The sequence below is a fragment of the Photobacterium sanguinicancri genome (assembly GCF_024346675.1).
GTDB classification, from domain to species: Bacteria; Pseudomonadota; Gammaproteobacteria; order Enterobacterales; family Vibrionaceae; genus Photobacterium; species Photobacterium sanguinicancri.
Window position 1 is genome coordinate 692057 of the sequence record NZ_AP024851.1, and the last position, 230686, is coordinate 922742.

Below are 230686 nucleotides of genomic sequence, written 5' to 3' on the forward strand. Positions count from 1 at the left end.
TGATTTTATTAAACGACTGAGTTTTATATTGCTCTCTGTCTAAATTTAGTTCTGATAAGTTATATTTTATTCGGGAGTCCATTTCAACGAATGCAGCGTCACCCTGTAGTTTTTTTACAATACGAAATGCGGCTTGGTAATCCTTAACACGCAGTTCTTCCACTTTCCCGGATTGGATGAAAGGTGTTAATTGTGGATAGTCAAAGCCATGAAGTAAAACAACGATTTTGTTTTCTATGTCTTTCATGTTGTTGAAAGTAAATTCATTTTTTTTACTGCTTAACAAAACGTGTTTAACTGTATAAATAGGCTCTTCAGATAGGTTTTTAGCCTGTACACCTCCCCATGATGGGCTCCCGTATGTAATCCAATTGGCTTGACCGCCTCCTTCAAGAATTGAAATCATTCGGTTGAATGGGTACGAGTGATAGTTAATCGCATACTGACTACCTTCAAATACTTTTTTTACGATATCAGTAACAATTCCACTGTGCTGATCTGCTTTATTCTCTATTTGAAAGGGGGCCGCTTGTTTTGCTATCACATAATAATTGATATCATTTGGGGATGCAGCGACGGATGAGAAGCTTAGTAATGCCGTTATTGATAGTGTTATGACTTTTATCATTAAAATCCCTTTTTATTAATTCCATTTGACTGTCTATTATTAGATTAGTTGAATAAATAATAAGTGTGAGTTTAGGGATGAACAAAGCGCATCAGGATCACAATAAGCTTCGGAAATTAGGGCTTGCTAAGCAAATGCTTATTTACATTTTGTTAGTAAGTAGTGTGTTAACGCTGTTTACGACTGGTGTGAACTTGTATGTTGATTATCAGCGAGATTTGGTCAGCATTAATGAACACCTTAATCAAATAAAAGAAACATCCTTAGAGAGCCTTACATCAAGCTTATGGGTTGAAGACCGACAGCAATTACAACTGCAAGCGGAAGGCATTTTTAGGCAGCCGCAGATCCACTACTTAGTGATTGAGGATGATGACGGTATCATTTTGCAGCTAGGTGAGGATCTACAAAAATATAAACATGAAAAATCCTGGCCAATGATCTTCAGCAGTGGCAATAAAAATTTCTCATTAGCGACGATAACGGTTCAATCTGATCTATATCAAATTTATGATGGGCTGTTTAATAAGTTTTTGATTTTATTGGCCTCACAAGCGGTAAAGATTTTCCTTATTGCGACTTTCATTCTATTCATCGTTTATCATGTGATAGTGAAACATCTTGCGCACATGTCTGCCGTGGTCAGTGATTTTGATGACAAGCAACTTCCACGATTGTTATTGCTCAAAAATCGTTTGTTTAACGATGAAATTACTACTCTGCAAGAGAGTTATAACCATTCAGTGATGCGAATTCGAGATCACTACGATGAACTTGAACAAGCAAAAGAGCAAGCGGTAGAGGCAAATAACAAAAAGAGTGAATTCTTAGCAAACATGAGTCATGAGATTCGAACGCCAATGAATGGAATCATTGGTTTGTCTTCTTTATTGCAAGGGATGTCATTGCGCCCTGAACAAAGAGAATATGTTGAGATGCTCCATTCCTCATCATTATCTTTGCTTGATTTGATTAATGATATTCTTGATTTCTCCAAAATAGAATCGGGAGAAATGAAGCTTGAACATACCAATTTGAATTTATTTGCTTTAAACAAAGATGTCGAAAATATTTTTTTAGTCAAAGCGGCTGAGAAAGGTTTACTACTACAGTGTTCAATAGACCGTCGTGTTCCCCCTATGCTTTTAGGTGACCCAACACAATTGCGTCAAGTTCTAGTGAACTTGGTCAGTAATGCGATTAAATTTACCGAGACAGGGCATGTCCAATTAAATATACATTTTGTCTCTATGGCTGAAGGACAGGTAAGCGTTAAGTTTGAAGTGGTAGATAGTGGTATCGGTATATCTTCTGATAAGCATCAAACTATTTTTGAAAAATTTCAACAAGCAGATGGGAGCACAACACGTCAGTATGGTGGAAGTGGTTTAGGACTTGCTATCTGTCAGCGCTTGGTTTCACTTATGGGTAGTGAGCTGTTGGTACAAAGTGAAGAGGGAAAAGGAAGTCAATTTTACTTTACGGTTCAACTTGAAGAGTGCGAGCCGTTCGAGGCGACTGTAACAGATGTTGAAGTATCCACGACAGCTAAGCCGCTAGCAGGGGCTAAAGTTTTATTGGTTGATGACCACATGATGAATATGAGGATAACATCAGCACAGCTATGCGGTTTTGGCGCAAATTCAATATGCTGTGAAGATGAAGAACTTGCTGCACAATTTATAGATGAATCGATAAAAAGCGGCTCCCCATTTGATTTAGTTCTGGTTGATAAGTGGATGCCGGTTATGGACGGTTTCGTGTTGGCAGCCCAATTGCGCCATCAGTTTGGTGATCAATGTCCAGTGATGATGATGATTACCGCTGGACCAGATTTGAGTGATGCACGGAAAATGCGTACCTCGGGTATTTCGGCAGTCCTTGCTCGACCATACAAAGAGTCAGAATTAAAATGGCAAGTTGAACAAGTATTGCAAGGTAATACTTGTCAGATACCAGCCGTACCTATGTTAAAGCCACCAATGATTACCGCTGATTTGAAGAGCTCCGATCCGAAAGATCCAGAGCAAACTTTCCCAGAAAAAGAAAAGGATAACGCGAGTAAAGGGCATGTACTTGTTATTGAAGATACAGTCGTTAATCAGAAAGTTGCCAAAATGATGCTTGAGAAAATTGGGTTAACCGTGACAATTGCTGAAAACGGCCTACTAGGTGTCGAGCAATTTGAATCTCAAGCGTTTGATTTGATTTTAATGGATTGCCAAATGCCAGTTATGGATGGATTTGAAGCAACAAAGCGTATTCGACGAATTGAAGCAAATAAGACAGATCGCAATTCCCCTGCGATCCCAATAGTCGCGCTGACGGCAAATGTACTAAAAGAAGAAAAAGATAAGTGCTTTGAAGCGGGCATGGATGATTTTCTTGCCAAGCCCGTCAATCAAAAACTATTGCGTGAGACTGTGATTAAGTATTTAAAGCAATCTCAACAAACGGCAACGCATTAATTCATTGCAACAATGTCTGAAGTAGTATTCATGTTGTTGTATAAATCTACGGAAATCGTCATGGTGTTTTGTTGTGCATTTTCAGAAATATCACTGATGACATAATAATCAGAATCGTTGCTTTGCAGTGAGTCATCAACAAGACGAAGTAAGCTTGCATTGATGTTACCGACAATTTCAATTGTTTCTATGTGTGCGTATTGACCAAACTCAATTTCTACAGGTGACATTAATTCTGGAGCTGCAGCTACGGATGTGCTGAATAAGGCGAAAGCTGTTGCTATTAGGTGTTTTTTTAGCATGATTTATCTTGTTGAGTTGGTGCATGAGCTGCGAGTGTGCCGCAAGGCTTGTTATGAATTGTCAGTGCTGAGTAAAAAAACATTCCTCATAAATGAAAAGGATTATTGTCGATAAAACAACTACGTTTAGTGGTACGTAATACCAGCGTTATTCTTGTCATCAAGTGATTTAGGCTGGTATCTCTTTCTATCTGTGTCTAATGGAGGTTTTATGGGTATTTTTTCGTGGATTATATTAGGACTAATTGCTGGTGCGTTGGCTAAGTGGTTAATGCCGGGTAAAGATGGTGGTGGTATTGTCATGACAATGGTACTGGGTGTGTGTGGTGCTTTTGTTGGTGGCTGGTTAGGTTCTTTTCTTGGTTTTAGTAGTGCTAACGGTGTGAATATAGGCAGTATCATTACGGCAACGATTGGTGCATTTGTAATATTATTTCTGTATAACCGCTTTGTTAAATAGAGCGTGAAATTAAGGCGGAAATTAGCTTTTTTCTTGGTTTAAGCTATCGATTGACTTGATGCAGCACGTATAAACATGCTGCATTTATATTTTAAAGCATATGCTCTTAATTTTCCTATAACGTCCCACGTTTTTATTAAAATCATCTCTTTTATCGCTGTTCTATAAACGTTTCAATTATTTTTTACGCGAATTATTTTGTGTATTAACTCGGTGATAATTGGAACGCATTCAAAATAATGCTTGTTAAGTTTGCATTATATCTACATTTGACTTGGTTGAGTGTCTAACTCTGAGATGTTTTTTTAGATAAAGAAAAAAGATTGGATGACACTTATATCTGAACTCGCCTTAGGCAGTCAGGTTAACCTGAGTCAGCGTTGTTAGCTGTAAGTCGATAGCCATACTCATCCTGCTTTGAGCGAGTATTAATACGCATAAACGCACACAATGTATGCATTATTAATTGATATAACTAACCACCACACGGAGTTAGAAATGCAAAAGGGAATGAAAAAAAGTAAGATCGCTTGCACGATTGCTGCAATGTTAATGGCGACTGCCACTGTTTCTGTACAGGCCGCTCCTACCCATGATAAGAACGTTATTGGTTATATTACCCAATGGGAAGCGTGGAAAGGGCCGAATGAAGGCTTTAGTGTGAAGGGGGAAGCGACGCATTTGAATGTAGATATGGATATCTACTCAATTCTAAATTTCTCTTTCTTCGGTGTTGCCAAAGATGGTTCTTTACATAGTGGCGATTTACGCAATAAAAGCATCTACCAGCCCAATGCAGTTCAAGAGCCTGGGTCGCTTTTACACCCAGATGTCTATTCAAGCTGGGATTTCCATATTTTATGGGGTGAGCTGGAATATATTCATCAATACCCGACAGATGAACCATGGAATGCGGATCAACTGAAAAAAGTGCAAGACCAAGGCTTTGTTAAACAAGGTAGCGGCTGGTTACATCAACCAACAGGCGTTACAGGCCAATTCCCAATCCCACTGAAAAAGGCAGGTGGTGCGCCGGGATTGATTGACTTAGCTCACCAAAAAGGTGTGAAAGTTATGGCTTCTCTAGGTGGCTGGAGTATGTCTAAACACTTCCCTGAGATGGCAGCTGATCCCGTTAAGAAAGAACGCTTCATGCAGGATCTTGATAAGCTGATGGCGCTTGGCTTTGATGGTATCGATATTGACTGGGAATACCCAGGCACAGGTGGCATGAACTTCGAAGGAAACCCTGAAGATTACGCTAATTTTGAACTGTTAATGGAAGATATTCGTACTCGTATTGGTCCGAATAAATTGCTTACAGCTGCATTTGCAGCGTCAACAGCTAAGCTTGAAGGCTATGATTGGGCTCGTCTGGCTGCTTCAATGGATTACTTCAACATGATGACCTACGACCTTAATGGTGGTTGGTCTAATGTTGCAGGTCATAATGCGCCACTCTACCCATACCCAGAAGAAGAGTTCAAAGGTTTAGAACTTGATTACCTCCGTACGTGGATGGCTGCGAAAGGCATTCCATCTGAGAAAATTAACTTCGGTGCTGCTTTCTATGGCCGTGGTGTACAAACAACCGAAGCGACAGCTTATGTTGGCGCACCAACGGATAAACGTAATGTCAACTTCAGTGTTGATGGCCCAACATTATCATCGGTTGATTTAGATAACTGGAAACAGTTTGAAGGGCAACCAAACTATAATTTCATTAAAAAGCAAACAGGTTGGGAGCATAAGTGGGATGCTTCAGCTGAAGTACCTTACGCCGTTAAAGGTAAATACTTCTTAAGTTACGATGATGAAGCTTCGATTGCTAAAAAAGCACAGTACATTGTCGATCATAACCTTGGTGGTGTGATTGTATGGCAGGTTCATGGTGATGTTGAATGTGCTGGTACTTTCATTAGTCATGGTCGTAATTTAAAAGAGTGTACTGACCTGCGTTCGCCATTAGCAGCTGAAATTGATCGCGTCTTTAGTGCTGGCACAGTACCAAATGTGGCACCTGTACTGACAGTTCCTGCAGCGCAAGCGGTTAATTCTGGTCAAGCGATTAGCTTTGATGTTTCAGCAACTGATGCTGATGGTGACAAGCTCAGTTTTACTGCTAAAGATGCGACAGTTGTTGATAACGGTAACGGTACCGCAACAGTTACTTATAAAGCACCAAATACCGCAACAGATCTTACTGCAGTTGTGACGGTGACTGTCAGTGATGGCCGTAAGCAAGTAAGTAAAAATGTCACAGTTACTGTTAAAGGTTCAGGCGCGGTAGATAATATTCCACCAGTGCTAAATGCACCAGCAACACTTGATGTCAAAAGCGGTCAAACGGTTGTGATTAGTGTTTCAGCGACAGATGCTGATGGCGATGCATTAACCTATTCTGTATCAACTGGATCAGTAACACCGACTGCAACAGGCGCAGACATTAGCTTTACCGCACCAACAGTAACGGCTGATACTGTCGTTAATCTTGTTGTGACTGTATCTGATGGCCAAGCTAGCGCTGAATCGACAGTCGTGGTAACTGTAAAAGCAGATGGTGGCACTGGTACAACGTGGGATGCGAATACCATCTATAACACGGGTGATACAGTTACTTATAATGGCGTGAAATACACGGCTAAATGGTGGACCAAAGGTGAAAAACCAGGCTCAAGTGCTGTATGGGCTGCATTTGATGATGGAAGCGTGAAAACGTGGAGCGCAGATAAAGTGTATAACGGTGGTGACCAAGCGACGTTTAGTGGTGTGACTTACAAAGCTAAATGGTGGACTAAGGGGGATCAACCAGATAATGGTTCAGGCCCTTGGGGCGCACTCTAATAGGCTAAACGTTAGTTGATACTAGTTACGCATTGCTAGTTAGATACTAAGGTCAATAAAAAGCCCAGAAATAGCAATATTTCTGGGCTTTGTTATGTCTATTCAATTAACGGTTTTCGCTTATCAAAACTGAATTATGCGGCGTTAATTTTAGATTAAATCATTTTCTCAACAGGTTTCCAACGCGCAATATCAGCAGGCAGCTTAATGCCTTGTGATGCTAGCAAGTTAATACGAGCTAAATAAGCAGCGCCATGCATCAGATGTTTTGCTACATCCGCAGCTTGGCGGTTTTTATAATCATCTAAATAACTGCCTTTTGCCCATGCGTTAAACGCACCAAGCGCAGGACCCGCCCAGATTTGATAATCCATCTCACGACCCGCTTCGCCTGTGTTTGACCAGCGGCTAGAAAGGCCAAGGTACCAACGGAAAATCAGTGCCATTTTTCGCTTAGGGTTACCTTCAGCACGCGTAATTTGCTTTGGGTCGCGCTCATTAAAGTGCGCTACTGTACCAGCCCAGATATCATCCAGTGTTGAACGGAAGACCTGAGTTTCCAGCTTATGGCGCTCGTCTGCAGGGATCGCTTCAATAGAATCATAACGGGTATAAATTTCATAGAGCTTATTGGCACGCATCGGGAAGAGCGTACCGCGCTTAACGACCTGTAACTTAACGCCCATTTCAAACATATCTGCAGCAGGTGCCATGGTGACATCGGCCATTTCAGTGGTCGACAGTAATTTACGCGTATGTTCACTCGCGCCAGCTTCAATACATGCTTGGTTAACAGATCCTGTCACAATATAAGCGGCGCCCATATTGAATGCAGCCAGTGCCGCATCGGGTGTACCAACACCGCCGCCAGTACCGACACGAAGTGGCGTTTTGTATTGGTATTTAGCTTGAATTTCTTCTTTTAGTGCCAAGATGGTCGGCAATAACGTCACCAGAGGGCGGTTATCGGTATGACCACCAGAATCTGCTTCAGCGGTAATATCGTCAGCCATCGGAACGAGCTGTGCCAGTTCCATTTGTTCTGGTGTAATACGGCCTTCATCGACTAAACCTTGCAGCATTTTAGCTGGTGCAGGTTCCATGAATTTAGTGGCAACCTCGGTACGGCTGACTTTAGCGATAACTTTGTTAGCAATAACAATCTCGCCTTTTTGATCGCGGCCTAAGCCTGCAGCGCGGTATTGTACAATTTGCGGTGTTAGACCTAAGAATGCAGATGCCTCTACAGTACGGACTTTATGTTTTAGGAATAGTTCAACACTACCGCGCTCTAGTGCGGGTTCACTTGGGCTGTGGATCAAGTTGAACGCATAAGGGCCGTTAGGCAGCGCTGTTTGAATACGGTTGATCGCTTGTTCTACACGTGAAGGGATTAAACCCGCAGCGCCGAATGAGCAAAGAATGCCTGCTTGACCCAGTGCAATCACTAGCTCTTCAGAAGAAATACCGTTCGCCATCGCACCTGCGTAGTAAGCGTATTTAACGCCGTGTACACGACAAAAATCACTGTCACCAAGGCTCTGTGTGCCAAGTGCTGGCGCAAATGCGCTAACTGGGTGTGTACTGCTAGCACTTGCGCTATCACCAGCGGTCAGTTCTGCTTCTTGGCTGACACCCAGCCCTTTTTCTGGGTGATTGATGACGTAGCAGCCTCGGCTCAAATCTTTTAATACTTTCGCCATTGCATCTAGATTGAACTTGGTGGCACTTTCTTCAACTTGCCATGGCCAAGGAGAAAGCTTTTCGTTATTTAGGGTTGTTTGCGTTGTCATGTTCTAATCCTTAACTCAAGCTTCTTCAATACAAATAGCGATGTCTTTTACTTCGTAAATACGCAGGCCGTCTTTACTCAAGTTGGCGTCACCAATAATAATGCGCTTACCGTCTTCGTCTTTAATTGCTGTGATATGCACATCAAGCGACATTTGTTTGTTCAGTGGGTTGATTTGACCACGGTATTTCCATTTAACTTCTGATTGGATTTGACCAAATTTAGGTGAACGGAAACCAGCGCCAAGATCTTTGTTTAGCGCGTAGGTCTGCATTAGCTCAATAATAGCTTCGACACCTAATGAACCCGGCATCACAGGATCTTGATGGAAGTGGAACTGGAAGAACCAATCACTAGGGTCGATAGTGCGCTCAGCGTATAAGTAACCTAAACCTTCTTTACCGCCATCACTGGTGATTTTCACGGTATCAATGAAGTTCAAGCGACCACCTGCAAGCTGGTAGTGTGGTTGTTCTTCACCAGAAGTCGATGTTGGCGCGTTGAAGTAACGGCTGGTTTTATCAAGCAAGTCAATTGTTACATCTGGGGTACGATTGTTCTCAACATGCCAAGGGTGGGTGACTTTACCGTTATCAAGACCAAGTTGATCTTTCAATGCTGCGCCTTTGAAGTAACCAAATACCGCAGTGCCTTGATAGAAAGGAATACCATCTGTGCTTAGCTCAAAGCTGAAGCTCTGAACGATGTTGGTACCCATCATTACAGTTGAAAGTAGGCGAGAATCATTAACGATGGTTTTGCCGCGTAAATCAACATTACGTAGCATCTTGCCGCTACCATCAAGGTTACGGAAGAATAGTTCTTCACCAGGGAAGCCAAGAGTTGTACCCATGTAACCAGAGATAAAGCCATTTGGTTGCAGAGAAATTTCCATCAAGACCGAATAAGGCATTAGTGTTTGATGGCTATTTTCGTCAAAGTACCATGCGTTTTCAGGCACTTCGTATTCTGCAATACACGATGATGGTGTTTTGAAGTCACCACGGGTGCCATTAACTTCAATAACACGAGTCGTTAGCTGTAAATCACCACATGGTGTACGCGGTGGGATCATACCGCGGTAAATTGAAAAGTCAGGGCCGAAACATTTTTCGATGTCACCCGTTGCAAATTCAAACATGTGGTACGGCGTAAACGGTACTGTGTCTGGGGTACGGTTCGGGTAATCAGGCGTAATCGGCGCTTCTACGTGTTGTAGCGGGATCACACCTTTATTGGTTGCAGTTGTTAAGTCAGGAATTTGTGCCATTAGTGGGGCATTTGCCGATGCTGCTTTGCTCAAATTTGCTTTTGGTGTGCTTGCAACTTCAAGTGCAACTTGTACTGGTGCATCTTCGACAACGTAATCAGATGAACCAAGGTAGCGTGTACATTCCTCTTCTTCACGGATCATCACACCCAGGTTTTGGAAATCCACCACGACTTTGCCATCAAGCAAAATATCGATATTGGCTTTGGCATATGGGCGAGGGCTCAAACCAATTTCTGTCACTTCCATACGGTAAGTTAATACCGCAGATTGTGGTAATACTTGTCCACGACAACGTACTTTTTGTGGTGCGTTTTCAAGCGGTTGGAATCGACCATTTTGTACTTGGGTGTGCATACCTAGGTACATCATGTAGAACTGGAGCAATTGACCACAGCCTTCAGCCATTAAAGAACCCGCCATTACTGAGTCGTCTTTAAAATGACAAGGGAAATACCAGTGTTCAGGTTCTAGCTGTTTATGGCCTTCGATTAAGCCAAGTCCCCACGCGCCACCTTGTGGTTCAACGCGGCTTACTTGCTCAATCATCATGAATTTTTCAGAACTAAAGCACAATGAAGGCTGGTGGCGATCAGAGATATGACTCTCACCAAAACAACCGGCAATGTTTGCGCTTAGCAAGTTGTGTAGCGTGTGGTAGTCAAACTGAGTTTTCTGGCAATGCAGTAACGGATTAAAGTGTTGCTTCATTGCTAGGTTACGCGCTTTAATTTCGTCTTCAGTACGGATAACACCTTTACCGTCAGCCAATTCTTCATCGGTGAAGAAACCAGCACAGCCGTTATCCATTTTCAGGATCATCTTATCGCCAACAAAACATTCGTACGAGAAGAAGAACAGCAAAGTATCGCCATTACGGGCGAAGTGATTGATCGAGATGTCGTAACGTAGTGTGTTACCACCGCGTGGTAAATCACCAAGGAAGGTTAGGGTACAATCGAGTAGACGGTATACACGCTCACCTTTGTTTTCAAAATCGATGCCTAAGTAGCTGATCAGCATTAAATCGCACTGACCAGATTCAACGGCAACCGCCCAAGGAATTTGTCCATCAACCAAGTACGGTGCGTCGACAGGAATGTCATACTCTGTCGTCATGGTGCTTGGTTTGTATTCCAGCATGGTCGCGTCAAGTTTAGTGACACGCGAAACCAAGAGGTAATCCGTGGTTGGTAGCCTTACGCGACGTGAGTAGTTGTCGATAATGGCGTAATCAGGGCCAAAGACATTAGCAATATCCCCTTCGGCATATTCAACCAAGTCATCGTAATCCCAAATGCATGGTTTACGAATTGGCTTTACAGGTGCTGCGTAGGCGTTAACAGGTTCGGCAACGGGTGTTGTTGCTGTTGCGTTAGCTAATGCAGAAGTAGGCGCAGATTGTGGGTTATAACCCGCTTCCATCTGTGCAGTGACTTCGTTTAATTGCGCTTTTAGTAAAGCATCAGCCATCTTCAATCCTTGCTCACGATTTTGTAAGAAGGCTTGGTGAACTTGTTGAGCAAGTTGTTGGTTCTCGATAAATGCCGCTTGCTGTGATGATGTAGGGCTATTTGTCTGAGTATTCTGGCTGTTATTAGCGGATAGGACGTTGGTCATATTGCTTGGAGTTCCTGTTATCGGCGTTTGGCGTGTTGTTGCCAAAATCGGGGATACGGATGGTTGCTGCTTCTGAGCTGGCAGCGTTGCCACTATTGGGTTAAATACTGGTTTCTGCGCCTTAATTTGCGGTGCAGTATTGGCCACTTTTTGTTGAATCGACGCTATATCAGCGAGTTCGGCTGTGACTATGTGTTGATAAATGTCACGCCCACCGAGTGTGACTTGCTTGATAAGCTGACGTTTATTGTCACTTTCAAGTTCATTAGCTAGACGAGTGTTTAACGCGTGCGTTTCGGCTTGCGATTGCGAAACGAGCAGTTGCGAACACTGGTTTTCACTCACACTGGCGATAATTCCTGCTTTGGTCTGCTCGTGAGTTGCTGTGTGATTTAAGGTAATTAAACCATGTAGCAAGCTCGCCATGCCTGATGCGGCAAAGCTATGGCCTAAGCGCTGATTGGCGAATGTAGGCTGTACCGTGTTTAGGGGTAGTTGCAAGGTTTCTGTGCTGTCAGGGGCTTGGTTAACTTCCAGTACCTTGATGGCAGATGCAGGTACACCTGATGATGTTAATAAGCGATCTGTGACAGTGTGACTTTGACTGGTCGCACTAAAACCTGATGCTGTGATTTCACCGTATGCCTGTGCTTGCGACTGCGATTCAGAACCAGAAGCTGCATCCGTTAGTACGATAGCACCAGCTCCTTCACCAACATGCCAACCTGAATCTTGTACTGAGTTAGCTATAGGTCGAATGCTGTTCTTCAAGATCACTTGTTCAGCACTACCACTTAAATCAACGGCAGCAATAACGACGGCATCAAGCGATTCTTGGCTCATTAGGTTTTCTGCTACATCAATACAACGAGCAACAGATTGCTCGGCAGCAGAAATAGTGAACGCAGGGCCATTAAAATCCCATAGCGACGCAATGCGTGACGCCATGATGTTACCGATGAAACTGGTGTATTGGTTCAGCTTGGCGGCATCTAACACACTGTCCATTGAAATAGCTTCAAGGGATTTATATTCTGATTCCGTTAACGTAACGCCCATGTTCGCAAGGCTGTCTGCAAGCTGAGTATGCAGGTTTACGCGTCCACGGAACTGATGCATTTCAAGCTCAGTTTCCATCGCAACTAAAACGGCGACTTTCTGACCTGATGCTAACTTGGCATCACGAATGGCTTCATCGGTGACTTTCATCAACAAGAGCTGTTGTGAAATCAAGCGATCGTCTTCGTTTGGTGGCACCTTAAAGCGCAGGAAATCTAATTCGAACTGATCGATATAAGCACCATGCGGAATGGTGTGCAGCCCAAATTGGCTTAATAGCTCAGGGTGTTGGTCTAAGCCTTTCCAGCGTTTTTTCGGTAAAGCAACAAAGGCATTTTCGTCATGTTGAATCGCATGACTAAGGGCATTAATGGTTTTTAATGAGCCAAAGTGCGAAGCAAGACCTGTCACTTTTAATGCTGTGGAGTGACGTGGTAACGAATCAGCTTCACAAACTGTCGTTTCAGCCGCAGCTTCTGTTGCTGAATGTGCGCCTGAATAAGATTCAAGTAACAAGTGAGCATTACAGCCACCAAAACCAAATACTGATACGCCAGCACGACGTTCAGGATTGCCTGCTTTATCTGGCCAAGGCTGTACTTGAGTCGGCAGTGTTTGAGCGCCAAATAAACCTTCAGGTGATGACAAAGGTTCTGACAGATTAATACTTGGGGGTAGCACGCCTTCTTTCATTGCAAAGATCATTTTCATGATACCCGGCATGCCAGCAGCGGTGAGCAGGTGACCCAAATTCGATTTTGCTGAACCAATCAAAGGGACTTGGCTGCCATTGAGCTTGTCAGCAAAGAAGCGCTCCATTGAGGTTAACTCAACTTTGTCACCTAGCGGTGTACCTGTTGCGTGACACTCAATCACTTCAATACTTTCTGGTGACAAATCGCTGGCTTCATAAGCACGCTCAAAGGCTTGTACCTGACCTTTGCTATTTGGGCTTAATACAAACTGACCGCGACCATCATTTGAAAGACCAATGCCACTGACAACTGCATAAATATGGTCGCCATCGCGTTCGGCATCTTCAAGGCGCTTCAGCACTAAAACACCAGCGCCTTCGCCCGCGAATAGGCCTTTACTGTTGCTATCAAAAGGAACAGAAACACCGTGATCCGGGTAGGCGTGGAAAATCGAGAAACCCATATTAATGAAGAACGGGTCAGCACCAGAAACCGCGCCCGCCAGCATCATGTCTGCTTTGCCTGTGCTTAGGTAATCACAAGCCAGTTTTAAAGAGTAAACAGAGCTAGCGCAAGCTGCATCTAGACTTAACTGCGTGCTTCCTAGGCCAAGTGCGTCAGCCACAATTTTAGATGCGTTATGGGCTGCTACACCATTTGCGGTATTCAGAGGTTGCACTTGGTCGTTCGATGGCAACAATGAAAATTGTGGATTAGCCAGCTTTTCTTGTAGCGCTTTCTCTACTGCTGAGTGATAGATCGGCAGGAACAAATCATTTGAACGCGTAGTCGGGAAAGATAACGCTCCCATGATTACACCAGTGCGTTCAAGAACATCGGCATCAAGTGCAATACCTGCATCTAACAGTGCCTTGCGGCTGGTATCTAGCGCCCACAAGAAGCTATCGTCTAGACCATTGAAATAATCAGAGGGTAAACGATAGCCATTCGGGTCAAAGGTGAAGTTTTCAATGTAGCCGCCTTTATCACAGTAAAAACGGTCTGATTCACCTTGTTGGCCTTGATAAGCGTTTGGGTTGGCACCTAACTTTTCAGGACGTAACCTTGTGCGTGAATCTTTTTTATCCAGTAGGTTGTTCCAAAAGCCCTTTGGCGTATCGGCATCGGGATACTGATTGGCTAAACCAACAATCGCAATTTTTGCTGATTTGTCAGCCGAATGGTGCTGAGAACTCATACTGGCTCTCCTTGTGTATGAAGGGTAGATTGAGTCTCTGAAGAGACGAGTTGGCGGGCAAGACCGTCAACTAAAGGCGAAATAGATAAAGGCACTTGCTGGGTGATCAGCTGGGCAATGCATTTCAATAAGGTTTGAATGTCATCACCGCCTTTGGCATTCGTTGCCACAGCAAGGCTGTCAGTCACTTTATCTGCACGATTGATCTTGTCGATTAAGGTACTGGTTTGACGGTCGGCACCTAATTCGATAAACAAACGCGCACCGTGTTCTCGTGCTGCACGGATGAGTGCAGTAAAGTCGAGGGTTGAACAGAAGGTATCGGCAATAGATATCGCAATACTCTGTCTATCTAGATTTACTGGTTGATTAGCGTTTTGAGGTAGCAACTCTGCTGCGCTAATAAAGCGGATATGATGCTGAAGTTCATCACATAACGGCTGATTATAAAAATCAGTGACTTGAGCATGTTGGCTCCAAGCTGGTGTGGTATGCATGGCCGTTACACGGTTAGAGGCAATACCACGTTTACCCAGTTGTTTGAGTAGATCGCGACAGCTCTGTTCACAACCTGCAAGAATACAAGTATCACCTTGGATAATGGCAAGATAAGCACGAGGGTACTGAGGCAATAATGCTTCAATAGCTGCGGGTTCACTGCGGACAAGGAAGCTATTCCATGTGATCGCTTCACTTTCCCCCAGTTGCCATACCTCACGCACTGCCGTTAATTCACCCGATATTGCGGTAGTGAAAATCGGGCTAGTTTGGGTCATTTCAATCAAAGCATGGGGATTACGCCATACACCGAGGCTTGCCCACATAGAGGCTTCACCTTTGGAATAACCCAGCGCAAAATCAGGCTTGATCGAAAATGACTCACACAAGAGCTGAGTCAGGATATAACTGCTGCCAACACCTGCGATAGCAAGTTCGCTAAGCGTCATCTCTTGGGGCTGACTACCTGTTTTGCCATTGCTAGCCGCGTAGATTTTATCCGCTTGTAGCATTTCTTTTAAATTGCCTTCACGCTCTAATCTGGCGTAAAGATCTGGGAAATACTGGTAAAAATCACGCAACATGCCCGGATAGACAGTGCCAACACCAGGGTAAACAAAGGCGACTTTGCCTTGGTTGTCTGGCGCAGGTGAAAAGTAACTGCCTGCAGGGGTTTTATAGTCGATTTTCTCTGTAATAACCTTGGATAACACCTTGGTTAGTGCATTGATTTCTAACAACATCGCATCGACCGACGCACCTTGCAATACAATAGTGAATTGCGCTTGCGAGCCAGCTTGAAAGCGCACTAAGTTTTGGTGCATTAATTCGATAAGAACCGAAGAGTTTAGCGCTGGATTAACAAAGCACTTGCTTAGCTCAGCAAGTTTTGTTGATAGATCGGCCTCTGTATTTCCCGTAATAATGAAAAATAAACGCGATGAATCGAGCAGTGGTTTTGCTTCTTTTAAGCCCGTCGCTTGGGTTAACACAAGGCTAGTGCTGCCAGCTTGGCTTTTAGCATCAAAAGCTAGGTTTTCGGTATTAAAAGTCAGGCTGGCAACGCGCGCTTTATTGGGTTCGGTAAACCAATACTGGCAGTCATCACCACCTTCTTGCGTGTATTCTGGTTGCTGATTTCGTGCTGCAATATCATCAATAAGTTGGTATAGCGCTGAAAATTGCTCAACGGCTGTTGATGCCGTCGATGTTTGCTCAATACTAACGTCATCTGATTGGCGGCGTGATTGCTCAACAGCAAGCGGTAAACTTGCCGCAAAACCAGATAAATACGCATGTGGGTGAATGCGATTTTGAGCCGCCGTTAACCCCGCCATTAATACAACCGAAAGGCCAGACTGAGACGTTAATGTGACTGCTTTACCTTGGTTAACTACCTGAATAGCCGTATTCAGTGTGGCAGTAAGATCGTCAGAAAGCTTGATGGTTTCAGTAGCCAGTGACGAGGGAAAAAGGTTAGCAGAAAGCCCAGCGCGAGGCTGGGCTAAAAGAGCGATGCGCAATGGCATCGCTTTATTAGTAGAAGAATCAGCCACTACGACAGAAGCTCCTTTTCTGATTGAGTTTTCACCAAAAACGCCTCATTGAGGGTTTTGCTGATGGTCACCTTAGCGCCTTTCATTACGGCACTTAAGCGTCCATCTTGGTGGTATAACGCAATATTGGCTTGTAGCGAACGGGCTGTGCTTTTAATCACTTCCAGCTCGATCCAACCACAATCGCCAGATTGCATTGGTGCATACGAAACGAATTCGCCAATCGCAGATGGTAGGCTGGCCGCATCGTATTTCAATCTTGCCCAAACCAACATAGCTTGCAGTAAGTAATCTTCTGCAAATGGCTGGCAGCCACCAGCATGCTGGGTTGGAACAAAAGAGCCACAGTCGCTATCTGAAATAACAGGTAGCTGGCATGGAGCGACCAAACCTAGGTCATCAAAGCGTGTTACCGCTTGAATACCTTGCAGGCGAGGCCCATGAAATAGGGTGCCATTACGGTATAGGTCATTCGCTGTTGTCACAGGTTTCGCCGAATCGTTAATAAAGGTTTTTTCTAAACCTGCAGCTGCTGTGTCGCTATCAATAACAAGTTGTGCTTGGTATTGAGGTCGACCACCACAGCTGATTAACGCTTTCCACTGTGTTGCCATTTTTGCATCAGGTGAAATATTCAATGTGAGTGTTTGCACATCATCATTTTCAAAAATCACACCTTTTAGTAGCTTGTAGTTGCGAACGCTGACGTTCGCCCCTAACCATTGCTGTGCTGCTTCACGCATCCATTGAATGGCGCATACCGTTGGCAACACAGGGTTGCCAGCGATACAGTGATCCTTGATGAAAGGCATCGCTTTCGGGTCAAGGTCGCGTGTTACAGTGATGCTCGTATTCAGCGGACTCTGTGCTACCTGCATAGACTCCGCATTAGGCTTTTTTACAGCGTTCTCCTTGCTATCAGCGCCTTGCATGCTAGTGCCGATAAGCAATTGAATACCTGTTTCATTTAATAGCTGGCTGCTGAATAGATCGGCACCTGCTTGTAGTGGAATAACGTACACACCACGATCAGTGAACATCTTCTTCAGGGCTGGGTTAACCATGCCACCGTCCCAAGGTCCCCAGTTGAAGCTCATTACTTTCGCTTCAGGATGACGAGCTGAGAATTGCAGCGCTGCCTTGTTCAAAATGTCGTTAGACATGGCGTAGTCACTTTGGCCTGTGTTGCCATAGAAACCTGCCGCAGATGAGAACATCGCAAGTAGTTTTAGTTTGCTGTTATCAATCGCGTTAAGGACTGCTTTCAAGCCACCCACTTTGGTGCCGTAAACAAGGTTTAGCTCGTCTAAGGTTTTATCTTGGATATGTTTATCAGCAAGCACACCTGCACCGTGGATAAGGCCGGTAATACCGTCGATTTTTGACAGTGTATTGGCTACAGACTCACTGTTAGATACATCAAGGCTGATGTACTCAGCACTTGCGCCTACAGCGGTAAATGCAGACAGTGCCGCGTTAATTTCAAGGCTGCTTAATACGGGGCGAAGTAGGGTATCGACCTTCTTTGGCGTTGGTTTATCACCTAAAGACTGAAGGTGGCGAATAGCCGCTGGCTTCAATTCATTGTCTTTCTTATCTTGCGCCCATTCAGGTAGCTCTGCTGCAGTAATATGTTTACTACGGCCAGCAAGGATGAAATGTGATTGGCATTGTTTAGCAAGTGAAAGCGCACATTCAAACGTCACGCCTTTAGCACCACCAGTAACGAGCACTTTGTCGTTCTTGGTTAGCTTAGCCGCAGCATTTTTCGTATCTGCCTGGCCTGCTTTAACAGCAATCAAGGTTGATCGAACTGTGTTCTCATCTTCCAAGTTAAAGCCAACTTCTACCGCTTGGGTATTAATATCGAATAACTCAGCGTAGATAGCCTCTGCAAGGTGGCGAGCATCTAATGCTGATGCTGCATCAATTGCACGGCAGAATACATTTTGCCACTCATGGCTAAGGGTTTTAGTTAAACCCGCTAGTGCTGCTTGGTTGAGTTCTGCAGTTGCTAGTTGTGCTGAATCAGCATAACCAAAGCCACCATCAATACGGCTTACCGTGAAGAAAACACGACGGCTTGTTGAATCTGCATTGTTTAATTGGCTGTTAAGCAATTTAGCGAACAGGAATGCAACGTCGAGGTTGGCTTTTGCTTCATCATTCAGAGCAACCGTGGTTGTATCTGTTACTTCTGATTGAGGCTGAAGGTGAATAAAGCCAGCAATTTCTTGCTGATCTTTTTCGATGTCAGCAATAACAGCTTGAATGCCTGCGTCATCAATACTTGCTAAGTCGTAGCTTTTGATTTCTGTACTTAGCGGTGATGCGGCAGATAGCGGACTACGAACAACAGCGACTTGTAAGCCGTTTGCCGTTAATTTCTCTGCTAGAACACCTGCATTGTGACCATCATCTGTGATCACAACACATGCATTTTTAGCAAAGCAGTCTGATAGTTTATCTACCGCTGGTAACTTTTTTAGCGCTACCTCGTTGTGTGGAGGAAGATCTGCACTTGCTGTTGAAGCTGATACTGAATCAGATACGGTTGTAACTGGTGTTGCTTCGTTAGCCGTTGGCGCAGTCGCAGAGTCCGCAGCAAGCTTACTTTGCATGTAAGTAACGATTTCACCTAATGTACGACATTCAGCGAGATCTTCTGGATTAAGCTCTGGTAGTGAAGGCAGTTGGTCTTGCACAGTCCCTAGGATTTCAACACGTTTGATAGAGTCGATACCTAAATCTGCTTCCATATCCATTGCAAGGTCTAGCATTTCTGCTGGGTAACCCGTTTTATCCGCTACAACGTCTAACATAGTGCTTTGCACATGTGCTGCGTCTAAGCCGTTAGATGTAGTTGTTGAAGCGGCTACTGGCGCTGTCGTTGAAGGTACTGCTATTACAGCTGAAGCAGCAGGTAGCTTGCTGTTCATGTAATCCACGATTTCGCCAAGCGTACGACATTCAGCTAAATCTTCAGGATTCAACTCTGGCAGCGTTGGCAGTTGGTCTTGCACTGTGCCTAGAATTTCAACACGCTTGATAGAATCAATACCAAGGTCAGCTTCCATGTCCATTGCAAGGTCTAGCATTTCCGTTGGGTAGCCTGTTTTTTCAGCGACAACGTCAAGCATGGTTGTTTGTACTTGCGCGGCGTCTAAACCGTTAGATGGAGCGGCTACAGGTGCCGTTGCTACAGGAGCCGCAGGGAGTTTGCTGTTCATGTAATCAACGATTTCACCCAGCGTACGACACTCAGCTAAATCTTCAGGATTCAGCTCTGGTAGCGTTGGTAGTTGATCTTGCACTGTGCCTAGGATTTCAACGCGTTTGATAGAATCGATACCAAGGTCAGCTTCCATGTCCATGCCAAGAGCTAGCATTTCTGTTGGGTAACCCGTTTTATCGGCTACAACCTCAAGCATGGTGGTTTGTACTTGTGCAGCATCTAAACCGTTAGAGCTAGCTGTTGAAGTCGTAGCTACTGGCGCAGCTGCGACAGGAGCAGCCGTTAGTTTGCTGTTCATGTAAGCAACGATTTCACCAAGTGTACGACACTCAGCTAAGTCTTCAGGATTCAACTCTGGTAGTGAAGGCAGTTGATCTTGCACTGTTCCAAGAATTTCAACGCGTTTGATAGAATCGATACCAAGATCGGCTTCCATATCCATTTCTAGATCAAGCATTTCAGTTGGGTAGCCGGTTTTATCAGCAACAACCTCTAACATGGTGTTTTGTACTTGCTCTGCGCCTAAGCCGTTAACCTGAGCTGCTTGAGCAACAGGTGCTGCCGTTGCAGGTGATGCGTTCGCAGGCATTTTGCTGTTCATGTAGCTAACAATTTCAGCAAGCGTACGGCACTCTGCCAGATCTTCAGGGTTCAGTTCAGGTAGGTTAGGAAGTTCGTCTTGAACTGTCCCTAAAATCTCAACGCGCTTGATAGAATCGATGCCTAGATCGGCTTCCATATCCATTTCTAGATCAAGCATCTCAGTTGGGTAGCCCGTTTTTTCAGCTACAACATCTAGCATCACTTTTTCAGGGTTTGCAGCAGGGGCTGAGACCGTGATTTGTGGTGCAGCCGCTGATGCCATAGTGGCTGAAAGTGACGGCGCTTGCTTCGGTTCAACTGGCTTTGAAGCGGCTACTTTTGGCTCGGTTTTAGCAACTGGCGCTACTACTGGAGTCGTGATTGCTGGAGTAGCGATTGTTTGAGTTTGATCAACAGGTTGAGCTGTCGCTTGAACCGCAGTTTGAACAGCGACTTGTACAGGCGCTTGCGCAGTGATGACTTGTGCTTGAACGTTTGCAACAGGTTGTGTCGAAACCATACCTAATGCAGCAGTATTACTGTTTGCTTGTAGTGCAAGGTAATTAGCATGTGCTTTTAAAGTATCAGCTTGGTGCTGGTGGAAGAGTTCCATTGAGCGCTGTAGGCTTTCTGGAATAGCAACGCCAGCGGCAGCCATTTTCGCTTGCTCTGTCATGAGTGCCGCGAAGGTATCACCGTATTGCTGCGGGATAGCAAGGAATTGTTGGTGAAGTTCAGCTGCTTGTTGTTGTGCAGTGAAGAATGCAGTTAATGAGTCATCACTTGCTGAAGCTAATACTGATACAGGCGCTGTTGTTAGCGGTTGAGCTTGCACATTTACTTGAGTTGATGCAACAGGCGCAGCGTTTGCTGTTGCAGCAGTATCTGTTACTGAAACAGGCACTTGTACTTCGCGGATCTCGGTTTTAATCACTTCTTTTTCCACAATCTTCTCTACCACTTTTTCAACTTCAACAATTTCAGTCAGTGGGGCAATGGCACCTGTTTCTAACGATTTCGCCATCTTCTTACGCGTCGCATCACTGATGTAGTTGGTTGCATGAAGCTTAATGTTCATTGGCGATGCAGCTGCAGGGGCTGCAATTTCCGCTTGGTATGGGTCGATAGTGCTCAACGAGACACCAGCAACGGCCAGTTGTACTGCGGCTAAACGTAACTGCTGGTCGCTGTCACCTTTAGGGTTTGGATTCAGGCTGATGGTGCATAACTCATCAGACTTATCTTGCAGTGTTTTCTCAACCAGCTTTTGCAGAATGTTCTTCGGACCGAACTCAACAAATACGCGTGCACCAGCTTGGTACATGGCTTCTAACTGAGTGCTAAAACGCACAGATTGCAGCATATGCTGTTTGAAGGCTTTCTTAATCGCCTTACCATCTTTCTTATACTGCTCGCCCGTTGCATTGGAATACAAAGGCAAAGTAGGCGCAGTGAAAGCGGCTTTATCGATCGCAGCGGCAAATGGTTTTTGAGCGTGAGCAACCAAAGGTGTGTGGAATGCACCAGAAACAGGCAGTGGGATCGCTTTGAATCCTTGCTCTGTCAGCGCTTTGGCAGCTTGTTGTGCGCCAAGCGTTGGGCCTGCGATAACAAGTTGGCTTGGGGCATTGTAATTAGCAATGCTGACGCCTTCGAAAGCACTGATGCACTTTTCAACATCGGCAAGTTTGTTTGCATCAAGAATTACGGCGTACATAGTGCCGCTATCGCCTTCTGCAGGCTTAGCTGCCATCGCATTACCGCGCTCAAAAGCGAGCTTGTAGTAATCATCTTGCGAGATCACACCAGACGCACATAACGCACTGAGTTCACCAAAGCTATGACCCGCAACCATATCGGCTTTAAAGCCTGCCTGTGTCATCAGATCAAATTGACCCATAGACATCACGCCGATTGCGCTTTGTGCGTTTGCAGTATTGGTAAGCGTTGCTTCCTGAGCTGCCACATCTTCTTTGCTGAAGGCTGGAACGGGGAATAGAACTTGTGAAAGAACTGTTTTCTTATTCTGACCAAATACCTGATCGGCATTGGCTAATTGGTTACGCATTTCAGGGTAGTAACACGCAAGCTCACGACCCATATTCAGGTACTGTGAACCTTGACCTGCAAACAATGCCGCGACTTTGCCTGCTTGTTTGCCGCCAACCAGTGCAGAAGCTCGGTAGCTAGTACCGTTTGGAAGCTGCCATTGTGTCGCATCTTGTTTTTCTAGCTGCGATAAGGATTGAGTCAGTAACGCCTGTAGTTCATCAACTGATTTAGCAACTAAACCTAAACGCGCATCACCAGCGGCAATGTCACGAAGGCCATGTGTTTTCGCTAAGGCCGTCAAGCTAGTGTCACCAGATTTAACTTGTGCGATCTGTTCTTTTAGTTGCGTAATCAGTGCATCACGAGATGGCGCACTGAATAGTAAGGTCTGTGCCACTTCACGTTGACGGTATTGATCGTCACGTTGGTGTTCAGCGGTGTACTCTTCAAGCACGACGTGGAAGTTAGTACCACCAAAGCCAAAGGAGCTGATACCTGCACGACGCGGTGTACCGTCAACACGTTGCATCCAAGGACGCATTTCAGTGTTGAGGTAGAAAGGTGAATCTTCGATATTCAGTTTCGGGTTTGGTTTCGAAACATTAATCGTTGGCGGTAATACTTTATGGTGAAGGGCTAGGGCTGCTTTGATTAAGCCTGCCGTACCTGCTGTTGACTTGGTATGACCAATTTGTGATTTTACTGAGCCTAAAGCAATGTGTTGCTTTTGGTCATTACCTTCACTGAATACAGAGTTCAAACCGTTGAATTCCGCAACATCACCTGCAGCTGTACCTGTTCCGTGCGCTTCTAATAAGCCCAGCGTTTGAGGTGCAAAGCCAGCATCATCATAAGCGCGTTTAAGTGCTTTCGCTTGGCCTTCAGGGCGAGGTGCATAAATACTTTTAAATTTACCGTCTGATGAGGCGCCAACACCTTTGATTACCGAGTAAATACGGTCACCATCGCGTTCTGCATCTTCAAGTCGCTTCAGTGCGACCATACCGATACCTTCACCAATCATCATGCCTTTAGAATCGATATCGAAAGGTTGGATGGTTTCGTTGGTGGTGAAAGCGGGCGTTTTCGAGAAGCTCATGTACATGGTTGGTGAGTTATCAGTACACACACCACCAGTGATCATCATTTCACTGCGGCCATCAACCAGCTCACCCAATGCCATGCGAAGTGCTGCAAGTGAACCTGCACATGCTGCATCAACCACGCAGTTAATACCACCTAAGTCGAAGCGGTTAGCAATACGGCCTGCAATAACGTTACCTAGCGAACCAGGGAATGAGTTTTCTTCCCAGTGAATATACTGATCTTGGAACTTCTTGATCAGCATTTCGCTGTCTTGTTCATTGATACCGCTGCTCGCAAAGACTTTCTTCAGAACAGGGTATTGCAAACGTGCATTTAGGCTCTGGCTGATTTTTTGCCCACCACCGACACCTAAGGTAATACCAATCTTATCGCGATCGTAGCCTTCAGGTAGTTTGGCATCAGCTAATACCTCTTTTGCCACAATCAGAGATAGCAGCTGTGACGTATCCGTTAGTTCAAGAATATTTGGCGGAAGACCAAACTCCATTGGGTTGAAATCGACTTCAGGCATGAAGCCACCACGTTTACAGTAAGACTTATCTGGCGTGCTCTTGTTTGCATCGTAATAGTCTTCAGGGCGCCAATGAGTTTCTGGCACTTCTGTAATCGCATCAATTTTTTCACTAATCAAATCCCAGAACTTATTTAAGTATCGAGAGTTAGCAAAAATGCTCGCCATGCCAACAATAGCAACAGGCATGTCTTTCAAGCGTTTATTGAGTCGCTTATCTTCTTGCGATTCAGACGTGGTTTTTGGGGTTTGGCTCATTATGAGTCTCCGCTTAGCACTTGTGTTACGGGTGCTATACATTCGGTGTAAGTGTTGCGAATAGGCAACCGATGAAAAAATAAAGGGTGTAGCAATTGAGGTAAGCGCAAAGATGCGCTTATTAAAAAATAAGTAGAGGCGGGATAGAGCCAAGATGTAGGGTGAGTAGAAAACTGCATGCTAAAATGCGAGTCTGCTATCAGTGCGACAAAGGGAAGATGTCAGATTATCCATATTGCTCGTATCCATTACTATCCTGTAGAGCATCAGTGTGAAATGCAGTGCGTAAGTAAGATTCCGCAAGGCTATTTATCACTGAATCAGTCAATTGCTGAGCAGCCTACCCGAGGCGGATAGTGGTTACAATCGCTTGAGTAAGAGGTTGGATCTCTTCAGACCAGTTCAAAAAAGCTAATTCTCATATTTTGTAATGTTATTGAATTTAAGTTGTTGATATTAAAGTTGTATGCGGTCTTTGTTAGTGTAAATACTCAGTTTTTCATGTTATGGTGATCTGTGTCGCATTTTGTTCAAAAAGCTTTTCAAACCCTTTGCCTGGTACTGGTCTGACGTTTTTGATGTGAAAGTTTTATGGTCAGTCATCTGACCTGTTCTATGTCGCATTAATGACATTGTAGACAGTTGTACTGAGGGCCTTGCGACGTATAATGCATGCTCTGAATTCTGCTTGGATTGTTCTGAATTGACGAAAGTAAACACAGTGGACTTGTGGTTCCTCACATTGCCAAAACCGCATAAAAATATAGAAGATCTTTCCTCTACTGTGGCAATCGATCATTCCTATTTGATCAATCAAGCTCGTCCTTTACTTAACGAAGAAGAGCTAGCGAAAGCGATGCGCTATCGACAGCCTCTAGCACGTATGCATGCCATTTATATACGTGCATTTCTGCGAGTGACCCTGTCACGTTATGCTCGGGTGAGGCCTAATGAGTGGTGTTTTGAATATGGCGAGAAAGGAAAGCCTTATTTATGTAGAGCCCAACGACAGCAAACGAGTTTGGTCTTTAATTTGAGCCATAGTGGCGATCAAGTATTACTGGCTGTTACGCAAACGGCAGACCAAAAGATAGAGCTAGGCGTGGATATAGAGAGTGAAAGGGAAGACTTGTCATTTAATACAATTATGGACAATTACTTTCAACCGCAAGAGATAGAATCATTGATGCGATTGGATCTAGCAGATCAGCGCCGACGATTTTTTGATTTGTGGGTACTTAAAGAGTCTTATATTAAGGCGACAGGACTTGGTCTTGCTCAACCTTTAAAATCATTTGGTTTTGGCTTTTCTTCAAGCAAGAAACAGCATCTCTCACTTTTCGATGAAAAGCAGGTTAGTGCACAACCACTCGAATTAATTACGGGCATTGTTTTAAATACATTGAATGATAAAGCAGCTAAAGATGAGGATTGGAGCAAACAAGCAGAAGGACAAATGTGGTCTACGTGTTTAGGGCGTTTGTCTTCGAGCTATCGTTTTGGTTTGATGGTGAAAGGACGTAAATTGGATATCTCTTCTATTTACGCCCGTAAGGTATCGATAGAGAATTTGCTGAATCGCTAGGATATACCTTCATTGGCAATCATAAGTTCCACTAGTATCTAAACCTTTATTCAAACTTTGGATTTAAACCATTGATGCCATGCTATCAAGCAAGTCTTGTGGAATCGGGTGCAGACGCTTTTGTTTATCTAAACAGACCATTTCAATATCGCCAATCACGGCAGCGCGTGTACCGTTAGGGCGCCAAACCTCTTGTCGCCATAGTGTTTTGTATTTACCGTCTAGAGTTACGCTGGTGCGGATATCGCACACTTCCGCAAATTCGACACCGTCTTGAAAAATCATATCTGCTTTATATACGGCAAAGCCAAGCCCATGGTCATTCCATAGGGTCGCGAGCTTGTCACTGTCGATAACGTGTTCGCGGGCGCGCTCAAAATATTTTAAGAAGTTAGGGTGATAAACGACACCTGAGTGATCGGTATCTTCATAGTAGATTTGTACAGGATGATGATGAATGGTTGTCATTGTTCAGGCTGTCTCGATTAAGTCGTATTTTGTGAAAAATATGGCAATTCGGGGAGTACGCAAAGGTGCGCTCCAAGAAGCTAGACACTGTACATGACTGTATTTATAAATTTAATCGATTTCGTACTGGTCATAGCAGAGTGAGATGTTTTCTGAAGGGGTAAGCCCTAAATTATCGATCTGCCAGCACACTGGATTATACCAATGGTAAATGCCCTGTTTTAACAAAGATGATTGTTTCTTCTTCTGCATATGGTCTGTGTACACTTTGGTGAGGGCTACGGAGCCAAGTTCCAGCAGGATATTGGCCGTACTCATCGCGTAACTCGCCTGAGATTACAAAAATTTCTTCACCACCAACATGTTGATGATATTGGAATGTTTCACCCGCAGGCCATTTAACAAGCGCGGTATGCTCATGTCGTGCGCCATGCTTAAAATCATGTAAAGGCATGACTTTAAGCCCTCCGATACCTTGTAACCACTTAGCGGTTTGGGTATCAATATTGACTTGTTGGCTGTCATTTTCATCAAATTGATTCAGCTTGACTAATATTTTACAGCCTTCGTGGCTAAACGGTGCGTGATGCGATTTTGGTGGGTTACGGATATAACTGCCAGCGGGGAAGTTTCCCGTTTCGTCTGAAAATATCCCTTCTAATACGAAGATTTCTTCACCTAAAGGGTGGGGGTGGATAGGGAAATTTGCTGCTGCTATATACTCCACAACACTGGTGGTGTGGCCTGATTCGGCGGATTCCCTTTCTAAGGGTTTCCTGAGAACGCCTCCTGAGGGGCTTGGTAGCCAATCCATGGTTGTTGTATTGATGACGACTTTTTGGGATAAGTCCATGTTGAGCATGTCTGTACCTTAATGTGCAGTTCTAGCGAAATGATGTGCTACTTTTTAGTATAGAAGGAAGTAATACCCCCCGTTCTTAGTAGGTGTTTGATGAGAATTAAATTTAACGTATTTGGCAAAGTGATGTCTGTTCAGCGTAAAAACGAGGAATGGCTATTGTTTCGAGAATCTGAAACATCAATGCGTGTACGTATTTATGATGTCGTAATACCGTCAGATTTACCTGCAGAATCTTTGGCTCAATATTTAGCGGATATCTTCCATGAGCAGGCGAGTGAGTATCATGCTGGAGTCAAATGCTGCTAAGGGATGCAAATTTTGAAAAAAATCGCATGGAAATGCTGAATAAATCAGCTATTCATAATTTCTTTATTTGCCTAAATTTGAGTTCGTGGTAATTTCTACCCACAATCTATTACTGGATGTCAGACTATGCCAAAGGCAAGTGAAATCAAAAAATTTGCAGCCATTGAACTCAATGGTAAAGTATTGTTAGTGAAAGAAATTAAAAAACTAACTCCTAGTGGTCGTGCTGGTGCAAGCCTTTACCGTATGCGTCTTTACGATGTAGCAACGGGCGCAAAAAGCGATGAAAGCTTCAAAGCAGATGAAATGATTAGCCTTGCGGACTTCCGTCGTCATCAAGCATCATTCTCTTACATCGATGGTGACGAGTATGTCTTCATGGATAACGAAGATTACACGCCGTACAACTTCACAAAAGACTCAATTGCTGAAGAGCTTCTTTTCATTACAGAAGAGACTCAAGGTATTCAAGTTCTTACTGTTGATGGTACGCCAGTTGCAATTGAACTACCTGCAACGGTAGATCTTGTAATTGTTGAAACTGATCCATCAATTAAAGGTGCTTCTGCAAGTGCGCGTACTAAACCAGCTGTACTAACAACTGGTTTAACAGTTCAAGTGCCAGAATACATCGCATCTGGCGAGAAAATCAAAATTAACACGACTGAACACAAGTTTATGAGCCGTGCTTAATTTGTAACTCTTGCTAGTAAAAAGCCCGCCTCACTGATTCAGTGAGTGAAGTGACCCCATTAAGTTGGACATTTTAGTTAAGCGGCTTGTAAGGCCTGATTTCGATATTCTATCGGAGTCAGGCCTTTTAGTTTTACCTTTATACGTTTTGTATTGTAATACTCTATGTACCCTTTAATCTTTTCTATCAGTTCATCGGCATCTTTGAAGCTTTTCCCGTGATACATCTCTGTTTTCAGCAACGCGAAAAAGTTCTCGGCTACAGCATTATCGAGGCAATTCCCTTTTCGCGACATACTTTGGGCAAGACCACAGTTAGCGAGTTGCTTTTGATAAGCCTTATGCCGATATTGCCAGCCTTGGTCGCTATGTACAATTGGTCTTGAGTGTCCTCTAAGTTTCTTTATTGCATCTTTCAACATGCCCGTAACCAGTGGTAGTCGAGCATTTTTGGCTAGCCTAAACGAGATCACTTCTTGATTAAACAGGTCAACTATCGGCGACAAATAGACTTTCTGCCCTTTAACCTTGAACTCGGTGACATCTGTCACCCACTTTTCATCAGGTTTTGTCGCCTTGAAGTCTCTTTCAAGTATGTTTGGTGCCGCTCTCCCTGCTTCTCCTCTATAAGCTCGATACTTCTTTGGCCTCATCGTGGATTTTAGCCCCTGACGGGTCATCAGCCGTTGTACCGTCTTGTGATTGAGCTTGATACCGCGATTCCTTAATTCCAAGTGAATACGGCGGTAGCCATAACGCCCCTCATGCTCATGATAAATCGATCTAATAACTTCTAGCTCGTGCTCATAAGCGTCAGGCTTATGGCATGCTTGAATTTGATAGTAGAACACACTCCTTGCCATCTTCATGGCTCGAAGTAGGTGCTTTAAAGAGTGCTTTTCTTTCAGAGCTGAGACGGCTAACGCTTTTTCTTTGTTTGTCGACGCTTTTGCTGCTTCAGCTCCTCCAACTTTTTTAGAACAGCATTCTCTGCCCGCAAGTACGCCAGTTCCTCTTTCAGCTCTTCAAGAGTCATTTCGTCATCAGGTTTTGGTGTAGCTTTGGATTGATATTTCATGAGAGGTCTTCCTATAGGGCGGTTTTCTAGTCCTTCTAAACCGGCCTCATTGTACTTTTTAAGCCATGACGACAAGATGCCAGGAGAGGATAGGTTCAAAACAGCGCTAGTGTGACTGAGAGACCACCCACTCGTCCACATCAGATTCAATGCCTGCAATTTCTTACCCGCACTACTGCTATGTGAGGAAGGTAAGAAGGAGTTGGTGCCATGTATCGAATAGACCTGAGCCCAGTACCTTATTTGTCTCGATGATATTGAATATTCACTAGATAGCAGTCTGCTGGATGCTGTTCCATGAAGATATTGCCTAGCAATAGTAAGCTTTAATTCACGACTATATTTGGACATAAAAAAGACCCCCAATAATTGGTTGTCCAACTATTGGGGGTCATTTCAGAGGCGGGCTTTTTTATTGATATTAAGCGTCGACGGTAATTTCGTAGCTAGTGAATTTACGGATGTTGATCACACCAGTATCAAACATTAAGTACTGACCTTTAATGCCCAGCAAGGTGCCTTCTACTACAGGTTCTTTATCGAAGTTATGCGAGCTGATTTTGGTTGGATGTTGAGTGACAGGGTAACTAATGTTAACCAGGTCTTCATCTAAGCGTTCAATAGCATCGCTGCCGAAGGTCCCTGTCAGTTCTTCAAGTTTCGCTTCAACCTCTGGGATCAAACGCTTTGCTTCTGCCACTAGATCAATGTCTTTATTATCGCCTTTTAACATTGCGCGCCAATTGGTTTTATCGGCAACAAGTTGGGCTAATGCAATTTCGACAAGTCCCGACAGTTTACGTGTTTTTACCTTAAAGATAGGCAAGGCCTGGGTTGCACCTTGATCAATCCAGCGAGTAGGAAGCTGAGTATGACGAGTGATGCCGACTTTTAAACCAGACGTATTCGATAAGTAGACATAATGCGGCACCATGCAGAAGCTATCGCCCCATTCTGGTTCACGGCATGTACCTGCATCGTAGTGGCAGGTTTCTGGCTTCATAATACACATGTCGCAGCGCGCAAGTTTCTTCATACAAGGAAAACAGTGGCCTTGCGAGTAACTCTTCTTGGTTTTCTTTCCACAAGCATTACAGAATATATTACCTGTGAAGGTCATTTTTAGTGGTTTACCGATTAATGGGTTTAAAGCGAGTAGGGATTCGCCCACTGGGAGTTGGTAGTCGACTGTGCTGCTTTCAGGGCACAAGCTCGACTTCATTTTACTTAACGTTCCGTGCATGACTTTGCTCTATGTTTTTATAGTTATTTTATTTTATCGCAATTAGTAAATGAAGTGATCGATAACACCGCTATAGTTTCTTGTCATTCGCTACAAATGCACGGAATTAAAGCGTTATGGCACGATAAGCATCAATGATGTGGCTGACATCACTGGTATTGCCTTGCTGAATTCGCTGATAGTGGTCGAGCGTTTTTGTCAGGTACTTTTTGTTTATGTCAGTTTGCTTGTCTGAATTTGATTGCCAAATCTTATCGCCAACAAGTGTAATAGGCGCGTTTTCATCGGGTGCAGATGAGACAAGAATGGCTTCATAAAAGCGTTGGTTGTCTTCAACCAGTACTTCATCTTGTAGACTGAAATTTAGCTCGTTCAGTTTCTGGCGTAGGGCAAATTGATGATGAACAGGGCATAGTAGAAAGTCGACACATAACTTTGGATGTCTTTGATGAATAGCTTCAATGAACTGGATCATCAAATCACCACCGACTCCAGCGATAATAATGAGCTGTTTTCCCTCATGTTGTAGTAAAGGTAGCGCTGCAACATCGAGGCAGTGGGTGTACCAATGTGATTCGGAATTAGAATAGAAGCGTTGTAGCTTACTTTCTAATTCAGACATGAGTTCAGGCACAATATCGACAAAATGAATATTCTTTGCCGCTTGTCGAGACAGTAAAGCCGCGCCCAAGAAACCATGATCACAGCAGCAGTCCCAAATATGGCTGTAATCGGATGTGACCATTTGTTCAATTTTTCTTAATCGCTTACTGAGTTTCAAGGGAAGTGCCTGCACCAAAAGATAATAACGGGTGGCATTGTAATGGTTTTATTGCTTTTAGCGAAGTTTATAGCTTTTAGCTAAGTATGCTGCTTGATAAGCAAACGAACGGACAATCGTCGTACGATCTCAGTTTTTGATTAAGGCGAACTGTGTAACTAAGTTCCGAGTATCAAGTGAGAAATCATAATGTGAACCTTTCGGTGTTTAGTTGTAAGTCAATGTAAGTTTCATGTAAAAACTGTTTACTAAATTGAGAGGCTTGATAAGATCAGTTCATCGAGTTGAATATGGCTCGTTTAACTATAAAAACATGGAAGAAGCGATGAAAGTAAAAATGATGATGGCTAGCCTTACGCTGCTAGCAACCAGTGTGTCAGCATCTCCTTTTGAAAAGCCTGAAGACGCCATTCATTATCGCCAAGCAGCATTCTCTATGATTGCGGCAAACTTTGGTGATATGGCGGATATGGTAAAAGGTCGTAAAGACTGGAATCAAGAAGTATTCAGCAAGCGAGCACAATATATTTCGACTCTCGCCTTGATGCCAGGAGAGGCGTTCAGTGTTGATGGGTCTGATAAAGGTGACACCAAAGCTAAGCCTGAAATTTGGAATGATTGGGACGGCTTTACCGTTAAGCTAAACAAGTTTCAAACTGATCTGACTCAACTTGCGCAAGTTGCATCTCAAGGTGATGAACGAGCGACGAAGAAAGCTTTTGGTGTTGCAGCTAAAAACTGTAAAGCTTGCCATAGCGATTACAAATTCCGCTAAGCGTGACTTATTAAATACGTCTAACCACGTTCTAGAAAGCTAAAAAAACACCCTTGAGATGCTAGGCTCAAGGGTGTTTTTGTTTATTGCTATATTGCCACTACTGATTTGTTATCAATATGGATTTGAACGAAGCGCCGTTTATTTGGCTAACATCATTCGAGCCCAAATGCCGGGTGGGGTGGAAATACCTGTGGTGGCAGAGGCTATTTTACCATCGCGAAGAATCATGATTGTCGGTGTTGCTGAAATGCCCCAAGTGCGGCCTAGCTGTCCTGATTGGTCATTCACGACAGGGAAGTCATACTCATGGTAATTCATGTAGGCATTCAGCCTATCGTTCTCACCTGATGTCATCGCAACTGAAATGACAGTGTAATCACCATCCATCCAATCGACAGTTGGGCTCACAAATTTACATACGCCACACCATGTCGCCCAAAAATACAGTAATACCGGCTTCTCATAGCTGAGAGATACAGGATCGTATTGCTCACCGTTGATGGCGGTATATACCTTGGGTGCCAGCGTATTTTGTGGAATAGATTGGTTACGCCACCAATCCATCGCCGTGCTTACAACCAGCATAATAAGCAGCAGGGTTAAGCCTTCTTTGGCCCACTTTTTAACCCTTGAGCCTTGAGTCACTTTTGATTCTTTCGCCTGCGATTTCTTAGCGTTCGTATTTTCTGGCATACGCTTAGCCCTTATTGTTCGAAGTGCTTTTGCCTTCGGCTTCAGCAATAGCTCCCATGACATCGGCACTCGTCAGAATAACGGGTAATGCGATACCTTCTGGTGCATTAGGACCATAAACAATGTTAAAAGGCACACCGAAGCGTCCGTAAGATTGTAAGAATCCAGTGACATAGTCAGACGGTGTCGTCCAGTCGCCACGCATCAACACAATGTTGTCTTGGTCAAGCTTGTCGTACACAGGGTTCTGTAGCATTACACCAATTTTGTTGGCTTTACAGGTAATACACCAATCTGCAGTAACGTCAACAAAGACAGTCTTTCCTTGTGCCACAGCTTGGCTTATCTCTTCACTTTTTAGCGGTTGCCAAACATGATCGGCAGGCAATGGCGTTGACCATTTATCAGCCGTTAGACTACCGATAAATAGACTGCTTGCTCCGCCTAGCAAGATAACAGCAAGGGTAATGACAACGCTCTTACGGCCTTTTACTTGGCCTAGACGCCACAATAAAAGGATAAGCGAGGTAACGGCGAAACCAACTACAGTGCCCGTACTCACAAAGCTGGTCATTAAGCTGAGTAACCATAGGCTGGTGGCTAACATCATTAAACCAAATAAGGTTTTAACGCCGTTCATCCAATTTCCCGGTTTAGGCAGCTTAGACGCAAGCTGAGGGAATAGGGCGATTAACAACCACGGCGCTGCCATGCCAATCGCCAGCGCGGTGAAGATGGCAAACAAGGTTACAATGTCAGCACCGAGTGCATAAGCGACAGCAGTCCCTAAGAATGGTGCACTACAAGGTGTTGCAAGTAAGGTCGCAAACATACCTTGAACAAAATGACCAAGGTGGGAGTTATCACCACGGGTGGCTAACCAAGTATTGGTGTTACTTGATAGGCTAATTTCAAAAAGACCAAGCATGTTAGCGGCAAATGCACCTGTTATGATGATCATGGCACCGATAAAGTAAGGGCTTTGGAATTGGATGCCCCAACCCAGTGCTTGTCCAGATACTTTTAATGCCGTTAAGAAACCAGCCAATAGCCAGAATGAAACTAAAATACCCGCCGCAGATGCTATGAACTGGGTACGAATTTGACGACGTTCCATGCCATCTGTTGCTATAATACTGCTTAATTTCATACCGAGCACAGGTAGTACACAAGGCATAATATTAAGGATAAGACCACCAATCAGCGCAAAAGCGATGGTTTGCCAAATGCTTGAACCAATTTGTGTTGTAAGCGGCAACGTCGCGGCAACGGCTTGTTCTTCAACGGCCATGTCTGCATCAGTCACTGTCACATTTAACGTTTTATTGGTTAAGTCTGGTTTACCAAACCAACTGCTGACTTTAAACGTTGCAATTAACTGCTGGTTATCTTTGGTAATACTTGGTGAACTGAATGACACGTTCTCTAGTGCTATATCGCTGCTGTCGACAAAGACGTCTGGTTTAGACCAAGCCTGAGTATTACTAATCAGAACTGACAGCTCTTGTTTGTCGTTGTTCCAACTTGTCTGGTCAATACTGACGTTTGCACTGTCAGCAGGTACGTTACTCATACCTTGGTTGTATAAGTGCATCGCGTCGGTTGAAGGTGTGAGTTGATTCGGAATGAAGTCCATGACGACTTCATAGTCAGTCAGTACACAAATGCTGGTGCAAGATGACATGGTTAACTTACCAGATAGAAATACTGGCTTGTTAAAATCATCAACAGTGACTGTCATAGGGAAGACGACTTTATGCTTGTAGCCTAAAGTCTCGACGCCTAAAAATTCATAGCGTTTTGGCATTGGCCAATGCCATTCAAGATCACTGATGTTGTTAGACATTTCCCAATCAATTTTGGGTGCAACACCACCTTCGCCAGGTGACCGCCAGTAGGTCTTCCAGTCACCTTCAAGATCAACCTCTAGCAAGCCTTCAACAGTTTTGGCTGCTTCATCGGTCTGGCCAGTCAGCATGAAACGTACTTGCACAGGTGGGTGCATCGGGTTGGTTAACCAGCCCGTCGTGTAGTCTTTCGCTTGGGCACTAAAGGCAAACAAGCTGAAAAGTAATGCTGCAAACATGGTTAACAGCGTATTTTGAGATGTAATAGCTTTTTTCAACGGTATAACTCCAATAAACACAAAAAATCAAATCTGGATAATTCGATGTGTTTATTCTCTAAATACACAGAAGGTTAAATGGCGTCTTTGAGTGGACGGTATTGGCTCTGTTAGTGCAGGCACAAAAGAATGGCCAGTACATAACAAGCTTAACAGAATGAAAATGAAGGGAAGGTAAAGCAAGCCTAATTCGAGGAATTGCCCGTGAATCTGAAGCAGGTGATCGCTCATATCACAATGTTTTTGCGTGATAGGGCTAGATTCGACTAGGGTGTTTGCATCTGATGTTTTTGTTGCTTTCGTTTGAATGAATGCTTGTATTGTCGCTGCTTGCTCAGCAGGTGAATATGCGGAATTTTGCTGCGAGTGCGATGCATTTGGACACGATGAAACCCACCCTGAACGCTGACTTAGGCAAAGCGTTATTACCACCCAAACAAGCACTAAAGCAACTTTAGCTATCTGTGGTGAGGAGTGTCGAAAAAGTGTGGGTGTCATTTTAGCCTTATATTAATCAGCGATGCGGTGTTATATCAAATCATTAAATATTAGAAATACAATCAGTTATAACCACAGTATGACCGTGCCACAATTGAAAAAGTTTCGTCTATTGTGATGTTTTTATCAAAAAGCACAAGGATAAATGAATAAGGAGGGTTTTATGCTAGAAAAAGCTGGGTTTTATGCGGTGGTGTGGAATGTTTTTTCTAAACGAAGCGGTGAATTGAGCACTTCCTGTTTGATGAGTGTCAGGAAGTGCTCAGGTCAGTTTAGAGTATGCTTAGAACTTGATGAGTCCAGCCTGCTCTAAATAATCACAACGGCCTTGCTGGCTTAAGGTACCGTCATCATTTGGGATAGCATTAATGGTACTGTCCCAATCTGATACAGGATTAAAGCCATTTTGATCAATTGTCCAAACTGTATCTTGTGCCTTGATGGTATTTGATTGGTCGAACATGGTTGGTTTAAACCATTCACGAGACACAGTGTCCATCATTAAGGCATCGCGCTCGCTTGCGTTTGCTTTCATAGAGCGAATGTTTAAGTTTTTGTTGAATACAAAAGGTAACTCGTCCCCTTGGCACACACCACTTGTACATGAAATCGACAACAAGAAAGAGGCATCAATCGGTCTGAAGGTTAAATCAGATTTGTAGTTGTAGTGATAAAGGCGCGTATCGTTCTTTTGTGCAACTATACGGTTAGGGCAAGTAAACAGCATATCGTTAGCCACCATACGAGCACGTTTCACTGTTTCTTTACCAATGATCTCACCGCTCTCATTTTTATCCATTTGGTAATGAGAAACAGCCAGTAATTGATCTGCTTTAGGGGTGAGAGAGTTTGCCCATTTTAATGCTGTCCAAGCTGCTTTAAGTGCACTAGCTTGTTCAGGGAACTGGCTATCAATGGCATCTTTTACTAGTTGGTCTGCACCAAAGATGACATTGAGGAGCAGAGGGTAAGTGTCAGATTTAAAATTTAGCGTTAAATTAACGGTATTGTTATCGCCTAAATCAAGTGGAATGACTAAATCATAGTCAACCATGAATAATGGTTCTATGTAGCCTAAAAATGTGTTGGCTTCATCGTTGTTAAAACTTAACACAGTCGGTACTTTGAAATCCGCATCAGCAGGCTGTTTTGTAACAACGCTGTCTTTTGGTGATTTATAAGGCCAGCCTCGAGTCTCTTTGTATGGTGCAAAAGGCAACACTCCTGCACCATAAGGTTGCATGTACAGTGGGTTGACTAGGCTGTTAGCTAAAATCAGTGGACTTCTGGCATACGCACCAACTTTCAAAATATCTGTAGTCGATAAGTTTGACCAATCAACCGATACCGCTTCTGACCCACCAAACGTCTTATCTTTGAATCCTTCAAGTGACGTCGCTAAATTTTCAGCTGAGTCCTTTGTTTTATAAGGAATGCCATAAGGGTTGCTTTGCATGATCGCACGATGGAATAGTTTTTCGTTTGTTTCAGCATCAATAGGGTTTAGCTGGTGGATACCAACAGCCATTGCGCCAGCACCTTCACCAAAGAGGGTTACATTATCTGGATCACCGCCGAAATCAGCAATGTTGTTTTTAATCCATTTAAGCGCGGTGCGCTGATCCTTGATGCCATAGTTTCCGCTCTCGTCATCGTTTTGGTAAAACGATCCGAAGATACCAAGTCGGTAGTTTAGCGTGACAGCGATAAATGGATTTCCATTTTTTACGCCGTTTGCCACGATAGCATCACCGTGAATAATCGCGTTAGAGCCAGAACCTGTTTCAAATGATCCACCGTGAATGAATACATAGACAGGCATAGCGGCTTGTTGATGCTCTTGGATCGGACGCCAGATATTTAAGTACAAGCAATCTTCAGACATTTTCGTCGCGTCATAACGCGCAACACTACCTTGTGGGCATTGCTTGCCAAATTCTGTAGCAGATGTCTGCTGTGTGTTCTCTGGTGTATAGAGTTCAGCGTTTGAGAAGCGCGGAGCTTCCGCGTACTTGATCCCTTTAAATACTTCGGCGTTATCAGAAATATTTTTGCTGTCCTTTACTGCTTCAACAGTGCCTTGGTATTGCGTACCATTTGCTTTTGCATAGGCGTATGTCAGCGTGTTCTCAGTGGTTGAATCTGAGTTGTCGTTACAACCAGTAAGGACGAGTCCGATCAAACTAGCAATAATCAGTTTTTTATTTAACATGGTATGTGTTCGAGCTTAAATGTAATGAGATAAAATGTTGACGATGTCATATGAAAGCAAGCGTTATGCTATGCATGCGAAAAATCACAGAGCATGTAAAGAGAGGTGTAACATCTAATGACATCAAAATAACAGTTTTTGAAAACGGCTTTCCACTTTATCACCACGATCAGGAATGCCGCTTGATGGTGTGTAATAGGGGAAGTGTGACTTTAATTGGTGTTATTCATTTACTGACGCAAAGCTAGCGAACAATAGACGAAATTTTCGCGCTATTGTGACGTGTTTCTCAAAAATCACAAGAGGTAATGAAGGGCTATTTTGACCGAATATAAGTTTATATTCAGCAACGTTTCCTGAATGTAATTAGATTATTGCCTAATGTCGGAGCGGTTGCTGTTGGCGGTGCAATTTGTAGGTGTACAATAGTTTTAATGGCGCTTGAATTGCTATTGATTTAGACGTGATTTGTGCAGCAACATGCCACGCGTTCGGTGGCATGTTACCTATTTATCCCACAGCACTGAGTAACTGAGGATGTAAATCTAAGGTCTGTTAGTCTAATTCATTTTCTTCTTGAAGGCGTTCTTTACGTAACGCGGCTTCTTCCATAACGGCATTAATCTCTGCCATTAAGCCATCAATATCAGCATCTTCATCGCTGCACTCAAAATGCCCAGTCAGTTCAGTGGTTGGCGTCAGGTCGCCAGCTTCGTACAATGCCCACATTTCTTTAGCAAATTGTGTTTCAAGCAGTTCTGGAGCGTATTGACCGTAATAATTCGTCATGTTGGCAACATCACGCTCTAGCATCCATTTCGCGTTGTTATTGGCCGATGCATCAACAGCTTGAGGCAGGTCGATAATGATCGGGCCTGACTCATCAACAAGTACGTTAAATTCGGATAAATCACCATGCACGATACCGACACACAGCATGCGTGTCACATACTTGATGATAAGGTCGTGATCCCTTAATGCTTGCTCTTTTGTTAGCGTGATGTCGTTCAAGCGTGGAGCGACACTTCCGTCTTCGGTTGTCATCAACTCCATCAGCAATACACCATGGAAACAGCCATATGGCGTTGGTACGCGTACATCAGCATCAGAGAGTGCATACAAAGCATCTACTTCAGCGCGTTGCCATACTTTTTCTTGTTCATCACGCCCGAATTTCGAGCCTTTTTCCATCGCACGAGCTCTGCGACTATTACGAACTTTTCTACCTTCGCGGTAGGTTACAGCTTGTTTAAAGCTACGTTGTTCAATTTCTTTATACACTTTGGCGCAGCAGATCTTATCTTGACTATGCACTATGTAGACAGAAGCTTCTTTACCACTCATTAGCTGAGTTAACACTTCATCTACTAAACCATCTTCAACTAATGGCAATAATCGCTTGGGTACTTTCATTACACCTACATTTGATAAAATAAATATTTGAAACAGGGCCTAATGGCTCAAATACGATTACAGGTATTTAGATGACATTATCTATGCGTAAAGCTATTTAACAAGCTTTTAAGTGTGATTTTTTATTTGAGGATGATGCTAAATCTAATGTTCGAGTTAATGCTCTGATTTTATTGGTGTATATTTCGAGTGGAGGTTGCTAATACTTTGAGGCGCTATCGCGTATTTATGGCGTTTCAGTACTAAAACGAGTGATTTGCTAGCTATTGAAGAGGCAGCCAAAGGGAATGAAAAGAAAAGGCGATAGTTCGCCTTTTCTTTTTGTCGGATATAACGGCTAGAGATTGCCGATATCCACCGTTAACGGATAGAGTTCAATAAGAAGTCCATCACAGGATCTGGCTTTGTTTCTAGCGTTAATGCTTTTGGCATGTAGGCTGGTTTTTGCAAGATATCACGTGCAATCAGTTCTTCTATCAACGGCTTAAATTCGAAGCCTGTTTTGCCGACAAACAGTGATGTTAGATCTTGTTCATGATAACAGTGCAACGCATCTTTTAAGCCACGTAAGTAGAGGAAGTCTTTAGTAAAGCCACCGCCACGGTATACGCGTGCTGTTATTGTGAATGCATCGTCATCAGACAATTTATAATCTAGCTTTAATGCTTGGAACGTATCACCAAAGCTTTCACCGTTAACCATTTTATCAACCGCGATAACACGTAATGCTAGCGTTTTTAAACGATGCAATGGGAAACTACCTGAAAGGTGCTCACAAAGTATCGCTAAACCTTCTTGCGTATGGGTGTTACCAGGTAAACCCAGTTTAAGCACTTTTAACGGTTGGTTATCCGCATTTACGCTGGTGACTAAGTGTACGCCTAATTCGTGTTGAATAAGGGCATCTAAATCACGCTCTGTAAAAGTACTATTTACGTTTACTTTAATGCTACGACCGCTAACCATCGCCCTTGCAATCAGGGTTTTAGAGCTCACCACGTTACACTTTAGGCCGTAATCCGCTGCTGCCGCTTTAAAAGCTGCAATGGCATCTTTTGCGTTAAGTGTTGCTGGCTCTTTTTCTTGATATTCACAAGCATGAAGAATGAACTTCGCGTTGGCGATATCACGGTCATCTGGCTGCCCATAGTAGCGTAATGAGTTATACAAAAACTCATCTGTACCAATGCTCGTTAGCAAATCGATACGCACAGCAAGTTGATCAATCGTTTTGCGGTACATTTTTTGAATGTCAGCATCACGAATATCTTCAACGGGCAAGCGATATAGCTGCTCACGGAACTTGTATGGGTCAAGATCCAGTTGGCGATACGTAAACGTAGGTTGGTACGTAAACGGTTTATGTAAGAATCGACGTTTCTCTTGCTTCAAGTTCGTTGGGTTAATGTAACTTAATGTATTAACACCACGAGCAATAGAATATAGCTGACGATCCAGTTTTAGTACTTCTCTTGGCAATTTAGAAGCCAGAATTGTACTGCTTGTTAGGCGCTTAACTTTGGTCTTACGACGTAGAGTGAAGGCAGCATGTTCCGTAACAACGGTTTTCATTGCTTCTTTCATTTTTTCAATAACAAGTGGGAAGCTTTCGCCCCCAACTTCGTTCATGAAAATTTTCTTCACTTCGATCGGTAAAATTAACGTCTTTTTAAAATGCTGTTTAACAAAGTTAGCTTGGTAACCCATGCCTTTGAATACATCATTTTCTTTTGCTGAAACAACAATGTTTGGCAATTCAACGCTGTTAAGTTGATTTAAGCATTCATCAATGTCTTTACGCCACAGCTTTTTATTGATCTGTTGCGTACCTAAATTGAAGGTTGGCGTTTCGTTTTCGATACGCTGGTAATTGTATGAATGCACATCATAAATTAAGCAAAGACCAAATTTATTCTCTAGCGCTTCAATAAGGCATTTCAAAATACGGTAATATTTTGCATGCTTATCAAGTGATACTGCTTTTTCTGCATCTGTCAGTGGGGTAGACCAAACGTCTTTTCCCCAAGCTTGATCATAAATGCATTGATCATTTGAACGGTTAAGATCGTACTCATAACGAGAATCTTCACCTTGCAAAATGATCGGTAACGAAGAAATAAAGTCACCTGTGAAAGGGTCTTCTTCGTAGTAACGTTCTTCTTCGGTTAACTCACACTTGCTCATTAACTCGGTACGAAAGCGATGACCATGGTGAATAGCTGTCGCAATGTATGGCTGATATTCGCTGATGCGAATCGTTAAGCTGCCGTCATTAAGTTGCGCTTCGAATGGAACGAGGTGCTGGATCTTATCCAGCACCTCCTGCTCAGTAAGCTGTAGCATCGGCGATAACCTTACGGAACTCGTTCTTCCGTGTAATGCTCACTTCTTTTGCTACAACAACGCTTTCAACGAAATCTAAAACATCACGTTGTAACTTAGTGCGGTTCAGGCGGTTAATACGTGTAATACCGCCAGGGCTTAGTACGTTTACTTCAACCAGTTTGCCGTTGATTACATCAAGGCCAACAAAGTAAAGGCCATCGCGCACTAATTTAGGGCCGATGTGCTTACAAAGACGCAGTTCTTGCTTGGTTAATACGTGCTTAACTTCTTTACCACCTGCGTGGATGTTAGAACGTACATCACCTTGCGCTGGAACACGGCGCATAGCACCAATAGGTTCGCCGTTTAGCATCATGATGCGAACGTCGCCTAGTTCTGCGCCTTCGATGTAATCTTGTAGAATTACATAGTTCTGGTCGTCACCAATGTAGAAGTCCAGTAGTGATTTCACGCTTGATTTCGCGCTTTTCTCTACAAGGATTACACCTTTACCGCCGTAGCCATTAAGTGGCTTAAGGATCATGCGGTCGTTAGTGTTTTCGTCTAGTACACGTTCTAGGTACTCGCGGTTCTTAGACACGTGAGTTACTGGAATAAATTCGTTTTGTGGATCAGGTAGTGATGCGGTGTATAGCTTGTTGTTTGCTACACGTAGGCCATCAATATCGTTCATGATGAAAGTGTCATCACGTACTGAGTCCAAGAAGTTCAATGCCATTGTGTCTAGTGGCGGGTTTGCACGCATGAAGATAACGTCAAAACCAGCTAGTGGCAGTTGTGCTTTTGTAAATTCAGCTTTTTTATAAAAACTTGGAATATTGCTAGAGACTTCTTTGTTCTTTAATACATTACAAAAAGCGATAGCCATGCTGTCGCGCATTGTAAGGTTATTAGGCGTTGTAATAGCAACCGTGTGACCACGAGCTGCGGCTTCATGAATTAGGCGTAGTGTTGAGTCATTTTCTGGTTCAACACGATCCCACGGGTACATAACAAAACAAATTTTCATAGCAAATTACCGAATATAGAAGGCCTTTTAGAGGCCCAAAAAGCAACCAGCCACCCTAGATATGATTGGAGGGTGGCTGGTCGTAAAGAAATAGTGAGGTTACTGAATCAGTAACTTGAATTAATAATCGAGGTCGTCCCCGCCAGAATCATCATCGAATGACTGGCCCTGCTTACGTACCGATGAGCATAAGGTGTAACTTTTCACTTTATTGCAGGTACGATTGAGGTATTTCACCCAACACTTTGCAAAATCAGATTGAACAGTCAGTTGGCCACTTGTTTCAGCGACAAATTGACGTTCAATTTCACTCATTGGTTCGATTTCGCCTGAGTACAGACGGGACATTGTTCGGCCATAATTCTCTAGCAGGGTGGATTCAGAAATTGTGAAAACACCTGAGCGATTAAAGCCGCGTGGGAAATTTTTATCGTCGTAAAATTTACCTTCACTTCTCATTAATTCAGTTCCTGATGCTGATTTTTCGCAGATATTCGTCGAGAGAAGTGAAGTTGTAAATCAAAGAATTTTTGTGACTACGATTAAAAATATTCATCGTGCTTTTGCTACACTAACGTGTACTATCGCGTATTAAACTCCCTTCTTTATTTTTGATGAGATTTGGCTCGTGGATACCGAATTACTTAAAACATTTCTTGAGGTTACAAAAACACGTCACTTTGGTCGTGCGGCAGATAATTTGTATCTAACGCAGTCCGCTGTGAGTTTCCGTATCCGTCAATTAGAGAGTCAGTTAGGCAATCCTTTATTTTCTCGCCAGCGTGGCAACGTGCATTTAACGCCGGCTGGAGAGCGTTTACAGCCCTATGCAGAAGCGATTTTGCAAACATGGGGTAGGGCAAAACAGGATGTGGCGTTAACCGACAGCTTAAATTCGCAAATCTCAGTGGGTGCATCGCCTATGTTTTGGGAATTTGACGGCATTTCTGAGTGGATAAACCGCATCTACGCGGCAATACCAGGCTTGGCTTTACGTCTTGAATCTGTGCCTCGTCAAAGTATGGCGAAACGCCTTTTTGATAAAAGCGTTGATATCTCATTAACATGTGAGCCGCCACGTATTGAAAGCATGCAAGTAAAGAAAGTCCGTGAATTCCAATTACAGTTAGTAAGCCATAGACCAAACTGTTCTTTGGCTGATGCTAAAGATTTACCTTTGGTGTATTTGGATTGGGGGACACGATTTTCTGTAGAGCACAGTCGTGTGATTGAATTGGATAAGACGCCTATTCTGCATACGCATTCAAGCAAAATGGCGCAGGAATATATTCTGAATAACCCAAGTATGGGTTACTTACCTTCACCCGTTGTTGCACAAAGTGTTGAAGATGGGCTACTACATCTTGTTGACGGTGCACCAGTAATGGAGCAGCAACTTTACCTTGTGTGGAGTGAAGATAACGAAAAAACAGAGCTTATTTCGAGCATGCTTGATGTGCCATTTTCCAGTGTTATCGAGAGAGTTTAAGCGAGTATTTTAAAGGAAAAGTTCGATGAGTGATTTTTGTTGGTAAAACTAAAATTACTCATTGTACATGATGGGTGGTGCTAGATTACCCTTCGAGTTGTCGGAGTAGTTAGAATAATAGTCATCAATAGCCGTTGCTGTTTATTGTTCTTGTACTTTTTTGAGTAAACTACTGGCAGTTTAGTATTTCTGTCATATTCGACAATTATGATGCTATTGAAGGCGGCAATAATACGCAAAACAAACTGACGTATTTTGTGAATCTTCAATTTAACCTTTAATTACTCTGGATGTTTTCAGGAAACGAAAATGGCTAAGCTAGATCAAAAATTTTCTAAAGGCTCAAAGTCTAAGTGTAAATTTGATGGCGATAATGAATTTATCGACTTAGATTCACAATCTAAAAAGAAGAAGCGTCGTCCAGTACGATCGCGTTATGATAGCCCAGAGTATGGTGATTTAGATTTCTAAAGCTGAAGATTGCTTAGTGCAAAACTAGGGATAGTAAAAAATAATAAGGCACCCAATAGGGTGCTTTTTTTGTAGCCGTGTACCGTCCTAAATATGGTTGACACATTTCCAACATGAAATTGGAGAGTGTCATGAAAACAACAAGTAGACGTACTCAACGAGATTATTCTCTTGCCTTTAAATTGGCAGTCGTAAGCCAAGTTGAAAAAGGCGAAATGACTTATAAGCAAGCTCAAGAGCGTTATGGGATCCAAGGTCGCTCTACCGTTTTAGTTTGGCTTCGCAAACATGGTCAACTAGATTGGTCTAAAGGAATAGAACAATCGAGAGCGTTAGGAGCGACTATGTCAAACCCTTCCTCAACTCAAACCCCAGAGCAACGAATCAAAGAACTCGAGCAGCAATTGGAAGAGACTCAGCTCAAAGCTGAGTTCTTTGAAGCGGTAGTAAAAGTCATGGATCGAGATTTCGGTGTCCGAATCTCAAAGAAGCGCAAGGCCGAGTTATTAAGGAAAAAACGGTCAGAAAGTTGACCGTCACTAAAGCTTGTCACTTCATAGGTATTACACGACAAGCTTTCTACAAGCGCTGTGTTGCAGAAATTCATCAAACAAAGAAAGATGAATCAGTACTCGGTTTTGTGAAGGAGCAAAGGATGATGCACCCTCGTATAGGGACTCGTAAGATCAAGTATTTACTTGCTCAGAACGATATTGAAATCGGGCGAGACCGCTTATTCTCTCTGTTGAGAATGAATCGATTATTAGTGCAAAATCGAAGGGCTTATCATCGAACCACAAACAGTAATCATCGCTTTTACTGCCATCCAAATCGAATCAAAGAAGGCTTAATACCGGAAAGACCAGAGCAATTATGGGTTGCCGATATTACTTATCTAGCAACGCGACGTGGTAGTACTTATCTCAGTTTAGTGACGGACGCTTACTCAAGAAAAATCGTGGGCTATCACATAGGTGATGATATGAAAGCTCGCACGGTCAAGCAGGCCTTTTTAAACGCGTTGAAAGAGCGGAAGAATACAGGTGAGCTTGTTCATCACTCAGATCGAGGTGTTCAGTACTGCTCTGTTGAATACCAAGAGTTGCATCGACAGTATGATGTATCTTGCTCAATGACTGATGGCTATGACTGTTATCAGAATGCGTTGGCAGAGAGGATCAACGGAATACTGAAGATGGAGTATCTGTTGAATAAGCCGAATGATTTAGATGAAGCAAAGAAAATGGTCGCCGAATCAGTAAAAATCTATAATGAATATAGGCCTCACACAGCTCTAAAATACAAAACGCCCGATGAAATACATCGAGCGTTTTAGTCAATCAAGTGTCAACCCATATCAGGACGGGTCACCGTACTATTACAATGACTAAGATGTTAGATTTCTGCTTATTCTAGTGTGAGTATTTACCCAGAGCAATCTGCCTTCACTTAATCCTTTGCCTTTTTTTGTGGGTTGTTCAATGCACACATTAAAGAAATATTATTTCTTGTTTACTCCTCGCGAAATATATGTATCTAAATCGATAGCCGTCTATTAATCATAGTTTCGTAATATTTGACGATTTTTAATTATGTCAGATTCATGAAAACATTGTTTCCATACGCATGTAAATCATTCGATTATATAATAATAGTTACGGTGAATTTAGTTAGAGTTGTAATGATTTAAATGAGCATACTTATATAAAAATATGTTCATCCTAAATTTGTTTGAAATCCCACAGTGAGCCAAAAGTGACTCTTAATCTTAAGTGACTGATATTTAGTTGTATATTTTTTTTGGCGAGTTTGTTTCTTAGTAAGCGAGCTATTCAGCCTTGGAATGTAACGTTTTGATGTCAAAATAATGCTTTTACCCGTATTTCCGAGATTAAAGAACTTTATAAAATTAGGGTTTAATTGATATTCATTATCATTTGCAAGTTGGCGGTAAGTGCTGTTTAATCTGTATTTCTTTCATATAAAACATCTATTTATGCTGACTTCAGCTTTTACTTTCCCTAAAGAGAGTGGGTGTTTTGTTAATTGGCTTTAAATGTAAAAATACAGGAGACTTTTATGCGTAAACTACTTGTTTTATGTTCATTAATTATACTTGGTTGTAACAGTGGTACATCAACATCAGTCGCTAACGATATCGTATCAGTAGAGATTAGTTACGATAATATATCGGGGACGTCGGCGGCAAGAATACCTTCACACTCTTCATTACCTTTTAGTGCTACCGCCCATTTTTCAAATAAATCAAAACGTGACGTTACCAAAGATGTTCATTGGGTTAGTTCTGATCCTACGGTTGCAGCAATAAATAATACTGGTGTAGCAAAAGGTATTACGGAAGGAACCTCTACAATAATGGCCTTGTATAAAGGTATAAAAAGTAATGCGATTGAACTTAGTATTACAGAGGCTAGCCTTTGGAGTTTGAATATTGATTTTTCTTCAGACTTTTCAGGTGAGTTACCGAAAGGTGTTTCTTTCCTGCTAACTGCAATGGCAACATATAATGATATGAGTCAAAAAGAGGCCATATCAGACGTAGCTTGGCATACAAGTGATCCAAGCATTATAACTGTCGATAAGCATGGGCGCGTTAAAGGGATTAATCTAGGAACCGCAATAATAACCGCAACACTTAATGGAAAGGTAAGCAATACATTAAAAGTTTCAGTTAGAGATGCTGTTTTCACTAAGATTAAAATTCAACCAAAAGAAAGTGCTTTGCATGTCATTCCTGTTGGCTTTACACAATCAATGGTTGCTGTTGGGACCTTGAGTGATGGATTTGAATTGGCATTACAAGATGGTGTTGTTTGGTCTGTTGATGATGATTCTATTGCAACAATTACAAACCATGGTGTTGTTAAGGCACATAATGAAGGTGAAACGACAGTAAGCGTTCAGTATGGAAGCATTAAGAGTGCACCATTATCAATCGTAAGCTCAAAAGTTTCACTAGAGGGAATAGAACTTTCTAGCCCTATACATAATTTACCTAAAGGTAATAAGCTACAGGTACAGGCAATCGGCACTTTCAGTGACGGCTCAAAGGTAGATGTTTCAAATGATATTCTATGGTCGAGCGATGATGAGAATATTGCCATTGTTAGTCATACCGGGGTGGTCTTGGGTGTTGAAGTGGGCCAAGCTATCATCTCAGCAACATTTGATAATATTAAAACTGATTTTAATATTGATATTAATAATGCACTAACTAAGTTTGAAATTGTTACGCTTGGGAGTTCAACCGCTCATAGTTCAAAAACAGTTAAAAGCGGCACCATACTCGTCAAAGATCGAGACATTACTTTAGTGTACCGAGGTGATGACATTGAAGTCTTTGTGCAATCTGAAGCGCAGTATATTCAAGCTTCAGATGTTGGGCATGATTTCTTCGTAAGAAAAGATGAAGACAATAATATTATTGGTTTTTCTGGTTTTGTGAGGGTTTATCGAACAAGTAAAGAACATATGTACGATGACAGCTTTTATACAACGTTCTTCTCTGCCAGCTCAACGAGAAGCCAAGCAAGCGTAGGTTCAAATTACAGCGGAGAGCTTTTTTATTCAGTTTTATCTGAAGATGAAAAACCATTAACAGTGAGGCTTGGTCGTGTAACACTTAACTTAAATGAGGGTAGCCCTACATGCGTAGTCTCGGGCCGAGATGTATATACATGTGTTGATGCTGAATTTAATGGCACTGGTTTTATTTCTAAGTTATATGATGAAAATAAAAGACGACAAGGTGACCTTTTTGTGAAGTTTTACGGTGATACTGGTGAGTTTGCCTCTGGCTATATTTTTGAAAATGCCTATCAGGGCAATGCCAAAAAAGTTGATGTGTTCGTATTGACTAAGCAATTGTAAGTTTAAAGGCGGACCGTAATCGGTTCGCCTTTCACCGTTTTAGAGGGTTATTTTAGGTGGCATTTTTAACGATCATGCTTGTTTGACTTTTGCAGGGCGTTGGTAACGTTTTCCCATAAAAAAGCCTAACCCAAACGGTGCGAAAAAGATCACCAGAGAAAATAAGATCAAGTAGACAAGAATGTCCGATAGCATAATCGTTAACTGTCCACCATCGATCTAACTGTTACGCTCAAGTAGTTGAGCTTTAGACGTTAATAGCTTTAGACTTAAGTTTGAGAGGTTGCTTAAGCGAGGTAATGTCTAATAGATTTGCGAGTAAACAAATGACGAGATGATGAAAATTATTAATTAGTCAGAAATTAACGCTTGAAAAGAAATAGTATGCATAAGTGCCAATTGAGGATTGCCTCGACAATTGGCAACTTGGTTAAGCCGGTATTCTGTTATTACGTACCAGTGAGCGGCGAATGTTTTTGCACATCTTCCCAAACTGATAGAGTTCATCGAATGTTGGTGATACACCACGGCTTATTTGGTGTTCCCAGTAAGTAAGATCCGTGTCTACAAGCTCCATCAGTTTTTTGGGGCAGCCCATGCAGCTGTTATCAGGGCCACAAACGAATGTGTCAGCTTGGTATAGTGGGAAATCTTGCTTAACAGCATCAATAATCTGCTGCATCGCCGTCATTCTGTCTGGTTTTTTGCTCATAACCAAAGTCCGAAAGCAATTGGAGTGAGCATTATAAGATGACTTTGAAATAAAGCCACTCCGAAAAAGAGGTAGCTGTTAAAGTCATCTTATCGCTTTTAATTAGCTAGTGCTGAAATAGCAGTACATACGCGTCGTGCACACCTTGAATCAGCATTTGCATACCTATAACCGTTAAAATTAACCCCATTAACCGTGTCGTTATGCTAATACCACTTTCACCAATTTTTTCTATTAATTTAGGCCCATACAAAAAGCAAACGAAGGTGATTAAACACAACAAGGCAAAAGCGCAGATTGTAATTATGATATGTAAGATTTCGCCTGATGCAGAGTAGTTCATTGCAGTAGCAATAGTGCCAGGTCCGGCAAGGATAGGTAATGCTAGTGGTGAAATCGCGATATCTTTTTCTTCGCTGTCACTTACATTGTCTTTATTTGTAGCGTCTGGTTCGGATGGTGAATCTGCATGTAACTTAGATGGGTTACCCTGTAACATGTGGTAGCCCACTAAAAACACTAAAATACCACCAGACAGACGTAGTGCTGGTAACGTTATACCAAACAACTCAAAAATCCCTTTTCCTAAAAAACTGAAGGCTGCAATAATAAAAAATGCTGTTGCCAAGGCTTTAATTGCGGTTTTTCTTCGTTGTAATGTCGTTTGATTTCCTGTCATGCCAACAAACACAGCAGTATTTGCTATTGGGTTCATCATGGCGAAGAAACCCATGAAGACAGTAACAGCCATAGTTGTAATTTCATGCATGATAGAGCCACTTAATGAGTTAATTATCTAGTTGTGTCACTACCTTAGCACCACATAATCACTCTTGCAGAATTACTTACTATTTGGAAAGGAGCATTCTGTTTATGACCTGTATTTGTTAGAAAATAACTAGCTTAAATACTGAACTTTGATGTGTATCGCTCATATTTAAACAAACACTATTTCGTCGAAAAGTAGAATATGCAAGATTACGGCTATTAATGAACAGACATGGTAGTAGTTAACAGTGGTTGCAAAACTAGAGCTCGCAAATGTGTCGGATGCCGTGGTGCTAAAAGCACTTTCTATGGAAGCCTTCACGCCTGACTTTGAACAATATGGTGGTTTTCCTCCTGGTGTTGATGACATTGATTGGCACTTAGACCAAATCAAAACAGAACATTATTATAAAATTTTTTACAACGACGAGCTTGCGGGGGGAATTTTAACTGTCCCAATCAATGGAGTCGAAACTGAAATAAAATTGTTTTATATAGCGGGGGAGTTTCAAGACAAACAGCTGGGCTCTCAGACGATCGCTTTAATTGAACAGTGCTATTCAGCGACAAAAAAATGGTCGTTAGTTACGCCTTATAAGTCGTATCGCAACCACCATTTCTATGAAAAGCAAGGTTACTTAAAAGTAGGTGAATTTCAACCTGAACCCGATGATGTATTCAGGTTGTTTCAATATGAAAAGCAAAAATAGTAGCTTGGTTGGTTCGCCATCGAAGCTGTGTTATGCGAATGAGAGATTGACGCTTTCTATACTATAGGTGTGTGCGTGGTTGCCTATGATTCATGCTCAAGATTAATTTAGCAGGGCTCTTGGGCGCTATGTCTAGCGGAACATAGTCATGTCATAATATTGATACTTTAAACCATATCTTTCTAAAGTTATGTGTTTTTTAGTTTATCGCGCTATTTGAGCCTATTTTACTGGTGTTAGATTAATTCTGACTTAGTTAGAGTTAAACGGTATTTTTTACTTTCCATATTCTTTTCAATAATAAGGGACAAGTTAGAAAAGCAAAAGGAAAGAGTAAATGTATAAATGGATAGGTATCGTCGTTGTTTTGGTTGGCGTATCTTTGCTTACTTCGGGCATCATTAGTGCACTACTGGATCTCAGTGCTTTTTTAGTTCTGGTCTATGTGGTGTTCAATAATTCGAAAAATCGTCAGATAAAAAACGGCAAAACGCAGACTTCACGTTTTGCTTTCAGTATTAAAAATCAGGATGAAGATAAATTCAATATTACGCCGTAATTTTCATCAATATACAAGTAGTTAGCAATGTCTTTTCTAAATATATATGTTTTAAAAAGCTGTACCTCGGTTTATGCAAGTATGATTAACTTGAATTAAGGTACAGCTAGATAGATGCTTATCGTTTTACACAAACAAAAATTGCGTTACCTGAATTTTTCTCTATCGGAATGATCTTATCATAGTCATGTTCAAATACATGGACATCGAAATAGGGTAGAAGTAGCGATTTTAGCTCTTCAAAACCAACAGCGACCATTGGATGTTCATCTTGCCAGGATTGCGTTATTTGCTCAGTGGTTTTTTCAATACTCAAACGAAGAGACTGTTTGTCACCATCACCGGTGTAATGCCAACCAGAACTAAATATAAACTGGCTATTATCAAATTCTGTTGAATGACGTACAAACGATGCATTATCAATTTTGTTTTTTTCGACAGTATTGAAACAAAAAACACCACCATCTTTTAATGCAGCATGTGCACTTGCAATACAACCTTTTAGTTTTTCAATACCATCGCTATAGTGAATGGAATATAAGAAGCAAGTAATTAAATCGAGCGGTTCATCAACCGTGAAATTACACATATCACCCAACGTGAAGCTAGCTTCAGGGCAACGTGTTTGTGCCATATCTAACATAGGCTGGTTAATGTCTAATCCACAACTTTGATAGCCATAATCGATAAAGTAGCGCACATGCGGACCGGTACCACAAGCAAGGTCTAAATGTGTATTTCCCTCATTTCCGAATAGCTGATGGAGTCTGCGAACGTAGTTGCTCTGTGCTTCATAGCCGATGTCAGCACACATCAAATCATAGTAAGAAGATAAGTCAGTGTATAAGGCATTGGATGATGTGTTTACTGGTAACATAGTTGCAGAATTGGCTTTTAGTATGTGATAGGGAGCCGCATACTAGGCAAAATTTGATCCTTTGCGAAGCGTATAATTTTTATCGAAACCATGAGCGATTTTGATTGTTGTTTGGTGGATTTGTTCCATGGAACAAAGGTTAACTTGTGGTAGTAAAAGAGGCTGATATAAAAAACGAGAGCAATGCGCTCTCGTTTTTTGTTATGGAGGGAGGGTGGTTTAGCCCATTAATATATAAGTCAGTGATGAGCCGCCAATTGCTACCCAAAGCAAAACCCCAAGTACCAGTGGTTTAGCTCCTGATGCGCGTAGCTTTTGAACGGTAATGCCAGAACCAATCAAGAATAAACAAACAACAAGAAGTCGTTTAGACGCTGAGAAGACTAAATTATATAGGTCACTAAACTGCGGTAAATAATGGGCAATAGCGATAGCCAGGCAATAAAATACGATGAAATAAGGAACGGCAATCTTCTTGCTATCACCTTTAAACATTAGCGCACTTAAAAAGGCAATTGGAATGATCCAAAGAGCGCGTGCCAACTTAAGTGTTGTCGCTGTTTTAAGTGCTTCATCGCCGTATGCGCCAGCGGCACCCACAACGGATGACGTATCGTGAATCGCAATTGCAGCCCAAGTTCCAAAAGCGTGTTGGCTCATTTCAAATAAGTGGCCAAGTGCAGGGAAAACAAATAACGCAATCGAGTTCAAAACAAAGACAGTTGCAAGTGCCAACGATGTTTGATCATCCCTAGCATTAATCGCAGGCGCAACAGCTGCAATAGCACTGCCACCACAAATAGCGGTACCTGAAGCGATAAGGTGGCCTGTTTTGACATCAAGTTTGAATAGACGGGTAAGAATAGTACCAAGAATTAACGTAAAAAAGATGGAAGATACAATAATCCCTAGCCCTTGTTTGCTTGCGGTAATTGCTTCATTCAGATTTATACCAAAACCTAAACCTATAATGGAGTAGGCCAGAAGCTTTTTAGTAAAACCAGCAAGGTTAAGTTTTGCTGGAATTAAACCAAGACTAGCTAGGGTAAAGCCTAAAATAAGCGCAATAGGTGAACTAACGATAGGGAAAAAGCAAACAATGGCAATTAAATAAAAAGGAAGATCTGCTTTATGGATAGTAAAAGGTTTTTTAGCAAACTGCATGAGTGAATTTATGTCGGATGAGAATAGCGCCGAGTATACGTGAACCGATGGGTTTCGTTGAGTTAAATAAATTGATGCTAGGGTTAAGAAAAACTTAACGAAGGCCATTTAATCGGCTGGCGTTGGCGCATACGAATTATAATATAGCTAAATAACCTTGTTGTCTGATTGTTACTTGCTTGATTTCTAACTGTTGAGTTGTTGGTGTTCTTCCTTATTAAAAAATCACATTTTTGACTCAAAAAACTAGTAATCAGTAGTAAATTGTTGCATTGTTTTCTGTGTGGCCAGTAAAAACTTATGTATTTCAAATGGTTATTCTATTTTGGAATGTTTCGGTGTTTTATTGGTATGACACAAAGTGCATTGGCTTGGAAGGAATATTATGAATCAACAACAACTAGAGCGGATTGCATCAGATACGTTTCAAAAGTTGTTTGGTTTTCGGGCTTCATTTGTTCAAACCGAGCTGACATTTTATGGGTGTGTTGTATTCCTCGTTGCAGATAAGCAGAAAGTTGTCATCAAATTCTCTAAAGAAATGGGAAGATTGGCGAAAGAAATTCAAGGTCTTGAGCGATTATCCCAAATAGTCGATTGTCCTGTCCCTGCCATTTATTTCTACGGACGTGAAGAAGGGTATGACTACTTAGTTCTCGAGTGGTTAGAGGGGCAATCTGCCCACGAGTTACCACCTGAGACTAAAGCCATTGCCACTTTTGGTGAGCACTACACTGATATTCTTTTAGCACTGCATGAGTGCAGCCATGAAAAAGGTTTTGAGGTAGATGCTGACTCTTTTGCGCCAACATTAAGTGAAGCTTTTGAGCATTGGATGTTCCCTGTTTATCGGTATTTGATGAGTTCTGCTTCTCCGTTTTCAACTCAACTCAAAGGTAGTTTTGAACGGCTATGGGCATCACGCAAACAAGTATTAGCACCAATTAATCATGGTTCTTCATTGGTACATGATGATTGCCATATTGGAAATGTATTATTTGACCCAAAAACTTACAAAGTGGCGGCGTTAATCGATCCTTGTGATGTTGGCTTTAAGCACCGTGAATTTGATGTTTTTCATTTATACGATGTTCGCCCAGATCTCAATTTAGCAGACATTTATATGAAGAAAGCATCACTGGCTGATGGTTATCAAGCAAGACGATGGTTTTTGAGTTTATGGGATGATGCAAAGCATAGTCGGAATATTGGTTGGTATGATGAAGCATGGATCAGTAATAAATTCGAACGTTATTATCAAGAATGTGCTTGAGGCAACATTCTTTTACATGTTGGTTGGTGTTGAACGCTCATCACGCATAGTATTGAATTAATACCAGAATAAGAATAGGTGTAAGTGAATGAAAAAAGTCGCGGTAGGTCTTTTTGCTATTTTGCTCGCAGGGTGTGCACAACAACAAGCAATACAAGAACCAGTAGAGCCTGTTCCTGAAACAGAGAAACCGGCAGAAGTTAAACCAACAGATCCTGAGCTTAAGCCTGAAGTAAAGCCAGAGATCAAACCTGAAGTTAAGCCAGAAGTTAAGCCAAAACCTGAGATTAAGCCCAAACCAAAGCCAAAACCTGTTACCGCCACAAAAGATGGCAAGTTAATTTTAGGCAGCCAAGAAATTGTTTGGCTTGGTGCTGCAAAAACGCATGTAAAGGCGAGAGTCGATACTAGTGTTAAGGTCTCTACAATTGGGGTATCCAATATCCAAGAGTTTGAGCGTGATGGTAAAGACTGGGTTAAAATTAAAGCCGGTCAAGAAGAAGTAGAGTTACCCGTTGAGCGTTGGGTGAAAAGCAACAAAGAGCGCTTACCGATAGTAAAAATCCGTACGCGCTTGGGTGATCTTAATGAACGCACTGAATTTATGTTAGTAAAAGGCGCAGGCGTTGTTCTCGGTGAGAATTTCATCCGTGATGTCGCTGTTATTGATGCTAACCGTAAATTTGTTCAACCAAAATCGAAATAATTTTAGTTAGTTATAAAAAAAGAGCTCTAGAAGCTCTTTTTTTATTTTAGTAAATCAGCATGAATGGAAGATTAGAATGTAAAAGTCATGCCAATATTTAGATTAGGGGACAAATCATGAGGTACAAAGGTATCGGAAGATCTGAAGGCATTGAAATCTCCACCAGCTCGTAGACCTAAGTTAGGTGTTGCTTGGAATATATATGATGCACCGATACTTGCTCCTTTACTTGTTTTTGTTTCACCAGCCCCTGACCAATTTTTCTGACCATCATAATCTGCTAGACCAAATTCAATTTGTAAGCCGTGAATTTTAGATGCGCCGAACATATGTTGTGCACCGATACGATAGGTGTCAATCTTTTCGTCGTAGTTGAGTTTTTTGTATTCAGTGCGGCTGTAGCTAACAAAGACAGCATCAAAACCCAAAGTGTCTGTCAATCCTGCTTGTAGCCCGAATCCGTTATATGCACCAATTTTAACTTCAGGAGATAAGTGAATATCAGCGATGGCTGGTGCGCTAATCAATGCAGAAAGAGTAAGAGCAAGGAAGGCTTTTTTCATTATGAATTCTCTATATTTGATTCGATGCATTAACAATAATGCGTAGATACAAAGCCTCCTTGCTTCATGCTATTTATTTCAGTGACTGTATTTCAATAGCAGTATATTAATGCGACGAAACCATCACAGCTAATTAGCTGTGCTTATCAGTGTGTTGAATGAAATTAATCAGTGGCAGGATTTAATCAGCGATGAAGTGAATAATAATCACAGATTACACATTGCGTAAAAGCGCTTACTCGGGAGGTTTGGTAATCTTCTGTCCACTCTATATTGTGCTTAACGAAATAAATTAACTATGAAGTTGTCTCAATTAAATGCTTTCCGTGCCATCGTTGAATGCCAGACAGTGACTGCTGCTGCTGAACGCCTGAACTTAAGTCAGCCCGCCGTGAGTCGAGTGCTAGCCGGTTTAGAAGACCGATTGGGATTTAAACTTTTCACTCGGCAGCGAAATCGCCTCGTGTTGAGTGATGAAGGGCAAGCATTTTATCTGGAAGTAGCGAAAGTTTTTGATGCGGTCTCTGGGTTAGATAATGCCGCAGATTCAATTCGATCACACCATTTTGGCACGCTCAATATTGCTGCAATGCCATTGTTATCTAATGCTTTTTTACCTCGAATTCTTGCTTCTTTTCTTAAGCAATCACAACAGCTTAAAGTCGGCTTTAAAACCTATCGTTCAGAAGATGTGATGCGTCGAGTACAAAGCCAAACAACCGATATAGGCTTTGCTTTTATTGATGAGCCGCTAGCGGGAGTGAAGGCACAGCGGGTTGAGTGTGAATGCGTGTGTTTATTGCCAAGTGACTCTCCGTTAGCCAAAAGAAGCAGTATAGATATTTATGATATTGCCGATCAGGTGGTAATTCGCCATGAGAAAGATATTACGCAACGACGTATTGACGCCTTATTAAGGCGTTACGGTCTCTCTACGATTGAACATATCGAAGTATCCCTTGCCAGTACGGCTGCTGCACTTGTTCGTGAGGGGATTGGTATCGCGATAACGGATCCATTTACGGCGCATATGGCAAGTGAACATCCGGCTGTGGTGATGAGGCCACTTGTGTTTGGTTTACCATTTGAGTTCGATATTTTGTACCCCGCTTTAAAACCCGTTCATCGCCATGCGGAGCATTTCATTGAGCAGTTCCTCTTACAAGCCGATGATATGGATATTTACTTGAAAATAGGACCAATGCGCGATCTGGATATTATCGATAATGTGTAAAGTCACATTATTGCTTGGTGTATGTGATGATTGTGGCTGTTAGTTTAATTGTTATTTATTAGTTGCTTAGCGCCATGGTTTTAAGGGGGTATTACTTTTTTGCATACTAGTAGTAAAGTGATGCATTGGCGAGAAGCACACGAAACGCCTTAATCTGATTTTAGGAAAAACAACCAGATTAAGGACACAAATCATGGCTAATAAAGTCTCTATTATCGGCTCTGGTAATGCCGGACTAACCGCGGCATACCACTTTTCTCTTCAAGGCGCGGACGTCTGTTTATTTGGTGCTAAAGGGTTTGATCGACCGTTGGCTGATATTGAATCTCGGGGCGGTATTGAAGCGCTATCTTCGTTTAACGATGTACCTCTTACATATTCAGGCTTTCAACAAATAGATAAGGTCACGCGTGAGTTAGAGCAAGCCATCGCGTATTCAGATTTACTGATTTTACCTGTTCCATCTTTCGCCCAAGAACCATTGTTCATTGAAATGTTACCGCATCTACATGATGGTCAAATCATCATGCTGATGCCTGGTAATTATGGTTCATTAGTACTTAACCGCATAAAACAAGAACAAGGTTATGGCGATCTTGATATTACCTTTGTGGATGCGATTTCTATTCCTTGGGCAACCCGAATTGTCGGCCCAGCAGAAGTTGCGATTTTAGGTATGAAAGAATTTTTACCTGTGGCCGCTTTACCTGCGAGTAAAACACAAGAGGTGATTGCACGGCTACAACCTGTGATGCCTTTACCCTTAACCGCGTTAGATAACGTGATTAGTGCTGGGTTAGAGAATATCAACTTTGGTGGGCACCCATTACTGACTACGTTAAACATGGGTTTACTTGAAAACTTTGATGGTCAATTTAATTACTACAAAGATTGCTGCTCTATTTCTACTTCGAAAGCCGCAGCCGTTATGGAGCAAGAGCGTCAAGCTGTGGGTAAAGCGTTGGGCTTAACTTTGATCCCAGAACTTGAGGCAATGAATGCGTTATACGCAATGGAGTGTGAAACCGTTTATGACGTAAACCGTACATCAGAAACGCATGGAAAGTTAAACAGCGCACCAAACTCTGCTGGCAACCGTTACATAACAGAAGATGCAGCCTTCTTATTGGTACCGTGCTTTGAGTTTGGCCAGTTGGCTGGCGTAGCGACGACCATGGTGACCTCATGTTTACACATTGATAATGCCTACAACGATACAAACTATTTTGAGCAAGGACGTACCTTAAACAAAATGGGGCTATCGGGCATGTCAGTTCAAGAAATCATGGATTTCGTTGCATAAAAAGAAGGTGGAAAACCACCCAAAGTGGGGCGTATCAATCGCCCCACACAATAAGGACATCATAATGAAAAAACTAAAATTTCCTTCTGCCTACACAATTTTAATGATCCTGACGGTTTTGATGGCGGTACTGACGTGGATGATCCCTGCGGGCCAATATCAAATGGAGAAGAATGAAACACTCGGTCGTATGGTGCCACTGGTTGGTTCATACCAAACTGTTGAAGCAAATCCTCAAGGTGTGATTGATGTATTGATGGCACCGATTCAAGGCTTTTACGATCCAAGTAACTATGCTGCTCGCGCAGTAGATGTGGCTTTATTCGTACTTGTTATTGGTGGCTTCCTTGCTGTAGTGACGCGTACCGGCGCGATTGATGCGGGTATTGCAGGTACAATGAAGCGCCTTAACGGTAAAGAAAAATGGATGATCCCCATCCTAATGGGGTTATTTGCACTTGGCGGTACTGTTTATGGCATGGCTGAAGAAACAATTCCATTCTATGCCTTGTTAATTCCCGTAATGATTGCGGCGGGCTACGATAGCATAGTGGGTGTTGCCATTATCATGGTCGGCGCAGGTATTGGTTGCTTGGGTTCAACCATTAATCCCTTTGCGACTGTGATTGCCTCAAACGCGGCTGAAATTAATTTCATGGAAGGTGTTTGGCTACGTGTAGCAATTTTAGTGATTGGTTGGCTTGCTTGTGTGTTCTACGTTATGCGCTATGCCGATAAAGTAAAACGCGATCCATCACAATCGCTTGTTGCGCATCAGAAAGAAGATAACGAACGTCATTTCTTACATAGCAAAGAACAAGAAGCCCCGGAACTGACAGGCACTCGTAAAGCCGTGTTAGCCATATTTGGCGCGACCTTTGCTGTCATGATGTGGGGTGTTTCTGTGGCAGGCTGGTGGATGGCAGAGCTTTCTGCATTGTTCATTGGTGCAAGTATTGTAGCTGGCTTAGTCGGTAAATTGTCTGAAACCGAACTGACCAATAGTTTTGTTGATGGTGCGCGTGATTTACTGGGCGTGGCGCTTATTATTGCCATAGCGCGCGGTCTGGTTGTGGTGATGGACAACGGTAACATCACGCATACCATTTTGAACTATGCCGAAGGTTTGCTAGGCGGTTTGAGCCAGGTGGCTTTTGTTAACGCTATTTACTGGGTTGAAGCGGTACTGTGTCTGGTCGTGCCATCATCTTCAGGTCTAGCTGTACTTTCAATGCCAGTATTAGCACCGCTAGCAGATTTTGCTGGAGTAGGGCGAGAGTTGGTAGTAACGGCATTCCAATCGGCTTCAGGTTTACCCAACTTGGTGACACCAACATCGGGTGTTGTGATGGGCGGGTTGGCCATTGGACGTGTCGCTTATTCGTCATGGCTACGTTTCATTGGACCATTGCTGGCGTTTTTAACTGCGATGGTAATGGTACTACTTAGCATTGGTACTGTATTAAGCTAAGCAAACGTTAATAGCGATAATGAATAAATGCAGTGTGAGTGAATAGATATACATCTGCGTTTACCAAAAAATACAAACAGAAATGAAAATAAAACAGCTACCTTAACGGTGGCTGTTTTTTTATGTGAAACGATTGGGAACACAATGTGATAATGCGATTCAATTCAGATTGATAAGGGTTTTCATGCAGCATTCTAGTGCGATTAAGGGCTATTTTTTGCCAGCATGAAAACATGATTTTTATCACGTGATTTTGTAAATTTATGCATTTCCGATTTGTTTGTTGACGCTTATCAATAAGCCTAAAGGGGTAGATGACAGAATTGACACAATTATAAATAATAATTAATGAGCGATGTGTCATGACCAACAAATTAAAAGAAATACTCATTCCAACACTTACGCGGAGGGGGTTTATAAAGTCCTCATCTGTTATTGGTGGTTTAGCCGCTGTTACTAGCGCAATTACTTTGCCATTTAAATCAAGCAGTGTTCAAGCAAGTGACAAAACACCAGCTGACGAAAAAGTCGTCTGGAGTGCGTGTACCGTAAACTGTGGTAGCCGTTGTCCTTTGCGTATGCATGTTGCTGATGGCGAAATCAAGTGGGTCGATGCTGATAATACTGGTACCGATAATTACGCAAACAAAGATGTGCAAGTGCGTGCCTGTTTGCGTGGGCGTTCTATGCGCCGTCGTGTCTATAACCCTGACCGCCTAAAATACCCAATGAAGCGTGTAGGTAAGCGTGGTGAAGGTAAGTTTAAGCGCATCTCGTGGGATGAAGCCTACAACGAAATTACCAATAGCATTAACAGTATCAAAAAAGACTATGGTAATGAAGCGTTCTACCTGAACTACGGTACAGGTACGTTAGGCGGTACAGTGACCAAGTCATGGCCTCCTGGTTCAACCTTGATCGCCCGTTTGATGAACTTAACAGGTGGTTACTTAAACCACTACGGCGATTACTCGACAGCGCAAATCGCCAAAGGCCTAAGCTATACCTATGGTGGTTGGGCAAACGGTAACTCTTTCTCGGATACTGAAAACAGTAAACTGATCGTTCAATTTGGTAACAACCCGGCTGAGACGCGTATGTCTGGCGGTGGTTTGATTCACCACTTGATTGAAAGTAAAGAGAAATCTAACGCTAGAATGATCATGATTGACCCGCGCTACAATGACACAGCGGCAGGGCGCGAAGATCAGTGGATCCCAATTAAACCGGGTACCGATGCCGCATTCATTTCCGCAATGGCGCATGTAATGATCAAAGAAGGTTTGGTCGATCAGCCTTTCTTAGATAAATACTGTATTGGCTATGATGAAAAAACCTTACCAGCCTCTGCACCTGCAAACAGTGACTACAAATCTTACATTCTTGGCCTTAGCGAAGATGGAGTAGAAAAAACACCTGAGTGGGCCGCGCCTATTACGGGCATTCCTGCTGACATCATTATCAAAACCGCCCGCGAGATTGGTTCAACTAAGCCTTGTGCTATCTATCAAGGTTGGGGCTTACAGCGTACCCAAAATGGAGAAATTGCCTCTCGTGCTATTGCCATGTTGGCCTTACTAACAGGTAACTTAGGTATTCATGGTGGCGGCTCTGGTGCGCGTGAATCTGATTACAATATCCCATTTGTCCGTTTCCCAACCCTAAAAAACCCTATCGAAACCTCTATTTCTATGTTCCTTTGGACTGATGCGATTGTGCGTGGCCCAGAAATGACGGCGACACGCGATGGGGTACGCGGTAAAGATAAGCTTGATGTGCCAATCAAGTTTATTTGGAACTACGCGGGTAACTGCTTGATCAATCAGCACTCCGACATCAATCGCACCCACGACATTCTTCAAGATGAAAAAGCGTGTGAAATGATCGTCGTGATTGATAACCACATGACCTCTTCTGCTAAATATGCCGATATCGTACTGCCAGATTTAACTACGTCTGAGCAAGCTGACTTCTGCATGGATGGTAAAGCAGCCAACATGCCATATTTCATCTTTGCTGATAAAGCGATTGAACCGCAGTTTGAATCACGTGGCATCTATCAGATCTGTGCAGATTTAGCCGAGCGCTTAGGGGTGGGTGAAGCCTTTACTGAAGGCCGTGACCAAGAAGGTTGGTTACGCCATTTGTATGCCGAAACCTTAAAGCTGGATCCAACGCTGCCCGATTTCGAAACCGTGCGTAAACAAGGCATCGTGAAACGAAGCGATCCTAATGGTCACTATGTGGCTTATCAAGCCTTCCGTGAAGACCCAATAAACAACCCACTGAATACACCATCGGGTAAAGTGGAAATTTATTCGGAAGCCTTGGCTGAAATCGCGGCTGAGTGGGAATTACCTGAAGGTGATGTGATTCACCCACTGCCAATTTACGTGAGTACCTCTGAAGGTTGGGATTCACCAAAACGTTCAGAATTTCCACTTCAGTTAACGGGTTTTCATTATAAGGCGCGTTGTCACTCAACGTACGGCAATGTCGATATTTTGAAGCAAGCAGCACAGCAAGAAATGTGGATTAATCCGATGGATGCTGATCGTCGTGGTATTAAAAATGGCGACCGTATTCGTATTTTCAATGACCGTGGTGAAGTGCGTATCAACGCTAAAGTAACGCCTCGTATGATGCCTGGTGTGGTCGCGTTAGGTGAGGGTGCATGGTATGCGCCAGACGGTAAAAAGGTTGACCATAACGGTTCAATCAACGTTTTAACCTCTCAAAAACCAAGCCCTCTGGCTAAAGGTAACCCTCAACATACCAATCTAGTTGAAGTTCAACTAGTGAAAAAGGCGTAAGGACTGAATCATGAAACAATATGGTTTTTATATCGACTCGAGCAAATGTACAGGTTGTAAGACTTGTCAGCTTTCTTGTAAAGACGTGAAAGACTTAGGTGTCGACAGAAGCTTCCGCCGTGTATACGAATATGCTGGCGGTAATTGGGTAGAAGAAAACGGCACATACCGTCAAGATGTTTTTGCTTATTATACTTCTATTGCCTGTAACCACTGCGATGAACCAGCGTGTGCCAAAGTCTGTCCATCGGGTGCAATGCACAAACGCAAAGAAGACGGATTCGTTATTGTTGATGAAGACGTTTGTATAGGTTGTAAACACTGTGCCAATGCCTGTCCTTATGGCGCACCGCAATTTGATGCTGAACAAGGTCACATGACTAAGTGTGATGGTTGTTATGAACGCGTAGCGGAAGGTTTAGACCCGATTTGTGTGGGGTCTTGTCCACTGCGTGCGCTTGAATTTGGCCCAATTGCTGAATTGCGTAAAAAGTACGGAACCAATGCCGATGTTGCACCGCTTCCTTCTTCATTAATCACTAAGCCAAATATCGTGATCAAACCTAACCGTCATGCGCGTCCAACAAATGACACCACTGGTCACCTTGCGAATCCTAAGGAGGTTTAAGATGAGTTATCATGAATTGTCTTTGGTGCTATTTACAGTGCTGGCACAGATGGCGGTTGGCGCGTATTTAATCATGAGTATTGCTAACTTGGTGACAAATTCACGTGTTGATGTGAAAAGCAGAATTACCCGTAATATGTTTTTTGTGTGGGTCGTAATGGGCTTAGGCTTTGTTGCTTCTTCGACACACCTTGGTAGCCCAATGCGCGCAATGAATGCATTAAACCAAGTGGGTATAAGCTGGTTGTCCAATGAGATCCTGACAGGCTCAATGTTCTTTGCTTTTGGTGGCCTTTACTGGTTATTAGAAGTATTAGATAAAGGCACAGAAGGTGTACGTAAAGGCTTGAAAGTAGCCGGAATGGTGGCAGGTGTTGCCTTTATGTATTCAATGGTGAATGTGTATTTGATTGATACTGTTCCAACATGGAATACACCGTACACAGGCTGGTCTTTCTTACTGACTATGGTTGTTGCGGGTGCTATTTTTGCGTCAACCTTGATGCACAATGCGCAGTTTGATGATGCGAAATATACGCGTGGCATTCAAGGCTTAGTGGTAGTGGCGATTATTGCCATGATAGTAGTGACGATGTCACAAATGGTGGCATTAGCGAATATCCAATCCTCGGTCGTTGCCGCTCGTGATTTAGTGCCTAACATGGCAATGCTGCAAGGTAGCCGAATTGTACTGCTTGTTGCCGGTGCTGCGATTGCACTGTTTGGTATTAACCGCATCAAGGGAAGTGTTGCCTTGCCTGTTGTTGGTTTAGCGCTTGTGCTAGTGGCTGAATTACTTGGTCGTAATATTTTCTTTAATCTTCACATGACGGTAGGTATGTAATTGCCGATCTAAGTGTAAGACATTAATAATCTAAAACCGAGGGGGAGCCGTTCCCCCCTCATTTTAAAGTTAAGTACGAGTTACCATATGCAGAATCTAACTGACACATCAACCGAATTAAGCCTTGATGATGTGAATACAATGAGCAAAATTTTTGGCTCATTATTTTATTTCCCACTTACTCATGAAAATAATCAAGCCATTATTGACCTGATCAAAGGCAGTGATGATTTAGAGCATAATGGCTTTGCAGATTTTGTTCACGCAGTAGCATCTGACACAAGTGATGCGCTCAATGATGACTTTTTCTTGTTGTTTGAAGGTGGAGAAACCATGGTTGCACCACCGTGGGGATCGGTTTATCTAGATAAAGAGCAAGTCGTTTTTGGTGATTCCACCGTACGGTTACGCCAGTTTTTAAGGGCAAACAACATTGAATTAAACACTGGGATGCGTGAGCCTGAAGATCAATTTGGCTTAATGCTGTTTGCGATTAGTCAATTGATTGAACAGTCTCAAGCGCATCAGTCTCAGCAGAACGTGTCTGAAGTACAACAACAAGTTGAAACCTTATTTACTGATCACCTTTTACCTTGGTGTATTCATTATTTGAGTCTGGTTGAAAAGTACTCAACAACAGACACTTATCAACATCTAGCTGTATTGGTGAAAGAGTGGTGTGTCGCGGTGCAAAATGCTTGGCAATTAACGCCGCTATCATTAAAGGTTTACCGTTAATATGGCAGAAAAGGACGAGCGTTATTACAAAGCCTATATGGAACACAAAACCATTAGTCGGCGTGGTTTGTTTCGTGCTTTAACGTCTGGAACCAAGAAGGCATCGGCTGACGCTTCAGCAGCCGATCAAGATCTGGTTACCGAGCAATTAGATGCAAGTCAAGTCGTCAGAATGGTAGCGCGTCCACCGGGTGCTATTGATGAAGTGCTTTTTCAGAAAATATGTACAGGGTGTTCTGAGTGTGAATCTGCCTGCCCAGAAAAAATCATTCATATTGACGGTGGTTTAGCGCTCTTAGACGTTGATTATGGTTATTGCAGCATGTGTGGGGAGTGCCAGAAAGCTTGCCCGACAGGGGCTTTGCACGCTAAGAAGCCACACGATAAACAAAATGACACCGAGCTTAGGCCCAATTTCAGTAGCAACTGCCAAAATCGCTTATATGGTGAGTGTGAGCTGTGTGCCGAGCAATGTCCACACCAAGCAATTTCTATTGCAACATTTAGCTTGCCTAAATTGGAACAATCAAAGTGTGATGGTTGCTCTCGCTGTAAACAAGCTTGTCCGTTTTCAGTGATAACTATGAAGCTGTCATAGCTTAGATCGCAACAGCGAATCCCATAGATGAAAAGAATTACAACGGCAAAAGTGTGATACCACAACTTTGCCGTTTTATTCTTTATTGACCATGATCTTTACTTCTATCTTCTTGTTGTCGCCTGAATTTTCCATCCAAGACCAAAATCAATAATTTGCATTAACCGCATGAATGCAATCCCAATATCATATTAGCTTTGATGCTCATTAACTTATACGAAAATTTTTTTTGTACAAGAGTGATCCATTTCCTATCCTTAGTTGTACAAATGGTAAATATTGTATAACTAAAAGGATAAAACTCATGGGTATTCCAGTTGGTGTAAGCGCATGTGTTATTGGTCAGAAAGTTCGTTTTGATGGCGGACATAAACGCAATGCCTTCGTTGAAGAGCAGCTAGTGGATTATTTCGACTTTCAGCCAGTTTGTCCTGAAGTGGGTATTGGTTTACCTGTGCCTCGTCCAACAATTCGTTTGATGAAAACGGAGCAGGGTGATGAACGCTTGGTTGGAACCAAAGATACGACCAAAGACTTCACTAAAGAAATGCTGATTTTTAGTGATAAGAAAATTCCAAGCCTCAATGAGCTCCGTGGTTACGTTGTGTGTGCAAAATCACCAACTTGCGGTATGGAGCGCGTCAAATTGTATATGGAAAATGGTAATACTATCCCCGGCGGTACAGCGGGTATTTTCACTCGTAAGCTGATGGAAGCTATGCCGTGGTTACCCATTGAAGAGGATGGTCGACTACAAGACCCGTTCTTGCGTGAAAACTTCGTATTTAGAGTGTTCACCCTGAATGATTTCTATAACTGTATGGGTAATGAACCCACACGTGCCAAGTTAGTGAAGTTCCACTCCCGTTATAAATTAGTCTTGATGGCACATTGCCCTGTAGCTTACAAAGCTCTTGGCCGTATGGTGGCTGAAATTGCAGATTGGGATCTTGACGAGTTTTATCATAGCTACCGTTTGCAATTCATGGAAGCCATTAAAAATAGAGCAAATCGCCGTAATAACACCAATGTATTAATGCACCTTCAAGGTTATTTCAAACGCGATCTTGATAAGCAGCAGAAAAAAGAATTAGCAGACCTGATCATGGATTATCGTCTTGGCAACATGCCATTACTGGCGGCTCTGACTCTCATTAATCACCACTTACAGCAAAATCCAGATGCTTACTTACAAACACAAGTTTTTCTAAATCCATATCCACAAGAGTTGAAACTACGCTATGCGATGTAATACACGAGCGGGTGGCCATCAAGAGAATGATTGGCATCAAGTTAACCGTCAGTACGCTATTAGTGAAGTCTCTGAAAAGACGGGTGTAAATACGGTGACGTTAAGAGCGTGGCAAAGGCGCTACGGCTTACTTAACCCAACGCGAACGGAAAAAGGGCACCGTTTATATTCAGATAGCGATATTGAGAAAATTCAGGCCATTTTAGTCTGGCTTGATAAAGGGGTTTCTATTGGCAAAGTAAAACCGTTATTAGAACAATCGCCATCAAATGTTGTGAGTGCAGAGGCGCTAGAAATTACCTCTGATGTACTGAACGGTATTGATGGATTTAGTAAAGATTGGCTTGAAAAAACAGTGCTCCAACTCTTAAAAGAATATCCATTATCTGTGTTAGAAAAGCAGTTTTTTTCACCCATACAGCAGCACTTAAATGGATTGGAAACGCCACTTTCAGAAGCTCAGCGTGCGTTTTGGCTAAGCCTTTGTCGCAAATGTTTAATCTCGACAGAAGCGCAAATCAAGTCAAAAGCGAAACAGCTCGTGTTAGTCATGAGTTTTGATGACGTGTACAGCTACAAATTACCGCTGGAATTACTGAGGGTGAAGCAGCAGGGGAAAAGAGCGTTGTTGTTAGAGAACTACCAAGGACATTTACTGGGCTTAGATAAAATGCTCACTCAGATAGGCGCTTGTTCTATCGTTATTAGTGGAGAAAAAGCCCTGCCAAGTAAAGCGCTTAATGAGCTTTCTACTTGGTTAACAAAGGTGGATATCCCCATTCAAATTACAGGAACAATTAAGCAGATTCATCCTGAATTATCTTTGCTAGGTTCGGGGAGTGCTTTAGCGAACAAATCTGATACCGAGGTGAAGGCATGAGCAAATTAGTCTGGTTCCGTAGTGATCTTCGTGTTGTTGATAACACGGCATTGCGACATGCATGCCAATATCGCCAAGCTTCTGAGTCAGTAATCGCACTTTATATTGCAACACCTATGCAGTGGCATGAACATAATGAAGCGCCGATAAAAATTGATTTTATTCATCGTCGCATAGTTGAACTTAAACAATCTTTAGCGGCATTGAATATTCCGTTAATTGTAAAAGAAGTCGCTGACTTTGCTGCCGTGCCAGCTTGCATCCTCGCACTCGCTCAGGAGCATCAGGTTAATCATGTGTTTTGTAATAAGCAGTATTTAGTCAATGAAAATCAGCGAGATTTACAAGTTGGTGAGCAACTTGCGTCACAATCTATCAAGCTAAGTGTGCTTGATGATGATTGCATTATTGAACCCGGGCGAGTGCTAAATAAACAGGGTGATCCGTTTAAAGTTTTTACGCCTTTTCGTAAAACATGGGTGAGTGTTTATCACGATCAAGTTGCTTCACGGGGAGTGGCACTTGTACAACCAGCCCCCGAAGCCATCACTGATATTGATGCTAGAGACGATGATGCTATAGACGACTTACATTCACCTAGCGCCCCACACTTTAGTTACCCCGTAACAAATAGTGTTGATTGGGCCGTGGATGATGAAGCGATTCGCCAGCGTTTACTGACATTTTGTTATGAAAAAGCCATGGATTACCACACTAACCGTGATTATCCCGCAATAGATGGCACGAGTTGTTTATCGCCTTATCTCGCGATAGGTGCGCTGTCTCTTCGTCAATGTTTTCACACGCTAATGACAGAATACCCTGAGTGTTTAGAAAACCCAGAGTCAGGGGCGTTTACTTGGTTTAACGAATTAGTATGGCGTGAGTTTTACCGCCACCTAATGGATGCGCACCCTAAATTATGTCGTGAAGCGCCTTTTCATGATTGGACTAAGTTTGTCCGTTGGCAAAACGATGAAAACCACTTACGTGCATGGCAACAAGGTGAAACTGGTTTTCCTATTGTGGATGCAGCAATGAGGCAGCTAAAAGCGACCGGATGGATGCATAACCGTCTTCGTATGATAGTCGCGAGTTTTCTTACCAAAGATTTGTTAATTCATTGGCAAGCTGGTGAGCAATGGTTCATGTCTCACCTGATCGACGGCGACATGGCATCGAATAATGGCGGGTGGCAATGGGCAGCTTCAACTGGCACAGATGCACAGCCATACTTTCGTGTATTTAATCCGACAACTCAAGGTCAACGTTTTGATCCAAAAGGTGAATTTGTTCGTAAATGGATAAAGGAATTGAAAGATGTTCCAGATAAATTCATTCACAGCCCACACCTTTGGCTAGGTGCACATACGCTGAGTTACCCCAGGCCAATAGTGGATCATAAACAAGCAAGATTGCTAGCGATTGAAACCTTTAAACGAGCCAATGAACAAGGGAAGTTACAGGGTAGCGTTTGATGGGAGTAGAGGGGGCTAATCAACCCCAATGATTGTTAGTCGTCAGAGGATAAGACCATGACTCAAAGCGTTATAGATAGTTCTGACCAAGTATTAGCAAACTTTATTGCGGTATACAGTCAGTTAGGAAAAGACAATTTAGTCGATTTAGAGGCTATCTATCACCCTAACATTGTATTTGAAGATCCAGCCCACCGAATAGAAGGCTGGGATGCGCTCCATGAGTATTTTGCACAGCTTTATAGCAACATCACGAGTTGTGATTTTCAGATTCACCATTCGTTAGTGGATGAAAAACAAGCGTTTGTGCAGTGGACAATGACATTTTCGCATCCTGATATAGAGAAGGGAAAACCACGCACTGTTGAAGGTTGTACTCGGTTAGAGCTTGATAATGACAAGGTGGTCTTTCACCGTGACTATTTTGACCTGGGTGAAATGATTTATGAAGGCGTGCCGTTATTGGGCAAAGTGATCCGCCATATTAAGACGAGGTTAGGTCAATGAGTGTTAAACCCGTGGCTGATGTTTTGATTACAGGTGCGAGCTCAGGTATAGGTCTGCAACTCGCCCTCGATTATGCCAATAAAGGCATGCAGGTGATTGCCTGTGGACAGAGCCAAGAACGCTTAAATGCACTTTCAGCACAAAGCGATAACATACAAACGCTGGCGTTTAATGTGACCGATTTAGCAGCGACCCAAGCGGCGCTAGACACCTTGGTCGTACTTCCTAAGCTGATTATTTTAAACGCAGGCACTTGTGAATATATCGACAACGGTTGTGTCGACACCGCGTTATTTAAACGTGTATTTGATGTGAATGTGTTTGGGTTACTTCATTGTGTAGAAGCCATGCAAGAACGTCTTGATAGCCAGAGTCATTTAGTTTTCGTGGGATCTACAGCCAGCTATATTCCTTTGCCTCGGGCTGAAGCTTATGGTGGTTCGAAAGCCGCGCTTAGTTACATTGCCCAAACCTTAGCTATTGATTTAGAACATAAAGGCATAACGGTAACCTTGGTTAGCCCAGGTTTTGTTAAAACACCGCTAACCGACAAAAATGATTTTCCTATGCCCATGTTAGTGACCCCTGAAATCGCATCTTCTTGCATTCGTAAGGGGATTGCTGCGGGTAATAAAGAAATTCATTTCCCCAAAAAATTCAGCTTCATTTTAAAAGCAATTGCGTTGTTACCTATGGGGTTACAGCAGTCAGTCATTAAACGTATGACAGGGAAGACAGCATGAAAATAGCAATTATAGGTTCAGGGATTTCTGGGCTGACATCCGCATGGTATCTACACCAAGACCATGACATTACTTTATTTGAAGCGAATGACTATATTGGTGGCCATACCGCGACAGTAGATGTAACCGTCGAAAGTGGTGATTATGCGATTGATACTGGTTTTATTGTGTTCAATGACCGTACGTATCCGCATTTTGAAAAGTTAATGGCCGAAGTGGGTATCGTTGGTCAACCAACCGAAATGAGCTTCAGTGTACGTAATGAAGATACTGGACTTGAGTATAACGGCCACACGATTTCAACTTTGTTTGCCCAAAAACGTAATTTGTTTAGACCTTCGTTTTATCGCTTCTTGAATGAAATTTTACGCTTCAATAAACTCGCAAAAACGGCAGCCAGTGAAGGGGATGTTAATGAGTCTCAGACCCTAGGTGCATTTTTAGCGCACCATAATTTTAGTGACTATTTTGCGGTTAATTATATTTTGCCTATGGGGGCTGCAATTTGGTCGTCAACCCTGTCGGACATGCGTGGTTTTCCATTAGGTTTTTTCCTGCGTTTCTTTTTAAATCATGGCTTATTGGATGTCACTAATAGACCGCAGTGGGCAGTTATTCCTGGTGGTTCACGCGAGTACATTTGCAAAATGACGCCCGCTTTTGAACAATCTATCGCGTTAAGCACCCCAGTCCAGCAAGTGATTCGCCACGCCGATGGTGTGACAGTGACCAGTGCGCGCGGAGATGAACAGTTTGATCATGTCATTTTCGCCTGCCATAGCGATCAAGCATTAGCATTACTGGCAGATAAAACTCAAGATGAAATTGATGTACTGTCTGCAATGACTTACCAAGATAATGAAGTGGTACTGCATACTGACACCAGTCTACTGCCTAAGGCGCGTGCAGCATGGGCTGCATGGAATTATCACCTGCCGAAAACAGAGCCGGTTACAGTTTCTTCATCATCCGAATCGGAACAAGAAATAGACCCGCGAAGCCAACGTCTGGCCGCCTTGACGTACGACATGAATATACTGCAAGGGATTGATTCCCCTGAAACCTTCTGTGTGACACTGAATCAAACCGACCGAATTGATCCAGATAAAATTCTTCGAACGTTTACGTACGCACATCCGGTATTCACGACTGAATCCATTGCTGCGCAACAGCAACGCCCACGTATTAATGGCGTGGAGAATACATGGTTCTGTGGTGCGTATTGGTATAACGGCTTCCATGAAGACGGGGTAAGAAGTGCGCTAGATGTCGTGAATAATATTAACCTAATAACCATAGGGCAAGGTACTTCCAGTACGCAACGTCCACATGCTGCTGCCTTTCAAGCAACAGCCTGCGATTCAGGACAATTCTGATGGATAGCGCGATCAGAAAAACTATCACGGAAAGCGAAGCCTTAGCCTCGGACTTGTCTCAATCTGAGTTGGCAGTGCAGTCACGTAGCGGCATTTATGTTGGGACAGTGCGTCATCGCCGTTTTACGCCTGTGACACACAACTTTGAGTACCCGCTCTTTATGCCATTTTTTGATTTAGATGAACTGGATGAACTGACTAGTAAGGTCAAAGGATTCGGCTTTTCAAAATGGCACCCCGCACGATTTTTGGTAACAGATTACCTCAATGGTCAAGCGAGTAATGTTGCTGAACTCAAACAGGGCGCTCAAGACAAAATTGCACAACTAACAGGTGAGATGCTGACAGGGAAAGTCTTCCTGTTATGCCAACTGAGGTACTTTGGTATCTATTTTAGCCCTCTTAATTTGTATTACTTGTTCGATGAGCAGGGCGAATGGCAGTACATGTTAGCAGAGGTGAGTAATACGCCATGGAACGAGCGCCATTACTACGCAATACCCGCCAAATCACGGTGGAAAAGCCGTTTATGGCAAGCTCCGAAAGCCTTTCATGTATCGCCTTTTAATCCGATGGAGCAGCAATATCACTGGCAGCTCAAACAACCGAGTGATCAACTACGTGTTCACCTTGAAGTCCACGGTGAAGAGCCTGCGTGTGATAGGCCAACGATAGTTGATTCTGGCATAGTTCTTGATTCAGAAAAAGAAACAGAAGAGATCACAATAACGAAAATTTTTGATGCCAGCATGATGATGAAGCACGAACCATTCAGTTCATCTTCACTGCGAAAACAAATGATGGTAACTCCGATAATGACAGTCAAAGTGGTCATTGGTATCTATTGGCAAGCGCTCAAATTGTGGATCAAAGGGGTGAGTTTTCATGACCATCCTGAAAGTGCAGCATCAGAATTAAAAAAGTAAGGAATTACCCATGTTAAGAAGTGATATTAATCAACATTCAGCAAAAGTAACTCCGATGCAAAATGTTGCAAGGAAAGTGATTTTCAAAGTCTTAGAGCAGCTCAATGACGTGGGATTAACCATTATTGAGCGAGAAGGAGAAACGTATTTCTTTGGGGATAAGCAAGCCGAGTTACAAGCGCAATTAAGCGTTAATCATAGCGGTTTCTATAAACGCCTGCTTTCTGGCGGCAGTATTGCTGCGGGTGAAGCCTATATCGATGCATGGTGGGATTCACCAGACATTACTAAAGTGGTGCAAGTGTTAGCGCGAAACTTGCCTACTTTAGACCGACTTGAAGCCAAAACAGGCTGGATGACACGCATTGGTGAAGTGCTTTCTCATAAGTTACGTCGTAACAATAAAGATAACGCTCGCGATAATATTTCCGCGCATTATGACTTAGGTAATGCGTTATACGAAACATTCCTAGATCAAGAGATGCTGTATTCAAGCGGTATTTATAACTCTGAGCAAGATTGCTTAGCGGATGCGCAATTCAACAAAATGGATCGCTTGTGTAAACAACTAAACTTAAGCAAAGACGATCACTTGCTGGAAATTGGCACAGGTTGGGGGGCATTAGCCATCCATGCAGCAAAGCACTATGGCTGCCAAGTAACGACCACAACCATTTCTAAAGAGCAGCATCTTTGGGCTAAAGATCGGATTGAACAAGAAGGGTTAAGCGATAAGGTGACCTTGCTTCTTGATGATTACCGCGATCTAACTGGTGAGTACGACAAAGTGGTATCGGTCGAAATGGTCGAGGCTGTGGGAAAAGAATACCTCACTACTTACATCAAAAAATGCCAGTCATTGCTTAAGCCTACGGGTTTATTGGCTATTCAAGCCATCACCATTGTTGATCAGCGCTACGAGAGCTATAGCCGCGGGGTCGACTTTATCCAGAAACATATTTTCCCTGGTGGCTTCTTACCATCAGTAACAGTGTTTGCTAATCAAATGACCAAACATTCAGATTTTGTGATTCGAGACATGAAAGATATTGGGTTGGACTATGCTCAAACCTTGTCTGATTGGCATCAGGCGTTTAACCAACAAACCTCGCGATTGCATGAACTTGGCTATGACGAACGCTTTATTCGAATGTGGCGTTACTATTTTTGTTATTGCGAAGGCGGATTTTTAGAACGCAGTATTAGCACCATTCAGTTAGTGGCGAGTCGCCCGCAATGGCGTAGTTAACCGAAATATCGCAAACAGATAACGCACGTAGGTCATTCAGTCAGTTATTTAAGTGTGCCATTAATGGAGGCGGTATATGTCTTTAACTAAGAACTCGGGTTCAGAAAAACCAAGTAGTGACCGAAAAGATAAACTGCAATTTTTAATGGTAACGTGCGGCTTTAATCTGTACTGGATATTAGCGGTATGGGGGCAGTACCGCTTTATCTATCTATTGGTGATCATGTTGGTGGTGAGCTGGTGGTTTTTTTCTGTCAATTGGCGCTTTGTGGTATCCGCCAGCTTGATAGGAATAGCAATGGATGCCTCTTTATATCATACGGGTTTTTATCTATTTCCTGATGGGGGATTCCCGTTGTGGCTCATTTTGATGTGGCTCGGTTTCACTTCTTTTATGTGGATCAGCAGAAAAGTAATCCAATCCTATTCTTCCAACGTACTTATAGTATTAGGAAGTGTTGGTGGAATGTTGAGTTACATTGGAGGAAACCGACTGCAAGCTGTTGAATGGCCGTTAGGTTGGGTAAATACGGCTTTGATGGTTGCTTTATGTTGGTTGGTTCTTTCTTACATCTTACTAACGCTTCTGAGTATGTTTTCAGCATCTCAGAGGTCATCATGAAGCAACTAATTACAGCCTTTATTATTACTTGTCTTGCGCTATCTACATTCACATTCTCAGCAATAACGTATGCCAACGCGACTTATGCTGCGCCACAATGGTTAACGTGGCAATCGGTAGGCTATGCCAAATTAACGTGGGGCCCTTGGGATATCTATCATTCTGAACTTCGTACTCCGTCAGGTTCGTACCGTGGTAATACGGCTAATAGTGGCCAAGAGATGGCGTTAGTTATTCGTTACCAAAGAGACATAGATAAAGACGACCTTCTTGAAGCTACCGATGAACAGTGGAAACATTTAGGCTTTACGGCTAGTCAGCGTCAACAATGGTTATCTGAACTTGTTGTGTTATGGCCTGATGTTAAAAAAGGTGACCGTCTTATTTTCGAACTAAATGCGCAAGGCGGTACCTTTTATTTCGATGCAACTAACAAGCAAGGGATTACCCAACTTGGTCAATTATCTAGCCCTAAAATATCATCAGCATTTATTAACATTTGGCTGTCACCACAAACCGCTTACCCGAAATTAAGACAGCAGCTCATTGGGCAGTCATCATAATTGGATGAAAGAGCCAAATAATAACAAGACTCAAAAGGAAGCCTATATGCTATCGCGCTATTTTTCTAACCTTGCCATGTGGCGCAGTGTGTTGACGCTTGTTTTCGTCTTCCATTTATCAGCCTGTTCAAATGCGATTGATGAATACCATACATCAACGCCATCCTTTGAGTTGTTCGAATACTTTGAAGGTGATGTTCTTGCATGGGGTATGCTGCAAGATCGTAGTGGTGTTCAAACGCGTCGGTTTGAAGTGGAAATACGTGGTGTAGTGAAAGGTAACCTTTTGACTTTAACTGAAGACTTCGTGTTTGACGATGGTGAAAAGCAACAGCGTATTTGGAGCATTACAAAAAATGCGGATGGTACTTATATTGGTGAAGCGGATGATGTTGTGGGAGAAGCTATCGGGATTGTAGGTGGCAATGCCTTGAATTGGCGATATACATTACGCGTCCCTGTGGATGATACCACCTACGATATTGCCTTTGATGATTGGATGTACCGCCAAGATCAAGTACGGATGTTTAATACAGCTTCAATGAGTAAATTTGGTTTTAACGTAGGTAAAGTGACCCTTTTTTTTGAAAAGCAGTAATCTAAATAAGCCAAAGCCAAAGCCAAAGCCAGAACAGAAAAATAAACGCAGTGGGTATTTAGTGATTGGTGGACTTCGTTTATTGATCAGCCTAGTCCCCGTGACATCGCGACAATACGTTTTAAGATCCAACGAATAAGCAGTGGGATCTTCTCTTGTCCATGTTCATCTGAGTACGCCACCATCGCAAGTGCTACATCGGGTTTAGCATAACGTTTCAAGGCCCGTCTAATGATCTTTCGTGGTGGCATAGGGGCATCACTGGCGATGTTTGCGAGTTCTCGGAACAAAGGCTCATAACCGTTATTGTAAAGAAAATGCTCGATATCCCTGTCGGGTAAAATCGTTAAACGGTGACGTTCAGCATCGTTACCCAGCATATTTCTTACGGTATCGCCGTATCGACGTCCTGCCATGTCACCATCAGACACAAGGTGCCATTCTATCCCCATGCTACGCGCGACTTTAATTAACGGCCTAAGCCCACTTTGTGCAAATTCTATAATATGAACGCCTTCAGCGGCAAAATGATAGCCACATAGCATTGCCAGTTCATTAAACAGCCAAACTTCTGTTTCACCTTCCACCAGCAACCATGCACGGGCAAACATTGCGCTAGGGCGATGTAGTCGAATATGAAAAGACACCCGCCGTTCTTCGTCTTTGGATAAGGTTGTTGGCGTTAAAGAATGTGGCTGGGTTTTATCTGGCTCGCGGATCAGCTTTTTAATACTGTGGATCGGCACGGTAGAAATAAGATCTGGGCTATTGGTGGTTAAGATCTTTTGCATGGGCATACTATCAATAAATGCCCATGCCTGATGCAAAATCGTTGGATGCAATCGACCTTCAGGATCTTCCAGAATCATAATCGGGCGGGAGATCCGTTTTAGCTCAACAGGGCCACGTGCGCGAATATACGCATTAAGCAGCCCCATTAATACTAATCGACCTTGCTTGGTCATTTGCGGCTGACTAAGCTGTTCAAGCGGATTGGTCTTGGTTTGTATATAGCTAGGGAAATGCGCTCGGTTAAACTTGTCGCTTCGATTGTGCGGCGTAAATGCAAAATAGTGATCGACCAAGGAGCGTAGGGCGTTCACGCTACTTTTTAGTTCCCCTGCATTCACGTGGCCAGGGCTGGTCATTAACCGACGGCATGTATTATCTAACCTGCGCTCGATCCGATTATTTCTAGCCACTTGTTCTGATTCTACATGGCTTGCACTGCTTGTAGTCGTATGGACTTTTTCGCGATGATAGCCATTTTCTTTTTCATGTAAACGTCGCGCATCACGAATACGTACAACAGGGTGTAGCACCATGAGTTGCTTCACCAGTTTATCGCTGTTTTCGCACGCAATATGTTGGCCTTTGTTGTTGAGAAAAGACCAAGTTGTGCTGACTTTATCACCTTCTATCGTGCTCGATATTTCGTAATAGAGGTGCTTAATACCATCTTTTTTTACCCATAGCGGTGCGAAGCTACGGTAACGACGTGCTTTTGATTCAGATGAGTAATCTTCATGCCAATGGAGCACTATGTGCAATTGAGACATTTTTTCATGTCCAATGGCGTAATCGACATGGAAATCAGAAAATTTGAAGCTGTAAAAACTGGCATCTGTGGGCAGGGCGATACTCAACGCATCAAGCAGGGAAGATTTACCCCAGGCATTTTCACCGATCAGTACGGTTAATTCATCAAACGATAACGACATCCGCTTGATGCCACGGAATCCTGAAATCTCAATACGCTCTAAATGCATAGCACCTCCTGATAAAATAAGATTACAACACTGCGGCAGGAAATATGGACGTGAATATCACAAATAGAAAACTTAATGTAATCTCAAGGGGTTAGATGAGAATATATTGAGCCTTGATTGCGGTGTTGTTATCATCCCTCGCTATAAAGAGATAAAAAACTGATAACAGGATGGAATGTCAGATGGCTAAAATTATTCACAGTATGATCCGAGTAAAAGATCTTCAACCGTCGTTAACGTTTTACAAGCAAGCGTTAGATCTTGATATTGCTGAGCAACTCGATTTCGATGGCTTCTCACTTGTTTACCTTCGTAACGAAGAAAACGACATGGAACTTGAGTTAACCTGGAATGAAGGCACAGAAGAGCCTTATACACACGGTTCTGGCTATGGCCATATTGCTGTTGCTGTCGAGGATCTTGAAGCTGAACATAACAAGTTAACGGAATTCGGTTATGAACCAGCAGAAATTAAAGAGTTTTTCCGCGATGGTCAGCTACTCGCCAAGTTCTTCTTCGTACAAGACCCTGATGGTTACAAAATTGAATTCTTGTGGCGTCATGGTCGTTACCAGTAAAGCTTCATTTACCAGCATAAACCAGTAGCGCTTGTTACTGGTTTTATTATTTTAACCGTGGTTTAGTTTGTTGAACCAACGTTTTAATCCTATCCCACAGCTGATACCAACCACCATCATCACTATTGACATTGCGCCTGCTGGCGAAAATGAAGGCAGTGCTAATAGTAGCTGCGAATCATTACCGCCAAGCGCAAGTGAAGCACCAATCCCCATGATACAGCCTGCAAATAAGTGCTTTAATAGCTGCATTGGTCTTAGGGTAAATTCAGCCAACGAGAGCCTTTTTTTTGCCCCAAGTGCCATACCTACGATTAAAAATATGATGACGATGTAGCGTAATAACTCTGGCCAACGCTCGGGTTGGTTATGAATAGAGGCCGCTGTAATGTCTTTTAGTAACTGGCTGGGTGACCACTCAGGCATAAGTAATGTCAGTACACTGGCAAGAATACCGAAAAACACAATCCCGATTAGAATAGCTCTGCGCTCTGTAGGGATCACAAATAGGATCAAGCTAATTAAGACAAATAACATAATAATGACAGTGAGCGAAGGTGACTCAATGGCAGGAATTGCCGAGTAACTGAGCGTTAAGGGTAGCGATGACAAGCCACACCAGCCAATGATCCAACCCATAATGGTTGCCACCATGTGGTAATGGCCTCGTGCCAATTTACTGATTGTAGAAACGCTACAGCCACCGTTTAATGATGCGCCTAATCCAAAGCAGAACCCACCAAGGAGGAAAGCGGAAGTCACACTGTAACGCTGGTGGCTAAAAGTATCAGGTAGCGGCATATTCGTGGGCAAGATCAGCCAAAACCAAAATCCGCACAGCAAAATCGTGAGCAGAAAAGCAGGGCGCTTAGCCCACAATTCATGTGTGCCGCGTACCATACACAATCCCGTTCTTTGTGCTAAATAGCCAACAGCTAAAGCAAGAAACACCGAAATTATAGAAGCCCACATACAGCCGCCTTTGAATGCCTGAGTGTTTAACTATAGTGGGTGGTATTTGGTTATGTGCTGGTCATGCTTGGTTTATGAAGATGGGTGAATAGAAGGATAAGTGTGTAAAAGAGAAGGCGCAGCGTGTGCGCCTATACTGTAAGCAGTAGATTAGCTAAAGATCATTCCCGTTATAAAGTGCATGTAGCTTATAGCTCACAGCTTGGCTTTGGTTGGTTGTAAGCAGGTAGCGATGCAATGCTCTCGTTCAAGTCATCAATCCGGGTATCATGCGATGGGTGAGTTGATAACAATTCAGGTGGTTGATTTCCACCTGATGCCTTCGCCATGTTTTTCCATAACGCGACACTTTGAGTTGGATCAAACCCAGCTTCGGCCATGAGTTTTAGGCCAATGATGTCAGATTCAGACTCTTGCGCTCGTCCATAAGGCATCAAAATTCCGTATTGAACACCAAGCCCTAATCCAGCCATTGCTGCATTACTGTATTGTGATCCGCCAATGGCTGCGCCTGTGATTTTTAAACCCGCATCGGCAAGTTGAGATCGAGATAACCGCTCATTACTGTGTTGAGCAAGTACATGCCCAATTTCGTGGCCAATGACTGTCGCGAGTTGGTCTTGGTTGGTCGCTACTTTTAATAGGCCAGTATAAACACCAATTTTGCCACCCGGTAAGGCAAACGCATTCACTTGGTCGCTATCAAAAACAACCACTTCCCACTTATTAAAACCTTCCAGAGGGCCTACCTTTGCCGTAATAGCATCAGTGACACATTGAACATATTGCTGTTTTTTCGCATCAGTGCTGATTTTTTCTTGTTGCTTGAGTTGTTCAAACGACTGAGCGCCCATTTGAGACATGTCGTTCTCAGAAAACAACAGCATTTGTTGCCTGCCCGTCGGCGAGCTAGAGCAACCACTTAATAACATACTGCTAGCGACTAGGCCGCCCAGTATTAAATGAGAATATTGACGCATAGCGAGACTCCATTCGCTCCTTGAGATTGACTGAACCTGATGACCCATGCTTATGAGGCGTGAGTTTTCTGGACAACATCGAGATGCCACAGAATTACTTCTAAGTATGAGGCAAGAATGTATGAAATTGAAAGTTATTGAAAAAGCATTTTTATATAACTGCGAGAGGGATTAAGATCCACCTCAAATAATAAGGAGCAACCATGGCAATTTGGCACAAAACAATTGATATCGACGCGCTAAACGAGAGTTCAAAAAACACCTTGGTTGAGCATCTAGGCATTCGCTACACCGAATTTGATGACAATAGCTTATCTGCGACTATGCCTGTTGACGCTAGAACGCATCAACCTTTTGGTATGCTACATGGTGGTGCATCTGTTGTCCTAGCTGAAACATTAGGCTCGGTTGCGGCGAACATGTGTGTCGATGACGGGCTGTATTGTGTTGGTTTAGACATCAATGCTAACCACATTCGTCCGATGCGCTCAGGTACAGTAACTGGCACAACAACACCGCTTCATACTGGAATGACAACACAGGTGTGGCAAATTGAACTTAAAGATGAACGTGGACGCTTAATTTGCACCAGCCGTATTACGATGGCAGTGCTGGGTAAGAAAGCTGAGTAACCTCACTGCATCATTGAAGCCGTTAACAAAATAGATAGGAACAAAATGGTCATTAACTTTTCAACAGGCAAAATTATAGCCAATCAACATGAATTGGTTGTACGTATTGATGGTGAAGCACGTGTCACTATGCAAGCACAGGTTGATGAAGTCACCTTTATTGGTGGCGCAAATGTTATTACCGCAACAGGCAGTGGTATTCAATGGTCTGTGCGTCTAGACAATGAAAACCAACTGCAAGCCTTGGCCGATGCGATTGGTATTGCGGTAAAAAACGTCTAATTTACGTCACAAATAATCTACGATTAGACAAAAAATGTGAACCACGTAAAATACACCGCATAAAAAGTAAGGTTGAGAGTGTATTACGTGAGTTCGGTCACTATGAGAAACAAATTTGAGTTATTGGCACCAGGTGGTGATATTGAGTCAATCAAGGCGGCTATCATCGCTGGCGCAGATGCAATTTATTGTGGGCTAGATAATTTTAATGCCCGCAATAGGGCAACCAATCTAACGTTTGATAACTTAAATGGCATCGTTCGATTAGCGCATGAATACGATTGTAAGATCTTCCTTACGTTGAATATCATTATTCTAGAAAGTGAAATTCCGGCACTGGTTCGTTTGATCAATAAATTGGTCAATACCAAAATTGATGGGGTGATCGTTCAAGATTTAGGCTTGTTCTATATCTTGAAAAAGCATTTCCCAACGCTGGATGTACACGCATCTACCCAGATTAATACCCACAATGAAGGCCAAATTGCGTTTTTAAGCAAGTTAACGGCCAGTCGCGTGAACTTATCGCGCGAACTGAACATTCATGAAATTAAGCACCTTGCCTCTGTTGGTCGTGACTACAACATGCTGATGGAAGTGTTTGTTCATGGTTCTTACTGTATTGGTTTCTCTGGATTGTGTTACATCAGTTCGGTGAAGAACGGTAACTCAGGTAACCGTGGCCGTTGCAGCCAGCCTTGTCGTGATCAATATAAAACGACGGATGCAGGTAAAGATTACCCGCTAAACATGAAAGACAACTCGGCATTCTCTGATATGGAAGCGCTGGCAGATGCTGGTGTGTATTCATTGAAAGTAGAAGGGCGTATTAAGAAATCACATTACGTTTATACCGTTGTCGATCAATGGAATCAGCAGATTCAGCGCTACTGTGACAACCAAGCGTTACTGACTGATAAATCAGCCTTGTACACGGTGTTTAACCGCGATTTCTCGAACTCTTACTTACGAGGTGATATCAATAAAGGCATGTTTATTGATAACCCTCGTGATAACTCGATCCAGCACTTTACTGAAATATACAGCTGTAAAACGGATGACAGCGTACAGCAGGTTCGCCAAAAGCTGTACGACGATAAAACAGTCATTATTGAAACTGTTGCTGAGAAGATCCAAAACCTCAATATCGACAAACTGCCATTGAACTTGTACTTCTCTGGTGATGCAGGGCAACCGCTGAATGTACTTGTGACGGCTGGCGGTGCTGAATACAGCCTAGAGACTGAGGGTGTATTGGCTGCGGCGAGTGAAAAGGGCCGTAGTATTGATGAGGAATTACTTACCTCGTCATTTAAGAGTATTAGCGATAACGATCACCACCTCACAACAATCGACATCAGTAAGCTTGCTGATAATGTCTTTATTGCGTTTAAAGAGCTGAATGTATTACGTGATCGTATCAGTTTTTGGCTTAACGGTTCTAAACCTTTAATTGAGCCTGTCGATACGCCGCGCTTACCAAGAATTGACGTGGTAGATGAAAAGCCACAGCTAACTGTACTTATCTCGAACAAGAAAGATATCGAGACTTGTCAGGCAAGCGGGGCTCAAGTGTATTTCCAACTACCAGACTCACTGCACACTGAAGTGAAGAAGATGGTGGCGTTGTTTACAGAGCATCAAAATCTTGTACCTTGGTTCCCTGCCATTTTGATTGGCGACCATTTTGAAGCTGCGAAAACCTTGCTAGAAACGGTGAAGCCGAAGCGTATCGTGACGAACAATACCGGTGTGGCACATTTAGCGATTGAACTGGGTATCGAGTGGATTGCAGGTCCATACCTGAACTTATCTAACTCGTTCAGCCTTGAATGTTTGAAGCAAGAATATGGCTGTACTGGTGCATTCATTTCTAATGAATTAAACAAGAAACAGATCAAGCCGATTATTCGCCCTAGTGATTTTGAATTACACCACAGCATCTATCACCCAATCATGATATTAATGAGCCGTCAGTGCTTATTCCATCAAACGGTTGGCTGTAAGGTGAAGGCATTTGATTCTAAGTGTCTAAAAGGTTGTAAGAAAACGGCTTCGATCATTAATATGCGTGAATCTTCTTTTATTATTGATAAGCAGAAGGGCGATCACAACGCAATGTATAGCCAGTTTAACTTCATGAACACTGATATCATCAATGATATGCCAGCGAAGTTCTCACATTACTTTGTCGATTTACGTGACATAAAAACAGATACCCAAGTGTCTGTTGATAAAGCCGCTCTACTTGCATTGTTCACGCGTGCAATTAATGGTGATGACACTGCAATTACTGAACTAAGTGACGCGGTAACGCAAACAAGTAACGCTCAGTACCGTAAAGGGCTGTAGCGGCTTTATAATTACCTAGCTGCAATATAAAAGCATAAAGCCACTCAGAATGAGTCTGGGTGGCTTTATAAGCTTCTACAATCGTTATCTAATAAGTAAGCCTCTATAAATAGGCTCGCTAATAAACAGACTAGCGAAATCCACTGGCTATAAACTAGAACACAGTTAAGGCAGTTAGACACTTAGGTCAGAGTTAGCAATAACAAGGAGTAACGTCGATGGAGTACGACAGAGAGGGATTTACGACAGCGCGACTCAATGTTGAAGAGTATTGTCCTGTTGCTTCGTGCGTTTATGATGACTTGTTAGATCAAGTGGTCGCTATTCTTTCACCTAATGTCGTTAAATCCCTTCCTCCATATTTTAGTCATGTTACCTCGCCACAATTAGCTCAACACTGGTTAGATAAAGTGTCGGCTGAAAGTCGCCTGTTTATCATTTCTCATACAGAACAAGCGCGAATTATTGGCTTTTTGTTTTTGTACCAAGAGTCTTTAGTTGAACCTTTAATTCAACCGAATCGCGTTAGCGAAAAATCCGATGCAAAACAGATTTCAAGTTTGGCCCATATAGGCTATTTATTGAATGAAGCGGATTGGGGGCAAGGTTACGCCACAGAGTTTCTTCAGGGCTTTATAGCGTGGAGTAAAGATCAGCTAGAAATCGCGGGTTTAATTGGTGGCGTTGAAAAAGACAATCTTGCTTCTGCTAATTTGTTGGAACGTTTAGGTTTTATTGCTCAACCCACTGAAGAAATAACCAGTCCAGTGACTTTTTATCAGTATTCATTCAAGAGCGATATGTCATAATTGCGGCTTGTTCTTTTTTCATTTCTAGGTTGTGTATGAAGTCTGATATGTACTCAAAGCATGCTGAAAAATATGACGCTGCTGTTCAAAATAATATTTATAACGCTCACCTAGAGCGCCCGTCACTGCAGGCTATGCTTGGCGATCTTACCGGTTGCCATATTCTTGATTTAGGATGCGGTACAGGTGTGTATGCCGAGTACTTGTTTGATCAAGGTGCAAAAAAAGTAACATGCGTTGATTATTCTCAGGACATGATTGACTTGGTGACGAATAAGTTGGGCGCCGAATTTGGCCATCGCATGACGGCTTATGCGCAAGATATAACGATAGGCCTTCCTAGCGAGTCATCAAATAGCCTTGATGTGATTATCTGTCCATTGGTATTGCACTACATTAAAGATTTAACGCCATTGTTTGCAGAAGTGAATCGCGTGCTTAAGCTTGGTGGTTACATGGTGTTTTCAACCCACCATCCGTTTGTCGATTTTGAATGTAGCTTATCTGGTAATTATTTCGAGCAAGAACGTGTAACAGAAACATGGAATACAATTGGAGAGCCAGTAGAGGTGACTTTCTATCGACGTTCACTTACCGATATTATGGCGGCCATAACGGCGAGTGGTTTAGCGGTTACACAGCTAACGGAAGGGAAGGTTGATGAAAAAGCCAAAACTATTAGTGCAGAGACGTACGAACACCTTTCGAAAAATCCTAATTTCTTATTCGTTAAATGCCAGAAACTTGCCTAACCATAGTTAATGTGGCTTAAATAAAAAAAGCTGCACCGTGTATGTGCAGCTTCTTATGCTGGTGGTGATTAAAGGCGACTATGTTTGATTAATATCCTTTAATTCCCTCAATTAAGCTTAATAGCTTATGCGCAGCACTTCTTGTATTTCTTACCGCTACCGCAAGAACATGGATCGTTACGGTTTGGTGTTTTATCGAAAGTTGTTGTTTGTGGCTTGTTAAGAAGGCCATGTAATTCAACAAGGTCTTCTTCTTTGTCAGCTGAAACTTCGATGTTTGCCACAAGTGCATTGTCAGCCAAAATCGCCATGACTTCTTCTTTTTTCTCATCGCTGTTTACGATCAAAGAAAGCGGCTGTTCCTCGGTACCTAGCTTAGCGCTGCGCTTAGTATTGAAGCCGTAGCTTGCGTGCTTAGGTTTTTTCTCGATACGGCCTTTATAGAAGAATTTAGACATTGCAGTCACCTGTAACAAAGTAAAGAAGCAGGGGTTATACAGCAAAATCGGTATTCAATAAAACCCTTTTGACAATATTGGTTTATTTAAGTCATTCTAGGGTGAATAAAGGCAGAAAGTTGTAAAAGAGCAGGGAAGGAAGTAATGAATAAAGGATTGGCTCAATTTATTTTTTAACCCATTTTCCTGAACTATTTTGGTAATAATGACCAGGGCGAGTTTTCTCAATCGCTTTCTTATAAGCAAGTCGACCAACTTCTGATGGGCTTAACCCATGCGAAACAGAAATGCGTTTGTAGCTGGCTTCACGTTGTGTGTTTACAGTAGAGACAAGCCGTCTCACTTCAGATGAAGGTGAAGAGGTAATCGGTGCAACAAAACCACTATTGGTTTCCCCGACTAAGCCTTGGTCTTTGGCATCTTGTAACTCAAGCGCAAAGGCTTGTGCAGATATCAAAAAGGCGAAAATAAAGATTAGGTATTTTTTCATGGCATTCTCCCTGCCGAATTAGAATACATCGTCATCGTTGAATAAGTCATCTATTTCCTTATCGACTTTGATCCTAATCTCATGTTCAATTTTGACATTCAGGTTAACTTCTATCGGTTTGTCTGATGCAGCAACTTGAACAGTTGGTGTACACCCCATTAATCCGAGTGTAGAAACTACGAAGATCAATGCTAAGAGTGTGAGCGAGAATGAAAATTTAAGCTGTATTATATCCATTGGAAACGACCTTTAACTACAATGTGCGCATAAATTAACCAAAGTGTTCTACTCATTCAAACCAAGCTGCTTTAAAAAAAGACTTTCCAGTTGCGATGAATTTATCGCGTTTATAGTTTTGATTAGCGCTGGAATGTCATCTTGCACGTTCAGATTCAAATGCACGGGTCGTCCATTCTGAAAATTTGGATTAAAACCCTTAAATCGTGAACTTGCGTTTAATTGTCCATCTTTAGAATAGTCTAGATCAATCGCCAGCGAGTGATAGTTATAATTTTTGAGAATCTTCCCAACTACTAATACGCTATTCTCTCCAGCGGCTTCAACATTCTGATCGATAGACGATCCTTCCAGATATCGTAAGATCCCACCGGGAAACCGAGAGTGTAAATGCCCCGACTTAATGGAAGGTGCTCCATCTTCAATTGAAAGTGGAATCACACCATCGACAATCCCCGTGAGTTCGATATCGTCTTGTTCCAGCAATTGTATAAGTAACGCAAGATCGAGGCCATGAACCCTAATATCTTTAGGGGAGACATCCAGCAGACTGTTGCTCGACGCATTATGTACACTGATCTTACCGCCTAATACGTCAGCATGCGCCCGGTGAAGCTGATAACGCTGCTGGTGGGTATCAAACTCTAGGTTCGCGACAATATCCTCAAACAATGCCCCAGCGTGAAATAACCCAGCATGAATGCTGATAGGGTGACGTGACTTTATCCCCTGAGGGGTAATGTCAGCAGTGATTGATGTATTCACATTACCAAACCTAAATCCAGATACCTCGCCAGTGAGCTGGTGGCTAAAGAGCCCTATACGACCATTGAAGTTGTTACCACGTAACGTGAATTGTCCATCATAACTGATGCTGCCATGCGTGAAATCGTAATGAAGCGGAAACTGGGGGAAGTAGTATTTTTTCAGTGTTTTCTTGTTGTTAAATTTAATTATATTACGGTGTAACGTTATGGACGTGTCGTTACTGCCTGGTTTATGGCTGAGTGTGTATTTGGCAAGTGTTGCTTGCTTCCAGTTATCAATATCCCCTTGAAAGCGCCAGTTATTAGGCCGTAAAACGAGCTTGCCAACAGTTGAAAACTTAGGAAAACGTTGACTGTTCTGCTTAAAATGCGTTGCTATATCGTAGTGGCTTGAGAGGTTAAATAGTTGACCTAATGACAAGTCTATCTTGCGTAGGATGAGTTCTGTTTTCGCTTCATATTTTTGCACAGGTAACAGCGAACGTTTGACGGGCTGATTCTGAACAACTGGCTGGCCATTCTGGTCTTTAATTGTTTGTTCAGCAAAGAGGTTAGTATTGAGCGTGGCCGTAGATTTTTCAGGTAGTAATACCCGAATGTTAGCGTCTTCATCTGTTTTACTGATGGTTATAGTGTCAATTTGCACTGCAGTTTGCTGTGCATTTAGCAAATTGAGGTGGCGACCAAGCAGGTTTTGGCCGAGGGTAAGATTTTCAGTATTCAGCGCGAGTTTGCTAAGTATCAAACCATAGGCTTGGGTTGACCATGAAAACTGGTAATGACTCTGTGCCTCTATGCGTTCTAACTTGACACCTTCAAAGGGAAATACTTGGTTTATTTTGGTAGAGATTAAACCACTTAAGTGACATTGTAACTCAGGATTTTGGCATGTTAAGTCATCAATAAGTAACGATATTTTGTCACCCCATTGTGTTGATAGTGCAATAGCTTCTGTTTTATCTTCTAAGCTCATTTTTAATACGCGATTTCGGTAATGTACTTTAAGGTTGAGCTCACCATCGGTATGCAAAGTAATGGTTTCTATATCTGACGGTGTCGGTTGGTCGCTGAGGTGTTTGCCGGGTAAAGCAAATTGATTGAGTTTTACATTAAGCGTTGGAGGAAGTTTAACGGCTAGTTTATAAAAGGCATCGATTAATCGTCTATCGACCACTTGATTATATCGAGTATTAGCAACACGGGAAGCAGTCACAGTGATAGGTGCATTAAGTTCAGCACTAGGAAGGTGTGTAAGTGCGAAGCGGCTCATAATGTCGTGTGTGTTTTTAAAATTAGCTTGGCAGAATAACTTCTGAGGCAATGGGTCGATGAATTCAATATCAGCTTGGCAATCGAGCGTATTGCCTTTGGGGCCTTTAACATGGCCTGTAAAGTTCGCTTCTTTATTATTCTTATGTTTAAGCAATACCTTAAGATCGTAAGGAATGGGCCCCAGAACTTTTCCATCTATTCTAAATCGAGCCTGCCTGTCTTCTTGTTTATCGCGAGTTAGTGGCGTCTTTAATACGACTTTAGCGTCGAGGATAAGATCGCCATACATTAGATGATTCACTTTTAATACGTTCAGAGGAAGCGTCGCAAGGCTCGCAATGGTTTCACCCAAGTGTAGGCCTTGGTGGCTAGCATCACCGCGTTTGATAAACTTTGGCAGTATTTTAGGGTGACCAAGGTGAATGTTTTCTGCCTGCAGCTTTATAGATTGAGAGGGTTGCTGAATATCCATCTCGAAATGGAGCTCAGTGAGCTGTTGCTCTACTTCTGGCGGTAGCATCTCCCATTGCGGTGTTAGCTTATTAATACTAATAGAAAGCGGTGTGGTGTCTTCTTGCCAAGCGATTGAAAAATTCCCTTTGGAAAGCTTAGTCGGGTAAATAGGCGTGTTTTGCGGTGCTTCTGCTGAGCTCGGACGGGATGGCGTGACACTTTTTACCTTGGCTGTTTTGTTTGTCTTGTCACTTGCTGTCGCTAATTGATTCACAATCGCAGGGATAAATAAATTAAGTTGTCCTGATCCAACAATGCCTGAAATCGCTACATTCGGTTTGGTGGCTATAACAAGGTGTATGTCGTTTAACTGTTGGGTTTGAATCTGAGGCTGAGCGAAAGGGAGATCTATCTGGACGTTAATGGAATCTGAGCTGGCGCTAAACACATAGGGATTAGAAAGATCTGTAAAATTCAACGCGGTGTTACGCAATAAAAAGTAGGGGAAGTCATACCCTATTTTTGTTAAGTACGTTTTCGCTTCTGTCGGCAAGCTTATTCTTGTGGTGTCTGCTGAAATTCGCCATGACGATGCTGAGATCGCGCTTTGATCATCAAAGTATTTATCGATGGTGAGTTGATGAGTACTGATCTTTGTTCCGCTAATTTCGACTGCAACATGATCGATTTTGATCTGTGGGTATAAGCTGATACCTGAAATCGCATTGATGATGATCCCTTTACTGGCTAGCCACATCGGTGTCGCGATCGCGATCATCAAAATAGCGCAGCATAAAACAAAGAGCAGCCTACGAATAAAGCGAAAGCGCTTAATCGGTTTTTGTGTTCGATCTGCTGTTTGTTCTACCTCATCGTTCACACGTATGCTCTTCATAACTTAGTGGTAATTAAAGCATATAGCTATTTATTGCTCACGGCAGAATAAAAGAAGAGATAAGGTAAGAAATGGGCAAAAGGAAAGTAGGAATAAAAAAATTCTCACCGCAGGCATTAGACAGGACAAGCGCCATTGGTGAGAGATTCCATGTTGTAGACAATGTTTCTTATTATTAGAATTCAAAAACGGCAGTGCCGTAAAAATAGTGACAGTAGTACAAGTTTATCGCGCGTTAACCTGCAAGAGCAGGTTCACAGAGAATGCGCTCAATAGGTGTAATTTTTTCTGTTTTAGCGTTTATATGCAAAAGAGAATCTTGAATTGCTTGCTTAGTGGCTAAATCATCATGTAATGCTATTGCATGTAAAGCATGGTTTAAAAGCTGCTCCATAGTCTCGACATGATGCTTTGCGCATTCAAGCTGTGAATACTGCAACTTGAAGTACTCTTCTAGCTCAGGGTTTGGTATTAGATAAGGGTTTGAGTGCGACTTATCTTGAAGATCGATCGTTTGCTTACATTGTTCGATAACGTGAATAAGATCGTTCGGAGAGTGTTCCATGAAAATCCTTATCGTGAGTGCCTTTGCCAAAAAACGCTTTTTTAATTTCAAAGCATTTCATTCGTCAATTCATCCATGTGATTGATGTAGCTACTTTATATTAGATTCATCATACAAAACTTAACATAGATCAACTAATTGAATATTCTTTTATTTTGAATATTTAAGCGGTTTTAGTGGGAAATAAATGCTTTGTTTTACAAGGTTCTAGTAGTAACAAGAAAGCTAAAAATGACATTAGGTTGATATTATTCTGCTCGTTATTTTATTCGGATTTATGCGTAAATTATCTTGGTGGTTAAAAATATCTCGGGGATATATAAATATTAGTGACTAGTTAGTCATTATTTTTGCATGTTGCAGGCTAAGCCCCTATAGGGGAATCAATAAAATAGGGGTATGATAGTCCATTCGGTGCTTTGCTATGATAAACAGGGAGTTGTAGTGAATAAATTATTGTCATTTGAGGCTTTGTTGGTATTAGATGCCATAGATCGACGTGGAAGTTTCGCTGCTGCGTCCGAAGAATTGGGTCGAGCGCCTTCATCTTTAAGCTATCAAGTCCAAAAACTAGAACAAGATTTAGACCTTGTTATCTTCGATCGCTCTGGCCATCGCGCAGTATTTACTAAAGCGGGGAGGTTGTTGCTAGAGCGCGGACGATTATTACTCCAAGCTGCAGATGAGATGGTAGCGGATGCGAGTGCTCTGGCACATGGTTGGGAACTTGATATTACTATTTCGTACGATGGGCTTCTTTCTTTTGAAGAGATGCTTCCCTTGGTGGATGGTTTAGCCAAAAAGAGTAAGACACGCCTTCGTTTTCAAGAAGAAATTCTGGCGGGCTGTTGGGAAGCGCTTGCGCAAGATAGGGCTGATTTAGTGATAGCACCAGCACCGACAGTTGCACCGCCTGAGGTGAAAATTGAACCGCTCGGTAAACAACTGGGATTCTGGGTTGCTCACCCCGAGCATCCAATATTGCAGCATGATGATCCACTGGACCCACTCGTGCGTCTTCAATATCGCGTGATAGCAGTAGCAGATACTGCCCGTAATATGCCGCCTCTTTCTCACAATATTTTAGATGATCAACCATTACTCACGGTTAGCACCATGCACGACAAGTTGGTAGCCTTAAAAGCGGGTGTTGGTATTGGCACCCTTTCGTCGCATTATGCCAAAGAGGCCATTGCTCGCGGCGAGTTAGTGATGATTAAAGAAGAGCAAGCGCATAAGCTTGATATTGTTTTAGCCTGGAATCGAAATACGATGGGGAAAGCGAAATCATGGTGTATTCAGCAGCTCAAAAAGCAATGGCAAGTAAAGCCGTGAATAAGATGTGATACACGGATACAAGATTGTTTGAGTGTGCCTCTCACCAAAATAAGTGAGAGGCTTTAAGCCTGATTTATACTAACAACAACTAGCTGTTATCGCTTGGCTGCAGTAAAAGCAGCATTTCTACAATGCCATCGGCCATTTGAATATCAACATGGAAGCCCACTTTTTGCGCTAGCATGATCATGCCTCGGTTGGAGGGCATCGTCATTCCAGTTAACCGCTGTAAGCCTCGTTTATGGCAATAATCGATGATTTTTTCCATTAAAATTCGGCCTAAACCAAGACCTTTCAAATCGGAACGTACCAAAATGGCAAATTCTGCCTCTTCGTTATAAGGGTCCGATAATGCGCGCGTGACACCGATAATCACTTCTTCTTCGCTGCCATCTTCATTTACCTGATTCGTGGTTGCAACAAATGCCATCTCGCGGTCGTAATCAATTTGAGTAAAGTTTGCTAGCGCCTCATGGTTGAATTCACCAACGTCGGAGAAAAATCGGCGATATAAATCATCCACAGAGACTTTCGATACAAATTCGGCGTGCTTGGGTTCATCTTCTGGCAGGATTGGGCGCAGTAAAATAGATCGTCCATCTTTTAGGCTAACGCTTTGTTCGTGTTCTTTCGGGTAGGGACGAATAGCCAGTCGTGCTTGTTTGTCTCCGCTAAATGGTTTTATTTCCATCGAGGCATCGATCACTGTGAGTTCATTACCAGAAACCAATAGCGGGTGAATATCTAGTGCGGCTATTTCAGGACAATCAATAATAAGCTGAGAAATTTGCACCAGTAACTGGCACAGTGCGGGAATATCGAGTTGTTCGGGTTGTCGACGTTGGCGGATTTTCCCTGTTTTAATGGCATTAATAACCATATAGCGAGCAAGTGCCATATTTAAAGGGGGAATGGCAACAGCGGCGTCTTTATGAATATCCCATTCAACCGCATCTTCGCCCAACAAAATCACAGGGCCAAAAATAGCATCATGATGAACGGCAATACGCAGTTCCTGTGCACCTGCACGGTTTGCCATCTGTTGTACTAATAAACCATCAATACGTGCACTTGGGTAGTTTAAAGATACGCGGTCAAGAATTGCTTGTGCGCCATTAGCAACTTCTGCTGCATCTCTTAGGTGTAGCATTACGCCATGAATTTCTGACTTATGGCGAATGTCGGGTGAGCGAAGCTTAACAGCAACGGGGTAACCAATTTGCTCTGCGATGTGAGCGGCTTCTGCTGGATCATTGGCAATCCAAGTTGGCAGTGTATTAAAGCCATAGCTTTCAAGTAATGGCCTCACATCGTGAGTTTCCATTTGATATATGTTTTGTGCCAATAGCTCTTTGATCATGGCATTGACCAGCTTAGGGCTGGATTTGGTTTCACCAAAAGAAACCGGGGTCTCTATCAGCTGTTTCTGGTTACGACGGTACTCCACTAAATGCATGAAAGCAGAAACGGCACTTTCAGGTGTCCGATAGGCGGGGTAACCGGCATCGGCAAAAACTTGTCTTGCGCTTATGGCTTCATTTTCGCCAGCCCAATTGGTTAACACGTTGAATTTTCGAGTTCGTGGGTGGGATTGTAATAAGTGTACTAAGCGTTTTGCGGTTTCGTTGCCATCTGCGATTGCAGATGGCGAATGCATTATCAGCAGCGCGTCGAAATCATCTGAATCTAACAGTATTCTTACCGCTTTCTCATAGCGTGTAATATCGGCATCACCAATGATGTCGATTGGGTTTGAATGCGACCAGCACGAGGGCAAAATATCAGAGAGCTGATTAATGGTGTCTTCACTTAATGATGCAAGCTTACCCCCTCTATCTGATAACGCATCGACAGCCATTATTGCAGGGCCACCACCATTCGTTAGTATCGCCAATCGCTCGCCACGCAGCGGTACTGAATGCGCCAGTGTTTCTACAGCGGCAAATAACTCATGGGTATTGTGAACGCGGAGCATACCTGAACGGCGGATAGCCGCATCATAAACAGCATCAAGCCCTGCATCGCCACCAGTGTGGATTTGTGCAGCCATGCTGCCAGCCTGAGTTCGTCCACTTTTGACCACCAGAATACGGCGATTCCGAGCTGCTGCACGCGCGGCAGACATAAACCGACGAGCGTCCTTTACTGAATCGACATACAACAAAATTGCTTCGGTTTTGCTATCGCGGCATAGCGTATCAAGCAGTTCAGCAAAGTTGATGTCACAGGCATCGCCGAGCGACAAAAACGTGGAAAATCCAATTTTCTTGTTTTTTGCCCAATCTAAGATCGTGGTACATACCGCCGCCGATTGAGAGATAAAGGCAATGTTCCCTTTATTCGCGGAGATTGGGGAGAAAGACGCGTTAAGATTAAGCCAAGGTAAAATCAATCCCATACTATTAGGGCCGACAATTCGCATACCGTAGCGTTGCGCCATCGTAAACATCCGTGATTCTTCGGATTCTATTACCTCTGCTTCTCCCGCGTTTGGTTTGGTTGTTGAGTAACTGGGTAGGCTGTTCATACCTGCCGCTAATACAACCGCGACTTTGACGCCTTTTTTACCGAGTTCCTCAATAATGGCTACGTTACGATGGGCGTTAGTACAAACAACCGCAAGATCTGGCGTTCGGGGAAGACTTTGAATAGTAGGATAGGCCAATACACCCGCGACAGCATCGTACTTTGGGGTGACGGGCATTATAGGGCCATGAAAGCGACCCGATAATAAGTTACGAATAACAACATTACCCGCACGTTGAGGGTTGTCAGAAGCACCAATTACTGCAATGGATTTAGGCTTAAGTAACTTATCGAGTCCGTTCATTATTTACTCCGCATCTTCTTATCTTTTACCAATCCTTCAGAGAGGTATAACTGATATTAGCGGATATAACGGGGAGTTTCTGGCTGATAGCTATGGGGTGTGATCACACGCGGCATTGCCAAATATATAAGGGGAAATTGCTGCCTAATCTTAACGTGAATAGTACAGCATCCATGCTGCACTTTGTTTTACGGTGAGTACAGTAACTAGACTTGGTAGCGGCTTTTATCGCCGATATCAAAATGCAGCGGCATACGCCATTTCGCAGCAGCCGCAACCGCCAGTAAAATAGCACCAGCCATACTGAATAAAATACTGATTTGCTGTTGATCAAAGACAAAACAAAACCAGAACCCGGCTAATACTAAGGGGGTTGCAAGCAGCACTTTCACCTGGAAACAAAAGTACTCTTTCACAGCCAATGCACTGAATGCAAAAAGAGCGGCACCTAATGCGAGCGGTTGCCATAATCCAGCTAAAAGCAAAATAGCGGCAAACAGACCACTGCCTTGAATTAACCAACGAAAACGTTTGTCGTAAATATGAACAGTGGATGAAGCAATTAATGCGGCTGCGACAAGAACGGTTGTTGCCGTTTCTGTTTCCCATGCAATTATTGATAGTGTCGCTGCAGCCACGGTTAATGATAAACGATAAAGAATGACGGTAATAATATCGATAATGTCTAACTGACTTTTGATATGTGGATCTGCCATTTAGCACTCCAAAGAAAAATTATTGAGAGAAATGAATATAACGAGGGAATTCTACTACTAAATGCTGTGACAGAGGGCAGATAGTTATTGATCTTGCATAACGTTTTGCTTGATTGGTATAAGAACTAGCGTCAGAATAATTGCAGAAATTTTCAGTGGTAGGATAACAATGAAAAAAATCGCCGTTTTAGCCGTAGCAACGGCACTTGTCGGGTGTGCGTCAAATACAGATTCATTAGAGATTGTCAGTTCAACTTCTCAGGAAGTGTATTCAGCAGAACAGATTGCAGCAATGCAAGCAGAGAACACAGCGCAAAACGTCACGACAACGGAAGTCAGTAACGAAACACAGCAAGTGCAGCCACAAACAGAAACTAAGCCAACATACGAATATGTCGAAGCAGCAAAAGATGGCTATACCATTCAAGTGTTAGCGCTAAGCCATAACCAAGGCTTTACGACTTACTTGAATAAGCTACCGTCGAATCAGCCTGTTTGGACTAACAAGAAAATGTTAGATGGCCTGCCTTGGTACACATTGTTGTTTGGTCAGTACGAAACGCGCGAACAAGCGAAGCGTGCTTTGAATGCATTGCCACAAGACGTAAAAACATATGGCCCATTCATTCGCAAAATTGATGACATTAAAGCATCACCAAGTCCAAAGCTGACTAAGCTAAATTAATCATTCTGGTTAGTCACCCAAAAGGTACTTTTAAAAGAGAGCGCTTAGCGCTCTTTTTGGTTTATTGGGCAAGTAAATTTCACGTAGTTGTGGTCGACTCACTTGCTCTGAAAGCTCTTATGATCCGCTGTGTCTCGCGTTTATTACAGTTAAATGAAGACTTTTTAATCAGTTAATCGGGAAGGTTTATGATTTCTGATGGTTTTTACACGTAACCCGACAGAGATACTGCCATCAGTAGGTATTTTTGATTACTATTGGGTAATAAACGGGGTTGGCGTCTCTCTACATTGTATTCTTACGCCAAGCCAGATGATGATTAATGTTGGTGAACACAGAGTTACCAATGAAGTACCACAAGGGACGATAATGAGCGCTATCCACGTTTTACTGCTGTGCGGCGGTGGTTCTGCTGAACACGAAGTATCAATTATTTCTGCTAATTACATAGAGCAAACGCTAAAGCAGATAGATGGTATCAACTACTCACGTGTTGAGATGAAGACAGACGGTTGGTTTTTAGAGGATGGCACATCATGTCAGCTAAATCTTGATCGTACGCTTCAAATTGGTGACGAAAAGCAAGCGATTGATTATGTCGTACCTTGTGTACACGGTTTCCCTGGTGAAACGGGCGATCTGCAATCATTCCTTGATATGGCTAAACTGCCGTACCTAGGCTGTGGTGCTGAAGCAAGCACCAATTGTTTTAATAAAATCACCACTAAGCTATGGTTTGATGCGTTAGATATTCCGAACACACCGTATTTATTCCTAAGTGAAAACAGTGCAGAAGATCACGAAAATGCGAAGGCTGCATTAGTGAAGTGGGGCAAGGTTTTTGTTAAAGCAGCTTGTCAAGGATCCTCCGTTGGCTGTTACAGTGTAACGAATGAGTCAGAGTTGAAAGATGCGGTCAACAACGCATTTACCTATTCAGACCAAGTCTTGATCGAGAAAACAATCAAACCTCGTGAGTTAGAAATTGCAGCTTTTGAATATGAAGGCGAATTGATTATTACCAAACCCGGTGAGGTCGCAGCCCCTGAAGATGGTTTTTATTCTTACGATGAAAAATACGGTGCTGGCAGTCACTCTAAGACAACAGTTGAAGCTGACAATCTAACTGAAAAACAAATTGAAGATATTTGTACCTTCGCGCGTAAAGCTTTTGTACAAATGAAGCTAAAGGATTTATCTCGTATCGATTTCTTCCTTAGCGATGAAGGTGAGATTTTACTAAATGAAATCAACACATTCCCAGGTATGACTCCGATTTCGATGTTCCCGAAAATGCTTGAGCATAGTGGAAAAACGTTCATTGGCTTCCTTGAGCAAGCCATTAAACGAGCGGTTAGATAATCGCAAAGATGCTAAAACGCCAGTGAATCACTGGCGTTTTTATTGATAGCTGTAATAATTCCAATAGGTGCATAGAGGTATCGCTATGCGAGATGAAGAGCAAAAACGATTACGCTTTAAGCAGTTACAGGCTCGAAATTATCGAGCAAGCTTACAATTGGAAGGCTTTGAAATTGGCTTACCCGATCAACAACAGGCTGATGCAAAAGCTTTAGATGAAAATGAAAAAATTCAACGCTTAAGAAAAGAGTATGCGAGATAAATATGGTGTCACTCACGACCCTGACTGTTATCCACATTCATCAGTCTTAATCAATAAGCTTGATATTACTGATGACGATCAGCTTGCGTTAGCAGAGCGTGATTTTACTCGCGTGCGAGCAGAACATTTTGAGCCTGATTTTTCACATCTAGATTTCAACTACCTCCTTCAAATTCACTACATACTATTCCAAGACTTGTACCAATGGGCAGGTCAAACACGACATGTCGATATAACAAAAGGTGAAACCCGTTTTTGCCATTTTATGAATATTGAGCGTGAAGCGTTGCGGTTGTTTGATGATCTTGCAAAAGAAAAGTGTCTAATCGATTTACCACTCAGCGAATTTATTGAACGCTGTGCTCACTATTACTGTGAGTTGAATGTTGTTCATCCCTTTAGAGAGGGAAATGGACGTGTTCAGCGTATCTTTTTTGAAATTCTTGCGATTAACGCAGGTTACGAAATTTGCTGGGAAGGTATTACATTGACGGAATGGGTAGATGCCAACATTGCAGGGTATTTCGGTAACTTAATGCCTTTAATTACCTTATTCCAGCAAATTACAGTGCCAATTAATTACACCAATGGCTATAGTGAACACTGGAATGATAGCCCCATAGAATAAGCTCTGTAATCTGATGGGGCTTGCGAGTGTTAGTCGTTATCCCATGGGGTATCTTTCTTGAATTTCTCCATTTCTTTATCTCGCTTACTATTTTGACCTATGTATTGTGCTGGCATAGCAGGGCTTTTCCAGCGACCTTGTGATTGTATCTCACTCAGTGTTGCACCATCGCTTGCGAGATCTTGTGCTGCACCAACACGAGGTGATTGCCCTGAGAAAATCACTTTACTTGATACCCCTAATTCATCACCTGCACGACGAAATACGCGATAGATAGAGGAGTGGTCTAACGGCATCTCCCCGATATTTCCATGGCGATCAATGCGTCGGAATATGTAGCCATCAGTCACTAAGCCTTCCGTTAGCCATTGGGTGAGAACTGCTGATGTTCGTTCACTTAGTGGAATTGTTTTTTTCTCTAATTGAAGGGATGTATTGCCTGCTTCGTCAATAATTATGTCTTCCACACACAGGCTACTTAATTCACTGCGCTTAAGTAATCCCTCAAATGCAACAGCCCAAATAGCTAGATCGCGAATATCTTTGATATTGACTGATGATTCAAATGCTAAAAAAAGGCGATAGAGATGATCGGCATGCAAACCTTCAGCTTGCTTACTATCATCTTGTTTTTCTTCATGATGTCGCTGCATAAGCAGTCTTATTTGGGTGTGTGAACATGGATCGGTTAACGCTAGGGTACGATGCACCAATCGGATAGTAATAATATAGCGCTTTAAACTTGAAAGCTTACGTGTCAGAGCCATATGATCGATAAAGCGTTCTATGGTCTGTACTTTAGCTGGGAGTGGTGAAGCATGAATACTTTGACAATAATAAACAAATGCATTCCAGTCGGTATTGAACGCAACAAGAGTTCGTTCGGCATACCGTTTCCCCGTGATGGCTTTCCAGTGAGCGTTATCTGTCACTTCTTTAGAGAAGGTTGTTACGTATTCTTTTGTATTCATTTGAATCAGACACCTAACGCACTATAACTTTATATAGTGTATGCTATTTATACATTTAGTCCACACAAACATTAATACCGTCAAAAAACTCTAACTAAGTGCCCATTTAAGCGTCAGAATGCTGTACACGAATGTAGGATAGTGCTTCAATTACGTTAGCTTTACTGTTGTATAAAAGCATTTATATATTAAATTTATTGCATAATGTGTAATCTGCGCTTATCAATAGCGTACTTTGATGATTAGTTGATCATGTGGAAGAGTCTCTATGAAAAAACGGCTGTTATACCGTGGTTATCATCTAGAAAATGCATCTGGCGAACTAGATGATTGGAAGGTAAATATCAACGGTAAAATACTCGCAGGTAAAGTCACGTTAGTGAAGAAGAGTATTGATTGGTGGTGTGATATGAAAACGCTTATGTCTCCCGCTAGTTTTGCTACGCAAGAAACATCGCAACGTAATCCCAACCAAAAAACAGAAGACTATAAAGGGTTTAAGTTGATGAACGACAGCGGTAAACCTAATGAATGGTATGTTTTTTTACGTGGGCAATTATTAAAAGGTTCACCAATAGCGATTAAAAAGCATCTCGATATGGTTTTAGCGAAGCTTGCTGCACAGCAGAAAAAATAAACGCCCTAGTGGGCGTTTTTTCAGTTAATCGTCATCATCTGACTTTTCAACATCTACAAGGTAGTTACCTTCTAGCCAGTTTCGGCCAATCAGTAGTTTATAGTCAAGTTTGCTTCTATCGCGAAGATTAACGGCAACCGTTTTATGTTCACCGTTCCATCCTAAATCCATTTTAACTGCGTAGCGTCTTTCAACACCTTGTGCGTTACGTATCTTGCTCACTTTTACAATTTTACCTTTATAACGCGCTTTTTCACCTTGCTCGTTAAAGGTTGTAAACTCAACTGTTTCACCTAAGTGATCGCGCATGTCATCACTGTCGCTGTCTTTTCCTGAAACCTTTATATCAACAGCATGGATAGATGTCGTTTTCGCACCGGTATCAATACGCGCTTTATAGTCTAGATCGAGCTCATGGATCAGAATGGTTTCTACTTCACCGACAATAGACTTGCCATCTTGAGTTTTAGCAAGAGCAATAGAGGGGATGGCAGTACATATTGCCGCTAAGACAATCGCTGGTAGTCCGAATTTTTTCACAGAATCTCCTGATTATTAGTTATTGTTTTGTTATTTAACAAATATAGCCAATTGAGCAGTATTTACAGGGTTAGTATCACTATTCTTAATCAATCGACCTGAATATGCCATTAACCAGTTAAAGTTTGTCCATAATTTGACGTACACAAGCTTCATTCGGCACAAACTGAACAGATTCAAAACCTAACTCACTTGCCGTGATGATATTTTGAGCATTATCATCAATAAACAAACACTCTTCGGGTTTTAGTTGATAACGCTGGCAAAGCAATTCAAATATTTCAGGTTCTGGTTTGATCAAAAGCTCATTTGCCGAGACAATCCCACCTTTAAACTCACCAATAAAAGGGTGATTATCATTCAGTGTCTCAAAAAAAGCATTGCTCATATTTGTGAGATAATAAAGCGGATAGTTCAATGCTAACAAGTGTTCAACTAAGTTTGCTGAAATATTGATAAGCGTCAGATGATTTTGAACATGCACGAAAAAATCTTCCATCCTAGATTCAGGAAAACCAACGCGAGCAGAGAACTTAGGGATAACTTCTGCAAGTAACATGGTCCCACGATCTAACGATAACCAATCAGAATGACCAAGCACATTACTGAGCAGCAGTTCTTGCTCATATTCTGATGAGGTAAATTCAGCCACAATATTGCTCGGATTCCACTCAAACAGCACTGCACCAAAGTCAAAAACTACATTCCGAATCATAAGGGTTTCCGATCGACTGTCATTTATTGATAATATGACCCATCAACGATTGTGCAAGTGAGATTAGCGAAGTTAATACTGAACTCACAAAACCCAGTAAATTCATGAGATTCTTACATAATGAGTGATAACAGCCGATTAGTGTTTTCGACCGAAACAGGCCGCATTAAAGAAGAGAAAGAAAAACCATCTCGACCTCAGGGTGATGGTATTGTCAGAATCCAGCGTCAAACCAAAGGCCGTAAAGGTAAAGGTGTATGCATTGTTACTGGTTTAGACATGGAAGACCCACAATTAAAACTGCTAGCGGCTGAACTTAAAAAAGTGTGTGGCTGTGGTGGTGCTGTTAAAGATGGTACTATCGAAATTCAAGGTGATAAACGTGACGTTATTAAAGCCGCGTTAGAAAAAAAAGGCCATACAGTCAAATTAGCTGGCGGCTAATTTTAGCGGGCTATATCCCAAAAGCTCACAAACAAGTGAGCTTTCTTATACCACACAAAGATAGAGAACTTACTCGTTCACCGCTTTCGGTTCTGAGTTCATTTTCTTTGCTGACGCTTTGTCTTTCGGTTCTAACGTTATAACCTGCTCTTTTTCTGCAGGGTAGGTACTGCCTAAGAAGCAGCCACCACGCTCTATGCTGAGGTCATCGCAGTAGATCGTACCTGTCACTTTTCCTTTATCTAGGATTTCAATAGCATTGGCGTAACAAGTACCTTCAACCAGACCGTTAACTATAATCTTATCCGCGTAAATCTCACCCTTTAAACGCCCAGAGTTACTAACTACTAAGGTTTTTTCCAAACGCAATTTACCTTCAATAATGCCATCAACTTGAATATCACAAGCTAACTGGAGCTCGCCTGTAATGTTACAGCCTTTTGCGATGACAGTTGTAGTTGCGTGCTGACTTGTTGTTCCACCTTTTTTATTAAAGATACCCATTTTATTTTTCTCTCTTTCTCGAAAATATGTTCAAAATTGTTCATGCCCCAATCGACAAATGGGCGAGGGTTCAGTGGTCTACCTATAAATCGGATCTCATAATGTAAATGAGGGCCCGATGACAACCCAGAATTACCGGAGTAACCAATCAACTCTCCCTTATCAACAAAGTTTCCGCTGCGAACAGCAAACTTCTTAAGGTGCGAGTAAGATGAGGTAATACCAAATGAGTGTTGAAGCCGAATGAAATTACCTGAACCTTTATTACTAGGACGAACCGTTTCCACAACACCATCTGCTGGCGCATAAATCGGCGTTCCAATATTTACCGCGAAATCCAAACCAGCATGTAATCGTACTTTTCCTGTGACTGGATGTTTTCGCTTGCCATACTGCGATGATTGACGAGCATTTTTCACCGGCGCACCATTGGGTAAGCTATCTAATATGGCGATTCTGACCGCTGAGTTAATCGCTGCAACATCAAGCCGAGATTCAATCGGCGCTTGGGCATCAACATCTACACCAAGCAAATTTTCCAGTTCACCCAAACGGTCTGACACTAAAGAAAGCTTGGATTCTCTTTCACCTAGATCACTCTCAAGTTCATCCTTGAGTTGATTAAGCACATCCACTTCTTCATTTAACGTATAGGAACGTTTTTCTAATTCTTCTTGCTTCTCCTTAGCAAAATCGACTTCGTTTACGAGGAAGAAGATTGAACCAATGGTGAGTAATGATGCAGCTACTGCTGTTACCACTGCATAACGAACCCTTTTTTGCGCCTTCATCCCCAGGTGAAAGTGCTTGGATCCGTTGATTGTGGACACCGAAATAATGATTCGTTCCTTCATGGGAATCCATTTTCTTTGAAACTCTTTATAGAAAAGCGACCACTTCACCATAGGACTTAAGAAAATCGTCAGGCTTCTGTTTTATTTTGGAAAATCCTGCCATTGATTAATATCTGATCTAATTAAGTTTCACCGAAATAGAAGTCCGTAATACTTTGGTATTAATGTGATGATCAGTGACTCTTCTTTTTTATATTGAATTCAGGTGTAATCATTCACCCGAATAAATCATGGACGATGCACAAAACAAAGCCTCTCTATAGCAATAATTAATAATGAGATAGGTGGTAGTGGAATAGGAGAGTTAACAACAGCTGTAACTTGAACCTAAAGGTAAGTAATTATGACGACCATAAAGCATTTAAAATTAGTAACCGTTGGTTCTTTTGTCGTTATTATTAATTCTTTACTCGCATCTAATGCGATTGCCCAAGGGAGTGAATTTTCTCCCTATGTAGATAGCGAAGGTAAGATCAGCTTTCCGAGTGATTTTAGAACGTCTATGGTGCACTTAGGATCTTGGTTCGTACCTGATGGTGATGCGAGTGGTTTTCACGATGTGTATACCGAGAAGTCATCCGTTGAAGCATTTCGTAAAACTGGATAATTTCCTGATGGTGCAACGCTGGTCAAGGAGTTGAGAGCATCAAAGAAAGGAAATTACAGTACCGGGCAAGATGTGAGTCATTCAACCCAGCAAAACAAAGCGATTGGATATATACCGAAGCTTATCCGATTCTCATGGAACCCAATTAATCCTTTTCTAATCAGGGTTAAGCTTAATGTCTTTAAGCCGTTATCCTGCGCCTAACAATGAAGACCATTGGGTACCAATAAATATAGCTGTCACCGCACAGCTAGCATGATAGACCTAACTCATGAACTCTCGGCAAGCAATTGACTCAGCTGTCTTACTTGCCATTTTTAATCGTGTGCTGTGTGACATCTACAACAGCAGCGAAGCAATGTGATTGCAGATCTAGATCTCTGTAGCTATTGGTAATGAGTACCGAACTTGAAGGACAAGGCAAACTGACCATTTGCAGCTGTACCTTAAAGTAAGGTGTTAATTACCTATTTTATGGTAAATACGCAATACGGTTAAATAGCACGCACCAAACACAGCCACACCAAAATAAAACATAGTAGAAGAGGTCTGTGACCAAAGCGCTACATAGATAGATAGATACCTATACACAAACCTTATTTAACATAACTTACATAATGCGCACTGAGTGGTATTTTTTTAACATACCTGAATGCATTCCTAGTTAATGCCAAAACCTATGATTTCAATACGTCGAAATCCCTTTAAGCAACTATTTATATAACTTCCTTGTGGTTTTATCACTTAGTTGCTGTGGTTATCTTGCCTGTGCTTGATAAGTTTATACTAGAGTTTGAATCTGAACTTGTTAACACCACATGCTTTATCAATCGAAAAATAAAATCAAACTTAGATGTTTTAGCGTTGTTTCGATGATCGTACCCAAGGCGCGGTCTGGTTTCATGTTCAGCCCGTCACCGTAAAACGTTGGTTATCTGGCTGGATAGACGTTAATCCGATGGCTGAAAAACTGCTGTTGATTCGGGTTCGTGGCTATTTGCCCATCTAGTATTTTAGATATTCGACTCGCTGGACGGGATTTCGGATTAATGAGGAACGCTGTGTGATTATCACGCCCGAAGGTCGAATGTTCAGCCCCAAAGAGCTGGATTCTGTCGCGTTACGGTTTGATGAGTATCATCAGTTAAAACGCATGTACGAGCTGGACTATATTCCTGTGCGTTCCAATGTGGTCACGCCATTACCGTTCCGTGGTGGCCGTCGTATCAAACAGCCACAAAGTGACACGGTAACCAAAGAGAAAAAAGATGTATCGCGATGTAGCCCAGAAAAGAATGTGACAACTTCCCTAGCCTTTAGATATGAAAAAGCCCGCGAACTGCGGGCTCTGCCATAACATGCAGTTAAAACTCAAAACTGTCTTATAAAGATTAGTGCAAAGCTAATTATTGTTGAACTAAGCTTTCTTATTCTTTTTTCTCAAAAAATTATCTAACTCAAATCTTTTTCTCTCCCAAAAATCAAGCCTAAATCTAGCTTGATTGGATTTAGTCGGTGAGACTAGCTTTAACTCTAATAATAAAGTTTCAATTGTAGAATCAATACGATTGGATTCTTTAGATAGTTCTTCTTGAGTCAATTTTCCTAGTTCGTCTGTTTTATTCATAACTCCCTCAAGTACAGGCTCTGTTATACCAATTTTTCTAGCTCTTTCTCAATGCGAGATTTAGCAAGTTTTTTAGCCACATCAATAACAACAGATAGACCTTCTTTTTTGAAGCGACCAGTGATCACTTTTAGTGTATCTGGACGCTCTAACTCTGACGCAAAATCATGACCATCAGCAGTTAATCGAATTGGTGAGTTTGGATACTTATATTTATCATGTCGGCGAGAGAAATTTAACGAGCTATCAGGCCAAACTGAACAAATAAGCCCCTTATCAATAAGAATTTCCATATGATGAACAAATTTATGTTCACCAATGTCCTTTAACTCAGATAAATCGTCCAAGTTCACTGTTGGTACTGGATGCTCAAGAAAAACATCTAGTAGTTTTTTCATATAGTCGTAATCATTTCTCATACAATTTATCTATAATCGAAACACATGTGATAAGCACCTGTATAATACGTTTGCGACCATGCAATTAAGCTAATATTACTGCCTTAATCTCTGAAACTAAAGATAAACGATCATATAAATAAACTATTCGAGTCGTGATATTCGCTTATCGTGGGTCTCTAACATCTTCTTTATCCAAGCAATATCGGTTTTCATGGCGATGCCAGTACCAAACGCCGAACAGAACCCCGTGGCCGCAGCCACGAGTATGGTTTGATATAAGTCCATACTCGTCACTCTCCTACTTTTTCTCGTTACGCAGCATATCCCACAGGCCAACCGCGAACGATGCGACTATCGGCACTTGGGTGCAGCCTTCTGAAATGGCCTCACAAAACACCCTACTTTAGCGCCATGCTGAAGAGTGTTTACTTGGAATTATATGTGATTGCTATTACGAAATCGCATTAATGCCTGACGGGCTTTATACATTACCAAATAAGTTGGAACAGACAATATAATGACAATAATACTGATTTCATGTTTTGAAAATGCAGCAGCCCAAGCATCAATTTTGCTTTTAGACACTATAAAACCCACACAAAGGCTTAGTAGCCCCAAGACAAAAATCAGAGACAGAAGCACATAGCTTGTAGAATCAATACCTTCTATAGCAGATAGAATAAGTATAGAAATACTTATTAGTAACAAGCCGACAGTGACTAGATAGCTACGAGAAAACAAGGTTTGATCAAATGTTGAGAGCAGCTCTTTAGCCAAAAACGTGCCTTTATATTATGAGTATTTAATGGCGTATATTTTAGCTTTTAGTGCCTTTGCTATTAGTGATGTGCCGCACGGCACCAACACGAAATACAAAGAGTGGGATGGGTATTTCTACCTGATTGCAGGTGTAGGCAGGTCATGATTTAGAGCTAGATAAAAAAAGAGCCCAAATAGTATCAGGCTCTTGTTAGGTAAAAAGTTAAAGCGACTTATTTGTAAAAAGCTTCAACAGTACCTTTTAGCTTAATAAGCATAGGTTGACCGCGACGGTCCAACGCTTTAGGTGATGGGATTTTAACCCAACCTTCACTAATGCAGTATTCTTCTACATCAAAACGCTCTTTGCCGTTAAGACGGATACCAATGTTATGTTCAAAACACTCAGCCACATGGTGTGGGCTACGAGGGTCACCTGCAAGGTGATCTGGTAGTGCTGGTTGCGATTTAGCGTCGTTCATGTCCGTAACCTGTAATAAATAAAAAGCTCGCTATTGTAGTCAATATAATCCTTACGCTCAATAGGTGCATGAATAAAAGACACTCGCAGGTACATAGTTATAATCGATTGATTTTACAGCGAATAAGCCACATATCACACTTAACAATAGGATAGTAAACGTAAAAGAACTGGCATTGATACGTGTTCCATTCTACTGCTTATTCAAAACCTTTTTACTATTTTTCTGTTTCGCCATCCAACACACCGCGCGCAACACACAATATAAACTGAGTGAATTAGTATCATCGAGCTCGTTTCATTGTTTTGATGCTAATCACGCAGGCTCCCCAGCAGGGATGTTCACATTATATTAACCACTACCCTCCTGTTTCAAACTTGAGACAAGTCTAAACTTATTCCCCAAGCAGATAGGCTATAAAAATCAATAAAATTTATCGTGACGACTTATTTCATTATAAACAGCAGGTTAAAAGGCAAAAATGAAATTCATCTACGACAAAAGTCTAATGACATTTAGTCAAAATATCATAGTCACTCGGTGGTATATGCGATTTCTGTATGTTAGTGTGTATAAATGTTGTTAATAAGTATACGCGGAAGTTACTTTTACCATTTGTTGTTAGGGGAATTGATATGGATATCAAAAATGACGAATCACAAGCATTTGACGCAGATGTAATTCACCTGTATTTAAAAGAAATTTCTCATAAACCGCTACTTACCAAAGAAGAAGAAGTACTGTATAGCCGAAAATGCCTAACTGGTGATAAAGGGGCTAAACAGGTCATGATCGAGAGTAACCTTCGTCTTGTTGTGAGTATCGCTAAAAAATACCGTGGTAGCGGTATGTTACTGAGTGATTTAATTGATGAAGGTAACATTGGATTAATCACCGCGGTTGATAAATTTGACCCAGAGCGTGGCTTCAGATTTTCAACTTATGCAACTTGGTGGATTAAACAAACTATCGAGCGTGCTATTCATAATCAGGCTCGAACTATTCGCTTACCTGTTCACGTATCAAAAGAAATTAATACAATTCTTCGTACACACAAGCAGTTAATGCGTAATACTAGCCATGAACCAAGCCAAGAAGAAGTCGCTGAAAAGCTAGAACGAAGTGTGGAAGATATCTCTGGTGTCCTTGCGTTTGATGCTCCTGTTGTCTCGATTGATCAGGCAATCAGTGACGATTCAAACTCACAAAGTATGTCTGCTTTCATTTCTGATAACGGTTCAATGAACCCAGATACAGCAGCGAACGAGCAAGATATCAATAAACTCGCTATTTCGATGCTTGAAAGCCTTAATATGCGTGACCGTGAGATCCTATGCCGTCGCTTTGGACTGCTTGGCTATGAAGCACAAACTTTACAGCAAGTTGCAGATGAGGTTGGTTTAACACGTGAGCGTATTAGACAACTCCAGGTCAGCTCTTTGAGTAAGCTTAAAAACTCGTTACAGCGTGATAATTACAATTTAGAGCTTCTATTTGCTGAAAGTGCTTAATTAAATTAGAACAAACTGATTATAAAATCCTCTTGTGATTGCTAATTACAAGAGGATTTTTGTTTGTCTCATACTTGCGATAGCTAATTCTGATAACATTAGCCGATAATTAAGTTTTAGAATTATCAATTAATCACTATGCAAAAAATTATTCGTCAGCTTCCTATTGTATTAATACTACTTCTATCAGGCTGTGCAAGTTACACGGTAACTGAAAATGAAGTTCAGTCTTACCTTGATGATAACGCTCAGTTTGAGCGAACTGTCGGAATTAAAGGGATCGCGCATGCAAATGTCGCTTTCGATGATATCGCAGTTGGTATAGGCCGCGTTGCGGCTGACAGGATCAATCTTGATGCAAATGCCAAAGCAAACGTTGTTATTACGGGGCAAAAACCTCAGGCAGTTGATGTTAGCATGAGTTTTAGTGCAATCCCCTACTATGACAAAGAAGAAGGGGCTATTTTTGTTAAGCAGCTAGAACTGGAAGACATTAAGGTTTCACCGCCTGAAATCGGAATGTTCATTGCTAAACCTTTCGTTTCACCGATTGTATCTTTAGTTGGTGAGCTAATTTCAACGCGCCCTATCTATAAGCTTGATGAAAACGACTTTAAGCAATCTCTTTTAAAATCGGCTAAACCTGAATTGCTGATTAAAGGAAATAAAATAGTTATCGATTTCTAGCATTAGCATAATGCTTGTCGCTAACAATACGGGTGTATCGACAGAGAATTTGGATACACCCGTATTTACTTTTAACTGCACAACCCCAGTCGCGTTATTCTGACTGCTTCGCTTTTTCTAAGAAATTAGTGCCAGCGGCTTCATCTATGATGTGTACCGCCCTTTCTGCTTCAAACGATTTTTGCATCGCTTCGGCTGCATAATCACGGACATTGCGACTTGCAGTCGTAACATAGAAAGTAATGAACACCGCAATTAAAATCACATTAAGCGCATGAGCAAAATACAGCTTACTGGTCATTTTTTTTTCTGATTGCTCTATTTCACTTCGCAGTAATTCAACTACATCGTAGTTTGTTAGGTTTTGTCGTATTTTCCGCGGCTGTGTCATAGTTATGCATTCGTTATTAGTTTTAATTAGATTAGCACTTTTTTCTGACGTACTGCTTAACAGACTTAGTATTATTAATATGGCGTATGATAAAAATTCCGGTTCATACGCCATTAGTTATAGTGCGTTAGGGCAGACAAAATAAAGGTGCAATAAGCACCTTCATTTTGTCTGCCATTCTTACTTAGTGAATGATGATTGTATAGCCACCAAGTAGAATAGCCAGCAACCAAACTGGTACATTTTTGTATTTAAGTAATACATAGCCAACGACAACGGCTACAACATCCTGCCATGTGATAATAGCGCTAGATATTACAGGTGATATAAATGCACTTGCCAGCAAACCAACGACACTTGCATTCACTAATGTGATTGCAGCCTTCAGCTTAGGGTGTGCAAAAATAGCTTCCCACGTAGGCAAAAACGCAAACAGCAATAAGGCCCCTGGTAAAAATACGGCGATTGTCGCCACTAAACTACCCACTATAGGTGACTGCGGCATAACAATAGCACCTAAGTAACTCGCCATGGTAAACATAGGGCCAGGTACAAGCTGTGCTGACGCGTAAGCTGCAAGGAAATCATCACTCTGAACCATCCCCTCCAGCATCGGTTGTAATAGCGGTAACACAACATGCCCACCACCAAACACAAAGCTACCCGCTTGATAGAAGATATTAAATAAGCCGAGCTCTGCACTGAATGTGCTTATCGTCGGTAAACCGATAAGCAATATAAAAAAGCTCGCTAACAGTCCTTTATGTGGGACAATTTTAGGCGTAACTGCTGACTCATTATTTGCTGGTTCCCCTTTTTTATAGCTAATCATTAGCCCTACAAGTGCAGCGATTAAAATTGGCACTATCTGGCCGAGTAACCCTGTTGAGAATGTAACCCATACACCCGTTAATAATGCAGCCGTGACAGTCGCTGCTGATACTAAATTCTTTTTAGCCATTCCCCATACTGCGTCGGCAACGACAATAACAGCCAATAGTTTTGCAGCCTGTATGAAGATATTCATCGCGCTCGCATCAATGGCGTCGGCACTGGCTACAGCAAGAAACGTCAGTAATGCAAAAGATGGTAATGTAAATCCTGCAAATGCGCTGGCTGCACCAAGATAACCAGCACGTTTAAAGCCAATATACATCCCTAGCTGACTACTCGCAGGGCCTGGAAGAAATTGACATAACGCGACAGCTTGTGTGAAATCGTTATCCGATAACCATTTCCTTTTTTCGACGAATTCACGCTGAAAAAAACCTATGTGGGCCGCTGGGCCACCAAAGCTAAACAAACCTAATACAAAAAAGCGGATTAAAACTTCGAACATAACTCCTCCTGTTATGTACAAATTCTACGTTTTCACTCAGAATTAATGAAAACGTTTAAATTGATAGTCTTCATTGATGTGATTAATTGTTGGTATGAGGTGATGAATAGCCAAAGTACGCATAGGTCGTTTATTCAGCTGTTTATGGCCAAGTACAGCATGCCAGTGAAGACTATTGGGCCTTTTTTGATATAGCTAACCTAGGCCTGTATCCTCTTTGTTTTATGCATTGCGCAGTTAACTATGCACTAGGCTGATGAAGTTACTTTAAAATCAGTGATATAATACCCCTTCGATGATAACGGTATTTCTTTATGCTAGAAAATCTCCAACAGATGGTTATCTTGGCGACAGTTGGCCATGAACAAAACTTTACCCGTGCAGCTGAACGACTGGGTATTTCTAAATCTCAAGTCAGCAAGCAAATCCGTTTTTTAGAAGAGCGTTTAGGCTGTCAGCTTGTTCAGCGTAGTACTCGCGCTGTTGCGCTAACGGATATTGGCCTTCAATATGCCGAGTATGGACAACAGCTTGTCGACACAGTTAACGAAGCGGAAGCGATGGTTGCTGGCTATCGCAACGAAATCAAAGGCGTACTGCGCGTCGGTATTGCACAGTCATTCGGTAATATTCATATCACAGCGGCACTAGCCGAATTTCAAAAAGCCCACCCAGATCTAGAGTTAGAAGTGAGCCTATTTGATCATCGACCTAATTTGCTTGAAGAAGGCTTTGACTGCTGGGTGGCTATTCATGAACACCCTCCTGAAGGCATGGTTGCACGCAAACTCTCGGAGTGTGAATTCGTTGTAGTGGCTTCACCGGAGTACATTGCAGAACATGGCGAGCCTAAAACACCAAGTGAGTTACGCCGTCACAACTGCATTACCTATCAAAGCCGTGAACGCCAATATATAAACTGGGAATTCAGCCGTGATGGCGTTAACCAATCTGTTCCTGCCCGTGGAAATTACCGTATAGACAACGCTCCAGCCGTGCTAGATGCAGCAACAGCCGGTGTCGGTATCGCCTATTTAGCGACGTACCTTATTACTGATGAATTTGATACTAACCGACTCGTGCGACTTTTACCTGAATGGAAAGCAAACGTAAACTTGCCGATCTATGCTGTTTATCCTCGTCGCAAGTATCTTGCACCTAAAGTAAGAAGCTTTATTGATTTCATGGCCGATCGCATGTCGGTTTTTCCTTACAATAAACCCAACCCGATCTTAGATTAAGTTGGCAGCTTTCACTGAGCGGCTGTCTCTGTACAACCGCTCAGATAGCTTGCTCATGTACACAACTGCTGTTCTCTCACATTTGAAGTTGTGATCCTGTCACTTTCCACTAAACCTTAAAGGACCCCCTTTCCGCTTTAGGTTCTGTGATGCTATACGTACATGCTCTGTCTTTTCTAACGTCATCGTGTCAAACGGCTATTTTCAAAAGCACGATTGCCCGCATTAGCGTGTGTATATTATTGTTAAGCCTTTCTGGCTGTGCTGATGATCGTTCGGCAGAGTCATTAAATGCAGATTCTGACTCAAACCCCGCCAGTAATGTGACAGCGTCACGCAGCAATAGCGCCGCACCGGATGCCAAAGTTCTACTCACTACGCTTCCCGAACACCGAGATGTTATTCTATTTGATGTAAACAGCTATGAGCTTTCCGCACAATCACAGCTCATTCTTGACCCTATTGCTATTCGGTTGAAAAACTACCCAGATACTTATCTACTGATTGTTGGTCACAGTGATGACGATGGCAGTGATGAAGACAATATTGTGTTGTCGTATGAACGGGCATTCAGCGTGGCTATTTATATCACGGCGGTATTTGGTATTGAGGAAGAAAGATTACAAATCATCGCGGCAGGAAAAGATGAACCGGTAGTTGCTGGTAAAGCAATATTAGAAAAGCAGCAAAACCGTCGTGTTGAAGTTATATCACCACAAGCGATTGTCCGAACGTTAAGTCCCATTGATGGTAAAAAATGATTCAAGGCTAAGTAACGAAACTTTAGGTATAAAAAAAACGGGTAAATCACTTCACCCGTTTAAAATCTCTAATGAATACTGTCGCTAAATGTGCTTAACCTTGCTGTTTCTCTGCAGGGAAGGCATACATTTTCTTTAAAATTTCAGCTACACCCGATGATTGCGATGCAAGCTTGTCTTCAAACATTTGGCGTTCTGTCGCCGTCACAGATTCATGTTCAATGCCAGCAGCTAAGTAGTTTGCAGGGAACAATTTGTAGTTCTGCGTGATCTGGCGATCAATCTCTACAGCCAACTCTTCTGGTGTTTCAAATTCAGTGCCAATCACATCGCCAAAGCTGACATGAATACGACGCTTTTGGCCAACAATGCCTTTGATGATACTGTCGATATCTTCCAGTTCACCTTTTTCGTAGCTGCCCTTAGTGCGAATTTGATCTAACTCTTGAGCTTTTGCAATATCACACGGGTCGTTTTCGTAAGAAATAGCAACAGGGACAATATTAAGTGAAGCCATAAACTCAGAGAAACTCTGCTTACGCTTACGCCCTTCCATGTTGAACATTTTCAAGATAGCTGGCTCTGTTTTATCATTACCATCTTTTGCTCGGCCTTCTTTCTGTGCAATCCAGATTGAATGGCCTGTTTCGATTGAATCTGCAATGTAGCTCGACAATAAGCCCAATGATTTCAGCATTTCACGTGGTGCTTTGATAGAGCGCTTAACAATAAAGCTCTTATTCAAACGCATCAACTCAGTAGCACAAGGCTTTTTCAGTAGATTGTCACCAATCGCAATACGCACCGATTTGAACTTTTGGTTAAACAAACACCAGTTAACAATCGCTGGGTCCATCGCAATATCACGGTGGTTAGACACAAATAAATAAGCCTGCTTCATATCCAGCTTATCTAAACCACTATGCGTAATGGTGTCACATGATTGTTCAAGTGTTGCGGCCATGTACTTAGCAACATGATTCTGAACATCTTCAACTGTATTGATATTCGACCATTTGTTTACAAGAAAACGACGAATGATCGGACGAAGCAGCCAACCAAAAATACCCGAAAGCTGTGGGAAGCGGTAATTTAGAATAGCAGTGATGAACTCATCATCATTCACTAGACGCTCAATTGCGCCATTAACTTCGCTGTCGTTGTACGGGCGAATTTCTTTATAAATATCGTTAGTTGTTTGCACAATTATGCTTCATCAATAATAAAAACTGGGTCATTTTACGCAGAAATACCTGCATTCATAGTGATGCAACGTAATAAGACGCATGGTTGGAGGTCTTACCAGAGCAATTGTTCTACTCTCCGCCTAATTAGACATCAGAATAACTTAAAACCCCGAATAATGTCAGCAAGGCATTGCTTTTTCGTTACAAAAGTCACCAAATAATCCTAGTCTTACTAGTGGATGTGTTGACGATCAAGTCAAAAGCTATCACTATGTGCGGGCTTATTTGCAAGAGAATACGTATGAAACAAGCTATTGAGTTTACCCACCAGCAATACCCTTATTTATCTGTAGGCCCGCGCCGTAAAAGTATGACGTCTTATATGGTCGCTGTAACGCAAGGTGCTGCACTTATCCGCCTTGGTAAAAACGAACATTTGATCCCTCAGGGACATGGTTTTTGGGTACCATTCGAGTGCTTACATGCTTTAACTATTCTGCCTGGCAGCCAAATCAAGCGTGTCGATATTTCTGCACGTATAACCCACCCTGTTTGCACGGAAGCGGGTTTCTTCTCACTCTCTCCGCTTGTTTCTGTACTGCTGACTGAACTAGAGAATACAGCAGAAGAACAGCAAATATGGGATGGGCCATACGGTCGTTTACTGGCCGTTCTAAAAGATCAGCTCATCAATATTAAAGTTGATAACAAGTCGCTATGTCCTGATCTGACTAAGCACTATCAAGAATCACTTAAAATCGCTTTAAACGGTGACAAGGTAACCGATCAACCTGCCGCCAAAGTGATTTCTGAAAAGCTTCACATTAATTTAGCTGAATTAGAAATCACGCTGCTGATGCGAGAAGCATTAAGACTGGCACGCTCAGGGCGTAAACCAGACAAGATTGCAGAAGAGCTGAGCGTTGATATTAAATACCTTGAGACACTGTCTCTGCCTATTTTAGGAAAGCCGCTATCAGCGTTAAATGATTAAGCGCAAGATCTTTGCTTGAGACAATAAGTGATGTCGATAAAACTTGGTTTATCACATCACTTTTTTTGTGTTCGATTTTTGAGTTTTAACTTAACTTTTAACTTAATAACTTAACTTAAGACGGCTTATCTGAGAGTATTGATTGCAGGGCTTTATTGGAATGGAATTTCTAATTGCAGAAAAACGTCACTTGATTGTGAATCATGCCAGCGATAATCAAACCTGAACCGTAAGGCATCAGGATCTTCCCCCCCGACACCAAACGACATTAACAAGCCGTATTGACGGATCAAGTCTTCAATGTCTTTTATGTTCTTTATATCAACTTCTTTTTCTTTATTTTCGTCAGGCATCCAAAAGCCCAAGCCATAAAAAGTGGAAGCCGCACGCGCACTCATAACGGGTGAGTCGTCTTCGACTAATCCAGACCAATCATTCCAGAACTGGCCATTAAATTCTTCATCTTCTTGCCAACTCGGCAAATCCGTTGAACTGGCTAAACTGGGTTCAATAAGGAAATCAGGAATGATAACCGCACTACAGCGTTGATCATGAAGAACATTGTTGTTTGAAATAACCGATGCAGCAGAATATGGATTACATGAGAGTGCAAAAGCATCAGCTGAGACGAGCAATATGCCGCTGATACCGAATAACGTTAATTTAATTCTACATACACTCAAATCTATGCCTTACTTCAATCACTTCGGGTGTGACACCCAAAAACTTCGATTTCATCTTAAAAGCGACTCACTTCATATGTTATAGAATAAAAAACATCGAAACAATGTTGATTATTCAAACTTGAACCGAGAATCATCTACTAGCATTGTAGCGACTTTCTTCGTGGTTAGATGTGAAATAGAACAACTACTCGCAAGTTTGTCCCTAATTAATGTGCTTCTTATCTTTAGCGTTTCAGGGCATGCCAATACTTGCCAAGCTGCAGTAATCTCTTCTGACTTATAAAACTTATGGAAGTGCGCGAAGTTATCAGGACCGATAACAAAAGTGATTTCAGCATCTGGGATTCGCTTTTGAAGTTCTGTTAACACAGCATAGGTTGTGATGGCTTCATCGCCCGTCGCTATGGCCTCTTCTATCCGACATAGTTCTAGATTTGTTAATCCACTATCGTCAATAAACGCTGATACAAGTTCACAACGCGCGTCATAATCGAGCATTTTTTTACCCCAAGCATGTGAATAGCTCGGCAAAAGTAAGACACGATCAAAACGTGTTAAACGTTTTAAAACAGATAAGTGCCCTAAACTTGGTGGATTAAAAGCACTCCCAAATACGGCTATAGACTGTGTCATGCGTTTAAGTCCTTTATTTATGCATTTCTGTAAATAAATGCCAGAATAGCATTGATCATCACGTAGAGTTATCGCATGATTTTGCTAAAGCTTTAACGCATTTATTCACTTTTGTAGTCATATCGGATTCAAGTGAACACTATTTGGGCAAAGCCCGAGGATTACGTAACGATGGAACAGCTAATTCGTGCAGAAATGCGCGTTCTACCAGAAATTGATGTGAATTTTGAAATTCAACGCCGTGTCGCTTTCATTAAAAAGACAATGAAGCAATCAGGCTGTAAATCAATTGTACTAGGGATCAGCGGTGGCGTAGATTCAACAACCTGTGGTCGTTTAGCCCAACTGGCCGTTAATGAACTAAATGCTGAATCAGAGACACAAGATCACCAGTTTATTGCCGTCCGTCTCCCTTACGGTGAGCAGAAAGATGAAGACGAAGCTCAAATTGCTTTATCTTTCATCCAGCCTTCTCAATCAGTGAGTGTCAATATTAAAGATGGCGTAGACGGTATACACGCGAGTACCCTATTCGCCCTTGAAGGCACAGGCCTTATTCCTAATGACTCTGCAAAAATTGACTTTGTGAAGGGTAACGTGAAAGCACGTGCTCGTATGATCGCACAGTATGAAATTGCTGGTCTTGTCGGTGGACTTGTTCTGGGGACTGACCACTCTGCAGAAAACATTACTGGCTTTTATACTAAATTTGGTGACGGTGCATGTGACCTTGCTCCGTTGTTTGGTTTAAATAAACGCCAAATTCGTGCTCTCGCTGCACACATGGGTGCACCTGAGCAACTCGTGGTGAAAGTACCAACGGCTGATCTTGAAGAACTTGCACCGCAAAAAGCAGATGAAGAAGCCCTACAAGTCAGCTACGACCAAATAGATGACTTCTTAGAAGGTAAAGATGTTGAAGCTCACGTCTCTGAACGCCTTGTAAGCATCTACAAAGCCACGCAACACAAACGCAAGCCTATCCCAACTATTTACGATTAATCGCCACTGTGTCTATTTGATAAAGAATAATCGTACATAACGGCTAACTGTACTGTCACTGACAGCGCAAATATAAGAAGATCAGGAATAAGCCTGATCTTTTTTATAGACGCGGCTTCTAAGCCACTGACTGATTCAAGCCAATTAACTGATTATTGCTCGCTCATAGGCTCTATCAAATTATCAAGCTCCCACCAAATAGCTTCGCATAGCCCTTTGCGATAAACCGCTTCTTTAAAAGAGGCATGCTCAAGTTTATACATATCGTAGTGACGCTCTGAAGACGACTTACTGGCGCGCACATTGGCTAGCCGATCGCACGCTTTGACTATTAATGCCAGCCTTGCTGATTCTTCATCAGCATCTAATGATGATAGACGTTGGTTAATCATATCTTTGCGTTTAGCACGATCTTCTAATTTACCATCGGTCATGTAATTCACCGCGTCAGCAACAAGAAAACCAAAATCAGAAGCTAACTCATCAACCGTCGTTTCAGTGTCTTCCATGACATCATGCAATTGCGCAATGATCATGGCATCCGTCCCGAAAGGTGTTGCTAAACGTGAAACTGCCTCTAAATGCACGTGATAAGGCAGATCTCCATAATATTGTCCACTATGCCGACTTCTTGCTAGAGTCCGTGCTTTTAGATAACGATTATTCATTTCATTTCACCTTCATACAAAATGGACTGCCGCTTTGCCCATACGTTGTCTAAATTGCTCACAGCAATTGCGTAATTAAAAAGACATCGTCTTAACCTTAATTACAGTATTAGTATATTTGAACTTATCAGGGTTGCTGATTCTGGCTTTTTTGTATGAGATTTGACGCACAATTTGAATAAAAAAACGGCACCTCATAATGAGGTGCCGTTCTGATCGTTCTTTTATCACGTTTTTGTCTTCTGCGTTCTTACGCAGTTGTCATCTAGCTGTCATTTAAAACAGCTCACCGACGCTTATTCTTCTTCGAAGCGTGCCGCTGGCTCTTGCTGTGCTTTCGCTTTTGCAGCCGACTCGCGAATATCATTAGCGACTATTTGAATAGCTTCACCACTGCTCATGCCGCTAGCCATTAACTCATGAATGCGTTCGGCTGCAAGTTGTTGCTCTGCGTGAGTCAGTGTTGTTGAATTGAACATAGTAATAATGCGCCTGATATCTTGAAAGGAGCGACATTCTATAGCCTATTGGCGATGGTGTCACTCCTCTCGTTTTTTAACCTGGACGACCATCTAAGCGAGGTTTGGTTAAAATAGGGAAATAAACAATAGTGAATATGCCAAATGCTAATGTCCACAACACAGCGGAAAGAACATAGCCATTAATAACCATCGCTGGGAACAGCATGATCAACAGCGTACGAGTAAGTACACAAGCAACCATGAGTACAAATGCGATAACCACGATACGACCAACTTTCAAGTTACGTCCTGTATGACCAAGTGATACACGTGCCATCATGGCTAAAATCATACCGCCCATACCACCAACAGTGATGAAGTGTAACGCCGTGCTATAACCTACAGAGCCACCAGCAAAATGAACGCCAAGTAATAACATTCCCACTATCATTGCGGCATAAGCAAAGTGTAATGACCACAATAGCGGAACCTTACACGTGCTGAATGAACGCCAGCGAGCAAAACGCACGAGGTTGGTTAATCCAGTGACTAAAAATAGCGCAGGTAATGAAAAGCGATTAATCGCCTCGGGTACTGGCAATAATACATTTAACAACAATAACCAACTTGGGATGAGTGCAAGCCATTCAATTTTATCAAGACGTGTAATTTGTGCCGTATCAGTACCACGCCATGTGAAAAATGGAATAACACGACCACCAACCACAAGTACAATGACAGAAACCACGGTAACCAATGCCAGTGTTAGTTGGTGTTGATCAAATTGCGCTAACGACAAGACGTTAAGGTGCATCGCTGCATTAATTAAAGTCAGCAGTATAAGAAGCGGTGTAAAAAATAGATTATTCCACTGGCGACGAATAATAATTGGCTTAGCAAGGAAGTAAGCTGCCAATGGGATCCAGCTGAGATCAATGATCATCCAAATGATATGTGGCTGTCCCAATAACAGTCCAACTCTAGCCGCGAGCCACAGAACAAAGATAGCGGCGAGTTTACCGCCACGTACACCAGGGTTCCCCGTCCAGTTTTGCACAGCAGTAAGTAGAAAGCCGATGATCACGGCCCCAGTAAAACCAATGAGCATTTCATGGCTATGCCACCATAGAGGATTACCATACATCAGCTGATTATTGGTTAATAAACCAGACCAAAATAAAGCCCACACTAGCATCGCAATAACAGAGAAGGCGCTAGCGGCTAAAAAGAAAGGGCGAAATGCAAGACGGAACAGCGGCATGATTTTCTGTTCTTTCTCGTTATCAAGGATTTGCATCATGGTGATTACTCAACTTTAAAGATGCATTAATAATACACCTTTAAAGTTATAAGTAAAATACATCTTTATGAGTAAACATAGTGGATTTAAGCAAACACAGTTAGCACAAGGTGCACTTTGAGGGGCATTTAGGTTTAGGGGTTTACTCTTCTGTCACTATTATCCTGTCACTATTCTTCTGTGACTGTTGTTGCCTGAGCATCAACAGGTCTTGTAATACGCTGAGTATCCAGAATAGAAATATCACCTTGCCATCGGCTTTCAATCAACCCGACACTTAGCCAATAACGGCCATCGGGAACATCAATTTCAGGTAATGTCGTGGGTAAACGGCCATCTAGCTCTTCAGTCCAAATCGGCGTCCAACTTAAATCATTAAGATCGTACAAGTTAATCGACAAGACTGGCGATGGGCATGCTTGATTTGGTAATTGCGATTTTTCTATGTGCCAGTTTTTACTGTCTTTCCAGCCTATTTTTTGTTTAATGGACGGTGACGTTAATATGATCCACGAACTCCAACTTTCCTTCTCTTCGTTGGTAATGGTGATTTTATACAAACCCGCGGCAACGGGTAGCTCAAGTCGCTGAGTCTCTACCGAGAAGTGACCACTTTCGTCATTTATTGGTGAACTTGAAATCAATGCATTATCAGGCCAAAGCGTAAACGTGACATCGCTGATAGGCACGTTTGTTTCGCCAGTAATAGATAGCTTCAGCATCACTTGATTCAAATTTTGAATAACTTCACGGCGGATTGACAGATTCGCTAGCCATTTAGGCAAAACACCCTGTGATAAGCTGCGGCCGCAATCTTCCGTGATAGCCAACGTCAACAAATTATCCAGATTGATGCGTTGTTCCTCTTTCGGGATTTGCTGCCATGCTTGGATCATCGACTCAAAACTTTCAGATGTCTTTCCTTCCAGCAAACGCTGATGGGCTGAGGTATACAAATCTTGCCCTAGGAACCATTGCGCGAAAACACTCGGTGTATAAAACACCGAGTGAAGCATCAAAAAGCAAGCTGAAAGTCGCAGCAGCTTCATTTAGTCTGCCGCTTTCATTCTGTAACCCACACCACGCAAGGTTTCTATTTCAATACCAACCAATTTTTGGCGAAGTTGAAGAATATGCGTATCTACAGTACGGGTTGTTGGGTAATGGTTGTATCCCCATACCTGATCCAACAATTCATCACGGGTAAACACACGCCCTGCATGCTTAGCCAAGAAAACAAGCAACTCAAATTCAGTTCTTGTTAGCGTTATGCTTTCTTCATTATGGGTAACAGTACGGCTATCTAAATCAATTGAAATATCACCCACTTTGATAATATTAGCCGCAGACACGGTTTTATCACCATTACGCAGATGCACTCGAATACGCGCTAACAATTCTTCTTCAGCAAACGGTTTGGTAAGGTAGTCTTTAGCACCTGAATCCAAGCCCATAACTTTATCGGTTACCGACACCATTGCTGTTAGCAAAATAACAGGCACTTGTTTGATTGCTAGCCAACCATCAAGATAGGTTAACGAGTCGCCTTCTGGGAGCTGTCTATCTAGTACAACTAAATCCGCTTTATCCCATAAATCCGCGACCTTAGTGGCACAATCGGCATATAAACACTCGTAGCCTGCTTCTTTTAATCCTTCGAGCAAACCATCAGCAAGGTTGTGGTCATCTTCAACCAGTAGCAGAGTTTGATTCACACGGTATCTCCAAAATAAATGTGGTAGGCGGGCCAATGAGTTTCATGCGTCCGCCCATTCTACGTATCATCGATTCAACAATTGTAAGGCCAAGCCCTAAACCTTTTTCGCTCACAAAGGGCTTGCGTAATCGGGACCAGTCTTTAGCCCCCAACTGACCTTTATCTTCAACTGTAACGATCAGTTTTCCATCCTTGAACGATGACGTTAATGTAATTGGCGTAATGCCATATTTTTGTGCATTCGATAATAGATTATCGATACACGTGCCAAGCCAATAGACGTTGAGTGACACAGCCCTATCTTCCGGCAGTACCAAATTGACGTCATACGGCTCAGCTAAATACTCAATCCACTCGTTAAACGAGTCGACAGGTGCAACACTGAGTTGCTGTTGATTCGCCTGCAAGTAGTCTTTACTGGCTTCCGCTAATTGACGTAAGCGGCGCGAATCTTCGGTTAATCTCCTGAACTCATCATAGAGTGATTCAGGCAAAGCATCAAAATGACGGCGAAAACCTTCAACCGTCATCGCTAAACTCGCAATGGGTGTTCGTAATTCATGCGTCAGTATTTGTAATACCAACATGCGTTCTTGCATGGCTCTACGGCGAATTCTCAAGCGATATACGCCCCAACCCACCAGCAAAGCAATATTCGCAGCCGCTAATCCCACCAATAAGTAAAAGGTAACTTGCGAGCGGTCTTCATCCTGCCAACAAATATTACCCGTTTTTGCTAAACAAAAATCAGTATTGTCTAAACGTTTAAACAATAACTGATACCGTTCTAGCACTATCGACCATGTTGGCTGACCATAAATATGGTATTCATTGCCATTACGGACCCACAGCTCACCGTTAGAAACAAAGACTTCTGCACCCGCAATAAACACATCAATCTCTTCACTATCCATACGCTGTAATCGCCCAAGCTCACTATTTGTGGGTGCTAATGGCTTTTCTTGTATATGAAGAAAGCGTGACAGTGCTTCGGATTTATCCGGGTGATGCTTTATATACCGGTATGCATAACTACCACCACCTGGATGAATATAGCCTGAACGAATAAACCAACCCGCTGGTAATTTGGTGTTATTGCAGATAGCACGCGTGTAAACGACAGGTTGTGTCACCAACGGACTAACAGGCCATGGTCCCTTACAGCTTTGTGACCCAGCATAAAGTCGAGTCATTGATTTAAGAGGATATTTAGCCGTTTGCGGTAGTAAATTTGAAGGCTTTAACAATGCATGTGGGTATAAACTTTGTAATTGACGAAAATCGTACGTTGCTAAAGGCTCGCTCTGCAATAAATCAGAACGAACAGCATCTAAACGTTCAGGTAAACTCTGCACTGAAGCAGTACAAGCCGCTGAAAAGAATAGTGAAAGAAGCAAAGCAGTTTTTTTCATGCGATTAGTTTATCACTCAACACATTACCAATGTCAGAAAAATGTCATCGATAACAATAAGTAAAGCGTATTATTGAGATAAATCCTTTGTTTTGTCTAAGAAGTAAGCAATTCACCAGGGGTGACACCGAACTTACGTTTAAACGCAGTAATAAAGTTTGATGGATGATTATAGCCAGCCATATAAGCGGCTTCTCCTATTGTGATTTTTTCTTTACACATGGCTTCTTTCACTTTATCGAGCCGACGATTACGCACGTACTCAAAAACGGTGCACGTGAATGTCTGCTTAAACTTGCGCTGTAATGCACTGACACTCATGGCTGACTGCTTCGCTATGTCTTCTAATTTTAAATCTGTATGTAAGTATGACTCTATATACTCTATGGCACCGCATAGAGCATCGTAATGCTCACTTGATGCATGACAAGGATCTTCAACCGGCTCAACTTCGCGCTTTACTGGCAGCTGAATAACATCGCGGATCATCTCTCCGACAATGGCCGTTGCCCTTGTTTCCACATAAAGGTTGCGCTGCCACTGATCTTCTAAGTCAATGGCTTCCATCATTTCATGGCAATAGTGAAACACTTGAGGCGAAGGCTGCCACTTAACGAATGATAGATGGTGAGCAAAGTGCTGCCAGAACATGCTCTCAGCTTTGCTTTCTCCTGATGCGAGTCGCTCAAACCATTCATGCGGTATAATAATATTCAGTTTACGTACTCGCCCTTTTGATAAGTAGCGCCGAAATGAACAACGCCTTTTAATATCGACAATGACAGCCGTCGGCTCTTTACTCGGTCGATGTACAACGGTACCTGTTAGTGTCTTATTTGAGAGATCGACTTTTGAGATATCTTGTTTTCCACGTAAGTAGAAATCATGGTCATCGTAGCCAAAACGTAACTTGCCACTTAACACAATAATGATATGCAATGCGCTACCTGCCGTTGCTAATACCGTTGTATCCGCAAGTTCGTGAATATCCCCTCCCATGACGGAGATCCCTGACGGGAAACGTTCAGCCAAAAAACGCCCTTCAACTAAGACTTGAGGCTGTGATTTTTGAGCCGTGATGATTTTTTGTATTTTACGTTGTTCAATATTATCAATGTTAACCAAGCCGTTGCTTCGCGATACAAAGGCTCTATCCTCGCTATATTCGGCTTGCGGTTCCGACCTATTCTCTTCAACTTTTGCAGCCATCACGACCCGTCGCGCCATCACAAGTGATGCCCTGTCATTCGAATGGGGTGCATTTTCATTTTTCATTGTTCTTCCTACAAAATCTATAGCGTCGTTATCCGTGAATTTAACCAGCAAAAATCATCAGTGACTTATTTAGCTTGCTATTGCCCGTTTAGACATAAAGTAAGCCGCTGATTCTTTGCCATAACGCGATGACGATTTTGCATTACGTTAATCGCTTCATTCTGCTTTTATTGCAACATATCATCATTCGCGAATAAATATCATTTAGATCATTGTGTTTTAAGCGATCGTTAGGGATTAACATGCCAAGCAATAAAAATAACAACCAGAACCCAAACCACTCTTGTGAACCGTTTCGCCAATCAATACGTTTATCGACCCTCAGCTTTTCAATTGCTGCAGCACTGGTATGTCAGCCCGTTGTCGCCGAGGTAACACAAACGGACACTTCTCATATGGAGGAAGTCATCGTATGGGGTGCGAAAGTGTCAAGCTCTTCCGAGTTTTTAGGTGATGAAGACATCTCCGTAAAACAAGCCGATCACCTTTCAGATTTGCTGCGGGATATTCCAGGTGTCGATGTAGGTGGAACCCATTCGGTCAACCAACGTATTAATATTCGTGGCTTTAACGAAACCGATTTAGATATCCGTCTTGATGGTGCATCTCAGTACGCCAACATGTTTCACCACATTGGTAACCTCACACTGAACCCAGACATCATTAAGGCCGTAGACATTCAGGTTGGTGCGAATTCGGTGATTAGTGGTGGTCTTGGTGGCGCAGTTCACTTTGAAACCAAGAATGCGAAAGACTTACTTCGTCCAGGCGAAAAATATGGTGCACGTGTTTTCGGTGGATACGCCAGCAATGATGCGCAGCAAGGATCTACGACTGTTTACGGGCAATTAACAGATAGCATCGATGCGATGCTTTATGGCTACATGATCAAACGTGGCAACTTTAAAGATGGTGAAGGGAACGAAACGATTGGTGCCGAAGGTAAAGTCAAAAATATGTTGGCTAAACTTGGCTGGGAACCGACAGATAACCAGCGCCTTGAGCTTACCTATGACCGCTACCGTGACAAAGGTGATTACAGCCCTCGTCCCGATATGTCAGGAGGTGCTAATAATGCACTGTCTAAAACAACCTTGATCCCCACTCAGTATGATCGCGACACCGTTACGCTCAACCATCAATACGATCACAGTGAACATTTTGGCATTAAAACCAGCTTGTACAGAAATACAATTGATCTTGAGCGTGACGAATCTGCAATCCCTGGTCGCTGGCCGGGTAACCGCCGCTCAGTCAATAGTGCTATTAACACCAATACAGGTGCCCGTGTTACAGCAACGACCGATATGGCATTAGGATCAATTCGAAACGGCTTTACTTACGGCGTTGACTATAATCAGCAAGAGAGCAAAAGCCAGTACGGCTCTGCGGATGAACTAAAAGAAAAAGGCACAACAAGTGCCATTTTTGTACAAGATAAAATCCAGATCACTGATGCGTTCTCAGTAACACCTGGGATTCGTTACGATCACTTTAAACGTGATGCATTCACCAGCAATCAATCTTTTAGCGACATAACGTGGGCGTTAGCGGCAGACTATACACTGAATGATAACGTCACCTTCTTTGCCAGTACACGTTCATTGTTTAAAGCACCGCAATTATTAGAGTCCTTTATTAAATATCAGGAAGTGGCTTACCTTGCAGAAGACATCAAAGCGCAGACGGGGCTAAACACCCAAGGGGGCGTAAAGCTAAACTACGACATAGGCATGCACAGTTTCGCCTCCAATATCACGATATTCAAAACCGACTTAAAAGATCACCTGCAAACAAGCTATAACGGCCCTAAACGACAATACGATATTCATAACAATGGTGATGCCGAAATCAAAGGGTTTGAAGCCAGCTTCTTCTACGGTTATGACGCGTTTAGTTCTAAATTATCTTATGCAAAATCTGATAATGAAAATACCACCAACAATACACCGATTCTCGACGGTAATAAGCGCAGCACGGACATGGGTGACAGTATCAACCTAAGCCTTGATTACACTGTATATGACCTCGACCTATACCTAGGCTGGCGTTCTCAGTTTGTATTGGAAGAGGATAAAGTAATGGCGGGGACTGCACCAAAAGCCGCTTATAACGTCCATAACCTGTTCGCGCAATGGGCGCCGCATCAAGTTGATGGTTTAGTGATGACCTTTGGTATCGACAACGTATTCGATTCACAGTACGCATCGCACGCTTCTCGCACGGGCTCTGCACGTTCTATCGACTTAACGGATAATGAACCAGGTAGAAGTGTAAAAGTCTCGGCGGCTTACCAATTCTAGATTGATAACACATAAATTTAGCTATAAAAAAACCAGCCAACAGGCTGGTTTTTCTTTATTCAACTCTCAAGTATTGATCCTAAGAAAGCATCGTACTTGTTAATCTTCAGAGCTTGGGTTTGCAGGCTTACGCTTTTTAGGCATAAACACATTGTCACCCACAGCCACGTTATCGTAAAAGCGCTTATCGACTTTTTTCTTCGCTTTAGGTGCTGTTGATTTTTTCGCAGCTTCTGGCTTGTTTGTTGTTTTTTTCTTAACAAACTTCTTCTTAGGAGCTGGTTTAAGCCCCTTAAACTTACCTTCTAGACCTTCCATTGTTGTGAATGAAATATCTTGCTGTAAGTAAGCCTCTACATTCTTGAAGCTGCGCCAGTCTTTAGGGCCAACTAAAGAAATTGCATCACCTTTGTTCCCAGCGCGGCCTGTACGGCCTACACGGTGAACGTATTCCTCAGCGTGTTTCGGCATATCGAAGTTAATCACGTGAGAAACATTATCGATATCAAGACCACGCGAAGCCACATCTGTCGTCACAAGGATCTTATGACATACACGCTCAAACTGGCTCATGATGCTGTTACGTTGTGTTTGGTTCAAGTCACCGCTAAGTGCGACAGCTTTCAGTTGACGCTCGTTAAGCTCTTTTGTTAAGCGCTCTGTATCAACACGTGTCGCGGTGAAAATAATAACTTGCTTGTAATCTTCCGTTTCTAGGATTTTATCCAGTAGTGCTTGTTTATGATCTAGGTGATCACACAGCATGAAACGTTGAGTAATATCTTTGTGTTCTTCTGCTGAACTACCAACAGCAAGCTGCTTTGGTGCATCTAGCATGTCTGTTGCGATATCCAACACATCGTTATGGTCAAGTGTTGCTGAGAACATCAATGTTTGACGACGACGGTGGTTAGCGGCATTGTGAATGCTGCGTAAATGCGCTTCAAAGCCAAGATCAAGCATACGGTCAGCTTCATCAAGGATCAGCATTTCTAGACCATCAAGGTAAGTACTTTTATGCTCTAGGTGATCAGCTAAACGACCAGGTGTTGCCACAACAAACATTGGGTCATCACGCAGTGCTTTTACTTGATCGTTAAAGTTTTCGCCACCAACAATCAAAGTACCATCATACGGAGTACCCGCATTTAGTGTACGTAGTTGAGCAAATACTTGCTTAGCTAGCTCACGCGTCGGCGTTAAAATAAGCACTCGAGGGTCACGACGAGTAAAAGGCTTACTACGGTACATACGCTGCATTGCAGGCAATAAGAATGCGAGAGTTTTACCAGAGCCTGTTTTTGATGAGGCCAACAAATCCTTACCAAGCATGGCAATTGGAATAGCTTGTTGTTGAATTTCAGTCGCTTGATCAAACCCTAGGTCGTTGATTTTCTTTAACAGTCGTTGGTCTAATCCAAGATCTTTAAAATGCAAAATGATGCTCCGGTAAAAACGCCTACAGCGTTATAGATGTACAAATTTATTAATTACTCACCCATTGTGACAACGGTCACGCTAGAGTGAAAAATGTTAGCAACGGATTATAACACAAATTGTTAGGCGATAATCTAGTGTAAAGTTTAGAAAAGTAAGTTATTTCCCTCAATTACAGCCCATAACAATCGATACAGCAATCTAAAACAATGAGAGATAGGACATTCCTTAACAAGCACATTTTTGCCATAGTTAGCAATATCTTATAGGTATAGGGAATTACACAATGAAGTTTTTGCCGTCAAGCCTTCCCCATTACTTAGCCGTAATTTTCAGTATTCTGTTTATTGTGCTCGGGATAAATCCCGTTTTTCGTGAAGTTTGGGTGGCAGAGGTTGTTCCAGTTGTATTCATCTTTTTATTTCTGGTTGTTACCTATTCTAGGTTTCAGTTTAGCAATACCGCATACATTCTGATGTTTTGCTGGCTTATTGGTCACACTGTGGGCGCACACTATACGTTCGCACATGTTCCTTTCGATTGGTTTAATAACCTATTGGGCACAGAGCGCAACATGTTTGATCGTGTCGCACACTTCTCGGTTGGCTTTTACGCTTTTCCTATCGCGGAATGGCTCGTAAGGCGTGGCGAATGTAAGCCGAAACTCGCCGCTTTTTTCGCCTTGTTTGCGATTATGGCGATTGCGGCAGGCTATGAGATCATCGAATGGTGGTATGCGATCATCGCTGGAGGAGATGCAGGGATCGAGTTTTTAGGGTCTCAGGGTGATATCTGGGATGCGCAAAAAGATATGCTGGCTGATACCTTAGGCGCCGTGTTTAGTTTGGTACTGTTCTTTAAATTAAAACCCTTCTCAGATCCCAAGGTTATACGCTAATACAATTGCGATAAAACCATATAAAGAAGAAGCCAGATGTCTCAGCATCTGGCTTCTTTCATTGAATCTCTTGTTATCCGCACCGCAAAAATCGATAACATTAGCGATTAAGTAAACTCAGCAGCCACAAAACGATTTCGTCCTTGCTCTTTGGCCTTATATAACACCTTATCAACGATCTGGTACATGTTCTCAGGCGTTTCTAACCCTGTAGGTACCCAAGCGACCATTCCTTGGCTGACGGTGATGATATTAGAAGTGGTAGATTTAGAATGCGGGATCTCAAGTCTTTTGATACATTGCTTTAAACGTTCACACTCTTTAACGGCTTGGGTTTTATCACAGTTACTGATCAAAACAACAAACTCTTCACCACCGTAACGCGCAGCAAGTTCACCAGCTCGGCTAAAGGTAGATTTAAGCTCCCCCGCCACCAGCTGTAAACAACGGTCACCTTCTAAGTGGCCATAGTAATCATTAAAGGGTTTAAAGTGATCAACGTCGATCATAATGATCGTTAAAGAAAAGTTGTTACGACCATGCATCGAAATAAATTCAGCCAACTTTTGATCTAAGTAACGCCTATTCGCAAGCTTTGTTAAACCATCTTCATTCACTTGTTGTGAAAGTAATCCGTTAGCCTGCTCTAATTTAACTGACGCTTCTTTCAATTTATGTCGCATATGCGCAATACGCTGCATCGCTTTTAATTTTGAGGCCAGCACAATTTTATTAACGGGTTTAACGAGGTAATCGTCACCACCCATATCAATAGCTTTTGCGATCATTTCAGGCTCGTCATGCCCACTTAAGAAGATAATAGGTACCCACTCTTCATGCTGCTGACGTAACTCTTTTGCAACATCAACGCCGCTCATATCTGGCATGCTAATGTCGAGTAACACAAGATCAGGATCAAATAACGGGTATTTCTCGATGGCTTCATGCCCAGAGCCTACAGCTTCAACAACATGACCAAGACGCTGTAATCGCATTGCCAGTTGCATCCGCTCTAAATGAACATCATCAACTAATAAAACACGCATTGCTTCCATGAAAGCATCCTATTGATATAAATCGATTTGTATATTTATATTTATAGCACATATATGTACGTATCTTCAGTTATGTCCCTACATCGTCTATTTTCTGCACTTCAGCGTGACCTAGATTGCAGTTTTACACTCAAAGAAGTGCGACTCTTCGCCGCTTTAGCCATCATATGATGTGAATAGCCAATAAAATAAACATCTTATTGACTTTTGTCAGAGGGGCTTTAGGATTCTCCTCCTTATTTATACTAAGCTGTAGGAACTCTCTATGTCTGAGATCGAGAAAAAAGACGAGCAAATCGTTGAAGAAACAAAACTATCATTGGATGACTGTTCACCAGAACTTCGTCAAGTAGCGGCGTTTGAGGAAGTTCCTGAAGAGCTAATCGAAATGCTTGTTAGCGTTTATAACGTATCAGAAGCATCATCTCGCGCATCGTGGAACACACTACCAGGTAGTGCACAAAACGTTCTTGATAACTTCGAACAATTCCACGCACTTGTTGCACTTAGCCAAACATACTCTGGTGTTGATTTCCTTGGTGAATTCCAAGATACCAAACTGCCAGAAGAAATGAGCGCTGAAGAGCAAGAAGATTACAAAGCAGTACTATTAGACAAAGTACTAACAAACTGCGTGAAGGATTTGACTAAGCAGCTTAAGCAAGCACGTCGTAATCCACCAATGAAGCGTGAATTCCAGGAAATTTTCAAAAAATAATCCTGCGATACCAATTTGATTGAGTCATTGATCTATGGGTATTATTTAAAGGGAAGGAAACTTCCCTTTATGTTCACTATCCTGTAACTTCATCTTTAACGCGTCAAAATGACGACAAACCACTATGCCGTACACGACTATTCAAGTCTCAAGTCGTCGATACCAGATCATAGCACTGCCTTAACTAGGTAACCCTGCCTTACCGTTAACTATAGCGATGTTTGAAATATGTCTCAGGCTGAACAAGTCAAATTTCCCACCGGTGTTTACTTTATTCCAAGCCTTGGCATCATCAAATCCAGTAACGCAACACAGGCTCTTAACCAATCTGAACAACTCATCCTTTCTTATTTGTTAGAGCACAACCAGCGGCCCGCAACGAAACAAGACCTTATTGAAGCCGGTTGGCCGAAACGTGAAGTGACAGAAGCGTCACTTTTCCAAGTTATTCGCTCAATACGCGTTAAGCTACAAGAGTCGAATAAAGGCGAAGTCATTGAAACGATCCCACGATTAGGCTATCAGATCTGCACGTTCGAAATTCAGACCTTTGACATGGCAGATCTAAATCCACTCGAAAAAATAAAACAAAAATCAAAGCAGTTAAAATATTTTCTGCTCGGTATGCTTATCCTATTTTGCGCTATTCTCGCCACTATAAAATATATGGATGAACCCAGTGTAGATGACTTACCTTTTGAATCACGCTTAACCTCGCTTGATAGCAATAATGTACTTGTTATAGGGGGAGATGAAGATGTCCTTAATGATTTAACAAGTAAGGTTACTACGCTTTATCAATCATATAATGCACTACACAGCCCAAATCATTTGGAAAACCGCCGTATATTTATTTATAAAAATAATGATATTTATTCGGTCGCTTGGTGTAAGCAAGATCAAGACAATTACTGCATTAAAGGAACAGAGCTATCTTACAGCATGCGCTTAGAAGAATGGCCGACCTTTCAAAACTATATTCTAAGCAACAAGGGTGAATTAATCGACACACCTAAAATTCAAACAGATTTCACCCGTCAACCCGCGGCAAAAGTGTATTTAAACTATATTGATGACTCAGTAATTCAATCAAAAGTGATCCATTACTTCATTTCAAATGAACCTAATAATGAATTTAAGTATTCTTCTATGTCTTTCATTGCGAGTAAGCAGCAGGATTTACATCAAGTTCTATCAATAAAAGCGGCGAACTACCAAGTCATTCCCACACAAGATATTCCTAACGTTATCGCTCGGGTGAAAATCATGCCAGAGATGTTCCACTGGGCCTATCAACCGACAGGCACAACAGGCCTAAACAAAGATTCACTCGCACTAGAGAATGAACGACATGAGCAAGTGGTTTATGAGGGGCGTAACGTTGTATATAACCACTTACTTTATCATCACAATCACTTAAGCTTAATTTTTAGCGCTAACGCTGGCTTGTACTGGCTCCATTCAAACAAACAGCAAGATGTATTATTTAAAGCCACGGTAGACTAAGTAGATACCGACAGCAATCAATGTCCCTGGAATTAAAATACTCCACATGATCCCGGTCCAAACTAATCCCCACAGTATTGCAGCAGCAATAAGGAAAACAGCGGCAGTTTTTAGCGCATCTTTCCAATGCCCACTCATCACAATATCGATAAGGCCTGTAACCCCAAGCACAATGAGCAAGCCAGGCCACCACCATTGCGTTAGGTATAACAAGCCAAATCCAATAAGAAACACACCAGAAGAGATCCCATCTCTACCCTTCGTTTTCATACCAAACATGTCTTCTCCTCTTATGAACAATCATTAACTGTCTACTATAGACTGATCACTTTTCAGTGCTAACTCACCCCACATCAATAAACAATACAGGGTTAAGCTGTGGTTATTACTACCATTTCGTCAAGATGTGATCTGCGCATCTCATGTTATAATTATTAAATAATAAAAATCACTCACCCTTTCCACTATCCAACAAGCAGGCATGTCGCTCCAATGATTTTCTCAGTAGTGAAAAATAAAAAACACATCCTTGTTTTTTTTACAGTACTCATTTTTTCTGGTTGTGCGGTATACGCGGGTTTAAATTACGATCAGATTTATGGTAAATCGGCACCGCGCGACCGTATTGCCCCTGCATATTCGACTGTCGCTGAACATTACCTCACTGAGGTTAAACCCATTATTGAAAATCGCTGCGTTGTTTGTCATGCCTGCTACGATGCACCATGCCAACTTAAAATGTCGTCTTCCGAAGGGATCGACCGTGGCGCCAATAAAGAAAAAGTGTACGAAGGTACCCGTTTACTGGCATCGAACCTGACTCGTATGTTCATCGACGCTCAATCAACAGAACAATGGCGTGAACTCGGTTTCAATCCCGTCTTAAACGAACGAGATCAAACAGCTGAAGCGAATACACAAGCGGGGGTTATGGCACGAATGCTTCAACTTAAACAAGCACATCCCTTACCTGAACAGAAAATATTGAATCAAGATGAATGGGGCTTTTCGCTAGATCGCGATCAGCAATGCCCGACTATTGAAGAAATGGCCAAATATGAGCAAGATTATCCTAATTGGGGCATGCCCTATGGTTTGCCACAGTTAGCTGATGGTGAGAATAAAATATTAATGTCATGGTTAGAGGCTGGTTCACCAATGGCAAGCGTTCCCCCCGCACCTGAATCTACCATGAAAAAAATAAAAGCATGGGAAGCTTTTTTAAACGGTGACTCACTCAAACAACAACTAACCAGCCGTTATATTTTTGAACATTTGTTTGTTTCGCACCTCTATTTAGAAGATGAGGAAGAAACTGTTTTCTTTAACTTAGTTCGCTCACGTTCAGCCCCAGGTACGCCGGTCGATCTTATTGCGACCCGTCGTCCGTTTGATGACCCAAATGTAGAGCGCGTTTATTACCGTTTCGTGCAAGTACGTGAAACCATAGTTGATAAAACCCACATGCCCTATGCTCTCAGCAAGGCCAAAATGGCTCGGTTTGAAGCGCTATTTCTGACTCCCAGTTACGCGGTAACAGAACTGCCTAGCTATGATCCCGTTTCTTCATCTAACCCTATGGTGAGCTTTACTCAGCTTCCAGTAGAAGCCCGCTATAAGTTCATGCTTGATAACGCTCAAAATACCATTATGGGCTTCATAAAAGGTCCAGTATGCCGAGGTCAGCTTGCGCTAAATGTTATCAATGACCGTTTCTGGGTGTTTTTTGTTGATCCTGATATGGCCAATCTACCCAGTGTGAACGCATTCTATGAGCGCCAAGCACACAATCTTCGCCTGCCAGCCGAAAAAGAAAGTAACACTGTACCTATCACTAACTGGTTACACTATTCCAAGCAACAGGGTGATTTTTTACGAGCCAAAAATGACTTCATGAAAACAACCTTTAAAAATGGTGAACACCTCACCCCACAAGTCATTTGGGATGGCAACGGCATTAACCAGAATGCTTCACTTACTGTATTCCGCCATTTCGATAGTGCAACAGTGACTAAAGGGCTGATCGGTGAGCAACCTAAAACGGCATGGGTTTTGGACTACTCTTTACTCGAACGGATTCATTATTTGCTTGTCGCAGGGTTTGATGTGTACGGTAACTTTGGCCACCAACTCGTTACACGCATGTATATGGACTTTTTGCGCATGGAGGGCGAATCTAACTTCCTCTCTTTACTACCAGAAGCAATCCGTCACCAAGAGTTAGCTGACTGGTATCAAGGTGCCAATACAGATCTCAAGCTATTCATACAAGGTGATATTAATGAATTTGATCAACCATCAGGCATTACATACCTAACAGATACGCCAAAGAAAGAGTTACTGGATAAACTAAAAACGCATCTTGCTCTGGTTCAACCGACTCGGTATGAACTATCAGAGGCAGCATTAGGCAACCAAGCCATTGCAGCACTAACAACCATCGGCCGCATGCAAGGCGAACACGTGAGCTTATTCCCAGAACTGAGCTACATTATGGTGACACCAAACGACACCAACAAACCACCACAACTCTTTACCCTTGTGCGTAATAGCGCACACAAGAATATCTCCAGTTTATTTAATGAAGAGTCCAACAGGCTATTCACTCGTGACAACGTCACCATGGTGAGAGGTGTGCTCGGTAGTTACCCCGGTGCATTTTGGTCTGTAAAAGAAGCCGAGCTTCCCGCTTTAACTGAAAAAGTCTTAGCCGTTAAATCAGAAGAAAGCTACAAGGCATTATTAGACCAATTTGGCATTCGTCGAACCAACCCCGAGTTCTGGCCATTTAGCGATACACTTAACCAAACATACCAAGCTAACTACCCAATTGAGTCTGGTCTGTTAGATTACAATCGCGTTGAAAACCGCTAATTAACACCAATAGACAAGCGTAAAGGCCAGCTCACTTAGCTGGCCTTTTTATTATTTATGTTTTTTGTAAATTATTGAAAATATGACGGATAAGCATGGCATTCACAAATAGCCAATGACACAATACGCATATATTAACAACTTCGTTAAATAGGCGTAACCATGAGCACTAAAATCACCATTTGGGATAGCTTTATCCGTGGCTATCACTGGCTGCAAGCCATCAGTATTGCTGGGTTGTGGTATACCGGCACGGAAGGCCTCATGGATTGGCACTTTTCTATTGCTTATGGGTTATTAGCCTTACTGGTCACACGCTTGATCTGGGGCGTTTTAGGGAGTGAAACCGCCAAGCTATCACGCCTTTTTCACCCTCCCCGCGCTGTCATTCAACACTTGGGTGAATTGCATCAACCCACAATTAGCCATGACAACACCGTTGGTCATAATGCGGCGGGTAGCTATATGGTACTCGGTTTTTTTGTATTGCTTACCATACAATTAACCACGGGGCTTTTTGCTACCGACGACATCATATCTGAAGGCCCTTTAGCCATGCACATCAGTGGTGAGTTAAGCAGTAGGCTAACGGATCTTCATGGCTTGAACTTTGATTTTCTGCTCAGTGCGATTGGTCTTCATCTAGCCGCAATATTATTGTATCGCTTAAAAAGCATCGACCTTGTCGGCCCGATGTTACACGGAAAAAAAGTGCTACCTGAACACGCTGCGCCGAAAATGTTAAATGGCGTCATTGGATGGGGCATTTTTGTCGCCGTTGCTACAGGTGTCTATTTCCTATGGGCTAAAGATGTCGTTATTTATCTTTTGTAATAGCAAGCATTAGCGCCAGAGGTGAAAATAATTAAGGCTGTAGATACAACCTCAGACTCGATAAACAAGCCCAACACATTTGCTACGATATAGTCGTAGCTGAATTTTACTGGCTTAATCACTGAAACTAAAAGCAAACTGACAACGCCGAGTAAGCTTGATAGTGGTAGCAACAAGAAATAATGGTGATGTGAATGCCGTCGACTGCATAAACAAGGCGATTTTCTTCATTTATACGACAAGACCAGAAGTTGGTGTTATCTTGGACGCGTAAGAGGAGATGTAAACGTCTTAATAAAAAACCAATGGCAACACATCAAGCAGTTGTTTAATCAAGCGAGTAGCAAACCTAAATATGTCGGATTCACACAGTTAGCCAAGCGAAAGCCATTGCAATGTCATCTTCATCTCTATAAAAAACAAACACCTAAAAAACGTAAAGACCGGCCAAAAGGTCGAGAACACTTCTCCGCCCAGGCAGTACATAAAAAGTCAGCACTAGAGCCTTGGCTGCTGGCGACTAATATCCCAACAAATATATTCTCATCTCGATGTATCGTCAGGCTCTACACCAAACGAATGCAAATTGAAGAAACATTCCGTGATTTAAAAAGCCCACAATACGGTTTTGGCTTACGCCAAAGCCGCACTCATGACCCTAAACGCTTCGACATTTTACTGCTCATTGGCCTGCTCGCTTTTATGGTCTATTGGTGGTTTGGAATAATTGCAGAACATAACGGTTGGCACCGTCACTTTCAGGCAAATTCAGTAAAAGACCGACGCGTTTTATCATTTTAAGGCTAGGAAAAGAGGTCTTCCGACGGCTGGAATATCACATCAATGAACCATCAATACGCTGGGCGCAAAGCACCCTTATTCTAATGGCAAGGAACAATTATCGTGCGTAAATTATGTGGGGATCCGCCAGCACCGGGCATAAGGTGTGCCACGACTAACCTACAAAGCCCACTGAACTTCATACCAAAACCGCCGAGTGTAATCAGCTTGAATTGTTTGTTAGGCCATTAGCTTACTTTATCCATAGGGCTATTCAGATATATTCACTTGAACATACTCACATAACGCTTGATCTTGATTTTCAAAAAAAGCAGGCATTGCCATCATCATTGGCAAATCACTAATTGAAACAACATAGTCTTTAAGATCCGCACCTGTAGCTTTTGCGAAAGCTAATTTTGTAGTTCTTCCTGATAAATTTTGTGTTTCTCTTAATTGAACTACCACCTTTTGTGAATTTGGAAATCCAGACCGCCAATCAGTGAATTTAATGAATTTTTTCTCTTTCGATGCATCCAAAAAAACATTTGTAGCATTAATAACGGCTCTGTCAATCATACGTTCTTTATTTATAAACTCAGCCACTATTAACAGCTCACCAATATAGTAGTTTGAAGTAGCTAAACCTCCATTTAACATCCCAACAACGGAGTTATCAAGGGCTCCGCTTTCTACTAATAAAAATGTTTCCTTTAATGCAATTCTAAGCTCTTTCGGCAATTTAAAATGAGAGGCTACTGTAACGACGTTATGAGGTATTTTATTACTAATTACAATACTATTATTACACCCTGAGAAAACATATCTATGCTTTTCATCTTGTTTGCCAGATGGGTCACCAAAAGCAATAACATTTTTATATTCTGGTAGATCAACATAAAACGGAAGTATTGATGGGCGTTTATGAACATATCCGGCCTGATTCAGAAAATCTTTAACACGTAAATCACCATCACTTGAAAACTTCTCACTAACTTGTAGTGGCAATGTCAATGGTGTTTCACCTCCTATCTTCATGGAAGAAAGGGTAAATGGTGTATATAATTCAACCGTAATTCTTGTGATTATTTCAGGGTAATTACCTTTATTGTCGAATATCACATAAGTTCCAAATGTAGCATCACCGTCAAGCTCTAGTATTTCTTGCGACCTCACAACACTTGCTGAAATTCTATGCTCTTTAAATAAATCACTATTATCAACCCATAAAAAAAGACCAGTAAAAAGAGTTGTGAGCATCCCCAAAATACCACCTACAACGCCGACTTTACCGTCAAGTTTCAGTTCTATAAAACCATTTAGTAAATTTCTCATCCCATCACTCACTGAACTAAATACGAATCAATTGGCCTAACGAATGACATGGATTCCCCCTACCGAGGATCTGCCACACTTATGTGGTACTTAATTGCATCGGAGGCACCATGTCTGATTATTCTTATTTCTGTGGTATCGACCTAGCTAAAAACCACTTTAGTCTTCATGCCGTAGACCAAAATGGCAAGGTCATACTTCATAAGTCAGTGACCCGCTCTAAACTACTGACTACAATAGCAAATATGCCACTCATGCGTATAGGTGTTGAAGCGTGTGGTGGTGCACATTATTGGGCAAGAACACTCAATAAACTGGGTCACGATGCCCGTATTATGGCCGTTAAATACGTAATTCCTTATCGAACTAAGGGAAGAACGACCTTAATGATGCCGTTGCTATCTGCGAAGCTGTTCAGCGTCCATCCACTCGTTTTGTGCCGGTTAAATCCCCCGAGCAACAAGCCATCTTATCGGTACATAGAATGAGAGAACATTGGGTTCGCGAGCGCACTGCGCTTATGAATCGCATTCGTGCCCTACTTTCTGAATTCGGATTGATCATTCCTGTTGGTCGGTCTTCATTAATGAAACACGTTCCCTTAATGCTCGAGGATGCAGAAAATGAACTGCCACACCTCGCGAGAATGATTATTGCCGATGCTTACCACCATCTTGGCGAACTAAATCAACGCATAGCGGATACGGAACAAGTCTTCGATTCTTTAACTAAGGTCAGTGAAAATGTTCAACAAGTGATGAAAGTTCGAGGTATTGGGCCGCAAACCGCTACTGCGATACTCGCTTCGATAGGCAATGGTTCTCAATTTGATAAAAGCCGCGACTTCTCTGCATGGCTAGGTTTAGTCCCGAAACAATATTCTACTGGCGGAAAGCCTCGGTTAGGCAGGATAACCAAGCACGGTGACAAATACTTACGAACACTATTAGTTCACGGTGCAAGAACCGTGGTTGCCAACCTTGGTGACAAGCAAGATAAGCTCAGCCAATGGTGTCGAGGTGTTTTAGAACGAAGAGGAATGAACCGAGCAATAGTGGCTCTCGCTGCGAAGAATGCACGAATTATATGGTCGCTTTTACACAAGCAAACAGAATATGAAAACTATGCTGCTTAAGTAGAAACCTAAGCAGCATAAAGAGTTAAACCCACCGGGTCATTGCAGACGCTAATGATGGAGATAGGTTAAGACCACTTGCGGAGAGCCTGTTAATGCGGCGGACACACTAGATGTCATCTAACGAATAAGGCACCGCAGTCGCGCAAAGTCATCAGGGCCACGACGTATGCGAATCGTCGATAAGTAGGCCGAATGTAGAGCGGCAGTCCAAAACCCATCGACATAAGTTTAGCGGATGTTTGACAACCTGGGGGAATCCTTGTAGCCCTGTAAGGTGTGAGCAACGCAATAACGAAGCTCCCGCATGCCACCTTAAACACTAAAACCAACGCATGGTAAAAATGCCACGCGTTGCGAATCACTCTTAAACAGTTTGTTAACTGCGTATCTCAAAGAGCTCCATAAAACACTTAAAATTTGGAGAAATACGTCTCCAATAGACGTCGTCCCACCAAATTATGGATGGTTCACAACCGTCGCGAAAATCCAAACAAAAAGGTGCTCTATCAGATGAATAGCCAAAACACACTATCTTAGAAAAATCTGTAATGTCGCGAATCTCACCAGGATAACCAATTAACTCAGAGCTGCCATAATAACCATCAGGCAAAAAATCACTTTTGAGAGCTTCAGTGCAACGCTGAACCTCATCTTTAGATGAACATATTTGGCCTAACTCTGTCTCTAGTTGATTACCGTAAGAATCAAACTTATGTTTTAGCGGAAAGCTACCGACTTCAATTTGGTACAAACGAGAGCCCATCACTTCAATTAAAAAACCCGGAAGCTCAAATCTCATTATTCCTCCAAGCAGTTAACGCCTACAACTTACGAATCCCCACAAAATACCTTTGTAGTTCAATAAGTAGACACGCACCTTACCTTCTGATCTAATGAATTCACCATAAACACAAAAGATTGAAAGCAAGATGCGTGATATTCAAATTCTACACGAGTCGCTGGAAAATCAATGCCCTAACATTCACAAAAAGAGACTAAAATCACTCATGGACTCGGTGCAATCATTACTTAGCAATGATGCACTTACGCTTACTTTGCTAGGGCGTTCTCTTCCTTCAAAGGCCAAAACGAAACACTGTATTAAGCGCGTTGACCGTTTATTAGGTAATAATCACCTGCACCACAACAGACTCGATATTTATCGGTGGCACTGTCATCAATTTTGTTCGGTCAATGCACACCTATTGTCTTAGTCGATTGGGCTGATATTCGCGAATACGAACGACTCATGGTACTAAGAGCATCTATTGCTGTAGATGGTCGTTCTGTTACGCTTTTCGAGCAAACTTTTACTTTCAAAAACTACAACTCTCCACGTAGTCATCAACAGTTTCTCGATAACTTTAAAGCTGTCTTACCCTCGCATGTCATCCCTATCATCGTGACTGATGCTGGCTTTCGTAATACATGGTTTAGACAAGTTAATGACATGGGTTGGTGCTATCTTGGACGCGTAAGAGGAGATGTAAACGTCTTAATAAAAAACCAATGGCAACACATCAAGCAGTTGTTTAATCAAGCGAATAGCAAACCTAAATATGTCGGATTCACACAGTTAGCCAAGCGAAAGCCATTGCAATGTCATCTTCATCTCTATAAAAAACAAACACCTAAAAAACGTAAAGACCGGCCAAAAGGTCGAGAACAATTCTCCGCCCAGGCTGTCCATAAGAAGTCAGCCTTAGAACCTTGGCTACTAGCAACTAATATCCCAACAAATATATTCTCATCTCGATGTATCGTCAGGCTCTACACCAAACGAATGCAAATTGAAGAAACATTCCGTGATTTAAAAAGCCCACAATACGGTTTTGGCTTACGCCAAAGCCGCACTCATGACCCTAAACGCTTCGACATTTTACTGCTCATTGGTCTGCTCGCTTTTATGGTCTATTGGTGGTTTGGAATAATTGCAGAACATAATGGTTGGCACCGTCACTTTCAGGCAAATTCAGTAAAAGACAGGCGCGTTTTATCATTTGTAAGGCTAGGAAAAGAGGTCTTCCGACGGCTGGAATATCACATCAATGAACCAGCAATACGCTGGGCGCAAAGCACCCTAATTCTAATGGCAAGGAACAATTATCGTGCGTAAATTATGTGGGGATCCGCCAGCGCCGAACATAAGGTGCACCACGATGAACTAACCAAGCGCACTAAACTTCATACCAAAACCGCCGAGTGTAACGCGTCACCTTGATGTTTTTGTTATGGCGCCACATTTATTCGAACAATTTCACAGTATGATCTCAGATGAGCTCTCATTTTATCATCAGTGTGATCCCTCACTCGAATTTCTACCCAACACCCATTATGCAGTTACACCCATATGGTTAATATGCAAAGAAATCCCTGATAGTTACAAGGAATACACATGCATAGCGATTCAGTACCTTACACTTTACCCCGTAATCCCAAATCGCAATTACAATTCTTAGCGAAAGTCACATCAATGCCCAACAATCTTTTGACTAATGCAGGTACACCAGAAGTCGAAGCCTTATCAGCAATGATTCTATATAGACATTTAAACCGGCAACAAAGAATTGAAGCGATGACAACGATTCGCGCGGTTCAAAACAAAGCCCTAATGGGTACTTTAATTACAAAAACACTGGATACCACATTCGTTAACCCACAGTGGGGAGTATGGTCGCTTAACACTCAAGAGTTACAAAATGACATTGAGTTTCATTCATCCATCGATTCGTTGGCTGGATACGTAGGCGTTGGAGCTTCAGTATTAGGTGGAAAAGATTTTATAAAGAACATCTGGTCTCAAAAACGTATGGGTAGACAACACTGGATAATGCTTGTTATTTGGGGCTGCGTTTACATGAACAAAAAGGAACTTAAAAAAGCAAACACGGAGCTGAATAATCGTACAACCATTAACACTTCAAGGCATTACTAATAATGATAAATTGGCTTATTAAGATCGTTTTCTATGTCGCTCTATTCTCTTTCGTGGTGTGGTATTGGGAAGAATCAGATAATGCAACAAGAACAGGATTGTTCTACTTTCTATTCTTACTTGCTTTCGGACAAAATGCATATTACTCCCACAAACTTTCCAAACTACAAGAGCACAAAAAATAACTGAGCGCCACTTTGAGTGGCGCCATAACGACCTGCCATAAAACGCCAGCAACACATTACTACAATCTTTAATTGACCACCGCAAACACTAAAGCCAATTCAGATCTAAAATGCCGAGTGTTGATGGTCGTTTTGATGGCTTTGTTATGTTTTAATTCAGGGTGTTACGGGTCAATAAACACACCCCACGCTTCGCAAACACCACCGAATTCTTGAGCTAAGTCAGATGCCTTAGCTTGAGTATTGATCACTAATTCGTAGGAAAGAATGTCACTGATGGTAAATAAGACATATCCCAAACAGTCATCTTCCGGTTGATAAAATTCTAGAGCACCAAACTCACTCTGAAGAGCATTAATAGCCTTATCAGGTGGTGGCCAAGAATTAAAATCAACCATAAATTCAATTGTTGTCGGCAGTGAAAATTCGAAACCGTCTTGATAGAGTCGATTTAAAACCTCTCCATCTGAATCATGAGGAAATTTCATATTTACCTTTTAAAAATAATGCCTATTGGTACCCAACATTAAACCAGAAGAGTACTAGATGCGGATGGTTCTGTATCGAGAAATAAATAGCCCCGGTTAACAATTACAGAGGTGTTACTGTTAATTTTATTTTCTTTACTTTACTATATTCACTTTCAGAAAGGTTCAATAACTCTTCATACGGAAAGGTTGCAGATACAGCCTTGATAATTGCATTCTCAAACTCTATGCCGCCATCATTTTCTACAACTTCAACATTTTCAAGGGCGCTTTTACTATCTAAAGACAGCTCAACCACGGCCCTCTTACCAGCAAAATTCTTATCAATCAGAAGGTTATTCTGAATTCTATTAGTAATCCCTACCGCACAGCTATGTAGCGTTGTACATTCTTCATGTTTAGACGAACAGCCAGATACTAATAACACTATAAATACAGTAAACCAAAAAATTCTCATAACCTACCTCTGAAACATAACGTTTAACATAAGTTGCGCCACGATTAACCTACCAAGCGCACCGAACACCAAACCAAAACCGCCGAGTTTAGAGCGTCAACTTGATGTTTTTGTTATGTTCGATCGTAATTTAATCAGCGTTGCAGAATTTGGAAACTTCAAAACGACTGATTGCGTACCTGTATAGAAAGCAACATAATCTTTATTCTGAGCAGCTAATAAACCTTCGAGAACAACTTGCCCGTTTGAGTCTATTAATTTGTGGCATTGGCTCCATTCCTCACCATTAGGAATATTACATCCATTCTCATAAAACTTTTCTAATTGGTATTTAGACACATCTTTCCCCTCTGAGTACGCTGCTTGGGGTAATAAAAACCAAAAGAAAGCAATCGATGCAAGAAACAATAAAAATGTCACACCTATGTAAGATAACCCACTAGTTAAAAAGAGAGCCTCTGTAAATCTATTATTTTTTGGCGAGATATAGTTAATCGATTTTCTAGCAATCAAAATAAATCTTGAACAATCTTTTTTATTAACATTATCCTTCTGAACCAACATTCGGTAGACGAAAACAACAACTGCAAGAAACAATGCAATTGAAATGTAAACATTCGGAGGCAAAAAAATTAAATTTAATAGTTCTACCACTTGCGTTGCCATTTCTAGAATCATATGACCAAACGCAAAATATGCATATACGTAAACATCATATGTGGATAATGAAAATATCGAAGAGTCAATGCCATACGATGCTAGAACCCCTTGATGAAAGTTCAAACCAACAAGATATCCAGCTGGCGCAAGTAACCCTAAAATACTTAAAATTAAACTCAACTTTGAAGATAAATTAAACTTCATTATTTACTTCTAACTCCCTCTAGAGCTAACATTAAGTAGAACTGGTGTACCCCACAAAAAGTAGACACCTGTTAACTTGCCATTTGCTCGTACTCAACTGGGCTTACATAACCCAAGGCTGAGTGCCTTCTCTTGCGGTTATAAAATACTTCGATGTACTCAAAGATACCCACCCTTGCTTCATCGAGTGACTGATAATCTTCTGCGTAGATCAGCTCAACTTTAAGTCGACTGAAGAATGATTCCATGACCGCATTGTCCCAACAGTTACCCTGGCGGCTCATGCTCGGCACGCCTCCATGCTTGCGCATGAAGTCTTGATACTTATAAGCGCGATATTGTACGCCTCGATCTGAGTGCACGATAAGTCCTTTAGGCGGACGACGCGACTTGAACGCCATTTTGAGGGCGTTTGTAATGAGTACTTCCGTCATCGTCGTATCGAGTGACCAACCGACAATACGTCGTGAATGAAGATCCAGCACTGTCGCTAAGTACAACCACTGCTTCTTCACCCAGATATAAGTAATATCGGTGACCCACTTGCGATTAGCGGTATCGGATTGAAAGTCTCTACGTAATAAATTATCGGCAACATTCGTCATCGCTGCCACATCCTTACCGCGCCGTAACGAGCTCGATACTCAGCATACGTCCGCATGATGAGTTGCTCAAAGTGTTCACGACGCTTTGCTCGCTCGCTAGGCGAGCGCTCAAACCACCGATAGTAACCACCTCGTGAGACATCTAAAGCGCGACACATCAGGGCTATCGGATACTCATCCACATAACTTCTAATGAACTCGTACTTCACTCTTGCTGCTTCGCGAAGTACGCCGAGACCTTTTTTAAGAACGCCATCTCTTCTTTTAAACGCTTGTTTTCACGCTTAATTGCTCGAAGTTCTTCAGACTCTTTCTTAGAGTAATCAACACCCTCAAGGGTGTTAAACTGTTTATCAGACAACCGATTAAACTGACGCTTCCAGTTCGCGATCTGCTGGGCGCTTACGCCCAACTCTTTGGCTACTGACGCTGCAGTTCTGTCTGGAAGTTCAGAGAGACGAACCGCTTCTTTGCGGAACTCTTCTGTGTACGCTGGATTTCGATGTTTACCCATAGTTCACCTCACAATTAGACCCTAGATCTAACTTAGTAAAGTGTCTACAAAACGTGGGGTACTCTGGAACATAACGCCTTGGCATAAGGTGCGCCAACGCTGAACTTACTAAACCAAATACACTTCAAACCAAAACCGCCGAATGTCAGGCGTCACCTTAATGCCTTTGTTACCCGGCCGTTCGACTTGGCTAAAGCAGCTTGCCTGCCATGATGAAGTGCAATTAAAGACTGCGCTGATTAAGCGCGACAAACACCCCACTAAAGGCAGACAAATTCAAAACTATAACCACGGAAATTACTGCGCATTTACCCACAAAATAGCGGCAGCGATGAAGTTAGCACTATGGTTTATCTAGAAAAGATGAACCTGAAACGTACGCGAATACGGATAAAAAGGCTGCCCAACTAAAGCCGCTAACATCGCCCACAATTTTGCTTCTAACGGCAACCACCAAAATGTAACCACTTCCCTGCCAGCGCACCGACCACAATGTTGAAAGCGGCATTCCTCGATGATGACGCGGCAATAGCTGAGAAATTTAAGAACAGGTAAGTACGCGGAATAACAACCGCCACCGCCGAACCATGGTTAAAACCAAATACAGAAGTTGGCGCGGTTACCAGCGAACATTCACGCAAGTCATTGAGACGTTTAAAAATAAGAAGCCGCTATGAACAAAGAATGATTCTAACTGCATACGAATTTATCTGGAATTGACCAACACACAGCGACTGCGGAGTAAAGTAAGCAAAAAGAACTCAACCTAGTCGGGTAACGCCTTGGCATAAGGTGCGCCAACGCTGAACTTACAAAACCAAATACACTTCAAACCAAAACCGCCGAGTGTCAGGCGTCACATTAATGCCTTTGTTACCCGGCCGTTTGACTTGGTTAAAGCAGCTTGCCTGCCATGATGAAGTGCAATTAAAAACTGTGCTGATTAAGCGCGACAAACACCCAACTAAAGGCAGACAAATTCAAAACTATAACCACTAAAATTACTGCGCGTTTACCCACAAAATAGCGGCTACGATGCTGTTAGCGCTATGGTTTACCTAGAAAAGATGAACCAGAAACATTCGCCAATATTGATAAAAAGGCAGCCCAAGCTAAAGCCGCGAACATCGACCACAAGTAGACTGTTTTCGGCAACCACCAAAATGTAACCACTTCCCTACCAACGCACCGACCACAATATTGAAAGCGGCATTCCTCGATAATGACGCGGCAATAGCTGAGAAATTTAAGAACTGGTGAGCACGCGGAGCATCGACCGCCACGGCCGAACCATGGTTAAAACCAAATACAGAAGTTGGCGCGGTTACCAGCGAACATTCACGCAAGTCATTGAGATGTTTAAAAACAAGAAGCCGCTATAAACGAGGAGCGACTCTTACTGCATACGGATTTATCTGGAATTGACCAACTCACAACAACAGCGGAATTAGGTAAGCAAAAAGAACTCAACCAAGTCGGGTAACGCCTGCAATAAGGTGTGCCCCACTGAACCAACAAAACACACCAAACTCCGTACCAAAACCGCCGTGTGTAAGGCATCACCTTGATTGCCTTGTTAAGTCTCTTTCGTACTGATCAAGCTTAATTAAAAATTGAACAATAAAAGCTTGTTCGTTTTCATTTACCGTCAATGAACGTGCAAACTCAGCTTCTTGCCTAATTTCAAAACACTGTTCAACCGTTGCTCCGTTGTTACCATAAAGAATGCCTGCTGGCCATTCATGCTCACAAAATGAGAACCAATCTAGGAGACAACTGAGTAAGAGCTCTTTGCCTTCAATACGGTTGGAATCTAACTCTAAGCACTTACGGTAAAAACCCATTTCAGCTAATGAACCAAGCTCTTCAAAAGCACCTTTCGTTTGATATATGTTTTGAGCTAACTTTCCAAGCCATAGTGTCGAATCATAATGCCCTACTTCGAATCCTTTCTTTAGAGTAGGGTAAACAAGGCTTATAAAGAGTTCATGTCGAATACAACAATGAGTATTCTTCTCTAGCTTCGGCAGATATTCCCACACCCAAGCTCGTATTTCGTATTCGTCTTTAAACGAATTAATAAACAACTGAACCGAATTTGCTGCCTGCTTTTTCAATCCAGAATTAAGCTCGTTTTCAAACTTTTTAAAGTACTCAATATTCATAAGGTTACTTCCTTTGAGACTTAACGCTCGCCATAATACGCCACAACGTATTACGATAATGTTGATAGACCACCGAAAACACCACAGCCAATTCACACCTAGAATGCCGAGCGTTGGTGGTCGTATTGATGGCTTTGTTAAGCCGAGTTTAACACCAGAACTCTACACCTTGGGTAATCGGTTATCATCAGCTGAGCTAAATTTTTATGTACTTTCGGTAAATCTCTTATTGAGTTTGGCAGTAAAGATAATACATCCTCTGTTGCTTGCTCTAGAGCTAGAATTTTAGTCTCTCCTAATATAGATATGGCATCATTTCTAGAAATTACGACATCTGTACCATATGCAGAAGATATACTATGATGATATTCATACCAAAGTTCATTTCTTTGCTGCCAGCGCTCTGACAAATTAGCAAAATTGCGTTGAACGGCGTCTACTTGAGCAAGAACCTCAGGCTTACTACCACTTAATAGAAAAATACCTTTTTCCAAATTAATTTGGTGGCTCAGTGATTGATCAAAACTAATGACAGGTATCGTGTATGGCAACTCTTTCTCAGAGCCTCTATCAAATTGAGACAGTGTTTCAGATTGCATCTTGAGGAAAGTTATCTGCCTCTCTAAAGTGAGGAGAATGTAGTTCCCATAACTCACTTCTTCATTAATTTTTGAATTAATTTTGTCATATACCAAATGAATAAGAGTAAGTATCGCAGCGATTGCACCGCCTCCAGAAATAAAGCCACCCAATGAGTTAAGTACACTAACAAGATCTTTAGATTCGCTTGTAGCATAGGCAAAAATTACGCACGCAAAGTACACACCTAAGATGAACCACAATACTTCTTTTATATATTGATTTAATACTCGCAATTTATTTCCTCGGCTTAACGCCTGCAATAAGGTGTGCCCCACAGAACCAACAAAGCACACTGAACTCCATACCAAGACCGCCGAGTGTAACGCATCACCTTGATTGCTTTGTTAGCAGTAAATTTCATCAGGAAAAAGTATTTATCAATTTTGATATGAGCTCTTCTGGAATTTTCACGTCTGCCAGTTCAAAATCATGCGAAGTTATACGGTTTAATTTAGGTTGAACTACTCTTAGTTTTTTTATTGCATCCACATCAATTGTTAACAACTCATTTACCATAAAGAAAGATTGATAATAATCATTATTGTGTTCTTTTAGGTTATTAACAATATCTTGGCTATTACATAGTTCATGGATCGCAAAAATAGAAAAATAAGTAGAAACACCTTCATTTAAAAAAGTAGTTTTTTCCATTATATGAGTATCTTTATCCATTGTCGGATAAAGTAAATGACAAACTTCATGAGCCAACTGAAAGCGAAGCTGTATTTCATCGTTTTTTGCTCTTTCGCTTAGCGAGATAGCTACATTTCCAGTATCAGGATAGTAACGAAGATGAGGTTGTTGCTGATTAAACTCAACTCCCCAATAAGTCCAATCCGAACACATTAGTCCAAACAACTTTTCTGCAGCCAGAATATACTGACTTGCAATTTCATCTATATTCATTCAAAAATAACCTTTTATAATGAACTTACCCTTTACTGCTAACGCCTGCAATAAGGTGTGCCCCATTGAACCCACAAAGCACACTGAACTCCATACTAAAACCGCCGAGTGTAAAGCATCACCTTGATTGTCTTGTTAGGTTTATTTTCCTAGAATATCTTCAGCTGTAAACTTATGATCAAGAGCATTTTCAACCAATTTCTTGTATAAGATAAATTGTTGGTTGGCATACTTCAAACCATGTAACTCTCTGATATAAAAATATTGTTCAAGGTTATTTTTGTACAAACCAAGTAACCTATTGGCAATTTTTAACTCTCGCGTAGCTAGTGCGTATTGCTCACTTTCTGACAATGGCAAAGCTCTAAATAAATCAACGCTATATCGCCATGGGTTCCGTTCTTGCTCATATACCCACATAGTTAAGTAACCAGAGGATTCATAGATTTTAGTAATCTCATTATCGTATTTAGGGTCGGCGATAAGAGCTGAAGTAATATCTGAAAGTGACTGAATTTTGTTACCTAACAACTTTCGAGTAGATTTGAGTATGCTGTTTGTGATTTCAGTTTGCTTCTTTATCGGGTCAAAACTGTTAGCAAACTCGATTTCTTCTGGCTCCGCTTGATAAACACAATCTTTAACTTCATGTACAAAAATAGAATCAGCGATTTCTTGCGGTAAACATGCATCACTGTTTGCAACAAGTCTTACGCCTGCCGACTCAAACGCTTTTGCAACCAAGCGGGAGCAAAACTGCCTTTTAGCATCAAGTTTTGTAAAAACTTTAGCGAACGCATTGGCAGCACTAACCTTGGAATATGAAGTTCCAACTTGTAAACGTGCATAAGCTATTGCTTTTTCTATTGCAACAGGATTGTCTACTCGCACAACTTTTGCGAATCGAAGTTCATCTATTAGTAACCGTTGAATATTACTAGAATGAACCCCATAAGGGTCTGAATGAATATAGCTCGATTCACCAACATGCAAAATCGCATGTGAAAAATCTGATTTAGTAATCTTACAAATAAGCGAGCTGTTCTTTTCATTCGAGCGAGTGAGAATGATATCTCCAGGCTTCAATTTTGTTCTGTCTAATAGGTACATAATACTCCCGAGAAACCTAACGCCTTGGCATAAGGTGCGCCAACGCTGAACTTACTAAACCAAATACACTTCAAACCAAAACCGCCGAGTGTTAAGCGTCACATTAATGCCTTTGTTACCCGGCCGTTCGACTTGGCTAAAGCAGCTTGCCTGCCATGATGAAATGCAATTAAAAACGGCGCTTATTAAGCGCGACAAACACCCAACTCAAGGCAGACAAATTCAAAACTATAACCACGAAAATTACTGCGCGTTTACCCACAAAATAGCGGCAACGGTGATGTTAGCACTATGGTTTACCTAGAAAAGATGAACCAGAAACGCTCGCCGATATTGATTAAAAGGCAACCCAAACTAAAGCCGCGAACATCGCCCACAATTCTATTTCTTTCGGAAACCACCAAAATGTAACCACTTCCCTGCCAGCGAACCGACCACAATATTAAAAGCGGCTATCCTCGAAAATGGCGAGGCAATAGCTGAGAAATTTAAGAACGAGTAAGTACGAGGAGCATCAACCGCCACGGCCGAATCATGGTTAAAACCAAATACAGAAATTGGCGCGGTTACCAGCGAACATTCACGCAAGTCTTTGAGGCGTTTAAAAATAAGAAGCCGCTACAAACGATGAACGATTCTTACTGCATATGAATTTATCTGGAATTGACCAACTCACAGCGACAGCGGAGTTAAGTACACAAAAAGAACTGAACCAAGTCGGGTAACGCCAGCCATAAGGTGTGCCCCACTGAACCAATAAAGCGCACCGAACTCCATACCAAAACCGCCGAGTGTAAAGCATCACCTTGATGGCCTTGTTATAAGCGGGCTAACTCACTGAATTTATTAGCTACTAATGCTAACTCGCCTGTCTCGTGACACCAAAGGTAAACCGGCTCTAAAAACACACTATCCTCTTTCAGCAAGACTAATTGGTCACCACAACCATTACTTGCTATTGCAACTGCGTTCTCGGGAAAACAACTGAAACCCATGCATGATTCAGTCTCCGTGATTATGTTATTGCAGCTTCGAGAAAGACGCTTTCTATCTGTTTTATCGAGAATTGGGTATTGCTCCCATCCTTCATCATCAACTTCCAGCTCACCACCATTACTTTGCATCATGGCAAGCCTGTAACTATCAGGAAGGGAACCAGTCAAAACTGACTCAGCTTCAACAATGAATTTTTCATCTAAATCAAACGGCATAGGTATTCCTTTGGGGTATAGCGTCTAACATAAGCTGTAGCTTAATAAGCCCACACTGTTACACTTAACTAATTGTACATTTACCAGTTTATTGAGGTCTTACAATGGACTATGACATTGATAAAGCAGCAGAGTTGGCATTAGCCTTAATGTATCTGACACTTCACGACAAATCTGATTTTGATGGCTCCTGTCGAGCTTGGAAAGGAATCGATTTTGAAGTAATGAACCATTTACATGAGAAAGGATTAATCCTCGACCCTGCCAACAAGAACAAATCTGTCGTTGTCACTCCTGAAGGTGTTAAGAAGGCAGAAGACTTATTCAAAACTATGCTGAAAAACAGTTGAATTTCTAGAGCTTATAACGCCTGCAATAAGGTGTGCCCCACTGAACCAGCAAAGCGCACAGAACTCCATACCAAAACCGCCGAGTGTAACGCATCACCTTGATTGCTTTGTTAAATGCTCTACTACACAAGTACATATTTTGTTTTTTTGCCTGCAAGTGAATCGTTAGCAATATCTACTAAACCCACCCAAGATGATTTTGTACAATTTTTTAGAAACTCTTTAGTTTGTAATTGAGGCCAAGAATAACAGGCTGCTGCAATGTAACATCTTGGCGTAATTACTTGACCTTCACACTGTTCATATTTTACGACCCTATCAAGAACCATCTTGATATCTTGTTCGCACGGGATAAATCCTGAATATAAAATTGCTGAACACGCACCAGAGAGAAGAAGTTCATTAGAGGTATCGAGCAAACTGATTAGGAAGTTAACTCTATTGTTTGCGATGTCTGCCAACAAGCATATAGAAAAGCCTAGATCTCGATAAAGTACAGTAGCCTCAAAATCTTTTTTTACTAACTCTTTGAGGTAAGGTATAGAGCTTTTAGTTCCTGTAATACCGATAGCTCTAATGACAAGTGAAAGTACTCGCCATGATTTCGGCTTAGAAATCAAAAATTCCAACGCAGATAATAGAGCTTCCTCATAATTTTCAAGCCTTTCTTTAGTTATTTTAGAAACAGCCCTTTTAATTTGAGGAACAGATTTCGACCGTAGATCTTGCTCAATTTTCATAACCTCTGCCCCTAATTCTAGTTGGACTCTAAAAATAGCATTTAACGCCTTGGCATAAGGTGCGCCAACGCATTACTTACAAAACCAAATACACTTCAAACCAAAACCGCCGAGTGTCAGGCGTCACATTAATGCCATTGTTACCCGGCCGTTCGACTTGGCTAAAGCAGCTTGCCTGCCATGATGAAATGCAGTTAAAAAATGCGCTGAGTAAGCGTGACAAACACCTAATTCAAGGCAGAAAAATTCAAAAATATAACCACGGTAATTACTGCGCGTTTACCTAAAAAATAGCGGCAACGATGAAGTTAGCACTATGGGTTACCTAGAAAAGATGAACCAAAATCTTGCGCGAATATTGATTTAAAGGCAGCCCAAACTAAAGCCGCGAACAACACCAACAAAATTACATTGTCACTACAACCACCAAAATGTAACCACTTCCCTGCCAACGCACCGACCACAATATTGAAAGCGGCATTCCTCGATGATGGTGCGGCAATAGCTGAGAAATTTAAGAACAAGTGAGTACGCGGAGCATCAACCGCCACGACCGAACCATGGTTAAAACCAAATACAGAAGTTGGCGCGGTGACCAGCGAACATTCACGCAAGTCATTGAGACGTTTAAAAACAAGAAGCCGCTACTAGCGAGGAGCTATTCTTACTGCATACGAATACTTCTGGAATTGACCAACGCACAGCAACAGCGGAGTTAAGTACACAAAAAGAGCTCAACCAAGTCGGGTAACGCCTTGGCATAAGGTGCGCCAACGCTGAACTTACTAAACCAAATACACTTCAAACCAAAACCGCCGAGTGTCAGGCGTCACATTAATGCCATTGTTACCCGGCCGTTCGACTTGAGTGAAGCAGCTTGCCTGCCATGATGAAATGCAATTAAAAACGGCGCTTATTAAGCACGACAAACACCCAACTCAAGGCAGACAAATTCAAAACTATAACCACGAAAATTACTGCGCGTTTACCCACAAAATAGCGGCAACGATGATGTTAGCACTATGGTTTACCTAGAAAAGATGAACCAAAATCTTGCGCGAATATTGATTTAAAGGCAGCCCAAACTAAAGCCGCGAACAACACCAACAAAATTACATTGTCACTACAACCACCAAAATGTAACCATTTCCCTGCCAACGAACCGACCACAATATTGAAAGCGGCCATCCTCGAAAATGGTGCGGCAATTGATGAGAAATTTAAGAACTGGTAAGTACGCGGAGCATCAACCGCCACGGCCGAACCATGGTTAAAACCAAATACAGGAGTTGGCGCGGTTACCAGCGAACATTCACGCAAGTCGTTGAGACGTTTAAAAATAAGAAGCCGCTACAAACGACGAACGATTCTTACTGCATACGAATTTATCTGGAATTGACTAACTCACAGCAACAGCGGAGTTAGGTACACAAAAAGAACTCAACCAAGTCGGGTAACGCTCGCCATAATACGCCACAACTTATTACGAACATGTTGATAGACCACCGAAAACACCACAGCCAATTCATACCCAAAATGGCGGGCGTTGGTGGTCGTATTAATGGCTTTGTTAGGCGCTTTCTGGATCTATAAGGTTATTTTCCCAGCCGTCATCGCTATTATTAAAATACCAGCCAGATTCTTCACTTTGCGCGTAGGATTCCATATCATCGTAAAGCTCTTGATATAGCAACTTTTGCTCGCTATCAACTTTATGCCTATCATACTCAATCACAGAATCTACAGACTCAAACTTTGGTGCTAATGACTCAGGTGTCAAGTCAGAATCAGGGCCATCCAACTCATAAGGTAACTCAATGTAGAACCGGCTATCGACTCTTTGTATTTTGAGAGTTTCACCAAACTCTTGAGCTTTACTTGCAGCAAAGGCAGCAGCTGATTTGAAAGAGTTGAAGTATTCGATAGACACTTTGATACCTATTTAGTTTGACTGCGGGCTGGTATAAAAAATCTCTTCATTTTTACTGAAATTTACAAACTTCAAATTTCCAGAAGTATAAACTCACCAGACGTAATCACCGTTTGGCGACCGTCCCAAGCAGGATAGTTGTGGAAGCTATGCATGTGCTCACAATGACTACGTAAATTGCCAATAAATCACATTCTCGCCAGCTCATCAGCGAATAGGGGGCAAAGATTCTTTTGGGCTTTTATTAATGTTCATGGGTATAGACACAAGCAAAACCTGATCCTGGACAGGTTAACAGAACAGCGTTCCAAAAGAAACCACCAAAAGTCACAAAACGCCTAACGCCTAACGCCTGCAATAAGGTGTGCCCCACCGAGCTAGCAAAGCACATTAAACTCCATACCAAAACCGCCGAGTGTAAAGCATCACCTTGATTGCTTTGTTATAAGCCGACAGCTACATTGTTAGCTGAGAATTTCTTTACGATAAACGAGTACAGTTAATACTATGAAGATAAGGAAGCTAACTACGTCCCTGATATCTGTCATATTCTTCACTTCACTGTTATAGCTTTTAGCACAGCGAGTATAGACCGCATGAAGATCATCGAAACGAACTAGGAACTGGTTAATTTCTTGCAACGCTTCAGTATTGTCTTTTCTTACGGCTAAGTATGGGTCTTGCATTAGATCTCGAATAATCTCTAATCGTTCAACCATTCCATCGACGTTGTGCTCACCATTTTCATTCTTTTCCGGCTTAACACTATATATTCGCTGATGTATACGCATAATAGCATCTGGTCTTTGGCTTAACCTTTCAATTAGTGAAGGATATTCTTGGACTAACTTATTATATATATCTTTTGAATTATCAATGAATAAACACTGATCTGAATTAGTATATTCAAGAGATGCAACGATATTATCAGTCATCTTCTCGATCGACATTAGAACAGGCTTGGAAGATATAAGGTTATACAATTCTAACATTTGGCTATGGTATTCACGCAAAGTGGCCATATATTCATCATTAACGGTTTTTTGACCAGTTTCTATACTCAGCTCCGATATCAAATCTTTATCATGAATATATAAATTCATATTTCGCAAATTAGAATCTAAATCACTTTTAGGCTGATAAAATTCAATATCCTTGTCCATCATAGGCTTAGGAATATCAAAGATCACTTTATCTACCATGAATTGTGCTATGCAAAGTGCAGCAATCCAACTAAAAAGCTTAATTCGTAGTTTTTTCTTACTTTGTTCCATAATAATTACAGTTATCTAATAATTTCTTCCTATTCAATCACATAGAAACTGTATATGCAAACAGTACCAAACATAAGGCTTATAACGCCTTGGCATAAGGTGCGCCAACGCTGAACTTACTAAACCAAATACACTTCATACCAAAACCGCCGAGTGTCAGGCGTCACATTAATGCCTTTGTTACCCGGCCGTTCGACTTGGTTAAAGCAGCTTGTCTGCCATGATGAAATGCAATTGAAAACTGCGCTGATTCAGCGCGACAAACACCCAACCCAAGGCAGACAAATTCAAAACTATAACCTCGGAAATTACTGCGCGCTTACCCACAAAATAGCGGCGACGATCAAGTTAGCACTATGGTTTACCTAGAAAAGATGAACCAGAAACGCTCGCCAATATTGATTAAAAGACAGCCCAAGCTAAAGCCGCGAACATCGCCCACAAAATTACTGTTTACGGTAATCACCAAAATGTAACCACTTCCCTGCCAGCGCACCGACAACAATATTGAAAGCGGCTATCCTCGATGACGGCGCGGCAATAGCTAAGAAATTTAAGAACTGGTAAGTACACGGAGTATCAACCGCCACGGCCGAACCATGGTTAAAACCCAATAAAGAAGTTGGCGCGGTTACCAGCGAACATTCACGCAAGTCGTTGACACATTTAAAAATAAGAAGCCGCTATGAACAACGAACGATTCTTACTGCATACGGATTTCACTGGAATTGACCAACGCACAGCGACTGCGGAGTTAAGTACACAAAAAGAATTCAACCTAGTCGGGTAACGCCTGCATAACACGTTTGCTACTATGCAGATTAAGCTCAAATTTACCACTTAACACAGTAAACACAAAGAAACCTAGAATGCCGAATGTAGCAAATCGTGTTGATGCGATTGTTATGTAATTTACGCAGTAGGTTCAATAGTACAATGCTGAAAAGCCTCAGCAGAATCAGAGATTTGATACCATAGCTCAATACTTGCAAGATTGTTTACTTCTTTACTAATTTCGCTGATCCACTTAGTCATACCTTCTGGTTCAAAACCATAGCCGTATATCAAATATATTGCTCTTTCATAACCAACAATATTTTTAAAATCCGATAGGGATTGAAGGTCTTTTTTAACACCACCCCTCTGGGCTTTTTGAGTTTTCACTTCAATAATTGCATGATTCCCTCTCATGTTACCAGGCTGATGAACTAAGAAATCTGGTTTAATATGATCGGCTTTCAACCTTTCAAGTTTAGGATGTGCGGATTTATCAACTTCTCCATTCAGATAATACGAAGTGTTTGTTGGCCATAACTTTCTCATCTGATGGTAGAGTTCATAACAATATACACGTTCTCGATATACTGGATCTCCTCCATCTAGCTCTAAATGAAAATATGAGCTCTCAATCTGATTAGTTGCTTGTTTTAATATTGTTGTTAATTCTTTCATTCCTGCTTCCTATTACATAACGCCTTGGCATAAGGTGCGCCAACGCTGAACTTACTAAACCAAATATACTTCAAACCAAAACCGCCGAGTGTTAAGCGTCACATTAATGCCTTTGTTACCCGGCCGTTCGATTTGGCTAAAGCAGCTTGCCTGCCATGATGAAATGCAATTAAAAACTCCGCTGATTCAGCGCGACAAACACCCCACTCAAGGCTGACAAATTCAAAACTATAACCACGAAAATTACTGCGCATTTACCTACAAAATAGCGGCTACGATGAAGTTAGCACTATGGTTTACCTAGAAAGATGAACCAGAAACGCTCGCCAATATTGATAAAAAGGCAGCCCAAACCAAAGCCGCGAACAACACCCACAATTTGACTGCTTGCGGCAACCACAAAAATGTAACCACTTCCCTACCAACGAACCGACCACAATATTGAAAGCGGCTATCCTCGATAATGATGCGGCTATAGCTGAGAAATTTAAGAACAAGTGAGTACGCGGAGTATCAACCGCCACGGCCGAACCATTGTTAAAACCAAATAGATAAGTTGGCGCGGTTATCAGCGAACGTTCACGCAAATCGTTGAGACGTTTAAAAACAAGAAGCCGCTACAAACGACGAACGATTCTAGCTGCATACGGATTTGTCTGGAATTGACCAACTAGCAGCGACAGCGGAGTAAAGTAAGCAAAAAGAACTGAACCAAGTCGGGTAACGCCAGCCATAAGGTGCGCCACGATGAACTCACCAAGCCAGCTAAACCTCAAACCAAAACTGCCGAGTGTAAAGCGTCACCCTTGATGGCCTTGTTACATTTGTTCGGTCAGCTTTCAATCGAACATTTTATCCTTTAACTCCTCACAAGTACCGTCTAAACCTGGAAATATAGAGCCCGCAGTTAATCCCATTAGCCTTAGTTCACGAGTGACGAGTTTTCTTTCGGTCCACGGAATATCAATTGCGCGTAAAAATGTTTTACCTGAGTTGTTTTCTTGAAGCTGAATATAGCTTTCTATATCTGCAACATTAGTTACAGTTGTAGATGCTTGCTGTGGAACCATTCTATTGTTTTCAATAGCTAACAGGTCGATTACTGAAAGGTGCAGTTGACCCGTCAGCATATTTTGATTTTGTATAAATGAAGAACGCCATGCATTTGCATCAAATATGTAAATTCGAGCATTGTTATTGCCATTTACCGCAACTTGATGTTCTGAGATCCCCCTAAATGCGAAGAAAGCAGCTACATAAGGTGAGTAAGTCCAATCTAACAATGGCGTAGGATACCCGTGATGTTGCGCCAAATTTAGGAAAGCTCCATTCTCTTGCGCACTACCTAAATCAAATACATGGTAAGTTTGGGCACTTAGTGCTCTATGTAACTGAGGGATATCATTTTGTTGATACCTTGTCAGATCATAGCGCTCCCTCCGGTGGAAACCCGTTTGAAGTTTCCAAGGCTCATTCTGACCACGAAATAGAAACTCTTGGTCTGTATCTAAAATAAATTTCTTAAATTCTTCCCATGTCATTGGAGTTGACTCAAGAGAAGATGGCTGTTGAGTCATTGAGCATAAGAGTTCACCTAAAACTTCAGTATTGATATCAGTTTTAGCTGAAACTTTTAATAGCTGCTCACAGTGTTCAAATCTAACTTCTATCGTTCTAGGAAATGTCGAGTTGGGATAAAAGCTCTTTACTTGATCCCATGAGGTTTCAGTGAAACTTCCAGGTTGCAAAGGGTTAATCCAACTGCTTTTAAATGAAACAATATCATCAACAATATCTTTTTTATTGAATTCAAAGTGTACAACCACAGAAGGCATCATTGGGTCACTTTCTATAAAGTAAACAACCCCTGAAAAGGTATTCTTCTTTTCATCAACATTCAATGTTACGGAACCAGTATTAGTTCCTTGAAATTTCCCTAACCACTGACCTATCATGTTTATCCTTAAAATGTAACGCTCGCCATAATACGCCACAACGTATTACGATGATGTTGATACAACCACCGAAAACACAAAAGCTAATTCACACCTAAAATGCCGAGCGTTGGTGGTCGTATTGATGGCTTTGTTAGGCATTTTTTCGTGCATCCTTTATGAAGATATGCACTGCCCCTGAGTCAGTTTCCTTGCGATGAATTTCAAACAACTCAGTTGCCTCAACTAACTGACTTAACGTTGTAAAGCCGTAGTTTTTTGAACTGAAATCAGGATATTGGCGTTTTATCAAACTGCCACAGTGTCCTAAGAAAGACCAGCCATTTTCATCTTGGTATTCACTAGCAGCACCTCGAAGAATATTCAAAAGCTTAGTATCTTGACGTAATTTTCTACGAATAGTCTTTGCTTCTTGCGTTGGTTTTTCCGTTAAATTATTAGTAGTCGATTGTTCTTCTTTCGGCGCGTACCTTTCTCTAAGCACTTCGGTATACATGAAGTCATCACACGCGTTACGAAATGCAACAGGTGTCATTTTCTTGCCAACACCAAAAACATAGATTTCTGACTCTTTTAGTCTTGAGGCTAGTTTTGTAAAGTCACTGTCACTGCTAACTAAGGCAAATGCATCGTATTTATTTGAATATAGAAGATCCATTGCATCAATGATCATTGCTGCATCAGAAGAGTTTTTACCTTGAGTATAAGAAAATTGTTGAACAGGATTTATAGCCAATTCATTCAAAGGTTGCTTCCAGTTTTTTAAACAATCTGAACTCCAGTCCCCATAAGCCTTTTTGACTAATATATGCCCATGTTTTGATAACTCTTTCAATACAGCATCTAATACAGAATATTGAGCGTTTTCCGCATCTATTAAGACTGCAATTTTCTTCTCTGAATTTATATCTATCAATTTCATTTCCTTTGAATTTTTTTCGTTACTCTAACCCTGATGCCTAACGCCTTGGCATAAGGTGCGCCAACGCTGAACTTACTAAACCAAATACACTTCAGACCAAAACCGCCGAGTGTCAGGCGTCACATTAATGCCTTTGTTACCCGGCCGTTCGACTTGGCTAAAGCAGCTTGCCTGCCATGATGAAATGCAATTAAAAACGGCGCTTATTAAGCGCGACAAACACTCAACTCAAGGCTGACAAATTCAAAAATATAACCACGGTAATTACTGCGCGTTTACCTACAAAATAGCGGCTACGATGAAGTTAGCACTATGGTTTACCTAGAAAAGATGAACCAGAAACGCTCGCCAATATTGATTAAAAGGCAGCCCAAACTAAAGCTGCGAACATCGCCCACAAGTAGACTGTTTTCGGCAACCACCAAAATGTAACCACTTCACTGCCAACGCACCGACCACAATATTGAAAGCGGCTATCCTCGATGATGGCGCGGCAATAGCTGAGAAATTTAAGAACTGGGAGTACGCAGAGCATAAACCGCCACGGCCGAACCATGGTTAAAACCAAATACAGAAGTTGGCGCGGTTACCAGCGGACATTCACGCAAGTCGTTGAGACGTTCAAAAATAAAAAGCCGCTATGACCGACGAACGATTCTAACTGCATACGGATTTATCTGGAATTGACCAACTCACAACAACAGCGGAGTTAGGTAAGCAAAAAGAACTGGACCAAGTCGGGTAACGCCGAACATAAGGTGCGCCACGACTAACTCACCAAGCGCACCGAACTCCGAACCAAAACCGCCGAGTGTAATGCGTCACCTTGATGTTTTTGTTAAATGGCTTGAACTATTCGTCAACTTCGCTACTTTAGATGAATTCAATGATTGAAGCTCAATCAAAACAAATATACACATCCCTCCAAAAATCATTAAGAATAATAAAAAACCCAACTTAATATATGTAGACTTTTCAAGCCCTAGAGTTTTTGGCGAAAGCATCGTTAATTTTTCCCCTTTTAATCTGGGGTACTCATCATAAATTGAACTAACATAATTATCTCTATAAATAGAATCAGGAATTAATTCAAAGTATTTAACCTCAGAAAAATCGTAACTATTTACATACTGTCTTGACGTAACTCTTAGGGTATGAACAGCAGAATCCAGCTCCCTCTCGCTTGAGCTTCCTTTAATATCCTTGCTAAAAGGAAATACACTCCAGACCGTCATACTTACATTTAAAGGAACTGAGACATGATTAGAAATTGAAATTATAGAACCTCCTCTAGAAGATCGACTATTAAGACTTATTTTATCGATAGTCTTGTCGCTCATGACATTGTAGTTATTTAAAGTTATATTTCCTTGGTATGAACTTGCATTCAACTTATAAGGGTCATTGTATGATTTAACTTCATTTGAACAACAACGAGGTAGGTCTTGTACCATTGTAATTAACATAGAAAAATAAAAAACCATGACAATAAGAACCAATGGCCGACTAATACTCCCTTTGTATGTAAGTATTCCTAACGGTTTTATCATCACGACACAAAGAACTGCTGATAGTAGAAAAGGAAGCCAAGATAAGTAAAGGTGACGATTACCTAAAGCACTCAATTGCTCACCAATCAACCACTTCATGAGTACTAGACCACTAAGGGTAAAAAAAACCAACTTAACAAATGGTATATAGATAGCTTTAGTTTTCACCGAAAAATTATCCATTTGTACTCCTTTAACTATTGTTGTGACACCAAAGCCAAATGCCATTTAACGCGAACATAAGTTGCGCCACGACTAACCAGCCAAGCGCACCAGACTCCCTACCAAAACTGCCGAGTGTAACGCGTCAACTTGATGTTTTTGTTATGCCAAACTTTTCATTAACTGACCCATTGCGGCAGCCCTACAAGCAAAGCAACTTTCAGCGCGTGCATTATATGACACTTAACACCTCAAGGCATGACTTGGAGACTTTATGCTTTGGATTTTTAGATAAATGCTGTGCGCTGAGTTTGATTGAACCGAGGCTTTTTGAATACACCAAAACCAACCACTTGGTGCCACAGCAGATGACTCAAATTGTATTAACTATACTTTGGAAAAAGTGAGTTAGTTATAGAAGTAATTTTTTACCTTTTCACTTAGCAGAAAATAACCTACTAGCGAGACAGATATAATGCACCAAATTACCAAGCCGGTACCGCTATCAAAAGCAATTGGTAGAAAAAATAACAACCATACAAATGGAAGACCTAAACGCCCTAATTTTCTTTTTTGAGCTACAACCAAGCAGATATAGTTAATCCCCAAGCACACTAAAAGGAAACCTACAGCCAATCCAGAAGTCCAAAACTGTAAATAGTTCAGCTCTTGGCCATTGAGGCTATACTCTGCATTTGGCCAAGGTAAAAAACCAAGTAACAATATGGGAAGCATTGTAAGTAACAGCAAAATGTACAGAAACAGCATTGGCTTTGGCATGAATCGCATGCATGTGAACATAAGTAAACAGTTTTTCAAAACAGCTTTAAACATACAATTTTCCTTTCATTGGCATAACGCCTTGGCATAAGGTGCGCCAACGCTGAACTTACTAAACCAAATACACTTCAGACCAAAACCGCCGAGTGTCAGGCGTCACATTAATGCCATTGTTACCCGGCCGTTCGACTCGGCTAAAGCAGCTTGCCTGCCATGATGAAATGCAATTAAAAACTACTCAGATTAAGCGCGACAAACACCCAACTCAAGGCTGACAAATTCAAAACTATAACCACTAAAATTAATGCGCGTTTACCCACAAAATAGCGGCTACGATGAAGTTAGCACTATGGTTTACCTAGAAAAGATGAACTAGAAACGTTCGCCAATATTGATTAAAAGGCAGCCCAAACTAAAGCCGCGAACAACACCCACAATTTTACTGCTTACGGCAACCACCAAAATGTAACCACTTCCCTACTAACGAACCGACCACAATATTGAAAGCGGCTATCCTCGATAATGGTGAGGCAATAGCTGAGAAATTTAAGAACGAGTAAGTACGCAGAGCAGCAACCGCCACGGCCGAACCATGGTGAAAACCAAATGCAGAAGTTGGCGCGGTTACCAGCGAATATTGACGCAAGTCGTTGAGACGTTTAAAGAATAAGAAGCCGCTACAAACGACGAACAATTCTTACTGCATACGAACTTATCTGGAATTGACCAACTCACAGCAACAGCGGAGTTAGGTACACAAAAAGAACTCAACCAAGTCGGGTAACGCCTGCATAACACGTTTGCTACTATGCAGACTTAGCTGAATTTTACTGCCTTAATCACTGAAACTAAAGACAAACTGACAACGCCGAGTGTAGCAAATCGTGTTGATGCATTTGTTATATGCTACAGACTTAGTTAGCTTGATTTAACTGCAATAAGTCCCATTTTGTACCGTATAAGTCTTTAAATACAACAACTGTGCCGTATTCTTCAACACGTGGCTCTTCAGTAAATTCGACACCTTGAGCTTTCATAAACTCATAGTCACGCCAGAAATCATTAGTTTGAAGAAATAAGAAAACACGACCGCCAGCTTGATTGCCAACTGATTTTAATTGGTCATCATTACTTGCTTGAGCCAATAGTAAATTTGTACCCGTGGAATTAGGTGGAGATATTTGAACCCAACGCTTACCACCGCCTAAATCAGTATCTTCGACAAGTTCAAATTGTAGTTTTTTGGTATAAAATTCAATTGCATCATCATATTTTTCAACAACTAAGGCGATATTACCAATTCTTTGTTCGATGGGCTTATTCATTTGTGGCTCACTACAGTTCAAAAGTAGAATTCTACCCTATTTAGCTCATAAACTCATTTTTGCATATAACGCCTTGGCATAAGGTGCGCCAACGCATTACTTACAAAACCAAATACACTTCAAACCAAAACCGCCGAGTGTCAGGCGTCACATTAATGCCATTGTTACCCGGCCGTTCGACTTGGCTAAAGCAGCTTGCCTGCCATGATGAAATGCAGTTAAAAAATGCGCTGAGTAAGCGTGACAAACACCTAATTCAAGGCAGAAAAATTCAAAAATATAACCACGGTAATTACTGCGCGTTTACCTAAAAAATAGCGGCAACGATGAAGTTAGCACTATGGGTTACCTAGAAAAGATGAACCAAAATCTTGCGCGAATATTGATTTAAAGGCAGCCCAAACTAAAGCCGCGAACAACACCAACAAAATTACATTGTCACTACAACCACCAAAATGTAACCACTTCCCTGCCAACGCACCGACCACAATATTGAAAGCGGCATTCCTCGATGATGGTGCGGCAATAGCTGAGAAATTTAAGAACAAGTGAGTACGCGGAGCATCAACCGCCACGACCGAACCATGGTTAAAACCAAATACAGAAGTTGGCGCGGTGACCAGCGAACATTCACGCAAGTCATTGAGACGTTTAAAAACAAGAAGCCGCTACTAGCGAGGAGCTATTCTTACTGCATACGAATACTTCTGGAATTGACCAACGCACAGCAACAGCGGAGTTAAGTACACAAAAAGAGCTCAACCAAGTCGGGTAACGCCTTGGCATAAGGTGCGCCAACGCTGAACTTACTAAACCAAATACACTTCAAACCAAAACCGCCGAGTGTTAAGCGTCACCTTAATGCCTTTGTTACCCGGCCGTTTGACTTGGATTAAGCAGCTTGCCTGCCATGATGAAATGCAGTTAAAAATTGCGCTGATTAAGCGCGACAAACACCTAACTCAAGGCAGACAAATTCAAAACTATAACCACAAAAATTACTGCGTGTTTACCCACAAAATAGCGGCTACGATAAAGTTAGCACTATGGTTTACCTAGTGAAGCCGCACCTTACATTTGCGATGAAATTGATAACAACGCAGCCAAAACCAAAGCCGCGAACATCACCCACAATTCTACTGTTTACGGCAACCACCAAAATGTAACCACTTCCCTAGCAACGCACCGACCACAATATTGAAAGCGGCCATCCTCGATGATGGTGCGGCAATAGCTAAGAAATTTAAGAACATGTGAGTACACGGAGCATCAACCGCCACGGCCGAACCATGGTTAAAACCCAATAAAGAAGTTGGCGCGGTTACCAGCGAACATTCACGCAAGTCGTTGAGACATTTAAAAATAAGAAGCCGCTATGAACGACGAACGATTCTTACTGCATACGGATTTATCTGGAATTGACCAACTCACAACAACAGCGGAGCTAGGTAAGCTAAAAGAACTCAACCAAGTCGGGTAACGAGGCTGTAGAATTTCTTCTCGCCCGTCTCAATTCTGATCCTACCGCCATTTCATCACGACATGAACTTGAACGCACTAACTCCTTGTGATCTAATCTAAATTATTCACAACGAGACACGGTTATGCCCAACTTCAAAACCGATTACTCGAACCAAAACATGTTCGTTCCTGTCATCATCGATGAACAACTCATCCCCGGCACTATCGAGTATGCGATTTCCCACATTGTTGATAATCACCTCGACCTCTCGCCCTTTAATGCGCACTACCACAACGACAAAAATGGGGCTGCGGCTTACCCTCCTTCTATCATGCTTAAGGTTGTCTTTTACGCCTATTCCCTCGGCATGTTATCTAGCCGACGCATAGAAAGAGCCTGCATCAACAATGTCACCTTTATGTGTTTATCTGGGGATGCAAGACCACATTTCACCACTATTGCGTCTTTCATCGCACAGATGAAGGACACCATTGAGCCACTGTTTACTCAAGTTCTAATGATATGTGATGAACAAGGCCTTATCGGGCGTAACATGTTTGCTATTGATGGCTGTAAAATTTCATCCAATGCCAGTAAAGAATGGAGTGGCACACACGACGAGTTACGACGCAAGAAAGAGAAACTTCAACGCGCCAGCCAACGTATTATCGAGCGTCATCAAAGCCAAGATGCACTCCCAAATGACGTTATCGAACAAGACTTACGACAAAAGCAAAAGCTTGATAAGGGCGCCGATAAAATTGGGGCGTTTCTCGCTAATACTCAAGATAAACTTGGCAGCAGCAACAAACCTATAAAAAGCAATATTACCGACAACGACAGCGCCAAAATGACTACGTCTAAAGGTACTATTCAAGGTTATAACGGCATCGCCATCACCGATGACAAACACCAAATCATTCTGCACAGCCAAGTATGGGGAAGCGTTGGTGAGCAGCAAACACTGAAGCCTGCTGTACTCGCATTAAAAGCCCAACTGGATAAGCTACCGAATATGGCACAGTACACCACCAAGTTCACCGCTGATAGTGGCTTTCACAGTAAAACCAACCTCAAGTTCTTAGCAGAAACGCCATACGACTGTTACGTCGCCGATACCGGTTTTCGCAGCCGCAACCCACTGTTTCAAAGCAGTGAAACCTATCAAACTGAGCAAGCGAAAAAACGAAAGAAACGCTCGAAAACAGGCAAAACCTGTTACCCCATTTCCATGTTTGAATTCAACCAAGACGAAATGACTTGTCGCTGCCCTGCCGGAAAAATAATGCGGCTAAGCAGTAAAAATGCTGTCATCCGTGGTGAACGGGGCGCTCAGTTTTGTGGTTATCTCAATGATTGCCGACAATGTGTTCACCAGTCACAGTGCATGAGAAAACCACCTGGCAAGCAAGTCGGCCGACAAGTGTTCTTCATCTACAAAAACACCAAAGGCTTTGACCACATGCAAGCTATGAAAGACAAGATTGATAGCCCAGAAGGAAGGCGGCAATACAGTAAGCGGCTTGGGTGCGTTGAACCTGTTTTTGGCAACATCACCGTCAACAAACAGATGAACCGGTTTACGCTGAGAGGAAAAGAGAAAGTAAACGCCCAATGGGCGATGTTCAGCATGCTCCACAACATAGAAAAGCTACGAAATTGCATTATATAGAGGGTAAAACCTCTCAAATCAACGAAAAACGCCGCTAAACTCTCATCTTGCCGCTATATCTTTCCTTACCATGATAAAGGCCACTATCATCGCGCAGCATTTAGGGCATTGTCTGTAGAATAAATGGCGATCAAACATGGAAAATCGGCTAAAAAGCGAGAAATTCTACAGCCTCAACGCCCTGTTAAGGTGTGAGCAACGCAATACCGAAGCCACCGCATAACACCTTAAACACAAAACGCAACGCATAGCAAAAATGCCACGCGTTGCGAATCACTCTTAAACAGATTGTTATATTTATTTGTCAGCCCAAGACTCGTATACCTTTTTGATATTTCTATAGGTAGTTGCCATTGTAAAGTCGTCAGGAAAATCTTTTACAGCAGCTTTAATAATGTCTCGATACTCTAATCTCATATCCTCAGCATCAAGCAGCTCTTTGTTGACACAAAAGCACAGTCTATCTAATGCATTTAAATACATTTGCTTTGCTTCATTGAGCCTCAATTTTAATGCTGTGAACTCCTCCTCTCCGGCATTTTCAGCTTCAGATACAGCTATGGCTGCCTCACTAAGTACAAGTCTTCTATCAGCGATCTGTTGTTCCAAAGCCAGAAGTGCACTAAGTTGACTTATTGAGTTTGATTTTACTGCTTGAGTAACTTGAGCTGTTAGTTGCCCAAGTTGAGAAAGAGCTATACCCAGCATAACCAAAGCAATGATGGCGGATACAGTGTAAATAATAACCGTCACTAAGTTATATGTTTCAGCAGCCATTACTTTTTAACCTTCTGGGCAATGACTCTTTTTGCAGCCGCTAAAATGTCTGACAGAGAGTCTGCACCTTGCTTTTCAAGTATAAAATCTTGATCACCACCTAACTTTTTATATAAGTCAGCCCAAAACTGTCTTTGTCCATCTTCACTAATCTTCGATGCATTCAGAACGTTTTGCGCACTACTTACAATAGATTCAGCTTCTTCTCGACTAGAAGCACTAAGTAGCTTTTCTTCTGTTTGATTTAAATATTCATTCAATGTCATTATTTTCTCCTTTAAATATAACGCCTGCATAACACGTTTGCTACCATGCAGATTAAGCCCAAATTTACCACTTAATACGGTAAACTCAAAGAAACCTAGAATGCCGAATGTAGCAAATCGTGTTGATGCATTTGTTATATTAATTCTCTCAACTTGTTGTAATTTGAAATTATATTTTCCAATTCAGCCGTGCAAAGATCTTTATATTTATCACGACACCCTTGCTCACCAACATAATGGATGAAACTTTGATTACGTTCATAATCATAATTATCATAGATACCCAAAATTCTATTAAGCGAATTTGAAATTTCATCTAAATATACTTTTACATCTTTACTTTCAAAGTAAAACATCGAAAAATCCAAGATTGCAGATTTAATTTCATTATATTCTTCAACTTCAATCCTAAAATCATATATAGGCTCATCAATATACCGAAAGAAAACGTCATATTTATTAATAAACCCCCTTAATTGAGACTGATCATTCTCACTAAGATTTTTTATTTTTAATATTAGTGATTTTTTATAATTAACAACTTCTTCCTTCGTATAATTTTTACTCTGGCTCGTTTTTGAATCAAAAGCATCATGATGTTCTAAGCACAACCATGCTAAATTACTTTCATTACTGTTTTCATTATTTTGATCTATATGTGCTATCTGCCCTTTTTTTTCAGAAAAATTACCATCGATCCCAAAACATAAAGCACATCTTCTCTTAGATTCCATTAATATTTGATTCTGAGTTTTTTTTGATATTGAAACTCTACCCATTACAACCTCCATAATATAACGCCTTGGCATAAGGTGCGCCAACGCTGAACTTACAAAACCAAATATACTTCAAACCAAAACCGCCGAGTGTCAGGCGTCACATTAATGCCTTTGTTACCCGGCCGTTCGACCTAGCTAAAGCAGCTTGCCTGCCATGATGAAATGCAATTAAAAACTACGCTGATTCAGCGCGACAAACACCAAACTTAAAGCAGACAAATTCAAAACTATAACCACGAAAATAGCTGCGGGTTTACCCACAAAATAGCGGCTACGATGATGTTAGCACTATGGTTTACCTAGAAAAGATGAACCAGAAACGTGCACGAATATTGGTTAAAAGACAGCCAAAACTAAAGCCGCAAACATCGCCCACAATCTAATTGCTTACGGCAACCACCAAAATGTAACCACTTCCCTACCAACGCACCGACCACAATATTGAAAGCGGCTATCCTCGATGATGACGCGGCAATAGCTAAGAAATTTAAGAACTGCTAAGTACACAGAGTATCAACCGCCACGGCCGAACCATGGTTAAAACCAATACAGAAGTTAGCGCGGTGACCAGTGAACATTCACGCAAGTCATTGAGACGTTTAAAAATAAGAAGCCGCTATGAACGACGAACGATTCTAACTGCATACGAATACTTCTGGAATTGATCAACTCGCAGCGACTGCGGAGTTAGGTACACAAAAAGAATTGAACCAAGTCGGGTAACATTTTCTTCTACGTAACCGAGTCGTAAAACCTACCAGTGCGGGTAGATATACGTATCGATGCCGTGTATCTTTTTTTCTCTAATTTGAAACTGACCTAGCACTCATTTTCAGTGTTATTTGCTCTAACCACGACTATGGCAATCAAATTTACTGGTTACTTGTACATACTGTATATCTAATCTAGATTAACTGTATATATAAACAGTTAACTTTTTGAGTATGGATATACCAACCCCGTTAAAGCAACACTCAGACAATTTTACTCAACGTTATTGTCGCTATATGCGAGCGCGAGGGCTTGCTTATAGTAGTGAGAAAACCTATTTGTATTGGGCTGTGCGTTTTATCAAGTATGGAAAATATAAAAACCAGCATGACATTCGTTCAGAGGATATTTCAGCTTATCTTGAATTTTTAGTGATTAAACGAAATATCTCACCAAACACGCAAAAAACAGCACTGAACGCACTAGTGTTTTTATGTCGTGAGTTTTTGAAACTTCAAGTTAATGACCTAGAATTTTGTAAATCAAAGAAAGCAATTAAGTTACCTGTTGTTTTCTCTCATAGTGAAGCAACAGCTGTTATAAATGCACTGGATTATCCTTTCAAGCTTATCGCTCAACTTATGTATGGCAGCGGTCTTCGTCTTAATGAAGCACTAAGATTGAGGCTAAATGACATCGACTTCAATGCAGGTACAGTCACGGTACGAAGTGGCAAAGGAAATAAAGACAGACAAACATTACTTGCAAAATCACTCTATGCCGACATTAGTAAGCAAATTACTCAAGTGAGTATTACTCATGATAGAGACCTAAGTAATAATCTTGGTGAGGTTTATATGCCTTTTGCTTTAGCAAGAAAATACCCTAACCATGCTAAATCATTGCACTGGCAATATCTATTCTCGGCGTCAAAAATCAGCAAAGATCCTCGAACGGGTAGACATTTACGCCACCACATCATGGATCGCACAATGCAACGCAGAGTGAAGCTGGCTATCTCGGCATCAAATATTGCGAAGAAAGCAGGCTGCCACACTTTTAGGCACAGTTTTGCTACACGGCTATTAGAAAGCGGTACCGATATTCGAAACATCCAAGAGCTGCTTGGCCATTCAGACATCAAAACAACACAAATTTACACGCATGTAGCAGGCATTCATCATACCGGTGTAATAAGCCCGATTGATAAATAATAGTTTTCACCCACGCTACCGCACACTTAGTTTTACTTAAGTGTCTAGTTAACGAGTCAAATGTACAAAAGCGCATGCTACATCAAATTACAATATAAAATAAGAACACACGTCAAACATTATGCTTATTTTTCTTATACCCCAAAGCTCAATGGTCATTAATGATGAGATTACGGATGACTTCTAGCCTTAGAAGACCAAGGAGGAGAAACCAGGATTTAAGCGGTTGCGAGTTGGATACATAATCATTACAGATTAACTAACAGTTAGTTAACCTATAAATTTTGATAAGCATATTAAGAAAATGGATTTATTCTTATAGAGGGGAATGGGTCGGTGGCTAGTTATAACCGTCGGAAATAATAACAGGCGATCTTGGCTATTAACACGCCAAGCATTAGTAGAACAGTGCTTAGGCACTCAAATTAAAGTCAAAGGGTTTATGTAGAACAACCCCAGTGATATCTAAAATACTATACATCCAATACTATACATCTAATACTTTGTGTATCGAACTTGGTGCTTAGCATCTAGCACTTAACGTGTTGAAGTTCATCAAGCCGAGTTGTCCAGCGATTAGACCGAAATGCTTGCCTCATGTGCCAATTGGTCGAGCTCATTACAGAAGCAGGCTTCAAGCCGTTTTTATAGCGAGTATTTATCGTATCGCTGATCGACATTAAGTCTCTGCGTTTTGACTCGACCAATGCACTTGTATCAAACATATCAAGTTGGAATGCATCATTCCCCGCATCGGATAACTCATCTAAAATCACCCCTACTTTTTGATACTCATAACCAGAGCGGTAGATTTGCGCCAGTTGATGCAAAGCACAATCTAAAAATTTATACGTATCTTGGCTCGGGCACGCTAACGGTATAGCACTGCTTCGATTATGCTGAGGCGTATTCTTATGACGGTTCGTTCGTAGAAACACACCAACAACATTTGCTTGGCTCCCCTGCCGACGAAGCTTTTCACCAGCACGCTGACAATGAAATGCAAGAGCAGCTTTTAGATCATCAAAATTAGATATCCCCACTCCAAAACTACGACTTGATAATATCTGCTTTTTAACATCATCAATATCACCAGGATCTATGCAAGCAATGCCTTGTAGCTCTAAGACTGTACGGGCTAAACCCACATTCCAAAGCCGTTTAATATCCGACGGATCGCTATCGGCTAATTGCAATGCACTAGAAATGCCTGTGGTTTGTAATCGTGTTGCAGTTTTCGCGCCTACCCCCCATAGCGATTGAACATCTGTCCGTTCCAATAGCCAGCGGCGTTTGTGGTCGGAATCAATCTGGATCACGCCTTTTACTTTTTGCTCGTACAGTTTAGCGGCTTGATTGCCAAGCTTAGCCAAGGTCGGTGTCGCCCCTATCCCAACACGCACAGGTAAGCCAATATTACGTTCAATCGTCGCTTTCATTTCACGGCCATATTCGGTTAGCTCATTTAGTTTGAAGCCATCAAGGCGAATGAACGCTTCATCTATGCTGTATTGCTCTACATGGGGTGAAAACTGGCTTAATTCTTCAATGAATCTACGGCTCATATCAGCGTACAAGGTGTAATTAGAGCTACGAACATGGACACCAAGCCGTTTGGCTTCATGCGCAATCTTAAACCATGGTGCTCCCCGCTTAATGCCAAGCGCTTTGGCTTCTGGTGTCATCGCTACGCAGCAGCCATCATTGTTGCTTAATACTACAACCGGCTTATTGGCAAGTTTCGGATCGAATAGCTGCTCACAAGAACAATAGAAAGATTTTGCATCCACCAGCGCCCAAACTTGGTTTCGATAACCATTAAGTGCAATGGCCATTATGCGCTCAGTAAATCGTGAATATTGCGTGTCACAACGCCAAAGATCTCTGAATCTTCTGGTAACGGGAAAGGTGCCATCATGCTACTTTCCGCTTTTAACCACCACGCTCCGTCATGACGAATTAAACGCTTACAAGTAAACTCATCGTAAATTCGAGCAATAACAATCCGCCCCGGCGCTATAGGTTCAGCTCTATCAACCACCAATAAATCGCCATCGTAGATCCCAATATCAGTCATCGAATCTCCCGCAGCACGTAGCATAAACGTCGCATTAGGGTTACGGATCAGAAAATCATCAAGATCTAAACTTTCCTCATGGCCATCAGCTGGAGACGGAAAACCACAACGAACTGATTCTGTAAAAAAAGGAAGTAGAGCCATACTTTTCATCACCGTAAACGAATAACTGTATATTTATACAGTTTAATCACTATCACGTAAAAACGTTACTCTTTATATGGGGTTGATGGTGTAAATGTATAGTAAATCGCCATAAGGCCATGATGTTGAATAGGAAGAGTGCGTGTGGAACCTATTTTCATGACAGCACCTACCTCGCCCAATTGCTGCGAACAGGAAAAAGTGCTTATTGAGTCCTATATTTAAACCAACGTAAATAAGTTACTGGGTAGCTTCTCTGGTCAGCACTCACGTTTAATAGGCCCACAGAAGCAAGCTCTAACTTATATCGCTGTTAAAGATGTCACTTGTACAGCCACTGATGTAATGCATCAAGGGAGATAAATATGGAATTTAAGAATTCTCACGGTGAAACAGCCCAGCTCGCAGATAACCTCACATTGAAAGAAGTGGTCGACATGGGGTTCTCAATCGACATCTGTGATGACAACTACGATCCACAAGAACATTGGCAGATCAAACAGAAGAAACAACAGGAAGGGGAATACTAAGCCTGAAGCTGCTCTGAACAATGAAGGTATGAGTCGCAACGAATGCGTCACTTGTTCAGAGCAAACCCTGTGATAAAAACAGCTAAAAGATTGTTTATTAAGCACTTAGCAATCGATAATGTGACGCGCGTCACATTCGAGAAATAAGCACTTTCTTTAAACTGAAAATTTGCCATTATGTATCTCGTTCGATGCAAATCACCTCCTGAATCTAATTCAGAATTAAGCGGGCATCGTATAATGGCTATTACCTCAGCCTTCCAAGCTGATGATGCGGGTTCGATTCCCGCTGCCCGCTCCAGTTTTCTTCATGCTAAAACTTATCATTTAGGTCAAACGCTTTAATGCGTGTTTTTCTGTATCTACTCTTTATATCCACACCTAATCACGACACAGTTTATTCTGCTTACTTGCCATTCTTATCTAAGAACAACAAACGAACACCAATTTAATCAATAAACTTAATCAAATTGGTATCGTCGCTTAATCCGCCATTCTTGTTTGTACTTGTTTCACAATAGCCTCTAGCCCTTGTGTTCTTCCTGGTGTGAGGTGAGATTTTAGGTCAAGTGCTTCAAACCAAGCTTGGATATCGAAAAGTAACACTTCATGCGGTAGTTTTCCGTGATAAGCAATCCGCAGTAAAGCAAGTAAGCCTCTTACTATGGCTGCATCGCTAGTCGCTAAGAAATTAAGTACCCCTGATTTTGAATCATAACGAAGATCGAGCCATACTTTACTCTGGCAGCCCTTTATTAAATGCTTCGCCGTCATCTTTGAATCTGGGTAACTTGGTAGACGCTCCCCTAGCTCTATCAAATACAAATAACGCTCTTCCCAATCACAACAACGATTGAAATTACCAACTATTTTTTCTGGGGTCATATCACTACCTCAACAGCTGATTAATTCTATTTAAACCTTGCACCAACGCATCAATATCAGATGATTGGGTATACATACCTATTGAAGCTCGGCAAACGGAACTCTGACCCAGCTTTTTAATTAATGGCATTGCGCAATGATGGCCAGTACGGATAGCAACACCGTACCTGTCAAGAAATGCGCCAACGTCAAATGAGTGCAAGCCTTTCATATTAAAAGCCACCACACCCATTCGATTGTCGTCGTTGCCATAGATCTCTATACCATTTACTTGGGTAAGGCTATCGACCAAATACGACATCAGCTGGCTCTCATAATTGGCAATTTCTGCCAGTCCTACCGATTCGATATATTCTATTGCCGCACCTAAACCCAAAATGCCCGCAATGTTTGGCGTACCGGCTTCGAAACGCCAGGGGGCTTCTCCATAAGTCGTTCCCATAGGCAAAGTCACTTGATCGATCATTGCGCCCCCACCTTCCCATGGCACCATACGTTCCAAGTGACGACGCTTTGCGTATAAAACCCCAGTTCCCGTCGGGCCATAGAGCTTATGTGCTGAGAAGACATAAAAATCGCAATCCAAATCAGCCACATTAACTTGTTGATGCATCACAGCTTGTGCGCCATCGACTAAAACAGGAACGTTGCGTTTATGTGCATAATTAATGATCGCTTTAATTGCATTGACAGTACCGAGTACATTAGAAATGTGGGTAACGGCAATCAGGCGTGTCCGGTTAGTGATTAAAGGCTTGAGATCATCCAAGTCCAACACACTCTTCTCATTCAACCGCCAAACCTTGATAGTGACCTCACAAAGTTCCGATAACAGTTGCCAAGGCACTATGTTCGCGTGGTGCTCCATTTCCGTGACAATGATCTCGTCCCTCGGGGAGAGCTGCGCTCTCAAATAACTATGCGCAACAAGATTGATAGCTTCAGTGGTCCCTTTGGTAAAAATGATGTTGTTAACCGACTCAGCGCCGATAAAATCACTCACTTGAGTTCTTACTTGCTCCATCTCTTGCGTAGCTTTAGCACTCAGATAATGAACGCCACGGTGTACACTGGCGTAGTCGTTTTGGTAAAAACGCGTCATTCTGTCTATTACAGCGCTTGGGGTTTGCGCGGTCGCGGCAGTATCAAGATAGCGCAACGGCTTTTGATACACCTCGGTTTTTAACGCGGGGAAATCTTCGAACCAAGGGCTATTTATTAACGTGATTTCAGTCATTACGCCCTCCTTGAGAGCCGTATTGAGGCGCGTGTTGAGACAGAGTGAGCTCCAACTTGTCACATACGTATTGTTGCACCAATGGGTGACGGATCTTAAACGCGGCTTCAGCGGCAAACGCAAAGATAATCATCTGCTCCGCTTTCACCTTTTTGATCCCTCGTGCGCGCATATATTCGATCTGATTAGAATCGAGTTGGCCTGTCGTCGCGCCATGGCTGCATTTCACATCATCAGCGTATATCTCAAGTTGAGGTTTACAGTTTACTTGAGCCGCTTCACTCAATAGCAAGTTGTGGCTATCCATCTGCCCATCGGTTTTAAGCGCACGGGGTTCAACATAGATCATGCCATCAAACACCCCATTGGACGCACCTCTCGCTATGGTCTTATGCAATTGTTCACTATGACAATACGCTGCTCGGTGCCTAAGATAAGTTCGACTATCAAAGGTTTGTTGATGATCTGGCATAGCGAGGCTATTCATTTCGACAAAACCATTTTCGCCTTGTAAAAGGCTACTGATTTGATGACGGCATAATAACCCTGACAGCATAAAGCAATTTGATTGAGCACTAGCATCACGATCAACAATGATATCGTTATGACCAAAATGATGCTGACGTGGCGATTCTTCTAGTAATTTAGTGTGATAAAAATGCGCCCCTTTACCCACATCAGCACTCAAACGAGATAACGTTACTCCCCCTCCTTGATCCAAGGAGATATGATGCTCGATCACCTCACATTGGGATAAGCGCCCCAGCTCTACATGATGACGATAACTACACACTTCACCTTTCATTCCACTGCTGATATGAAGCAAGTAAATCGGTTTATCAATCACGGTATCGGGCTTAACCTCAATCAATACTCCCCCTGTTGCCGTGGCGTCAGTCAGGTAAGTAAATGCATCTGGCTGAATAGATTTCGACAATGCATCAATATCAAGGCCAGATAATTTATCTATAGGAGTAATGATTGCGTTAGGGATCCAATCAGAACAACGCACCGAATATAGACCATCAAAAAACACTAACCGATAGCCATCAAAATTAAGGCTTAAGCTGTCATAAGATATATTTTCTGCTGGTTGAAAAGCAGCATAATGGAGTGGCTGCTGTTTAAAATCTGATAGTGAAGTGTACTTCCACGCTTCATCTTTATTTGCTGGAAGCCCAACTCCTATCATTTTTTCCCATTGCTGTTGCTGCCAATGAACAGACTGAACCATGCTCTCCAGATCTTTCATTAGTGCCACATCATTCTTCACCAGTGATCCACCCATAGCCTTTTTCCTCTAGTACTTTTGCTAATGTGTGATCACCCGATTTCACTATTTTGCCTTTGTAGAGCACATGCACATAATCAGGTTTGATGTAATCTAAAATACGCTGGTAGTGTGTCACCATAATAAATGAACGCTTGCCATCCCTAAGGGCATTCACGCCTGCCGAAACCGCTTTTAGTGCATCAATATCGAGCCCTGAATCAGTCTCATCTAGAATGCACAACTGCGGAGATAGCACCGCCATTTGTAAAATATCATTGCGCTTTTTCTCCCCCCCCGAAAACCCTTCATTGACTGAGCGCTGTAACAGATCCATAGGCATTTTTAGTAATTGGGCTTTTTCTTCCAGTAAATCTTCAAAATCAAACCGATCCATTTCTTCTTCACCGCGATATTTACGAATGCCATTCAACGCGGTTTTCAAAAACAGTTTATTACTGACCCCAGGGATCTCAACCGGATACTGAAACGCTAAGAAAACGCCCTCGCCCGCTCGCTCTTCAGGATCGAGCTCGGTCAATTGCTTGCCTTTGAAGACTATCGTCCCCTTATCTACTTGGTAATCTTCTTTGCCAGCCAATGTTGAAGACAAGGTACTTTTCCCAGAGCCGTTAGGGCCCATAATCGCGTGGACCTCACCGGGCTTAACTTGTAAATCAATACCTTGCAGAATAGATTTATCTTCAACACTGACATGTAAATCACTAATTTGTAGCATATTGCTTACCCCACGCTGTGTTCGAGGCTAATCGAAAGCAGTTTTTGCGCTTCTACCGCAAACTCGAGCGGTAGTTCAGAAAATACGTCTTTACAGAATCCATTAACAATCATCGAAATAGCATCATCTTCACTGATCCCTCGCTGAGTACAGTAAAAGAGCTGATCGTCACCAATGCGAGAGGTTGTCGCTTCATGCTCAACCTGAGCACTCGGATTCTTAACTTCAACATAAGGAAATGTATGGGCGCCACAATCTGCACCAATCAGCATCGAGTCACATTGGGTAAAATTACGAGCGCCTTGCGCATTGGCTAATATTTTCACAAGTCCTCGGTAACTGTTTTGGCTTTTACCCGCCGAGATACCTTTGGAAATAATCGTTGAGCGCGTGTTTTTACCGATATGAATCATCTTGGTGCCAGTATCAGCCTGCTGAACACCGTTAGTCAGCGCCACAGAGAAGAATTCTCCCACCGAGTGATCGCCTTTCAAGATCACACTCGGGTATTTCCATGTTATAGCGGAACCTGTTTCTGACTGCGTCCAAGACATCTTGCTATGAGCACCTTCGCAAACCGCTCGCTTTGTCACGAAATTAAGTATGCCGCCTTTGGTTTCTTCTTCACCTGAAAACCAATTTTGCACCGTCGAATATTTCACTTCCGCATCTTGATGAATAATTACCTCAACAACTGCAGCATGTAACTGATAAGAATCACGCACTGGCGCCGAGCAACCTTCGATATAGCTAACATATGAGCCTTTATCAGCAATCAGGATGGTGCGCTCAAACTGGCCCGTCTTTGCTTGATTAATTCTAAAATAAGTAGAAAGCTCTCTCGGGCAGCGAACCCCTTGAGGGATATAAACAAAGGTACCGTCAGAGGCAACGGCGGCATTCAAAGCGGCAAAAAAGTTATCATCAGCAGGAACAACTGTACCCAGATACTGGCGTACTAAGTCAGGGTATTCATGAATAGCCTCACTGAATGAGCAAAAAATAATGCCCTGCTCTTTTAGCTCTTTCTGGTAGGTTGTGGTAACAGAAACAGAATCAAAAATAGCATCCACCGCAACTTCAGCCCCCTCTCTAACAGGGACACCCAATTGCTTAAACGCCGCTTCCACCTCGTTGGTTAAAAATGCATTTGAACCATCATCATGGTCGTCTGTCGAGTCATCACATTTTCCGCAAGTAGGCGCAGAGTAATAACTGTAACTTTGATAATCGAGACCAAAATACTCAGCTTTAAGCCAATGCGGTTCTTCCATTTTCTGCCATTTACGAAAAGCGTCTAACCTAAATGCCAGCATCCAATCGGGCTCATTACGCTTTGTCGATATCGCACGCACTACATCTTCATTCAGCCCTACAGACAAAGTGTCTGATGATAATTCGGTGTAGAACCCTTGCTTGTAGTTGCTGCTTTGCAGCATCTCTTCCACTTCTGGTTGTGTTTCAACAGCACACATTGTCAAACTCCGAAACTTTCACCACAACCACACATATTTTTGACGTTGGGGTTGTGATAAACAAAGCTGCTATTTAACCCTTGGCGAACAAAATCTATTTTCGTGCCATCAAGCATGGGCATTGCAGTCAGGGCAACATAGAAGGCTACGTCCCTAGAATTAAACTTAAGATCTGATTGTTTCACTTGTTTAATAAGCTTTACCTCATAAGCAAAACCCGTACACCCTGAAGATCGTACACTTAAATGAAATAGCTGCCCATCTGAAGATAGCTGTCTAATCCTGCAAGCTGCCGACTCCGATAAGCTAATTCCCTTCCACTCCATGTCATGAATCGAAATTTCAGTTGATTCTGAACGTTGAACGCTCATGTTGCAGTCCTCATTCCATTTATCAATTCGCACCAACAAACGAGAATGATATTGATTATCAATTAATATTCAACCATTAAGTTTCTATGGGTTTAGATGCAATCACAACATATTGACATTTTGTTATTTACAAATACCATATATAGAATAGCGCAAGATAATGATTATCATTAAGATTGATATAAAGGAAAGTAAAATGGATATTATTGTTTATTCAAAGCCTCAGTGCGTGCAGTGCACAGCGACGGTGAAAGCACTTCAAACGAAAGGAATTAAGCACAAAGTTATCGACCTAACTCAAGATGATTCTGCGATGAACACAGTTCAATCCATGGGCTACAGGCAAGCACCTGTTGTCGTCGCGGGTTCGCATCATTGGTCAGGGTTTCGTCCCGATATGATCAAGCAGCTCAGCTAATGCTTGTTTATTATTCCAGCGCTTCGGGTAACACCGAACGCTTTATAAAACAGCTTGGTCTACCTGCCCTGCGTTTACCGCTAGATTCTGGTGAACCCACACCCAAAATAACACACGCTTTTGTGCTGGTGTGCCCAACTTACGCCGATGGACAAGGACGCGGCGCTGTCCCTAAATCTGTGATTAAAGCACTCAATAACAATCAAACACGCTCTTTACTAATAGGGGTCATTGCATCTGGGAATCGAAACTTCGGCGCGTTATTTGCCCAATCTGGCACCATTATTTCACGTAAGTGCAACGTGCCACTGCTGTATCGATTTGAACTGTCAGGAACACCACAAGATGTGCACAAGGTACGTCACGGGCTAAAACAATTTTGGAACCATCATGGACACGTCATTCACTCATCATTCTTTGAACTACCATGAGCTCAATGCGATGCTCAATCTGCTCGACGAAAATGGAAATATTCAATTCGAATCCGACAAACAGGCTGCCCGTCAGTACTTTCTACAACACGTTAATCAAAACACTGTGTTCTTTCATAACTTGAGTGAGAAACTTGATTATCTGATCTGCGAAGGGTATTACGAACCCAACGTTTTGCAGCAATATAGCGCTGTATTCATTCGCCAAATTTGGAATGCGGCTTATCAAGTAAAATTCCGTTTTCGTACTTTCCTAGGCGCATATAAATTCTTTACGTCTTACGCCCTAAAAACCCGAGATGGAAAGCGGTACTTGGAGCGATTTGAAGACCGAGTCGTCATGACTGCGTTAACGTTAGCGCAAGGTGATGAAACATTTGCTCTGCAGCTAATGACCGAAATCATCCACCAGCGATTTCAACCCGCCACACCCACTTTTATCAATTCAGGTAAGAAAAGTCGGGGCGAGTTGATTTCATGCTTTCTGCTTAGAATTGAAGACAATATGGAAAGTATTGGCCGAGCAATCAACTCCGCATTACAACTGTCACGCCGAGGCGGCGGAGTTGCACTCTTGCTGAGTAACTTGCGCGAACAAGGGGCTCCAATTAAAGGGATCCTCAATCAAAGCTCTGGTGTGGTGCCAGTAATGAAATTGCTCGAAGACAGCTTCTCATACGCCAATCAGCTAGGGGCAAGGCAAGGGGCTGGCGCAGTCTACCTCAATGTTCATCATCCTGACATTATGCAGTTTTTAGATACAAAACGTGAAAATGCCGATGAAAAAATCAGGATTAAAACTCTAAGTTTAGGGGTTGTTGTTCCCGATATTACCTTAGAGCTCGCTAAGCAAAATAAAGATATGTATCTGTTTTCGCCGTACGACGTCGAAAAAATTTATGGTGTCCCCTTCTCTGAAATTAGTGTGACAGAAAAATACCAAGAAATGGTGGATAACCCTCAGATCCGTAAAAATAAGATCAGCGCACGAGTCTTATTCCAAACACTGGCAGAGATCCAGTTTGAGTCTGGTTACCCTTACATCATGTTTGAAGATACCGTTAATCAGGCAAACCCCATCGAAGGTCGGATTAGCATGTCTAATTTGTGCTCTGAAATTCTTCAAGTGAATGACGCATCTGAGTTTAACGATGACTTAAGCTACGCAAAGTTAGGACGTGATATCTCATGCAACTTAGGCTCAATTAACATTGCCAAAGCCTTAGATGGCGCTAACCTTCCACAAACCATCGCGGTATCGATAAAAGCACTGAATGCGGTCTCAGAAATGTCTGCGATAGACAGTGTTCCTTCCATTCGTAAAGGTAATGACGAAAGCCATGCGATTGGTCTTGGTCAAATGAATCTCCACGGATTCTTAGCAAGAGAAAACATCCACTACGACAGCCCAGAAGCCATCGACTTCACTAACGTTTACTTTGCTACCGTACTATTCCATTGCCTTGTCGCCTCTAATCAACTCGCAAAACAGAGGCAAGCGACCTTTTGCGGTTTTGACAATTCAAGTTACGCAAGTGGCGTATTTTTTGATAAATATCTAAACCAGAGTTTTCAGCCCAAAACTGAAAAAGTCACTGCGTTACTCGCAACGTTAAGCTTAAAACTACCTAGCCAAGATGACTGGGCGACGCTCAAGCAACAAGTCATGCAGCACGGTCTCTACAATCGGAATTTACAGGCGATCCCACCGACAGGCTCAATCAGCTACATCAATGATTCTACCGCGTCCATTCACCCTGTAACGGCAAAAGTGGAAATACGTAAAGAGGGTAAAATCGGCCGCGTGTACTTCCCTGCCCCGTATCTCGACAATACAAACCTTGAGTACTATCGCGACGCATACGAAATAGGGGCAAAAGCCATTATTGACGTCTATGCCGCCGCCACTCAGCATGTCGATCAAGGCTTATCGCTAACCTTATTCTTCAACGATAACGTCACGACGCGTGATATCAATAAAGCGCAGATTTACGCATGGAAAAAGAAAATTAAAACCCTCTACTACATTCGTTTGCGCCAAAAAGCACTCGATGGCACTCAGGTTGATGGCTGTGTTTCTTGCACACTTTGATTTACGGAGAACCCACTATGACAGTAACGACCATTCCGCAGCCAGTCAGAGCAATCAACTGGAATCGCATGCAAGATGATAAAGATCTTGAGATTTGGAACCGACTCACGGTGAACTTCTGGTTACCAGAAAAAGTCCCTTTGTCCAATGACATCCCAACATGGAAACAGCTCACCAAAGAAGAACAAACACTAACCATTCGGGTTTTTACTGGATTAACCCTACTCGACACCATACAAAATACCGTTGGTGCGCCCGCGTTAATGGCAGACGCTAGAACGCAGCATGAAGAAGCCGTACTCACTAATATTGCCTTTATGGAAGCAGTACATGCACGTAGCTATTCTTCCGTTTTTTCGACCCTGTGTACCACACCTCAAATTGATGAAGCCTTCCGCTGGGCGGAAGAAAATGAATTGCTACAACGAAAAGCACAGATCATTTTAGACGATTACAAAGCCAATGAAGATCCGTTGAAGAAGAAGGTCGCCAGTGTTTTCCTTGAAAGCTTTTTGTTTTATTCAGGCTTCTATCTACCTATGTACTGGTCAAGTCGCGCCAAGTTAACAAACACTGCAGATTTAATTCGTTTGATCATTCGCGATGAAGCCATTCATGGCTATTACATTGGCTATAAATTCCAACAAGCCTTCAATGAACTCGATGAAGCGGAACAAGATCGTGTTAAAGACGAAGCTTTCTCTTTGATGTTTTCGTTATATGAATTAGAAAGCCAATATACAGAATCATTGTACGATGATGTAAGCCTCACCGAAGATGTAGCCCTCACCGAAGATGTGAAACATTTCCTGCATTACAATGCCAATAAAGCATTGATGAACCTAGGTTTTGAACCTCTCTTTCCGGATGAATTATGCCAAGTTAGCCCCGCGATAATGGCTGCACTCTCTCCCAATGCCGATGAGAATCATGATTTTTTCTCGGGTTCTGGATCTTCTTATGTCATTGGTAAAGCCGTCGCAACGGAGGATGAAGATTGGGATTTCTAATACCAGACAAGCGACATGAATAGCAAAATGATAAGTGATGGCTTAACGCGCTTTGATATCCCTTGATATAAAACACAAAAACCACCTATTAGGTAGTTTTTGTGTTCGTGTAATTATCGGAAGTAAAATTAGAAACCTAACTAATTTTACAATGGGCATCTCGCCAATGGCTGTAATGACGCAACTTTAGCAAAGCGAATAAACATATCAGAGCGATGATCTCCCCCATTCCTAACGCAATACTATAGCTAGCAACCCCAGCAAGGCTTGTCGCTACCGATGAAAAAATAATTTCGCCAAACGTCTGAGTACCTTGGAAGAAAGCAATATTAGTCGCGGGTTGAAGTGTTTGCTGTGAAAAGCGCATTGAATAGGTATAGGTACTTACCGCGACAAACCCCATGCCAAAACCAACCAGAATTGATGTAAGCCAAACAATCCATGTCCCCGTCAGCCAGTTTTCAGCAATCGCAATCCATAATAGGCCACCAAAGAGCACCAATTTCAAACCTGCCAATAAGGTGACGCGGTAACCTTGACGTTTAATAAATATGCTGGCAGAAAAGCAACCTACCAACATCACTAATAAATGACCAACACCAGTTAACATTCCTACTTGCGACATCGACCACGACAGGTCAACCAGTATAAACTTCGATAATGCCAGAATAATCACGCCGCATAAGGTAGCACCTGAACATAAGAGTAAGGTCGGGACAGCATTAGCTGTTTTGAAAAACTGGCTCAATGAGGCTTTATTTACCTCTGTCGCTTGAACAATTTTAGGCTCTTGCCAAAATAAGACTGGAAGTAAAGCACAGAAAGCAACAGCAGCAAGTAATATCATACTCACTTGATACCCGATCTGCTCAAAAGCAACCATAGCAAAAGGGCCAGCGAGTAACATTCCAATTATAATCCCAGATACTTGAATCGCATTGATTAAGCCTAAATCAGCCTTATCACTGTGTTCAGCGGCTAAACCATCTGTCGCGATATCTTGAGTTGATCCCACAATTGAAATTATCGCTAATAACGAGGTAAGTAATATTAAAGTTTTTTCATTAATAGTTACCACGGATAGACAAATAAGCGTCCCAACCATAATGAGTTGCATTGGAACAATCCAAGATTTCCTTCGTCCTATGCGTTCTATCCAATGATTTTCAACAAATGGTGCCCATAAAAATTTAATCGCCCAGAATATTCCAGCCAATGGAACTAACGAAATAAGTTCAAGTGGTAACCCTAGATTTTTTAATAATGTGGGTATAGCATGAAAGGTTAATCCAATAGGAATACCTTGAACAAAGTAGAGGCAGCAAATAACGAGTATAAATGCATTTTTACTCTTTGGTCTACATTCATAATCGTCAACCGTATTATGACTATTAGAGGTTTTCATGGAAAAAATCCTTATCCTATTTTTAATATATCTCTACTAGGTTTTATAAATTAATCATTTAAACAATAAAATTATGCTGTAATTATCACCCAAAGTAAACGATAATGCCTATCATTACTGTAGTTGTGATTGATAAATATGACATCTTGCTTTTCTGACACAAAAACTAACATTGAAATAGCGGAGTTAGACACTCTCTGTCCTAGATTTGTCCAAAAGCCAGCCATCTATACATTTGAATACAAAGACATTAAGCTTGAAGCTCTATTAATAAGTTTTGATATGAATGCATTCCAACCGTTTTTTTACCAAAGACTTAACATTATTTATACTCCACAACTTCAGAAGTCCGTAACTAAGAGACAGGCTGAATTTCTTGCTGGCCGTTTGTGTGTGAAATTACTCATGCACCGTCTTCTTGGCTACTCTACTCCAGTCCCTATATCCCCTGACCGCTCGCCTTCTTGGCCGGTGGGAGTCACGGGTTCGATCTCACACAGTAATAATCATGCTATTGCAACACTCACGCAGAATCAGAATAAAAAAACGAACATTTCATTAGGGGTTGATATTCAGGAAATAATAACGTCAGAGCAAAGTGATCATATTCATACATTAATTTCCACTCCTAATGAAATAGCACTACTACAAAAAAATGGACTCTCTTTAAAATGCGCTACGACTCTATTATTTTCAGCTAAAGAGGCCATTTATAAATCCATTTATCCACATATAAAGGAAATCATTGGTTTTAATTCAGTAGCACTTATTGAGCTAAATATAACTGAACAAAAACTGACGTTTTCACCTTCCATAACCCTTTGCAAGCAATTTGGTATAAGCCGAAATATTTATTGTCAGTACCGAAATACTGAAGATTCCAACGCCATTATTACTTTTTGCATCTATCAACAATAAAGACGCACTAAGCCGCCAATAAGGCTTATCTAGCTCTCATTGGCGATTCAGTAATGACTCTCAGTACTTTTGGTCACTCTATACAGCTAAATGCCAACTCTGAGCTTGTTGTTGCAAATTCCATAGCTCACAATAAAGTGATTGATTATTAAGCAGCTGACAGTGTTCACCTTGCTCAATAATCTTACCTTTGTCCAATACAAGGATATGATCAGCATATTGAATGGTGGTTAATTTATGGGCAATAACTAACACTGTTTTTTCTTGAACTAAAGCCTGCATTGCAATTTGAATATCTCGCTCATTTTCTGGATCTAAAGATGCCGTCGCTTCATCAAGTATAACGAAAGGTGCATCTTTAAGAAGTGCCCGAGCAATGGATAGCCGCTGCTTTTCTCCTCCGGATAAATGCATACCTCCCGCACCAATTTCAGTGTCCAACCCCAGATCCATGTCCAACACTAGATTTTTTAGTTTCGCTAATTCAATCACACGCCAGAGCTCTTCATCACTTGCATCGGCCTTAGCCACACGCAAATTATTAGCTAACGTATCATTGAAAATATAGTTGGATTGAAAAACAATACTAAGATGCCGTAACCAATACTCCACTGGCATATTAGCAATATCGACCTTCCCCGTGCCTATACCCACAGAAATTTCACCAGAATCAAGTTGCCAAAAACGTGCTATCAGTGAAGCTATCGTTGATTTTCCCGAGCCAGAAGGTCCCACCAATGCTGTGACTTTATTACTAGGAATAGACAAATCCAAGTTTTCAAAAAGAGGTTGCTGTCCACCTGGATAAGAAAAATTCACGTCCTTAAAAGTAATCGTCATATCATCTAATTTGGGTTGGCTATCACCATGTTGTAACGTCGGCTGATCTAAAACATCATTCACTCGATTTACAGCAAGATCCAAATAATTAAGTTCCGCCAAAAACATCGACATATTCAGCAAGGGCCTAAAAAAGCGCACAGCAGCGATCAGAAAGAGTAAAACTTCAGGCAAAGCGATTGTTTGCTCTAGCCATGCCCAAGTAAGTGCCACCAGCAACACCATAAGCCCAGCTTCCACCAACACGTTAAAACTGTATACTGGCCACACCGCAGCTTTCTCGGCTTTTAATGATTGCTGTTGAGTTGCCGTTAATACATCATCCAATCGTGAAAATGCTTTTCCCATCATGCGGTATGACTTTAGCTCTTTTAGCCCATCCATATACTCCATAACGGCATCATTCAATTGATGCATTAAATACTGCATGTGGCTTTGCCATTTACGAGCATAAGCACGCGTTAATAAGTAAGCAAGACAAGCTAAAGGTAAAGTGGACATCATAGCCACTCCCATTCGCCAATCTTTTAACAATAAGCCTAGAGCGAAAAAGCACAGCACCGATGTAGTTGCGATAATAGGCGCATAGAGGTGTGTAAAAATACGCTCTATCATATCAATATCTTTAAGTAGCGTATTATTAACACTGCCGAAATCCGTTCGCTGGAAGAAACCCATTGGCATTTTTCTTAAATGTTCTCCCAGCTGTTGACGGATTTTTTTACCAGCATCAAAACCAATCAGGGAAATGTCTAGATGAATAATTCGGACTAAATACACACGAACTATCATCATTCCCGCGCACCCTAACACCAACATAAATTGATGCTGAAGATTAGGCGTATCAGACAACATATCAAGCAAAATATAATAAAGAAAACCATATGGGGCCGATGCAAAAAAAGCATCAACGACGGTTAAGAAGACAGTCCGATTAAGTCCATCTAGAGAGGTACCCGTTAACCGCTTAAGTGTGTTAATTCTCAACATTTATTCGACTCCCTCGAGAGTTGACGGTGTTTTTATCTCAGAGCCTTTAACTGACGGCCCCAAACGCCATACTTTTGTTTCTTGATGCGCTTGCCACATCGATTGGTATAAAGTGCAATCTTTCAACAGCTCAGTGTGAGTGCCTTCTGATACTACGCGGCCACTTTCCATCACAACAATTTTATCAACATGCGTTAACGTATTGAGTCTATGAGCAATAACCAACACAGTTCTGCCCTGCATTAAACTCGATATAGCTTGTTGAATTCTGACTTCATTGCGAGCATCTGCGTACGCCGTCGCTTCATCTAAAATAAGAATCGGGGCATCTTTCGCCACAGCTCTCGCTACGGCAATTCTCTGTGCTTGCCCGCCACTTAAGCTTCCTTGACCAATTTTGGTCTCATAACCATCAGGTAATTCTAAAATAAAATCATGTGCACAAGCTGCTTTAGCTGCATTTATGATGTCTTCATCGGATAAGGCTTCATTCCCCATTCGAATGTTTTCTTTTATGCTCTGCTCAAAGATATAAACATCTTGGAAAACAAAACTCACTAACGACATCAGTTGATCAAGCGAATAACAAGTAATCTCTTTACCACCAATGGATATGTCTCCACTCTGGTATTCAAAAAAGCGGGGAATTAACTGAGCAACTGTTGTTTTACCAGCCCCCGAAGGGCCGACAATCGCGGTAATTTCCCCTTGGTTTACCGAAAGAGAGACATCATCAAGCGTTTTTCTTGATGAGTTATCATGCTGAAAACTGACATGGTTAAAACAAATATTAGTATGAGAAATAACTTGATATTGATCGCCTTCAGATTGAGGTTTTATCTGACAAAATATCTTTATTTTTTCTACACCTTTCAGCATTTCACTGAACATGCCACCAAATTGAATTAAGTTATAAAGCGGCTCCATTAAGCCCACACCCAATAACATAAATATAAATAACGTTGATAAAGTCACATCCCCTTGCGAATAAAGCCAAACCCCGACAGGTAATAAAAACAAAAAACCAAGGTCGAGAGATAGCTTAAAGAGCGATGCCGGTGTTTTTGTATCAACTAACCAACGAGTCACTAATTTATGATGCTCATCAACAGCACTACGGTACTTCTGATGAGAGTCAACCGTCATATTAAATGCTTTTACCACAGGAATAGAGGCGACAAAATCAACAACACTAATATGTAGGTTTGAAACAACTCTATGGTATTCCTCAACACGTAGGTTAAACCCCTTAAACATTAACGCTTGTAAGCTCAGTGCAATAGGCAGTGGCAGCAACACTAAAATAGCTAGTCGCCAATCAATATAAATAAGTAACAACGCTGCAACGATAGGACTTACTATAGCTGCTGCCATATCGGGTAAATGATGAGCAACAAAGGTTTCAATTCTATCAACATCGTCTGAAATGATTTTCTTCATTGATGCTGACGCTTGCTTATTACTTTCGCCTAGAGATAAGCGACCAACGCTATCAACAACATGTTGTCGCAGTTCGAATAAGAGCTGAAATGCCGCTTTATGCGACAATAATCCAGATGCTAATTGTAAACCCATTTTGGCTAAAAGCGCCGCTCCGGTTAGCAATACTAATTGCCATACAGTATCAGAATTAGTAATTGTATCCGTGATAAAACCATCCACCAGCTGATAGATAATCATATATGGGACAATAGTAAGCAGCGAGTAAGCAACAGCTAATAACATTGATAAACATAGCTTACGGCGTTGATTGACGACCAGTTCCATCAACCATGAAAACGGCGTTCCTTTCATTTTATTAACCTTAGACAGTTAGATGAGAAACTATATCCCCCCCTATAAAGATATGGGGGGGAGTATTTACCATTTAAGATTAACTGTTGCACCGACTGTAAGAGGATCTCCAGAGCGACCGTACCATTTCTGGTTTGCACCATCTCCCATAGGGAAAGCACGTGTTAGATACTTTTCATCTAAGACGTTTTTAGCCCATAAAGTAACGTCTAATCGATCGCTGGTATATCCAGTTCTTAAATTAAGGATACCGTAGGCGTCTTGCTTATTTTCATTAGCATTATCGAAATAGAAGTCACCTGTTACATTGTAGTCCGTGTAAACAAAGTAATTCTCAAGGAAGTTATAATCTATACCTAGGCTGTACGTGTATTTAGGGGCATTTGCTGGGCGATTGCCCGTATAATCCGTTTCACCAATAACATTACCGGTATTATCATAAGACTTGGCAGCAAAATCAGTAAAGTGTGCATCATTATAACCGCCATTCACCCATGCCGTTAAACCAGGTTGAATTAACCATGATAGTTCAGCTTCAATACCTCGACTTACAGTACTACCTGCATTTTGGGTAAAGGATTTAGGATATAATTGCTGTTCAACTTGCTGATCCTCCCAGTCAATCCAGAATACAGCAGAGTTGAAGCGAACACGGTTATCAAACCACTCACTTTTCATCCCTAACTCATAGTTCATAGTGTATTCAGGGTCGAATTTAGGTGACATATTTGGCGGCGTTAACATATTAAAACCGCCACTTTTGTAACCACGAGATATACTTGCGTACATCATAACATCGTTCGTTGCGTAATAGTTTAAGCCTACTTTAGGTAGCCATTCATTAAAGTTAGCCTCATCATCCCCCTGAGTATTCGGGAAGCCCATGTTCCATAGGTCGGTATAATTAAATTTAACTTTTTGATAATCAAATCTTAAACCCGCTATTGCTTCCCATTTTTCAGCAAATTGATAGTTCACATTGCCAAACAGAGCATAGTTACTGACTTTCATCTCTGTTTTTGTTGTGTTGAACATATTGAAAGCTTTCATGTTCATATCAATGTTGTTTTTCGCTGTTTCGTTAAAGTAATAAAAACCGCCAACCCAACGCAAATCACGTTCATCACTCGAACTAAACCTAAGCTCTTGAGTTACACGTGATATTTTCGAATCTATATAGAGTTCCTGCCCATCAGCCTGAGTGAAATCTAAGTCTTGATTATCGACTTTGTCTTCTGTGGTGTAAGCAGTGATAGAAGTGATGTCAAAATTATCTGCAGCGTAAGTAGCACGTATTGAACTAGTATAAATATCGGCTTTAGCATCACCTTTGAAGTTTGAATATACCTTATGGCTATCTTTTTCTATATTATCGAGGGATGCAAAAGACATATTTCCATTTCGACGGTTTTGAGCATCAACTGTAGCAATAATATCCCATGGCTGATCTATCGGCATCCACCTTACTTTAAGGCGGCCATTAAAGTCTTTTACCTTATTAACATCATCTTTATTGTCATAATCACGAGTAAAATAGCCATCATTTTTTGAATATTGTAAAGCAGTTCGATAAGCCCATTCGTCACTATTTCCTATTGCCCCACCTGAAATTATTGTCCCTTTTAATTGATTATAATTCCCGTAAGTTAGGCCTGCACTCCCTTCCGTAAAAAGATCTGGATCTTTAGTATGAATACTAATAACACCTGATGATGCATTTCTTCCATATAAAGTACCTTGTGGGCCACGTAATACTTCAATTCGTTCAATATCTAATAACTCCGTATCAAAAGTTTGATACATGGCACCATCAATTAAGAATAAAACAGATTGAGATCCTTCCATTGTCGGCGTTATTCCCCGCATAGAAAGGAAACTAGCATCAGAAGGATTGCCTGCTTTTATCATTGATACATTAGGGGTTCTTTTTACAATATCGAACGTATTTTCTAATCCTGCCCTTTCTACTTCATAATCAGTTAACACTGAAACACTTAGTGGTGTTTTTTGAGATTCAGCTGTCATTTTCTCAGCTGTTATTACAATAGTTTCTAACTGATTATCATCATTTTCAGCGGCAACTACCGCTAATGAACTAAGAGAAAGGCCAACTGCCAAAGCGAGCTTTGTGTAATTGAAATTCATGCTTTTATCCTTATAGAACACAAATTACTAATAAATAAAATGCCAACTAAAGCAGTCATGAATACTATATTAGTCAATTATGATTATTTGTTATGGCATTCCGCTACGCATAGTAAGCCCTTCCCATTTATAAAGCAATGCAAATGAGAATCGATATCATTATTAATAACTAATAAATAAGTTCTCTCTACAACAAACAAACCGAGGAGGCGGCAACAAAACACAAACAAAGATGCAGCATCATCGGGATTTTTGAAATATAAAACCCATCTTATAAAAGATTTTGGAATTTAAATTAATATGAAGTGCGTTGTGAACTTGGATAAAATAGGAGTGTAAAATTCATGACCTCAGTTATTTTTTGATAAAACGAAAGCTAGGGTTAAAGCTAATGTGAAAATGAAAGTTCTGCCCAATACATCCCCGTGGATTCAAACTTAAAATATCGCAGCTTATGCTAAATAGTTATACTTAATTAACTACATTATCAATTAATCATTCACTGCATGTTGACTATGCCAAGCATCAAGTAACTCCTTACCGTAAACAATTTCAATATTCATATGCATGAACAAAAGTAACATTACTAATAACGAACAAGTTACATTTAACCAAAAAGTTGCTTTTTCTCGAACTGTATCATAGGTGAATATATTGATAGAAATAAGAATGAAAGGGTAACAGATTAACAATAAAATAAAGCCGCCTAGGTAATTTGATATCGCCATCTGAGTCATGATCTACCCTCTCTATCTACAGATAGAATCACATTAGTACAGTTCTCAACTAGGAGGTACTTCACTGACATTTATCATTCAGTTGTTAGACCAAGATAACAATCTTTTTACGATAAATGGAACAAGATAACGCTGAACATATGGTACGTCACGACTACTCAGTTCAAGCGCCCCCATGAGCGTTTTACTCTTGCATAAGTTAGCCATTAAATTAGCGATAAGAAATATTGCTTTTTTCACCGGTTGCGAGTACATATAGGACGATTTTTAAATAGGCGACTAGATTGCGTAGGCTCTGAGATTGCATAAGCTACTAGAGAAATTCCCCATCTTCATAACACTCCTGACAGTATTGCTATTTAGCCATGCTGAGAGTGCTATTGAACGCAGTTTTTCTCAAAGTCCTTATACCATCACAAGCCCAACACAAGCACCTGACGCATCAAACGATACGTTAATACTGCGCAGTGCTAACATGCGACTCTCATCGCAGCCCGAGCAACCACCAGCGAAGGACCCTCTCCAGTGGCCTTTAGCTATTCTGACTATTGCTTCATTAATTCAGCTTTCACGTTCTGTTCGCTGGATCCCGCGTGGTTACCTTTCTTTTGATAATCACCGCATTGCAGGCTGGCATGACAGTAACCTGCAGTTTCGTTTCATTCATTCCCGCTGATCGTTCCACTATCCCACTTATAACATTCTTATTTTTTGTTGGTATATTGGAGCATCTATGTTTGAAGCTACCCAAGAAGTACTGGTTGCAATTTGGCACCAAGACTTCAGTGTGCTGCTCGCCCCGGGCAGTGCGATCTTAATTTATATTCTTGTAACGCTTTTTATTGGGTTAGAAAGTAGTTTTTTACCTGCCGCTCCCTTGCCTTGCGACAGTATCGTCGTGTTAACCGGCACCTTGGCGGCCGTTGGTGTATTGAACCCTTTTATCGCCTTTCCTTTGCTGATCATTGCAGCATCTCTTGGCAGTTGGCTCGCTTATTCACAAGGTCGATGGCTTAACCGATTGCCTATCGTCCAATCATGGCTAGATAAAATTCCAGATGCGAGCATGCGCACCGTTGACACTTTACTGACTCGTCATGGGCTCATTGCGCTATTTTCAGCCCGCTTTATTCCTGGGGTTCGTTGTGTACTGCCAATGGCTATGGGGATGAGAGCGAAGGAAATGCCGCGTTTTCATTACTTTGCATGGCTAAGCGCCACTATGTGGGTCGGTTTGCTGTGTGGTATTGGTTTTCTTTTACCATCGTTACCTGAGCCTATCAGCCGCCTTGCAACGATGGCGCTAATGGCTGCGCCTGTTATTACTTTGTGTTTAGCCATTTTATCTTTTATTACTTGGCGTGCTCGTCAGGCTATGTGCCGATTGAAACCCATTCAGAAGGATGCTTAATCAAAGAATAAAGATAATCAAAATCAAGCCTTCAAAGCATCAGTAAGTCAAAGTAATAAGTCAATAACGAGGGGCAACACTTGTTGCCCCTCGTTAATCGGTACTGATTATTGATTAACTGTGAGTAGTTATTGGCTGCTCGACTGATAAATAAGAAAAACCGTTCTGTGCCATGTATTAGGTTTACATTAAACCAAAATACAATTTGAGTATTGTATGTGAAAAAATATCCAATTCCCCAGCTTGATCTACCACTCTTACTTGCAGTGTTAATGCTTATGCTACTCAGTTCCATGACAGTGTGGAGTGCGAGTGGCTTTAGTGAAACAGTCATCACGAAACACCTTATTCGGTGCATGATCGCCCTATCTTGCCTTTTCGTTATGGCAGCCGTTCCACCACATTTATATCTGCGGTTTTCACCGCACTTATATTTGCTAACCGTTCTTTTATTACTCGCCGTCGCTTTAGTGGGTGATAGTACCAATGGTTCACAGCGTTGGCTTAAACTTGGCTTTATTCGCTTTCAACCTTCAGAACTAGTAAAAATCGCAATACCTATGGTCATTGCTTGGTTAATCCACATTAGTGGCGAGGCGTTAGATTTAAGGAAAATCCTTTACGCGCTATTACTGGCTGCGATTCCGACATTTTTGATCTTCATTCAGCCCGATCTTGATGGTGCGCTATTCGCCCTTATCTATATGTTCTTTGTTCTCTATTTCGCGGGAATAAGTTGGAAGATCATCGGCAGTATTGCCGCTATTGTTGCCACGCTCATACCCCTTATGTGGTTTTTTATCATGGAGGTTTATCAGAAAAAGCGGGTATTACAATTTCTAAACCCAGAGAGTGACCCTTGGGGAGCTGGCTATCAAATCATCCAGTCGCTTATTGCAATTGGCTCAGGAGGGATGCGGGGCAAAGGGTGGATGAATGCGAATCAGGGCCCTTTAGGGTTTATTCCTGAAAGCCAAACCGATTTTATTTTCTCAACTTATGCCGAGGAATGGGGATTCATCGGCAGCGTATTTTTACTGGCGCTGTACTTGTTTATTACGCTGCGTATTTTATGGATTTCATGCCAATCAGAGCAACTTTATAATCGCTTGTTATGCGGTTCATTGGCATTAAGCTTCTTTCTTTATACCTTCATTAATACAGGTATGGTCAGCGGCTTACTACCGGTTATGGGAAGTCCACTCCCCTTCTTTAGCTATGGCGGGACAGCGATGATCACCCAAGGGCTCACCTTTGGCATCATTATGGCGCTATGTCGGTCTCGCCCACACAGAATCGAAAAAAGTGGATAGCGCCTAATACCTAATACCTAATACCTAATACCTAATACCTTATTAGGCTCGAGACTAACTCGCCGTTATTAACAAAAAGCAGTAATAAGCTGTTGGGACATTTACCCAACAGCTTTTACCCTGCCGACAATCGGCATGAAACACTACGCCACAGCTTTAATCTTTACTTTTTTAGGATTCACCTGAGTTTGATTGGTTATGACATCTTGGGTTATGGCATCTTTGGTTATAGCATCTTGAGTTGTCGCTTTGTGGGTTCTAGCCTGAGGCGTCTTACTCTTAAAATTACCCAGTAAGGCGTCATAAAGCTCACTATTGTTTAACACCCCAACCAGCTGACTATTTTCTACTAATAGAATAGGCTGATCACTGCGTTGCTTCAGCTCAATCGCTTCTCTCATCCCTATCTCTGGGCTCGCCTGCACCACCATGGTATTGTCGATATCATTAATCTCAATAGACTCGTCATTCCAATCCACCAGCACTTTGTCGGTATCAACTAAGCACAGTCCCTGCTGGTGCTGCTCAATCCATAAGTGTTGGCTTGGGCAAATCTCGACACGTTTTCCATCATGCTTCAAGTCCTCACGCTTCAACTCGTCACACTTTATGTCCTCACACTCTAAGTCATCAACAGGCAGCATGAGCGAACGCCCTTTTAGCACATTGAGGGGATTGGTATGCGCCACAAAATCTCGCACATAGTCAGTTTCTGGTGCGAGAATGATTTGCTCTGGTTGACCATGTTGGATCAGTTTACCCGATTCCATAATCGCGATGTGATTACCTATTTTCAGCGCCTCATCAAGATCATGACTCACAAACAAAATGGTCTTATTGAGCTTTTCTTGTAACACGATCAGTTCATCTTGTAACTGAGCTCGAATCAAGGGGTCTAGCGCCGAAAAAGGTTCATCCATCAATAAGATATCAGTATCCATTGCGAAGGCTCGTGCTAGCCCGACACGTTGCTGCATACCGCCAGATAGCTCATGGGGATATTTAGATGCCCACTCACTCAGGCCGACCATCTCGAGCTGCTCTTGTGCTTTTTTCCGTCGCTCAACTTTTGAAATGCCCTGCATCTCAAGGCCAAATGCCACGTTATCGATCACATTGAGCCAAGGCATTAAGGCAAATTTTTGAAACACCATAGATACGCGGTGAGTACGTAAGTGACGAAGTGTGGCTTCATCGCAATCGGCAAGGTCGACATGTTGATCGCCGTCTTTTACTTGCAGTTCACCACGACTAATAGCATTCAAGCCATTAACCGCTCGCAATAAGCTCGATTTACCTGAACCAGAAAGCCCCATCAATACACAGATTTCCCCTTCTTTAACGCTTAGGGAAACATTATCGACACCCACAACTTGCCCTGTCTCATCAATAATGTCTTGTCGAGATTTACCTTGATCAAGCAAAGAAAGGGCTTGCTGTTGTTGCTCACCAAAAACAACGTCGAGGTTTTTAATTGTGATTGCGTCCATGATTAAGCCTCTTTCTGGTTAGGTGCTTTGCATAAGCGGTCAAGAATAATGGCAACCAGTACTATAGCTAAGCCAGCTTCAAATCCTTGAGAAATATTAACGGTATTTAACGCACGGACGACAGGTTTACCTAAACCATCCGCTCCCACCAATGCCGCAATCACCACCATAGAGAGTGATAACATAATACATTGCGTCACCCCCGCCATAATACTCGGCAGTGCCGCTGGCAACTCGACTTTAAATAACAACTTCATGCGACTGGCACCAAAGGCTTTACCTGCTTCAATCAGCTCTTCAGGCACTTTTATTATGCCTAAATAGGTCAAGCGAATGGGTGCCGCAATGGCAAAGATAATGGTCGAGATCAGACCCGGCACAATTCCCAAGCCAAATAGCACTAAAGTCGGAATAAGATAAACAAAGGTCGGTACGGTTTGCATCAAATCTAATATCGGCCTTAGCAAGGTATAAAGCCATGGTCGATGCGCAGCCATGATCCCAATCGGTACGCCAATTAATACGGAAATCGTTGTCGCTGCAAAGACAAGAACAAAGGTTTCCAGCATTTCTTGCCAATAGCCAAGATTCAGGATCATCAGTAGTGCACCAACAACGAACGCCACTAACGGAATACTTCGATGTAAATACCATGCAATGGCTGCGGTCATCAAAATAGGAAGCGCCGGTGGCATCCACTTAAAAATATCGACGACAAATAGGATTATGTTTTCAAGGAAAAAAGAAATCGCGTCAAAGAAACCCGCAGCATTGAGTGTTAACCAATCAACACCCGTTTCCATCCACTGGCCAACAGGGATTTTGTTATTCGTTATAAAATTCAAAATGAGACCTTAAATTAATAAGGTGATCAGATCCCTAGACGAGATCCCCCACCCAAAAGATGTTACGCGTTCGAATTGATGTAGTGAGTAACGGCTTTTGTCGCTTCATCGCCACTGCGTGTTTTCACACCTTTAAGCCATACTTCCACTTGGGCTGGATTTTCTTTTAACCATTGCTGCGCCGCTTTTGAAGGCTGCACTTTTTGGTTAAGAATGGCTTCCATTAATTGGTTTTCCATTTCTAAACTAAACTCAAGGTTTTGCAGTAGTTGGCCAACGTTTTTACACTCAGATAAGTAATCCTTACGCACATTGGTATACACATTGGCGCCACCATAATTAGGGCCAAAGAAATCATCACCACCTGACAAGTATTCCATTTCAACGTTGCTGTTCATTGGGTGCGGTGCCCAACCAAGGTAGACGATCCATTGGTTGCGGCGAACGGCACGCGTGACTTGTGACACCATGCCCGCTTCACTCGACTCCACTAAGTTAAAATCTTTGAGTCCAAATGCTCCATCATCGATCATGTCTTGAATCAGGCGGTTACCATCATTGCCAGGTTCGATACCATAAATACGATCTTTGAATTTATCGGCATATTTTTCTAAGTCAGCAAAGCTTTTTACCCCAGCGTCATACACATACTTAGGTACGGCTAAGGTGTACTTTGCCCCCTCCAGATTAGCGCGAACGGTTTCGACACTGCCATCCTCACGATATTTAGCGATATCTCCCTCCATAGTGGGCATCCAATTACCAAGGAAGATATCGATATCACCGTTTGCCATTGATGAGTAGGTAACAGGGACAGAAAGCAAATCCGTTTTGGTTTGATAACCTAACCCTTGTAGCAATTCTGTTGTAACTGCTGTTGTGGCCGTAATGTCTGTCCAGCCGACATCGGCGAATCGCACGGTGTCACATTGATTGGCATAGGCATTGAGCGCAAATGTACTAAGAGCAAGTGTTGAGAGCGTTTTTGTCATCATAGACATGTTATTTTCCTTGTAATGATTACTGACTTACTTAATAAACTCATTGTTTGGCGAGCAGCCAAGTTAACAAGTTGACTAATTAATAATTAGACCCTTTAAGATGCTGATTCTATTTCTCTTTTTGGTTTTTTAATGCGTTGTTTCTCTTGCCATTCAGGTGCAATCCAAACAGGCAAGTTCGTTGAGGCCTGCAAGGGGTTATTCAAAATCATGTCCGACACACGCTCTGCAACCATAATGGTTGGCGCATTCAGGTTACCGTTAGGAATAGTCGGGAAAATTGATGAATCAACCACGCGCAAGTTATCAATGCCGCGCACTTGGCACGCTTCATTGAGTACCGCCATAGGGTCATCGTCAGCCCCCATTTTGCAGGTACAAGACGGGTGATAAGCACTTTCTACATTTTGCTTTACCCATTCATCGATTGCGGCATCACTGGTCACATCAAGCCCGGGTTGAATTTCATCACCGCGGAATGCATCCATGGCGGGCTGTTGTAATATCTCGCGCGTTAAGCGAATACAGTCACGCCAATCCTGACGATCTTGCGCGGTGGAAATGTAGTTAAAGGCAATATTAGGTTTGTCGTGCGGGTTTGATGATGCAATCGACACCGAACCACGGCTTTGTGGTTTATTCGGCCCTACATGCACTTGAAAACCATGACCATCAAACGCGGCTTGGCCGTCGTATCGCATTGCAGCAGGCAAGAAGTGATATTGAATATTTGGCCACTTCAACCCTTTACGAGAACGAATAAAACCACAAGATTCAAAATGATTGGTTGCGCCTAGCCCTTTACGCGTCAAGATCCACTCAGTACCGATCAACCCCTTGCTAACCAAGCCAAGCTTACTGTTAAGGGTGATAGCTTGTTGGCAATGGTATTGAAAATACACTTCGAGGTGATCTTGCAGGTTCTGCCCTACACCAGGTAAAGCGTGTTGCACTTCGACACCAGCTGCGTCAAGCACCGCCTTTGGTCCAATACCAGAAAGCTGCAACAATTGCGGCGAACCAATAGATCCAGCGCAAGAGATCACGTCTTTATTGGCATAATGTCGGTGTAATTTACCGGCTTTCTCAAACTCGACACCAATGGCTTTCTTACCATGTACCGTGCCTTGAGAGCTATTTTGAGAGTAACCTTGAGAGCGGCCTTGCGAGCTATCTTGTAAACTGTCTTGTGAAGCACCTTGATAGCTGCCTTGAGACCTATCTTGTGAATTGTCTTGTGAACAATCTTCCAATAGCACTTTGCGCGCCACAACACCTTTCATTAGCGTGAGGTTTGAACGCTTTAGCGCACGCCTTAAATAGGCATTCGATGTGGAAGATCGGATCCCTTTATCTACCGTCATGTGCATCGGGCCAAAGCCTTCTTGCTGGTAGCCGTTGTAGTCTGGTGTTTCTGGGTATCCAGCCTCTTTACCTGCATCAATGAAGGCCTGATAAAGTGGATTTAGCTGCATGTCGTTACCATTACAAGTACCAACAGGCCCTTGCCCTCCTCGGTACTGGTCTTCGCCCCCAACCCAAGATTCTGCTCGACGAAAATACGGTAAACACGCTTGATAGTTCCACCCCGAGGCACCTTGCGTTTCCCACTCATCAAAATCACAAGCATGACCACGCACATACACCATGCCATTGATTGAAGAACTTCCCCCTAACACTTTGCCTCTTGGGCAGTGGAGTTTGCGACCATCGAGCCCATCTTCTTGCTTGGTTTCAAACTGCCAAGCATATTTTTCTGAATTCATGGGATAAGAAAGCGCTGTTGGCATCTGAATAAAAATACTCTTGTCCGTGCCACCAGCTTCAAGCAATAACACTTGGTTTTTACCACTTTCAGTTAGCCTATCTGCCAACACGCAGCCAGCCGAGCCCGCGCCGACGATAATATAATCGTAGCTTTGTTCCATTTTTGTCTCTCCGAAAGTAGGGTTAAGCGTAAGGGCTGGCGAAGCTGCCTAGCTCGATAAGTACACTTTTTGTTTGGGTGTAATGGCGAAGTGTTTCAGGCCCATTTTCACGGCCAACACCTGAGTGTTTATAGCCGCCAACGGGCATTTCTGCTGGCGAGTCACCCCACGTATTAACCCAACAAATTCCAGCTTGTAGCTGATGAATCACACGGTGAGCAAGAGAGAGGTTTTGAGTGAATACCCCTGCGGCTAAACCATAATCAGTATTGTTTGCGCGAGTGATAACCTCTTGTTCATCTGTAAATGTCAGTACAGACATAACAGGGCCAAAGATCTCACTTTGGACATGTGGCATCGCATCGTCACAATCAACAAAAACCGTAGGGGCAACAAAGTTACCTTTGTCTAAACCGTGTGTTGTCACCTGATACCCCCCCGTCAGTAAAGTCGCACCACTTTGTTTTGCATGCTCGATAGCAGCCAATACTTTAACGAGATGGTCTTTGGAGATCAGTGCGCCGACTTGGGTATCCATATCTAGTGGATCCCCCACTAAGAGTTTTTCCGTCCGCGTTTTTAGCTGTGCGATAAACGCTGGGTAAATAGACTCATGCACAAAAACTCGCGTACCATGCGTGCAGACTTCACCTTGGGTGTAAAAGTTCGCCACCATTGCAGCAGAAACAGTGTCATCGAGTTTCGCATCGGCAAAAACGAGCATTGGCGATTTACCACCCAGCTCCATAGTGACTTGTTTAAGCGTTTTAGCGCTATCTGCCATCACTCGCTTGCCAGTGCCTGATTCGCCTGTGAACGAGATCTTTGCAATATCAGGATGAGCGGTGAGCATTTGGCCAACACGGTGATCACCTTGAACGACATTAAATACACCATCTGGTAGCCCAGCTTCGGTGAATATTTCAGCCAGCTTTAGTGCCGTAAGTGGGGTTTCTTCTGAAGGTTTAAAAATCATGGCGTTACCCGCTGCTAAAGCGGGAGCCGATTTCCACATTGCGATTTGGATCGGATAATTCCATGCCCCAATCCCAGCACAGACGCCTAACGGTTCACGGCGAGTGTAAAAGAATTGGCTCTCGCTGAGTGGTTGTTGCTCGCCCTGCAATGTCGGGGCAAGGCCGGCGTAGTATTCAATCACATCCGCGCCACTCGCAATATCGACTTCTAACGCTTCTTGCAGTGGTTTTCCTGTATCAGCGACTTCAAGTTTCGCTAATTCATCGTTGCGACTGCGGAGAATACTCACCGCTTTAAGTAAAATTCGACTGCGTTCTAGTGCCGTCATTGCAGACCAAACCGCAAACCCTTTTTGGGCAACATCAACGGCATGATCAACGTCTTGCTGACTCGCCTGTCCAATATTGGCAATCGGTTCGCCATTGGCTGGATTATAGGTGGTAAAGGTTTCTCCCGATGTCGCAGCATAAGCGCGTCCATCGATATACAGTGATTTCATTTCCATGTGAAGATCTGACTTTTCGTTATTGTTGTGAATAGAAAGTAAGTTGCTTATCTAAATAATCATTGATAATCAATTCAGCTTTGCTTGCATCTATGCCTTCAGGGTTGAGCGTCCCTCGCAACCAAATACCATCAATTAAAGCCGCGATACCATGCGCAATTAACTCAGCTTGGTCTTTGTTAAATAAGGCTTTGAGCTCAATTTTAAGATGAGATAACAAGCGCTTTTCATTAACACGTTGCAGCCTTTTTAATTCAGGATCGTGTACAGAGTATGACCAAAATGCTAACCAGGTTTTGGCCACTTTGCTCTCGGCTTGGTAGCCAACAAAATTACCGTCAATGATCGCGTTAATGCGTTGCAGGTGAGCATCTGCTGGCAATTCGCGCAATCTAGCCGTTATGGTTACCGACAACTGGCGTAATATTTCACGCATGGTTTCTTCAAGCAGGCCATGCTTGCCACCAAAATAATGGTTAATAATTCCAGTTGATACACCCGCTTCTTTGCTAATTAATGAAATGCTCGCTGAATGTAACCCGACTCGATCAATCACCGTCATGGTGGCTTGAACAAGCTGAGGCTTACGTATTTTTGGCATCCCTACCTTAGGCATTACTTCGACCTTTTATTTTTAATTGAACGCTTAGTTAAATATAAAGTACACGAAATAAATTAGAACTCAAATCATTTAACTCACAAATAAGTTACAAACATGACAAAAAACCACAACCAAACGACCACTTCACCGTCACCCACCAAAAGTAAAAAAGAACTATCCGAGCCAAATCCGATGACAAGACAACTACAATAAAATCAATATAAACAGCAATATAATGGCAAAACTTGCATTTTAATCCTGAAATACATCAAGCCGACATGAATCATAGAAAGCGCATCGATCGAGCACTCAGAAAAAACAACCATAAAAATTGTTTAGCTCACTAAACATTTCAACTCTACACATCATCCTCACTCGGAAGTTGGTCACTTTTAAAGCAATAGATTATTTTTAGAGCTATGGTCGTTTTAAAGCACAAATGACAACGAAAGACATTACGAAGAGAAACACGATGAAGGGAGACTTATGATGGAAGGCGTTATGGGGTGAGTCTTGATGTCGAAAAGACAGATAACATGAAGATGAGTACAACGCACAAGAGTTCTTTGTTTTGTTGCATTAAAAAGCCCCCGACTCTCGAGGGCTTATGTATATAGCTTGAGCTGGCTTTAACCAAGTAAAGCAATACACGCACCGCTCGCGGCAACCACTGGCGCCATGAAGCGAGAAGGAATAAAGCGCGCAAGTTGGTAGCCCAAAGAAACGATAATGGTCGATGCTAATAACATGCCCGGTGCAAATTCCATTAACACCGCACCACCCAGTTCAGCACCGTGCGCCCAACCGTGGAACAGTACTAAAGTTACAGAAAGGCTAAGTAAGACAGTGTTGGCGAGGCTTGTTTCTTTATTGCGCATTTTCCACATCGTCGCCGCAACCACAAACACCGAGCCTAAAATCAAGGTTTCCATCCCTGTAATTGCACCGCTCAACTCACCTAACAGTACACCAGCGAACATAAAACCAAGCACAGATGCCATCAAAGCAAAGCCTTTTTTTACACTGTTTGCTTGGCGAGCAACAAACCCCATGGCCAGTAACATCACTAAGTGATCAAGGCCAAAGAAAGGGTGAACAAAACCTTCTAGAAACGAATTATGCAAACCATGAACACCAACATGTGCAGAAGCCAGTGGTGACGCGATCAACAACGCTGCTGACATGCAGCCCAAATGTGTTTTTTTCATTTTAAGTGCCTACTTATAAATACGATAAAAGAATGAAGTAAAATACTTACCGACAAACTATTGGTGGCATGTCACCCGCTCTGGGTGCGTGTACACATCGGCACGTCCTGGGCGACAAAAACCCACTAAAGTCAGGTTCGATTGTTGTGCTAATTCCACGGCCATCATGGTCGCAGCTGATATCGCAAATAAGATTTCAACACCCGCAATAACGGCTTTTTGCACCATTTCAAAACTGGCGCGGCTGGTTACTAAAATCGCCCCACCCTCTAATTTATTTTTGATGATATAGCCAATCAGTTTATCCAGCGCAATATGACGACCTATATCTTCTTGGATCGCAACAATCTCACCATTTGGCGAAAGATAAGCGGCAGCATGGGTCGCTCCAGTAATATTATTGAGCTGCTGATGCTGCTTGAGTTCTTGCAACGCACTGTCAAAGCTCGCGATGTCCATCGTCAGTTGGTTACCCACAGTAGAAAGCGGCCTAACAACTTGATCAAGCTGCTCTGTACCACAAATGCCACAACCTGTTCGACCCGCCATAGTGCGTCTGACATGTTTCAACTGTTCAAAACAGCGGTTGCACAATTCGATATGTAGCTCGATGCCTTTCACGGTGTGAACAATGTCGATATCGTGAATATCACGATAGTGTTGAATAATGCCTTCCGATAAAGAAAAACCTATCGCCAAGTTTTCTAGCTCGGTGGCAGAGCACATTAGTACAGTATGTGAAATACCGTTATAAACCAGTGCGACCGCAGATTCAGAGGCTAAATTATCAAATTCATCTTTATCGAACGTATTTTTACGATAGCGAGAGACCTTGTGAGAGTCATACACGCAGGCATGTTCTTCACACTGTAATACTTCGTGCATTATAAACCATCCTGGCTTATTCATTAATTCAGATAGTAATTAGCCTCAACAATCTATCGTAAAAGCTAATTACCCATTATTGGTAAATGATTTTGATGAAATACCTAGCCGCTGCATGCGTGATAATAAGGTGGTACGTTTTAGTCCCAACCGAACAGCGGCACCTTTAGGCCCAGCAACAATCCCATTTGTTTCTTTTAGAACTTGAATAATATGTTCGCGCTCTATATTTTTAACTGTCGACAAATCATCTCTTTCAACTAGCGTTTCAATGTCTTCTGTTATCTCTTGTGATTCTGAAAAATTATCACTTTTAGGTAGCAATGCTTTTAATTCATCTGCGGGCAGATTTAAAACATTGCCGCGTGTTATCACTACCGCTCGTTCTATGACATTCCTTAATTCTCTTATATTACCAGGCCAAGGTAGCAAAGAGAGCAAACGTACCGTTTCTGCGGGAATACTGGTAATATTCCGCTTCATCTGTTTAGCAATGACACGGGTGAAATGTTTTGCTAACAATGGAATGTCTTCGCGCCTTTCTCTTAATGGCGGTAATACAATTGGAAACACATTCAATCGATAGTACAAATCACTTCTAAATTCTTTATTTTGTACCATTTCCAACAGGTCACAGTTAGTCGCAGCGATCAACCTAACATCCACAGGGATCAACTGGTGTCGACCTATTCTTTCCACTTCTTTTTCTTGCAACACTCGCAACAATTTAGGCTGAAGTTCTATCGGCATATCACCGACTTCATCAAGAAACAGTGACCCTTTATTAGCCCGTTCAAATCGACCAATCCGGTTTGATAAAGCCCCTGTGAATGCCCCTTTTTCGTGGCCAAACAAGTCACTTTCAAACAAACCTGACGGCACCGCCGAACAATTCATTTTCACCATGTCTTTGTTACTGCGGTGACTTAAATCATGAATAGCTTTAGCAATCAGTTCTTTACCTGTGCCTGTCTCGCCTAAAATCAGTACAGTGCAATCGCTATCTGCGACCATAAGCACTTTTTGTAGCACGTCATTCATAATGCCACTTTGGCTTATGATGTCATTGAACACTTCATGCTTTGGCTCTTCATCATTTAACTTAATAACATCACCAACACTGGCTAATGACATTACTTCTTGGTTGGTTTGAAAGTTAGCCATCGCCATTGCTGCACGTGCTGCAATTTGATGGAACAACGCCAAGTTACAACTTTGAAAATAATCTTTATCGCGATGAACAAGTTTCATCGCTCCCATGACTTTATGACGGAAAATCAAAGGCAATATACAAGCCGATTGTAATCTTTGCGGTATTAACTTACTGCAATCTTTATACGACAAACTTAAATCAGAAATGTCGTCCTTATTAAATATAAAAGGCTGCATTGTTTCTAACACACAAGAAGCGGGTGTATCTTCAAACTGGGTGTGCTGAACGATGCATTTTACATTGCTTGATTCCACATTATCGGCGTCATAACAACAAAATCTTTCGGTTGTATTTTCTGACGACATTAAGCTGAAGCACTCAATGTTAAAATACTTCTTTAAATGTTCAAATAAGGTTCTGGTCAGATCTTTCACTTCAACCTGACTAATAACTGCGTTTGTGATGTCGACTAATATTTTATTTTCGTCAAGGCTCCCTGTCGACTCTTCTTCGTTACTTAAAAAAGCTTCCCTTTCAACAACCGCTTCTAACGCAAAGGCAATAATAGATGATAATTGCTTTAGTTTTTCTAGCGTGTTGTCATCAAACTTTATTTCATTATTGATGAGAAATTCAACCCCACCATAATGTTTAGTTAATGTTGTCAGTGGAAACTGACAATACATTCTTAAATTCTTATATAGCTCATTTTTCACTAAGCTCGGGTATGAACTAAAAAATTCACCGTCACTTAAATAATTAACGATTTCATTATCACCATCATCATGCTCTGGCAAACAGTAATTAAGTTCAACCAACTTAGGCTCGTGGGCATCTTCAGGTGAAACATAAACCAAGGAGCTACGATCTTCATTGTTTTCATGAAGGATCAAATTAATCCGATTAATCGGCACAAAATGAAATTCAATCCTATTCAAACAAAGTATGAAAGATGGAATATCTGTGGCGGTTAACAGTACTTGCGCTAGCTCTTGAAAATCATCATCCCACTTGGCAGAGATACTCTCGATTAAGGGTGCATTCTTTGTCCTCTGCATACTATCCATAATCCAATACAAACAACATTATCAAGAGGTTACACTAGCAATATAGTTGCACATTGATACAGCTCAACTTGATAACTCTTTAGTAGTACGCCACTTACTCGTACTTGTATCAATGTGGCAACCGTCACGATTGCCACATCAATATTTCAGCTCACCCGCTGCAAGTTATGCTTTCTACATAACCTTGCTTGGGTACGACAGCATTATGATGTTGCTAATGCTGCCTTTTTTAACTTCAATTTCAGTGCGCTGTATTCGACCTGAACATGGTTTTCGGCCCAACTTTGATCAACGATTTTCTCAACGTTAACGGCACAATATTTATATTCAGGGGTGCTAGAAATTGGATCAACATGTTCTATGGTTAACTCGTTACAAGCACCAATCCACCATTGGTAAGTCATGTAAACCACACCACGGTTAACACGCTCGTTTACTGCTGCACGACTGATGACTTTTCCTCGACGAGAAGACACCCATACCAGTTGCTGATCAGCAATGTTTAGCGATTTGGCATCGTCAGGGTGAAGCTGAACATAGCCAGGTTCATCTGCTAATGTCTGCAGCGCTTTACAGTTACCTGTCATAGAACGGCATGAATAGTGGCCAACTTCACGTACTGTTGAAAGTACAAACGGATAATCACTATCAGGCTGCTCAAGTGGCGCGCGCCATTCCGTTGCAAACAACTGCCCTTTACCACTCGGTGTTTTAAAGACGTTACCTTCGAACAAGAAGGAAGTCCCAGGGTGATCTTCTGTTGGACATGGCCATTGAACACTTTTAAGGCCCGCCATTTTTTCATAGGTCGCCCCAGCAAAACTTGGACACAATGCTCGTACTTCATCCCAGATTTCTTGGGTGTTGCTGTACGACATTGGGTAACCCATCGCTGTAGCCATCAAACTGAAGATTTCCCAGTCAACTTTGACATTTTCAGGTGGATTTACCGCTTTATAGAAGCGTTGGAAACCACGGTCGGCGCTGCTGTACACACCTTCATGTTCACCCCAACTTGTCGCTGGGAAGATAACATCGGCCATTTCGGCGGTTTGGGTCATGAAGATATCTTGAACAATCACCAAATCCATCGCACGCAACGTTTTACGTAAAGCGGCTAAGTCCGCTTCGGTTTGCGCTGGGTCTTCACCAAAAATGTAGAAGGCTTTACATTCGCCATCTGCCACTTTGTGGTTCAAATCAGTTAAACGGTACCCCGGTTTAGATGGCAATTTCACTCCCCAAGCATGTTCAAACTTGGAGCGGACATTCTCATCTTCCACATCTTGGTAGCCTGGGTAGCGGTTAGGTAGCATGCCAATATCACAGGTACCTTGTACGTTGTTCTGACCACGAACAGGACCAACACCCACACCGCGACGACCAAAGTTACCTGTCATCAAGGCTAGGCTGGCAAGCCCTTTAACCACATCAACCGCTTGACCAAACTGGGTCACACCCATGCCCCAAAGGATCATAGATTCAGGCGATTTCGCGTAAGTACGCACTGCAAGACGGATATCACTCGCTTTCAGGCCAGTAATAGATTCAACGTATTCTGGAGTGTATTTCGCCACTTGTTGACGGTACGCCTCGAAACCTTCAGTGTACTGTTCAACGTAATCGCGTTTATAGAGACCTTCTTCAATCAATACGTTCGCGAACGCATTCACTAAGGCCATGTTTGAACCATTTTTCAGTGGTAACCACTGATCGGCAATACGTGCTGTTTCAACCATCCGAGGGTCACAAACAATCACTTTCGCGCCGTTAGCTTTGGCTTTAAGAATATGTTTCGCCACTACAGGATGAGAATCTGCTGCGTTGTAGCCAAACACCAATAAGCATTTTGTATCTTGAATTTCAGTAATCGCGTTGCTCATTGCGCCATTACCTACTGTCGCCTCCAGACCGGAGACTGATGGAGCGTGTCAAACCCGGGCGCAGTGGTCGACGTTGTTAGTCCCTATAACTGCACGGGCAAATTTTTGCATTACATAGTTGGCTTCGTTACCCGGCCCACGGGCAGAACCTGTTGTCATGATCGCATCAGGACCAAATTCTTTCTTGATGCTCAGTAATTTTTCACTGGCAAATGAAATCGCTTCATCCCATGAAACCACTTCAAGCGCTGCGTCTTTATGACGACGGATCATCGGATTTTTCAAACGCGGCGTCAGTAAATTAGTATCGTTTAAGAAGTCCCAACCGTAGTAACCTTTTAAACAAAGTTCACCTTCGTTAGTACGGCCGTTTGCCGCTTCTGCTCCAACTACTTTGCCATTTTCTGTCAATAAGTTGAGCTTACAGCCCGTTCCACAGTAGGGACAGACAACTATTGTTTTTTCCATAACACTCTCACTTGTTATAACATTTACAAAGCAGCAACTGCGGCAATTGACTCTGCAGCGGCTTCGCGTTTTTTCTTCGCTATCTTCTCTATGTCTTCAGCTTCGATTAACTGTAGGGCGTTAGTCGGACATACCTGAACACATGCGGGACCCGTACTGCTCCCACTACATAAATCACATTTAAGCGCCTGCGCCTTTGGCACTTTCATTTTGAAAAGCGCTGAGTCTGCACCGTTATCAACCATATCGCTGACAACAGCCATCGCACCATATGGGCACGCAATCACACACGTTTTGCAACCAATGCAACGAGACTGAATAACTTTGATTTGGTTATCTTCCGACACTATGGCGTTGTTCGGACACACTTGTGCACAAGGTGCGTCTTCACATTGGCGACATAATACGGGTGTCGTTACTTTCGCGTTTTTAATCAACTTTAAGCGCGGATGAAATCGTGCAGGATCAATCGATGAGACAGAGTTCTCTTCTGAATGAGAAAGTACGCATGCCACTTCACAGGTACGGCATCCTATACAACGATTGGGGTCTGCGAAAACAAACCTGTTCATGACACTATCCTCTTTCTTTTTCTCACTTACTTCCAATAAGCTGTCGAAAATATCCATGACACCAATTCGTATAATGCATAAGGTGTACCAATTTTTAATTCACCGTTTAAAACATCATAACGCATTGATTTATCAATAGGGTTGGAATAACAACAGCTTCCAAATACCTCAAGTAAAGAAGTGTCGATGTCGACATCGACACTTCGTCATCAGAAATGACGAACACAAATAGCGGATATTTATACCGCCGCAAAACCACCATTACCTTGCCAAGTCGGCAATGATTGATACACGGTTGTCACAGCGTCGCGCACCATGTCTGTCATGGGGAACGAAAACGCAACTATGGCTGGCTGAATGCCAACAAAGGTGACTTCAGGCACAAAGGTTTCCAGCTCTTCAATCAAGAAATTAAGCGGCAAGCAATGGGTCGACATAATGAACATTTCAGCAATTTGATCAGGTTCAATAATCCTGATCTCCCCTGCTTTCTCGCCAATTTCGGCGGCATCGATGATTAAGACACGCGCGGGGGATAGTTCTCTGATCTGATGAACATAGTTTTCAGGGGCACTGCCACCATCAATCACAACCCAATCGGCCACCGGATTTTGCTGCATCATTTCCGCTAATAGCGGGCCAGCGCCATCGTCACCCATCATGCTGTTGCCAACGGTTAATACGATATTTTTGCTCATTAGCGACTTCTCACCATTAAATACATTGTGGGTTCGTGGTAAATCTCGGTCAGTACTTCAATCAATCCTGCGGTTAAGGCTTGTTGCTTTTCATCTTGCTCTTCAACAGGAATGTTCGAGAAAGCCCCCGCTAGCATGTGAAGATGATCGGGATAAATGGTGATTTCACCAAAGATGAAAAAGCCCGCCATCTTTCGGTAGGCTTCACTCTCTTTAGGTAACTTCTCTACCCAAGCTTTGTATTCGTCTCTGGTGCATTGCAATACGGTTTTCAAGCAATCGACGACACCAAGGTGGTGACCAATAGCAAGGCTGTAATACAACACTTGCTTGGCTTCTTCGGGTACATCATATTGCTCATCAACAAACTTACGGCTAAGCGCATAAAACATGACATTGTCAGCTTTTAGCGCTTGTTCGGCCTCTTTTACTTCTTCTGACATACTGGCCTCTAATCCGTCACGAGTTCAGTCGATTCAGACTGCTTAGTCTTCTCTGCGCTTTTCGTAGCACTATTAGGCGTAGCACTACTCTGTGTCGCACCACTTGCTGGTTCACCGATTGATTGCCCGCTCATGTGGGCAAGTGAAACGCGGTACAAACTTTCGATAATTTCATGCAGACGAGGATCGTTTTTTTCGACCATAAACTGGTTCACTTTGCTATCAACATCGTCTGGGGTACAACTCACTAGCAAATCCATAAATTCATCAGCAATTTGCTGACCATGGCGATACCCAGCTAAAAGACGCGCTTCGCGTTCAATCAACACTTTTAGCTCCAGTGGGATCCCCGTATGTTTCAAGGTGACTCGCTCTGTTGGGTCTTCAAAATGCACTTCAGCTTTGAGTTTTTGATCAAGCAAACCTAACGCCATCGCGAACCCATAAATGGTTGCCGCAGGTGTTGGTGGACAGCCCGGAATATAAACATCAACGGGAATGATCTTATCCGTCCCGCCCCACACGCCATAAAGGTCGTGGAAAATACCGCCATCACAGCCACAAGCGCCGTAAGACACCACGATTTTTGGATCAGGTGCCGCTTCATAAGCACGCAGTGCAGGCATTCGCATTGGGCGGGTCACTGCCCCCGTAAACAGCAAAATATCGGCATGACGCGGTGAAGCCACCACCTTGATACCAAAGCGCTCGGTATCAAATACGGGGGTGGTTGCGGCAAAAATTTCAATTTCGCAGGCGTTACAGCCCCCACAGTCAACCCGATACACATACGCCGAGCGCTTAATATCATTCAGCAAGGTACTTTTTAATTTCGCGGCATGAGGATCAAGCTCAAGCGGCTGAGCCGCCGTATGGGCAGTGCCGACAATTTTCTTAATTCCTTTCATCTGACACTTCCTTATTTAATTGCTTGGCATGGAGAACATTTTTACCAAGCAAAATATTGCCACCGTCCAGCATGTTTTGTTTACGACGACAATCAGGACAGGTTTCAAGCTGCTGACGACGCACTTCAAACTGCTCTTCACTCATACCGCCCTGTTTTAATAAGTCCAAGGCATATTCAACCGCTTTCCGCGGCGCAAAACCGATACCGCACTCACGACATTGAGTAAGAGAAAAATTTGCTTCTTGATACAGATCTTTTTTATTAGTGACTGCCAGCTCAAACTCTTTCGATAACTTGATCGCTTGGGTTGGGCACACTTCTTCACAGCGACCACAGAAAATGCAGCGAGCAATGGATAACTGCCAACGACGAGTTCCTTGTTCGGCATCAGTTTCCATAATCAACGCATTAGCTGGGCACGCACGCGTACAGGCAGCGCAAGCAATACACTGCTCTGGGTTATATTCAGGTTTACCACGAAAATCGTCACTCACTTCAAGCGGTGCAAAAGGATACTTTGTCGTACTTTCGCCGGCTTTAATGATGGTTTTTATTAATTTAAACATCTCTTAGCCTCCTACTTGAGTGGTGAGTTTTTCCGCTCAATGCCATAACGTTCTATTTCTTTGTAAGACACTGTGGTCGACTTGCGTTTTTTGGTATCCACCAGCGTCACACGGTCGGTACAGGAGTAGCATGGATCCAAACTACCTATGATAAGTGGCGCATCAGAGACAGTGTTACCGCGTAACATATAACGTAACGTCGGCCAGTTGGCGTATGTTGCTGCACGACAACGCCAGCGGAACAGTTTTTGGTTATCCCCCGTCATACTCCAGTGAACGTTTTCACCACGCGGTGCTTCAGTGAAACCAAGGGCAAATTTGTTCGGGGTATAGGTAAAGCCTTCTGTCAACAAGGCGCCACTCGGTAAAGTGTCTAACCCGTATTCGATAATATTGAGTGAATCAAATACTTCTTTTATCCGCACCATCACCCTAGATTGCACATCTCCGCCATCAAAGGCTTGCAGCTCGAACGGTACATCGCCATAAGCTTCAAGCGATTGCTGGTGAACAATACGTGCATCACGCTTAAAACCACTACCGCGGATCAATGGCCCGACTGGGCTGTAATCACGGGCGATATCTTTAGATAAGATCCCAACCCCAACGATACGTTGTTCAATGTTTGGCGTGCTAAGCAGCATATCGACCAAACCTTTAAACTCTTGGCGTACCTGGCGAACCAGTGCAATCCCTTTAGCACGGTGTGATTGCAAAATATCGCGACGAACACCACCAATCAGGTTCAAACCATAGGTTTTACGGGCGCCCGTTAAGAGCTCTGCCATTTCCATGGTTTTTTCACGAACACGGAAGAACTGCATAAAGCCCGTATCAAAGCCCACAAAGTGACTCGATAATCCGATGTTCAGCATGTGGCTATGTAAACGCTCCACTTCCAGTAATACGGTACGGATCATTTTCGCCCGTGCTGGTACTGGGATATCCAAGGCGTTTTCAACTGAATTGCTATAACCCACGCTATGGGTGAAGCCACAAATTCCACACACGCGGTCAGTCAGAAATGCGACCTCATTATAGCCCATACGGGTTTCAGCCAGCTTTTCCATCCCACGGTGGACATAGAACATGCGGTAATCCGCATCGACAATGTCTTCACCATCAACGAATAAGCGAAAATGCCCCGGTTCATCAGACGTAATGTGCAATGGACCAACTGGCACAATGCGGTTTTTATCATCACCTAGTTGATTATCGAACTTATAGGTTTCCGTTTCTGTGGTCGGCATCGGACGTTGACGATAATCCATCGCATCTTTTCTCAAAGGGTGAAGGTCGTCAGGCCAATCATCGGGTAAAACCAAGCGGCGCTCATCGGGCAGGCCTACTGGACGCAAACCATACATGTCACGTACTTCACGTTCGCCCCACACCGCGGCAGGGATCACAGGAGTAATTGATGGGAATTCTTGGCTCACCGCATCGACTAATACCTTGACCGTCACCCAACTTTTAACTTCACCTTCCATCGACATTGCGTGGTAAACAGCAAAATGGCCGTTAAGCGAGCGCTCGTCATTACCGAAAGAAACAGTAAGCCAACCACCTTGGTCGTAGTACAACCACTTCATCACATCGATCAACGCCGTCGCTTTTACCGTAATCGTGACTTGATTATGGGTTTGCCATTCTTCATCGATAATGGCGCTAGGAAAGAATTGGCGAACGCCTGCGATATAGCCGTAGCCCTGCTTGTTATTTTGTTTAGTATTGAGTTCTAAAGTATCCACTCGCTTATCTCTCTTTATGTAGGGCAACAGAAGATGGGGTTGTATCGACTGAAACAGATGGCTGCATTTGCCAAGGTAGGTTTAAGGCATCGATCATGGTTTCTTCTTGGCTATCAAGTACCACCAAGGCCGCGCGATCTAAACCGTGCAGAATAGGCTTAGGAATATGGGTTCCCATTACCAGCATGAGTACAATCAGTACAATCATTGGTGCCAAGGTCATCACGCCCAGTTCGCCTTTTTCAACCAACTCAGGTTTTGGCCCCAGTACACACCCCGCCACCATGCGCGCAAGCCCTGCTAACACCACGGTCAGTAAGAACAAGAGCACCACCGTCATCATCGTGTGATTGCTACCAATACCTGCTGTCACCACCATGAATTCACTGATGAATAAGTTAAATGGCGGTACACCACCTAGCGCCAATGCGCCCATGCCCATCAATACACCTGTGATAGGGGCGACTTTTAAGACCCCTTTCACTGTATCCATGTCACGGGTGCCGTATTTCAACAAGATATTGCCCGAGCCACAGAACATCAGGGTTTTACCCAAGCTGTGGTTAATCACATGCAATAGCCCTGCTAAAATCCCTAAAGGGCCAAGCGCGATCGCCAGCGTGATCAGCCCCATGTTCTCGACACTCGAATAGGCGAGTAAGCGTTTAAGGTCGCGCTGGGTAATAATGAAGAATGCCGCAACAGCCACCGACATAAAGCCAAACACCATCATCAGCATTTGCGGAAACTGCGGACCAATCGCTTTTACTGTGATGATGTAATAACGCAGGATGACCAATAATGCACAGTTAAGTAGACCCGCAGACAACAAGGCACTGACAGGGCTTGGCGCTTCGGAGTGCGCATCGGGTAGCCACGCATGCATTGGGAATAGACCGGTTTTAGTACCAAACCCAATCAAAATGAAGATGAATGAGATATGGACCAAGGTCGGATCCAGCAAGTTGGCGTGTTGATGAATTTCAGTCCAGAAAATCGCTGTTGATGGGTCGCTAAACACAGCCGCTGCATTGGAGTACGCCATGATCGAGCCAAACAGCCCAAATGCCACACCGACACTACAGATGATGATGTATTTCCACGCCGCTTCCAGCGATGAACGTTGACCGTATAAACCGACTAAGAACACCGAACTGATAGTGGTTGCTTCAATCGCCACCCACATCATGATCACGTTATTCGCAGTAACTGCCACCAGCATAGTGGCGAGAAAGAAGTTAAATAAGCCGTAGTACAGCGCGACTTTCTTCGCCGATAACTCCCCTTCTTTAAACTCATGGCCGATATAGCCAATCGAATAAAAACCGGTTAATAGCCCGACTAAAGCCAGTAAAGCAGTAAACAACGCTGATAAGCTGTCTAAGTACAGCCATTGATGAGCCGCAAATATAGGACCATCGATAAACACATCCGCAGCCAGCGTCCACGAAATCGCCAACACAGCCAGCATGCTAATAACATGTGCTCCGATGGCTAATTGCCTTAACCCCTTACCTCCCCAATAAGAGAGAAAAGAGACAATCCCAGCCACAAACGGCACAGCCAGCAGCAACGGGAGTAAAAGTGTAGAAGACATGAATATTACCCCTTTAACGTAGTGAGTTGCTGGGCATCCAAGGTATGTAACTTGGTGTAAATCTGCCTAACCAGAATAATCATGAAGATCACCGCAAACACCGCATCAATGGTGACGCCAATCTCCACCAGCCCAGGGGCTTTATTGGCAAGCAGTGCCAAAGTCAGTGACGAACCGTTTTCCATCAAGCAATAACCAAACAGCTGCTTGAGGATGTTTCGTTGGCTGACAATACACAGTAACCCTAAGAAGAAGTGACCTAGCGATACCGCCAATGCCGGTTTTAAATGTGCAACCAAAGGAAGCTGCACAGATTCCACCGCCAAGAAGCTCAGTAAGGTGATCACCCCACCAATAATGACCAACCACGCAAAGTGGATAACGGGCTTATTGGCTTCAGCGTCATACATCTTGCTAAAGGCGTAATACAGCAGCGCAGGCAGTGCGATCACCTTGGTAATAAAGGCCGTGATCGACCAGTGATAAAGTTGCGGCGCATCCACGGTATTGGCGATAGCAACAAAGGTCAGCACCAAAACAAATGACTGTAGCGAGTACAGCATCGCCACTACCCGCGGCTTGTTGACCCCAATTACCATCAAGGAGGTAACGATCAACAGCCCGGCTAGATTATTAATTACAATTTCTCCATTCATCGTCATTCCTTAACTCAGCCAATTAGAGGCAATAAAGCTCGAACAGAAAGACATAATGATCAGAATGATCAGTACGGCACTCATGGAGCGAGGAAGAGGTGTAGCCGTGGCGACGGCCTCTGAAGGTTCACCAACAACAGTTTTACCGAACCAGTACAAGATCCAACCAAAGCTCGCGACCGATTCAACCAAAGCCAAGATCATCACAGGCATCAACCAGCTATGTTCGCTAGATAAGGTGAAACCCGCGGCAAACAGTGGGAATTTACTGAAGAAACCATTGAACGGCGGCACACCCGTGATAGCCAAGGCGGCCACGCAGAAACCTACCGCTAATAATGGCGATTTCTTCACGATACCGCGCAGTGCTGGCAGCATACGCGTACCGCAGGTATAACTCAGCGCACCCGCCACCAAGAAGAACAAGCTCTTCGCAAAGGCATGGTTAAAGATGTACGTCACCCCACCTTCGAAAGCGAGGTCGGAACCAAAGACAGATAGCGACAACGCAAGGAAGATATAAGCCAACTGTGTAATCGTGGAGTACGCCAGCAGACGCTTCATATCGGTTTGTGGTAAGTACATGATGAAGCCGTAGATCAAGGTGATCATCGCCCCTGTCACACCTATCACCCCGATCACTTCAGGAATGTCTCCCCCCGACATAATCGCGCGCGCAAAGATATACACGCCCACTTTCACCATGGACGCGGCATGCAAATAAGCACTGACAGGCGTTGGCGCATTCATCGCATCGGGTAACCAAACATGCAGCGGTAACTGAGCTGATTTACCCCATGCCGCCATCAAGATGCCTAAGAACACGATGGTTTTGGTTTCTGGCGATAGCGAAGCCAAAGCGGATAACGAGAACGTCCCCGTTTCTTTGAACACAAACGCAGCCGCCACAAACAAACCAATCGAAGCAACGTGAGTCACCAGTAAGGCTTTGAGTGCCGCTTTAAGCGATGTCGGTTTTTGGTAGTAGCCAATCAACGACCAAGAACAGGCCCCTGTAATTTCAAAGAACAGCAACTGACCGAGAATGGTCGACGACAGTACTAAACCCGCCATTGCACCGATAAATATCAGCAAAAAAGCGTAGTAACGTGGCAAACCTTCATGGGGGTGTTCACGGTTGCCTTCGGTCATGTAGCCTAGCGAATAAATGCTAACCAACAGCCCCAGCACTACCACCGCCACTGCGATTAAGGTGCTGACTTTATCTATGGTTAAGCCAAATATTTCCGTTTGGGAAAACATGACCAGTTGATAAGTAACGCTGGTTTCGCCACTGTTAAAAAAGGTCGCGGCTAATATCAGCGTACCGAGCGAGGCAAGTGCAGCGAATAGCTGACACACCCACTTCGCCGCCTGCCGAGGCACTAAGACTGTGATGATCGCCCCTAAAAAGGGAACGAAAATCGTTAATAGAGCAATAATATCCATAACTTTTCTCTCTGCTCCCTATAAACCAGTGAGGAAAAAGATAAACGCTAATACCGCGATACCAAATCCCACCCAAGTCAGGTGATGCGTTTTCAAGAATCGAGTTCGTGCCACGCTGTTTTCAATTACGCCAGCCACCAAAAATACGACGAACAATTTCAGCATTAAGATCCCCGTAGCCGAGGCTAATGCAGGAAATGTCAGTGACGTGGCTTTACCAAACGGAATGAAAATCGCGAGGAATAGCTGAGCAACCACCAGTTGTTTTAGACCAAGGCCAAGTTTGACCATGGCTAAACCAGAACCGGCGTACTCTGTGATTGGCCCTTCTTGCAGCTCTTGCTCGGCTTCTGCACAGTCAAACGGCAACTTACCCATTTCGATAAAGATCACGAATGCACAAGCAATCCCCGCTAATACTGTTGCGCCAGGGGCTGCCCATGTCTCGGTTGCCATATGATTACTGATGTAACCAAGGTCAGAGGTGCCCACTACCAATGCCATCGTAAAAATGGACAGCATCAAAATCGGCTCTACCAGCACACCCAGTGTCAGTTCACGGCTAGAACCGATCCCTGAAAACATGCTGCCTGAATCTAACCCCGCTAACGCAAAGAAGAAGCGGAAGATGGCAAACAAATAGATATCGGTGATCACATCGCCTGCAATTGGAAATGGCGAGTAATTAGTCACCGTTGGCAGCGCCATACCAATCAACAACATAGTGATGATCAGTACCGATGGCATGATTTTGAAAATCACCCCCGACGGTGTTGGCGCTACTTCTTGGCGACGAAGTAACTTAAAGATATCTCGGTAGTCTTGCAGTACACCCGGCCCCTGACGTGAGTGCATTTTGGCGCGAAGAACACGCGAAAAGCCTGTCACAAGGGGGGCGAGCCCCAGCATGATTAATGCCTGAACGATAGCTAACGCAATCAGCTCAGGACTTGGCATCTCAAGCCCTTGCATCAGTTAACTCCTAAATCTACGGGAATGAATAACAGCACCAGCAACGCAATAACCATGTATAAGCAATAGGTTCTAAAATCCCCGTATTGCAGCCATTGGAGGCGTTTACCGACAGCCAGCACAAAACGTGCGATAGGCAATATCACTCTGTTATCAAAGAAAGGTTCGATGTACGTCGCCCCTGCTTTGGTCTTTTCAAGGATCAAAGCGAACAGCGGCGCTGGATTTAACCAATTTCGAATGGCGTATAGCGGAACAAACATGGCACGCAGTGGCTGAGTAAAGCCCCCTGCGGACACTGTCATGCGATCTTCATAGCCATAACCACACGCCCATGGATCGTTGTTGTGGCGGCGTGTAAGTTTCGGCCCTTTGAAGATAGAAAGAATAAGTACAGGAACCAGTATCAATCCAAGTAACGTCAGGGCAATAACAGGTGTTGATAGAATTGCTTGTGCGCCGTTATCTGGAATAAGCGCTGCGCCTTGCGTTACCGTAATGGCATCGCTATTAACCAAGCTGCTTGCAACACTTGAGATCGTTGGTGCGATCCAAGGCGAACCCACACCCAGCACAATGCAAAGTACCGCTAACGACAGGGTGCCAAACACCATAGGCTTGGGCACTTCAGTGGCTTTGGTGGCTTGTTCGCTTCGCGCGGCACCGCAAAAACAAATACCGTACACTTTCACGAAACACATGCAGGCCAGCGCACCAGTAATGGCAAGCATGACTACGGCAATAGGCCCTGCAATCGACATCGCGAACGTGCCTTCTTTGCTCATAGTCAGCAGCGACTGGTAGATGAACCATTCACTGACAAAACCGTTAAGCGGCGGTAAGGCAGAAATCGCCATAGTCCCGATCAAAAACGCTAACGCGGTATACGGCATTAACTTGGCAAGACCACCCATTTTTTCCATGTCTTTGGTGTGAACACGGTAAATCATTGAGCCCGCGCCTAAGAACAACAGTCCTTTAAACACCGCATGGTTCAGTAAGTGGTATAAGCCACCGAGTAAACCTAGGGTTGCCAACACAGGTTGGTCGTTAGCAATACCTATCATGCCAATGCCAACGCCCATTAAAATAATGCCGACGTTTTCCACCGTGTGGTAAGCCAACAAGCGTTTGATATCGTGCTCTGCCAAGGCATACATAACACCTAACACCGACGACACACCGCCAAAGGCCAATACCAGATAGCCCCACCATGCCGTATCTGCCCCAAGAAAATCGATACCGACTTTAATGATGCCGAACACACCAATTTTGACCATCACACCCGACATTAATGCCGATGCATGAGAAGGCGCTGCGGGGTGAGCTTGTGGCAACCAACCGTGTAAGGTGATCATCCCTGCTTTGGCACCAAAACCAAAGAAGGCCAACAAGAACACCGCCGATGCTTGCCATTGTGAAAGCTCAGCGTTTTTGAAATCCGCGAAGTTCAAGCTGCCTGATTGGCGATACAAAATGAAGAAAGCAATCATGATCAACACAGAACCCGCGTGCGCTATCAAGAAATATTGCAGCCCAGCTTTTACCGCTTTTTCATCTTGTTCCGAGATCACCAAGAAGTAAGAAGCCAGCGACATCATTTCGAAAAAGACAATGAAGTAAAACGCATTGTCAGAAACAACCAAGGCCACCATGGAAGCAATAAAGACATTCATGAAGAAGCCCATTGCCCACACACCTTTTCCTTCATATTCACGCATGTAAGACAGTGAATAAACGGCGCACGCCACCACTAATAGCGAAATCACCATCACCATAAAGGCAGACAGTGCATCCAAGCGGATCACGCAATCAGCAAAGGAAAAAGGACTATAAAGTTGCTGCGTGATAGCGTCCCCGTTCAACAGCACAGGAATAGCCGCCGCAATGCCAGCAATACCGCCTAACGCACATAGCACGCCAGAAACATGCGCGGCGCGTCGTTCATCGTTATGAAAAATCAACGAAAACCCAGCGCCTGCGAGATAAAGCAAAATCGAAAGCATTAATAAGTCGAGTTCTATCATGATTCCTGTCGCTCCAAAGCTATGGTTGAAACATCAAGAGCCGCCTCATTGCGCTTACTTTGACTTGCGTCTGCCATGCCTTGCTCTTCAACCAAGAACAGCGCCTTGGTGGGACAAACCTCGATACACGCAGGCGAGCCCGTGGTGGACTGACATAAGTCGCACTTCACAGCAATACTCTTCACGCCGGGTTCCCACGCTAAAATGTCTTTACCAAAACATTGCGGGCTGGAGGTTGAAGGGTTACTGGAATGGACGGTGGAGGGAATATAGGTGTCGTAGGAATTCGCCATATCTACAGGGCGACTTCCATCTATAGCAATGGCACCAAATGGGCATGCAATGGCACAAAGCGTGCAGCCTACACAGAGGCTTTCATTCACAACAACACTACCCTGTTCTTGGGTAATGGCATTGACAGGACATACTTGCGCGCACGGCGCATCTTCACAATGACGGCATAGTACAGGCGCCGTAGCCTGCTTATGCCGCATTACGGTCAATCTTGGGTGAGTTTGCAGACCTTCCGCTTTGTGTGCTGTAGAGCATGCTGCCATGCATGTCCCACACCCGATACATAACTGAGGATCTGCAATTACAAAGCGATTCATAACTAACCTTTGCTAAATTGCAGTTCGAACCCCTTCTATAACAACATTCGTACCAAGATTGACAAATACAAAAACAATAGAGATAACTAATTGAATTTAAAGAATATAAAAACAAAAAAAGAGAGCGCACTCGTATAAACAGGCTCTATTTATCGGGAATAAAACTGAATGTCGACACTAATGACGATGACGATCATCACTTCATCATACAAATAAAAAGCCTCTCGATACGCCTACTGATTTATATTTGATTAACGTCACAAAACTTTTTAAAAATTAATGATTTAATTTTCGCTCTTTGAATATTTACTCCCCCGCCGATCATTTTTAGCAAGTTTAGGAGTCGCCATGCATGAAATGTCTCTGAGTATGGACACCGTTGATCTCGTCGTAGAACAAGCTACTCAGCAAGGCTTTAGCAAAGTCACCAAGGTATGGTTAGAAATCGGAGTATTGTCATGCGTCGAACCAGACACCATTAAGTTCTGCTTCGATCTCGCAGCGAAAGAAACCATCGCCCAAGACGCGGCACTCGAAATAGTACCGAAAGCAGGTGAAGCCCATTGTTATGATTGCGATAAAGCCGTTTCTCTCGCCCAACGAGGGGAAAGCTGCCCGATCTGCCAAGGTTACAAACTAAAAGTGCTGCAAGGCGATGAAATGCGAATTAAAGAAATAGAGGTTGAATAATATGTGCAATGTTTGCGGATGTGGTGATAGCCAGATTGAACAAGTAAATTCTGACCATCATCATGACCATCCCCACGATCATCATCACGGACATCACCACGAACAGCCACATAGCCACTCACACGCAGCTGCTCACCAAGAAAACCCACAACCGGTTATTGTGCACCACCACTATCATCATCGGGGCGATGTTCACCACCATCATTATCATTACCCTGATCCATCATCGCAGCACCAATCGCACCATCAATCACAACAGCAACACACGCATAGCCACGATCAGCATCATGCTCATCCGCACGAGCACTCACATGGCCATTCAGCAGCCCATTCGCATGAAGAGCATCACGATCACCAACATGCGCATGAACTGACACCAGAACTATCCGCTCACGGCGATTTACATTATGGCAAAGGTGAAGCCGAAACCCATGTGGCGGGTGTTAGCCAACGCAAATTAATTGAAATTGAAATGGATGTGCTCAGCAAAAATAATCACCTTGCTAGCCACAACCGTGAACACTTTGACCAAGCCAATCAGTTAGTGCTGAATTTGGTTTCAAGCCCAGGTTCAGGCAAGACCACCCTACTAACGGAAACCTTAAAGCGGATTCAACAGAGCGACAGAGCCTGTGCTGTGATTGAAGGCGATCAACAAACCACCAACGATGCCGATCGTATTCGTGAGACAGGTGTAGATGCTATTCAAGTCAATACAGGTAAAGGCTGCCACTTAGACGCGAAAATGGTTCACGATGCCTGCCACCAGCTAGGCCTTGAACAAGACGGACTCTTGTTTATTGAAAACGTGGGGAACTTAGTTTGCCCTGCCAGCTTTGATTTAGGCGAGAAGTACAAAGTGGCGATTCTATCGGTAACCGAAGGGGAAGATAAGCCGCTTAAATACCCGAATATGTTTGCCGCTTCGCAGCTAATGATCATCAACAAAATCGACTTACTACCTTATGTCGCCTTTGATGTTGAAGCCTGCATTGAAAATGCGCGCAAAGTGAATCCATACATTCAAGTACTCGAACTTTCCGCGGCAACGGGTGAAGGCATGGAAGCGTGGTTAGATTGGCTCAATAATGCCTAATTCTTACCGCTGATTTTCTTCCCTTTAACATTGGCTTGCTCTGTCTGATCTGTGCGATTTATCGCTAATTGAATAGATAGAGATCGACAGAGTAAGCCGTGTCGACACCTTCTTTTGACAGCCAAGTGTCATCGTCATTTCTGTCAACTCCTACCTAGCGACAACATCTTGCCTTCATTTAAAACAATCACTTAACACTTAATTTTCATCTGGCACGGTTATTGATACCTAGTGTGTGTATCCAATATCTAACAACAGCTAAAGCCAATATTGCACAGTGCCTTTTGCGTGATATTTAGGCTTACACAATAACCCTACCAGGGGAGAATAAAATAATGAGTAACGAACAAAACCCATTTGATGCCCTCATGCCCACCGACATGACGATTAAGGCTGAAGAAGTCGGTATCTATAAAGCCACCAAAAACCCACTACAATCTTTTGTGCTCGCGATCACCGCGGGGGTGTTTATCTCTATCGCGTTTGTTTTCTATATCACAGTCACCACAGGTTCTGGCGACATGGCATGGGGAATGGCGAAGTTCGTCGGGGCCATTGCGTTTAGTCTTGGCCTAATTTTGGTGGTGATTTGTGGCGGCGAGTTGTTCACCTCGACGGTATTAACCACGGTTGCCCGAGCCAGTAACCGTATCACTACTCGACAATTAATCCGCAACTGGGTAACCGTGTACTTCGGCAACATGCTGGGAGCACTCTTTTTTGTGGCCTTGATTTGGCTTGCCAAGCAGCACCTAGGTAACAGCGGTGAATGGGGTATTCATGCAATGCAAGTGGCGCAACACAAAATCCATCACACCTTTATTCAAGCGGTCGTGCTGGGTATTTTGTGTAATTTGATGGTGTGCTTAGCGGTGTGGATGACCTTCTCGTGCCATAGCGCGACCGACAAAGTGATGGTCATGATTCTGCCTGTCGCTATGTTTGTTGCCTGCGGCTTTGAGCACAGCATCGCCAACATGTTTATGATCCCTATGGGCATAGTGATCCAATCCTTCGCGTCACCTGAGTTTTGGCTTCAAACTGGCCATACGGCTGCGGAGTTTGCCGACCTTAACGTAGCGAATATGGTGTTAAACAACCTGATCCCCGTCACTATCGGCAATATTATTGGTGGTGGTTTCTTTGTAGGGCTAACTTACTGGGCGATTCATCGTCGTCCACAACTTGAAAAACAACGTGCTGAGCAAATTCTAACGCAAAAGATGAGTCATAAGTAATTCAGAAACAAACCAAAAGTAAGTACTAAGTTAAATCAAAATAACGCATCAAGAAGCTAAGAACGTCAGGTCACCACAGCTGATCGCAGTTAACCTTTTTAGTTGTGGTGACCAAGCCAATTACATAGTTTAACCCTTAATACTTGTTTAACCGGGCTGTATTATTGGACTACTCACTGTTGCTGGAGTATTCAATAAGTCCGCAAACTCACTCAAGCAAACCGGACGACTGTGCAGATATCCTTGGCTATAATCCACTTCCATTGAGCGCAAGAAATTAAATTGCTCTTGAGTTTCAACCCCTTCTGCGACAATTTTAAGCTGCAATGATTTGGCAATATTGACAATATGCTCAATCAGACTTTGTTTCAATGACGGCTTCTCCGCTCCCCAGACAAAACTTTTATCGATTTTAAGGATGTCGACACTCAGTTCGCGCAATCCTTCAAGATTAGAAAAGCCTGTACCAAAATCATCAATCGCCACCTGAAAACCCAGCATTCGGAGCTGTCGAACCCCTTCGCTAAGGGCTGGAAGGTCACTGATCTTTTGCTCAGTCAACTCAATTGTAAATGTAGAGTAATCTTTGATCGGCAGCTGGCGACGAAAGACACGAAGAATATGACCAGAAGCGATATCATCAGGAAATGCATTAATAGCCACTCGGCATTTACCTAGTAGCTCAGCGTGTTGTAAATCAGCAATACACCTAGATACGACAAGTTCCGTTAACTCACGAGTTTGTCTATTCGTCTCCACCATCGCAATAAACTCATCTGGGCGGATCAGCTTACCTTCCACCGTATGCCAGCGACACAGCACTTCACATCCTTCAATCTCGCCGGAAACAAAACCGATGATTGGCTGATAATGTAATTCCAGCTGTTGATTATTCATGCCGTTGCGTATTTGCCGTGGCAGACTATAAAGCCAACGATGTAATCGCAAGCCCAGCTGGGTCATTAAGCTCATCAATATGATTAAGAAAACAGCCGAAAAGATAACTGCCGTTTTCTCCGCCTCAAAATAAGCCAGAATATCAACCGCAATGATTTTGCATTCAGTGTCACCACGACATTCACTAAATAGCCAATGTCCATCTTCATACCATTGTCGACCGGAAACTAATTCGACAAAACCGTTAGCTGAAAATACCTTATCACCATAACTGTATGTTTTCTTTCCTTTGTTAAGGCCGTAGTTAATGTATTTCAGCCATAGGTGATCAGTCTTACTCTCAGATTGTTGGTAGTCCAGAAAAGCCAAAAAAGAACCGACTTGTGCCGTTATTCCTGTTACTTGCCCATCGAAAAGTGGAATTGGCATACCTAGAATAATGCTAACACCGCCAGCCGTCACCCAATTAGGCTTAGGAAGGGAAATGGGTTCCGTTAGCATTCCACTTTCTGACGTACAGATGATCTGATTGTCGTGTACGACAGCAAAATCTGTTAGGTATTTTGCATTGTAATCAACCTGTTTCATTAGCTGAATTACGGCTTTGTCGCATACTTGCGCAGTCGGGAAACGCTCATTAAGCGAAGCTAGATTTGTTTTAATATCATAATTAAACTCATCAGATAGCGCATCGATTTTATTCGCTAAGACACCCTTATGGGTTTCCCATGATTTGATGAATACATACGATATAGAAGGAAGTGTTACTACTAATGTCAGTACCCAGACAGTAATGAGCAGATTGTATTTTTTAAGGTGAAGACGCATTTGTCACTTTTCACTTATTACCATTACTTACCGCTCACACTATACCACAAGGCAATTAATATCATATCGCAGGCAAGGTTAAAGCAACAAATCCATACTCATTGAGAATAGCTGGCAAGGCGCTTAATACGTTTTTAAGATTGCACCATCAGTAATATGATGCTCTATATAAAAGCAATCCCCTCAATTAAAGCGTAAAAGTGCTAAGAACGTCAGCTCGACAGTGTTTCTTTAATTTCATCCGAGCTAAAACCATGAGAGTACAAATAGGCGTAAGCTTTGCTTTTCTCTTTTGAGTTCGTTAAATCAAAGCGTTTTTTCTCTAACCGTAGTTGGCAGTTTTGATAGAAATCAATCGAACCATCCATTTCTAGTTTCTCAATTTGTTCATCAAACTGAGACACATCGATCAGCTTTTGCTGTAGCTCGCGCTTAATAAAAGACTTGCCTTTTAACTTACGGGCTAACCGCTCAATCTCTTTCACGATATCAGCTTTATCCGCTTTGATTTGTTGCTTAGAGGACAGTGTTGATGCGACAGGATGAGATTGAATCGCTTCGCGCACATCAGAAGATCGAAAGCCATGCTTAAGCAGTGCCGAATAGAGTTTATCACTCGAAAAACCCTCCAAACGCATAGCCGAAAGGCGGCTATTCAATAAGGTAAGTTCACAAATGTTGTCGCGGTTCACAAGGTAATCAATCGCTTCATTCGCGGCCGAGTTCTCAATCCCCTTCTCTTTCAGCTTGGTTAAAATGTACTGACGGCCCTTTTCTGAATTAAACGCCATTTCAGCAAAATGTACCGCAAACTTTTTATCCGATTTAAGGTAACCACGGTCTATCAAGTCATTTAAAACCGTGTCTATCCATTCTTGATTATCGGTTTTTGCCTCTAGCTTTTTTCGTAGCTCACCAATGGTGCGATCTTTCGCTTCGAGGTGATAATAAGCGCTGCCGTAGACGTTATCTATCGTCTTGGCTTGTTTAATAGGACGCTGAGTAAACATGATGACCTCGAATGGTAGAAATGAAGAGAAAAAATCGCAAAGAATACCCATCAGACTCTAAAGCAGATCACGCTGGGTTGCTATAGCGCATTGTGACAAAGTGATTATTGCGCAACCCTGCTTTGGGGATTGTTTAAAGTTGAGGGGTATAGTTGGCTTAATGGAACGTGAGTCATAATTGGGCAGAAACGTGCCAGAATCACAATTTAAGGGAGTGTAGTGAACCAAGAGATTTTGACCTTATTAGGATCAATCCTTAACTCTTCTTTTGATCTCAATCAGATTTTTAGGCGTGATCCCAAGCATATTAGCCGCAGTTTTTATATCGCCATTATATAGCTCCGCCGCTCGTACAACTTTCGCTTTAAATTCATCAGTTATCTCTTTCAATGAAAACTTATTATGTTCATCTAAGAAATTTTCAATTGAAACATCCTTTGGTCGACTAGCTATTGTTTGTCGCCAAGTTGATTCAACATAGCTAACTAATGATGTATTCTTTAGCAGATCAGAGCAACGATGATGATCAGCACATAAAATTGCTATTTTCTGTAAGTCTCGATAATTACCACTAAATACACGATCTTCACTTGCTAACCAAGAGAGGAATTCTTTATCCTCATCAATAGGATTATATACCCCTTTAAATTCCATTTTGTCCCATACATGGATAAACTCACCACGGATTGCCACTCCTGATTGCAGTGGAGAAAATTCAAGAGTTCTTTGACTTATTCGGTCAAGAAGATCAGGTAATATCAATTCTGCCAATTGCTCAATCTTTTGATTGCTAGCCGTAATCAACTGAAATCTAACCTTTTCCTGATTATTGTTACCTAATGGAGTAAAAGCAAAGAACCCCTCGTCGTCAGTTTGCAGTGCCGTAAGTAACAGTGATTGAGTCGCTTTATCAAGATGATGGATCTCATCTAGAAATAACGTTTTATTGTTTGCTTCTGAAAAAGCACCAGTTTTCTTTTCATCCGCCCCTGTAAATGCACCTTTTTCATAACCAAATAACTCACTTCTTGCCAGTCCTGGATTGCTCTGAAACTGTGCGCAATTTACACTGATTACATCTCCGTCTTTATCAGCATAAACATCTCTTACGACTTTTGTTTTACCTATACCTCTTGGCCCAAGCAATAGAATTGTAAAGTTATCTCCAAGCTCTCTATATTTATTTAGCCAGCGATATGTCTTTTCTTGTTGATCAGATAAACCATATTGCCCCAGATCATCAGCACGCAATTGAACTAATAAATCCTTATTTGCCTGTTCTATTCTTATCGGTGTAAGTCTCTCCTGGACATTAGATTTTTTTTCATTAATACACTTTACAAGATGTGCTGATTTAAAACGAGGTGACGCCCAGGATAAATAATGAAAAGCGATCTGAAAACTTGTCATAGCTCCCCATAGGTTTACATAAGTATGTTGGTTTAAATGCTGCTCTGCCAACCAATCTCTCAAGGCTGTCGCGGTTCCATATTCATCATGTAATTGAGCATACTCTATCTCTAGCTCAACAAACTCAATCTTTTGTGATTTTTTATAGATCGATGAATTATCCTTATACCAAGCAACCTGAGTTCCAATGCTGAATTCATTCATAATATGCCAAAGGTCTTGATGATGTCGCCAATTTTCCTTCAACCATTGATAATCTGGAAAGTTCTTATCTTCAGTACTATTAAAGTACAAAACCAACTTTTCTAAATCTTCTTTAGTTTCGGCATAATTTGTTGCAGTCCTTTTAATACTTTCCCGAATGTTTTTTTGCTTTTCATCAGATACAAACTCTTTCCATCGAGAGGATCTTCCTACAATCACTTGATAATTTTTTGGTAATAAATACACCACTCTTTCAAGACACTTCAATTCACCATTTTGAGAAAATTTCTCGTGCATCTGATACGAGTCAAATCGCTCCGTATTTGAAGGAAGGGCGCTATTTTTTTGATAAGCATCATTCATTGCTTGGAGTATGACATCTAAAAAACCAATCCCATGCCACTCAAAAAATGGGGTGATAAAAGTAAATTTTTCAGACATTTAAAGCATTCCTCACAGCCAACAGCGAACTTTTTGGTTAATAATAGATAACAAAAAAGTTTACGTCAAGAGAGAGTAAATACAGCAGCCAAAAAGAAATCATCGCAAGTATTTGATTTATAAGTATTTTTATTTCTTTTTAGCCGCATCCCAATATTGGCGCCTTATTTGCTTTATTAAATGCAAACACCATAACTCAACATGAGGTATCATTAATGAAAAGCTCAATCTGTTTTAGCCGCACAACAAGTCAACCATTGTCTGTTTATTTCACTGAATTAGAAGCCACTAATGCAGCGAACTATGCAAATCAATGCCATGGACATGATTTCGTTCCTTATCAATGTGAAAGATGTGAACATTGGCATTTGGCCCCCAAGCACCGACACACACCAAGTAAAACTTGTTTTAATTGCACAGGGGGTGATGGCAAAAACAAACAACTCTACCCGACATATCAAATCGCCAAGCAAAGAGCCGAGATTCTGTTCCAAGAGAAGGGAAAGCACTTAAAACTGTATGAATGCCCTTTTAATAAGGGTTGGCACTTAACCAAAAATCACTACTAGTTTCACGATTATAGAAGAAAAATAAAATGCTAATCAATCAAATCAAAAGCATTAATTATAAGCTTTTATTGGTACTCATACTTAACGGATTTATTCCGTTAATATACTCAACAACGAGAATTCATCTCTTAGGTGATATGCCCGATATATGGGCATTTAGTATTGCCGCACAAGTAGCATGGTTAAATATTGGTTATGAAGTGCTCAGCGAAGCATTATTAATCCCGCTGGCTTTTATTCTAGGTCAAGTTATTTCAGAAAAACGCGCTTATCAGTTACGCGTTTCAACATCATTAATAGTTGTTCTTCTGCTTTACCTGATTGTTACCGCATTCGTATTGATGTTTGCGTCAAAATTGGTTACAGGCATGCAGCAAGATTCATCTTTGATCATACAAACCATTGAGTACATTCGCTTAGAATCGATAGCTATTCTACTGTCTAGTGTGTTTGCGTTTTTTAATTTAGTGCTGGTTTTAAAAGATAATCAACGAGCATTATATGCCCTATTGGTATTACAAACGGTACTAACGCTACTAGGTGATAGTATTTTTGTCAGTCAGTTGCCACTCTCACTCTCTTTAGGTGTCAATGGCATTGCTATAACCAATATTTTTGTCAATTTATCACTTTCAGTGGTATCGATTCTTTATTTAACTAAGGATGGTTTTCAGCTTCGATACATTCAGTTTCAGCACCAAAAATGGCTCAGAGTCTGGTTTAAGATTGGTTTTAAGTCTGGATTGGAATCCTTTGTCCGTAACTTTGCATTTTTAGTTATGATCTTGCAACTTATTAATCAGATTCAGCAAGCTGGTGTCTACTGGATCACAAATAACTTTATATGGGGATGGTTACTCCTACCGATTCTCGCGTTAGGGCAATTAGTTAAGCAAGATACGGCAACAAGCCGAAGCCTTACACCAGAAAAGATCAATGCGTATCTTATTTTGAGCTTCGTCATTATTGGTTTGTGGCTGATAAGTACGCCTTTATGGGATGTTTTCATCATAACGGTGATGGGAGTAACAGAGTCTGGCCCTATTGTTCAACTTGCAACTTTATTAATAGGGTTTTACGCAGTATTTGCCCTTAATAATGTTATCGATAGCTACTTTTATGGCTTAGGTAGAACAGATTTGATGCTTTATCAATCCCTCATCGTTAATACATTGTTTTATGGCGGAGCTTATATTGCTTATCAAATAGGCTGGTTTATTCCATCACTAGAAGCTATCGCCCTAATGTTTGGTTTCGCTCTGCTTTTTGACGCTGCACTTACTTTAGGCCTTTATATATGGCTAAGAAAAACAGAGCGTCAAAACTTAAGATTAAGTAGTGTAGTTGGGTAAGATGGTAAGCGATATACAAAATAACATGAGGAATATGCCCCATTCCAAGATTACTACTGTGAAATTCAACTAAGGAATGAGGGTGAATGGAAAGATAATCTAGACTTAGGATTTATGGATTAGGAGCTGTTTACTGTTTTAGCGTTTATAGTAAATGATATCAAAGAGCGAAATTATTCAAAGTGCTAATAGGGCGATGAGACAATATTGATTTGCTATACAATATCAGTGTTTATTACAAAATCACGCCTCTATCTCGAAATTAAATTGGTATAAATAAAATTAAAATTAAAATTAAAAAGGGTAATATTTTGGAAAAGGAAAATCAACAAACTGTTTGGCTAATAACTCTCCTATGAGGAAAAATAAAGATGCTAATCCGTTATCGGAAGGCAAAATTAGAGAACTGGAATTATCTATAACTAATCAATGTAACTTGAATTGTCATAGATGCGGTTTCAACATTCCTAACCAAGTAACTCCTGTCAACGGAGAAGGGATAGATGAACATATTACATCACTTAGGCTATTAAAAACATGTGGTGTAAAAGTCGAAAAGATTGTTATTGCAGGAGGAGAGGCATCTTTGTCAAAAAGTCTTAACGATCATCTTATAGAAATTAGAAAAGTTGGTATATCTGAACAAATTGAAGTGGTTACAAATGGTCTTTATCCTAAAGGAATAACTAAAAACACTTTAGCTAATTTAGATAGTTTGGTCATTAGTGACTATGTTATGACAGAAGAGTTTGAAAATATCTGGAGGCAATATATAAAAGCTCTAAATTACAAGGGAAACATTGAATTTAGAAGAAAAACCGCTTGGGATGATCTACTTAGTGAAGTTAATAATGATCCGGAACAAACAAGACATCATTGGTCGACTTGCTTCTATAGAAAATATGATGTCACTCTAGAACGTGGCCGCCTTTTTAGTTGTTCTCGTATAGCTAAGAAAAGGTGGGACGAACAGGGTTTACTAATTAATTCTGAAACTTCAGTCAGCGATGTATCTAGCTATTTAGCAGCAAAAGATCCTAGAACGGCATGTTA

214 protein-coding genes, 1 tRNA gene and 5 pseudogenes (2 of these 220 cut by a window edge) are annotated in these 230686 nt (G+C 42.3%); 91 read left to right on the forward strand and 129 right to left on the reverse strand.

The window, feature by feature from the left end; all coding sequences use genetic code 11:
• A protein-coding gene (locus OCU87_RS20035; RefSeq protein ID WP_261859211.1) for a substrate-binding periplasmic protein crosses the window boundary here: on the reverse strand, nucleotides 1-628 show its 5' portion. It extends 131 nt beyond the left edge of the window; 628 of the gene's 759 nt are visible here — the first part of the coding sequence; it begins with the start codon at nucleotides 626-628; its stop codon lies off the left edge, out of view.
• 77 nt (nucleotides 629-705) lie between these two features.
• Here OCU87_RS20035 and OCU87_RS20040 point away from each other — a divergent pair, with 77 nt between their 5' ends.
• A complete protein-coding gene (locus tag OCU87_RS20040; protein WP_261859212.1) occupies nucleotides 706-3096 on the forward strand; it encodes a response regulator in 2391 nt (796 codons plus the stop codon).
• On the opposite strand, the gene OCU87_RS20045 is transcribed toward OCU87_RS20040, so the two are convergent.
• On the reverse strand, nucleotides 3093-3398 hold the full coding sequence (locus tag OCU87_RS20045; protein ID WP_062689424.1) for a hypothetical protein: 306 nt from the start codon (nucleotides 3396-3398) through the stop codon (nucleotides 3093-3095). The genes OCU87_RS20040 and OCU87_RS20045 overlap by 4 nt on opposite strands.
• 211 nt (nucleotides 3399-3609) lie before the next feature.
• Here OCU87_RS20045 and OCU87_RS20050 point away from each other — a divergent pair, with 211 nt between their 5' ends.
• Complete coding sequence (locus tag OCU87_RS20050; RefSeq protein ID WP_062689426.1) at nucleotides 3610-3858, forward strand: GlsB/YeaQ/YmgE family stress response membrane protein; 249 nt, start codon at nucleotides 3610-3612, stop codon at nucleotides 3856-3858.
• 498 nt (nucleotides 3859-4356) lie between these two features.
• Nucleotides 4357-6702: a glycosyl hydrolase family 18 protein gene (locus OCU87_RS20055; protein ID WP_261859213.1), complete on the forward strand. Its 2346-nt coding sequence runs from the start codon at nucleotides 4357-4359 to the stop codon at nucleotides 6700-6702.
• A gap of 155 nt (nucleotides 6703-6857) precedes the next feature.
• Here the strand turns inward: OCU87_RS20055 and pfaD are convergent, their stop codons facing one another.
• From pfaD to OCU87_RS20075, 4 genes are read right to left on the reverse strand one after another with little or no spacing between them, the layout of a single operon-like run.
• Nucleotides 6858-8495, reverse strand: coding sequence for an eicosapentaenoate synthase subunit PfaD (gene pfaD, locus OCU87_RS20060; RefSeq protein ID WP_261859214.1), 1638 nt, complete (start codon nucleotides 8493-8495; stop codon nucleotides 6858-6860).
• A gap of 15 nt (nucleotides 8496-8510) precedes the next feature.
• The gene (locus OCU87_RS20065) at nucleotides 8511-14336 is read right to left on the reverse strand and encodes a hotdog fold thioesterase (RefSeq protein WP_261859215.1); all 5826 of its coding nucleotides are present in this window, start codon (nucleotides 14334-14336) and stop codon (nucleotides 8511-8513) included.
• Nucleotides 14333-16363, reverse strand: a complete 2031-nt coding sequence (locus OCU87_RS20070) for a PfaB family protein (protein WP_261859337.1) — start codon at nucleotides 16361-16363, stop codon at nucleotides 14333-14335. Before OCU87_RS20070 ends, OCU87_RS20065 begins: the two co-directional genes overlap by 4 nt.
• A gap of 26 nt (nucleotides 16364-16389) precedes the next feature.
• Entirely contained in the window at nucleotides 16390-24135 is a 7746-nt protein-coding gene (locus tag OCU87_RS20075; protein ID WP_261859216.1) for a type I polyketide synthase, read from the reverse strand.
• A 688-nt stretch (nucleotides 24136-24823) separates the two neighbouring features.
• Here OCU87_RS20075 and OCU87_RS20080 point away from each other — a divergent pair.
• A complete protein-coding gene (locus OCU87_RS20080) occupies nucleotides 24824-25720 on the forward strand; it encodes a 4'-phosphopantetheinyl transferase family protein (protein WP_261859217.1) in 897 nt (298 codons plus the stop codon).
• Nucleotides 25721-25783: 63 nt separating this feature from the next.
• Here the strand turns inward: OCU87_RS20080 and OCU87_RS20085 are convergent, their stop codons facing one another.
• Nucleotides 25784-26188, reverse strand: coding sequence for a thioesterase family protein (locus tag OCU87_RS20085; RefSeq protein ID WP_062689434.1), 405 nt, complete (start codon nucleotides 26186-26188; stop codon nucleotides 25784-25786).
• A 196-nt stretch (nucleotides 26189-26384) separates the two neighbouring features.
• Nucleotides 26385-27050, reverse strand: coding sequence for a cupin domain-containing protein (locus OCU87_RS20090; protein WP_261859218.1), 666 nt, complete (start codon nucleotides 27048-27050; stop codon nucleotides 26385-26387).
• Between the two features lie 90 nt (nucleotides 27051-27140).
• Between OCU87_RS20090 and OCU87_RS20095 the strand changes: the two genes are divergently transcribed.
• Both OCU87_RS20095 and efpL read left to right on the forward strand, forming a co-directional pair.
• Nucleotides 27141-27356 carry a DUF7661 family protein gene (locus OCU87_RS20095; protein WP_261859219.1) on the forward strand — a complete coding sequence of 72 codons (216 nt, stop codon included), beginning with the start codon at nucleotides 27141-27143 and terminating at the stop codon, nucleotides 27354-27356.
• Nucleotides 27357-27482: 126 nt separating this feature from the next.
• Nucleotides 27483-28049: an elongation factor P-like protein EfpL gene (gene efpL / locus OCU87_RS20100; protein ID WP_062689439.1), complete on the forward strand. Its 567-nt coding sequence runs from the start codon at nucleotides 27483-27485 to the stop codon at nucleotides 28047-28049.
• A 77-nt stretch (nucleotides 28050-28126) separates the two neighbouring features.
• On the opposite strand, the gene OCU87_RS20105 is transcribed toward efpL, so the two are convergent.
• The 4 genes from OCU87_RS20105 to OCU87_RS20125 form a co-directional block, all read right to left on the reverse strand.
• Nucleotides 28127-28957 (reverse strand): IS3 family transposase, encoded by an 831-nt coding sequence (locus OCU87_RS20105; RefSeq protein WP_239928692.1) that lies wholly within the window; start codon nucleotides 28955-28957, stop codon nucleotides 28127-28129.
• Nucleotides 28958-28968: 11 nt separating this feature from the next.
• Nucleotides 28969-29478: a helix-turn-helix domain-containing protein gene (locus OCU87_RS25080; protein ID WP_062690298.1), complete on the reverse strand. Its 510-nt coding sequence runs from the start codon at nucleotides 29476-29478 to the stop codon at nucleotides 28969-28971.
• A gap of 70 nt (nucleotides 29479-29548) precedes the next feature.
• A complete protein-coding gene (locus OCU87_RS20120; RefSeq protein WP_261859220.1) occupies nucleotides 29549-30370 on the reverse strand; it encodes a DUF2797 domain-containing protein in 822 nt (273 codons plus the stop codon).
• A gap of 106 nt (nucleotides 30371-30476) precedes the next feature.
• Nucleotides 30477-31151 (reverse strand): tRNA (adenine(22)-N(1))-methyltransferase, encoded by a 675-nt coding sequence (locus OCU87_RS20125; protein WP_062689203.1) that lies wholly within the window; start codon nucleotides 31149-31151, stop codon nucleotides 30477-30479.
• A gap of 325 nt (nucleotides 31152-31476) precedes the next feature.
• Here OCU87_RS20125 and OCU87_RS20130 point away from each other — a divergent pair, with 325 nt between their 5' ends.
• Nucleotides 31477-31926 (forward strand): c-type cytochrome, encoded by a 450-nt coding sequence (locus OCU87_RS20130; protein ID WP_062689303.1) that lies wholly within the window; start codon nucleotides 31477-31479, stop codon nucleotides 31924-31926.
• A gap of 141 nt (nucleotides 31927-32067) precedes the next feature.
• On the opposite strand, the gene OCU87_RS20135 is transcribed toward OCU87_RS20130, so the two are convergent.
• From OCU87_RS20135 to maoP, 7 genes are all read right to left on the reverse strand, one after another.
• Complete coding sequence (locus OCU87_RS20135) at nucleotides 32068-32622, reverse strand: protein disulfide oxidoreductase (RefSeq protein WP_261859221.1); 555 nt, start codon at nucleotides 32620-32622, stop codon at nucleotides 32068-32070.
• A gap of 4 nt (nucleotides 32623-32626) precedes the next feature.
• A complete protein-coding gene (locus OCU87_RS20140; RefSeq protein ID WP_390961370.1) occupies nucleotides 32627-34747 on the reverse strand; it encodes a protein-disulfide reductase DsbD family protein in 2121 nt (706 codons plus the stop codon).
• Nucleotides 34748-35528: 781 nt separating this feature from the next.
• Nucleotides 35529-37457 (reverse strand): carboxylesterase family protein, encoded by a 1929-nt coding sequence (locus tag OCU87_RS20145; RefSeq protein WP_261859222.1) that lies wholly within the window; start codon nucleotides 37455-37457, stop codon nucleotides 35529-35531.
• Between the two features lie 555 nt (nucleotides 37458-38012).
• Nucleotides 38013-38870 (reverse strand): PA4780 family RIO1-like protein kinase, encoded by an 858-nt coding sequence (locus OCU87_RS20150; RefSeq protein ID WP_261859223.1) that lies wholly within the window; start codon nucleotides 38868-38870, stop codon nucleotides 38013-38015.
• A gap of 360 nt (nucleotides 38871-39230) precedes the next feature.
• Nucleotides 39231-41213, reverse strand: coding sequence for a flavohemoglobin expression-modulating QEGLA motif protein (locus OCU87_RS20155; protein ID WP_062689213.1), 1983 nt, complete (start codon nucleotides 41211-41213; stop codon nucleotides 39231-39233).
• Nucleotides 41197-42225: a glutathione synthase gene (gshB, locus tag OCU87_RS20160; RefSeq protein ID WP_062689215.1), complete on the reverse strand. Its 1029-nt coding sequence runs from the start codon at nucleotides 42223-42225 to the stop codon at nucleotides 41197-41199. The genes OCU87_RS20155 and gshB overlap by 17 nt, the downstream gene beginning before the upstream one ends.
• Nucleotides 42226-42345: 120 nt before the next feature.
• Nucleotides 42346-42684, reverse strand: a complete 339-nt coding sequence (gene maoP, locus OCU87_RS20165; protein ID WP_062689217.1) for a DUF413 domain-containing protein — start codon at nucleotides 42682-42684, stop codon at nucleotides 42346-42348.
• Nucleotides 42685-42853: 169 nt separating this feature from the next.
• Between maoP and hdfR the strand changes: the two genes are divergently transcribed.
• The 4 genes from hdfR to OCU87_RS20185 all read left to right on the forward strand — a co-directional run bounded on the left by hdfR (nucleotide 42854) and on the right by OCU87_RS20185 (nucleotide 48076).
• Nucleotides 42854-43714, forward strand: a complete 861-nt coding sequence (hdfR, locus tag OCU87_RS20170; protein WP_062689219.1) for an HTH-type transcriptional regulator HdfR — start codon at nucleotides 42854-42856, stop codon at nucleotides 43712-43714.
• Between the two features lie 309 nt (nucleotides 43715-44023).
• Complete coding sequence (locus tag OCU87_RS20175; RefSeq protein ID WP_164488545.1) at nucleotides 44024-44185, forward strand: hypothetical protein; 162 nt, start codon at nucleotides 44024-44026, stop codon at nucleotides 44183-44185.
• A gap of 131 nt (nucleotides 44186-44316) precedes the next feature.
• A protein-coding gene (locus tag OCU87_RS20180; protein ID WP_261858652.1) for an IS3 family transposase occupies nucleotides 44317-45521 on the forward strand; the annotation gives its coding sequence in 2 pieces (ribosomal slippage) (nucleotides 44317-44704 and nucleotides 44704-45521; 1206 coding nt in all).
• 743 nt (nucleotides 45522-46264) lie between these two features.
• Nucleotides 46265-48076: an Ig-like domain-containing protein gene (locus OCU87_RS20185; RefSeq protein WP_261859224.1), complete on the forward strand. Its 1812-nt coding sequence runs from the start codon at nucleotides 46265-46267 to the stop codon at nucleotides 48074-48076.
• Between the two features lie 430 nt (nucleotides 48077-48506).
• Here the strand turns inward: OCU87_RS20185 and OCU87_RS20190 are convergent, their stop codons facing one another.
• Together OCU87_RS20190 and OCU87_RS20195 are read right to left on the reverse strand one after the other, a co-directional pair.
• Complete coding sequence (locus OCU87_RS20190) at nucleotides 48507-48788, reverse strand: hypothetical protein (protein ID WP_062689224.1); 282 nt, start codon at nucleotides 48786-48788, stop codon at nucleotides 48507-48509.
• A 106-nt stretch (nucleotides 48789-48894) separates the two neighbouring features.
• Complete coding sequence (locus OCU87_RS20195; RefSeq protein ID WP_062689226.1) at nucleotides 48895-49557, reverse strand: MarC family protein; 663 nt, start codon at nucleotides 49555-49557, stop codon at nucleotides 48895-48897.
• A gap of 289 nt (nucleotides 49558-49846) precedes the next feature.
• Here OCU87_RS20195 and OCU87_RS20200 point away from each other — a divergent pair, with 289 nt between their 5' ends.
• Nucleotides 49847-50266 carry a GNAT family N-acetyltransferase gene (locus tag OCU87_RS20200; protein WP_141226236.1) on the forward strand — a complete coding sequence of 140 codons (420 nt, stop codon included), beginning with the start codon at nucleotides 49847-49849 and terminating at the stop codon, nucleotides 50264-50266.
• 337 nt (nucleotides 50267-50603) lie between these two features.
• Nucleotides 50604-50825, forward strand: coding sequence for a hypothetical protein (locus OCU87_RS20205; protein ID WP_062689232.1), 222 nt, complete (start codon nucleotides 50604-50606; stop codon nucleotides 50823-50825).
• A gap of 118 nt (nucleotides 50826-50943) precedes the next feature.
• Here OCU87_RS20205 and OCU87_RS20210 read toward each other — a convergent pair whose 3' ends face one another.
• Complete coding sequence (locus OCU87_RS20210; protein ID WP_261859225.1) at nucleotides 50944-51702, reverse strand: class I SAM-dependent DNA methyltransferase; 759 nt, start codon at nucleotides 51700-51702, stop codon at nucleotides 50944-50946.
• A gap of 219 nt (nucleotides 51703-51921) precedes the next feature.
• Nucleotides 51922-52866 (reverse strand): YeiH family protein, encoded by a 945-nt coding sequence (locus tag OCU87_RS20215; RefSeq protein ID WP_261859226.1) that lies wholly within the window; start codon nucleotides 52864-52866, stop codon nucleotides 51922-51924.
• 385 nt (nucleotides 52867-53251) lie between these two features.
• On the opposite strand from OCU87_RS20215, the gene OCU87_RS20220 reads away from it, so the two are divergent.
• Both OCU87_RS20220 and OCU87_RS20225 read left to right on the forward strand, forming a co-directional pair.
• A complete protein-coding gene (locus tag OCU87_RS20220) occupies nucleotides 53252-54139 on the forward strand; it encodes a phosphotransferase (protein ID WP_261859227.1) in 888 nt (295 codons plus the stop codon).
• 88 nt (nucleotides 54140-54227) lie between these two features.
• Nucleotides 54228-54845, forward strand: coding sequence for a putative ATP-dependent zinc protease (locus tag OCU87_RS20225; protein WP_261859228.1), 618 nt, complete (start codon nucleotides 54228-54230; stop codon nucleotides 54843-54845).
• A 71-nt stretch (nucleotides 54846-54916) separates the two neighbouring features.
• Here OCU87_RS20225 and OCU87_RS20230 read toward each other — a convergent pair whose 3' ends face one another.
• Nucleotides 54917-55408 (reverse strand): hypothetical protein, encoded by a 492-nt coding sequence (locus OCU87_RS20230; protein WP_062689238.1) that lies wholly within the window; start codon nucleotides 55406-55408, stop codon nucleotides 54917-54919.
• Between the two features lie 298 nt (nucleotides 55409-55706).
• Here OCU87_RS20230 and OCU87_RS20235 point away from each other — a divergent pair, with 298 nt between their 5' ends.
• The 19 genes from OCU87_RS20235 (at nucleotide 55707) to OCU87_RS20325 (ending at nucleotide 75231) form a co-directional block, all read left to right on the forward strand.
• Nucleotides 55707-56642 (forward strand): LysR family transcriptional regulator, encoded by a 936-nt coding sequence (locus OCU87_RS20235; protein WP_062689240.1) that lies wholly within the window; start codon nucleotides 55707-55709, stop codon nucleotides 56640-56642.
• Nucleotides 56643-56835: 193 nt separating this feature from the next.
• On the forward strand, nucleotides 56836-57945 hold the full coding sequence (locus OCU87_RS20240) for an NAD/NADP-dependent octopine/nopaline dehydrogenase family protein (RefSeq protein ID WP_261859229.1): 1110 nt from the start codon (nucleotides 56836-56838) through the stop codon (nucleotides 57943-57945).
• Nucleotides 57946-58009: 64 nt separating this feature from the next.
• Nucleotides 58010-59416 (forward strand): YfcC family protein, encoded by a 1407-nt coding sequence (locus OCU87_RS20245; RefSeq protein ID WP_094956879.1) that lies wholly within the window; start codon nucleotides 58010-58012, stop codon nucleotides 59414-59416.
• Nucleotides 59417-59778: 362 nt separating this feature from the next.
• Nucleotides 59779-62229 carry a DmsA/YnfE/YnfF family dimethyl sulfoxide reductase gene (locus OCU87_RS20250; RefSeq protein ID WP_261859230.1) on the forward strand — a complete coding sequence of 817 codons (2451 nt, stop codon included), beginning with the start codon at nucleotides 59779-59781 and terminating at the stop codon, nucleotides 62227-62229.
• A 10-nt stretch (nucleotides 62230-62239) separates the two neighbouring features.
• Nucleotides 62240-62857 carry a DMSO/selenate family reductase complex B subunit gene (locus OCU87_RS20255; RefSeq protein WP_062689246.1) on the forward strand — a complete coding sequence of 206 codons (618 nt, stop codon included), beginning with the start codon at nucleotides 62240-62242 and terminating at the stop codon, nucleotides 62855-62857.
• A gap of 1 nt (nucleotide 62858) precedes the next feature.
• On the forward strand, nucleotides 62859-63701 hold the full coding sequence (locus tag OCU87_RS20260; protein ID WP_261859231.1) for a dimethyl sulfoxide reductase anchor subunit family protein: 843 nt from the start codon (nucleotides 62859-62861) through the stop codon (nucleotides 63699-63701).
• An 87-nt stretch (nucleotides 63702-63788) separates the two neighbouring features.
• Complete coding sequence (locus OCU87_RS20265) at nucleotides 63789-64439, forward strand: TorD/DmsD family molecular chaperone (protein ID WP_261859232.1); 651 nt, start codon at nucleotides 63789-63791, stop codon at nucleotides 64437-64439.
• A 1-nt stretch (nucleotide 64440) separates the two neighbouring features.
• On the forward strand, nucleotides 64441-65037 hold the full coding sequence (locus tag OCU87_RS20270; protein ID WP_261859233.1) for a ferredoxin-type protein NapF: 597 nt from the start codon (nucleotides 64441-64443) through the stop codon (nucleotides 65035-65037).
• Nucleotides 65038-65341: 304 nt separating this feature from the next.
• Nucleotides 65342-66289, forward strand: a complete 948-nt coding sequence (locus OCU87_RS20275) for a YbgA family protein (protein ID WP_261859234.1) — start codon at nucleotides 65342-65344, stop codon at nucleotides 66287-66289.
• A complete protein-coding gene (locus tag OCU87_RS20280) occupies nucleotides 66279-67169 on the forward strand; it encodes a MerR family transcriptional regulator (RefSeq protein ID WP_261859235.1) in 891 nt (296 codons plus the stop codon). Before OCU87_RS20275 ends, OCU87_RS20280 begins: the two co-directional genes overlap by 11 nt.
• A complete protein-coding gene (gene phrB, locus OCU87_RS20285) occupies nucleotides 67166-68647 on the forward strand; it encodes a deoxyribodipyrimidine photo-lyase (RefSeq protein WP_261859236.1) in 1482 nt (493 codons plus the stop codon). The genes OCU87_RS20280 and phrB overlap by 4 nt, the downstream gene beginning before the upstream one ends.
• A gap of 57 nt (nucleotides 68648-68704) precedes the next feature.
• On the forward strand, nucleotides 68705-69154 hold the full coding sequence (locus OCU87_RS20290) for a nuclear transport factor 2 family protein (RefSeq protein ID WP_062689257.1): 450 nt from the start codon (nucleotides 68705-68707) through the stop codon (nucleotides 69152-69154).
• Nucleotides 69155-69165: 11 nt separating this feature from the next.
• Nucleotides 69166-69897: an SDR family NAD(P)-dependent oxidoreductase gene (locus OCU87_RS20295; protein ID WP_261859339.1), complete on the forward strand. Its 732-nt coding sequence runs from the start codon at nucleotides 69166-69168 to the stop codon at nucleotides 69895-69897.
• Complete coding sequence (locus tag OCU87_RS20300; RefSeq protein ID WP_261859237.1) at nucleotides 69894-71273, forward strand: NAD(P)/FAD-dependent oxidoreductase; 1380 nt, start codon at nucleotides 69894-69896, stop codon at nucleotides 71271-71273. Before OCU87_RS20295 ends, OCU87_RS20300 begins: the two co-directional genes overlap by 4 nt.
• Before the next feature lie 68 nt (nucleotides 71274-71341).
• A complete protein-coding gene (locus tag OCU87_RS20305) occupies nucleotides 71342-72199 on the forward strand; it encodes a DUF1365 domain-containing protein (RefSeq protein ID WP_390961480.1) in 858 nt (285 codons plus the stop codon).
• A 10-nt stretch (nucleotides 72200-72209) separates the two neighbouring features.
• Nucleotides 72210-73448, forward strand: a complete 1239-nt coding sequence (locus OCU87_RS20310; protein ID WP_261859239.1) for an SAM-dependent methyltransferase — start codon at nucleotides 72210-72212, stop codon at nucleotides 73446-73448.
• Between the two features lie 76 nt (nucleotides 73449-73524).
• Complete coding sequence (locus OCU87_RS20315; RefSeq protein ID WP_062689265.1) at nucleotides 73525-74070, forward strand: DUF2878 domain-containing protein; 546 nt, start codon at nucleotides 73525-73527, stop codon at nucleotides 74068-74070.
• The gene (locus tag OCU87_RS20320; protein WP_261859240.1) at nucleotides 74067-74633 is read left to right on the forward strand and encodes a chalcone isomerase family protein; all 567 of its coding nucleotides are present in this window, start codon (nucleotides 74067-74069) and stop codon (nucleotides 74631-74633) included. Before OCU87_RS20315 ends, OCU87_RS20320 begins: the two co-directional genes overlap by 4 nt.
• 76 nt (nucleotides 74634-74709) lie before the next feature.
• Nucleotides 74710-75231 (forward strand): DUF3833 domain-containing protein, encoded by a 522-nt coding sequence (locus OCU87_RS20325; protein ID WP_062689309.1) that lies wholly within the window; start codon nucleotides 74710-74712, stop codon nucleotides 75229-75231.
• Nucleotides 75232-75317: 86 nt separating this feature from the next.
• Here OCU87_RS20325 and OCU87_RS20330 read toward each other — a convergent pair whose 3' ends face one another.
• Entirely contained in the window at nucleotides 75318-77000 is a 1683-nt protein-coding gene (locus tag OCU87_RS20330) for an ATP-dependent endonuclease (protein ID WP_261859241.1), read from the reverse strand.
• 182 nt (nucleotides 77001-77182) lie between these two features.
• On the opposite strand from OCU87_RS20330, the gene OCU87_RS20335 reads away from it, so the two are divergent.
• Nucleotides 77183-77578 (forward strand): VOC family protein, encoded by a 396-nt coding sequence (locus OCU87_RS20335; RefSeq protein WP_062689271.1) that lies wholly within the window; start codon nucleotides 77183-77185, stop codon nucleotides 77576-77578.
• A 51-nt stretch (nucleotides 77579-77629) separates the two neighbouring features.
• On the opposite strand, the gene OCU87_RS20340 is transcribed toward OCU87_RS20335, so the two are convergent.
• Both OCU87_RS20340 and OCU87_RS20345 read right to left on the reverse strand, forming a co-directional pair.
• Nucleotides 77630-78550, reverse strand: a complete 921-nt coding sequence (locus tag OCU87_RS20340) for a YeeE/YedE family protein (RefSeq protein ID WP_261859242.1) — start codon at nucleotides 78548-78550, stop codon at nucleotides 77630-77632.
• Nucleotides 78551-78738: 188 nt separating this feature from the next.
• Entirely contained in the window at nucleotides 78739-79530 is a 792-nt protein-coding gene (locus OCU87_RS20345; protein WP_261859243.1) for a M48 family metallopeptidase, read from the reverse strand.
• A 203-nt stretch (nucleotides 79531-79733) separates the two neighbouring features.
• Between OCU87_RS20345 and OCU87_RS20350 the strand changes: the two genes are divergently transcribed.
• From OCU87_RS20350 to OCU87_RS20370, 5 genes are all read left to right on the forward strand, one after another.
• Nucleotides 79734-80162, forward strand: a complete 429-nt coding sequence (locus tag OCU87_RS20350; protein WP_261859244.1) for a hotdog fold thioesterase — start codon at nucleotides 79734-79736, stop codon at nucleotides 80160-80162.
• Nucleotides 80163-80207: 45 nt separating this feature from the next.
• Complete coding sequence (locus OCU87_RS20355; protein WP_261859245.1) at nucleotides 80208-80444, forward strand: DUF3389 domain-containing protein; 237 nt, start codon at nucleotides 80208-80210, stop codon at nucleotides 80442-80444.
• A 102-nt stretch (nucleotides 80445-80546) separates the two neighbouring features.
• Entirely contained in the window at nucleotides 80547-82796 is a 2250-nt protein-coding gene (locus OCU87_RS20360) for a peptidase U32 family protein (RefSeq protein WP_261859246.1), read from the forward strand.
• A gap of 218 nt (nucleotides 82797-83014) precedes the next feature.
• Complete coding sequence (locus OCU87_RS20365; RefSeq protein ID WP_261859247.1) at nucleotides 83015-83605, forward strand: GNAT family N-acetyltransferase; 591 nt, start codon at nucleotides 83015-83017, stop codon at nucleotides 83603-83605.
• 35 nt (nucleotides 83606-83640) lie between these two features.
• On the forward strand, nucleotides 83641-84357 hold the full coding sequence (locus tag OCU87_RS20370; RefSeq protein WP_261859248.1) for a class I SAM-dependent methyltransferase: 717 nt from the start codon (nucleotides 83641-83643) through the stop codon (nucleotides 84355-84357).
• Between the two features lie 125 nt (nucleotides 84358-84482).
• Here the strand turns inward: OCU87_RS20370 and OCU87_RS20375 are convergent, their stop codons facing one another.
• The 5 genes from OCU87_RS20375 to OCU87_RS20395 all read right to left on the reverse strand — a co-directional run bounded on the left by OCU87_RS20375 (nucleotide 84483) and on the right by OCU87_RS20395 (nucleotide 89494).
• Complete coding sequence (locus OCU87_RS20375) at nucleotides 84483-84815, reverse strand: PBPRA1643 family SWIM/SEC-C metal-binding motif protein (protein ID WP_062689280.1); 333 nt, start codon at nucleotides 84813-84815, stop codon at nucleotides 84483-84485.
• 166 nt (nucleotides 84816-84981) lie between these two features.
• On the reverse strand, nucleotides 84982-85305 hold the full coding sequence (locus OCU87_RS20380; protein WP_062689282.1) for a YdbL family protein: 324 nt from the start codon (nucleotides 85303-85305) through the stop codon (nucleotides 84982-84984).
• 18 nt (nucleotides 85306-85323) lie between these two features.
• The gene (locus tag OCU87_RS20385; protein WP_062689284.1) at nucleotides 85324-85542 is read right to left on the reverse strand and encodes a YnbE family lipoprotein; all 219 of its coding nucleotides are present in this window, start codon (nucleotides 85540-85542) and stop codon (nucleotides 85324-85326) included.
• A 48-nt stretch (nucleotides 85543-85590) separates the two neighbouring features.
• Nucleotides 85591-88914 (reverse strand): YdbH domain-containing protein, encoded by a 3324-nt coding sequence (locus tag OCU87_RS20390; protein ID WP_261859249.1) that lies wholly within the window; start codon nucleotides 88912-88914, stop codon nucleotides 85591-85593.
• 250 nt (nucleotides 88915-89164) lie between these two features.
• Complete coding sequence (locus tag OCU87_RS20395) at nucleotides 89165-89494, reverse strand: hypothetical protein (RefSeq protein ID WP_062689288.1); 330 nt, start codon at nucleotides 89492-89494, stop codon at nucleotides 89165-89167.
• Between the two features lie 444 nt (nucleotides 89495-89938).
• Here OCU87_RS20395 and OCU87_RS20400 point away from each other — a divergent pair, with 444 nt between their 5' ends.
• The gene (locus tag OCU87_RS20400) at nucleotides 89939-90829 is read left to right on the forward strand and encodes a LysR family transcriptional regulator (RefSeq protein WP_315972499.1); all 891 of its coding nucleotides are present in this window, start codon (nucleotides 89939-89941) and stop codon (nucleotides 90827-90829) included.
• Between the two features lie 91 nt (nucleotides 90830-90920).
• Here the strand turns inward: OCU87_RS20400 and OCU87_RS20405 are convergent, their stop codons facing one another.
• Together OCU87_RS20405 and OCU87_RS20410 are read right to left on the reverse strand one after the other, a co-directional pair.
• Nucleotides 90921-93662 carry a bifunctional acetate--CoA ligase family protein/GNAT family N-acetyltransferase gene (locus OCU87_RS20405; RefSeq protein ID WP_261859251.1) on the reverse strand — a complete coding sequence of 914 codons (2742 nt, stop codon included), beginning with the start codon at nucleotides 93660-93662 and terminating at the stop codon, nucleotides 90921-90923.
• Between the two features lie 206 nt (nucleotides 93663-93868).
• Nucleotides 93869-94378 carry a DUF2301 domain-containing membrane protein gene (locus tag OCU87_RS20410; protein ID WP_261859252.1) on the reverse strand — a complete coding sequence of 170 codons (510 nt, stop codon included), beginning with the start codon at nucleotides 94376-94378 and terminating at the stop codon, nucleotides 93869-93871.
• Nucleotides 94379-94547: 169 nt separating this feature from the next.
• On the opposite strand from OCU87_RS20410, the gene OCU87_RS20415 reads away from it, so the two are divergent.
• The 4 genes from OCU87_RS20415 to OCU87_RS20430 all read left to right on the forward strand — a co-directional run bounded on the left by OCU87_RS20415 (nucleotide 94548) and on the right by OCU87_RS20430 (nucleotide 97315).
• On the forward strand, nucleotides 94548-95063 hold the full coding sequence (locus tag OCU87_RS20415; protein WP_062689293.1) for an SPOR domain-containing protein: 516 nt from the start codon (nucleotides 94548-94550) through the stop codon (nucleotides 95061-95063).
• A 369-nt stretch (nucleotides 95064-95432) separates the two neighbouring features.
• Nucleotides 95433-96425, forward strand: a complete 993-nt coding sequence (locus OCU87_RS20420) for a D-alanine--D-alanine ligase (RefSeq protein WP_062689317.1) — start codon at nucleotides 95433-95435, stop codon at nucleotides 96423-96425.
• 85 nt (nucleotides 96426-96510) lie between these two features.
• On the forward strand, nucleotides 96511-96687 hold the full coding sequence (locus OCU87_RS20425) for a YhfG family protein (protein ID WP_083540852.1): 177 nt from the start codon (nucleotides 96511-96513) through the stop codon (nucleotides 96685-96687).
• A complete protein-coding gene (locus OCU87_RS20430) occupies nucleotides 96677-97315 on the forward strand; it encodes a putative adenosine monophosphate-protein transferase Fic (RefSeq protein ID WP_094958494.1) in 639 nt (212 codons plus the stop codon). Before OCU87_RS20425 ends, OCU87_RS20430 begins: the two co-directional genes overlap by 11 nt.
• Nucleotides 97316-97344: 29 nt before the next feature.
• Here the strand turns inward: OCU87_RS20430 and OCU87_RS20435 are convergent, their stop codons facing one another.
• Nucleotides 97345-98286, reverse strand: coding sequence for a tyrosine-type recombinase/integrase (locus OCU87_RS20435; RefSeq protein ID WP_261859253.1), 942 nt, complete (start codon nucleotides 98284-98286; stop codon nucleotides 97345-97347).
• Between the two features lie 268 nt (nucleotides 98287-98554).
• Here OCU87_RS20435 and OCU87_RS20440 point away from each other — a divergent pair, with 268 nt between their 5' ends.
• A complete protein-coding gene (locus OCU87_RS20440) occupies nucleotides 98555-98923 on the forward strand; it encodes a DUF3319 domain-containing protein (protein WP_062689297.1) in 369 nt (122 codons plus the stop codon).
• A 24-nt stretch (nucleotides 98924-98947) separates the two neighbouring features.
• On the opposite strand, the gene OCU87_RS20445 is transcribed toward OCU87_RS20440, so the two are convergent.
• Together OCU87_RS20445 and OCU87_RS20450 are read right to left on the reverse strand one after the other, a co-directional pair.
• Nucleotides 98948-99463 (reverse strand): ATP-dependent zinc protease family protein, encoded by a 516-nt coding sequence (locus tag OCU87_RS20445; RefSeq protein WP_094958747.1) that lies wholly within the window; start codon nucleotides 99461-99463, stop codon nucleotides 98948-98950.
• Nucleotides 99464-99581: 118 nt separating this feature from the next.
• Entirely contained in the window at nucleotides 99582-100178 is a 597-nt protein-coding gene (locus tag OCU87_RS20450) for an HAD family hydrolase (RefSeq protein WP_094958748.1), read from the reverse strand.
• 120 nt (nucleotides 100179-100298) lie between these two features.
• On the opposite strand from OCU87_RS20450, the gene yciH reads away from it, so the two are divergent.
• Nucleotides 100299-100622: a stress response translation initiation inhibitor YciH gene (gene yciH, locus OCU87_RS20455; protein WP_062689301.1), complete on the forward strand. Its 324-nt coding sequence runs from the start codon at nucleotides 100299-100301 to the stop codon at nucleotides 100620-100622.
• Nucleotides 100623-100691: 69 nt separating this feature from the next.
• On the opposite strand, the gene OCU87_RS20460 is transcribed toward yciH, so the two are convergent.
• Together OCU87_RS20460 and OCU87_RS20465 are read right to left on the reverse strand one after the other, a co-directional pair.
• Nucleotides 100692-101069: a bactofilin family protein gene (locus OCU87_RS20460; RefSeq protein WP_315972500.1), complete on the reverse strand. Its 378-nt coding sequence runs from the start codon at nucleotides 101067-101069 to the stop codon at nucleotides 100692-100694.
• Nucleotides 101030-101980, reverse strand: a complete 951-nt coding sequence (locus OCU87_RS20465) for a M23 family metallopeptidase (protein WP_094958749.1) — start codon at nucleotides 101978-101980, stop codon at nucleotides 101030-101032. Before OCU87_RS20465 ends, OCU87_RS20460 begins: the two co-directional genes overlap by 40 nt.
• Before the next feature lie 343 nt (nucleotides 101981-102323).
• On the opposite strand from OCU87_RS20465, the gene OCU87_RS20470 reads away from it, so the two are divergent.
• Complete coding sequence (locus OCU87_RS20470; protein WP_261859254.1) at nucleotides 102324-102587, forward strand: hypothetical protein; 264 nt, start codon at nucleotides 102324-102326, stop codon at nucleotides 102585-102587.
• A gap of 862 nt (nucleotides 102588-103449) precedes the next feature.
• Nucleotides 103450-103944 (forward strand): annotated as a pseudogene (locus tag OCU87_RS20475) (phage protein); the annotation flags it as partial.
• A gap of 60 nt (nucleotides 103945-104004) precedes the next feature.
• Here OCU87_RS20475 and OCU87_RS20480 read toward each other — a convergent pair.
• The 5 genes from OCU87_RS20480 to OCU87_RS20500 all read right to left on the reverse strand — a co-directional run bounded on the left by OCU87_RS20480 (nucleotide 104005) and on the right by OCU87_RS20500 (nucleotide 105856).
• The gene (locus OCU87_RS20480) at nucleotides 104005-104214 is read right to left on the reverse strand and encodes a hypothetical protein (RefSeq protein ID WP_261859255.1); all 210 of its coding nucleotides are present in this window, start codon (nucleotides 104212-104214) and stop codon (nucleotides 104005-104007) included.
• Nucleotides 104215-104237: 23 nt separating this feature from the next.
• Nucleotides 104238-104612, reverse strand: coding sequence for a hypothetical protein (locus OCU87_RS20485; protein ID WP_261859256.1), 375 nt, complete (start codon nucleotides 104610-104612; stop codon nucleotides 104238-104240).
• A 144-nt stretch (nucleotides 104613-104756) separates the two neighbouring features.
• A complete protein-coding gene (locus tag OCU87_RS20490) occupies nucleotides 104757-104900 on the reverse strand; it encodes a hypothetical protein (protein WP_261859257.1) in 144 nt (47 codons plus the stop codon).
• Between the two features lie 150 nt (nucleotides 104901-105050).
• Nucleotides 105051-105392: a hypothetical protein gene (locus OCU87_RS20495; RefSeq protein ID WP_261859258.1), complete on the reverse strand. Its 342-nt coding sequence runs from the start codon at nucleotides 105390-105392 to the stop codon at nucleotides 105051-105053.
• A 215-nt stretch (nucleotides 105393-105607) separates the two neighbouring features.
• Nucleotides 105608-105856 (reverse strand): DUF3297 family protein, encoded by a 249-nt coding sequence (locus tag OCU87_RS20500; protein WP_062691918.1) that lies wholly within the window; start codon nucleotides 105854-105856, stop codon nucleotides 105608-105610.
• Between the two features lie 635 nt (nucleotides 105857-106491).
• Here OCU87_RS20500 and rpoS point away from each other — a divergent pair.
• Both rpoS and OCU87_RS20510 read left to right on the forward strand, forming a co-directional pair.
• A complete protein-coding gene (rpoS, locus tag OCU87_RS20505) occupies nucleotides 106492-107367 on the forward strand; it encodes an RNA polymerase sigma factor RpoS (RefSeq protein ID WP_062691917.1) in 876 nt (291 codons plus the stop codon).
• Nucleotides 107368-107505: 138 nt separating this feature from the next.
• Nucleotides 107506-108054, forward strand: coding sequence for a DUF1439 domain-containing protein (locus OCU87_RS20510; RefSeq protein ID WP_094957490.1), 549 nt, complete (start codon nucleotides 107506-107508; stop codon nucleotides 108052-108054).
• Nucleotides 108055-108148: 94 nt separating this feature from the next.
• Here OCU87_RS20510 and OCU87_RS20515 read toward each other — a convergent pair whose 3' ends face one another.
• Nucleotides 108149-108445 carry a hypothetical protein gene (locus OCU87_RS20515; RefSeq protein WP_261859259.1) on the reverse strand — a complete coding sequence of 99 codons (297 nt, stop codon included), beginning with the start codon at nucleotides 108443-108445 and terminating at the stop codon, nucleotides 108149-108151.
• Between the two features lie 184 nt (nucleotides 108446-108629).
• The gene (chrA, locus tag OCU87_RS20520; RefSeq protein WP_261859260.1) at nucleotides 108630-109784 is read right to left on the reverse strand and encodes a chromate efflux transporter; all 1155 of its coding nucleotides are present in this window, start codon (nucleotides 109782-109784) and stop codon (nucleotides 108630-108632) included.
• Between the two features lie 314 nt (nucleotides 109785-110098).
• Between chrA and OCU87_RS20525 the strand changes: the two genes are divergently transcribed.
• Both OCU87_RS20525 and OCU87_RS20530 read left to right on the forward strand, forming a co-directional pair.
• A complete protein-coding gene (locus OCU87_RS20525; RefSeq protein ID WP_062691911.1) occupies nucleotides 110099-111025 on the forward strand; it encodes a LysR family transcriptional regulator in 927 nt (308 codons plus the stop codon).
• Nucleotides 111026-111174: 149 nt separating this feature from the next.
• Complete coding sequence (locus OCU87_RS20530) at nucleotides 111175-111786, forward strand: OmpA family protein (protein ID WP_261859261.1); 612 nt, start codon at nucleotides 111175-111177, stop codon at nucleotides 111784-111786.
• 94 nt (nucleotides 111787-111880) lie between these two features.
• Here the strand turns inward: OCU87_RS20530 and OCU87_RS20535 are convergent, their stop codons facing one another.
• A complete protein-coding gene (locus tag OCU87_RS20535) occupies nucleotides 111881-112990 on the reverse strand; it encodes a 1-acyl-sn-glycerol-3-phosphate acyltransferase (protein ID WP_062691907.1) in 1110 nt (369 codons plus the stop codon).
• A 284-nt stretch (nucleotides 112991-113274) separates the two neighbouring features.
• Between OCU87_RS20535 and OCU87_RS20540 the strand changes: the two genes are divergently transcribed.
• Nucleotides 113275-113967, forward strand: coding sequence for a hypothetical protein (locus OCU87_RS20540; RefSeq protein ID WP_062691905.1), 693 nt, complete (start codon nucleotides 113275-113277; stop codon nucleotides 113965-113967).
• 152 nt (nucleotides 113968-114119) lie between these two features.
• Here the strand turns inward: OCU87_RS20540 and OCU87_RS20545 are convergent, their stop codons facing one another.
• Together OCU87_RS20545 and OCU87_RS20550 are read right to left on the reverse strand one after the other, a co-directional pair.
• Nucleotides 114120-114650 (reverse strand): hypothetical protein, encoded by a 531-nt coding sequence (locus tag OCU87_RS20545; protein WP_094957495.1) that lies wholly within the window; start codon nucleotides 114648-114650, stop codon nucleotides 114120-114122.
• 111 nt (nucleotides 114651-114761) lie between these two features.
• Nucleotides 114762-115286: a nicotinate-nicotinamide nucleotide adenylyltransferase gene (locus tag OCU87_RS20550; RefSeq protein ID WP_094957496.1), complete on the reverse strand. Its 525-nt coding sequence runs from the start codon at nucleotides 115284-115286 to the stop codon at nucleotides 114762-114764.
• 171 nt (nucleotides 115287-115457) lie between these two features.
• Here OCU87_RS20550 and nadE point away from each other — a divergent pair, with 171 nt between their 5' ends.
• Nucleotides 115458-116288: an ammonia-dependent NAD(+) synthetase gene (gene nadE, locus OCU87_RS20555; RefSeq protein ID WP_062691899.1), complete on the forward strand. Its 831-nt coding sequence runs from the start codon at nucleotides 115458-115460 to the stop codon at nucleotides 116286-116288.
• Between the two features lie 152 nt (nucleotides 116289-116440).
• Here nadE and OCU87_RS20560 read toward each other — a convergent pair whose 3' ends face one another.
• From OCU87_RS20560 to OCU87_RS20590, 7 genes are all read right to left on the reverse strand, one after another.
• Nucleotides 116441-116956, reverse strand: a complete 516-nt coding sequence (locus OCU87_RS20560; RefSeq protein ID WP_062691898.1) for a bifunctional (p)ppGpp synthetase/guanosine-3',5'-bis(diphosphate) 3'-pyrophosphohydrolase — start codon at nucleotides 116954-116956, stop codon at nucleotides 116441-116443.
• A gap of 296 nt (nucleotides 116957-117252) precedes the next feature.
• Entirely contained in the window at nucleotides 117253-117435 is a 183-nt protein-coding gene (locus OCU87_RS20565; protein ID WP_062691896.1) for a YoaH family protein, read from the reverse strand.
• 76 nt (nucleotides 117436-117511) lie between these two features.
• Nucleotides 117512-118717 (reverse strand): NnrS family protein, encoded by a 1206-nt coding sequence (locus OCU87_RS20570; protein WP_189337877.1) that lies wholly within the window; start codon nucleotides 118715-118717, stop codon nucleotides 117512-117514.
• Between the two features lie 170 nt (nucleotides 118718-118887).
• Nucleotides 118888-119766: a DUF2861 family protein gene (locus OCU87_RS20575; RefSeq protein ID WP_083541015.1), complete on the reverse strand. Its 879-nt coding sequence runs from the start codon at nucleotides 119764-119766 to the stop codon at nucleotides 118888-118890.
• Nucleotides 119767-120432: a response regulator transcription factor gene (locus OCU87_RS20580; protein ID WP_062691894.1), complete on the reverse strand. Its 666-nt coding sequence runs from the start codon at nucleotides 120430-120432 to the stop codon at nucleotides 119767-119769.
• Nucleotides 120407-121846: a sensor histidine kinase VxrA gene (gene vxrA / locus OCU87_RS20585; protein WP_062691892.1), complete on the reverse strand. Its 1440-nt coding sequence runs from the start codon at nucleotides 121844-121846 to the stop codon at nucleotides 120407-120409. The genes OCU87_RS20580 and vxrA overlap by 26 nt, the downstream gene beginning before the upstream one ends.
• Before the next feature lie 96 nt (nucleotides 121847-121942).
• Nucleotides 121943-123121 (reverse strand): helix-turn-helix transcriptional regulator, encoded by a 1179-nt coding sequence (locus tag OCU87_RS20590; protein ID WP_261859262.1) that lies wholly within the window; start codon nucleotides 123119-123121, stop codon nucleotides 121943-121945.
• Between the two features lie 242 nt (nucleotides 123122-123363).
• Between OCU87_RS20590 and OCU87_RS20595 the strand changes: the two genes are divergently transcribed.
• Complete coding sequence (locus OCU87_RS20595) at nucleotides 123364-125424, forward strand: TonB-dependent siderophore receptor (protein WP_261859263.1); 2061 nt, start codon at nucleotides 123364-123366, stop codon at nucleotides 125422-125424.
• A gap of 99 nt (nucleotides 125425-125523) precedes the next feature.
• Here the strand turns inward: OCU87_RS20595 and OCU87_RS20600 are convergent, their stop codons facing one another.
• Entirely contained in the window at nucleotides 125524-126861 is a 1338-nt protein-coding gene (locus OCU87_RS20600; RefSeq protein WP_062691888.1) for a DEAD/DEAH box helicase, read from the reverse strand.
• A gap of 286 nt (nucleotides 126862-127147) precedes the next feature.
• On the opposite strand from OCU87_RS20600, the gene OCU87_RS20605 reads away from it, so the two are divergent.
• Nucleotides 127148-127759, forward strand: coding sequence for a DUF2238 domain-containing protein (locus tag OCU87_RS20605; protein ID WP_261859264.1), 612 nt, complete (start codon nucleotides 127148-127150; stop codon nucleotides 127757-127759).
• Nucleotides 127760-127866: 107 nt separating this feature from the next.
• Here OCU87_RS20605 and OCU87_RS20610 read toward each other — a convergent pair whose 3' ends face one another.
• Nucleotides 127867-128805 (reverse strand): diguanylate cyclase domain-containing protein, encoded by a 939-nt coding sequence (locus OCU87_RS20610; protein ID WP_261859341.1) that lies wholly within the window; start codon nucleotides 128803-128805, stop codon nucleotides 127867-127869.
• Between the two features lie 274 nt (nucleotides 128806-129079).
• Here OCU87_RS20610 and OCU87_RS20615 point away from each other — a divergent pair, with 274 nt between their 5' ends.
• Nucleotides 129080-129532 (forward strand): DUF3069 domain-containing protein, encoded by a 453-nt coding sequence (locus OCU87_RS20615; RefSeq protein ID WP_062691884.1) that lies wholly within the window; start codon nucleotides 129080-129082, stop codon nucleotides 129530-129532.
• A 228-nt stretch (nucleotides 129533-129760) separates the two neighbouring features.
• Nucleotides 129761-131038, forward strand: coding sequence for a winged helix-turn-helix domain-containing protein (locus OCU87_RS20620; protein WP_261859265.1), 1278 nt, complete (start codon nucleotides 129761-129763; stop codon nucleotides 131036-131038).
• Here OCU87_RS20620 and OCU87_RS20625 read toward each other — a convergent pair.
• On the reverse strand, nucleotides 131015-131317 hold the full coding sequence (locus OCU87_RS20625) for a hypothetical protein (RefSeq protein WP_062691880.1): 303 nt from the start codon (nucleotides 131315-131317) through the stop codon (nucleotides 131015-131017). The two genes, OCU87_RS20620 and OCU87_RS20625, sit on opposite strands and share 24 nt — an antisense overlap.
• A 213-nt stretch (nucleotides 131318-131530) precedes the next feature.
• On the opposite strand from OCU87_RS20625, the gene OCU87_RS20630 reads away from it, so the two are divergent.
• Together OCU87_RS20630 and OCU87_RS20635 are read left to right on the forward strand one after the other, a co-directional pair.
• Nucleotides 131531-133912: a fatty acid cis/trans isomerase gene (locus OCU87_RS20630; protein ID WP_261859266.1), complete on the forward strand. Its 2382-nt coding sequence runs from the start codon at nucleotides 131531-131533 to the stop codon at nucleotides 133910-133912.
• Between the two features lie 162 nt (nucleotides 133913-134074).
• Nucleotides 134075-134746 carry a cytochrome b/b6 domain-containing protein gene (locus OCU87_RS20635; protein WP_261859267.1) on the forward strand — a complete coding sequence of 224 codons (672 nt, stop codon included), beginning with the start codon at nucleotides 134075-134077 and terminating at the stop codon, nucleotides 134744-134746.
• A gap of 127 nt (nucleotides 134747-134873) precedes the next feature.
• Here the strand turns inward: OCU87_RS20635 and OCU87_RS25025 are convergent, their stop codons facing one another.
• Complete coding sequence (locus OCU87_RS25025; RefSeq protein WP_390961485.1) at nucleotides 134874-135053, reverse strand: type II toxin-antitoxin system YoeB family toxin; 180 nt, start codon at nucleotides 135051-135053, stop codon at nucleotides 134874-134876.
• Here OCU87_RS25025 and OCU87_RS20640 point away from each other — a divergent pair.
• Nucleotides 134999-135657 (forward strand): annotated as a pseudogene (locus OCU87_RS20640) (IS4 family transposase); the annotation flags it as partial. The gene OCU87_RS25025 and the pseudogene OCU87_RS20640 sit on opposite strands and share 55 nt — an antisense overlap.
• A gap of 139 nt (nucleotides 135658-135796) precedes the next feature.
• Here the strand turns inward: OCU87_RS20640 and OCU87_RS20645 are convergent.
• Nucleotides 135797-136861: a hypothetical protein gene (locus OCU87_RS20645; RefSeq protein WP_261859268.1), complete on the reverse strand. Its 1065-nt coding sequence runs from the start codon at nucleotides 136859-136861 to the stop codon at nucleotides 135797-135799.
• A 110-nt stretch (nucleotides 136862-136971) separates the two neighbouring features.
• On the opposite strand from OCU87_RS20645, the pseudogene OCU87_RS20650 reads away from it, so the two are divergent.
• Nucleotides 136972-137996: pseudogene (locus OCU87_RS20650) on the forward strand (IS110 family transposase).
• A 379-nt stretch (nucleotides 137997-138375) separates the two neighbouring features.
• Here OCU87_RS20650 and OCU87_RS20660 read toward each other — a convergent pair.
• Nucleotides 138376-138798: an SMI1/KNR4 family protein gene (locus OCU87_RS20660; RefSeq protein WP_261859269.1), complete on the reverse strand. Its 423-nt coding sequence runs from the start codon at nucleotides 138796-138798 to the stop codon at nucleotides 138376-138378.
• A gap of 130 nt (nucleotides 138799-138928) precedes the next feature.
• Between OCU87_RS20660 and OCU87_RS20665 the strand changes: the two are divergent.
• Both OCU87_RS20665 and OCU87_RS20670 read left to right on the forward strand, forming a co-directional pair.
• A pseudogene (locus OCU87_RS20665) lies at nucleotides 138929-140115 on the forward strand (IS4 family transposase).
• A gap of 279 nt (nucleotides 140116-140394) precedes the next feature.
• Nucleotides 140395-140934 carry a hypothetical protein gene (locus tag OCU87_RS20670; protein WP_261859270.1) on the forward strand — a complete coding sequence of 180 codons (540 nt, stop codon included), beginning with the start codon at nucleotides 140395-140397 and terminating at the stop codon, nucleotides 140932-140934.
• 349 nt (nucleotides 140935-141283) lie between these two features.
• On the opposite strand, the gene OCU87_RS20675 is transcribed toward OCU87_RS20670, so the two are convergent.
• From OCU87_RS20675 to OCU87_RS20695, 5 genes are all read right to left on the reverse strand, one after another.
• A complete protein-coding gene (locus OCU87_RS20675; RefSeq protein ID WP_261859271.1) occupies nucleotides 141284-141607 on the reverse strand; it encodes a ribonuclease E inhibitor RraB in 324 nt (107 codons plus the stop codon).
• 103 nt (nucleotides 141608-141710) lie between these two features.
• Nucleotides 141711-142064 carry a cell envelope integrity protein TolA gene (locus OCU87_RS20680; protein ID WP_068332674.1) on the reverse strand — a complete coding sequence of 118 codons (354 nt, stop codon included), beginning with the start codon at nucleotides 142062-142064 and terminating at the stop codon, nucleotides 141711-141713.
• Between the two features lie 96 nt (nucleotides 142065-142160).
• Complete coding sequence (locus tag OCU87_RS20685; RefSeq protein WP_261859272.1) at nucleotides 142161-142928, reverse strand: hypothetical protein; 768 nt, start codon at nucleotides 142926-142928, stop codon at nucleotides 142161-142163.
• Nucleotides 142929-142999: 71 nt separating this feature from the next.
• Nucleotides 143000-143533 carry an IS3 family transposase gene (locus OCU87_RS20690; protein ID WP_261859273.1) on the reverse strand — a complete coding sequence of 178 codons (534 nt, stop codon included), beginning with the start codon at nucleotides 143531-143533 and terminating at the stop codon, nucleotides 143000-143002.
• Nucleotides 143534-143738: 205 nt separating this feature from the next.
• A complete protein-coding gene (locus OCU87_RS20695) occupies nucleotides 143739-144047 on the reverse strand; it encodes a transposase (protein WP_048901110.1) in 309 nt (102 codons plus the stop codon).
• Nucleotides 144048-144207: 160 nt separating this feature from the next.
• Between OCU87_RS20695 and OCU87_RS20700 the strand changes: the two genes are divergently transcribed.
• A complete protein-coding gene (locus OCU87_RS20700) occupies nucleotides 144208-144405 on the forward strand; it encodes a hypothetical protein (RefSeq protein WP_261859274.1) in 198 nt (65 codons plus the stop codon).
• An 82-nt stretch (nucleotides 144406-144487) separates the two neighbouring features.
• On the opposite strand, the gene OCU87_RS20705 is transcribed toward OCU87_RS20700, so the two are convergent.
• The gene (locus tag OCU87_RS20705; RefSeq protein ID WP_261859275.1) at nucleotides 144488-144688 is read right to left on the reverse strand and encodes a hypothetical protein; all 201 of its coding nucleotides are present in this window, start codon (nucleotides 144686-144688) and stop codon (nucleotides 144488-144490) included.
• Nucleotides 144689-144911: 223 nt separating this feature from the next.
• On the opposite strand from OCU87_RS20705, the gene OCU87_RS20710 reads away from it, so the two are divergent.
• Nucleotides 144912-145046, forward strand: coding sequence for a hypothetical protein (locus tag OCU87_RS20710; protein ID WP_261859276.1), 135 nt, complete (start codon nucleotides 144912-144914; stop codon nucleotides 145044-145046).
• Nucleotides 145047-145606: 560 nt separating this feature from the next.
• Here the strand turns inward: OCU87_RS20710 and OCU87_RS20715 are convergent.
• The 4 genes from OCU87_RS20715 to OCU87_RS20730 all read right to left on the reverse strand — a co-directional run bounded on the left by OCU87_RS20715 (nucleotide 145607) and on the right by OCU87_RS20730 (nucleotide 148870).
• Complete coding sequence (locus OCU87_RS20715; protein WP_261859277.1) at nucleotides 145607-146212, reverse strand: hypothetical protein; 606 nt, start codon at nucleotides 146210-146212, stop codon at nucleotides 145607-145609.
• Nucleotides 146213-146349: 137 nt separating this feature from the next.
• The gene (locus tag OCU87_RS20720; RefSeq protein WP_261859278.1) at nucleotides 146350-147087 is read right to left on the reverse strand and encodes a hypothetical protein; all 738 of its coding nucleotides are present in this window, start codon (nucleotides 147085-147087) and stop codon (nucleotides 146350-146352) included.
• Between the two features lie 127 nt (nucleotides 147088-147214).
• A complete protein-coding gene (locus OCU87_RS20725; RefSeq protein WP_261859279.1) occupies nucleotides 147215-147760 on the reverse strand; it encodes a hypothetical protein in 546 nt (181 codons plus the stop codon).
• 141 nt (nucleotides 147761-147901) lie between these two features.
• The gene (locus OCU87_RS20730; protein WP_261859280.1) at nucleotides 147902-148870 is read right to left on the reverse strand and encodes a YiiX/YebB-like N1pC/P60 family cysteine hydrolase; all 969 of its coding nucleotides are present in this window, start codon (nucleotides 148868-148870) and stop codon (nucleotides 147902-147904) included.
• A gap of 106 nt (nucleotides 148871-148976) precedes the next feature.
• On the opposite strand from OCU87_RS20730, the gene OCU87_RS20735 reads away from it, so the two are divergent.
• Nucleotides 148977-149174: a hypothetical protein gene (locus tag OCU87_RS20735; protein WP_261859281.1), complete on the forward strand. Its 198-nt coding sequence runs from the start codon at nucleotides 148977-148979 to the stop codon at nucleotides 149172-149174.
• 77 nt (nucleotides 149175-149251) lie between these two features.
• Here the strand turns inward: OCU87_RS20735 and OCU87_RS20740 are convergent, their stop codons facing one another.
• Together OCU87_RS20740 and OCU87_RS20745 are read right to left on the reverse strand one after the other, a co-directional pair.
• Nucleotides 149252-149458, reverse strand: a complete 207-nt coding sequence (locus OCU87_RS20740) for a hypothetical protein (RefSeq protein WP_261859282.1) — start codon at nucleotides 149456-149458, stop codon at nucleotides 149252-149254.
• Nucleotides 149459-149688: 230 nt separating this feature from the next.
• Nucleotides 149689-150081 (reverse strand): SMI1/KNR4 family protein, encoded by a 393-nt coding sequence (locus OCU87_RS20745; RefSeq protein WP_261859283.1) that lies wholly within the window; start codon nucleotides 150079-150081, stop codon nucleotides 149689-149691.
• A gap of 104 nt (nucleotides 150082-150185) precedes the next feature.
• On the opposite strand from OCU87_RS20745, the gene OCU87_RS20750 reads away from it, so the two are divergent.
• On the forward strand, nucleotides 150186-150431 hold the full coding sequence (locus OCU87_RS20750; RefSeq protein ID WP_261859284.1) for a DUF6429 family protein: 246 nt from the start codon (nucleotides 150186-150188) through the stop codon (nucleotides 150429-150431).
• A gap of 122 nt (nucleotides 150432-150553) precedes the next feature.
• Here the strand turns inward: OCU87_RS20750 and OCU87_RS20755 are convergent, their stop codons facing one another.
• Nucleotides 150554-151171 (reverse strand): hypothetical protein, encoded by a 618-nt coding sequence (locus tag OCU87_RS20755; protein WP_261859285.1) that lies wholly within the window; start codon nucleotides 151169-151171, stop codon nucleotides 150554-150556.
• A 131-nt stretch (nucleotides 151172-151302) separates the two neighbouring features.
• Here OCU87_RS20755 and OCU87_RS20760 point away from each other — a divergent pair, with 131 nt between their 5' ends.
• Nucleotides 151303-151458 (forward strand): hypothetical protein, encoded by a 156-nt coding sequence (locus tag OCU87_RS20760; RefSeq protein ID WP_261859286.1) that lies wholly within the window; start codon nucleotides 151303-151305, stop codon nucleotides 151456-151458.
• A gap of 27 nt (nucleotides 151459-151485) precedes the next feature.
• Here the strand turns inward: OCU87_RS20760 and OCU87_RS20765 are convergent, their stop codons facing one another.
• The 4 genes from OCU87_RS20765 to OCU87_RS20780 all read right to left on the reverse strand — a co-directional run bounded on the left by OCU87_RS20765 (nucleotide 151486) and on the right by OCU87_RS20780 (nucleotide 154375).
• Complete coding sequence (locus OCU87_RS20765) at nucleotides 151486-151785, reverse strand: hypothetical protein (protein ID WP_261859287.1); 300 nt, start codon at nucleotides 151783-151785, stop codon at nucleotides 151486-151488.
• Nucleotides 151786-152191: 406 nt separating this feature from the next.
• The gene (locus OCU87_RS20770) at nucleotides 152192-152491 is read right to left on the reverse strand and encodes a hypothetical protein (protein WP_261859288.1); all 300 of its coding nucleotides are present in this window, start codon (nucleotides 152489-152491) and stop codon (nucleotides 152192-152194) included.
• A 250-nt stretch (nucleotides 152492-152741) separates the two neighbouring features.
• Nucleotides 152742-153101, reverse strand: a complete 360-nt coding sequence (locus OCU87_RS20775; RefSeq protein WP_261859289.1) for a hypothetical protein — start codon at nucleotides 153099-153101, stop codon at nucleotides 152742-152744.
• Nucleotides 153102-153565: 464 nt separating this feature from the next.
• Nucleotides 153566-154375, reverse strand: coding sequence for a hypothetical protein (locus tag OCU87_RS20780; RefSeq protein ID WP_261859290.1), 810 nt, complete (start codon nucleotides 154373-154375; stop codon nucleotides 153566-153568).
• A gap of 171 nt (nucleotides 154376-154546) precedes the next feature.
• Here OCU87_RS20780 and OCU87_RS20785 point away from each other — a divergent pair, with 171 nt between their 5' ends.
• Nucleotides 154547-154744: a hypothetical protein gene (locus OCU87_RS20785; RefSeq protein WP_261859291.1), complete on the forward strand. Its 198-nt coding sequence runs from the start codon at nucleotides 154547-154549 to the stop codon at nucleotides 154742-154744.
• A 77-nt stretch (nucleotides 154745-154821) separates the two neighbouring features.
• On the opposite strand, the gene OCU87_RS20790 is transcribed toward OCU87_RS20785, so the two are convergent.
• The 8 genes from OCU87_RS20790 to OCU87_RS20825 form a co-directional block, all read right to left on the reverse strand.
• Nucleotides 154822-155028 (reverse strand): hypothetical protein, encoded by a 207-nt coding sequence (locus tag OCU87_RS20790; RefSeq protein WP_261859292.1) that lies wholly within the window; start codon nucleotides 155026-155028, stop codon nucleotides 154822-154824.
• A gap of 259 nt (nucleotides 155029-155287) precedes the next feature.
• The gene (locus OCU87_RS20795) at nucleotides 155288-155827 is read right to left on the reverse strand and encodes a hypothetical protein (protein WP_261859293.1); all 540 of its coding nucleotides are present in this window, start codon (nucleotides 155825-155827) and stop codon (nucleotides 155288-155290) included.
• An 839-nt stretch (nucleotides 155828-156666) separates the two neighbouring features.
• Entirely contained in the window at nucleotides 156667-157782 is a 1116-nt protein-coding gene (locus OCU87_RS20800) for an FRG domain-containing protein (RefSeq protein WP_261859294.1), read from the reverse strand.
• A 133-nt stretch (nucleotides 157783-157915) separates the two neighbouring features.
• Complete coding sequence (locus OCU87_RS20805; RefSeq protein WP_261859295.1) at nucleotides 157916-158698, reverse strand: NYN domain-containing protein; 783 nt, start codon at nucleotides 158696-158698, stop codon at nucleotides 157916-157918.
• An 827-nt stretch (nucleotides 158699-159525) separates the two neighbouring features.
• On the reverse strand, nucleotides 159526-160437 hold the full coding sequence (locus OCU87_RS20810) for a hypothetical protein (RefSeq protein ID WP_261859296.1): 912 nt from the start codon (nucleotides 160435-160437) through the stop codon (nucleotides 159526-159528).
• 387 nt (nucleotides 160438-160824) lie between these two features.
• Nucleotides 160825-161250, reverse strand: a complete 426-nt coding sequence (locus OCU87_RS20815; RefSeq protein WP_261859297.1) for a hypothetical protein — start codon at nucleotides 161248-161250, stop codon at nucleotides 160825-160827.
• Nucleotides 161251-161635: 385 nt separating this feature from the next.
• Nucleotides 161636-161842, reverse strand: a complete 207-nt coding sequence (locus OCU87_RS20820) for a hypothetical protein (RefSeq protein WP_261859298.1) — start codon at nucleotides 161840-161842, stop codon at nucleotides 161636-161638.
• A gap of 268 nt (nucleotides 161843-162110) precedes the next feature.
• Entirely contained in the window at nucleotides 162111-162521 is a 411-nt protein-coding gene (locus OCU87_RS20825) for a VOC family protein (RefSeq protein WP_261859299.1), read from the reverse strand.
• Between the two features lie 155 nt (nucleotides 162522-162676).
• On the opposite strand from OCU87_RS20825, the gene OCU87_RS20830 reads away from it, so the two are divergent.
• Nucleotides 162677-162832 carry a hypothetical protein gene (locus OCU87_RS20830; RefSeq protein WP_261859286.1) on the forward strand — a complete coding sequence of 52 codons (156 nt, stop codon included), beginning with the start codon at nucleotides 162677-162679 and terminating at the stop codon, nucleotides 162830-162832.
• Nucleotides 162833-162859: 27 nt separating this feature from the next.
• Here the strand turns inward: OCU87_RS20830 and OCU87_RS20835 are convergent, their stop codons facing one another.
• Entirely contained in the window at nucleotides 162860-163159 is a 300-nt protein-coding gene (locus OCU87_RS20835) for a hypothetical protein (protein WP_261859287.1), read from the reverse strand.
• 223 nt (nucleotides 163160-163382) lie between these two features.
• Here OCU87_RS20835 and OCU87_RS20840 point away from each other — a divergent pair, with 223 nt between their 5' ends.
• A complete protein-coding gene (locus tag OCU87_RS20840) occupies nucleotides 163383-163580 on the forward strand; it encodes a hypothetical protein (RefSeq protein ID WP_261859300.1) in 198 nt (65 codons plus the stop codon).
• Between the two features lie 77 nt (nucleotides 163581-163657).
• Here OCU87_RS20840 and OCU87_RS20845 read toward each other — a convergent pair whose 3' ends face one another.
• Nucleotides 163658-163864, reverse strand: a complete 207-nt coding sequence (locus OCU87_RS20845; RefSeq protein WP_261859301.1) for a hypothetical protein — start codon at nucleotides 163862-163864, stop codon at nucleotides 163658-163660.
• Between the two features lie 261 nt (nucleotides 163865-164125).
• On the opposite strand from OCU87_RS20845, the gene OCU87_RS20850 reads away from it, so the two are divergent.
• Nucleotides 164126-165655, forward strand: a complete 1530-nt coding sequence (locus OCU87_RS20850) for a transposase (protein WP_261858196.1) — start codon at nucleotides 164126-164128, stop codon at nucleotides 165653-165655.
• Between the two features lie 297 nt (nucleotides 165656-165952).
• On the opposite strand, the gene OCU87_RS20860 is transcribed toward OCU87_RS20850, so the two are convergent.
• The 3 genes from OCU87_RS20860 to OCU87_RS20870 form a co-directional block, all read right to left on the reverse strand.
• Nucleotides 165953-166432 (reverse strand): hypothetical protein, encoded by a 480-nt coding sequence (locus OCU87_RS20860; RefSeq protein WP_261859302.1) that lies wholly within the window; start codon nucleotides 166430-166432, stop codon nucleotides 165953-165955.
• Nucleotides 166432-166698 (reverse strand): hypothetical protein, encoded by a 267-nt coding sequence (locus tag OCU87_RS20865; RefSeq protein WP_261859303.1) that lies wholly within the window; start codon nucleotides 166696-166698, stop codon nucleotides 166432-166434. The genes OCU87_RS20860 and OCU87_RS20865 overlap by 1 nt, the downstream gene beginning before the upstream one ends.
• A gap of 134 nt (nucleotides 166699-166832) precedes the next feature.
• Entirely contained in the window at nucleotides 166833-167477 is a 645-nt protein-coding gene (locus OCU87_RS20870) for a hypothetical protein (RefSeq protein ID WP_261859304.1), read from the reverse strand.
• 944 nt (nucleotides 167478-168421) lie between these two features.
• Here OCU87_RS20870 and OCU87_RS20875 point away from each other — a divergent pair.
• Nucleotides 168422-169402 (forward strand): integron integrase, encoded by a 981-nt coding sequence (locus OCU87_RS20875; RefSeq protein ID WP_261859305.1) that lies wholly within the window; start codon nucleotides 168422-168424, stop codon nucleotides 169400-169402.
• A gap of 530 nt (nucleotides 169403-169932) precedes the next feature.
• Here the strand turns inward: OCU87_RS20875 and OCU87_RS20880 are convergent.
• Both OCU87_RS20880 and OCU87_RS20885 read right to left on the reverse strand, forming a co-directional pair.
• A complete protein-coding gene (locus OCU87_RS20880; protein ID WP_261859306.1) occupies nucleotides 169933-171237 on the reverse strand; it encodes a Y-family DNA polymerase in 1305 nt (434 codons plus the stop codon).
• On the reverse strand, nucleotides 171237-171623 hold the full coding sequence (locus OCU87_RS20885; protein WP_062687779.1) for a LexA family protein: 387 nt from the start codon (nucleotides 171621-171623) through the stop codon (nucleotides 171237-171239). Before OCU87_RS20885 ends, OCU87_RS20880 begins: the two co-directional genes overlap by 1 nt.
• A 365-nt stretch (nucleotides 171624-171988) precedes the next feature.
• Between OCU87_RS20885 and OCU87_RS20890 the strand changes: the two genes are divergently transcribed.
• Entirely contained in the window at nucleotides 171989-172153 is a 165-nt protein-coding gene (locus OCU87_RS20890; protein ID WP_162845618.1) for a hypothetical protein, read from the forward strand.
• Nucleotides 172154-172379: 226 nt separating this feature from the next.
• Nucleotides 172380-172454 (forward strand) — tRNA-Gly (locus tag OCU87_RS20895).
• Nucleotides 172455-172636: 182 nt separating this feature from the next.
• Here OCU87_RS20895 and OCU87_RS20900 read toward each other — a convergent pair.
• The 6 genes from OCU87_RS20900 to OCU87_RS20925 are packed head-to-tail and all read right to left on the reverse strand — an operon-like array spanning nucleotide 172637 to nucleotide 178130.
• The gene (locus OCU87_RS20900) at nucleotides 172637-173038 is read right to left on the reverse strand and encodes a SufE family protein (RefSeq protein ID WP_062687778.1); all 402 of its coding nucleotides are present in this window, start codon (nucleotides 173036-173038) and stop codon (nucleotides 172637-172639) included.
• Nucleotides 173039-173042: 4 nt separating this feature from the next.
• A complete protein-coding gene (locus OCU87_RS20905; RefSeq protein WP_261859307.1) occupies nucleotides 173043-174275 on the reverse strand; it encodes a SufS family cysteine desulfurase in 1233 nt (410 codons plus the stop codon).
• A complete protein-coding gene (gene sufD, locus OCU87_RS20910) occupies nucleotides 174268-175563 on the reverse strand; it encodes a Fe-S cluster assembly protein SufD (RefSeq protein ID WP_261859308.1) in 1296 nt (431 codons plus the stop codon). Before sufD ends, OCU87_RS20905 begins: the two co-directional genes overlap by 8 nt.
• Nucleotides 175538-176284, reverse strand: coding sequence for a Fe-S cluster assembly ATPase SufC (gene sufC / locus OCU87_RS20915; RefSeq protein ID WP_261859309.1), 747 nt, complete (start codon nucleotides 176282-176284; stop codon nucleotides 175538-175540). The genes sufD and sufC overlap by 26 nt, the downstream gene beginning before the upstream one ends.
• 5 nt (nucleotides 176285-176289) lie before the next feature.
• Entirely contained in the window at nucleotides 176290-177759 is a 1470-nt protein-coding gene (gene sufB, locus OCU87_RS20920; RefSeq protein WP_261859310.1) for a Fe-S cluster assembly protein SufB, read from the reverse strand.
• Between the two features lie 2 nt (nucleotides 177760-177761).
• Entirely contained in the window at nucleotides 177762-178130 is a 369-nt protein-coding gene (locus OCU87_RS20925; RefSeq protein ID WP_261859311.1) for an iron-sulfur cluster assembly accessory protein, read from the reverse strand.
• Between the two features lie 196 nt (nucleotides 178131-178326).
• Here OCU87_RS20925 and nrdH point away from each other — a divergent pair, with 196 nt between their 5' ends.
• The 4 genes from nrdH to nrdF are packed head-to-tail and all read left to right on the forward strand — an operon-like array spanning nucleotide 178327 to nucleotide 182081.
• Nucleotides 178327-178548 (forward strand): glutaredoxin-like protein NrdH, encoded by a 222-nt coding sequence (gene nrdH / locus OCU87_RS20930; protein WP_062687777.1) that lies wholly within the window; start codon nucleotides 178327-178329, stop codon nucleotides 178546-178548.
• Nucleotides 178548-178979 carry a class Ib ribonucleoside-diphosphate reductase assembly flavoprotein NrdI gene (gene nrdI / locus OCU87_RS20935; protein WP_094957637.1) on the forward strand — a complete coding sequence of 144 codons (432 nt, stop codon included), beginning with the start codon at nucleotides 178548-178550 and terminating at the stop codon, nucleotides 178977-178979. Before nrdH ends, nrdI begins: the two co-directional genes overlap by 1 nt.
• Nucleotides 178939-181071 (forward strand): class 1b ribonucleoside-diphosphate reductase subunit alpha, encoded by a 2133-nt coding sequence (gene nrdE, locus OCU87_RS20940; protein WP_261859312.1) that lies wholly within the window; start codon nucleotides 178939-178941, stop codon nucleotides 181069-181071. The genes nrdI and nrdE overlap by 41 nt, the downstream gene beginning before the upstream one ends.
• A gap of 17 nt (nucleotides 181072-181088) precedes the next feature.
• Nucleotides 181089-182081, forward strand: coding sequence for a class 1b ribonucleoside-diphosphate reductase subunit beta (gene nrdF, locus OCU87_RS20945; protein WP_261859313.1), 993 nt, complete (start codon nucleotides 181089-181091; stop codon nucleotides 182079-182081).
• Between the two features lie 136 nt (nucleotides 182082-182217).
• Here the strand turns inward: nrdF and OCU87_RS20950 are convergent, their stop codons facing one another.
• Nucleotides 182218-183486 carry an MFS transporter gene (locus OCU87_RS20950; protein WP_261859314.1) on the reverse strand — a complete coding sequence of 423 codons (1269 nt, stop codon included), beginning with the start codon at nucleotides 183484-183486 and terminating at the stop codon, nucleotides 182218-182220.
• Between the two features lie 282 nt (nucleotides 183487-183768).
• Between OCU87_RS20950 and OCU87_RS20955 the strand changes: the two genes are divergently transcribed.
• The gene (locus OCU87_RS20955; protein ID WP_162267729.1) at nucleotides 183769-184404 is read left to right on the forward strand and encodes a 4'-phosphopantetheinyl transferase family protein; all 636 of its coding nucleotides are present in this window, start codon (nucleotides 183769-183771) and stop codon (nucleotides 184402-184404) included.
• Between the two features lie 78 nt (nucleotides 184405-184482).
• Here the strand turns inward: OCU87_RS20955 and OCU87_RS20960 are convergent, their stop codons facing one another.
• From OCU87_RS20960 to OCU87_RS20970, 3 genes are all read right to left on the reverse strand, one after another.
• Nucleotides 184483-186099, reverse strand: a complete 1617-nt coding sequence (locus OCU87_RS20960; protein ID WP_261859342.1) for an ABC transporter ATP-binding protein — start codon at nucleotides 186097-186099, stop codon at nucleotides 184483-184485.
• 135 nt (nucleotides 186100-186234) lie between these two features.
• Entirely contained in the window at nucleotides 186235-188028 is a 1794-nt protein-coding gene (locus tag OCU87_RS20965) for an ABC transporter ATP-binding protein (protein ID WP_261859315.1), read from the reverse strand.
• Nucleotides 188029-188094: 66 nt separating this feature from the next.
• A complete protein-coding gene (locus tag OCU87_RS20970) occupies nucleotides 188095-190173 on the reverse strand; it encodes a TonB-dependent receptor (RefSeq protein ID WP_062687770.1) in 2079 nt (692 codons plus the stop codon).
• Nucleotides 190174-191211: 1038 nt separating this feature from the next.
• Here OCU87_RS20970 and OCU87_RS20975 point away from each other — a divergent pair.
• The 3 genes from OCU87_RS20975 (at nucleotide 191212) to rodA (ending at nucleotide 193634) form a co-directional block, all read left to right on the forward strand.
• The gene (locus OCU87_RS20975) at nucleotides 191212-191586 is read left to right on the forward strand and encodes a hypothetical protein (RefSeq protein ID WP_261859316.1); all 375 of its coding nucleotides are present in this window, start codon (nucleotides 191212-191214) and stop codon (nucleotides 191584-191586) included.
• 57 nt (nucleotides 191587-191643) lie between these two features.
• Complete coding sequence (locus tag OCU87_RS20980) at nucleotides 191644-192321, forward strand: DedA family protein (protein WP_261859317.1); 678 nt, start codon at nucleotides 191644-191646, stop codon at nucleotides 192319-192321.
• 278 nt (nucleotides 192322-192599) lie between these two features.
• A complete protein-coding gene (gene rodA, locus OCU87_RS20985; protein ID WP_261859343.1) occupies nucleotides 192600-193634 on the forward strand; it encodes a rod shape-determining protein RodA in 1035 nt (344 codons plus the stop codon).
• Between the two features lie 275 nt (nucleotides 193635-193909).
• Here the strand turns inward: rodA and choV are convergent.
• The 22 genes and pseudogenes from choV to OCU87_RS21095 all read right to left on the reverse strand — a co-directional run.
• Nucleotides 193910-195124 (reverse strand): annotated as a pseudogene (gene choV / locus OCU87_RS20990) (choline ABC transporter ATP-binding protein); the annotation flags it as partial.
• A gap of 2 nt (nucleotides 195125-195126) precedes the next feature.
• Nucleotides 195127-195969, reverse strand: coding sequence for a choline ABC transporter permease subunit (choW, locus tag OCU87_RS20995; protein ID WP_062687766.1), 843 nt, complete (start codon nucleotides 195967-195969; stop codon nucleotides 195127-195129).
• 62 nt (nucleotides 195970-196031) lie between these two features.
• A complete protein-coding gene (locus OCU87_RS21000; protein ID WP_094956579.1) occupies nucleotides 196032-196970 on the reverse strand; it encodes a choline ABC transporter substrate-binding protein in 939 nt (312 codons plus the stop codon).
• Nucleotides 196971-197065: 95 nt separating this feature from the next.
• Nucleotides 197066-198898: a choline dehydrogenase gene (locus OCU87_RS21005; protein WP_261859318.1), complete on the reverse strand. Its 1833-nt coding sequence runs from the start codon at nucleotides 198896-198898 to the stop codon at nucleotides 197066-197068.
• Between the two features lie 22 nt (nucleotides 198899-198920).
• On the reverse strand, nucleotides 198921-200381 hold the full coding sequence (betB, locus tag OCU87_RS21010) for a betaine-aldehyde dehydrogenase (protein WP_261859319.1): 1461 nt from the start codon (nucleotides 200379-200381) through the stop codon (nucleotides 198921-198923).
• Nucleotides 200382-200400: 19 nt separating this feature from the next.
• Entirely contained in the window at nucleotides 200401-200997 is a 597-nt protein-coding gene (gene betI, locus OCU87_RS21015) for a transcriptional regulator BetI (protein ID WP_094956582.1), read from the reverse strand.
• A 614-nt stretch (nucleotides 200998-201611) separates the two neighbouring features.
• Nucleotides 201612-202190, reverse strand: a complete 579-nt coding sequence (locus OCU87_RS21020) for a HupE/UreJ family protein (protein ID WP_261859320.1) — start codon at nucleotides 202188-202190, stop codon at nucleotides 201612-201614.
• A gap of 57 nt (nucleotides 202191-202247) precedes the next feature.
• The gene (fdhD, locus tag OCU87_RS21025) at nucleotides 202248-203075 is read right to left on the reverse strand and encodes a formate dehydrogenase accessory sulfurtransferase FdhD (protein ID WP_062687762.1); all 828 of its coding nucleotides are present in this window, start codon (nucleotides 203073-203075) and stop codon (nucleotides 202248-202250) included.
• 69 nt (nucleotides 203076-203144) lie between these two features.
• Nucleotides 203145-205307, reverse strand: a complete 2163-nt coding sequence (locus OCU87_RS21030; protein WP_261859321.1) for a sigma 54-interacting transcriptional regulator — start codon at nucleotides 205305-205307, stop codon at nucleotides 203145-203147.
• Between the two features lie 191 nt (nucleotides 205308-205498).
• Nucleotides 205499-207646 (reverse strand): formate dehydrogenase subunit alpha, encoded by a 2148-nt coding sequence (gene fdhF / locus OCU87_RS21035; RefSeq protein WP_094956585.1) that lies wholly within the window; start codon nucleotides 207644-207646, stop codon nucleotides 205499-205501.
• Between the two features lie 23 nt (nucleotides 207647-207669).
• Complete coding sequence (locus OCU87_RS21040) at nucleotides 207670-208218, reverse strand: 4Fe-4S dicluster domain-containing protein (RefSeq protein ID WP_062687801.1); 549 nt, start codon at nucleotides 208216-208218, stop codon at nucleotides 207670-207672.
• 239 nt (nucleotides 208219-208457) lie between these two features.
• Entirely contained in the window at nucleotides 208458-208916 is a 459-nt protein-coding gene (gene hycI, locus OCU87_RS21045; RefSeq protein WP_062687758.1) for a hydrogenase maturation peptidase HycI, read from the reverse strand.
• Nucleotides 208916-209359, reverse strand: coding sequence for a formate hydrogenlyase maturation HycH family protein (locus OCU87_RS21050; RefSeq protein WP_261859322.1), 444 nt, complete (start codon nucleotides 209357-209359; stop codon nucleotides 208916-208918). The genes hycI and OCU87_RS21050 overlap by 1 nt, the downstream gene beginning before the upstream one ends.
• An 8-nt stretch (nucleotides 209360-209367) precedes the next feature.
• Nucleotides 209368-210267 carry an NADH-quinone oxidoreductase subunit B family protein gene (locus tag OCU87_RS21055; protein WP_261859323.1) on the reverse strand — a complete coding sequence of 300 codons (900 nt, stop codon included), beginning with the start codon at nucleotides 210265-210267 and terminating at the stop codon, nucleotides 209368-209370.
• The gene (gene hyfH, locus OCU87_RS21060) at nucleotides 210254-210835 is read right to left on the reverse strand and encodes a hydrogenase 4 subunit H (RefSeq protein ID WP_062687755.1); all 582 of its coding nucleotides are present in this window, start codon (nucleotides 210833-210835) and stop codon (nucleotides 210254-210256) included. The genes OCU87_RS21055 and hyfH overlap by 14 nt, the downstream gene beginning before the upstream one ends.
• Before the next feature lie 11 nt (nucleotides 210836-210846).
• Nucleotides 210847-212586, reverse strand: coding sequence for a hydrogenase large subunit (locus OCU87_RS21065; RefSeq protein ID WP_062687800.1), 1740 nt, complete (start codon nucleotides 212584-212586; stop codon nucleotides 210847-210849).
• Nucleotides 212587-212590: 4 nt separating this feature from the next.
• Nucleotides 212591-214183: a hydrogenase 4 subunit F gene (locus OCU87_RS21070; protein ID WP_261859324.1), complete on the reverse strand. Its 1593-nt coding sequence runs from the start codon at nucleotides 214181-214183 to the stop codon at nucleotides 212591-212593.
• A 5-nt stretch (nucleotides 214184-214188) separates the two neighbouring features.
• Complete coding sequence (gene hyfE / locus OCU87_RS21075) at nucleotides 214189-214839, reverse strand: hydrogenase 4 membrane subunit (protein WP_062687754.1); 651 nt, start codon at nucleotides 214837-214839, stop codon at nucleotides 214189-214191.
• A gap of 9 nt (nucleotides 214840-214848) precedes the next feature.
• Nucleotides 214849-216288, reverse strand: a complete 1440-nt coding sequence (locus tag OCU87_RS21080; protein WP_261859325.1) for a hydrogenase 4 subunit D — start codon at nucleotides 216286-216288, stop codon at nucleotides 214849-214851.
• A gap of 18 nt (nucleotides 216289-216306) precedes the next feature.
• On the reverse strand, nucleotides 216307-217260 hold the full coding sequence (locus OCU87_RS21085; RefSeq protein WP_048897781.1) for a respiratory chain complex I subunit 1 family protein: 954 nt from the start codon (nucleotides 217258-217260) through the stop codon (nucleotides 216307-216309).
• Nucleotides 217260-219287 carry a hydrogenase 4 subunit B gene (gene hyfB / locus OCU87_RS21090; protein ID WP_261859326.1) on the reverse strand — a complete coding sequence of 676 codons (2028 nt, stop codon included), beginning with the start codon at nucleotides 219285-219287 and terminating at the stop codon, nucleotides 217260-217262. The genes OCU87_RS21085 and hyfB overlap by 1 nt, the downstream gene beginning before the upstream one ends.
• Nucleotides 219284-219898: a 4Fe-4S dicluster domain-containing protein gene (locus OCU87_RS21095; RefSeq protein WP_062687752.1), complete on the reverse strand. Its 615-nt coding sequence runs from the start codon at nucleotides 219896-219898 to the stop codon at nucleotides 219284-219286. Before OCU87_RS21095 ends, hyfB begins: the two co-directional genes overlap by 4 nt.
• Before the next feature lie 348 nt (nucleotides 219899-220246).
• Between OCU87_RS21095 and hypA the strand changes: the two genes are divergently transcribed.
• The 3 genes from hypA to focA all read left to right on the forward strand — a co-directional run bounded on the left by hypA (nucleotide 220247) and on the right by focA (nucleotide 222922).
• The gene (hypA, locus tag OCU87_RS21100; RefSeq protein WP_062687751.1) at nucleotides 220247-220588 is read left to right on the forward strand and encodes a hydrogenase maturation nickel metallochaperone HypA; all 342 of its coding nucleotides are present in this window, start codon (nucleotides 220247-220249) and stop codon (nucleotides 220586-220588) included.
• A gap of 1 nt (nucleotide 220589) precedes the next feature.
• The gene (gene hypB / locus OCU87_RS21105; RefSeq protein WP_261859327.1) at nucleotides 220590-221684 is read left to right on the forward strand and encodes a hydrogenase nickel incorporation protein HypB; all 1095 of its coding nucleotides are present in this window, start codon (nucleotides 220590-220592) and stop codon (nucleotides 221682-221684) included.
• Nucleotides 221685-222019: 335 nt separating this feature from the next.
• Nucleotides 222020-222922: a formate transporter FocA gene (gene focA, locus OCU87_RS21110; RefSeq protein ID WP_261859328.1), complete on the forward strand. Its 903-nt coding sequence runs from the start codon at nucleotides 222020-222022 to the stop codon at nucleotides 222920-222922.
• Between the two features lie 147 nt (nucleotides 222923-223069).
• On the opposite strand, the gene OCU87_RS21115 is transcribed toward focA, so the two are convergent.
• The 3 genes from OCU87_RS21115 to OCU87_RS21125 form a co-directional block, all read right to left on the reverse strand.
• Nucleotides 223070-224647 carry an EAL domain-containing protein gene (locus OCU87_RS21115; RefSeq protein ID WP_261859329.1) on the reverse strand — a complete coding sequence of 526 codons (1578 nt, stop codon included), beginning with the start codon at nucleotides 224645-224647 and terminating at the stop codon, nucleotides 223070-223072.
• Nucleotides 224648-224859: 212 nt separating this feature from the next.
• On the reverse strand, nucleotides 224860-225657 hold the full coding sequence (locus tag OCU87_RS21120) for a regulatory protein RecX (protein ID WP_261859330.1): 798 nt from the start codon (nucleotides 225655-225657) through the stop codon (nucleotides 224860-224862).
• A gap of 249 nt (nucleotides 225658-225906) precedes the next feature.
• Nucleotides 225907-227712: a sigma 54-interacting transcriptional regulator gene (locus OCU87_RS21125; RefSeq protein WP_261859331.1), complete on the reverse strand. Its 1806-nt coding sequence runs from the start codon at nucleotides 227710-227712 to the stop codon at nucleotides 225907-225909.
• 215 nt (nucleotides 227713-227927) lie between these two features.
• Here OCU87_RS21125 and OCU87_RS21130 point away from each other — a divergent pair, with 215 nt between their 5' ends.
• The 3 genes from OCU87_RS21130 to OCU87_RS21140 all read left to right on the forward strand — a co-directional run.
• A complete protein-coding gene (locus tag OCU87_RS21130) occupies nucleotides 227928-228281 on the forward strand; it encodes a hypothetical protein (protein ID WP_261859332.1) in 354 nt (117 codons plus the stop codon).
• Nucleotides 228282-228307: 26 nt separating this feature from the next.
• Nucleotides 228308-229633 carry an MATE family Na+-driven efflux transporter gene (locus OCU87_RS21135; protein WP_261859333.1) on the forward strand — a complete coding sequence of 442 codons (1326 nt, stop codon included), beginning with the start codon at nucleotides 228308-228310 and terminating at the stop codon, nucleotides 229631-229633.
• A gap of 337 nt (nucleotides 229634-229970) precedes the next feature.
• Nucleotides 229971-230686 carry the 5' portion of a GTP 3',8-cyclase MoaA family protein gene (locus tag OCU87_RS21140; RefSeq protein ID WP_261859334.1) on the forward strand. The gene runs 112 nt beyond the window's last position, so only the first 716 of its 828 coding nucleotides appear in the window; it begins with the start codon at nucleotides 229971-229973; the stop codon falls past the right edge of the window.

Bases quoted from the DNA above. Each gene is read 5' to 3' on its own strand.
- OCU87_RS20755 (WP_261859285.1), bottom strand. From the start codon at position 151,171: ATGAAAATTGAGCAAGATCTACGGTCGAAATCTGTTCCTCAAATTAAA.
- OCU87_RS20315 (WP_062689265.1), top strand. From the start codon at position 73,525: ATGTCTTTAACTAAGAACTCGGGTTCAGAAAAACCAAGTAGTGACCGA.
- OCU87_RS20590 (WP_261859262.1), bottom strand. From the start codon at position 123,121: ATGAAAAATGAAAATGCACCCCATTCGAATGACAGGGCATCACTTGTG.
- OCU87_RS20040 (WP_261859212.1), top strand. From the start codon at position 706: ATGAACAAAGCGCATCAGGATCACAATAAGCTTCGGAAATTAGGGCTT.
- OCU87_RS20685 (WP_261859272.1), bottom strand. From the start codon at position 142,928: ATGAAGTTTAATTTATCTTCAAAGTTGAGTTTAATTTTAAGTATTTTA.
- OCU87_RS25080 (WP_062690298.1), bottom strand. From the start codon at position 29,478: ATGTCCAAATATAGTCGTGAATTAAAGCTTACTATTGCTAGGCAATAT.
- OCU87_RS20955 (WP_162267729.1), top strand. From the start codon at position 183,769: ATGAATGCATTCCAACCGTTTTTTTACCAAAGACTTAACATTATTTAT.
- OCU87_RS21070 (WP_261859324.1), bottom strand. From the start codon at position 214,183: ATGTCTTCTACACTTTTACTCCCGTTGCTGCTGGCTGTGCCGTTTGTG.
- OCU87_RS20710 (WP_261859276.1), top strand. From the start codon at position 144,912: ATGCCTTTGTTACCCGGCCGTTTGACTTGGTTAAAGCAGCTTGCCTGC.
- OCU87_RS20185 (WP_261859224.1), top strand. From the start codon at position 46,265: ATGCGTAAACTACTTGTTTTATGTTCATTAATTATACTTGGTTGTAAC.
- OCU87_RS20715 (WP_261859277.1), bottom strand. From the start codon at position 146,212: ATGAATATTGAGTACTTTAAAAAGTTTGAAAACGAGCTTAATTCTGGA.
- OCU87_RS20560 (WP_062691898.1), bottom strand. From the start codon at position 116,956: ATGAATAATCGTTATCTAAAAGCACGGACTCTAGCAAGAAGTCGGCAT.
- OCU87_RS20425 (WP_083540852.1), top strand. From the start codon at position 96,511: ATGCGAGATGAAGAGCAAAAACGATTACGCTTTAAGCAGTTACAGGCT.
- OCU87_RS20965 (WP_261859315.1), bottom strand. From the start codon at position 188,028: ATGAAAGGAACGCCGTTTTCATGGTTGATGGAACTGGTCGTCAATCAA.
- OCU87_RS20750 (WP_261859284.1), top strand. From the start codon at position 150,186: ATGGACTATGACATTGATAAAGCAGCAGAGTTGGCATTAGCCTTAATG.
- OCU87_RS20095 (WP_261859219.1), top strand. From the start codon at position 27,141: ATGAGAATTAAATTTAACGTATTTGGCAAAGTGATGTCTGTTCAGCGT.
- OCU87_RS20865 (WP_261859303.1), bottom strand. From the start codon at position 166,698: ATGACATTGAATGAATATTTAAATCAAACAGAAGAAAAGCTACTTAGT.
- OCU87_RS21040 (WP_062687801.1), bottom strand. From the start codon at position 208,218: ATGAACAGGTTTGTTTTCGCAGACCCCAATCGTTGTATAGGATGCCGT.
- OCU87_RS20275 (WP_261859234.1), top strand. From the start codon at position 65,342: ATGGGTATTCCAGTTGGTGTAAGCGCATGTGTTATTGGTCAGAAAGTT.
- hyfE (WP_062687754.1), bottom strand. From the start codon at position 214,839: ATGAATGGAGAAATTGTAATTAATAATCTAGCCGGGCTGTTGATCGTT.
- vxrA (WP_062691892.1), bottom strand. From the start codon at position 121,846: ATGAAAAAAACTGCTTTGCTTCTTTCACTATTCTTTTCAGCGGCTTGT.
- OCU87_RS20925 (WP_261859311.1), bottom strand. From the start codon at position 178,130: ATGAGCGTTCAACGTTCAGAATCAACTGAAATTTCGATTCATGACATG.
- OCU87_RS20950 (WP_261859314.1), bottom strand. From the start codon at position 183,486: ATGAAAACCTCTAATAGTCATAATACGGTTGACGATTATGAATGTAGA.
- OCU87_RS20175 (WP_164488545.1), top strand. From the start codon at position 44,024: ATGGCTAAGCTAGATCAAAAATTTTCTAAAGGCTCAAAGTCTAAGTGT.
- OCU87_RS20430 (WP_094958494.1), top strand. From the start codon at position 96,677: ATGCGAGATAAATATGGTGTCACTCACGACCCTGACTGTTATCCACAT.
- OCU87_RS20230 (WP_062689238.1), bottom strand. From the start codon at position 55,408: ATGAAAAAAGCCTTCCTTGCTCTTACTCTTTCTGCATTGATTAGCGCA.
- OCU87_RS20135 (WP_261859221.1), bottom strand. From the start codon at position 32,622: ATGCCAGAAAATACGAACGCTAAGAAATCGCAGGCGAAAGAATCAAAA.
- OCU87_RS20610 (WP_261859341.1), bottom strand. From the start codon at position 128,805: ATGCGTGTTTTATTAGTTGATGATGTTCATTTAGAGCGGATGCAACTG.
- OCU87_RS21125 (WP_261859331.1), bottom strand. From the start codon at position 227,712: ATGTCTGAAAAATTTACTTTTATCACCCCATTTTTTGAGTGGCATGGG.
- OCU87_RS20760 (WP_261859286.1), top strand. From the start codon at position 151,303: ATGCCATTGTTACCCGGCCGTTCGACTTGGCTAAAGCAGCTTGCCTGC.
- OCU87_RS20220 (WP_261859227.1), top strand. From the start codon at position 53,252: ATGAATCAACAACAACTAGAGCGGATTGCATCAGATACGTTTCAAAAG.
- OCU87_RS21135 (WP_261859333.1), top strand. From the start codon at position 228,308: ATGCTAATCAATCAAATCAAAAGCATTAATTATAAGCTTTTATTGGTA.
- OCU87_RS20500 (WP_062691918.1), bottom strand. From the start codon at position 105,856: ATGAACGACGCTAAATCGCAACCAGCACTACCAGATCACCTTGCAGGT.
- OCU87_RS20570 (WP_189337877.1), bottom strand. From the start codon at position 118,717: ATGATGCAAATCCTTGATAACGAGAAAGAACAGAAAATCATGCCGCTG.
- OCU87_RS20355 (WP_261859245.1), top strand. From the start codon at position 80,208: ATGGTCATTAACTTTTCAACAGGCAAAATTATAGCCAATCAACATGAA.
- focA (WP_261859328.1), top strand. From the start codon at position 222,020: ATGAGTAACGAACAAAACCCATTTGATGCCCTCATGCCCACCGACATG.
- OCU87_RS20075 (WP_261859216.1), bottom strand. From the start codon at position 24,135: ATGAGCCAAACCCCAAAAACCACGTCTGAATCGCAAGAAGATAAGCGA.
- OCU87_RS20550 (WP_094957496.1), bottom strand. From the start codon at position 115,286: ATGACACAGTCTATAGCCGTATTTGGGAGTGCTTTTAATCCACCAAGT.
- phrB (WP_261859236.1), top strand. From the start codon at position 67,166: ATGAGCAAATTAGTCTGGTTCCGTAGTGATCTTCGTGTTGTTGATAAC.
- hypB (WP_261859327.1), top strand. From the start codon at position 220,590: ATGTGCAATGTTTGCGGATGTGGTGATAGCCAGATTGAACAAGTAAAT.
- OCU87_RS20810 (WP_261859296.1), bottom strand. From the start codon at position 160,437: ATGGATAATTTTTCGGTGAAAACTAAAGCTATCTATATACCATTTGTT.
- OCU87_RS21055 (WP_261859323.1), bottom strand. From the start codon at position 210,267: ATGAAAGGAATTAAGAAAATTGTCGGCACTGCCCATACGGCGGCTCAG.
- OCU87_RS20395 (WP_062689288.1), bottom strand. From the start codon at position 89,494: ATGGAACACTCTCCGAACGATCTTATTCACGTTATCGAACAATGTAAG.
- OCU87_RS21130 (WP_261859332.1), top strand. From the start codon at position 227,928: ATGAAAAGCTCAATCTGTTTTAGCCGCACAACAAGTCAACCATTGTCT.
- OCU87_RS20320 (WP_261859240.1), top strand. From the start codon at position 74,067: ATGAAGCAACTAATTACAGCCTTTATTATTACTTGTCTTGCGCTATCT.
- hyfB (WP_261859326.1), bottom strand. From the start codon at position 219,287: ATGATAGAACTCGACTTATTAATGCTTTCGATTTTGCTTTATCTCGCA.
- rodA (WP_261859343.1), top strand. From the start codon at position 192,600: ATGCTACTCAGTTCCATGACAGTGTGGAGTGCGAGTGGCTTTAGTGAA.
- OCU87_RS20490 (WP_261859257.1), bottom strand. From the start codon at position 104,900: ATGGACTTATATCAAACCATACTCGTGGCTGCGGCCACGGGGTTCTGT.
- OCU87_RS20860 (WP_261859302.1), bottom strand. From the start codon at position 166,432: ATGGCTGCTGAAACATATAACTTAGTGACGGTTATTATTTACACTGTA.
- OCU87_RS20385 (WP_062689284.1), bottom strand. From the start codon at position 85,542: ATGGATATAATACAGCTTAAATTTTCATTCTCGCTCACACTCTTAGCA.
- OCU87_RS20530 (WP_261859261.1), top strand. From the start codon at position 111,175: ATGCTATACGTACATGCTCTGTCTTTTCTAACGTCATCGTGTCAAACG.
- OCU87_RS20540 (WP_062691905.1), top strand. From the start codon at position 113,275: ATGAAACAAGCTATTGAGTTTACCCACCAGCAATACCCTTATTTATCT.
- sufD (WP_261859308.1), bottom strand. From the start codon at position 175,563: ATGGGTGGATCACTGGTGAAGAATGATGTGGCACTAATGAAAGATCTG.
- OCU87_RS20615 (WP_062691884.1), top strand. From the start codon at position 129,080: ATGTCTGAGATCGAGAAAAAAGACGAGCAAATCGTTGAAGAAACAAAA.
- sufB (WP_261859310.1), bottom strand. From the start codon at position 177,759: ATGTGTGCTGTTGAAACACAACCAGAAGTGGAAGAGATGCTGCAAAGC.
- OCU87_RS20675 (WP_261859271.1), bottom strand. From the start codon at position 141,607: ATGAAATTTCCTCATGATTCAGATGGAGAGGTTTTAAATCGACTCTAT.
- OCU87_RS20225 (WP_261859228.1), top strand. From the start codon at position 54,228: ATGAAAAAAGTCGCGGTAGGTCTTTTTGCTATTTTGCTCGCAGGGTGT.
- OCU87_RS20660 (WP_261859269.1), bottom strand. From the start codon at position 138,798: ATGAGATTTGAGCTTCCGGGTTTTTTAATTGAAGTGATGGGCTCTCGT.
- OCU87_RS20055 (WP_261859213.1), top strand. From the start codon at position 4,357: ATGCAAAAGGGAATGAAAAAAAGTAAGATCGCTTGCACGATTGCTGCA.
- OCU87_RS20045 (WP_062689424.1), bottom strand. From the start codon at position 3,398: ATGCTAAAAAAACACCTAATAGCAACAGCTTTCGCCTTATTCAGCACA.
- OCU87_RS20250 (WP_261859230.1), top strand. From the start codon at position 59,779: ATGACCAACAAATTAAAAGAAATACTCATTCCAACACTTACGCGGAGG.
- rpoS (WP_062691917.1), top strand. From the start codon at position 106,492: ATGGATATCAAAAATGACGAATCACAAGCATTTGACGCAGATGTAATT.
- OCU87_RS20190 (WP_062689224.1), bottom strand. From the start codon at position 48,788: ATGAGCAAAAAACCAGACAGAATGACGGCGATGCAGCAGATTATTGAT.
- OCU87_RS20690 (WP_261859273.1), bottom strand. From the start codon at position 143,533: ATGACGAATGTTGCCGATAATTTATTACGTAGAGACTTTCAATCCGAT.
- OCU87_RS20980 (WP_261859317.1), top strand. From the start codon at position 191,644: ATGTTTGAAGCTACCCAAGAAGTACTGGTTGCAATTTGGCACCAAGAC.
- OCU87_RS20695 (WP_048901110.1), bottom strand. From the start codon at position 144,047: ATGGGTAAACATCGAAATCCAGCGTACACAGAAGAGTTCCGCAAAGAA.
- OCU87_RS20265 (WP_261859232.1), top strand. From the start codon at position 63,789: ATGCAGAATCTAACTGACACATCAACCGAATTAAGCCTTGATGATGTG.
- OCU87_RS20525 (WP_062691911.1), top strand. From the start codon at position 110,099: ATGCTAGAAAATCTCCAACAGATGGTTATCTTGGCGACAGTTGGCCAT.
- OCU87_RS20595 (WP_261859263.1), top strand. From the start codon at position 123,364: ATGCCAAGCAATAAAAATAACAACCAGAACCCAAACCACTCTTGTGAA.
- nrdI (WP_094957637.1), top strand. From the start codon at position 178,548: ATGCTTGTTTATTATTCCAGCGCTTCGGGTAACACCGAACGCTTTATA.
- OCU87_RS20625 (WP_062691880.1), bottom strand. From the start codon at position 131,317: ATGTTTGGTATGAAAACGAAGGGTAGAGATGGGATCTCTTCTGGTGTG.
- OCU87_RS20480 (WP_261859255.1), bottom strand. From the start codon at position 104,214: ATGAATAAAACAGACGAACTAGGAAAATTGACTCAAGAAGAACTATCT.
- OCU87_RS20680 (WP_068332674.1), bottom strand. From the start codon at position 142,064: ATGAGAATTTTTTGGTTTACTGTATTTATAGTGTTATTAGTATCTGGC.
- OCU87_RS20905 (WP_261859307.1), bottom strand. From the start codon at position 174,275: ATGACTGAAATCACGTTAATAAATAGCCCTTGGTTCGAAGATTTCCCC.
- OCU87_RS20510 (WP_094957490.1), top strand. From the start codon at position 107,506: ATGCAAAAAATTATTCGTCAGCTTCCTATTGTATTAATACTACTTCTA.
- OCU87_RS20840 (WP_261859300.1), top strand. From the start codon at position 163,383: ATGCCTTTGTTACCCGGCCGTTTGACTTGGATTAAGCAGCTTGCCTGC.
- OCU87_RS20645 (WP_261859268.1), bottom strand. From the start codon at position 136,861: ATGAGAAATTTACTAAATGGTTTTATAGAACTGAAACTTGACGGTAAA.
- OCU87_RS20240 (WP_261859229.1), top strand. From the start codon at position 56,836: ATGGCTAATAAAGTCTCTATTATCGGCTCTGGTAATGCCGGACTAACC.
- sufC (WP_261859309.1), bottom strand. From the start codon at position 176,284: ATGCTACAAATTAGTGATTTACATGTCAGTGTTGAAGATAAATCTATT.
- OCU87_RS20145 (WP_261859222.1), bottom strand. From the start codon at position 37,457: ATGTTAAATAAAAAACTGATTATTGCTAGTTTGATCGGACTCGTCCTT.
- OCU87_RS20120 (WP_261859220.1), bottom strand. From the start codon at position 30,370: ATGCACGGAACGTTAAGTAAAATGAAGTCGAGCTTGTGCCCTGAAAGC.
- OCU87_RS20815 (WP_261859297.1), bottom strand. From the start codon at position 161,250: ATGTTTAAAGCTGTTTTGAAAAACTGTTTACTTATGTTCACATGCATG.
- OCU87_RS20565 (WP_062691896.1), bottom strand. From the start codon at position 117,435: ATGTTCAATTCAACAACACTGACTCACGCAGAGCAACAACTTGCAGCC.
- OCU87_RS20090 (WP_261859218.1), bottom strand. From the start codon at position 27,050: ATGCTCAACATGGACTTATCCCAAAAAGTCGTCATCAATACAACAACC.
- nrdE (WP_261859312.1), top strand. From the start codon at position 178,939: ATGGACACGTCATTCACTCATCATTCTTTGAACTACCATGAGCTCAAT.
- hycI (WP_062687758.1), bottom strand. From the start codon at position 208,916: ATGAGCAAAAATATCGTATTAACCGTTGGCAACAGCATGATGGGTGAC.
- OCU87_RS21080 (WP_261859325.1), bottom strand. From the start codon at position 216,288: ATGGATATTATTGCTCTATTAACGATTTTCGTTCCCTTTTTAGGGGCG.
- OCU87_RS20345 (WP_261859243.1), bottom strand. From the start codon at position 79,530: ATGCGTCAATATTCTCATTTAATACTGGGCGGCCTAGTCGCTAGCAGT.
- OCU87_RS20310 (WP_261859239.1), top strand. From the start codon at position 72,210: ATGTTAAGAAGTGATATTAATCAACATTCAGCAAAAGTAACTCCGATG.
- OCU87_RS20360 (WP_261859246.1), top strand. From the start codon at position 80,547: ATGAGAAACAAATTTGAGTTATTGGCACCAGGTGGTGATATTGAGTCA.
- nrdH (WP_062687777.1), top strand. From the start codon at position 178,327: ATGGATATTATTGTTTATTCAAAGCCTCAGTGCGTGCAGTGCACAGCG.
- OCU87_RS20630 (WP_261859266.1), top strand. From the start codon at position 131,531: ATGATTTTCTCAGTAGTGAAAAATAAAAAACACATCCTTGTTTTTTTT.
- OCU87_RS20195 (WP_062689226.1), bottom strand. From the start codon at position 49,557: ATGCATGAAATTACAACTATGGCTGTTACTGTCTTCATGGGTTTCTTC.
- OCU87_RS20605 (WP_261859264.1), top strand. From the start codon at position 127,148: ATGAAGTTTTTGCCGTCAAGCCTTCCCCATTACTTAGCCGTAATTTTC.
- OCU87_RS20960 (WP_261859342.1), bottom strand. From the start codon at position 186,099: ATGTTGTCTGATACGCCTAATCTTCAGCATCAATTTATGTTGGTGTTA.
- OCU87_RS20890 (WP_162845618.1), top strand. From the start codon at position 171,989: ATGGAATTTAAGAATTCTCACGGTGAAACAGCCCAGCTCGCAGATAAC.
- OCU87_RS21050 (WP_261859322.1), bottom strand. From the start codon at position 209,359: ATGTCAGAAGAAGTAAAAGAGGCCGAACAAGCGCTAAAAGCTGACAAT.
- OCU87_RS21095 (WP_062687752.1), bottom strand. From the start codon at position 219,898: ATGAATCGCTTTGTAATTGCAGATCCTCAGTTATGTATCGGGTGTGGG.
- nrdF (WP_261859313.1), top strand. From the start codon at position 181,089: ATGACAGTAACGACCATTCCGCAGCCAGTCAGAGCAATCAACTGGAAT.
- OCU87_RS20470 (WP_261859254.1), top strand. From the start codon at position 102,324: ATGACGACCATAAAGCATTTAAAATTAGTAACCGTTGGTTCTTTTGTC.
- OCU87_RS20700 (WP_261859274.1), top strand. From the start codon at position 144,208: ATGCCTTTGTTACCCGGCCGTTCGACTTGGCTAAAGCAGCTTGCCTGC.
- OCU87_RS20370 (WP_261859248.1), top strand. From the start codon at position 83,641: ATGAAGTCTGATATGTACTCAAAGCATGCTGAAAAATATGACGCTGCT.
- OCU87_RS20465 (WP_094958749.1), bottom strand. From the start codon at position 101,980: ATGAAGGAACGAATCATTATTTCGGTGTCCACAATCAACGGATCCAAG.
- OCU87_RS20575 (WP_083541015.1), bottom strand. From the start codon at position 119,766: ATGAAGCTGCTGCGACTTTCAGCTTGCTTTTTGATGCTTCACTCGGTG.
- OCU87_RS20730 (WP_261859280.1), bottom strand. From the start codon at position 148,870: ATGTACCTATTAGACAGAACAAAATTGAAGCCTGGAGATATCATTCTC.
- OCU87_RS20870 (WP_261859304.1), bottom strand. From the start codon at position 167,477: ATGGGTAGAGTTTCAATATCAAAAAAAACTCAGAATCAAATATTAATG.
- OCU87_RS20420 (WP_062689317.1), top strand. From the start codon at position 95,433: ATGAGCGCTATCCACGTTTTACTGCTGTGCGGCGGTGGTTCTGCTGAA.
- OCU87_RS20130 (WP_062689303.1), top strand. From the start codon at position 31,477: ATGAAAGTAAAAATGATGATGGCTAGCCTTACGCTGCTAGCAACCAGT.
- OCU87_RS20970 (WP_062687770.1), bottom strand. From the start codon at position 190,173: ATGAATTTCAATTACACAAAGCTCGCTTTGGCAGTTGGCCTTTCTCTT.
- OCU87_RS20485 (WP_261859256.1), bottom strand. From the start codon at position 104,612: ATGAAAAAACTACTAGATGTTTTTCTTGAGCATCCAGTACCAACAGTG.
- fdhD (WP_062687762.1), bottom strand. From the start codon at position 203,075: ATGCACGAAGTATTACAGTGTGAAGAACATGCCTGCGTGTATGACTCT.
- OCU87_RS20620 (WP_261859265.1), top strand. From the start codon at position 129,761: ATGTCTCAGGCTGAACAAGTCAAATTTCCCACCGGTGTTTACTTTATT.
- OCU87_RS21020 (WP_261859320.1), bottom strand. From the start codon at position 202,190: ATGAAAAAAACACATTTGGGCTGCATGTCAGCAGCGTTGTTGATCGCG.
- OCU87_RS20795 (WP_261859293.1), bottom strand. From the start codon at position 155,827: ATGAAAGAATTAACAACAATATTAAAACAAGCAACTAATCAGATTGAG.
- OCU87_RS20155 (WP_062689213.1), bottom strand. From the start codon at position 41,213: ATGCTACAGCTTACTGAGCAGGAGGTGCTGGATAAGATCCAGCACCTC.
- OCU87_RS20830 (WP_261859286.1), top strand. From the start codon at position 162,677: ATGCCATTGTTACCCGGCCGTTCGACTTGGCTAAAGCAGCTTGCCTGC.
- OCU87_RS20330 (WP_261859241.1), bottom strand. From the start codon at position 77,000: ATGCATTTAGAGCGTATTGAGATTTCAGGATTCCGTGGCATCAAGCGG.
- OCU87_RS20325 (WP_062689309.1), top strand. From the start codon at position 74,710: ATGTGGCGCAGTGTGTTGACGCTTGTTTTCGTCTTCCATTTATCAGCC.
- OCU87_RS20150 (WP_261859223.1), bottom strand. From the start codon at position 38,870: ATGAAAGTACCCAAGCGATTATTGCCATTAGTTGAAGATGGTTTAGTA.
- OCU87_RS20735 (WP_261859281.1), top strand. From the start codon at position 148,977: ATGCCTTTGTTACCCGGCCGTTCGACTTGGCTAAAGCAGCTTGCCTGC.
- OCU87_RS20800 (WP_261859294.1), bottom strand. From the start codon at position 157,782: ATGATAGGTCAGTGGTTAGGGAAATTTCAAGGAACTAATACTGGTTCC.
- hyfH (WP_062687755.1), bottom strand. From the start codon at position 210,835: ATGTTTAAATTAATAAAAACCATCATTAAAGCCGGCGAAAGTACGACA.
- chrA (WP_261859260.1), bottom strand. From the start codon at position 109,784: ATGTTCGAAGTTTTAATCCGCTTTTTTGTATTAGGTTTGTTTAGCTTT.
- hypA (WP_062687751.1), top strand. From the start codon at position 220,247: ATGCATGAAATGTCTCTGAGTATGGACACCGTTGATCTCGTCGTAGAA.
- OCU87_RS20290 (WP_062689257.1), top strand. From the start codon at position 68,705: ATGACTCAAAGCGTTATAGATAGTTCTGACCAAGTATTAGCAAACTTT.
- OCU87_RS20215 (WP_261859226.1), bottom strand. From the start codon at position 52,866: ATGCAGTTTGCTAAAAAACCTTTTACTATCCATAAAGCAGATCTTCCT.
- maoP (WP_062689217.1), bottom strand. From the start codon at position 42,684: ATGAGAAGTGAAGGTAAATTTTACGACGATAAAAATTTCCCACGCGGC.
- OCU87_RS20745 (WP_261859283.1), bottom strand. From the start codon at position 150,081: ATGCCGTTTGATTTAGATGAAAAATTCATTGTTGAAGCTGAGTCAGTT.
- OCU87_RS20205 (WP_062689232.1), top strand. From the start codon at position 50,604: ATGTATAAATGGATAGGTATCGTCGTTGTTTTGGTTGGCGTATCTTTG.
- yciH (WP_062689301.1), top strand. From the start codon at position 100,299: ATGAGTGATAACAGCCGATTAGTGTTTTCGACCGAAACAGGCCGCATT.
- OCU87_RS20900 (WP_062687778.1), bottom strand. From the start codon at position 173,038: ATGACCCCAGAAAAAATAGTTGGTAATTTCAATCGTTGTTGTGATTGG.
- OCU87_RS20875 (WP_261859305.1), top strand. From the start codon at position 168,422: ATGGATATACCAACCCCGTTAAAGCAACACTCAGACAATTTTACTCAA.
- OCU87_RS21120 (WP_261859330.1), bottom strand. From the start codon at position 225,657: ATGTTTACTCAGCGTCCTATTAAACAAGCCAAGACGATAGATAACGTC.
- gshB (WP_062689215.1), bottom strand. From the start codon at position 42,225: ATGAAAATTTGTTTTGTTATGTACCCGTGGGATCGTGTTGAACCAGAA.
- OCU87_RS20335 (WP_062689271.1), top strand. From the start codon at position 77,183: ATGGCTAAAATTATTCACAGTATGATCCGAGTAAAAGATCTTCAACCG.
- OCU87_RS21000 (WP_094956579.1), bottom strand. From the start codon at position 196,970: ATGTCTATGATGACAAAAACGCTCTCAACACTTGCTCTTAGTACATTT.
- OCU87_RS20670 (WP_261859270.1), top strand. From the start codon at position 140,395: ATGCATAGCGATTCAGTACCTTACACTTTACCCCGTAATCCCAAATCG.
- OCU87_RS20300 (WP_261859237.1), top strand. From the start codon at position 69,894: ATGAAAATAGCAATTATAGGTTCAGGGATTTCTGGGCTGACATCCGCA.
- OCU87_RS20235 (WP_062689240.1), top strand. From the start codon at position 55,707: ATGAAGTTGTCTCAATTAAATGCTTTCCGTGCCATCGTTGAATGCCAG.
- OCU87_RS21005 (WP_261859318.1), bottom strand. From the start codon at position 198,898: ATGGAACAAAGCTACGATTATATTATCGTCGGCGCGGGCTCGGCTGGC.
- OCU87_RS20780 (WP_261859290.1), bottom strand. From the start codon at position 154,375: ATGGAACAAAGTAAGAAAAAACTACGAATTAAGCTTTTTAGTTGGATT.
- OCU87_RS20255 (WP_062689246.1), top strand. From the start codon at position 62,240: ATGAAACAATATGGTTTTTATATCGACTCGAGCAAATGTACAGGTTGT.
- OCU87_RS20375 (WP_062689280.1), bottom strand. From the start codon at position 84,815: ATGTCTAAATTCTTCTATAAAGGCCGTATCGAGAAAAAACCTAAGCAC.
- OCU87_RS20725 (WP_261859279.1), bottom strand. From the start codon at position 147,760: ATGAATATAGATGAAATTGCAAGTCAGTATATTCTGGCTGCAGAAAAG.
- OCU87_RS20260 (WP_261859231.1), top strand. From the start codon at position 62,859: ATGAGTTATCATGAATTGTCTTTGGTGCTATTTACAGTGCTGGCACAG.
- OCU87_RS21115 (WP_261859329.1), bottom strand. From the start codon at position 224,647: ATGCGTCTTCACCTTAAAAAATACAATCTGCTCATTACTGTCTGGGTA.
- OCU87_RS20515 (WP_261859259.1), bottom strand. From the start codon at position 108,445: ATGACACAGCCGCGGAAAATACGACAAAACCTAACAAACTACGATGTA.
- nadE (WP_062691899.1), top strand. From the start codon at position 115,458: ATGGAACAGCTAATTCGTGCAGAAATGCGCGTTCTACCAGAAATTGAT.
- pfaD (WP_261859214.1), bottom strand. From the start codon at position 8,495: ATGACAACGCAAACAACCCTAAATAACGAAAAGCTTTCTCCTTGGCCA.
- OCU87_RS20405 (WP_261859251.1), bottom strand. From the start codon at position 93,662: ATGAACGGACTCGATAAGTTACTTAAGCCTAAATCCATTGCAGTAATT.
- OCU87_RS20415 (WP_062689293.1), top strand. From the start codon at position 94,548: ATGAAAAAAATCGCCGTTTTAGCCGTAGCAACGGCACTTGTCGGGTGT.
- OCU87_RS20085 (WP_062689434.1), bottom strand. From the start codon at position 26,188: ATGACAACCATTCATCATCATCCTGTACAAATCTACTATGAAGATACC.
- OCU87_RS20380 (WP_062689282.1), bottom strand. From the start codon at position 85,305: ATGAAAAAATACCTAATCTTTATTTTCGCCTTTTTGATATCTGCACAA.
- OCU87_RS20350 (WP_261859244.1), top strand. From the start codon at position 79,734: ATGGCAATTTGGCACAAAACAATTGATATCGACGCGCTAAACGAGAGT.
- efpL (WP_062689439.1), top strand. From the start codon at position 27,483: ATGCCAAAGGCAAGTGAAATCAAAAAATTTGCAGCCATTGAACTCAAT.
- betB (WP_261859319.1), bottom strand. From the start codon at position 200,381: ATGGAAATGAAATCACTGTATATCGATGGACGCGCTTATGCTGCGACA.
- OCU87_RS20435 (WP_261859253.1), bottom strand. From the start codon at position 98,286: ATGAATACAAAAGAATACGTAACAACCTTCTCTAAAGAAGTGACAGAT.
- OCU87_RS20270 (WP_261859233.1), top strand. From the start codon at position 64,441: ATGGCAGAAAAGGACGAGCGTTATTACAAAGCCTATATGGAACACAAA.
- OCU87_RS20340 (WP_261859242.1), bottom strand. From the start codon at position 78,550: ATGTGGGCTTCTATAATTTCGGTGTTTCTTGCTTTAGCTGTTGGCTAT.
- OCU87_RS20070 (WP_261859337.1), bottom strand. From the start codon at position 16,363: ATGCCATTGCGCATCGCTCTTTTAGCCCAGCCTCGCGCTGGGCTTTCT.
- OCU87_RS20785 (WP_261859291.1), top strand. From the start codon at position 154,547: ATGCCTTTGTTACCCGGCCGTTCGACTTGGTTAAAGCAGCTTGTCTGC.
- OCU87_RS20410 (WP_261859252.1), bottom strand. From the start codon at position 94,378: ATGGCAGATCCACATATCAAAAGTCAGTTAGACATTATCGATATTATT.
- OCU87_RS20440 (WP_062689297.1), top strand. From the start codon at position 98,555: ATGAAAAAACGGCTGTTATACCGTGGTTATCATCTAGAAAATGCATCT.
- OCU87_RS20850 (WP_261858196.1), top strand. From the start codon at position 164,126: ATGCCCAACTTCAAAACCGATTACTCGAACCAAAACATGTTCGTTCCT.
- OCU87_RS20450 (WP_094958748.1), bottom strand. From the start codon at position 100,178: ATGATTCGGAATGTAGTTTTTGACTTTGGTGCAGTGCTGTTTGAGTGG.
- OCU87_RS20210 (WP_261859225.1), bottom strand. From the start codon at position 51,702: ATGTTACCAGTAAACACATCATCCAATGCCTTATACACTGACTTATCT.
- OCU87_RS20065 (WP_261859215.1), bottom strand. From the start codon at position 14,336: ATGAGTTCTCAGCACCATTCGGCTGACAAATCAGCAAAAATTGCGATT.
- OCU87_RS20885 (WP_062687779.1), bottom strand. From the start codon at position 171,623: ATGGCTCTACTTCCTTTTTTTACAGAATCAGTTCGTTGTGGTTTTCCG.
- OCU87_RS20280 (WP_261859235.1), top strand. From the start codon at position 66,279: ATGCGATGTAATACACGAGCGGGTGGCCATCAAGAGAATGATTGGCAT.
- OCU87_RS20050 (WP_062689426.1), top strand. From the start codon at position 3,610: ATGGGTATTTTTTCGTGGATTATATTAGGACTAATTGCTGGTGCGTTG.
- OCU87_RS20635 (WP_261859267.1), top strand. From the start codon at position 134,075: ATGAGCACTAAAATCACCATTTGGGATAGCTTTATCCGTGGCTATCAC.
- OCU87_RS20365 (WP_261859247.1), top strand. From the start codon at position 83,015: ATGGAGTACGACAGAGAGGGATTTACGACAGCGCGACTCAATGTTGAA.
- OCU87_RS20880 (WP_261859306.1), bottom strand. From the start codon at position 171,237: ATGGCCATTGCACTTAATGGTTATCGAAACCAAGTTTGGGCGCTGGTG.
- OCU87_RS20825 (WP_261859299.1), bottom strand. From the start codon at position 162,521: ATGAATAAGCCCATCGAACAAAGAATTGGTAATATCGCCTTAGTTGTT.
- betI (WP_094956582.1), bottom strand. From the start codon at position 200,997: ATGCCTAAGGTAGGGATGCCAAAAATACGTAAGCCTCAGCTTGTTCAA.
- OCU87_RS20245 (WP_094956879.1), top strand. From the start codon at position 58,010: ATGAAAAAACTAAAATTTCCTTCTGCCTACACAATTTTAATGATCCTG.
- OCU87_RS21085 (WP_048897781.1), bottom strand. From the start codon at position 217,260: ATGCAAGGGCTTGAGATGCCAAGTCCTGAGCTGATTGCGTTAGCTATC.